At 49.0% G+C, this 230,686-nt stretch carries 184 protein-coding genes, 1 tRNA gene and 1 other RNA gene (1 of these 186 running past the window's edge); 90 read left to right on the forward strand and 96 right to left on the reverse strand.

All coding sequences use genetic code 11. The annotated features are described in order from the left end of the window. The 4 genes from ACFQRK_RS17710 to ACFQRK_RS17725 form a co-directional block, all read left to right on the forward strand. On the forward strand, window positions 1-3,509 hold a 3,509-nt coding region (locus ACFQRK_RS17710), incomplete at its 5' end, for a gliding motility-associated C-terminal domain-containing protein (RefSeq protein WP_379009104.1). Between the two features lie 30 nt (window positions 3,510-3,539). Continuing rightward, a complete protein-coding gene (locus ACFQRK_RS17715) occupies window positions 3,540-4,550 on the forward strand; it encodes a type IX secretion system membrane protein PorP/SprF (protein WP_379009106.1) in 1,011 nt (336 codons plus the stop codon). Window positions 4,551-4,582: 32 nt separating this feature from the next. Next, a complete protein-coding gene (locus tag ACFQRK_RS17720; RefSeq protein WP_379009109.1) occupies window positions 4,583-4,834 on the forward strand; it encodes a hypothetical protein in 252 nt (83 codons plus the stop codon). Between the two features lie 58 nt (window positions 4,835-4,892). Next, complete coding sequence (locus ACFQRK_RS17725) at window positions 4,893-6,875, forward strand: OmpA family protein (RefSeq protein WP_379009111.1); 1,983 nt, start codon at window positions 4,893-4,895, stop codon at window positions 6,873-6,875. 61 nt (window positions 6,876-6,936) lie between these two features. On the opposite strand, the gene ACFQRK_RS17730 is transcribed toward ACFQRK_RS17725, so the two are convergent. The 3 genes from ACFQRK_RS17730 to ACFQRK_RS17740 all read right to left on the reverse strand — a co-directional run bounded on the left by ACFQRK_RS17730 (window position 6,937) and on the right by ACFQRK_RS17740 (window position 12,845). After that, window positions 6,937-8,391, reverse strand: a complete 1,455-nt coding sequence (locus tag ACFQRK_RS17730) for an efflux transporter outer membrane subunit (protein ID WP_379009113.1) — start codon at window positions 8,389-8,391, stop codon at window positions 6,937-6,939. Between the two features lie 2 nt (window positions 8,392-8,393). Further along, window positions 8,394-11,585: an efflux RND transporter permease subunit gene (locus ACFQRK_RS17735; protein WP_379009115.1), complete on the reverse strand. Its 3,192-nt coding sequence runs from the start codon at window positions 11,583-11,585 to the stop codon at window positions 8,394-8,396. Window positions 11,586-11,669: 84 nt separating this feature from the next. Continuing rightward, window positions 11,670-12,845, reverse strand: coding sequence for an efflux RND transporter periplasmic adaptor subunit (locus tag ACFQRK_RS17740; protein ID WP_379009118.1), 1,176 nt, complete (start codon window positions 12,843-12,845; stop codon window positions 11,670-11,672). A 142-nt stretch (window positions 12,846-12,987) separates the two neighbouring features. Here ACFQRK_RS17740 and ACFQRK_RS17745 point away from each other — a divergent pair, with 142 nt between their 5' ends. From ACFQRK_RS17745 to dinB, 6 genes are all read left to right on the forward strand, one after another. Then, on the forward strand, window positions 12,988-13,788 hold the full coding sequence (locus ACFQRK_RS17745; RefSeq protein ID WP_379009120.1) for an N-formylglutamate amidohydrolase: 801 nt from the start codon (window positions 12,988-12,990) through the stop codon (window positions 13,786-13,788). After that, on the forward strand, window positions 13,778-15,625 hold the full coding sequence (locus ACFQRK_RS17750) for a flavohemoglobin expression-modulating QEGLA motif protein (RefSeq protein ID WP_379009122.1): 1,848 nt from the start codon (window positions 13,778-13,780) through the stop codon (window positions 15,623-15,625). The genes ACFQRK_RS17745 and ACFQRK_RS17750 overlap by 11 nt, the downstream gene beginning before the upstream one ends. 6 nt (window positions 15,626-15,631) lie before the next feature. Then, the gene (locus tag ACFQRK_RS17755; protein WP_379009124.1) at window positions 15,632-16,630 is read left to right on the forward strand and encodes a glutathione synthase; all 999 of its coding nucleotides are present in this window, start codon (window positions 15,632-15,634) and stop codon (window positions 16,628-16,630) included. Between the two features lie 11 nt (window positions 16,631-16,641). After that, on the forward strand, window positions 16,642-18,141 hold the full coding sequence (gene cls, locus ACFQRK_RS17760; RefSeq protein WP_379009126.1) for a cardiolipin synthase: 1,500 nt from the start codon (window positions 16,642-16,644) through the stop codon (window positions 18,139-18,141). A gap of 80 nt (window positions 18,142-18,221) precedes the next feature. Next, window positions 18,222-20,951, forward strand: a complete 2,730-nt coding sequence (locus ACFQRK_RS17765; protein ID WP_379009129.1) for a carboxypeptidase-like regulatory domain-containing protein — start codon at window positions 18,222-18,224, stop codon at window positions 20,949-20,951. Window positions 20,952-20,967: 16 nt separating this feature from the next. Next, window positions 20,968-22,032 (forward strand): DNA polymerase IV, encoded by a 1,065-nt coding sequence (gene dinB / locus ACFQRK_RS17770; RefSeq protein ID WP_379009131.1) that lies wholly within the window; start codon window positions 20,968-20,970, stop codon window positions 22,030-22,032. On the opposite strand, the gene ACFQRK_RS17775 is transcribed toward dinB, so the two are convergent. Both ACFQRK_RS17775 and ACFQRK_RS17780 read right to left on the reverse strand, forming a co-directional pair. Beyond that, window positions 22,014-22,988, reverse strand: a complete 975-nt coding sequence (locus ACFQRK_RS17775; protein WP_379009133.1) for a YihY/virulence factor BrkB family protein — start codon at window positions 22,986-22,988, stop codon at window positions 22,014-22,016. The two genes, dinB and ACFQRK_RS17775, sit on opposite strands and share 19 nt — an antisense overlap. Before the next feature lie 30 nt (window positions 22,989-23,018). Next, window positions 23,019-24,779, reverse strand: coding sequence for an AMP-dependent synthetase/ligase (locus ACFQRK_RS17780; protein WP_379009134.1), 1,761 nt, complete (start codon window positions 24,777-24,779; stop codon window positions 23,019-23,021). A 164-nt stretch (window positions 24,780-24,943) separates the two neighbouring features. On the opposite strand from ACFQRK_RS17780, the gene ACFQRK_RS17785 reads away from it, so the two are divergent. Then, window positions 24,944-25,441: a hypothetical protein gene (locus ACFQRK_RS17785; RefSeq protein ID WP_379009136.1), complete on the forward strand. Its 498-nt coding sequence runs from the start codon at window positions 24,944-24,946 to the stop codon at window positions 25,439-25,441. 3 nt (window positions 25,442-25,444) lie between these two features. Here ACFQRK_RS17785 and ACFQRK_RS17790 read toward each other — a convergent pair whose 3' ends face one another. From ACFQRK_RS17790 to ubiE, 4 genes are read right to left on the reverse strand one after another with little or no spacing between them, the layout of a single operon-like run. Next, window positions 25,445-27,250 (reverse strand): M61 family metallopeptidase, encoded by a 1,806-nt coding sequence (locus ACFQRK_RS17790; protein WP_379009138.1) that lies wholly within the window; start codon window positions 27,248-27,250, stop codon window positions 25,445-25,447. Between the two features lie 19 nt (window positions 27,251-27,269). After that, window positions 27,270-28,034: an SDR family oxidoreductase gene (locus tag ACFQRK_RS17795; protein ID WP_379009141.1), complete on the reverse strand. Its 765-nt coding sequence runs from the start codon at window positions 28,032-28,034 to the stop codon at window positions 27,270-27,272. 14 nt (window positions 28,035-28,048) lie between these two features. After that, window positions 28,049-28,804: an outer membrane beta-barrel protein gene (locus ACFQRK_RS17800; protein WP_379009143.1), complete on the reverse strand. Its 756-nt coding sequence runs from the start codon at window positions 28,802-28,804 to the stop codon at window positions 28,049-28,051. Beyond that, window positions 28,801-29,535, reverse strand: a complete 735-nt coding sequence (ubiE, locus tag ACFQRK_RS17805) for a bifunctional demethylmenaquinone methyltransferase/2-methoxy-6-polyprenyl-1,4-benzoquinol methylase UbiE (RefSeq protein ID WP_379009145.1) — start codon at window positions 29,533-29,535, stop codon at window positions 28,801-28,803. Before ubiE ends, ACFQRK_RS17800 begins: the two co-directional genes overlap by 4 nt. Before the next feature lie 490 nt (window positions 29,536-30,025). Here ubiE and dnaB point away from each other — a divergent pair, with 490 nt between their 5' ends. The 5 genes from dnaB to ACFQRK_RS17830 all read left to right on the forward strand — a co-directional run bounded on the left by dnaB (window position 30,026) and on the right by ACFQRK_RS17830 (window position 36,666). After that, the gene (gene dnaB, locus ACFQRK_RS17810; protein ID WP_379009148.1) at window positions 30,026-31,603 is read left to right on the forward strand and encodes a replicative DNA helicase; all 1,578 of its coding nucleotides are present in this window, start codon (window positions 30,026-30,028) and stop codon (window positions 31,601-31,603) included. A gap of 56 nt (window positions 31,604-31,659) precedes the next feature. Then, window positions 31,660-33,930, forward strand: a complete 2,271-nt coding sequence (locus tag ACFQRK_RS17815) for an ATP-dependent helicase (RefSeq protein WP_379009149.1) — start codon at window positions 31,660-31,662, stop codon at window positions 33,928-33,930. Window positions 33,931-33,959: 29 nt separating this feature from the next. Beyond that, window positions 33,960-34,607 (forward strand): DUF4290 domain-containing protein, encoded by a 648-nt coding sequence (locus ACFQRK_RS17820; protein ID WP_379009151.1) that lies wholly within the window; start codon window positions 33,960-33,962, stop codon window positions 34,605-34,607. Continuing rightward, window positions 34,604-35,929 (forward strand): UDP-N-acetylglucosamine 1-carboxyvinyltransferase, encoded by a 1,326-nt coding sequence (gene murA, locus ACFQRK_RS17825; RefSeq protein WP_379009153.1) that lies wholly within the window; start codon window positions 34,604-34,606, stop codon window positions 35,927-35,929. The genes ACFQRK_RS17820 and murA overlap by 4 nt, the downstream gene beginning before the upstream one ends. Window positions 35,930-36,033: 104 nt before the next feature. After that, on the forward strand, window positions 36,034-36,666 hold the full coding sequence (locus ACFQRK_RS17830) for a YceI family protein (protein ID WP_379009154.1): 633 nt from the start codon (window positions 36,034-36,036) through the stop codon (window positions 36,664-36,666). Between the two features lie 110 nt (window positions 36,667-36,776). On the opposite strand, the gene ACFQRK_RS17835 is transcribed toward ACFQRK_RS17830, so the two are convergent. The 5 genes from ACFQRK_RS17835 to ACFQRK_RS17855 all read right to left on the reverse strand — a co-directional run bounded on the left by ACFQRK_RS17835 (window position 36,777) and on the right by ACFQRK_RS17855 (window position 41,616). Further along, on the reverse strand, window positions 36,777-38,141 hold the full coding sequence (locus ACFQRK_RS17835; protein ID WP_379009155.1) for a pyridoxal-phosphate dependent enzyme: 1,365 nt from the start codon (window positions 38,139-38,141) through the stop codon (window positions 36,777-36,779). Between the two features lie 10 nt (window positions 38,142-38,151). After that, window positions 38,152-38,973, reverse strand: coding sequence for an AMP nucleosidase (locus ACFQRK_RS17840; RefSeq protein WP_379009157.1), 822 nt, complete (start codon window positions 38,971-38,973; stop codon window positions 38,152-38,154). A 15-nt stretch (window positions 38,974-38,988) separates the two neighbouring features. Beyond that, entirely contained in the window at window positions 38,989-40,236 is a 1,248-nt protein-coding gene (clpX, locus tag ACFQRK_RS17845; RefSeq protein WP_379009158.1) for an ATP-dependent Clp protease ATP-binding subunit ClpX, read from the reverse strand. 1 nt (window position 40,237) lies between these two features. Next, window positions 40,238-40,933, reverse strand: coding sequence for an ATP-dependent Clp endopeptidase proteolytic subunit ClpP (clpP, locus tag ACFQRK_RS17850; RefSeq protein WP_379009160.1), 696 nt, complete (start codon window positions 40,931-40,933; stop codon window positions 40,238-40,240). Between the two features lie 224 nt (window positions 40,934-41,157). Then, window positions 41,158-41,616, reverse strand: a complete 459-nt coding sequence (locus ACFQRK_RS17855) for a type I restriction enzyme HsdR N-terminal domain-containing protein (RefSeq protein ID WP_379009163.1) — start codon at window positions 41,614-41,616, stop codon at window positions 41,158-41,160. Window positions 41,617-41,817: 201 nt separating this feature from the next. Here ACFQRK_RS17855 and holA point away from each other — a divergent pair, with 201 nt between their 5' ends. Together holA and ACFQRK_RS17865 are read left to right on the forward strand one after the other, a co-directional pair. Beyond that, window positions 41,818-42,825 (forward strand): DNA polymerase III subunit delta, encoded by a 1,008-nt coding sequence (gene holA / locus ACFQRK_RS17860; RefSeq protein WP_379009165.1) that lies wholly within the window; start codon window positions 41,818-41,820, stop codon window positions 42,823-42,825. Window positions 42,826-42,839: 14 nt separating this feature from the next. Beyond that, a complete protein-coding gene (locus tag ACFQRK_RS17865; RefSeq protein ID WP_379009167.1) occupies window positions 42,840-43,397 on the forward strand; it encodes a hypothetical protein in 558 nt (185 codons plus the stop codon). Window positions 43,398-43,399: 2 nt separating this feature from the next. Here ACFQRK_RS17865 and ACFQRK_RS17870 read toward each other — a convergent pair whose 3' ends face one another. From ACFQRK_RS17870 to ACFQRK_RS17880, 3 genes are all read right to left on the reverse strand, one after another. Further along, window positions 43,400-44,818, reverse strand: a complete 1,419-nt coding sequence (locus ACFQRK_RS17870; protein WP_379009170.1) for a glycoside hydrolase family 28 protein — start codon at window positions 44,816-44,818, stop codon at window positions 43,400-43,402. Between the two features lie 128 nt (window positions 44,819-44,946). Further along, a complete protein-coding gene (locus ACFQRK_RS17875; protein WP_379009172.1) occupies window positions 44,947-46,569 on the reverse strand; it encodes an ABC-F family ATP-binding cassette domain-containing protein in 1,623 nt (540 codons plus the stop codon). Between the two features lie 48 nt (window positions 46,570-46,617). After that, entirely contained in the window at window positions 46,618-47,625 is a 1,008-nt protein-coding gene (locus tag ACFQRK_RS17880; protein WP_379009174.1) for a LacI family DNA-binding transcriptional regulator, read from the reverse strand. A gap of 452 nt (window positions 47,626-48,077) precedes the next feature. Here ACFQRK_RS17880 and ACFQRK_RS17885 point away from each other — a divergent pair, with 452 nt between their 5' ends. From ACFQRK_RS17885 to ACFQRK_RS17910, 6 genes are all read left to right on the forward strand, one after another. Beyond that, window positions 48,078-49,421, forward strand: a complete 1,344-nt coding sequence (locus tag ACFQRK_RS17885) for a Gfo/Idh/MocA family protein (protein WP_379009176.1) — start codon at window positions 48,078-48,080, stop codon at window positions 49,419-49,421. 12 nt (window positions 49,422-49,433) lie between these two features. Further along, entirely contained in the window at window positions 49,434-50,519 is a 1,086-nt protein-coding gene (locus tag ACFQRK_RS17890; protein WP_379009177.1) for a PmoA family protein, read from the forward strand. Window positions 50,520-50,609: 90 nt separating this feature from the next. Then, window positions 50,610-51,989: a tagaturonate reductase gene (locus tag ACFQRK_RS17895; protein ID WP_379009179.1), complete on the forward strand. Its 1,380-nt coding sequence runs from the start codon at window positions 50,610-50,612 to the stop codon at window positions 51,987-51,989. After that, complete coding sequence (locus tag ACFQRK_RS17900) at window positions 51,989-53,632, forward strand: UxaA family hydrolase (protein ID WP_379009180.1); 1,644 nt, start codon at window positions 51,989-51,991, stop codon at window positions 53,630-53,632. The genes ACFQRK_RS17895 and ACFQRK_RS17900 overlap by 1 nt, the downstream gene beginning before the upstream one ends. A 15-nt stretch (window positions 53,633-53,647) precedes the next feature. Then, window positions 53,648-55,063 carry a glucuronate isomerase gene (gene uxaC / locus ACFQRK_RS17905; protein WP_379009181.1) on the forward strand — a complete coding sequence of 472 codons (1,416 nt, stop codon included), beginning with the start codon at window positions 53,648-53,650 and terminating at the stop codon, window positions 55,061-55,063. 114 nt (window positions 55,064-55,177) lie between these two features. Further along, window positions 55,178-56,629 carry an MFS transporter gene (locus ACFQRK_RS17910; protein ID WP_379009183.1) on the forward strand — a complete coding sequence of 484 codons (1,452 nt, stop codon included), beginning with the start codon at window positions 55,178-55,180 and terminating at the stop codon, window positions 56,627-56,629. A gap of 124 nt (window positions 56,630-56,753) precedes the next feature. Here the strand turns inward: ACFQRK_RS17910 and ACFQRK_RS17915 are convergent, their stop codons facing one another. After that, window positions 56,754-58,532 carry a DEAD/DEAH box helicase gene (locus ACFQRK_RS17915; RefSeq protein ID WP_379009185.1) on the reverse strand — a complete coding sequence of 593 codons (1,779 nt, stop codon included), beginning with the start codon at window positions 58,530-58,532 and terminating at the stop codon, window positions 56,754-56,756. A gap of 174 nt (window positions 58,533-58,706) precedes the next feature. Next, complete coding sequence (locus tag ACFQRK_RS17920; protein WP_379009446.1) at window positions 58,707-60,029, reverse strand: OmpA family protein; 1,323 nt, start codon at window positions 60,027-60,029, stop codon at window positions 58,707-58,709. A gap of 247 nt (window positions 60,030-60,276) precedes the next feature. On the opposite strand from ACFQRK_RS17920, the gene alaS reads away from it, so the two are divergent. The 3 genes from alaS (at window position 60,277) to ACFQRK_RS17935 (ending at window position 64,826) form a co-directional block, all read left to right on the forward strand. Continuing rightward, window positions 60,277-62,895, forward strand: coding sequence for an alanine--tRNA ligase (gene alaS, locus ACFQRK_RS17925; protein WP_379009186.1), 2,619 nt, complete (start codon window positions 60,277-60,279; stop codon window positions 62,893-62,895). 50 nt (window positions 62,896-62,945) lie between these two features. Further along, window positions 62,946-64,040: a redoxin domain-containing protein gene (locus ACFQRK_RS17930; RefSeq protein WP_379009188.1), complete on the forward strand. Its 1,095-nt coding sequence runs from the start codon at window positions 62,946-62,948 to the stop codon at window positions 64,038-64,040. Window positions 64,041-64,139: 99 nt separating this feature from the next. Further along, window positions 64,140-64,826 (forward strand): response regulator transcription factor, encoded by a 687-nt coding sequence (locus tag ACFQRK_RS17935; protein WP_379009189.1) that lies wholly within the window; start codon window positions 64,140-64,142, stop codon window positions 64,824-64,826. On the opposite strand, the gene hutH is transcribed toward ACFQRK_RS17935, so the two are convergent. Then, window positions 64,823-66,385: a histidine ammonia-lyase gene (gene hutH / locus ACFQRK_RS17940; protein ID WP_379009191.1), complete on the reverse strand. Its 1,563-nt coding sequence runs from the start codon at window positions 66,383-66,385 to the stop codon at window positions 64,823-64,825. The two genes, ACFQRK_RS17935 and hutH, sit on opposite strands and share 4 nt — an antisense overlap. Window positions 66,386-66,509: 124 nt before the next feature. Here hutH and ACFQRK_RS17945 point away from each other — a divergent pair, with 124 nt between their 5' ends. From ACFQRK_RS17945 to fbp, 3 genes are all read left to right on the forward strand, one after another. Continuing rightward, window positions 66,510-67,220, forward strand: a complete 711-nt coding sequence (locus tag ACFQRK_RS17945; RefSeq protein ID WP_379009192.1) for a tRNA1(Val) (adenine(37)-N6)-methyltransferase — start codon at window positions 66,510-66,512, stop codon at window positions 67,218-67,220. A 22-nt stretch (window positions 67,221-67,242) separates the two neighbouring features. Beyond that, window positions 67,243-67,737, forward strand: a complete 495-nt coding sequence (locus tag ACFQRK_RS17950) for a metallophosphoesterase family protein (protein WP_379009194.1) — start codon at window positions 67,243-67,245, stop codon at window positions 67,735-67,737. 106 nt (window positions 67,738-67,843) lie between these two features. Then, window positions 67,844-68,863, forward strand: coding sequence for a class 1 fructose-bisphosphatase (gene fbp / locus ACFQRK_RS17955; protein WP_379009196.1), 1,020 nt, complete (start codon window positions 67,844-67,846; stop codon window positions 68,861-68,863). Here the strand turns inward: fbp and ACFQRK_RS17960 are convergent. From ACFQRK_RS17960 to dprA, 6 genes are all read right to left on the reverse strand, one after another. Further along, the gene (locus ACFQRK_RS17960) at window positions 68,837-69,172 is read right to left on the reverse strand and encodes a MerR family transcriptional regulator (protein WP_379009197.1); all 336 of its coding nucleotides are present in this window, start codon (window positions 69,170-69,172) and stop codon (window positions 68,837-68,839) included. The two genes, fbp and ACFQRK_RS17960, sit on opposite strands and share 27 nt — an antisense overlap. 66 nt (window positions 69,173-69,238) lie before the next feature. Beyond that, entirely contained in the window at window positions 69,239-70,207 is a 969-nt protein-coding gene (locus ACFQRK_RS17965) for a M23 family metallopeptidase (RefSeq protein WP_379009198.1), read from the reverse strand. A gap of 115 nt (window positions 70,208-70,322) precedes the next feature. Next, window positions 70,323-71,165: an acetyl-CoA carboxylase, carboxyltransferase subunit beta gene (gene accD, locus ACFQRK_RS17970; RefSeq protein ID WP_379009200.1), complete on the reverse strand. Its 843-nt coding sequence runs from the start codon at window positions 71,163-71,165 to the stop codon at window positions 70,323-70,325. Between the two features lie 62 nt (window positions 71,166-71,227). After that, window positions 71,228-73,336: a M3 family metallopeptidase gene (locus ACFQRK_RS17975; RefSeq protein ID WP_379009202.1), complete on the reverse strand. Its 2,109-nt coding sequence runs from the start codon at window positions 73,334-73,336 to the stop codon at window positions 71,228-71,230. A gap of 111 nt (window positions 73,337-73,447) precedes the next feature. Beyond that, window positions 73,448-73,546, reverse strand: an RNA gene (ffs, locus tag ACFQRK_RS17980) — signal recognition particle sRNA small type. A gap of 79 nt (window positions 73,547-73,625) precedes the next feature. Then, complete coding sequence (gene dprA / locus ACFQRK_RS17985) at window positions 73,626-74,720, reverse strand: DNA-processing protein DprA (protein ID WP_379009204.1); 1,095 nt, start codon at window positions 74,718-74,720, stop codon at window positions 73,626-73,628. Window positions 74,721-74,789: 69 nt separating this feature from the next. Between dprA and ACFQRK_RS17990 the strand changes: the two genes are divergently transcribed. Beyond that, window positions 74,790-75,305: a DinB family protein gene (locus tag ACFQRK_RS17990; protein WP_379009206.1), complete on the forward strand. Its 516-nt coding sequence runs from the start codon at window positions 74,790-74,792 to the stop codon at window positions 75,303-75,305. Window positions 75,306-75,337: 32 nt separating this feature from the next. Here ACFQRK_RS17990 and rsmG read toward each other — a convergent pair whose 3' ends face one another. The 6 genes from rsmG to ACFQRK_RS18020 all read right to left on the reverse strand — a co-directional run bounded on the left by rsmG (window position 75,338) and on the right by ACFQRK_RS18020 (window position 84,064). Beyond that, window positions 75,338-75,973, reverse strand: coding sequence for a 16S rRNA (guanine(527)-N(7))-methyltransferase RsmG (rsmG, locus tag ACFQRK_RS17995; protein WP_379009208.1), 636 nt, complete (start codon window positions 75,971-75,973; stop codon window positions 75,338-75,340). A 42-nt stretch (window positions 75,974-76,015) separates the two neighbouring features. Continuing rightward, window positions 76,016-77,170, reverse strand: coding sequence for a glycosyltransferase (locus ACFQRK_RS18000; protein ID WP_379009210.1), 1,155 nt, complete (start codon window positions 77,168-77,170; stop codon window positions 76,016-76,018). A gap of 85 nt (window positions 77,171-77,255) precedes the next feature. Beyond that, a complete protein-coding gene (locus ACFQRK_RS18005) occupies window positions 77,256-78,854 on the reverse strand; it encodes a RagB/SusD family nutrient uptake outer membrane protein (protein ID WP_379009212.1) in 1,599 nt (532 codons plus the stop codon). A 21-nt stretch (window positions 78,855-78,875) separates the two neighbouring features. Beyond that, entirely contained in the window at window positions 78,876-82,046 is a 3,171-nt protein-coding gene (locus ACFQRK_RS18010) for a SusC/RagA family TonB-linked outer membrane protein (RefSeq protein WP_379009214.1), read from the reverse strand. A gap of 227 nt (window positions 82,047-82,273) precedes the next feature. Next, window positions 82,274-83,386 (reverse strand): FecR family protein, encoded by a 1,113-nt coding sequence (locus tag ACFQRK_RS18015; protein WP_379009215.1) that lies wholly within the window; start codon window positions 83,384-83,386, stop codon window positions 82,274-82,276. A 78-nt stretch (window positions 83,387-83,464) separates the two neighbouring features. Continuing rightward, window positions 83,465-84,064: an RNA polymerase sigma factor gene (locus ACFQRK_RS18020; RefSeq protein WP_379009216.1), complete on the reverse strand. Its 600-nt coding sequence runs from the start codon at window positions 84,062-84,064 to the stop codon at window positions 83,465-83,467. Window positions 84,065-84,224: 160 nt separating this feature from the next. Between ACFQRK_RS18020 and tgt the strand changes: the two genes are divergently transcribed. The 3 genes from tgt (at window position 84,225) to ACFQRK_RS18035 (ending at window position 87,526) form a co-directional block, all read left to right on the forward strand. Beyond that, window positions 84,225-85,355: a tRNA guanosine(34) transglycosylase Tgt gene (gene tgt / locus ACFQRK_RS18025; protein WP_379009217.1), complete on the forward strand. Its 1,131-nt coding sequence runs from the start codon at window positions 84,225-84,227 to the stop codon at window positions 85,353-85,355. Window positions 85,356-85,357: 2 nt separating this feature from the next. Next, window positions 85,358-86,455, forward strand: a complete 1,098-nt coding sequence (locus ACFQRK_RS18030; protein WP_379009218.1) for an LptF/LptG family permease — start codon at window positions 85,358-85,360, stop codon at window positions 86,453-86,455. A gap of 183 nt (window positions 86,456-86,638) precedes the next feature. Beyond that, a complete protein-coding gene (locus tag ACFQRK_RS18035) occupies window positions 86,639-87,526 on the forward strand; it encodes a DMT family transporter (RefSeq protein ID WP_379009219.1) in 888 nt (295 codons plus the stop codon). Window positions 87,527-87,840: 314 nt separating this feature from the next. On the opposite strand, the gene ACFQRK_RS18040 is transcribed toward ACFQRK_RS18035, so the two are convergent. Then, entirely contained in the window at window positions 87,841-89,307 is a 1,467-nt protein-coding gene (locus ACFQRK_RS18040) for a glutamate synthase subunit beta (RefSeq protein ID WP_379009220.1), read from the reverse strand. 53 nt (window positions 89,308-89,360) lie between these two features. Next, window positions 89,361-93,875, reverse strand: a complete 4,515-nt coding sequence (gene gltB, locus ACFQRK_RS18045) for a glutamate synthase large subunit (protein WP_379009221.1) — start codon at window positions 93,873-93,875, stop codon at window positions 89,361-89,363. Between the two features lie 228 nt (window positions 93,876-94,103). On the opposite strand from gltB, the gene ACFQRK_RS18050 reads away from it, so the two are divergent. The 3 genes from ACFQRK_RS18050 to aroB are packed head-to-tail and all read left to right on the forward strand — an operon-like array spanning window position 94,104 to window position 95,822. Further along, window positions 94,104-94,313, forward strand: a complete 210-nt coding sequence (locus ACFQRK_RS18050) for an RNA-binding S4 domain-containing protein (protein ID WP_379009222.1) — start codon at window positions 94,104-94,106, stop codon at window positions 94,311-94,313. Window position 94,314: 1 nt separating this feature from the next. Continuing rightward, window positions 94,315-94,740, forward strand: coding sequence for a hypothetical protein (locus tag ACFQRK_RS18055; RefSeq protein WP_379009223.1), 426 nt, complete (start codon window positions 94,315-94,317; stop codon window positions 94,738-94,740). 2 nt (window positions 94,741-94,742) lie between these two features. Continuing rightward, on the forward strand, window positions 94,743-95,822 hold the full coding sequence (gene aroB / locus ACFQRK_RS18060; RefSeq protein ID WP_379009224.1) for a 3-dehydroquinate synthase: 1,080 nt from the start codon (window positions 94,743-94,745) through the stop codon (window positions 95,820-95,822). 1 nt (window position 95,823) lies between these two features. On the opposite strand, the gene lpxB is transcribed toward aroB, so the two are convergent. The 8 genes from lpxB to dnaE form a co-directional block, all read right to left on the reverse strand. Beyond that, a complete protein-coding gene (gene lpxB / locus ACFQRK_RS18065; protein WP_379009225.1) occupies window positions 95,824-96,942 on the reverse strand; it encodes a lipid-A-disaccharide synthase in 1,119 nt (372 codons plus the stop codon). A 77-nt stretch (window positions 96,943-97,019) separates the two neighbouring features. Beyond that, entirely contained in the window at window positions 97,020-98,228 is a 1,209-nt protein-coding gene (locus ACFQRK_RS18070; protein ID WP_379009228.1) for a porin, read from the reverse strand. A 14-nt stretch (window positions 98,229-98,242) separates the two neighbouring features. Continuing rightward, window positions 98,243-99,316 carry an agmatine/peptidylarginine deiminase gene (locus ACFQRK_RS18075; protein WP_379009230.1) on the reverse strand — a complete coding sequence of 358 codons (1,074 nt, stop codon included), beginning with the start codon at window positions 99,314-99,316 and terminating at the stop codon, window positions 98,243-98,245. Window positions 99,317-99,368: 52 nt separating this feature from the next. Continuing rightward, window positions 99,369-100,241 carry a carbon-nitrogen hydrolase gene (locus tag ACFQRK_RS18080; RefSeq protein WP_379009231.1) on the reverse strand — a complete coding sequence of 291 codons (873 nt, stop codon included), beginning with the start codon at window positions 100,239-100,241 and terminating at the stop codon, window positions 99,369-99,371. A gap of 44 nt (window positions 100,242-100,285) precedes the next feature. Then, entirely contained in the window at window positions 100,286-101,173 is an 888-nt protein-coding gene (locus tag ACFQRK_RS18085) for a hypothetical protein (protein WP_379009232.1), read from the reverse strand. Between the two features lie 81 nt (window positions 101,174-101,254). Then, window positions 101,255-102,727: an RNA polymerase factor sigma-54 gene (gene rpoN / locus ACFQRK_RS18090; RefSeq protein WP_379009234.1), complete on the reverse strand. Its 1,473-nt coding sequence runs from the start codon at window positions 102,725-102,727 to the stop codon at window positions 101,255-101,257. A 274-nt stretch (window positions 102,728-103,001) separates the two neighbouring features. Next, window positions 103,002-103,319 carry a thioredoxin gene (gene trxA / locus ACFQRK_RS18095; protein WP_379009236.1) on the reverse strand — a complete coding sequence of 106 codons (318 nt, stop codon included), beginning with the start codon at window positions 103,317-103,319 and terminating at the stop codon, window positions 103,002-103,004. 174 nt (window positions 103,320-103,493) lie between these two features. Then, window positions 103,494-107,918, reverse strand: coding sequence for a DNA polymerase III subunit alpha (gene dnaE, locus ACFQRK_RS18100; RefSeq protein ID WP_379009238.1), 4,425 nt, complete (start codon window positions 107,916-107,918; stop codon window positions 103,494-103,496). Window positions 107,919-108,312: 394 nt separating this feature from the next. Between dnaE and ACFQRK_RS18105 the strand changes: the two genes are divergently transcribed. The 7 genes from ACFQRK_RS18105 (at window position 108,313) to ACFQRK_RS18135 (ending at window position 115,572) form a co-directional block, all read left to right on the forward strand. Continuing rightward, on the forward strand, window positions 108,313-109,623 hold the full coding sequence (locus ACFQRK_RS18105) for an ammonium transporter (protein ID WP_379009239.1): 1,311 nt from the start codon (window positions 108,313-108,315) through the stop codon (window positions 109,621-109,623). A gap of 137 nt (window positions 109,624-109,760) precedes the next feature. Then, entirely contained in the window at window positions 109,761-110,858 is a 1,098-nt protein-coding gene (locus tag ACFQRK_RS18110; RefSeq protein WP_379009241.1) for a mandelate racemase/muconate lactonizing enzyme family protein, read from the forward strand. A gap of 91 nt (window positions 110,859-110,949) precedes the next feature. Further along, a complete protein-coding gene (locus ACFQRK_RS18115; protein WP_379009242.1) occupies window positions 110,950-111,930 on the forward strand; it encodes a deoxyhypusine synthase family protein in 981 nt (326 codons plus the stop codon). 43 nt (window positions 111,931-111,973) lie between these two features. After that, complete coding sequence (locus ACFQRK_RS18120; protein WP_379009243.1) at window positions 111,974-112,432, forward strand: hypothetical protein; 459 nt, start codon at window positions 111,974-111,976, stop codon at window positions 112,430-112,432. After that, window positions 112,429-113,007: an RdgB/HAM1 family non-canonical purine NTP pyrophosphatase gene (gene rdgB / locus ACFQRK_RS18125; protein ID WP_379009245.1), complete on the forward strand. Its 579-nt coding sequence runs from the start codon at window positions 112,429-112,431 to the stop codon at window positions 113,005-113,007. Before ACFQRK_RS18120 ends, rdgB begins: the two co-directional genes overlap by 4 nt. A gap of 171 nt (window positions 113,008-113,178) precedes the next feature. Then, a complete protein-coding gene (locus tag ACFQRK_RS18130) occupies window positions 113,179-114,915 on the forward strand; it encodes a GMC family oxidoreductase (RefSeq protein ID WP_379009247.1) in 1,737 nt (578 codons plus the stop codon). Window positions 114,916-114,942: 27 nt separating this feature from the next. After that, the gene (locus ACFQRK_RS18135) at window positions 114,943-115,572 is read left to right on the forward strand and encodes a gluconate 2-dehydrogenase subunit 3 family protein (protein ID WP_379009249.1); all 630 of its coding nucleotides are present in this window, start codon (window positions 114,943-114,945) and stop codon (window positions 115,570-115,572) included. Window positions 115,573-115,580: 8 nt separating this feature from the next. On the opposite strand, the gene ACFQRK_RS18140 is transcribed toward ACFQRK_RS18135, so the two are convergent. After that, the gene (locus ACFQRK_RS18140) at window positions 115,581-115,691 is read right to left on the reverse strand and encodes a four-helix bundle copper-binding protein (RefSeq protein ID WP_379009250.1); all 111 of its coding nucleotides are present in this window, start codon (window positions 115,689-115,691) and stop codon (window positions 115,581-115,583) included. Between the two features lie 148 nt (window positions 115,692-115,839). Then, window positions 115,840-116,298 (reverse strand): cold-shock protein, encoded by a 459-nt coding sequence (locus ACFQRK_RS18145; RefSeq protein WP_379009252.1) that lies wholly within the window; start codon window positions 116,296-116,298, stop codon window positions 115,840-115,842. A 187-nt stretch (window positions 116,299-116,485) separates the two neighbouring features. Here ACFQRK_RS18145 and ACFQRK_RS18150 point away from each other — a divergent pair, with 187 nt between their 5' ends. Next, complete coding sequence (locus ACFQRK_RS18150; protein ID WP_379009254.1) at window positions 116,486-117,217, forward strand: SDR family NAD(P)-dependent oxidoreductase; 732 nt, start codon at window positions 116,486-116,488, stop codon at window positions 117,215-117,217. Here ACFQRK_RS18150 and ACFQRK_RS18155 read toward each other — a convergent pair. After that, window positions 117,147-119,510 carry an OstA-like protein gene (locus ACFQRK_RS18155; RefSeq protein ID WP_379009256.1) on the reverse strand — a complete coding sequence of 788 codons (2,364 nt, stop codon included), beginning with the start codon at window positions 119,508-119,510 and terminating at the stop codon, window positions 117,147-117,149. The two genes, ACFQRK_RS18150 and ACFQRK_RS18155, sit on opposite strands and share 71 nt — an antisense overlap. A 71-nt stretch (window positions 119,511-119,581) precedes the next feature. On the opposite strand from ACFQRK_RS18155, the gene tilS reads away from it, so the two are divergent. The 5 genes from tilS to ACFQRK_RS18180 all read left to right on the forward strand — a co-directional run bounded on the left by tilS (window position 119,582) and on the right by ACFQRK_RS18180 (window position 123,227). Next, window positions 119,582-120,910, forward strand: coding sequence for a tRNA lysidine(34) synthetase TilS (tilS, locus tag ACFQRK_RS18160; protein ID WP_379009258.1), 1,329 nt, complete (start codon window positions 119,582-119,584; stop codon window positions 120,908-120,910). A gap of 4 nt (window positions 120,911-120,914) precedes the next feature. Beyond that, window positions 120,915-121,418: a hypothetical protein gene (locus ACFQRK_RS18165; RefSeq protein ID WP_379009260.1), complete on the forward strand. Its 504-nt coding sequence runs from the start codon at window positions 120,915-120,917 to the stop codon at window positions 121,416-121,418. A 96-nt stretch (window positions 121,419-121,514) separates the two neighbouring features. Further along, on the forward strand, window positions 121,515-121,799 hold the full coding sequence (locus ACFQRK_RS18170) for a DUF4834 family protein (RefSeq protein WP_379009262.1): 285 nt from the start codon (window positions 121,515-121,517) through the stop codon (window positions 121,797-121,799). Window positions 121,800-121,825: 26 nt separating this feature from the next. Next, window positions 121,826-122,926 (forward strand): DNA replication/repair protein RecF, encoded by a 1,101-nt coding sequence (gene recF, locus ACFQRK_RS18175; protein WP_379009263.1) that lies wholly within the window; start codon window positions 121,826-121,828, stop codon window positions 122,924-122,926. 7 nt (window positions 122,927-122,933) lie between these two features. After that, a complete protein-coding gene (locus tag ACFQRK_RS18180; RefSeq protein WP_379009265.1) occupies window positions 122,934-123,227 on the forward strand; it encodes a DUF721 domain-containing protein in 294 nt (97 codons plus the stop codon). Between the two features lie 237 nt (window positions 123,228-123,464). Here the strand turns inward: ACFQRK_RS18180 and ACFQRK_RS18185 are convergent, their stop codons facing one another. The 7 genes from ACFQRK_RS18185 to ACFQRK_RS18215 all read right to left on the reverse strand — a co-directional run bounded on the left by ACFQRK_RS18185 (window position 123,465) and on the right by ACFQRK_RS18215 (window position 130,764). Beyond that, complete coding sequence (locus ACFQRK_RS18185) at window positions 123,465-124,028, reverse strand: OmpH family outer membrane protein (protein WP_379009267.1); 564 nt, start codon at window positions 124,026-124,028, stop codon at window positions 123,465-123,467. Between the two features lie 123 nt (window positions 124,029-124,151). Next, window positions 124,152-124,688, reverse strand: coding sequence for an OmpH family outer membrane protein (locus ACFQRK_RS18190; RefSeq protein ID WP_379009269.1), 537 nt, complete (start codon window positions 124,686-124,688; stop codon window positions 124,152-124,154). A 139-nt stretch (window positions 124,689-124,827) separates the two neighbouring features. Next, the gene (locus ACFQRK_RS18195; RefSeq protein WP_379009271.1) at window positions 124,828-127,383 is read right to left on the reverse strand and encodes an outer membrane protein assembly factor; all 2,556 of its coding nucleotides are present in this window, start codon (window positions 127,381-127,383) and stop codon (window positions 124,828-124,830) included. A 57-nt stretch (window positions 127,384-127,440) separates the two neighbouring features. After that, complete coding sequence (locus tag ACFQRK_RS18200; protein ID WP_379009273.1) at window positions 127,441-128,184, reverse strand: isoprenyl transferase; 744 nt, start codon at window positions 128,182-128,184, stop codon at window positions 127,441-127,443. A 33-nt stretch (window positions 128,185-128,217) separates the two neighbouring features. After that, window positions 128,218-129,039, reverse strand: coding sequence for a DUF6089 family protein (locus ACFQRK_RS18205; RefSeq protein WP_379009275.1), 822 nt, complete (start codon window positions 129,037-129,039; stop codon window positions 128,218-128,220). 110 nt (window positions 129,040-129,149) lie between these two features. Further along, window positions 129,150-130,034 (reverse strand): NAD kinase, encoded by an 885-nt coding sequence (locus tag ACFQRK_RS18210; protein ID WP_379009277.1) that lies wholly within the window; start codon window positions 130,032-130,034, stop codon window positions 129,150-129,152. Window positions 130,035-130,038: 4 nt separating this feature from the next. Further along, window positions 130,039-130,764, reverse strand: a complete 726-nt coding sequence (locus ACFQRK_RS18215) for a CBS domain-containing protein (protein ID WP_379009279.1) — start codon at window positions 130,762-130,764, stop codon at window positions 130,039-130,041. 198 nt (window positions 130,765-130,962) lie between these two features. Between ACFQRK_RS18215 and ACFQRK_RS18220 the strand changes: the two genes are divergently transcribed. Next, entirely contained in the window at window positions 130,963-131,802 is an 840-nt protein-coding gene (locus ACFQRK_RS18220) for a 1-acyl-sn-glycerol-3-phosphate acyltransferase (protein ID WP_379009281.1), read from the forward strand. A 4-nt stretch (window positions 131,803-131,806) separates the two neighbouring features. Continuing rightward, the gene (locus ACFQRK_RS18225; RefSeq protein ID WP_379009283.1) at window positions 131,807-132,763 is read left to right on the forward strand and encodes a GNAT family N-acetyltransferase; all 957 of its coding nucleotides are present in this window, start codon (window positions 131,807-131,809) and stop codon (window positions 132,761-132,763) included. Window positions 132,764-132,820: 57 nt separating this feature from the next. Here the strand turns inward: ACFQRK_RS18225 and ACFQRK_RS18230 are convergent, their stop codons facing one another. After that, window positions 132,821-133,276, reverse strand: coding sequence for a GatB/YqeY domain-containing protein (locus ACFQRK_RS18230; protein WP_379009284.1), 456 nt, complete (start codon window positions 133,274-133,276; stop codon window positions 132,821-132,823). A gap of 166 nt (window positions 133,277-133,442) precedes the next feature. Here ACFQRK_RS18230 and ACFQRK_RS18235 point away from each other — a divergent pair, with 166 nt between their 5' ends. Beyond that, the gene (locus ACFQRK_RS18235; RefSeq protein WP_379009286.1) at window positions 133,443-133,661 is read left to right on the forward strand and encodes a hypothetical protein; all 219 of its coding nucleotides are present in this window, start codon (window positions 133,443-133,445) and stop codon (window positions 133,659-133,661) included. Between the two features lie 17 nt (window positions 133,662-133,678). Here ACFQRK_RS18235 and ACFQRK_RS18240 read toward each other — a convergent pair whose 3' ends face one another. The 7 genes from ACFQRK_RS18240 to sucC form a co-directional block, all read right to left on the reverse strand. Beyond that, on the reverse strand, window positions 133,679-134,107 hold the full coding sequence (locus tag ACFQRK_RS18240; protein WP_379009288.1) for a CBS domain-containing protein: 429 nt from the start codon (window positions 134,105-134,107) through the stop codon (window positions 133,679-133,681). A 67-nt stretch (window positions 134,108-134,174) separates the two neighbouring features. Further along, window positions 134,175-134,609 (reverse strand): hypothetical protein, encoded by a 435-nt coding sequence (locus ACFQRK_RS18245; RefSeq protein ID WP_379009290.1) that lies wholly within the window; start codon window positions 134,607-134,609, stop codon window positions 134,175-134,177. A 62-nt stretch (window positions 134,610-134,671) separates the two neighbouring features. Further along, complete coding sequence (locus ACFQRK_RS18250) at window positions 134,672-135,322, reverse strand: SprT-like domain-containing protein (RefSeq protein WP_379009292.1); 651 nt, start codon at window positions 135,320-135,322, stop codon at window positions 134,672-134,674. A gap of 127 nt (window positions 135,323-135,449) precedes the next feature. Beyond that, a complete protein-coding gene (gene nhaA / locus ACFQRK_RS18255) occupies window positions 135,450-136,622 on the reverse strand; it encodes a Na+/H+ antiporter NhaA (protein WP_379009293.1) in 1,173 nt (390 codons plus the stop codon). Between the two features lie 30 nt (window positions 136,623-136,652). Further along, window positions 136,653-137,273: an L-threonylcarbamoyladenylate synthase gene (locus tag ACFQRK_RS18260; protein WP_379009294.1), complete on the reverse strand. Its 621-nt coding sequence runs from the start codon at window positions 137,271-137,273 to the stop codon at window positions 136,653-136,655. A gap of 21 nt (window positions 137,274-137,294) precedes the next feature. After that, window positions 137,295-138,740, reverse strand: coding sequence for an asparagine--tRNA ligase (gene asnS / locus ACFQRK_RS18265; RefSeq protein WP_379009296.1), 1,446 nt, complete (start codon window positions 138,738-138,740; stop codon window positions 137,295-137,297). 107 nt (window positions 138,741-138,847) lie between these two features. Further along, window positions 138,848-140,038, reverse strand: coding sequence for an ADP-forming succinate--CoA ligase subunit beta (gene sucC / locus ACFQRK_RS18270; RefSeq protein WP_379009298.1), 1,191 nt, complete (start codon window positions 140,036-140,038; stop codon window positions 138,848-138,850). A gap of 81 nt (window positions 140,039-140,119) precedes the next feature. On the opposite strand from sucC, the gene ACFQRK_RS18275 reads away from it, so the two are divergent. The 5 genes from ACFQRK_RS18275 (at window position 140,120) to ACFQRK_RS18295 (ending at window position 144,518) form a co-directional block, all read left to right on the forward strand. Beyond that, complete coding sequence (locus ACFQRK_RS18275; RefSeq protein ID WP_379009300.1) at window positions 140,120-140,791, forward strand: ABC transporter ATP-binding protein; 672 nt, start codon at window positions 140,120-140,122, stop codon at window positions 140,789-140,791. Then, window positions 140,781-141,269 (forward strand): hypothetical protein, encoded by a 489-nt coding sequence (locus tag ACFQRK_RS18280; RefSeq protein ID WP_379009301.1) that lies wholly within the window; start codon window positions 140,781-140,783, stop codon window positions 141,267-141,269. The genes ACFQRK_RS18275 and ACFQRK_RS18280 overlap by 11 nt, the downstream gene beginning before the upstream one ends. A gap of 84 nt (window positions 141,270-141,353) precedes the next feature. Continuing rightward, the gene (locus ACFQRK_RS18285; RefSeq protein WP_379009303.1) at window positions 141,354-141,983 is read left to right on the forward strand and encodes an HAD family hydrolase; all 630 of its coding nucleotides are present in this window, start codon (window positions 141,354-141,356) and stop codon (window positions 141,981-141,983) included. Window positions 141,984-142,046: 63 nt separating this feature from the next. Further along, the gene (locus tag ACFQRK_RS18290) at window positions 142,047-143,468 is read left to right on the forward strand and encodes a S41 family peptidase (RefSeq protein ID WP_379009304.1); all 1,422 of its coding nucleotides are present in this window, start codon (window positions 142,047-142,049) and stop codon (window positions 143,466-143,468) included. A gap of 39 nt (window positions 143,469-143,507) precedes the next feature. Then, a complete protein-coding gene (locus ACFQRK_RS18295; RefSeq protein WP_379009306.1) occupies window positions 143,508-144,518 on the forward strand; it encodes a LacI family DNA-binding transcriptional regulator in 1,011 nt (336 codons plus the stop codon). On the opposite strand, the gene ACFQRK_RS18300 is transcribed toward ACFQRK_RS18295, so the two are convergent. Both ACFQRK_RS18300 and lpdA (ACFQRK_RS18305) read right to left on the reverse strand, forming a co-directional pair. Beyond that, complete coding sequence (locus tag ACFQRK_RS18300; protein WP_379009308.1) at window positions 144,501-145,610, reverse strand: hypothetical protein; 1,110 nt, start codon at window positions 145,608-145,610, stop codon at window positions 144,501-144,503. The two genes, ACFQRK_RS18295 and ACFQRK_RS18300, sit on opposite strands and share 18 nt — an antisense overlap. Before the next feature lie 186 nt (window positions 145,611-145,796). Continuing rightward, window positions 145,797-147,185, reverse strand: coding sequence for a dihydrolipoyl dehydrogenase (gene lpdA / locus ACFQRK_RS18305; protein WP_379009309.1), 1,389 nt, complete (start codon window positions 147,183-147,185; stop codon window positions 145,797-145,799). Window positions 147,186-147,392: 207 nt separating this feature from the next. Here lpdA (ACFQRK_RS18305) and ACFQRK_RS18310 point away from each other — a divergent pair, with 207 nt between their 5' ends. Then, window positions 147,393-147,701, forward strand: a complete 309-nt coding sequence (locus tag ACFQRK_RS18310; protein WP_379009311.1) for a DUF3817 domain-containing protein — start codon at window positions 147,393-147,395, stop codon at window positions 147,699-147,701. Here the strand turns inward: ACFQRK_RS18310 and ACFQRK_RS18315 are convergent. The 8 genes from ACFQRK_RS18315 to ACFQRK_RS18350 all read right to left on the reverse strand — a co-directional run bounded on the left by ACFQRK_RS18315 (window position 147,698) and on the right by ACFQRK_RS18350 (window position 157,812). After that, the gene (locus tag ACFQRK_RS18315) at window positions 147,698-148,087 is read right to left on the reverse strand and encodes an acyl-CoA thioesterase (RefSeq protein WP_090624400.1); all 390 of its coding nucleotides are present in this window, start codon (window positions 148,085-148,087) and stop codon (window positions 147,698-147,700) included. The two genes, ACFQRK_RS18310 and ACFQRK_RS18315, sit on opposite strands and share 4 nt — an antisense overlap. 10 nt (window positions 148,088-148,097) lie before the next feature. Continuing rightward, window positions 148,098-149,504, reverse strand: a complete 1,407-nt coding sequence (gene lpdA / locus ACFQRK_RS18320; protein ID WP_379009314.1) for a dihydrolipoyl dehydrogenase — start codon at window positions 149,502-149,504, stop codon at window positions 148,098-148,100. A 118-nt stretch (window positions 149,505-149,622) separates the two neighbouring features. Beyond that, window positions 149,623-150,162, reverse strand: coding sequence for a plastocyanin/azurin family copper-binding protein (locus ACFQRK_RS18325; protein ID WP_379009316.1), 540 nt, complete (start codon window positions 150,160-150,162; stop codon window positions 149,623-149,625). A gap of 86 nt (window positions 150,163-150,248) precedes the next feature. After that, on the reverse strand, window positions 150,249-151,862 hold the full coding sequence (locus ACFQRK_RS18330; protein WP_379009319.1) for a response regulator: 1,614 nt from the start codon (window positions 151,860-151,862) through the stop codon (window positions 150,249-150,251). After that, on the reverse strand, window positions 151,850-152,431 hold the full coding sequence (locus ACFQRK_RS18335) for a chemotaxis protein CheB (RefSeq protein WP_379009321.1): 582 nt from the start codon (window positions 152,429-152,431) through the stop codon (window positions 151,850-151,852). The genes ACFQRK_RS18330 and ACFQRK_RS18335 overlap by 13 nt, the downstream gene beginning before the upstream one ends. A 43-nt stretch (window positions 152,432-152,474) precedes the next feature. Next, a complete protein-coding gene (locus ACFQRK_RS18340) occupies window positions 152,475-153,287 on the reverse strand; it encodes a CheR family methyltransferase (protein ID WP_379009322.1) in 813 nt (270 codons plus the stop codon). A 12-nt stretch (window positions 153,288-153,299) separates the two neighbouring features. Next, window positions 153,300-156,338 carry a response regulator gene (locus ACFQRK_RS18345; protein ID WP_379009323.1) on the reverse strand — a complete coding sequence of 1,013 codons (3,039 nt, stop codon included), beginning with the start codon at window positions 156,336-156,338 and terminating at the stop codon, window positions 153,300-153,302. Window positions 156,339-156,648: 310 nt separating this feature from the next. After that, the gene (locus ACFQRK_RS18350) at window positions 156,649-157,812 is read right to left on the reverse strand and encodes a hypothetical protein (RefSeq protein ID WP_379009325.1); all 1,164 of its coding nucleotides are present in this window, start codon (window positions 157,810-157,812) and stop codon (window positions 156,649-156,651) included. A gap of 159 nt (window positions 157,813-157,971) precedes the next feature. Here ACFQRK_RS18350 and ACFQRK_RS18355 point away from each other — a divergent pair, with 159 nt between their 5' ends. The 4 genes from ACFQRK_RS18355 to ACFQRK_RS18370 all read left to right on the forward strand — a co-directional run bounded on the left by ACFQRK_RS18355 (window position 157,972) and on the right by ACFQRK_RS18370 (window position 161,275). Then, window positions 157,972-158,688, forward strand: a complete 717-nt coding sequence (locus ACFQRK_RS18355) for a head GIN domain-containing protein (protein ID WP_379009326.1) — start codon at window positions 157,972-157,974, stop codon at window positions 158,686-158,688. Between the two features lie 109 nt (window positions 158,689-158,797). After that, entirely contained in the window at window positions 158,798-159,790 is a 993-nt protein-coding gene (gene floA, locus ACFQRK_RS18360) for a flotillin-like protein FloA (protein ID WP_379009329.1), read from the forward strand. A gap of 380 nt (window positions 159,791-160,170) precedes the next feature. Continuing rightward, the gene (locus tag ACFQRK_RS18365; RefSeq protein WP_379009331.1) at window positions 160,171-160,689 is read left to right on the forward strand and encodes a KdsC family phosphatase; all 519 of its coding nucleotides are present in this window, start codon (window positions 160,171-160,173) and stop codon (window positions 160,687-160,689) included. Between the two features lie 28 nt (window positions 160,690-160,717). Further along, window positions 160,718-161,275, forward strand: coding sequence for a Maf family protein (locus ACFQRK_RS18370; RefSeq protein WP_379009332.1), 558 nt, complete (start codon window positions 160,718-160,720; stop codon window positions 161,273-161,275). 15 nt (window positions 161,276-161,290) lie between these two features. Here the strand turns inward: ACFQRK_RS18370 and ACFQRK_RS18375 are convergent, their stop codons facing one another. Beyond that, the gene (locus tag ACFQRK_RS18375) at window positions 161,291-164,146 is read right to left on the reverse strand and encodes a TonB-dependent receptor (RefSeq protein ID WP_379009333.1); all 2,856 of its coding nucleotides are present in this window, start codon (window positions 164,144-164,146) and stop codon (window positions 161,291-161,293) included. 118 nt (window positions 164,147-164,264) lie between these two features. Further along, complete coding sequence (locus tag ACFQRK_RS18380; RefSeq protein WP_379009335.1) at window positions 164,265-164,786, reverse strand: hypothetical protein; 522 nt, start codon at window positions 164,784-164,786, stop codon at window positions 164,265-164,267. 52 nt (window positions 164,787-164,838) lie between these two features. Here ACFQRK_RS18380 and ACFQRK_RS18385 point away from each other — a divergent pair, with 52 nt between their 5' ends. Further along, window positions 164,839-165,288 (forward strand): PepSY-like domain-containing protein, encoded by a 450-nt coding sequence (locus ACFQRK_RS18385; protein WP_379009338.1) that lies wholly within the window; start codon window positions 164,839-164,841, stop codon window positions 165,286-165,288. A gap of 9 nt (window positions 165,289-165,297) precedes the next feature. Here the strand turns inward: ACFQRK_RS18385 and trpA are convergent, their stop codons facing one another. From trpA to trpD, 4 genes are read right to left on the reverse strand one after another with little or no spacing between them, the layout of a single operon-like run. Beyond that, window positions 165,298-166,071 (reverse strand): tryptophan synthase subunit alpha, encoded by a 774-nt coding sequence (gene trpA, locus ACFQRK_RS18390; RefSeq protein WP_379009340.1) that lies wholly within the window; start codon window positions 166,069-166,071, stop codon window positions 165,298-165,300. A gap of 2 nt (window positions 166,072-166,073) precedes the next feature. Beyond that, on the reverse strand, window positions 166,074-167,258 hold the full coding sequence (gene trpB / locus ACFQRK_RS18395; protein WP_379009342.1) for a tryptophan synthase subunit beta: 1,185 nt from the start codon (window positions 167,256-167,258) through the stop codon (window positions 166,074-166,076). Then, the gene (locus ACFQRK_RS18400; RefSeq protein WP_379009344.1) at window positions 167,251-167,886 is read right to left on the reverse strand and encodes a phosphoribosylanthranilate isomerase; all 636 of its coding nucleotides are present in this window, start codon (window positions 167,884-167,886) and stop codon (window positions 167,251-167,253) included. Before ACFQRK_RS18400 ends, trpB begins: the two co-directional genes overlap by 8 nt. 4 nt (window positions 167,887-167,890) lie before the next feature. Further along, window positions 167,891-168,883, reverse strand: coding sequence for an anthranilate phosphoribosyltransferase (trpD, locus tag ACFQRK_RS18405; RefSeq protein ID WP_379009346.1), 993 nt, complete (start codon window positions 168,881-168,883; stop codon window positions 167,891-167,893). 261 nt (window positions 168,884-169,144) lie between these two features. Here trpD and ACFQRK_RS18410 point away from each other — a divergent pair, with 261 nt between their 5' ends. Together ACFQRK_RS18410 and ACFQRK_RS18415 are read left to right on the forward strand one after the other, a co-directional pair. Beyond that, on the forward strand, window positions 169,145-169,813 hold the full coding sequence (locus ACFQRK_RS18410; RefSeq protein ID WP_379009348.1) for a TatD family hydrolase: 669 nt from the start codon (window positions 169,145-169,147) through the stop codon (window positions 169,811-169,813). Next, the gene (locus tag ACFQRK_RS18415; protein WP_379009350.1) at window positions 169,814-170,620 is read left to right on the forward strand and encodes a ThiF family adenylyltransferase; all 807 of its coding nucleotides are present in this window, start codon (window positions 169,814-169,816) and stop codon (window positions 170,618-170,620) included. It begins immediately after the preceding gene. Between the two features lie 29 nt (window positions 170,621-170,649). Here the strand turns inward: ACFQRK_RS18415 and ACFQRK_RS18420 are convergent, their stop codons facing one another. From ACFQRK_RS18420 to ACFQRK_RS18445, 6 genes are all read right to left on the reverse strand, one after another. Next, window positions 170,650-171,111: a hypothetical protein gene (locus ACFQRK_RS18420; RefSeq protein WP_379009353.1), complete on the reverse strand. Its 462-nt coding sequence runs from the start codon at window positions 171,109-171,111 to the stop codon at window positions 170,650-170,652. A gap of 76 nt (window positions 171,112-171,187) precedes the next feature. Beyond that, entirely contained in the window at window positions 171,188-171,757 is a 570-nt protein-coding gene (locus tag ACFQRK_RS18425) for a Crp/Fnr family transcriptional regulator (protein WP_379009355.1), read from the reverse strand. Between the two features lie 80 nt (window positions 171,758-171,837). Further along, window positions 171,838-172,059 (reverse strand): DUF2795 domain-containing protein, encoded by a 222-nt coding sequence (locus ACFQRK_RS18430; RefSeq protein ID WP_002996718.1) that lies wholly within the window; start codon window positions 172,057-172,059, stop codon window positions 171,838-171,840. Window positions 172,060-172,277: 218 nt separating this feature from the next. Beyond that, a complete protein-coding gene (locus ACFQRK_RS18435; protein ID WP_379009361.1) occupies window positions 172,278-173,033 on the reverse strand; it encodes an ABC transporter ATP-binding protein in 756 nt (251 codons plus the stop codon). A 39-nt stretch (window positions 173,034-173,072) separates the two neighbouring features. Then, window positions 173,073-173,816 carry a lysophospholipid acyltransferase family protein gene (locus tag ACFQRK_RS18440; protein ID WP_379009363.1) on the reverse strand — a complete coding sequence of 248 codons (744 nt, stop codon included), beginning with the start codon at window positions 173,814-173,816 and terminating at the stop codon, window positions 173,073-173,075. Between the two features lie 16 nt (window positions 173,817-173,832). Then, window positions 173,833-175,200, reverse strand: a complete 1,368-nt coding sequence (locus ACFQRK_RS18445; RefSeq protein ID WP_379009364.1) for a dipeptidase — start codon at window positions 175,198-175,200, stop codon at window positions 173,833-173,835. 398 nt (window positions 175,201-175,598) lie between these two features. Here ACFQRK_RS18445 and ACFQRK_RS18450 point away from each other — a divergent pair, with 398 nt between their 5' ends. The 17 genes from ACFQRK_RS18450 (at window position 175,599) to ACFQRK_RS18530 (ending at window position 206,019) form a co-directional block, all read left to right on the forward strand. Beyond that, window positions 175,599-178,394 (forward strand): outer membrane beta-barrel protein, encoded by a 2,796-nt coding sequence (locus ACFQRK_RS18450; RefSeq protein WP_379009366.1) that lies wholly within the window; start codon window positions 175,599-175,601, stop codon window positions 178,392-178,394. Between the two features lie 5 nt (window positions 178,395-178,399). After that, window positions 178,400-179,188: a GLPGLI family protein gene (locus tag ACFQRK_RS18455; RefSeq protein ID WP_379009367.1), complete on the forward strand. Its 789-nt coding sequence runs from the start codon at window positions 178,400-178,402 to the stop codon at window positions 179,186-179,188. 295 nt (window positions 179,189-179,483) lie between these two features. Beyond that, the gene (locus ACFQRK_RS18460) at window positions 179,484-181,103 is read left to right on the forward strand and encodes a DUF6377 domain-containing protein (RefSeq protein ID WP_379009370.1); all 1,620 of its coding nucleotides are present in this window, start codon (window positions 179,484-179,486) and stop codon (window positions 181,101-181,103) included. 226 nt (window positions 181,104-181,329) lie between these two features. Beyond that, window positions 181,330-182,736 (forward strand): SGNH/GDSL hydrolase family protein, encoded by a 1,407-nt coding sequence (locus ACFQRK_RS18465; RefSeq protein ID WP_379009371.1) that lies wholly within the window; start codon window positions 181,330-181,332, stop codon window positions 182,734-182,736. A 26-nt stretch (window positions 182,737-182,762) separates the two neighbouring features. Continuing rightward, on the forward strand, window positions 182,763-185,105 hold the full coding sequence (locus ACFQRK_RS18470) for a GH92 family glycosyl hydrolase (RefSeq protein WP_379009373.1): 2,343 nt from the start codon (window positions 182,763-182,765) through the stop codon (window positions 185,103-185,105). A 165-nt stretch (window positions 185,106-185,270) separates the two neighbouring features. Next, window positions 185,271-187,586, forward strand: coding sequence for a GH92 family glycosyl hydrolase (locus tag ACFQRK_RS18475; protein ID WP_379009375.1), 2,316 nt, complete (start codon window positions 185,271-185,273; stop codon window positions 187,584-187,586). A gap of 58 nt (window positions 187,587-187,644) precedes the next feature. Further along, window positions 187,645-189,378, forward strand: a complete 1,734-nt coding sequence (locus ACFQRK_RS18480) for a RagB/SusD family nutrient uptake outer membrane protein (protein WP_379009378.1) — start codon at window positions 187,645-187,647, stop codon at window positions 189,376-189,378. 60 nt (window positions 189,379-189,438) lie between these two features. Continuing rightward, window positions 189,439-189,888, forward strand: coding sequence for a DUF5004 domain-containing protein (locus ACFQRK_RS18485; RefSeq protein WP_379009379.1), 450 nt, complete (start codon window positions 189,439-189,441; stop codon window positions 189,886-189,888). Beyond that, the gene (locus tag ACFQRK_RS18490; RefSeq protein WP_379009381.1) at window positions 189,888-190,877 is read left to right on the forward strand and encodes a DUF4961 domain-containing protein; all 990 of its coding nucleotides are present in this window, start codon (window positions 189,888-189,890) and stop codon (window positions 190,875-190,877) included. The genes ACFQRK_RS18485 and ACFQRK_RS18490 overlap by 1 nt, the downstream gene beginning before the upstream one ends. Window positions 190,878-190,928: 51 nt before the next feature. Continuing rightward, entirely contained in the window at window positions 190,929-194,036 is a 3,108-nt protein-coding gene (locus tag ACFQRK_RS18495; RefSeq protein WP_379009384.1) for a SusC/RagA family TonB-linked outer membrane protein, read from the forward strand. 20 nt (window positions 194,037-194,056) lie between these two features. After that, window positions 194,057-195,739, forward strand: a complete 1,683-nt coding sequence (locus tag ACFQRK_RS18500; protein WP_379009385.1) for a RagB/SusD family nutrient uptake outer membrane protein — start codon at window positions 194,057-194,059, stop codon at window positions 195,737-195,739. 31 nt (window positions 195,740-195,770) lie between these two features. Then, the gene (locus tag ACFQRK_RS18505; RefSeq protein ID WP_379009388.1) at window positions 195,771-198,821 is read left to right on the forward strand and encodes a SusC/RagA family TonB-linked outer membrane protein; all 3,051 of its coding nucleotides are present in this window, start codon (window positions 195,771-195,773) and stop codon (window positions 198,819-198,821) included. Window positions 198,822-198,862: 41 nt separating this feature from the next. Then, window positions 198,863-200,755, forward strand: a complete 1,893-nt coding sequence (locus ACFQRK_RS18510) for an RICIN domain-containing protein (protein ID WP_379009389.1) — start codon at window positions 198,863-198,865, stop codon at window positions 200,753-200,755. A gap of 8 nt (window positions 200,756-200,763) precedes the next feature. Then, window positions 200,764-202,254, forward strand: a complete 1,491-nt coding sequence (locus tag ACFQRK_RS18515) for a sialate O-acetylesterase (protein ID WP_379009390.1) — start codon at window positions 200,764-200,766, stop codon at window positions 202,252-202,254. After that, the gene (locus tag ACFQRK_RS18520; RefSeq protein WP_379009392.1) at window positions 202,255-204,849 is read left to right on the forward strand and encodes a glycoside hydrolase family 38 C-terminal domain-containing protein; all 2,595 of its coding nucleotides are present in this window, start codon (window positions 202,255-202,257) and stop codon (window positions 204,847-204,849) included. 7 nt (window positions 204,850-204,856) lie between these two features. Continuing rightward, complete coding sequence (locus ACFQRK_RS18525; RefSeq protein WP_379009393.1) at window positions 204,857-205,285, forward strand: hypothetical protein; 429 nt, start codon at window positions 204,857-204,859, stop codon at window positions 205,283-205,285. Further along, on the forward strand, window positions 205,279-206,019 hold the full coding sequence (locus tag ACFQRK_RS18530; protein WP_379009394.1) for a prolipoprotein diacylglyceryl transferase: 741 nt from the start codon (window positions 205,279-205,281) through the stop codon (window positions 206,017-206,019). The genes ACFQRK_RS18525 and ACFQRK_RS18530 overlap by 7 nt, the downstream gene beginning before the upstream one ends. Window positions 206,020-206,095: 76 nt before the next feature. On the opposite strand, the gene ACFQRK_RS18535 is transcribed toward ACFQRK_RS18530, so the two are convergent. Continuing rightward, window positions 206,096-206,656, reverse strand: a complete 561-nt coding sequence (locus ACFQRK_RS18535) for a DUF6266 family protein (RefSeq protein ID WP_379009396.1) — start codon at window positions 206,654-206,656, stop codon at window positions 206,096-206,098. An 11-nt stretch (window positions 206,657-206,667) separates the two neighbouring features. Next, on the reverse strand, window positions 206,668-207,309 hold the full coding sequence (locus ACFQRK_RS18540) for a DUF6266 family protein (protein WP_379009397.1): 642 nt from the start codon (window positions 207,307-207,309) through the stop codon (window positions 206,668-206,670). Between the two features lie 446 nt (window positions 207,310-207,755). On the opposite strand from ACFQRK_RS18540, the gene ACFQRK_RS18545 reads away from it, so the two are divergent. Further along, window positions 207,756-209,063, forward strand: coding sequence for a PQQ-dependent sugar dehydrogenase (locus ACFQRK_RS18545; RefSeq protein ID WP_379009400.1), 1,308 nt, complete (start codon window positions 207,756-207,758; stop codon window positions 209,061-209,063). A gap of 148 nt (window positions 209,064-209,211) precedes the next feature. Here the strand turns inward: ACFQRK_RS18545 and ACFQRK_RS18550 are convergent, their stop codons facing one another. The 8 genes from ACFQRK_RS18550 to ACFQRK_RS18585 all read right to left on the reverse strand — a co-directional run bounded on the left by ACFQRK_RS18550 (window position 209,212) and on the right by ACFQRK_RS18585 (window position 218,415). Next, entirely contained in the window at window positions 209,212-210,708 is a 1,497-nt protein-coding gene (locus ACFQRK_RS18550; protein ID WP_379009401.1) for an NADH-quinone oxidoreductase subunit N, read from the reverse strand. A 29-nt stretch (window positions 210,709-210,737) separates the two neighbouring features. Continuing rightward, the gene (locus tag ACFQRK_RS18555; RefSeq protein WP_379009402.1) at window positions 210,738-212,342 is read right to left on the reverse strand and encodes a NuoM family protein; all 1,605 of its coding nucleotides are present in this window, start codon (window positions 212,340-212,342) and stop codon (window positions 210,738-210,740) included. Further along, window positions 212,339-214,336, reverse strand: coding sequence for an NADH-quinone oxidoreductase subunit L (nuoL, locus tag ACFQRK_RS18560; RefSeq protein ID WP_379009403.1), 1,998 nt, complete (start codon window positions 214,334-214,336; stop codon window positions 212,339-212,341). The genes ACFQRK_RS18555 and nuoL overlap by 4 nt, the downstream gene beginning before the upstream one ends. A gap of 2 nt (window positions 214,337-214,338) precedes the next feature. Then, window positions 214,339-214,644: an NADH-quinone oxidoreductase subunit NuoK gene (gene nuoK / locus ACFQRK_RS18565; protein WP_379009406.1), complete on the reverse strand. Its 306-nt coding sequence runs from the start codon at window positions 214,642-214,644 to the stop codon at window positions 214,339-214,341. Then, complete coding sequence (locus ACFQRK_RS18570) at window positions 214,641-215,234, reverse strand: NADH-quinone oxidoreductase subunit J (RefSeq protein ID WP_379009407.1); 594 nt, start codon at window positions 215,232-215,234, stop codon at window positions 214,641-214,643. Before ACFQRK_RS18570 ends, nuoK begins: the two co-directional genes overlap by 4 nt. After that, complete coding sequence (locus ACFQRK_RS18575; protein WP_379009410.1) at window positions 215,189-215,749, reverse strand: 4Fe-4S binding protein; 561 nt, start codon at window positions 215,747-215,749, stop codon at window positions 215,189-215,191. The genes ACFQRK_RS18570 and ACFQRK_RS18575 overlap by 46 nt, the downstream gene beginning before the upstream one ends. A 140-nt stretch (window positions 215,750-215,889) precedes the next feature. Next, window positions 215,890-216,963 (reverse strand): NADH-quinone oxidoreductase subunit NuoH, encoded by a 1,074-nt coding sequence (nuoH, locus tag ACFQRK_RS18580; protein ID WP_379009411.1) that lies wholly within the window; start codon window positions 216,961-216,963, stop codon window positions 215,890-215,892. A gap of 165 nt (window positions 216,964-217,128) precedes the next feature. Beyond that, window positions 217,129-218,415 (reverse strand): citrate synthase, encoded by a 1,287-nt coding sequence (locus tag ACFQRK_RS18585; protein ID WP_379009412.1) that lies wholly within the window; start codon window positions 218,413-218,415, stop codon window positions 217,129-217,131. Between the two features lie 303 nt (window positions 218,416-218,718). Between ACFQRK_RS18585 and ACFQRK_RS18590 the strand changes: the two genes are divergently transcribed. The 4 genes from ACFQRK_RS18590 to ACFQRK_RS18605 all read left to right on the forward strand — a co-directional run bounded on the left by ACFQRK_RS18590 (window position 218,719) and on the right by ACFQRK_RS18605 (window position 222,289). Continuing rightward, window positions 218,719-219,084 carry a BlaI/MecI/CopY family transcriptional regulator gene (locus ACFQRK_RS18590; RefSeq protein ID WP_379009414.1) on the forward strand — a complete coding sequence of 122 codons (366 nt, stop codon included), beginning with the start codon at window positions 218,719-218,721 and terminating at the stop codon, window positions 219,082-219,084. Between the two features lie 2 nt (window positions 219,085-219,086). Beyond that, window positions 219,087-220,649, forward strand: a complete 1,563-nt coding sequence (locus ACFQRK_RS18595; RefSeq protein ID WP_379009415.1) for a TonB-dependent receptor plug domain-containing protein — start codon at window positions 219,087-219,089, stop codon at window positions 220,647-220,649. A 407-nt stretch (window positions 220,650-221,056) separates the two neighbouring features. Next, window positions 221,057-221,191, forward strand: coding sequence for a hypothetical protein (locus ACFQRK_RS18600; RefSeq protein ID WP_379009416.1), 135 nt, complete (start codon window positions 221,057-221,059; stop codon window positions 221,189-221,191). A 267-nt stretch (window positions 221,192-221,458) separates the two neighbouring features. Further along, the gene (locus ACFQRK_RS18605; protein WP_379009417.1) at window positions 221,459-222,289 is read left to right on the forward strand and encodes an Rpn family recombination-promoting nuclease/putative transposase; all 831 of its coding nucleotides are present in this window, start codon (window positions 221,459-221,461) and stop codon (window positions 222,287-222,289) included. A gap of 365 nt (window positions 222,290-222,654) precedes the next feature. Here ACFQRK_RS18605 and pth read toward each other — a convergent pair whose 3' ends face one another. The 4 genes from pth to ACFQRK_RS18625 all read right to left on the reverse strand — a co-directional run bounded on the left by pth (window position 222,655) and on the right by ACFQRK_RS18625 (window position 225,096). Next, window positions 222,655-223,221, reverse strand: a complete 567-nt coding sequence (gene pth, locus ACFQRK_RS18610) for an aminoacyl-tRNA hydrolase (protein WP_379009418.1) — start codon at window positions 223,219-223,221, stop codon at window positions 222,655-222,657. Between the two features lie 97 nt (window positions 223,222-223,318). Next, a complete protein-coding gene (locus tag ACFQRK_RS18615) occupies window positions 223,319-223,909 on the reverse strand; it encodes a 50S ribosomal protein L25/general stress protein Ctc (protein WP_379009419.1) in 591 nt (196 codons plus the stop codon). 58 nt (window positions 223,910-223,967) lie between these two features. Then, the gene (locus ACFQRK_RS18620) at window positions 223,968-224,912 is read right to left on the reverse strand and encodes a ribose-phosphate pyrophosphokinase (RefSeq protein ID WP_379009420.1); all 945 of its coding nucleotides are present in this window, start codon (window positions 224,910-224,912) and stop codon (window positions 223,968-223,970) included. 113 nt (window positions 224,913-225,025) lie between these two features. Continuing rightward, window positions 225,026-225,096, reverse strand: a tRNA-Gln gene (locus ACFQRK_RS18625). Between the two features lie 164 nt (window positions 225,097-225,260). Here ACFQRK_RS18625 and ACFQRK_RS18630 point away from each other — a divergent pair. Both ACFQRK_RS18630 and ACFQRK_RS18635 read left to right on the forward strand, forming a co-directional pair. Beyond that, complete coding sequence (locus ACFQRK_RS18630) at window positions 225,261-228,287, forward strand: DUF2723 domain-containing protein (protein WP_379009421.1); 3,027 nt, start codon at window positions 225,261-225,263, stop codon at window positions 228,285-228,287. Window positions 228,288-228,407: 120 nt separating this feature from the next. Next, on the forward strand, window positions 228,408-230,686 hold the 5' portion of the coding sequence (locus ACFQRK_RS18635) for a DUF2723 domain-containing protein (RefSeq protein ID WP_379009422.1). It continues 745 nt past the right edge of the window; the window shows 2,279 of its 3,024 coding nt (coding positions 1-2,279); its start codon is at window positions 228,408-228,410; the stop codon falls past the right edge of the window.

Consider the following 230,686-nt stretch of genomic DNA (forward strand, 5'->3'; position numbering starts at 1 on the left):
AGGATCCGGTAGGTGATCCGGTGACGGACGATTCGGATAACCCGGATACCACCGACCCCGACGACCCGACAGATACGGACGTGGTGCAGACTCCCGAGCTTACGGTGACGAAGGTCATCACCAGTGCGGGACCTTATGACAGCACGGACGACGTGATCACCTATGACATCACGGTTGCCAACACGGGCAACGTGACGGTTGACAACATCGTGCTTACGGATGCCAACGCGGTGATCCCTGCGGGGCAGGAGAACATCGGCACGCTGGCACCGGGCGCGAGCACGACGATAACGGTTACGCATGCGGTCACGCAGGCGGACCTTGACGCGGGCAGCGTGAGCAACCAGGCGACGGCCACGGGCGAGGATCCGGTAGGTGATCCGGTAACGGACGACTCGGACGACCCGGATACCACCGACCCCGACGACCCGACAGATACGGACGTGGTGCAGACTCCCGAGCTTACGGTGACGAAGGTCATCACCAGTGCGGGACCTTATGACAGCACGGACGACGTGATCACCTACGGCATCACGGTTGCCAACACGGGCAACGTGACGATCGATAACATCGTACTGACGGATGCCAACGCGGTGATCCCTGCGGGACAGGAGAACATCGGCACGCTGGCACCGGGCGCGAGCACGACGATAACGGTTACGCATGCGGTCATGCAGGCGGACCTTGACGCGGGCAGCGTGAGCAACCAGGCTACGGCCACGGGCGAGGACCCGGCCGGTGACCCGGTGACGGACGATTCGGATAACCCGGATACCACCGACCCAGACGACCCGACAGATACGGACGTGGTGCAGACTCCCGAGCTTACGGTGACCAAGGTCATCACCAGTGCGGGACCTTATGACAGCAAGGACGACGTGATCACCTACGGCATCACGGTTGCCAACACGGGCAACGTGACGATCGATAACATCGTACTGACGGATGCCAACGCGGTGATCCCTGCCGGGCAGGAGAACATCGGCACGCTGGCACCGGGCGCGAGCACGACGATAACGGTTACGCATGCGGTCACGCAGGCGGACCTTGACGCGGGCAGCGTGAGCAACCAGGCGACGGCCACGGGCGAGGACCCGGCCGGTGACCCGGTGACGGACGATTCGGATAACCCGGATACCACCGACCCAGACGACCCGACGGATACCGACGTGGTTCAGACGCCGGAGCTGACGGTGACCAAGGTCATCACCAGCGCGGGACCTTATAACACGGTGGACGACGTGATCACCTATGACATCACGGTTGCCAACACGGGCAACGTGACGGTTGACAACATCGTACTGACGGATGCCAACGCGGTTATCCCTGCGGGACAGGAGAACATCGGCACGCTGGCACCTGGAGCTGAAGTGACCATCACGGTTACGCATGCCATCACGCAGGCGGACCTTGACGCGGGCAGCGTGAGCAACCAGGCCAGGGCCGCGGGCGAGGATCCGGCCGGTGACCCGGTGACGGACGACTCGGATGATCCGGGTACGGCTGATCCAAATGATCCGACAAGTACGGACGTGGTGCAGACGCCGGAGCTGACGGTGACCAAGGTGGTCACTAGCACGGGCCCTTACGACGGCACGGACGACGTGATCACCTACGACATCACGGTTGCCAACACGGGCAATGTGACGGTTGACAACATCGTGCTTGCGGATGCTAACGCGGTTATCCCTGCCGGCCAGGAGAACATCGGTACGCTGGCACCGGGTGCGAGCACGACAATAACGGTTACACATGCCATCACATTGGATGACCTGAACAGCGGTGGTGTAAGCAATCAGGCGACGGTCACGGGCGAGGATCCGGTCGGTGATCCGGTGACCGCCGATTCGGACGACCCCGATACCCCGGGTTCGGCTGATCCGACCAGGGCGGAATTGACGCAGTCATTGGCGATTACCATTACGAAACGAACCCGACCAGGTGAATATGTGCAAGTTGGCGATGTGATTGTCTATGATTTGGTCGTGACAAATACTGGAAATGTAACGTTAAGCAACATCGAAATATCAGACGAGAATGCCGATGCTGGTAGTCTTTCGCCGGAGGCAATAGCGAAGTTGCTGCCAGGGGAGAGCGTCAATGCGACAGCTACCCACACCATTACGCAAGCCGATATCGACGCTGGATTCGTATATAATCAAGCTGAAGTGAGTGGCGAAGGACCAAACGGAAAGCCGGTTCAAAACGACTCTCGCGATCCTGACCCGGCGGACCCGGATGCACCCGTAAATGAAGATTGCAAGGACTGTACGATTACGCCGATTGCGGTGAAGCCGGATGTTGCGCTGGTAGCGGTGGCGACCAACCAGGGATCCGGAAGAAACGGTGCGTTCCTCGTAGGAGATGAGATCGAGTACCGGTTTACGGTAACCAATACCGGCAATACGACCTTGAAGGACTTTGTATTGAACGACGCGAAACTTGGTCTGAAGGATGTGCTCGTAGATGAGACACTGGCACCGGGAGAGAGCTTTATACGCACATTCCGCTATAAGATCACGGCAGCAGACATACTCGCGAAACAAGTGATAACCAGCGCAACAGTCGCTGCAAAAAGTCCCGCGGGTGTCGCAATTGAGGATATATCGGGCGATGATGTGACCAACGACGTGCCAACATTGGTGCCGGTAGCCGAAGGTCCTGAGTCGTTGGATGACGAGAAATCAACACCGCAAAATACGCCGGTGACGATCGCAGTTGTCAACAACGACGAGGAAGGTAGCAGCGACATTGACCCAACAACGGTGAGGTTAATCGACCCCGCAACCGGCGAGGAAAGCACAGCGGTGACGATTGCGGGTGAAGGCACGTACAGTGTGGCGGCTGATGGCACGGTCACCTTTACACCGGTACGAGAATTTTATGGAACGACCTCCATTCGGTATGTGATGAGCGATGACAACGGTTTGCAATCAGATCCAGCGACCATTGCGATTACGGTGATAAGGAGTGAGCCCAAAGCGTCGGATGATACGCAAACCGGTTCATTCAATGGGCCGTTGAAGATGCTGCTGGTCGATAATGACCAAGCAGATACGGCGCCCCTCGATCCTTCAACAATTGAAATCGTAAGCCAGCCGCAGCACGGCACGCTGCAGGTACACCCGGACGGCACGGTGACTTACACGCCAAATCAGTATTATACCGGTCCGGATGAATTCACCTACCGTGTGATGGATACCAACGGCAACTGGACGAATATGGCTACTGTGCGCATCACGGTTTCGGGATTCCATATTCCGAATGTCATTACACCGAACGGCGATGGACAGAATGACCGCTTCGTGATCATTGGGCTATCTGACTACGACAATGCGGAGGTGACCATCTTCAACCGCTGGGGCAATGAGGTTTATAGAAGCCGTAGCTATAAACAGGATTGGAGTGCGCAAGGCCTAAGTGAAGGAACGTATTATTACTTAATTACGCTGAAGAAAGATGGCGCGGAAACCGTCCATAAAGGCTGGTTAGTGATTAAACGGAAATAGGGGAGGTTTTTAGCAATGAACAATTATAACATGAAGCATATCATAAAGACGTCAATGCTGCTCACCTTCTCCTGCATGGGGATGGTAGCCAAGGCGCAACAGAACATCCAGTTTACGCAATACATTTTTAATTCAATGAGCGTTAACCCGGCTTATACCGGATACAAAGAGGAATGGTTTGGACAGTTGGGGCTACGTAGCCAATGGGTAGGTATTGAAGGTGCACCAGAAACGGGCACGATTTCAATCGACGGCGTGGTAGACCCTTACCAAAAGAGGCACGGGATCGGATTACAGGCTACGGCAGATCGCTTGGGGCCGCAATCGGCTACTTCGGTTTACGCGAATTACGCGTTTCGGCTGCGGCTTAACGACGAAGATACGCAACGGCTGAGTTTTGGCATTGGTGCAGGTGTGACTCAATACAGCTTGGACGGCGCAAAGCTACGTCCCAACGACCAGGTGGATGGCGTGATCCCTGCAGGGCGAATCAACAGTTTTATCCCGGATGTGCGATTCGGCGTGTATTATTATAATACGCATTGGTATGCAGGGATATCGGTAATGGACCTGTTGTCGGGCGACCAAAGTAACAACATTTTTCGCTGGGATAATACCACCACAGACAATATCCGCCGACGGAGACATCTTTACGCTATCGGCGGTGCGTTGGTCAACTTCGACAGCGGACTGAAATTACGCCCAAGTGTGTTGGTGAAGGAGGATTTCAAAGGACCTACGAGTGTAGACGTGAACGCCATGTTTATCTTTGATAACCGGTTCTGGATCGGCGGTGGTTGGCGCACAGGGGTGACCGTATTCAAGCGCGAATATGCACGGCTTACGGGCAACAGGTTGAGCAAACAAAACTCCGTATCAGCGATAGCCCAGCTGTACGTAACCCCTAAGCTTAGGGTGGGATATTCTTATGATTACATCCTAAGTCGACTAAGCAGCGTTCAAAACGGATCACATGAGTTTACATTGGGTATCACATTCGGACAGCGATCGAACCGGTTATTGAGTCCGCGATTCTTTTAAAAAGTGGCCCTTGCCATTGGATATCGATGTTGTTGGATAGCATAACGAACTATTTAGATGCCGAAGAACCTGGTTTTTCATACATTAGGGATGACCCTAGGTTGGAAATCTGGACCAAGGGAAAAGAATGGTTTCCCATCTTGATTTCAAAGCACCATGGGCGGGGTCACTTGATTTCCTGGGGAGAGATTGAACTAGAGATCGTAGATGAGTTGAAGGCGTATCAATACATTTTGAGAATTATCCAATACATAAAGCAGATAAAGGACAAGGGTGACCGATGATATTCACCAAAGACAATCAACTGGAAGTTAGTCGAACAACATAAAAACAATCTTACCAATGAAGGAAAATTTGATCGATAAGTTACGCCATTGCAGTTTCGTGCTCGTGCTTGGCGGCTTTTTAACGATAGGCGTGGCAGTTTGTCCCGTATCTGGGCAAGAACAGCTGAGCTTACGGGACCGTGCGGAGCAGGTTTTCCGTAAATACGAATATGCGAATGCTGCCGTGCTTTACCAAAAGCTGGTCGATACCGATAAGCCCCGCTTAGCTGATTTGGAGCGGTTGGCCCTTTGCTACGCCCAAATGAAGGACTATGAGGCGGCTGAAAACTGGTATGCGCGCGTAGTGAGTATGGAAGACAGTGATCCGGAAAACCTGATCCGCTATGGCGAGGTGTTGAAATTAAACGGGAAATATGCCGAAGCCAAAAAGCAATTGGTAGGCTACGTAAGCCAAACAGGCGATAGTGGGCGGGTGGCGATGAAATTAGCCGGCTGCGATTCAGCAATAATATGGATGGCTAACCCAACGGTGCATAGGCTACGCAACGAAGCAGTCAATACGTCGCTTTCGGAATTTTCGGTGTTTCCGGCCGGCGACAAGGTGTATTACACCGGCGAGCCGGATGCTCATATGCGCGGTGTGGGGACGTATGGTTGGACGGGCAACTCCTTTTTGCGCGTGTACACGGCGGATCGCGGTGCGGACAATGGGCTTTCAAACGCCGTGATTGCCGTTGATGGTATCAATAATGCACCTTTTCACATCGGCCCGGTAGCAGCCGATGCAGATGGTGCCACGCTGTACGTGACACGGACATACACCGGGAAAAACGGAAATGTCGCCCGAGAAGAACGGCGTAAATACCGGACCAACACGTTGGAACTCTATAGGTATACACTAGGGGATGACGGTAACTGGCGGGCGGAACCATTTCCGTATAATAACGTTGCGGAATATTCGGTGGGCCATGCCGCAGTCAGCACAGACGGCAATACGTTGTACTTCGTGAGCGATATGCCTGGTGGGTTAGGAGGCACGGATATCTGGTACTGTGAAAAGCAGACCGACGGCAGTTGGGGAACGCCGCTGAACGCCGGGAAAACCATAAATAGCATGGGTGATGAACTTTTTCCCAACGTTGGTCCGGACAATACGTTATATTATTCGAGCGATGGGTTTGCAGGTATGGGTGGACTGGATGTGTTTGAAACCCAGGGTGGCGGGCAGCAATGGACATCGCCTTGGAATTTACGGTTTCCGGTTAATTCTTCGGGAGATGATTTTGCCTACCTGCTTACTTATGCGGGTGAGGAAGGTTTAGCCGGCTATTTATCTTCCAACCGGCGCGGCGGCAAAGGCGGGGATGATATTTATTCGTTTACGTTCGAAAAGCCCAAAATCATCATTATCTTAAGAGGGACAACGGCCGATAAGAGCAATGGTAAACGCTTGGAAGGGGCAACGGTAACGCTTTATGACGGCGATCGTGAAATCGTTGCAAAGCGAAGCAGCGATGGTAATGGCGCTTTCGAATTTGTTTTGGATAAAAACAGGTCATATACTGTATTGGGCCAAAAAGAGGGGTACCACGCAGATTCCGCCAGGGTAAGCACGCTGGGGATGACGAAGTCTGACACGCTGGAGGTGGCTTTATTGCTTGAGCCCGTTTTTGAGGTAGGCAAAACTTTCGAACTGGAAAACATTTATTACGATTTCGATAAACACAACATCCGCCCAGACGCTGCGGCCATATTGGACGAGCTGGTACGGACGCTACGCGATAATCCAACATTGAAGATCGAGCTCTCAAGCCATACGGACAGCCGGGGTAGCGACGCATACAATATGGCACTTTCACAGCGACGTGCGCAAGCGGCAGTGGATTACTTGGTAAGCCGGGGAATAGCACGAGACCGTATGGTTGCGATGGGATACGGCGAAACAAGGTTGGTAAACGGCTGCGGTAATGGTGTGCCGTGCAGCCGGGAGGACCATCAGGCCAACCGCCGTACGGAGGTAACCGTATTAGCATATTAAGCGTTTGTTATCAACCGAATGCCGCTAAAGCCAGTCTATTAAATTAGACTGGCTTTTTATCCTATTTCCATCCGCCACCCAACGCACGGTATAACGTTACTTTTGCGTTGAGTTGTTGCTGCTTTACACTCACGAGGTCAAGTTCGCTGTTGAGCGCATTGCTTTGGGCGGTGATTACTTCTAAATAGGTGGCCTCACCGCTTTTAAAAAGTAAATTTGCGTTTTTTACGCCGAGTTGGGCAGTGGCTACCCGCTGCTCAGCAATGGCATGTTGTTCGTTGAGTTTTTCGACCATTACAAGGGCGTTGGTCACCTCATGCACGGCATCCATTACCGTTTGCTGAAAGCTGATCTCGGCTTTATCACGTTCCAATTTTGCAATTTCATGTTGCGTTTTTAGCCGCCGTCCGGCAAAGATGGGTTGGGTGACGCCGCTGATAATCCCGCCAAATAAGGCTCCGGGAATGTTGAACCAATTTTGGGGAAGCATTGCGTTGATGCCTCCCGAAGCTTCAATCGTAAGGGATGGGTATCGGTATGCCTGCGCTACGCCCACTTCGGCATTAGCCGCTCGTAGTGTGAGCTCGGCTTCGCGAACATCGGGCCGGTTGACAAGCAGCTGTAACGGTACGCCGGCATCGTAAGCACCCTGCATGCGCCAATCCATCAAGGCAGATGAGCGATATACGCTGTCTGGCATCCGTCCGGTCAATGCCCTCAGGGAGTTCTCCTGGATTGCTATGTCCTGTTCCAATTGCGGGATGAGGGAGGCAGCGACCAGCATTTGCGATTGGGTTTGCTGGATAGCCAGTGAGCTGACTTCGCCTGCATCCCTTTGCAGTTTAACGATCTGGAGGGTACTGTCGTTGAGTTTAAGATTGCGTTGCGCAACTTCCAGTTGTGCATCCAGCATAAGTAGGTTATAATACCCCTCGGCAATGGCTGCTACGAGGCTGGTTTGGATGGCTTTTCGGGCTTCAAACGTTTGCAGGTACTCAGCCAACGCGCTTTCTTTCTGTCGACGTAGCTTCCCCCAGATGTCCAACTCCCAACTCACGCCGATCGACGATGCATATTGCGATTGGTACATGAACAGATTCTCCGGTGGAGATCCTTCCCCTTCCTGATCATACCAACCCGAAGAGGGGGAGCCGTAGAAATCGCGGGATCGCCACTGATGATTCGTTCCTCCCAGTTGGGCTTCGATTTCCGGTAAGAAAGCTGCTCGCGATTGCCGCAACGATTGATTGGCTATTTCGATGTTCTTCAGTGCCGTTTGCATATCGTAGTTGTTGACGATGGCGCTATCGATTAGCATCGTTAGCATGCTATCGGTGAAAAAGTCATTCCACGGAATGTCTGCAATGGTAGTGGAGTCTGTGGTCTGGTTGCTTCCTCTAAAGGTATCGGTTAAAGGGAGTGCCGGGCGCACGTAGTCCTTTCCCATTTTGCAGGCAGAGAGCAAAAAGCAGCCGAAAATAAGGGCTAATCCAGTATGTCGAATGATGGCCTTCATGATTAATCTTCCTCCTTTGTGGTTAATTTGGTTTTTACCCGTTCATCCAGGTGTTTGAACATCACATACAATACGGGAATAATGAATACGCCGAGCGTAACCCCGATTAGCATGCCTCCGGCGGCTCCAAAGCTGATGGAATGGTTACCCTGTGCGGAAGGTCCTACTGTCCACATAAGTGGAATCAATCCGGCTACAAATGCAAGGGAAGTCATCAAAATCGGACGAAGCCGCATACGCGCACCTTCAATAGCCGATTCATAGATGCTCAACCCTGCCTGGCGTTGCTGGACCGCAAATTCCACAATGAGAATGGCGTTTTTAGCCAATAGCCCGATGAGCATAATAAGTCCCACCTGAACATAGATGTTGTTTTCCAGTCCGACAAGATTAATAATAGCGTATACGCCGATCAGCCCTACGGGAACCGAGAGCATTACCGCCAACGGCAAGATGTAACTTTCGTATTGCGCAGCCAGCAGAAAGTAGACGAAGATGATGCTCAGTGCAAAAATCAATAGGGTTTCATTGCCCGATTGGCTTTCTTCCAGACTCATCCCGGTCCACTCATAACTGTAGTTGCCAGGCAGGTAAGCCGCAGCCGTTTCTTCCATAGCCCGCATGGCCTCGCCGGTACTGTGTCCTTCCGACGGAATGGCATTGATGGCAATGGCGTTATACAGATTATAGCGGTTTACGATTTCAGGCCCCATTACCTTCCGGAGTTTCACAATTGTATTTACCGGTACCATCTCACCGCTGGTATTGCGGACAAAGATGGATTTGAACGATTCGGGTTCAGCACGGAATTCAAAATCCGCTTGCATATAAAGACGGTATTGCCGTCCGAAACGGTTGAAATCGCTTACCATGACGCGTCCGTAATACCCTTGTATGGTCCGCATCATCTCATTGATGCTCACCCCCAGTGCCTTCGCTTTTACAGGATCCACCTCCAAAAGGTATTGGGGAAAATTCGCATTGAATGTGGTGTAGGCAGACGCGATTTCCGGTCGTTTCTCCAATTCGCGCATGAAGGTGTCTGCTACCATGCCAAAATCCCACATCGAACCACCCATGCGGTCCTGCAACACAAATTCAAGACCGGAAAAGTCGCCAAACCCCTGAATAGTGGGGCGCGGAAATACGCTGAATGATGCTTCGGTGATTTGGGCTAAATCGTTGCGTATCGTGTCCATGATGGCATTGATGTTACGAATCTCGCCCCGTTCTTTTGCAGGTTTGAGATTGATATATCCGACCGCAAATGCGGAACTCGCGCTTGCATCAATGGCATTATATCCCGAGACGGTCGTCATGCCTTCAATAGCTTCCCTTTTTCTCAGGATACTGTCTGCTTTGGAAAGGGCATCCGTGGTTCGGGCCAATGACGCGCCGGGCGGCATAGAAAGTGCGTACGTGATGAAGCTATCATCTTCCGCGGGAATGAAACTGGATGGCGTGCGGTTCATCATCCATATGCCTACGGCAGTGACAAAAGCCAGCCCGCCGATGGCTAACCATTTACGTGCAATGAAAAAGCGGAGTGAACCGATATATTGGTTGGTCACGGTAGCAAATCCGGTATTGAATGCACTGAAAAACCTGGATTTAAACCCCTTGAAGCCGCGTTCTTTTTTTATGCTGCCATCAGCCACGGCATCGGCAGCGGTTGTAGGCGTGGGATGCGCATCGGACCTTCTAAGTAACAAGGCGCAAAGGGCAGGAGTCAGCGTAAGCGCATTCAGCGCGGAAATGAGGATGGCGGTAGCCAGTGTATAGGCGAATTGCTGGAAAAATACGCCCGATGGCCCTCCCATGAAGCCGACCGGGAAAAAGACCGCGGCCATAACCAAGGTAATGGAGACAATGGCACGCTTGATTTCACTCATTGTAGAAAGGGTTGCTTTCCTCGGACCGAGGGTTGTTGAGTGCATTTTTTGGTGGACGGCCTCCACGACGACAATGGCGTCGTCAACCACGATCCCAATGGCCAACACAAGGGCGAACATGGTCAGTACGTTGATAGAAAATCCGAACAGCTGAAGGAAAAAGAAAGTGCCAACCAGCGAAACCGGAATGGCGATGGCAGGAATGAGTGTAGATCGGAAATCTTGGAGAAAGATGAATACGATGATAAATACCAGGATAAATGCTTCGAAAATGGTGTGTTGCACCTGGCTAATGGACTCATCAATCTGATCACGTACACTGTACGATATTTCATATTGGATGCCATCCGGAAAATCCTTGGAGAGCCGCTCTAACACCTCGCGTATCTGAATGTCGATTTCCCTTGCATTGGAACCACTGGTCTGAAGAATGTTCAGCGTAAGTCCGGGATAGCCGTTTACTTTGTTGTCGCTTCCCAGATTAGTGGCCCCGAGTTCGACCCGGGCGATGTCTTTCAGGTAAAGGACAGAACCATCTTCATTGGTTTTGATGACAATCTGTTCGAATTCCTCGGGCTTCGTAAACCGGCCCTGGTGGCGTAGAATGGTTTCAAAAGCTTCATCGGAGGTTTCTCCGAATTTTCCCGGAGCAATCTCGAAATTCTGGTCCCGGATTGCCGCCCGGACATCTTGGGGCACCAAGCCATATACCGCCATCTTTTCGGGGTTTAACCAAGTGCGTATGGAATAATCACGAGCCCCGACGCGCCGCACTTCGCCCACACCCTCCACGCGCGCAAGCTCACGCATTAGGTTGATCTGGGCATAAGCTTGCAAGAACGTTTCGTCATAGAGGGAATCTGCACGGTTGCTGAAGATGTTGATGGTCATAATGATTCCGCTCTGTCGGGGTTCTACGGTGATGCCCGATTCGATGACTTCTGCGGGAATACGGGCATTGGCCTTGGAGACGCGTGTCTGTACGTTTACGGAGGCCTGGTTCGGGTCCGTACCCGTTTTAAAAAAAACGGTGATATTTCCGGACCCGGAATTGGTAGCCGATGATCGGATGTAGGTCATGTTTGGCACGCCGTTGATCGCTTCTTCGATGGGCAGCAGTACCGCCCCCGCTACCGTCTCCGCATTGGCACCTGGATAAGAAGTGGAAACGGTGACGCTTGGCGGCGCAATTTCCGGGAATCGCGTAATGGGTAGTTGCCACATGGATACCAATCCGAGAATCACCAGCAATGTCGAAATGACGGTGGCTAATACGGGTCTATTAATGAATGTCTTTAGCATTACAATATTTTTTGAACGCGTGCCAAAGCGGTATCGCGACCGCCAATGGCCTATGCGTTATTGCAAATAAAATAGAGAAAGAAATTATTCGGCGGATACCGACGGAACATTTAAGGGCTTAATTTCCATTCCATCGGTGAGTTTGTCAAGACCGGATAGCACGATTCGGTCGCCTGGTTTGACGCCACTCTGCACGATATACTGCTTCCCGCTCTTCCCGGCTACTTCAATAGCTTTTTGCTTGACCCGGTTATCGTGCTGGAGCGTATATACAAAAATTTTATCCTGCAATTCGGTGGTAGCTACCTGAGGTACAGTGAGTGCACCGGTTTGGCGTTCTTCCATTTTCAACGTACCGGTGTTTCCCGAACGAAGCACGTGGTCTTTGTTAGGAAATGTGGCCCGCAGGCTGATGGCTCCGGTGGTGCGGTTTACCTGTCCATTGATAGCATCCACCACCCCCTTTTCCGGGTAGACGCTGCCATCGGCCATAACCAACGATACATTTGGAATCAGCTGCACAGTGTCAGTGGTGCCGGTAGAGGTAGAGTCCGGTTTACCATATTTTTTCCGGAAATAAAGGAAATCCGATTCACTCATCGCAAAGTACACATAGACTTCACTGATGTCGGAAAGTTCGGTTAATGGGTCGCTGCTGCTTACTAGGTTGCCGACTCGTTTGGGAATACGTCCGATAAAGCCACTTACCGGGGCCTTGATCGTAGTAAATTCCAGATTAATGCGAGCACTTGCCACAGCGGCAGAGGCTTGGGCGAGCGATGCTTTGGCCACATCATAATCAGACATGGCTGTCCGCAGCCTCACATCTGAAATCACGTCGTTGTCTACCAGCGGCTTCAATCGGTCTACTTCCAGCTTGGCATTTTCCAGTTTAGCCTTTTCCACATTTTCGTTAGCGATGGCATTATTTAATTGCTCCTGATAGGGCTGCGGATTGATCTTGAAGAGTTTTTGCCCTTCCTTTACAAATGCACCTTCATCAACATATATTTCCTCCAAAACCCCCTCAACTTGGGGACGTATTTCCACATTCACTTTCCCTTCTATCGTGCCCAGATAGTCTTTTACCGTGGTAGCAGTTGCGGTATCTAGATTTTGCACAGGTAAAGCGATTGCATTATTTTCTGCATCGTTTGTCTTTGAAGATCCGGTTGTGCAGCTGAAAATGATAAATAATGATAAGACGAGTAATCCAATGATTATGAGTGTTTTGATGTTTAATTTAATCGAAATGTTCATGTTCCTGCGATTTTTTGTCTTAGTGCCTATGTTTTGTTTGTTCCGTTGCGTATGGACCGTGGTTTTTATGCCATACCGGCTACTGGATAGGGGGTCAGATAGCGTGCCAAACATTTCCTGCCAAAACGTGTTATGATTCCAAATGGATTTGGTTTACACCCTACACAAAGAACAAATTCCTATCATTGCAACTGCCATCCATCAAGGCCATAGGTTAGCGGTCCCCCTGATGGACTATATGCATCTACAGGAACATGAGCGCTTTCGTGAAGAAGATCCCTATACAGGTTATATGGCGAACCTGCCCGTCAGCAGAGTCCTTGTGGAAACCTCCAGATTTCAGGTTGATCTCAACCGTAGGCGGGAGCTGGCGGTATACCGTAAGCCGGAAGATGCGTGGGGATTGACGGTATGGCGCCCCAGTTTGCCCGAATTGATGGTCGAACGGCTTTTGCAGGGATATGATCGATTTTATCGGGATATCGACCAATTGTTGCAATGGACCCTCGCATTGTTCGGGAAATTTGTTGTGCTGGACATCCATAGTTACAACCATCGGCGCATGCATCCCGACAAACCTGCGAATACCGGAGAAAATCCGGAAATTAATATTGGAACCGCCCATAATCATGAGAAATGGAAGCCGCTTGGCCATTGTCTGACTAGTTTTCTGGCGCATCATCGCTTTGAAGGCCGGCTTCTGGATGTACGCGAAAATGTCAAATTCAAAGGGGGTGGTTTTTCAGAATGGATTAACCGCAATTATGGCGAGTATGGCTGTGTGTTTTCGCTGGAATTTAAGAAAACGTTTATGGACGAATGGACGGGTTGGGTGGATATACAGCATTTGAATTATATTCAAACGATGCTGGCGGGGTGTGTTCCGTTCTTGATGCACATGCTTGACATACCCGCTAAAACTTCGATCTTTCATGGACATTAAGGATAAGAAATATATCCAACGGATTCTTGATAAGCTGAAAAATGGCAAGCCTTTGTTTATGAGTTTGCCCTGTGGGGGCGAGCTCCGTATCGAAAGAGCGCTTCCCTACTTGTTGGTGTATCGTGTCCCGCCGGACGGAGCCGATACCTTTACATCGACCCTTGGGAAAACGGAGTCGGCGTATTTGGTAGCGCCAGACACGGCGGAATGTCCCATAAATCCGGTTATCCAGGCGATAGCCGGGGCCATGGCCGATAAGTTCGGTGGGTTCATGCTTTTGGAGGTCTGGTTATCCAACCGGGTGGATTCCCCGACGTTCAGCATTCACATCAGTCAGAAAAGTGCGTTGCCGATAGCCGAAAAATTGCAATCCGAATTACAGCGGATTCACCTAACCCAGGTGCCGGGCGTACACACCGTACTGGAAAAAGATAAAAAGATGCCTTCACCGCCATATTACACGGCGTTGTTCGATGCGGAAGGAGCACGGAAGAACGAGATTATTCTACTCGGATTGGAAATCAGGCCGGTTTACATCAATCAACAGACCGGAGCGCCTTATCCGTTGTTTCTGCGCGAGCTTCGCGAATATTTTGGAAAGGCGTTGCGTAAAAGCTTTTTCGAATTTGTGCGAATGAAAACCTCGTATAGTGCGGCACATTTCGAGATGCTGGGGACCACAGAACTGCATAAGTCCGTATGGGAAATTGATGAAAAGCTTGCGGAATACAGCAATCAATTTGATTTTTTGCTATTGGTGACACCGATCAATGCACTGGAAGCCTGGGAGGTTTTTTCACAGCGGAAGTACCGGAAAAATCCTACATTCCATTATCGCCCCATGCCGATAGACCCCGAACTCATCAAGCGGAAATTATATAATCTGCCGATAGAAGATATTTCAGACCCAACCATGGCATACCTTTTCCGAGATAAACGTAAGGAAATCGATCGGATGCTGAACATGTTGAGCGAGCGGGAGAAGCCAGATTTCCTATACAGCAGTCAGCAGGTTTTCGGTAACGTGGAAGAAAATTTGCTTGAGACGGCCCGCGCCATATTGGTCGCATCTGAGCCGCAAAAGGCGCCCAGAGAAAGTGAAATGCTGGACGCGAATGCCTTTGCGGAGTTGGCCAAAATCGAATTGGAATACTTGAAACAGCAATATAGCCGGGTGTCTACGGCTGTGCGTGTTCGGGACGACGTGGAAGGGGTTATGGTTTCCCGCGGAACGCTTAACATCAGCAGCCGGTATCGGATATCGAAGGAGCGGGCGTTCTCCCTCTTGCAGCACGAGGTAGGTACGCACGTGGCTACGTATTATAATGGCATGGCCCAACCCTTTAAACTCTTCTATGTGGGCGTGCCCGGCTACGAACAATTGCAGGAGGGCCTCGCGGTATTAAGCGAGTATATGACAGGCGGATTGACCAACCAACGGATGCGCATTTTAGCGGCTCGGGTATTGGCCGTTCACAATATGCTTGCCGGCAATCCATTTACCGACACGTTTGATTTGTTGGTAGATAAATACCGCTTTATTCCTGAAACTGCCTTTTACATCACGATGCGGGTTTATCGAGGGGGAGGACTGACGAAAGATTCGGTATACCTTAAAGGCTTGCTGAACGTTATCGAGTACGTGAAGCAGGGTAATGACATTACCCAGTTGCTCGTGGGTAAAATAAGGCAGGATTATCTCCCCATTATCCAAGAACTTATGCATCGACAGCTCTTGAAACCTTCACCGTTACACCCAAAATACCTCAATAAGCCCTATGTCTCGAAGATCGAGGAGATAAAAAAGGGGGGTAGTGTATTTAAAATGATAAACTAAAAATATATGACCATCACATTCATCGTCAATCAAGTAAGAAAAGAATTGGCAGGCTATACCACAACGGCATTGGCCCTGGAAGCTCACCGGCGCGGACATACGGTATACTACGCAGGAGTTGGTGACCTGGTCTACCTATCGGATGGTCGGGTTGGTGCACATGCGCGCCGAGTGCCTGACCGTGAATTCCGATCACGGCACACCTTTTTGGAAGCGTTGATAGCCGAGGAAAAGCAGCTGACCAATTCAAAAAACTGGGATGTGATGTGGCTGCGTAACGACCCTGCGGCAGATCTGGAGAAAAGACCCTGGGCGCAAGATGCAGGTGTGCTGTTCGGCCAGCTTGCGCAACAACAGGGAGTATTGGTGCTCAATAACCCAGATGGTCTGATAAAAGCGTCAAATAAAATGTATTTGCAGTATTTTCCGGAGTCAGTGCGGCCACAAACGGTCATTACGCGAAATATGGCAGACGTCGAGGCCTTTTATCGTGATCAACGTCATCGAATCATTCTTAAACCCTTGAAAGGATCCGGTGGGAAGAATGTATTTCTCATCGATAAAAAAGACGATAAAAATCGAAAGCAAATTGTCGAAGCCATTTGTCGGGACGGGTTCGCGATTGCGCAGGAATACTTGCCCGCTGCAAAGAAAGGTGATACCCGTTTGTTTTTAATGGATGGGGAAGCCTTGTTCAAAGAAGGAAAAGTAGCGGCGATCAAACGTGTGCAACAGGCCGGCGAAATCCGGAGTAATATCCATCAGGGGGCAACAGCAAAAAAGGCAGTCATGAATAACGAAATAAAACGCATTGTCGCAACGGTAGGTCCGTTGCTTAGACAAGATGGGATTTTTTTGGCTGGATTGGATATTGTTGGAGACAAACTAATGGAAATCAATGTGTTTAGTCCCGGAGGACTGATTCATGCTAGTGAGTTTCACCAAGTGGATTTTATGGATGAGGTTATCTCTGCGGTCGAAAAGAAGGTAGAAAATACCAAGTAAAATGCGTACGTTTGGTCATACGTTTGTTACGCATGATCGGTATTGTGCAGACACTCCACCAAATCGGGGTTTTTATTTACCAATGGTATTGGGTACCGCTATTGTTGGTATATGTTGCCATCATTGTAACCATCCTGATCGAAAACCGCAATCCTACCAAAACCATTGCATGGATCATGGTGATTGTTTTTATTCCGGTTATCGGGATTGTAATTTATTATTTTTTTGGTCAAAAATTCAAAAAAATCAAGGTATTTCGTGTACAAAATCGAGAAAAGCATATCCGGCTACTGCGTGTATGGGATCGCCTTAGCCCGATAATGGATGACAACCTCGAAGTGCTAAGGCAATCCATTGGACCGCTCAGTAGGGTATTTACGTTCTTGAAAAATCAACGGATCGCGCCACCCTCACTGCACAACAGCGTGGAACTTTTGATCAATGGCGAACGGAAGTTTCCCGAATTGTTCCAAGCAGTCCGCGAGGCAGTTCATCATATCCATTTGGAATACTATATTTTTGATCCCGACGACATTGGCCTTGCGCTGATCGCTTTGCTGGAAAAAAAGGCCGCCGCGGGGGTGACCGTTCGGATCATTGCCGATGCATTCGGATCGCCCAAACTGAGAGGTCAACGAAGGCGTTTTATGAACGCGGGAATCCAGTTTATATCGTTCATGCCCGTTACATTTACCTCCCTGGCGAATGGCAATTACCGAAATCACCGTAAAATAGCAATTATTGACGGACGGACTGCGTTCGTAGGCGGTATCAATATCAGTGATCGGTATGTAAATAGCGGGCGGTATCCGCTGTATTGGCGTGATACGGCTGTAAAAATTCAAGGCGATGCAGTAAACGTACTCCAGACACATTTTTGGATGAACTGGCATCTGGCCGAAGGACAGCCTTTTAACCTTCGAGATGGGTATTTTCATACGACGCCTGTGAGTCCCCTAGGCAGTGCGGCCGTAAGCTTTGCTTTCAGCGACCCCGGTTCCAACGCCCCCTATAATATGGAGGCTATGCTGATCGGCATAGCGGAGGCAGAACATACCGTAAGAATTTGTACGCCCTACTTTATTCCTAGTGAAGAGGTAAGTACCGCACTTCAGCTGGCGGCTGCAGCGGGTGTAAAAGTTGAGTTAATGTTGCCTGCTCAGTCCGATTCGTTTCTCGTGCAGCATGCCTCATTTTCCTTTCTGAAGCCGTTGTTGGAACGCGGTGTGACGGTGTATTTGTATGAAAAGGGTTTTATACATGCAAAAACGCTTTGCATCGATGGCCGGCTGGCCTACGTCGGTACGGTCAATTTGGATATCCGTAGCTTCTATATCAATTTTGAAGTCAGCGCGATTATCGATGATGCCGACTTGTGTGCGCAATTGGACGAACAGTTTGAAACGGATAAATTGGATAGTACACCTTTAACCCGTGAGGTTTGGATGCGGCGGCCCCGGTGGAAACGTGGGGTGGATTCCCTGTGCCGGCTCTTGACCCCTTTGCTCTAAATGTTAAAATTGACCCGAATTTTGGCATAAACCTCCAAAAAGAATATCTTAGCCACTTATTGCACTAAGTACTGATTTGAATGAACCGTATCGTTAAGCTAATCTGTTATTCTCTTATCATCTGTTGCCCATCTATCGAATCGTTTGCTCAGCAAGATAGCGTCTCTGTGAATACGTTGGTTGAAAAAACGCAGAAACTACTGGAGGCGTATCCCATCGAGAAGGTGCACCTGCATTTTGACAAACCTTATTATGCCGTGGGCGACACGCTATGGTTCAAAACCTACCTTACCAGCAATATGTATAATTATGACTTGAGTAAGGTGGTTTACGTGGAAGTGATGAATGGTAAAGATTCGCTGATGCAGACTATGCGGATTCCGTTGACTAACAACGTAGGTGAAGGCCATTTGGTACTCGATCAGGAATGGTATAGTCAGGGTAATTACCGGTTTCGGGCGTATACGAAGTGGATGGTGAATTTCGATCCGGCCTATTTTTTCAATAAGATTATCCCCATAGGGGATGTGCTCAATAATGCGCTTCACTATAACGTTACGTTCAATGACGTTGGTAAAGGTAAAAGCGCCCGGACACAGGCGGTTATCCAATTTAAGGATCGGGAGGGAAAGCCGTTGGGCAACCGGAAGCTGAACTGGTCGGCTCAGGCCGGATGGGAACCCATTGACGATGGAAAAGGGCAAACCGATGCCGTGGGTAATGCAGTGATCAACATCAACGGTAAGGATAGGGAGCAGCTTAGGAAAGGAAATCTCTATGTTTCGCTTGAATCGGGTAGCGCTGCCCCGCCGATGTTGGGGACCTTTTCGCTTCAGTCGGCGCTTTGGGATGCGGATGTGCAGTTTTTTCCGGAAGGTGGAGATCTCATTGCCGGGCTTTCAAAAAAAGTGGCCTTCAAGGCAATCGGAAGCGATGGCCGTGGGCTATCGGTTAAGGGAAGCGTTGTGAACCAGAAAGGGACCGAAGTGGCCACACTCTCGGATGTACATAAGGGAATGGGATACGTCTCTTTCATACCAGAAATAGGGGATGCCTATACCGCCAATATCACGTTTGAAAATGGTGAAAGCCGCAGTTTTCCGTTACCTCCCGTTGTCGAACAGGGAATCAGTGTCACGGTTGTGAAATCGGACACGTCTGAACTTCAATTAGCGATCGTAGCCAACGACCGGTTTTTCGCGGCAAATAAGGGCAAAGCGTTTTACCTGATAGCGCAAGCAAACGGGATACTTTGTTACGCAGCTCAAGCCGCATTGCGCAATAATGCGGTGGTGGTAAACCTTCCTAAAGACCGTTTTCCGACCGGTATTGCTCAGTTAACACTTTTTACATCCGCAGGCAAGCCGGTCAGCGAACGTTTGGTCTTCGTCGAAAATATTAAACCGCTATCGATCACGGTTAGCAGTGATCAAAAGGAATATACCACTAAGCAATTGGTCAAATTAGGCATAAAAGTCGTTAACAACGACACGCTGACCGCCGGTAATTATTCGGTGGCCGTGGTAGACGAATCCAAAGTCCCTTATGATGAAAATAAGGAGACAACCATACTGAGCAACTTATTACTTACTTCCGATCTGAAAGGGTATGTGGAAGAGCCCAACTATTATTTCAATCAGCCGGATGATCAAAAGAAAGAAGCATTGGATGTTCTCCTGCTTACTCAGGGATATCGCCGGTTTTCCTATGCAGAGATTTTGGCCGACCGCTATCCGGAGGTACATTTTTTCCCCGAGCAGGGCATTGAGATTTCCGGTGTATTGAGATTGAATAATGGAAAGCCGGTGGTCAACGGCGGATTATTATTGTCCATTCCGGACCGAAGTTTCCGTAAGGATACGTATACCGATGAAAATGGGCGCTTTGTATTCAAAGATTTGGTGTTTACCGATTCATCGCGTGTAACGATCAATGCCCGGGGCAACGACAATTATCGCGACATGGTCATTAATGTAGACCCAACGCGGTATCCAGGAATCGACACGACGTTCTACCGTGCGGACAACGTGTTAAATATAGACAATATGCTTGCGCCTTATTTGACCAATAGCCGCAATGAGTACCGGACGTCCATATTGCTGGAAGAAGTGGAAGTGACCGCATCATCGCGACCAAGCTTTTCACATAAAGATTACCCGGCGATTTCGGGATTGGGTATGGCTGATCATCAAATCAGTGCCGATCGGCTGAAGGGGTGCAACAACCTCATTATGTGCCTGCAAACTGCGCTTACCGGTATCACCTATGACAGTCAAAGTCAACTCTTTTACATTACCCGTGATTACAATGCGGGCGGACGGATTCCCGTGCAGTTTTTTGTAAATGGTATGGCTATGGACGTGCCCTCACTCAACGGTATTATGCCCACGGAGGTTGAAGGGATTGAAATCTTTCTACGTGATGAGTTGGGCACCGTAAGCCGGATGTATCAAAATAATGGTGTCGTATCAATTTATACAACCAAAAAGCAGGAAAAAGGACCGCGGATGTCGTTGAGTCAAATCGAAGCTTTGTTGCCAAAGAGCAACATCGTTGACCTTACACCGCTGGGATACGTGGAAGAGCGTAAATTTTACACACCCAAATACGACACGCCCGAGCGCCGTGCGGTGAGCGATATCCGAACCACGGTATATTGGAATCCTCAGGTGAAGGCAGGCGACGACGGCACCGCACAGTTGGATTTCTATAATGCGGATGGGACCGGCAGTTATCGCGTGGTCGTGGAAGGAATGGATGCTACGGGAAACATCGGTCGCGCCGTATACCGGTATACCGTGAAGCAATGATTCAATAAGAAATACTATGCGGAAAATCATCCATATCGACATGGATGCATTTTATGCTTCGGTAGAACAGCGGGATTTCCCCGAGTATCGCGGCATTCCACTGGTGGTAGGAGGCCCGCCCAACAGTAGGGGAGTCGTGGCGACAGCCAGTTACGAAGCCCGTGACTATGGGATCCGTTCGGCAATGCCCTGCAGTAGGGCGGCTAAATTGTGTCCCCAGGCGGTGTTCGTGCCCCCAAGGTTTGATGCCTACAAAGCAGTATCCGCTAAGATCCGCGAAATCTTTCGCCGGTATACAGATATAATAGAGCCCCTTTCGCTGGATGAAGCCTATTTGGATGTAACAACTGATAAACAACACATTGGTTCGGCCATTGAGATTGCAAAGCGGATCAAAGAAGCGATCCGTTCGGAACTTAGCTTAACGGCGTCGGCAGGCATTTCCGTCAATAAATTCGTGGCTAAAATTGCATCGGATATGCAAAAGCCGGATGGGCTCACATTTATCGGGCCTTCCCGCATCGAGCGGTTCATGGAAAATCTCCCCGTCGAAAAGTTCTTTGGGGTAGGCAAAGTGACGGCAGCGAAAATGAAGCAAATGCAGCTGTTTACCGGTGCCGACCTCAAGCGACTATCGGAGGCCGATTTGCTGCGGTTATTCGGAAAAAGTGGTCGCTTTTACTACCAAATCGTCCGGGGAGTCGATGATCGCCCTGTGCAGCCCGATCGGGAGCTGAAATCAATTGCCGTTGAAGATACGTTTAGTGAAGATCTGCACAGAGTAACCGATATGGAAGACGAACTGAAAAAAATTGCCGCTAAATTGACCGGGCGGATGCAAAGCCGCAAGCTGAAAGGACGGACTATCACGCTGAAAATCCGGTTTGCCGATTTTCGGTTGGTAACCCGAAGCCACTCCCTGCCGTATTATACCGACGCGATCGACGATATTTTTGCGACGGCCCATCAATCCCTTCAGTCGGTGATGACACCGGATACTATGCCCATCCGGTTATTAGGCATATCGGTTAGCAATTTTGATCACATTAATCTCGCTTCCAATCAGCTTACCTTGTTCTGATCGGATGAGAGTTCGATGGGTTCGTCCTCTACTTCCTCTTCTTTCAATACGACTTTCACCGCATACGAAGAGGGCCACACGCCTCTTCCGTATCGAAGCGCATAAACCTTGGTGAATTCGGCACCGAAGTAGAGAATGGACGCCGAATAATACACCCAAAGCAGCAGGATAATAATCGCGCCGGCGGCTCCGTAAGCAGAAGCCGGAGCACTGTATTGCATGTAAAGTGAAATGAGGTATCTGCCCAGCATAAAAAGCGCAGCGGTGAAAAGGGCGCCGCCGGTGACATCCCGTAGGCGCATGCGCGCATCTGGCAAGACCCGGAAGATGATAGCAAATAGGAACGTGATAACGACAAACGTAAGTCCGATGTTAACCCATTCTACCACGTAGACCGAGATTTCCGGGAAAAAGTGCGTAATCTGCGAACTGAGCGCTACGATGATTCCGTTGGCGATCAGCGAGACGATTAGCAAAAAGCCAAGCCCCAAGACCATGGAAAACGAGATCGCACGGTTCAACAGCATTTTCAACCATCCTTTCTTGGGTTTCGGTCGCACACCCCATATCCGATTCAGGGAGTCCTGTATTTCCATAAAGATTGTCGTGGAACCGATTACCAATGTGCCGATTCCAATCGCGATCCCGATGCCCGATTTGTTGGATAGACTGATATTCTGGATAATCTGTTGGATCTGGGCCGCGGTATCTGGCCCGAAGATATTCGCAAATTCTTCAAAGACCTCCGATTGTGCATCCTGCTCTCCGGCCAGAATTTCGCCATAAAAAAAGCCGACCAGCCAAATGACGATCAAAAGGAGAGGAGCGATGGAAAATATCGTGTAGTAAGCGAGCGACGCGCTCATCTTCATAGCATTGTCTTTTGAGAATTCGGAAAATGTGTTACTCAGCAACTGAAAGATTTCCCGGTAGAATGACTTTTTAAAAAGTTTCATACATAGTAAACCAGAAACGGATGCGGATGTTTACTCTTGATAAATATCTTCGATTTCCTTTTCGTAGCGCTGCAGGATGACTTTCCGTTTCAAGCTAAGCTTCGGTGTAAGCTCTCCGGCATCGATTGTCCAATCCTTTGCCAGCAGGGCAAATTTTTTTACTTGTTCCCAGTGTCCGAAGCCCTGATTAAGTCGATTGATTTCACGCTCATACTTATCAATGACTGCTGGTTTTTGAATAACGGATTCCCTGGAATCAAAGGGAATGCCCTTGATCTTGCACCAGTTCTCCAGGACGTCGAAGGCGGGGACGATCAACGCTCCGGGGAACTTCCGGTTCTCACCTACGACCATCACTTGGGCGATGAAGGTTGACTCCATATACTTATTTTCAAGCGCCTGAGGTGCCACGTATTTGCCACCTGCTGTCTTGAACATTTCCTTTTTCCGGTCCGTAATGCGTAAAAAACCCTCTGCGTCCAGCTCGCCGATATCTCCGGTATGAAAATATCCGTCATTATCAATGGCCTCCGCGGTAGCGGCATCGTTTTTATAATAGCCGATGGAGATGCTTGGGCCTTTGCAGAGTATTTCGCCATCGGATGCAATCTTCACATCCACATGCTTCAAGACCTTACCCACGGTTCCGAACTTAACGCCGTCTTTTTCCAGGCTATTGACCGCAATCACGGGCGAGGTTTCCGTGAGGCCGTACCCTTCCAACACTGGTATGCCTGCCGCCCAGAACACCCTCGACAAGCGGGGTTGCAAGGCCGCACCCCCGGAAACAATGAGTTTGATATTTCCGCCGAGCGCTGCCTGCCATTTGGCAAATACGAGTTTTCGAGCCACGGCCAGACGCAGGTTGAACCAGGCGCTGTTTTTTTCCGGCTCCTTGTTGCTAAGACCCAAATTGAGTGCCCAGAAAAAAATGTGCCGTTTGATTCCAGCGAGTTCTTTTCCCTTGGACACAATGCGATCGTATACTTTTTCCAAAACGCGCGGAACGGTCGTAAATCCGTCGGGCTTTACATCGTTAATATCGGCCACGATAGTGTCCAGGCTTTCGGCGTAATGGATTTCTACGCCCTTAGCAAAATATAGGTATACGACCATCCGTTCAAAGATGTGGCATAGCGGCAGAAAGCTGAGCGCTTTTCGAAAGTAGTCGGGCAACAGGTGATAGCAATCGTGTACATTGGTAATCACATTTTTATGAGACAGGTAGACGCCTTTTGGTTTACCGGTTGTACCCGACGTATAGATGAGTGTGAGTAGATCATCCTCATGCACCGCGTTGCGGTAAGGTGTTAAATCCGTGTCGCTTGTTTTGCCCTCATCTACCAACTGCTGCCACGACGGTAGTCCATTTACGAGATCAAATGTATAGATCGGGATGATCAGATTATGGGATTGCAGGGCAGCTTCGATCTTTTCGTGTAACTCTGCATTACTTACAAAAATGAGCTTAACGGCAGCATCGTCAATGATAAAAGAAAGGTCTTGTGCCGAAAGGGTCGGGTAAAGCGGTACCACGGCTGCGCCAAGCTGGTTAATGGCAAAATCACAGAAATTCCACTCTGGCCGGTTGGCAGACATGAGGGCAATTTTGTCGCCCTTTTGTATGCCTTTCGCGATCAAGCCCTTGCTCAGGTTGTTTACCAGCGATATAAACGTATCCGTAGCATAGTTTGTCCATGTCCCCTGTGCTTTCCCTGCCACCATGACCGGTTTAGCGTAGTGGGCTTCGTAGTTTGTCAGAATGTCAAAAATGCGGGTTGCCGATGTCATATCTTGCTGTTTGGTCTATAATCTATTTCCTGTTTTTACCGGAGCGCATTTAAAGATAGGAATTATTTAGCATTTGCAAAACCGTTAAACCGTGAATTGCCAAACCGTAACCTAGCAACTTAACCACTTAACAAATATTGGCATTTGTTTTGCGCGGAAAGGGCATGGAAAGAAATCGCATAGCCGCATTTATCGTTGTTTTTTTTGTAGGAATCGTTGCGTGGCAAGGAGCCGTGGCGCAGGAAAGTAGCACGTATACACGTGGCATTGGAGGGCGTTTTGGAGTAGCTAATGGTATTACGTACAAGCATTTTATTAATGACAACCACGCGATCGACGGCATCCTTAATTTTCAGGGAAATCGAAGTTTTACTATTGTCAAATTGCTGGGTCTTTACGAAATTCACCAACCCATCAATTTTGTCGACGTGGAAGGGCTCCGTTGGTACTACGGATTCGGCGGGGGCTTGGGATCTTATCGTTACAAAGATACCGATGAAAGCGGGATGGCATGGAGTTTTGATGGCGCAATAGGCTTGGATTATAAGATCCCAGCTGCACCGATTAACTTATCATTGGATTGGAAACCAACCATGGAGCTGACGCCTGAATCAGGTGTGCGATTCGACGGTATCGGCTTATCGATACGATTTGTGTTTTGATAATTACGGAACCGATAACCAGATTTTGCCCAGACGCTGCTGTTCCGGTGTTGCGTCAACCAAGGGAACGATGGAAAATGACCCGCGGTTATCTTTCATAAGCGTTACGCTGAGTTCACGTATCCTCCCATCCCTGGCGATCAGTACCTGAAGCATATCGCCAATAGCCGCGGTCTGCAATACCCGGTTCAGTTCTTTACCGTGGACGTCTAATCGTTCGCCGTTGATAGCGATGATCTCATCTCGTACGTTAATGCCGTCATTCCAGGCACTGCTACTTCGGCTTACCGCGGTAACGACAACTCGACCATCAACGATGGAAGTGGAAATCCCTAAGTCAGGTAACTCTCGTCCGTCATTATAGTCGATTACTTCGTAACCTACGGCGTTTAGATAGCGGTTATAATCCAATGATCCGGTTGTATGGGCCGCCTCGAAGATATCTGCGACAGATGTTCCCGCAACTTGTTCGATCAGTGTTTGGAATTCGTGCTCTTCAAAGCCTCGTTTTTTATCGACGTAAAACGTCTGATAGGCGGCTTTCAAGACGTCATCCAACCGCTTTTCACCATTGGTGGCGGCAAGTATCTTGAGGTCGAGCATCATCGCAAGCAAAGCCCCTTTGTTGTAATAGGAGATGCTTGTATTTGCTGAATTTTCATCCGGGCGATAATATTTGATCCATGCATCGAAACTGGCAGAGGCCGCGGATTGTATTTGATTTCCCGCACGGTTCTCGATCGTGTTGATATCATTGCTCAACGCCTGTAAATAATTGTTTTCGTTTAGGAAGCCACAGCGACGGAGTAATAAATTGTCGAAATATGCTGTGAAACCTTCCATGATCCATAAGGCAGTTGTGTAATTTTCCGCTTCGTAGTCAAATGGACCAAGTTCGAGTGGCCGCAATCGTTTGACATGCCATAGGTGGAAATACTCGTGTGCCACGAGTCCGAGAAACCCAATATACGACCGCTCGTTTTGGTAGCCATTGCGGGTAGCTCCCAATACCGTTGAGTTGAGATGTTCCAAACCACCTCCGCCCGACTGATAATTGTGCACAATGAACACATAGCGTTTATTCGGATTCACGCCAAAAATCTGGGTCGCACGTTCCACGATAGCTGCGCAATCTTCCTTGAGTCGAGCCTTGTCGTAATTGCCTCCGCCTACCATGGCAATTTCGTGCAGTACGCCGGCGGCCTCAAATGTAAAGATGTCCTGGTTGCCTATTTCTATAGGCGAGTCGAATAGAATGTCGAAATTGGCGGCGTGGTATGTTCCGGGCTTTCCCTCAACCGGCGTTAATCCAGTGGAGATTTTAGACCAGGAGGAATGGGGCAGAATCGTTACTTCCGTGGGAAGGTCGAGCAAGCCGTCTATGTATAGAAACGTGCCTGCCGGCGATAGAAAGGCATGGCTGTCATCGATAAAATTAGTCCGTACCGACACCTCAAAGCCATAAACACGGTATTGGACCGTCAGGCTACGTTTTTTTTTCGAGTCGATCCGCCAGGTGTTTTTGTTAAGTTTCTTCGTCGCCAGGGAAGCCCCTTGCTCGTCAAACGCCTCTAAACCTTCCACATTTTTTGCATACTCACGCACCAAATATGAACCTGGAGTCCAAACCGGCATTTTAACGTCGATGAAATCACGCTGGAAGTTCTCAATTTTCATCGTGATTTCTACATAATGGGCCTGGGGTTCCTTGAAGGAAACTTCGAAATGGATGCGCGGTTGAGAGGCGGCAAACGTGGAAGACACTGCGGTTGTCATCAGTAAAAGTAAGTTGGTGCGAATTTTTTTCATAGTCATAGTCCAATCTAGCTCAGTTTTCCCTTATCATGAGCGTCGCGGTGGCCTGTGCAGTGGGCATGATTACCAGGTCATTGATATTGACGTGTTTCGGGCGCGAAACAGCAAACCATGCTGCCTCCGCAACGTCGTCGGCGACCAAGGGTTCGAGATTTTGGTATACAGCAGCCGCCCGATCTTTGTCGCCTTTAAAGCGAACAACGGAGAACTCTGTTTCCACCATGCCAGGGTGGATGGCCGTCACACGGATGTGTTTATCCAGTAAATCTATGCGCATGCCCTTGGTCAACGCATCTACGGCGTGCTTGGTAGCACAATAAACATTTCCGTTGGGATACACTTCCTTGCCGGCAATGGAACCGATGTTGATGATGTGGCCTTCGTTACGTGCAGCCATGATCGGAGCCACCGCACGTGTCACATATAACAGGCCCTTTATATTGGTGTCAATCATCCGATCCCAATCGCCGATATCACCCTCGTGGATCGGATCAAGTCCTTGGCTAAGACCTGCGTTGTTAATCAGCACATCCACCTGCTGCCATCCGCTTGGAAGGTTGCTGAAGGTCGAGAATACTTCATCCGCATCGCGTACATCAAGGGCGAGAAGGTGGGTGTTGATCCCATACGAACTCATCAATTGGTCCGAAAGCTCCGTGAGGCGATCGATACGTCTGGCTGCCAGCAGAAGATCATATCCCTCCCGGGCAAACACCGAAGCACATGCCGCGCCGATACCCGCACTGGCACCTGTAATGAAAGCTTTTTTTTGAGACATGAGATGTTGTGTTTTTATTCGAAAAACAAGCTGACTTGAAAGTTTCGCAATGTCAGCCGGTCAATCGGACGATTATACATATTATATTCACTCCTGTCAAGAAGATTACCTACGCTTTGCACCCACCTGACTTCCGGCGACATCTTGAAGAAATCAAAGTATAGATCAAACCCGATGCCGGCTTCATAAGAGAAATAGCCGGGTTTGGTCTTCAGCAGTTTTTCAGCCGGAGAGAAGCTTGCGTCATCGTATCGTTTGCCCGAAACTACGTTGATGGAGTACTTGCCTCCTCCGATCAAATAGCCGCGGTAATTGCCCTTGCGGTCCGATTTAAACTTGATAAGTAACGGCAGGTCGATGTAGGAAGCACGGATTAGTCTTTCGGTGACCTCGGTGGAAATTGAATACTTGTAATTTACCACTTTATTGGAAAAAACAAGTGAGGGAGTAAATCGTAAATTGGCATTTTCAGTAAGTTTTATGTCAGCCAATAATCCCAAGCCTACACCGTGATAGAACGGAGAGGAAACCCCCAAGAGGGAGGCCGTATCTGCTGCAGAAGCCATGGGATTGGGTGTCTGCCAATCCGGTTTCAGCGTGATTTTATAGTCGGCATTGATGTAGTGGAAGCTAAACCCGAAATGCAGCGGTTCGTCGTCTACACCACCGCCCCACCGCTGAAACTTTTGCTGCGCATAGGCAGAAGACGCCGTCAGCAACAGTAATAAGCCCATAGCGAACCGTACCGATATCGGGTAGACAACGTTCATTTAGTGCCGATATAGAGAGTACAGATACCGAACGTTTGCGGACGGTATTCCGTTTGACTGAAACCCACTTGGCGGAGGATATCAGTAAATCGGCGCCCATCTGGAAACTGCGCAACCGATTCGGGCAGGTAGCGGTAGGCACGATCGTCTTTTGAAAACAGTTTACCGATGCGGGGCGTGACGTGGTTGAAATAAAAATGATAAAGCTGCTTCACAGGAAATCCCTTCGGTTTTGAAAATTCGAGGATGACTGCTCTTCCACCGGGCTTCAGTACCCGGCAGATATCAGCCAGACCTCTTTCCAGGTTTTCGAAATTGCGCACACCAAAGCCTACCGTTACCGCATCAAACGTGCCGGTGGCGAAGGGAAGGTTTTCTGAGTCGCCCAATGCGACTTCAAAGCGATCACCGAGGCCTTTTTTAGCTATTTTTTCCTTGGCGACATCCAGCATGCCCTGCGAGATGTCAACGCCGATAATTTTTTGCGGACGCAATATTCGAAGGGCTTCCAACGCAAAATCGCCGGTGCCCGTCGCAACATCCAATAGAAACTGCGGTTGGGCCGTTTTCAGTGTGTGGATAGCTTTCTTTCGCCAGATGATATCGATGCCTAATGATAGGAAATGGTTAAGAAAATCGTAGGTGCCCGAGATATTGTCGAACATGTCGGCTACCTGTTGCTTCTTGTCGGTGTTGTCGTTGTAAGGCTTTACTGTTTCGGATGTTGCCATGGAAGGCAAATTTACGTGAAGTTTTTCGGAAACACTACACGGAGGCCATTCTATTTTTCATGCTTTTTGCAGTCTGGGATCGTCTCTTGTTGTTAAGTAATTGTTAAGGATTGATGCGCTATGATTTGATAATCAATCGCTATCGTATCCAGCGGTCTGCATGTTCATTTTTATTGTGTGCTTTTGTTCCGCAATTTTGTATATTAACACTTTGTAAAGTTGTTAACAGTTGTTCAACGATTTGTGATTCAGGATCAATTTTGTTTTGTTAACATTTTTTGCACACGCTGTGTTGAAAACGTATCTTGCTAATTATGCCTATTTCAGGCGGAAAGGATTTGTGGAAAATGTATTGTGAAAAGGTTGTTCAGAACTTGTCTATATGTGCCTATCAAAAATACCTACATTTGCTCTGCTGGTTTTCGAAGCAGCAGCCGGTGATAAGCCGTGGTTTCAATTCTACCTACATTAGTTAATGATAGTATAACATATGACCAACGAGAATGAATATGCTTCCAGCCAAGCCGGTAATTCTTCCCGGGGTACATTCGCAGAGCGGCGTACGCGGTTGAATAATTTGGTGAGCGGATTGGGAAAACTGCCGCCTCAGGCGGTGGATCTCGAAGAGGCGGTATTAGGGGCGCTTATGCTGGAGAAAAATGCACTCAGTGAGGTCATTGACATTCTCAAGCCTGAAACGTTTTACGTCGAAGCTCACCAGAAAATTTTCGAGGCGATCTATAACCTCTTCCAGAAGACTTCGCCAATTGATTTGCTCACCGTGACTGCTGAATTGCGTAAGATGGGCGCATTGGAGCTTGTGGGAGGCGCCTATTACATTACACAGTTGACCGACCGGGTGGTGTCAGCGGCTAATATCGAGTATCATGCGCGTATTATTTCACAGAAATACATCCAGCGCGAGCTTATTAAAGTATCTACGGAGATCATCAACAATGCATACGAAGACACGACAGATATCTTCGATTTGATGGATCATGCGGAAAAGAGTCTGTTCGATATTGCACAGAATAATTTGAGGCGGGATACCCGGAAAATGGATGACATTATGCGGGAGGCTGTGGAAGCATTGGAAACACTTCGTGACCGGACCGACGGCCTCACTGGCGTTCCTTCTGGGTTTACGGAACTTGATCGGATGACCTCAGGCTGGCAGCCCTCAGACCTCGTAATTATTGCGGCCCGTCCGGCGATGGGTAAAACCGCTTTTGTGCTAAGCTGTGCGCGCAATGCTGCAGTGGATCATAACAAACCCGTGGCCGTATTTTCCCTTGAAATGTCGTCCGTGCAACTGGTGAACCGTCTCATTGCTGGCGAAACGGAAATCGAACAGGAGAAATTGCGGAAAGGCAATCTGGCAGACCATGAGTGGACACAGCTTCATTCCCGCATCGGACGGCTTACGCAAGCACCATTGCTGATTGATGATACGCCTGCACTTAATATCTTTGAATTCCGTGCCAAGTGCCGCAGGCTAAAAGCCCAATACGACATTCAAATGGTTATTGTGGACTACCTGCAATTGATGCACGGCAAAAATGATGGCAAGGGGGGGAACCGTGAACAGGAAATTGGCAGCATCTCCCGTTCATTGAAGTCTGTCGCAAAGGAACTGAACATTCCGGTTTTGGCACTTTCCCAATTGAGCCGTGCGGTAGAAAGCCGTCCGGGTGGAAGCAAACGCCCCATGTTGTCGGATTTGCGTGAATCCGGTTCCATTGAGCAGGACGCCGATATGGTGCTGTTCTTGTACCGACCGGAATATTATGGGCTGACCGAAGATGAAGCCGGGCGCCCGACGGCCGGTGTCGGTGAAGTAATTATCGCGAAGCACAGGAATGGGGAAACCGGCACAGTACAGCTTAAATTTGTGGGTAAGTACGTGAAATTCGCAGACTTGGAAGACGATTTTTCCTTCGGTGGCGATGGTTTGCCGGATTCAGGTTCATTTGCATCGGGCATGTCCCCGTCCAATTCGTTTGATGCACCCGGTAGCATTATCCGTCAATCGCGGATGAATGATATGAACGATGATTCGCCTTTTTAGCCCATAATTTTGTACCTTTACGCCTCAATCAGAAACGATAGAAGAGGAATAGGATTTTGGATTATTTAGCAGGTTTAAACCCATCTCAGCGGGCCGCAGTGGAGCAAACTGAGGGGCCGGTGATGATTGTGGCCGGAGCAGGTTCTGGTAAGACACGTGTAATAACTTATCGAGTGGCTCACTTGGTGCGGCGGGGAGTTGATCCGTTTAATATTTTGGTGCTTACATTTACCAACAAGGCTGCCAAGGAAATGCGTGAACGCATTATGAAGGTAGTGGGCGATGAGGCCAAGAATATATGGATGGGCACGTTCCACTCCGTGTTTGCGAAGATACTGCGAGTGGAGGCGGAACACATCGGGTACCCGCGGAATTTCACCATCTATGATACGGATGATAGCAAAAGTCTCATACGCAGTATCCTCAAAGAGATGCAGTTGGATGACAAACTGTACAATGCAAACTTTGTTTACAACCGGATATCATCTGCCAAGAACAACTTGATTTCGGCGCAGGAATACAGTAGCAATGAGCAGATACAGGCGGAAGATTTTTCCAACGGACGAGGACAACTCGGGCAGATTTATCTTGCCTATACGCAACGGTGCTATAAAGCGGGTGCGATGGATTATGACGATCTCTTATTCAAAACCAATGTGTTGTTCCGGGAATATCCCGATGTGCTGCATAAATACCAGCACAAATTCAAATACTTGATGGTAGACGAGTATCAAGATACCAACTTTTCTCAGTATCTGATTGTTCGCAAGTTGGCCGCTATCAACGAAAATATCTGTGTAGTAGGCGACGATGCACAGAGCATTTATGCTTTCCGCGGCGCGAACATCCAAAATATCCTTAACTTCGAGAAAGACTATCCCGATCTGAAGGTATTCAAGCTGGAACAGAACTACCGATCTACGCAGAATATTGTAAATGCAGCTAACAGCATCATTGCCAATAACAAGAATCAGCTGAAAAAGCATGTGTTTTCAGAGAATGAAACGGGAGAAAAAATCAAGGTATGCCGGGCATTCAGCGATAACGAAGAAGGTAAGATTGTCGCAGAATCCATAGCTCAGGAGCGGGCACTCAAAGGGTGGAAGTATCACGATTTTGCCATCCTATACCGTACCAATGCGCAGTCGCGGGCCATGGAAGAAGCGCTTCGTAAAATCAACATCCCCTACAAGATTTACGGAGGAACTTCTTTTTACCAGCGCAAAGAAATCAAAGATCTGATAGCGTATTTCAGGTTGACATTCAACCCCAATGATGAGGAGGCAATCAAACGGGTGATCAACTACCCTCGCAGGGGGATCGGGGATACGACGATAGACCGAATTTTGATTGCCGCGGATCAGCATCAACTCACCCTTTGGGAAGTCATCAGCCAAGCCTCAACCTATCTCGATGGCAGAAGTGCCGGTGCGGTCGGTACGTTTGCCACCATGATACAAGGTTTTCAGGTAGTTGCAAAGGGGCATTCGGCATTCGATGCTGCGATGCACATTGCGCAACATTCGGGGATTCTTAAAGACCTGTATGAGGACAAATCCGTGGAAGGGCTAAGCCGCTATGAGAATATCCAGGAACTGCTCAACGGTATCAAGGAGTTCAGCGAACGAGAAGATATAGAAGAAAAGGGACTTGACGTGTTTATGCAGGACGTTGCCCTACTTACCAATGATGATAACGATAAGGATCCCAATGCTGACACCGTGTCGCTCATGACCATCCATTCTTCGAAAGGGTTGGAGTTTCCACATGTATTCATCGTCGGATTGGAAGAAAATCTGTTTCCTTCACAATTGTCGCTTAACTCACGCAGTGAATTGGAAGAAGAGCGACGGCTCTTTTATGTTGCGGTTACCCGTGCCGAGAAAAAGCTGACATTGAGTTACGCTACGTCGCGGTACCGATGGGGCACGTTAAATAATTGCGAACCCAGCCGTTTCCTCGATGAGTTGAATCCTACGTATCTCGAATTGGATTTCAAGCCCCGCGTGGTACCCGAAAGTATGGCTTCCTTTGCTGACGAACGCCAGGCTTGGGGGCAGCGGGATGTGTTTACGAAACCCAAGCCCAAAACGCCACCGAAAACCACAGCAATGCTACCTAAAGCACATACTCCCACTCGGGGATTTGCGCCCTCGGATACCAGCAGTTTGCAGGTAGGTATGGAGGTGGAGCACGAGCGGTTTGGTTTTGGAAAGGTAATCAATCTGGAGGGCGGAAAAAATGAGGTAAAAGCAACTATTTTCTTCCAAGAATTGGGACAGAAGCAATTGTTGCTTAAATTTGCCAAATTAAGGATTGTGGGGTGAGCGTAAACGGATAGATAAAAGTTATGGAAATGAATTTTGATTATAATAGCACACGGCCAAAGTTAATTTTGGCGGAATATGGCCGGAATGTACAGAATATGGTGGACTACATCTGTGCATTACCGACCAAGGAAGAGCGCAACCGCCATGCCCAAGTCGTGATCGACATGATGGGGTTCCTCAATCCGCACCTTCGAGACGTGGCCGATTTCAAGCATAAACTTTGGGATCACCTCCATATCATATCGGACTTTAAGATTGATGTAGATTCGCCGTATCCTATTCCGGATCAGAATGCCATCCACCCTAAACCCGAATTGTTGGACTATCCACAGCACCGGATCCGGTACAAACATTACGGTCATACCATTGAAAAAATGATCGACCGCGCGCGGAAAATTGCAGATCCGGAAAAGAAAAAGAGCATGACACAGGCCATCGCTAATTTTATGAAAATGGCCTATGTGACCTGGAATAAGGATACCGTGGAAGATGATTTGATCATTGCTGATCTTCGCGAGTTATCCAATGGTGAGCTGCAACTGGCGCCCGATGTAAGTTTAACCAAACTTGACTTCAAAACCCCTCCTCCGGGCAGCCGGACCAAAGGCGGAGCGCCCCAGCAGAACAACAACGGAAAAAATAAAAAACCCCAAAAGAAAAAGAAAAAGCATTGAATGCATTCGAAATACATGGGGGTAAGCCGTTAGCCGGCGAGATTATTCCCCAGGGTGCGAAAAACGAGGCCTTGCAGATTCTGTCAGCCGTCCTCTTGACCGAGGAAGCCGTAACCGTAAGTAACGTTCCGGATATCAAAGATGTCAATAAATTGATCGAACTGCTTGGCGACTTGGGCGTAGAAATAAATCGCCTGAGCCAGGATAAGTACGTATTTCGGGCGAAAGATATCAATCTGGAATATTTCAAATCCGAAGCGTTCAAAAGCAAAGGTAGCGGTTTACGGGGGTCAATCATGATTGTGGGGCCGCTATTGGCACGGTTTGGAAAAGCAGCTATCCCGAAACCAGGAGGTGATAAAATCGGTCGGCGGAGATTGGATACACATTTTCTCGGTTTTGAAAAATTGGGTGCACGTTTCCATTACGATGCTGACGCCCACTTCTTCAATGTTGATGCTACCGATTTGACGGGCACTTACATTTTGATGGACGAAGCGTCGGTAACCGGTACAGCCAATATTGTGATGGCAGCCGTATTGGCGAAAGGGACTACTACAATCTATAATGCGGCATGCGAACCCTATCTGCAGCAACTGTGTAAGATGCTGAACCGGATGGGAGCCAAAATTGCGGGTATTGGTTCTAATTTGTTGACCATCGAAGGGGTGGATCGTTTGGGGGGAACCGAGCATCGCATGCTACCTGATATGATTGAGATCGGTTCGTTCATTGGCCTTGCAGCAATGACCGAGTCGGAAATCACCATCAAAGACGTACATTTTCATGAACTTGGCATTATTCCTTCCGTGTTTTCAAAGCTGGGAATCCAATTTGAGTTGAGAGGCGACGATATCTACATACCTCAGCAGAAAAGTTATGAGATCGATACTTTTATCGATGGCTCGATTCTGACGGTCGCCGATGCACCTTGGCCAGGCTTTACGCCCGACTTACTGAGCATCGTACTCGTAGTTGCCACACAAGCCAAGGGTAACGTGTTGATCCATCAGAAAATGTTTGAAAGCCGGTTGTTTTTTGTGGATAAACTGATTGATATGGGCGCACAGATTATTCTCTGTGACCCCCACAGGGCTACGGTAATTGGGCTTAACAAGGCTTTTAAGTTGCGTGGCATCCAAATGACTTCTCCGGATATCCGGGCTGGAGTTTCTCTCCTTATTGCGGCGCTTTCGGCGCAGGGGAAATCTGTCATTCACAACATCGAACAAATCGAACGGGGGTATCAGGATATCGAAAAGCGATTGCAGGCGATAGGGGCCAATATCCGCCGAATCGATTCGAATCCGACTGCGCATTAAAACAATTTCGCCGGTTAATTGTTATTTTTGCCGTAGCCGTAGGAAATGATAACCGTTTATATTCAAATAATGTCTAACCATCTATTACTTAATCATTCAAATTCATGGAAAAATTGTTTTTATCCGTAGCAGCAGGGGCGTTGATATTGAGCTCATGTGTAAGCAATCCCGAAGGAAAAAAAGCGGAAACCACAGACAGTGTGGAAACCACGGCAAATGTTGGAGCAGGCAATGCGTTGCCGGTAGATACCAGCGCATCTGAGCTGGCTTGGACCGGACGTAAAGTGAGCGGTCAACATCACGGTACTGTCAAAATTAAATCGGGTTCCCTGACGGTAAATAACGGGCAATTGACCGGTGGTAATTTCGTGGTTGACCTGACCACGATCACCAATCATGACCTGGATGGGGAATACAAAGGAAAATTGGAAGGTCATTTGAAGTCGGCCGACTTTTTCGACGTGGAAAATCATCCGGAAGCTACTTTTGAAATTACCGGAGTGGAACCGGGGGCGGAAGCCGGTGTTGTTAAGGTTTCCGGCAACCTAACCATCCGTGGCGTAAGTAAGAATATTACGTTTGATGCCCATGTGCAGGAGGCTACGGATACATCGGTCAAAGCGACGGCCGATTTCAACATCGCCCGTGAAGATTGGGGCGTGAATTATGCCGGACAGGCCGACGATTTGATCAGCAAGGAGATCAATCTGAAGGTGACATTGGTTGCGGGAGCCTAAGGGTATTCCAGCAATTTATACAACATATGGATAAACCCCGTAGCTTTGCTCGGGGTTTTTTGATGTCGCTAGAATTTCCAATGGCGCAGTGAAGAAATTGGGTCAGCCGATTAGTATTCGGAGATTGCGTTGATGATATCGTATTGGGTGATGATGGCGATTTTCCCGTGTTCGTCTTCGACCAATACTGCCTGATTGTCTTTATGAATGAGCGAAGATATCTTGTCGATCGAGGTGCGTAAATCTACGAATGGAAAAGGTTGAGTGCAGATTTCCTCCACGCGGGCCGATTTTAGGGTAGGGTTCTCTAGCAGGGCATGTAGAATGTCCGCTTCGGTCACTTTGCCAATAACCATTCCCTGCTGGGTCACGGGTATCTGTGAAATGTTAAGCGCTTTCATCAGGTTAAACGTTTCGATAACCGACTGTTCAACGTCAGCGGTGACGATAGGTACATCGCCGCGTTTTTTAAGAATAGATTGCGCCGTTAGTTTTTCGTCTCTGAGGAAGCCACGCTCACGGAGCCAATCTTCATTATACATTTTACCCATATACCGTGACCCGTGGTCGTGCAGAATGATGACAACTACGGAATTTTCGTCCAGTTTTTCGCGCAACTGGAGAAGTCCCGCAACTGCCGCGCCAGCAGAATTGCCAGCGAAAATCCCTTCTTTGCGTGCGAGCTCCCGCGTCATTAAGGCAGCGTCTTTATCGGTTACTTTCTCGAACAGGTCAATTACTTCAAAATTCACATTTTTTGGGAGGAAATCTTCTCCTATACCCTCCGTGATGTACGGATAGATTTCGCTTTTGTCAAATAAACCTGTTTCTTTATATTTCTTGAAGACCGATCCATACGAATCGATTCCCCAGATCTGTATGCGGGGGTTCTTTTCCTTCAGATACCGACCTACGCCACTGATGGTACCGCCAGTGCCTACCCCTGCAACCAAGTGGGTAATCCGCCCTTCGGTTTGCTCCCATATTTCAGGTGCGGTCTGTTCGTAGTGTGCCTGCGTGTTCGATAAGTTATCGTACTGATTGGCTTTCCATGAGTTGGGAATTTCTCGCTCCAGACGGCTCGAAACCGAATAGTAGGAGCGAGGATCTTCTGGATCCACGTTGGTAGGGCAGACGATAACCTGGGCGCCGAAGGCACGTAATGCATCAATTTTTTCCTTCGATTGCTTGTCTGTGGTAGTAAATATGCAGGTATACCCTTTGATAACTGCTGCGATCGCCAGCCCCATACCGGTATTACCGGATGTGCCCTCAATAATGGTGCCTCCCGGTTTGAGCAGTCCAGCTTTTTCGGCGTCTTCAATCATCTTTACCGCCATGCGGTCCTTAATGGAATTACCTGGGTTTGTGGTCTCCACTTTTACCAACACAGTACCTTTGACATCTCGGGTGATGTTGTTGAGCTTAACCAATGGTGTATTACCGATGGTTTCCAGTATGTTGTTGTACCACATTGCAGAACGATTAAAATTTCAGGTGCTTCACGGTAAGCCCATTGTTGATGAGCTGTCGCAACGATTCGATTCCGATGGTGAGGTGTGTTTCCACGAATTCGGCGGTTACGCTCGAATCGCTCTCTACCGTTTTTACACCTTCAGGTATCATGGGTTGGTCCGAAACAAGCAACAGTGCGCCAGTGGGAATCTTGTTGGCAAACCCTACGGAAAATATCGTGGCTGTTTCCATATCCACCAGCATGGCCCGAATGCTCTTGAGATACCGCTTGAAGGACTTATCATGTTCCCATACCCGCCGATTGGTCGTATAGACGGTTCCGGTCCAATAATCCAGCGAATGATCTCGTATGGTTGTGGATATAGCCTTCTGCAGGGCAAACGCTGGAAGGGCCGGAACCTCGGGTGGAAAATAGTCGTTGGATGTTCCCTCGCCCCGGATCGCGGCAATCGGCAGTACGAGATCACCGATCTTATTTTTTTTCTTAAGCCCGCCTGCTTTGCCAAGAAACAACACTGCCTTCGGGGCAATTGCAGACAGCAGATCCATGATTGTTGCGGCCATCGGACTGCCCATCCCGAAATTAATGATGGTAATTCCTTCAGCCGTCACGCTCTGCATGGGTTTATCCAGACCCATGATAGGAGCATTGTCGTGCATCTCGGAAAAAAGCCTCACATAGTTGGAGAAATTAGTCAACAAAATGTATTCTCCGAATTGGTCCAGAGGGCGGCTTGTATACCGGGGTAACCAGTTGTTTACAATATCTTCCTTGGATTTTAAGCCCGGTTTGATCGGGCTTTGCACCGGTGTTACTTTTTTTGCAGCCATGGCGAGGCCCTCTTGTTACGCCGCTTTCAGCTTTTTCAAATCGGATTTCTCAAATTTGTGTTTCGCATATTCCAGCGATATATAGAACTCCTTTTGCTCATTTTTGTTTTTGGAAGACGGTATTTCAAACATAGCATCCAGCATGATCGCTTCGCAAATGGAACGTAATCCGCGAGCTCCCAGCTTGAATTCATCGGCCTTGTCGACGATAAACTCAAAAACATCCTCGTCAAATTTGAGCGTCACGCCTTCGTAATCAAATAGCTTCTTATACTGCTTAACGAGGGCATTTCTCGGCTCCGTGAGAATGTTAAGCAACGTTTTTTTATCAAGTGGGTTTAGGTAAGTCAATACCGGCAATCTACCTATCAATTCAGGAATTAAGCCATAATTCTTTAAGTCCTGTGGAGTAATGTATTTATAGAGATTATTGACGTCGATGTCGGCATCTTCCTTGTTTACCTTGTATCCGATAGTCTGAGTACGTAGCCGGTTAGCTATCTTCTTCTGAATGCCATCAAATGCGCCGCCGCACATGAATAGAATATTATTCGTATTTACCGCAATCATTTTTTGATCCGGATGTTTGCGGCCGCCTTGTGGCGGCACGTTTACGATGGTGCCTTCCAAGATTTTGAGTAGCGCCTGCTGCACCCCCTCACCGGAAACATCACGGGTGATAGAGGGATTATCGCTTTTCCGGGCAATCTTGTCGATTTCGTCGATGTAGATGATTCCTCGTTCAGCGGCAGCCACATCATAATCCGCCGCCTGAAGCAATCGCGTTAAAATACTCTCCACATCTTCACCCACGTAACCGGCCTCTGTCAACACGGTGGCGTCGCAAATGCAAAACGGTACGTTCAGGATTTTTGCGATGGTCTTCGCCAACAGGGTTTTTCCTGTGCCTGTTTCACCCACCATGATGATGTTCGATTTTTCAATCTCGACCTCATCCTTGTCGACCTTTTGATTGAGTCGCTTATAGTGATTGTATACCGATACGGCCATAACCTTTTTTGCGTCGTCCTGACCAATTACATATTGGTCAAGATGCTCCTTGATTTCGATCGGTCGTATGAGTTTCAGCGTTGTTTGCAGTGCCTTGCTTTTGCGCAGGTTCATCTCTTCGGTCAAGATCTCACTGGCCTGCGTGATGCAGCGATCACAAATGTGAGCACCATCGCCCGCTATTAGCATCAATGCATCCTGTTTCCGTATTCCGCAAAATGAACAAGTCACTTCTTTCATGTTTTTTGCCATTTTATTTTTCCTTTTTGGAGCCTAGCACTTCATCTACCATGCCGTGTTCTTTGGCTTCCGAAGACGTCATCCAGTAGTCGCGATCCGACGACTTTTCCACCCAATCATAGGGTTTGCCTGAATGGTGCGAGATAATTTCGTACAATTCCTTTTTCAATTTCAGCATTTCGCGTAGATTGATTTCCATATCCGATGCCACACCCTGCGCACCTCCTGAAGGTTGATGTATCATTACGCGTGAGTGCGTCAATGCGGCCCGTTTTCCTTTGGCTCCGGCGCAAAGAAGAACGGCTCCCATGGAGGCCGCCATGCCTGTGCAGATCGTGGCCACGTCGGGCGTGATGTACTGCATTGTGTCGTAAATACCCAAGCCAGCATACACACTTCCGCCCGGGGAATTAATGTAGATCTGGATATCGCGATGGGCATCTGCAGACTGAAGGAAGAGCAGCTGTGCCTGGATGATGTTGGCGACCTGATCCGTGACCGCGTCGCCAAGGAAGATTATCCGGTCCATCATAAGACGAGAAAATACGTCCATTTGCGCCACGTTTAGTTGGCGCTCTTCGATGATATACGGCGTAAGCGAAGTCGGCATTTTGTGTTCCACGCGGGAAATAAAGTTGTCGACATGCTGGCTTCCGATCCGGTGGTGTTTGATCGCATATTTTCTGAATTCCTTTTTATCGATACTCATGTTTTTCTGATTAATTCTGCTAATATATGTGATTTTGTTCAAATTCTTACTTAGAGGGACGGTATTAATCGTTGCGGCAAACATCGGGCCATGGACATCAAACGGATGCGTACTGTCAAAATGCCTTATCGCTTGCTGTCAGCATGTCTGGTTTCAATACGGAGAAGCCGCTTTGTTATTATAGGAATCATGAGTGCCCTGCGGTGTCTAATCAAACTTCCTGTTTAAGGCGTCGGAAAATCGGGTAGATCCGGAAGAAATTCGAAGGAGTTTCGATCGAAATCAATGCGGCAATAGTAGTGCTGCAGACCGTTACTTACCAGTAGAAACGGAATTCGGTGTACGGTATTATACCGAGCGATTTGCTCAAAAGTCGACTGGGTGATTTTTACCGAGGGTGCCTTAAATTCAGCCAACAAAATTTTGTTCCCTCCGGTATCGAAAATTACCAGATCACTCCTGCGGGGCATGGTGTTGACTTTCAACCCGCCTTCGATTTTGATGAGCGATTTCGGATAGCGCTTCGTGTGGATGAGGTGTTGTACCCAATGTTGCCGTACCCATTCTTCGGGCGTCAATACAAGCTGCTTTTTGCGCAATTCGTCAAATATATACCACCGGGTGCCGTCCTGTTGGATCTTGGCAGCATACGGCGGCAAATTAAGCGGTATTGGCGTAAACATCTTGCAAACTTAGGGAAGTTACGGATAAAACTTAAAATAATGTTTAACTTGGCGGCGTGAAAAAGAATTCACGCAAAGCGCGCCAGGTTTTTGACAAATATCGCGAAATAAGCCGTCAACAACATTGTGACGAGTTAGTGCACATCGCGGCTTTGCGAACTTTGCAAGAAGCCGTAGCGTCTTCATAACCTTTGCTAGAAAATGGATGCTCATAAGATCATTTCCGATATTAAAAGTAAGAAACTGCTTCCTGTGTATCTATTGCACGGGGAAGAGCCGTATTTTATCGATCAGATCAGCGATTACATAGAGGAGCACGTCTTGGAGGAGGCTCAAAAAGGGTTCGACCAAACCGTTTTGTATGGCAAAGATACGGATTTTATAACCATAGTGAATGCAGCGAAGCGGTATCCAATGCTGGGTAACCACCAGGTCATTCTCGTCAAGGAAGCACAGAACCTAAAGTGGAAAGGGGACGATGACGTGTTGCTGGCCTACTTGGAGAATCCGATGAAGAGTACCGTGTTGGTGCTTGCCCATAAACATGGAAAATTCGATAAGCGGAAAAAAATTTACAAAGTAGCGGAAAAAGTCGGGGTGGTTCTCGAGTCGGCCAAGCTCTACGACGATAAGGTCGCTCCTTGGATCGGTACATTTACAAAAGACCGGGGATGGCAAATACACCCTCAGGCTGCCGCCATGATGGCGGAATACCTCGGGAATGACCTCTCAAAAGTAGTGAATGAGCTGGAAAAACTGATGCTTAACGTGCCTAAGGAACGAGAGATTTCAGTGCAGGACATCGAGCGAAACATCGGCATCAGCAAAGATTTCAATGTCTTTGAATTGAACACCGCCTTAGCCAAACGGGATGTAACGAAAGCATTTCAAATTGTATCGTATTTTGCCGCTAATCCACGTAGCAATCCGATACAGGTAATATTGGGAGCGATGGCCGGTTATTTTACAAAAATATTGAAATATCATTACCTCCCTGACAAGTCGCCCCAAGTGGTGGCCAAGGAGCTAGGCGTTCATCCGTTTTTCACCCGGGAATACGATTTGGCCGCACGCAGCTATAACCGCCGCAAAACCTTTGACGTTATTGCGCATCTTCGTGAGTTCGATTTGAAGTCGAAGGGTCTGAACGCAACCCATGTCGAACAGGGTGATTTACTTAAGGAACTGGTATATAAAATTCTCTATTAATTTTCCATTGACCAATGAACAGGTATTTGTTTGCACTAACGGGTTTGATCCTTTGTTTTTGTCTTTCCGTACAGGCCCAGCGGCGCGGGACTTATACGGTTTTGCAGGCAGGAGGGATGTTTGGCTTGTCTACCACAAGTGAGCAATCGGCAATGCACGGCTATCAGTTCCAATTTGCATTTGGCCGCAATTTTTACGACCGGATGTTTTTGGGATTGGGAATCGGTAACGACGTATACCGTGGCCGCTCCATACTAGTTGACGGCAGCCGTTCCACGCGGCGGATCAGTACATTGCCCATATTTGTTGATTTCAGGGCGCCGTTCGCCCGAATATCGCCCCTTGGTACGTTTGGGGCGGTGGCCGACGCTGGGTATGCTCCGAGCATAGGGGCCGATTATTTTAAGGGATTTATGGGCAAAGCCGGTTTCACCTATTCACATTTGCTGATAGACGGCTCTGACCTTCAATTCAGTGCCGGTTACGGGTTTCAACAGTTTGATTCACGCTTCTCCGAGCGTGCCTTTAACCAGCACAGTGCATTCATTACGGTAGGACTGTTTGTCCATTGATATCATAATGTAACGTTTTCAGAGTGCCTGATCCGTAGTTTCCTGCGGCGTTTTGCATCGACGGTTACCCCTTTGAAACACCAATCTTTCGCGTATTTAATCGTTCCTGCTTCGGTGGCTTCGATATAGACATTTTCAATAAAAAAATTCTGCAAAGGGCTCTCTTTTAGTCCTTCTGCATAGAAGGCTCGCTTCGTATTTCTTGCCATGACGTGGGAAATGGAAACATTCCGGAAAACAGGAATGCCACGGTCTTTCGGACGTACCGGCTCGAGTATGGTCACCCAATGATCCGGCACGTCACGATTGGCGTACGCCTTTGGTAGGGAGGCGTAGCTATAGGATGGGTACCAGTTGGCGGTGATCTCGATGGCGATCTCAACGCTGTCCATGGTGATGTGTTCAAAATGTATATCTTCGACCACACCGCCTCGGGTGGTCGCGGATTTAAAACGGATGCCGCTCCGCGTGCCCAACGCTTTTAAGTTACGGGCGAGGACATGCCGTATGCTGCCGGATGTTTCACTTCCGAAAGTGATCAGTCCGGCCCCATTACGGGAAATGCAGTTTTGTACCACTACATATTCAGTCGGCCGGTTGACGCGAAGCCCATCCCAATCCCTGCCTGCTTTGATGCAAAAATTATCGTCGTTGCAATCGACGTCCGCATTCTGGACTAATATCCATGAGGAGGAATCAATATCAATGCCGTCGGTGCTTGGGCCGTGTCCGTCAATGTTATTTCGCACCCTGATACCATCAATGGTAACGTAAGATGAGTACAGGATATGCAACGTCCAGAATCCAGCTCTTTTGAACGTCACATCTTTTATCAGGATATCCCAGCATCCGTCAACCAATAGCGTCCGTGGTCGTTTCGCATCGTAGTCAACAATCCAGCGCAACTTTTTACGGTCGTATTCTTCCCGCAGTGTCCAATAAGCATCCCAAAAGGGCTTTCCCTGGCCATCGATAACGCCACTGCCGGTTACAGCTGCGTTTTTTTGATGAAGAACATTGATCAGTGCCGACGGCCACATCATTTCCACACCCGCGACACGCGTCCGTATTTCCGGATAATCGACCAAATTCTGGCTCCCCAACAATTCGACGCCTTCGCCCACGTGCAATTCCACATTGCTTTTCAAATAAAGAGATCCGGTAAGGTATTTCCCCCTATTAAACACCACTTTTCCGCCACCCTTTGCGGCACAACTGTCTATGGCAGCTTGAATGGCAACCGTGTTTAAGGTAGTTCCATCGGAAACGGCTCCATAATCTGCGACGTTAAACAACTGATCCGGAATATCCAGCTTGCGTATTCCTACATAAGCCGTCCATTCCGGTTCCTTGGCAGATATACCCATTGCCCAGGTGCCCAACAAAAAAAAAGATAAGAAGATCCGGAAGAAAAAACTCATTGATTCCGCGATTGGTTCTTCTGCAAGTATAGGCATTGCCCGACGATAAACCAAGTGCCTTCTGCTTCAGCCTAGCACAGAGGCCCCGTTAGTACTTTGTCTGATACGTATGGGACTCAAGGAGCCCGTTACGCATACATGGCTTCCCGTTGTTCCTTCACGGCCTCACTATGGATGTAGTCATCGTAACTCATCAGTTTATCGATGATGCCATTAGGTGTCAACTCAATGATGCGGTTGGCAACCGTTTGGGTAAGTTCGTGGTCGCGCGAGGTGAAGAGGATGCTTCCACGGAAATCCACCATGCCGTTGTTGAGTGCCGTAATGGATTCCAAATCCAAATGGTTGGTAGGCTCATCAAACAATAGCATGTTGGCCTGTTGCAGCATCATCCGTGAAAACATGCACCGCATTTTTTCTCCACCGGATAGCACGGAGCATTTCTTGAGTACCTCTTCGCCCGAGAAAAGCATTTTGCCGAGGAATCCGCGAATAAACTGCTCGTCTTTATCCGAGGCTGAATATTCCCGAAGCCAGTCGATCAGATTTTCATTCTTGCCTTCAAAATAGGGACTATTGTCCATCGGAATATCGGCTATACTAATCGTGACACCCCATTTAAAACTGCCGGTATGGTCGGTGTCACGGCCGGTTAGGACGTCGTAGAAAGCCGTAGTGGCCAAGCTGTTCTGTGAAAGAATGGCTATTTTGTCGCCCTTATTCACCATGAAATTGACGTCGTTGAAGAGTGCGTCTCCACCGATTACCTTACCCAATTTTTCGACCTGTAAGATCTGATCGCCGGCTTCCCGTGCCATGGTGTTGAACATGATGGCGGGATATTTTCGGTTGGACGGTTTGATTTCTTCCAGATTGATTTTTTCCAGCGCTTTTTTACGGCTGGTGGCTTGTTTGGATTTAGAGGCGTTGGCGCTGAAACGACGGATGAACTCCTGAAGCTCCTTTACCTTGTCCTCCATTTTTTTGTTTTGGTCGGCGCGTTGCTTCAACGCCAATTGGCTGGATTCATACCAGAAGGTGTAATTACCGGTATATATGGTCATCTTGCCAAAATCAATATCTACGACGTGTGTACAGACGGCGTCGAGGAAGTGGCGGTCGTGCGACACGACCAATACGATCGCTTCATATCCGGCAAGAAAATCTTCCAGCCAAGCAATCGTGTTGATGTCGAGGTCGTTCGTCGGCTCGTCCAGGAGCAAAATATCCGGATTGCCGAAAAGTGCTTGGGCCAATAGTACACGAACCTTTTGGTTCCCGTCCAGTTCCTTTACAAATTTATAATGAAGACCTTCCCCGATGCCCAGATTGCTGAGCAATGTAGCGGCATCGCTTTCGGCATTCCAACCATCCATTTCAGCAAACTTGGCTTCTAATTCGCCTGCCCGTTCGCCATCGGCGTCCGAAAAATCTTCCTTGGCATAGATGGCATCCTTCTCCTTCATGATGTCATAAAGTTCTTTATGCCCCATCATCACCGTTTCGATAACGGAGAATTCATCGAAGGCATAGTGATCCTGTTTTAATACAGCCATGCGCTCGCCAGGGGTGAAGCTTACTGACCCGGTGGTAGGATCTACATCGCCTGAGATGATTTTCAGGAACGTAGATTTGCCGGCACCGTTGGCACCTATGATGCCGTAACAGTTGCCCGGCGTGAATTTAAGGTTGACGTCTTCGAACAATACCCGCTTTCCATAGCGGAGTGACAGGTTGGATACATTAATCATGGGTGCAAAGGTACGGTTTAAAAAGGGAAATCCGATACCTGCTCCAGCTTACCGCGAGATCAGTTCGGTATCCAACACGATATTTTCGAAGTCGTATACAGGATATCGGCTTTCGATGAGCTGAATAAGCATTTCCATGGCGACCTGGCCCATGTTGAAGGCAGGTTGGCGGATGCAGGTGAAGTCCGCCTGCAGTAGATCTAGTACATCGGAATTGGAAAAGCCCGCTACAGCCGGATGTTGGTCTTTTGGGGCTAGCTTGTTGTAACCTGATAGGCATCCCATGCTCAATCGATCGCTGGCGACAAAAACAGCGTCTGGTTTTTCCTCCAAGCTCAGGAAATAACCAACTGCATCTTCTACTTCTTTTTGTATCCTACCACCGTGATGGCAATAACGGATGAGCGTTTCATCGAGCGGAATGCCGTTTTCTTTCAGTGCGGTTTCATAGCCTTCAAGTCGTTCGCCCGTAATTGATAAATGTGGAGCATTGGCCAAGTGGGCAATACGCTGGAAGCCCCGATCGATCAGCGATAGCGTAGCCTTGCGGGCGCCTTCACGGTTGTTGGATGTGACGGTGTGCGTTTCAAAGGCGTCGATAACGCGATCGAAAAAGACGATAGGTAAACCCTGGTCATGTAAATTTATTATGTGCGAAAAATCCTTGGTTTCTGCCGACATCGATATCAATAACCCGTCTATTGCGCGGTTCGCCAAATGTTGGATATTGACCACTTCGCGCTCATAAGCATCGTGGCTTTGTGAAATAATAACGTGATAGCCCTTGCCATAAGCTACCGATTCGATGCCGTCTATGGCATGTGAGAAAAAGCTGTTGGCCACCTCGCATACCACGACACCAATGGAATAGCTTCTGCCTTGGCGCAGACTGGATGCCATTGGATTGCGGCGGTAATGGTGCTTTTCGGCATATGCTAACACCCGTCTTTTGGTCTCTTCGTTGATTTCGTAACTGTCGCTGAGCGCCCGGGAAACCGTGGAGGGTGACAATTCCAAGGCGTGAGCGATGTCTTTTATCGTGATGGGTTTGAACACGGTTACTGCTAAGTTTACATTAAACTACGGATTATACAAAACTACGGAAAAAGGAATGTTTTTGCCAGATATCCTTGCACTTCGTGCATAATATTGTTGCCTGTTCAATTTCTCGTTGCCAGGAGCGCGGTATTCATCCCGAAGGGACGCCCATCGCCGGACATCCAGGTTAACACGTTCGTAAGGAAACTAAAAAGGCGTTCAAAGACGGTCAATAGCGGTTTGCTCCGAAAGGCAATGTGGTTTCGGTATCGATTGCGTAGATTTAAATGTTGGGAAGAATGGATATTTGGTCTGTACGCCCTATTATTGTAAATCGTTGTAAATTGCTCGGATACACAGGCATTTCAGGAGATAAGGTGTCAGGTTATGGAGAGCAAAATGAATGTATACGGAGACGTTCAGTTAAGACGTTAGTATCGCTATAGTCACCATTATAAAAATAAATAAAGATGAAATCAACAAATTCACGCCGAGAGTTTATCAAACAGGCTTCGATAGGAGCCGGTACCGTCGGACTAACCGCAATGGGATTCAGTGCCAAAAGTTATGCAAAGATTATCGGAGCTAACGACCGGGTGCGGGTAGGCATCGTTGGATTTTCCAACCGATTCAGAGGTTCGCTTTTCCCTTGTTTCATGGATCACGCAAAAGCCCAAAATTTTGAATTTGTGGCAGTTTCGGATCTGTGGAACCGCCGCCGTGACGAAGCGTATGCATATGCGAAAGAAAAAGCAGGTATCGAACTTACGAAATACCGGAACAACGACGAGCTGTTTCCCCGTACCGATGTAGATGCCGTGATTATCAGTACGGCGGATTTCCAGCATGCGCTGATTGCGGCCGATGCTGTGCGGAGTGGAAAGGACGTGTATGTCGAAAAGCCGCTTGCCGAAACGTTAGAAGACGCTAAGATCGTAAGGAAAGCCGTGGAGGAAACCGGAAAAATACTACAGGTGGGGTCGCAGAGACGCAGTGCACCCAATTACATCGCTGCGAACGAGTACATCCGGTCTGGCAAATTCGGCGACATAAAAATGGTGGAAATGACCTGGAACGTAAATCAGCCCGGCCGCTGGCGCCTACCGCAGTTAACCAAAGAAATCCGCGAAAAGGATACCGATTGGAACCGTTTTCTGATGAACCGCCCAAAAGTAGCTTGGAATCCGCGTTATTACCTCGAATATCGGTTGTTTTGGCCTTATTCATCGGGAATCTTCGGTCAGTGGATGGCGCATCAAATCGATACCGTACACTGGTTTACAGACCTGCCTCATCCGCGTAGCGTGGTTGCCAATGGAGGTGTGTATCTGTGGAACGATGGTCGTACCAATCCCGATACGCTGACGGCCGTGATGGATTACGGGCCAGCTGACGATCCAAGTAAGGGATTCCAGGTGTTGTATTCTTCAAGGTTTACCAACTCGGCCGGTGGTGTGAAAGAACTGTACTTTTCGAACGCCGGTTCCCTGAATCTGGATACCAATGAAGTGACTTCTGAAGGTGGGTTAACCAGACGGATGGCAGAAGATATGGGTATGAAGGAAAATTTGCTCGAACCATTTACCCTGGCAAACGCAGCGAAAATCGAAACATCCGCCAACACGGGTAGCGATCCGATGACTTCCTTGCACATGTTGAACTGGATGGAGTGCGTGCGGAATCGGAAAAAGCCTAATGCCGACGTTGTGGCCGGATATAATCACTCGGTGGCTAATATCATGGGGCATACAGCGTACGAAACGGGCAAGCGCGTTACGTTCGATGATGAAAAACAAGAAGTGGTGGTTTCTTAGCTCGGATAGGTAATGAAGACAGCAACTTATTTAATGAGTGCGTTGATCGTGTCCGCAGCCTTTGTTGGCTGTGGACCCCTACAGTCGGGACAGTCAAAATCAAGCCAGCCGCAAGACGGGCAGGTCGATCGATTTTCCTTCGTGGAGCATCCCGAGCGCAACAGCATCGATATATTGCTCGACGGGCAACCTTACACCGCATATTGTTATGCCGATAGCTTGAAGAAACCCGTATTGTTTCCCCTGCGTACAAAAGGAGGGAATTTTATTACAAGGGGATGGCCGGTACAACCCCGGGCAAACGAACGGACCGACCATCCGCATCATATCGGATTGTGGTTCAACTATGGCGACGTCAATGGGCTCGACTTTTGGAACAACTCCACGTCCATCCCAACCGAAAAACGAATGGGCTATGGAAGTATTCACCATGCGGCAGTCAATCGCACAGAGAGCAACGGAAACAGCGGTGTGCTTGATGTTACTAAATACTGGCTAGGGCCACAGGGAGACAGCCTTTTGAAGGAAGATACCCGATATGTTTTCCATGTGGAAGCGGATAGCAGTACTTCTATTGAACTGGATATTAAGTTGACGGCGTTGAAAGATGTATCTTTCAAAGATAATAAAGAGGGGGTGCTGGGAATACGTTTGGCCCGTGAACTTGAACATCCGTCTGACCAGCCAGCTAAATTTACCGATGCCAACGGAATTGTCACAGAAGTAACTCAGGCCAATAACGATGGCGTTACAGGGCATTATGTGAGTAGCGAGGGGGCCGAGGGCGATGACGTGTGGGGAACCCGGGGAAAATGGGTGAGCCTCAATGGAACCATCAAAGGGGAAGACGTGTCGCTCGTCATTCTTGACCATTCCGGAAATCCCGGATATCCCACCTACTGGCATGCCCGCGGCTACGGACTGTTCGCGGCCAATCCATTGGGACAGAAGGAGCTAAGTGGGGGGAAAGATGTGCTGAATTTTAAACTGGATAACGGTGCGTCCACCCGTTTTAGGTACAAGGTCTTGATCCATGCCGGAAACAAATTGGATGCTGCCGCCATCAACGATCGGTTTAGGGAATTCAGCGGCCAATAATAAGGTTTGCGTTCCTGTTAGGATTATATTGCAGTGGCAGGGATGATCATGCACTTGCCTGTAATGATTATTTCACCTAATTATTTTTAAATGAATTTACTGAACAGGCAATTAATCAAAGAAAACTCCTTTCCAGACTACCCGGAAAAAGTACTCCAGTTTGGGACAGGGGTATTGCTTCGTGGGTTACCGGATTATTTTATTGAGCAGGCAAATCGAGCTGGATTATTTGGTGGGAGTATCGTGGTGGTGAAATCGACTGATAAAGGAAATACGGATCAATTCGATCGGCAGGATAACCTATATACGCTTCACATCAAAGGACTTGAAAGAGGCAGGGATGTACAGGATGTGTTGCTGATTGCTGCGATCAGTCGGGTCGTCTCCGCAACTAGTGATTGGACGACCATTTTAGACAGTGTTAAGAATCCGGAAGTAGAAATTGTCATTTCCAATACCACTGAGGTGGGAATTATGCTAGATGAGCGGGATAATCCCCTTGCTTCGCCTCCCGTGTCTTTTCCCGGAAAACTGACCGCGGTCTTGTTCGAGCGGTTCCGCGTGTTTAACGGAGCGGAAGACAAGGGAATGGTCATCCTTCCCACCGAACTAATTGATAAAAATGGGGAGGTGCTGCGCGGCATTGTCATCGCTTTAGCGGAACGCCATCAACTAGGAAGTGATTTTATTAATTGGGTGGAAAATTGCAATCATTTCTGCAATACCCTGGTCGACCGGATTGTACCAGGCGCGTTGGGTGCAGCCGAACAGAGACAAGCCGAGGATGAATTGGGCTACAGAGACGAATTAGCCATTATGGCTGAGCCATTTTGCCTTTGGGCCATCGAGTCGTCCCATCCGCGTGTGTCGGAAGTGCTTTCGTTTGCACGCGTCGATAAACGAGTTGTAATAACCGCCGATATTCAAAAGTTTAAAGAGCTTAAATTGCGCTTGCTCAATGGAAGTCACACATTTGCATGTGGATTGGCCATACTCGCGGGGTTTGATACGGTAAAGACGGCTATGGCCGATCCCGTGTTTTCAGCGTATGTAAAGCATGTGATGCACAGTGAAATCATTCCCGCATTGGCGAATGTTGGCATAGACGAGGAAGAAGCATCGGAATTCGCGAACCACGTGATTGATCGGTTCGGTAACCCTTATCTCCAGCATCAATGGCAGAGTATCAGCACAAATTACACATCAAAAATGCGGATGCGAAATTTGCCGACGATTGCTCGTTATATGCAACGATATGGCAAGGTGCCACCTTACATGGCATTGGGGTTTGCAGGTTATTTAAAGTTTATGCAGGCTGCAGAAGGCGAAGAATTGTTCGCAACGTGGGAAGCCGATTTACGGGCATACACTGGGTTTTGGGATGCCGTGAAACAGAACATAACTCAATTGGAAACACGCCCCCTGTTGGACGTGATCAATCAATTGAATGGAAACGAGAAGGCTAGGTAATGGAAAATCGTGTATTGAAGATTCACCCAAGTGATAATGTATTGGTTGCGTTACAGGATCTGAAGGCGGGTGAAAGCATCGGTTATGGTGGCGAAACTTACGTGCTGGTAGAAGATATTAACGCAAAGCATAAATTTTTTACGGAAGATCTGATCACAGGCAGTGCCGTTATTATGTACGGTGTCATGGTGGGGCGTGTACTGCATGATGTGAAAGCCGGGCAATGGATGAATACCCGTAACCTAAGACATGCCACGGAACCCTATGCATACCGGCCATACTCGTACACCTGGGAAGCACCGGAAGTTTCCAAGTTTGAAAGCCGGTCGTTCATGGGCTATCATCGCAGCGACGGACGGGTAGGAACCGCCAATTATTGGTTATTCATCCCCACGGTGTTTTGCGAGAACCGTAACCTGGATGTGATCCGGGAGGCAATGCACAACGAACTCGGGTATACCGTTACAGACAAGTACCGTGCTAAAACACATATACTGCGCGAATTGTACGCGCGGGGTGAAGACGTGACTTCGGCCGACCTGGCGGTAAGGGAATCTGTTGTGCCGGTAGATCGGCTATTCAAGAACGTGGATGGCATCAAGTTCCTTAATCATCAGGGAGGATGTGGCGGTATCCGGCAGGATGCAGCTGTATTGAGTAAATTGCTGGCGGCTTATGCCGACCATCCCAATGTAGTCGGCGTTACCGTGCTCAGTCTTGGCTGCCAAAATCTGCAGGTGCGCGATTTCCTGGACGACCTATACGCGTTGAATCCGAAATTTGATAAACCTCTGCTGATTTTTGAGCAACAGCAGTCGCAAAGTGAAGAGCAACTGATTACCGACGCCATCCAGCAAACCTTTGTTGGTCTCATCGAAGCGAATAAATGCGTGCGTAGACCGGCGTCCCTGAGCAAACTGACCATCGGCGTCAAATGTGGTGGGAGTGACGGATTCAGCGGTATATCGGCCAATCCGGCCGTAGGGCATTGCGCGGATCTGCTGGTGGCCCTTGGCGGAACGGTTTTACTTGCCGAGTTTCCAGAATTGTGCGGTGCGGAGCAGAATTTGATCGATCGGACGATCAATGAAGCAGCTGCTCACAAATTCATTCAGTTGATGAAGGACTACAGCGAAGCCGCCGATCGAGTTGGATCGGGCTTCCACATGAATCCTTCGCCGGGAAATATACGCGATGGACTAATCACGGATGCGATCAAGAGCAACGGGGCTGCAAAAAAGGGGGGAACATCACCGGTTGTTGATGTGTTGGACTATACTGAACGGGCCACAAAACCTGGATTGAATTTGGTCTGCACCCCTGGAAACGATGTAGAAGCTACCACGGGCAAAGCGGCAAGCGGCGCAACACTCATCCTGTTTACCACGGGACTCGGTACGCCTACCGGCAATCCGGTTTGTCCGGTCATCAAGGTGGCAACCAACAGCGTCCTTTCGAAGCGCATGGCCGACATCATCGACATTGATTGCGGTCCGATTATAGCGGGAACGCGAACCATCCAACAGATGGGCGAAGATATATTGGAGTATTGTATACGCGCGGCTTCCGGCGAAGTCGTGCCAAAAGCGGTACAGCTTAATCAAGACGATTTTATTCCTTGGAAGCGGGGCGTATCTTTATAAAAAGCGAAATACGACATGAAGAAATTTTTGGATGAGCAATTTCTGCTGAATACAGATACCGCTCAGATTTTATACCACGGGTATGCGGCAAACATGCCCATTATCGATTATCATTGCCACCTTCCGCCGCAACAAATAGCCGAGAATACGCGTTTTGACAATATCACGCAAGTGTGGCTCAATGGCGATCATTACAAATGGCGTGCAATGCGCACAAATGGCGTCGATGAACATTACATTACAGGAGCGGCATCCGACCGTGAGAAATTTCGCAAATGGGCGGAAACAGTTCCTTATACCATGCGAAATCCACTGTATCACTGGACGCATTTGGAGCTGCAGCGTTATTTTGGTATATCCGAATTGCTGAACAAGGATACGGCTGACCGTATATTTGACGAAACACAGGAAAAGCTCCGGTCGCCGGAGTACCGTGTGCGCGGACTGTTGGAACGCATGAATGTGAAGATCATTTGTACGACGGATGACCCAATAGATACGCTTGACTTTCATCGACAACTGCGTGAAGAAGCCTTTGAAATCCCGGTCTTTCCAGCGTTTCGACCAGACGCGGGGATGAACCTCAGTGATCTGAAAAAATTTAAAGCGTACGTCACCGCTTTGGAAAAAGTATCGGATCGTTCTATCTCGGATTTGGACGATTATTTACATGCGCTCAAATCCCGACACGACTTTTTTGCATCGATGGGGTGCTGTGTGTCCGACCATGGGTTGGAGGAGATTTATGTTGAAGCCTATACCGATGAGGAAATCGGACGCATCTTTGAAAAGGCCTTGGCAGGGCAAGCGGTTTCCGATTCGGAACACCGGAAATTCAAATCCGCCCTGTTGTTCCTATTTGCGCAATGGGACGCCGAAAAGAATTGGGTACAGCAATATCACTTGGGCGCTTTGCGTAACAATAATTCGAGAATGATGGCGAAATTGGGACCCGACACCGGCTGGGACTCCATTGGCGATTTCAGGCATGGGAAAGCACTCTCTATATTCCTCGACAGGCTCGATCGCGACAATCAATTGACCAAAACCATCCTGTACAACCTGAACCCTGCCGATAATGAATTGATGGCGACAATGATCGGAAATTTCAACGATGGGTCAGTGCCTGGCAAAATTCAGTTTGGATCGGGCTGGTGGTTCCTCGATCAAAAGGATGGGATGGTCCGTCAGATCAACGCCTTATCTAATATGGGACTGCTAAGCCGCTTTGTGGGCATGTTAACGGATTCCCGAAGTTTCCTTTCTTTCCCCCGGCATGAATATTTCCGGAGGTTATTATGCGATTTATTCGGAACGGAAATTGAAAATGGCGAGCTGCCCAACGACTTGCCATGGATCGGGCAGGTGATTCAGGATATTTGCTATCACAATGCAAATCGGTATTTTGGCTGGGATAGATTGTCGCGGTGATAGCGAAAACGATTTCGAAGAAAATCGGCAATAAACCGGGTCATTTCAGCAAGTCTTGTTATATTTGGCTGGCGTAAACGTTTACGCCGTATAAATCTAATCATTAAAACTTATATGATGACTTCTAGCCAACGAGCCAGTAAATACAGATGGACGATTTGCTATTTGCTTTTTTTTGCTACCACGATTAATTATTTGGATAGACAGGTGCTTTCGTTGACGTGGAAGGATTTTATCGTTCCGGAGTTTCATTGGACAAATAATGATTATGGAAATATAGCCGCTATCTTTTCGTTGGTGTATGCGATCGGGATGCTGTTTGCAGGACGGTTCGTGGATTGGTTGGATACCAAAAAAGGGTTTATGTGGGCGATCGGTATCTGGTCCGTGGGTGCTTGTTTGCATGCCTATTGCGGGATTGCTACGGCGGGTGTTCTCACAGGCAATTGGTTTGTCGGTTTTGAACAGGCAAAGGAGCTGCTTGGCACGGTCGGCGATGTGGGGAGCATCGTTTCGGTGAGTGTGTCCCTGTTTATTGTTGCGCGGATTGTATTGGCACTTGGTGAATCGGGCAATTTTCCGGCAGCCATTAAGGCAACGGCAGAATTTTTTCCGAAAAAAGACCGCGGATTTGCGACCAGTATTTTTAATGCAGGGTCAACGGTAGGGGCACTGGCCGCACCGGTGACCGTTCCTTTCATTGCGGAGGCTTACGGTTGGGAAGCATCTTTTCTTATTATTGGCGCATTGGGATTCGTCTGGATGGGCTTTTGGCTTTTTATGTACAAAAAGCCGCATGAGCACCCCAAAGTCAATGCCGCTGAGCTGGCTTATATTCAGCAAGATGACGTGGAAAGGCAGCCGTCAACAGAGACAGATCAACCTCATGTGCGTAGAAAAATGTCTTTCTTGCAGGCATTTGGCTACCGGCAGACCTGGGCGTTTGCGGTTGGCAAATTCATGACGGACGGCGTTTGGTGGTTTTTCCTGTTTTGGACGCCCGCATACCTTAGTTCTGTCTATAATTTGGATTCTACCGAAAGCGCGCTGCACATCTTTGTACTCTATGCACTCACATTGCTCTCGATAATAGGGGGATGGTTGCCTACCTATTTTGTGGATAAGAAAGGAATGAATGCGTATTCCGGCCGTATGAAATCGATGCTGATCTTTGCGTTTTTTCCGTTGTTGACACTGCTTGCCCAGCCTCTGGGGTATATCTCCGTATGGATTCCGATATTGATCATCGGTATAGCCGCCGCCGCGCACCAAGCGTGGTCTGCAAATATTTTTTCGACAATCGGCGACATGTTTCCACGGTCAAGCGTTGCAACCATTACCGGAATTGGTGGAATGGCCGGCGGCGTCGGTTCATTCTTTATCAACAAAGGGTCGGGTATGCTTTTCGATCATGCGGCCAACACAAATATGAAATTCATGGGCTTCACCGGCATCGAATCGGGATACTTTATTATTTTCTCCATCTGCTCGGTTTCCTATTTGATCGGTTGGGTGATCATGAAATCGCTGGTGCCACATTATGCGCCGATAACGGATATCGACTGATGAAGTAAACCGTTCGATTTTTTGCTGCCGGCATCGATTTTTTAAATAAGGTTAGGACGGGTATAAAACGACAAAGCCACCGCTTGGGTGGCTTTGTCTATATGATAACGTCTGTTTTAGGAATTTACCAACGGCTCTTTTCCCTACGTTTCCCTCCCGAAAAGTCACGGAAACCGCTACCGTTTTCACGCTTGCGGCGGCCACCGGTATAATCCGATGACCCGTTGCGGAACGATCGGCTGCGTTTTTCTCCGCCGCGGCTGTCCCCTCGTCCTTCTCCGGCATTTTCCACGCGTACACTGCGCCCATTGAATTCAGCGTTTTGAAAACCACTGAATACTTTGTCGACCGAGGCATTTTCAACTTCGAAAAATGTATAGACGCCTTTTAAGTCGATCTTGCCAATGGCTTTACCGCTGATCCGCGTCGTGTTGCAAATGTATCCCAGTATGTCGCCGCGGGTGAAGTCATCTACAGAGCCGAGATTGATGAACAAACGGGTGTAATCCGATTTATAGCCATCGCGGCCAAAGCGCTCAGTCTTACCTTTGCGATCCAAGCTGCGTCCTTCATTGGCGTCTACATTCAGATCCGGTGCATTTTGGTAATACTCCAAAAAGCGGTTGAATTCAAGCGAAGCAAATCGTTTAATGATTTCTTCCTTACTCAAATCCGCAAAGCTCTCCAGGATTTTTGGTAAATACGGATCAATGTGATCATCATTTACCGAAACCTGCTGCACCTTGTTGATCATCGCAAACAACTGGCTTTCTACCACTGTTTCACCCCTTGGTACATCCATCTTGACAAAGGACTTACCAATGACTTTTTCAATCTGGCGTATCTTGCCTAATTCTTTGAGGTTCACCAATGAAAGTGAAATGCCCGTTTTGCCGGCCCGCGCAGTACGGCCGCTCCGGTGTGTGTAGTTTTCAATTTCGTCTGGCAGCGAGTAGTTGATCACGTGAGTGACGTCGTTTACATCGATACCCCGGGCTGCAACGTCGGTAGCTATCAATAATTGCAGACTACGTTCGCGATAGCGTTTCATTACTTTGTCGCGCTGCTGCTGCGACAGGTCGCCATGAAGCGAATCGGCATTATAGCCATCTTTGATCAATGCTTCGGCAATTTCCTGGGTTTCAACCTTAGTCCGGCAGAATACGATACCGAAAATTTCGGGATTTGAATCGACGATGCGTTTGAAAGCCGCATACTTATCCCGCGCCCGGATTACATAGTAGTGGTGTTCAATGTTGACATTTCCACTGTTTTTGGTACCTACGGTCAGTTCATACGGATCGGTCATGTAATTTTTCGCAATCCGCCGTACTTCGGCAGGCATGGTGGCTGAGAATAGCCAGGTTTTTTTCTCGTCCGGAGTGGTGGACAGGATATTGTTGATGTCCTCCTGAAAGCCCATGTTGAGCATTTCGTCAGCTTCATCCAATACAACATACCTTACATTAGAGAAATCGATGGCATTGCGGCCGATGATGTCTAACATGCGGCCCGGAGTGGCCACGACAATCTGCACGCCTCGACGGATCTGCCGCAACTGGTCGCTGATACTTGCGCCACCGTAAACGGCGACCACATGTACATTCGGAATGTTCTTGGCAAATTTTTCGATGTCCTTGGAAATCTGCAGGCACAGCTCACGGGTGGGGCATAAAACCAGCGCCTGTGGGTGCTTCTGCGAAAAATCCAACAATTCTAACAATGGCAAGCCAAACGCTGCGGTTTTGCCGGTGCCTGTTTGGGCTAATCCGACAAAATCGTTGCTGCCTGTCAAAAGTACGGGAACGGCTTGTTCCTGAATGGGAGTGGGTTTCTCGAAACCTAACTCGTTGATGGCATTAACAATATCATGACGGATCCCCAGTTCAATAAATGGGTTCATGAATATTATGTATACAATAGGCACTATTGCCTAAGGCGGTGCAAAGGTACGGTTAATTTATTGAAATTCAAAGTGAAAAGTGAAAATAGCGAAGGGGCGGCATGTGAAGTATCCCAACGGAAAAAAGGCCGATCTGACAATACAGATCGGCCTTTTTCAGCTTTATTTATGATGTTAATATAACGTGAACTCTACCCGCCGGTTTTGTTGGCGGCCTGCTGCAGTGTTATTGCTGGCAATCGGCTGAGTAGGTCCATAGCCAGTGGCTTCAATACGCGATGGATTAGCGCCTTTGCTAACCAAATATGCTTTTACGGCCTCGGCCCGTTCTTTCGAAAGGCGCATGTTGGTTTGCATGGAACCTGTATTGTCCGTGTGGCCGGCCAATTTAAGACTGAAATTCTTCTCGATTAGCAACGCGGCAACCTTATTAAGACTGGGATGAGAAGTCGCACGGATGGTAGCCTTCCCAAGGTCAAATTCCAGATTCTGAATGGCCTCGTCTACAACCCTCCGATCCTCATCGGTTACGGTTATTTGTTGAACAACGGGTGCTTTTGGCTCGGGTAAGGGGCATCCTGATCCATCCACTTTGGTTTTTTCAGGTGTATCCGGACATTTGTCGTATCGGTTTGCTACGCCATCGCCGTCGTCATCTGCAAGGTCGGCGTAAAGGCGTTCCAGTTGTGCGGTGAGTTTTTCGTTTTCCGCTTTCTGGGCGTCAAACGCTGCTTTCTGAGCAACCAATTCGTCGTATTGTTCGGTATACTCTTTTTGCATGGCCGACACAGGGTTGCTGTTGGCAAGGGATGGTTTTGTCCGGTCGCCAAGAGTAAATTCTACGCCTAAATGTGCGTAAGAGAAAATATCTTTCGAGCCGCCGATGCTGGCACCATCAAAATTTGCCGACTGGACCAGGTTGAGCCGGTAGCCTAAATCGATGGCAAAACCGTTGGTTACGGCAAATTTCAGTCCGACGCCACCGGGAATAAAAAGCTCGGTGGTTTGATCATATTCGTTGGTCACCCCGTTTAGTTTGGACGAGGGCTCAAATCCAAGGGCTCCGATACCCGCGTTCAAATAAGGTTTGATTAAACCTTGATGATGCCGCCAATTAATATTGGCTAACGTGATGTGTGCAGATAGGGCGGCCGACCAGGGCAATTTGGTTTCAAACGAATTGTCATTGCGCTCATACGATCCGGACACTTTCCCTCCCAGGTATTCGGCTTGAATGCCAAAGCCGGGTAAAATTTGTCTTTTTACGTAAAAGCCGTAACCGAAATTATTCTCCACTTGATCAAATTTACGGCGTAAACCGATCAGGTTAGACTGATTCAATAGACCACCGTGCACACCGATGGACCACGTCCGGTACTCGGTTTCCGGAGCGAACGGTTTTACCTCATTGACGGTAGGTGTTTGGGCAATTAATTGGGTTGCGGTAAGAATGCTCACAGTTGCAAGCGATACGGATTTGGTAAGATTCATGTTCATACGTAGTAATTCTGTTGATGTATTTTTTTTCATCAACCAAGCAATTAGCGAGCCATTCTTTACCAATAATCCGTTACGGATTCTATCATTTTAATTACGATGGACATAGATTTATTTTAGTATTTGTTAAGGCTTCAGCCAACAGCTGCCATTACGGCATTGTCCGTTTGAAGGGTGAAGTCCTCAAAATTGTATATACACGCTATTTTGCCTAGATTTGCACAAAAAGATTAACACATCCGTTTCAATGACTAGTAGGGAAATCCGTGAAGCCTTTCTGGCTTTTTTTGAAAGTAAAAATCACCATATCGTACCATCTGCTCCGGTAGTTGTCAAGAACGACCCGACCTTGATGTTTACCAACGCGGGAATGAACCAATTTAAAGATATCTTTTTGGGAGAAGCTCGGGCGAATTATTCCCGCGTAGCCGATACCCAGCGCTGTCTGCGCGTGTCGGGTAAACACAACGACCTTGAAGAAGTGGGGATCGACACCTATCACCATACGTTGTTCGAAATGTTGGGAAATTGGAGCTTTGGCGATTATTTCAAGAAAGAGGCGATCCTATGGAGTTGGGAGCTGCTTACCGAAGTGTATAAATTGGACAAAGATAGGTTGTATGTAACCATTTTTGAAGGCGATGAAACGGAGGGCCTGTCCAAAGACAATGAAGCGTATACCTATTGGAGTGAAATTATTGCATCCGACCGCATTCTGTTAGGCAATAAGAAAGATAATTTTTGGGAAATGGGGGACACCGGGCCATGTGGTCCTTGTTCGGAAATCCATGTGGATTGCCGCACGGATGCAGAGCGGAATGCAGTGGATGGAAGGACGCTTGTCAACGCAGATCATCCACAGGTGATCGAAATCTGGAATCTGGTATTTATGCAGTTCAACCGCCAAAAGGATGGTTCACTCCACCCATTGCCGGCGAAACATGTAGATACAGGAATGGGGTTCGAACGATTGGTGCGCGTAATCCAACAGAAAGCCTCCAATTACGATACTGACGTATTCCAGCCTATTATCGATTACGTTGCCCGAAAAGCGAACATACCCTATGGGAGCGATGAAAAGGCGGATATTGCCATGCGGGTGCTGGCAGACCATATCCGCGCCATTAGTTTTACGATAGCCGACGGACAATTGCCATCGAATAATCGGGCAGGATATGTGATACGGCGCATCTTGAGGCGTGCTGTGCGTTACGCTTATACGTTTCTCCATTTCAAAGAACCGTTCCTGCATGAGTTGGTACCGCTTTTGGCGCAACAGTTTGAGGGCGTGTTTGACGAATTAGCTTCCCAACAGGATTTTGTGCAGAAAGTGGTGCTGGAAGAAGAGCAGTCTTTTCTGCGTACATTGGTTACCGGCGTTCAACGTTTTGAAAGCTATGCGAAGGAAAAGCAGGCCGTAACAGGTGATTTTGCCTTTGAATTGTATGACACGTTTGGCTTTCCCATAGATCTGACAGATCTGTTAGCCAGGGAAAAAGGATTGAAAGTGGATATGCAGGGATTCCAACAGGCGTTGGCCGAACAAAGGGATCGCTCGAGGGCTGCTACTGCTATCGATACCGATGACTGGGTGGTGCTACGGGAAAGTGAGGCAACGGATTTTGTGGGGTATGATCAGACGGAAAGTGAAACCGAAATACTCAAGTACCGGAAAGTCACTACCAAGGGAAAAGAACAATACCAATTGGTATTAGCTGTTACGCCTTTTTACGCGGAAGGAGGTGGCCAAGTTGGAGACACCGGCGTACTGGTTTCGCGCCAGACGAATGAAAAAATAATCGTTACAGACACCAAGAAGGAAAACGGGCTCATCGTTCACTATGTCCAATCGTTGCCCAAACAATTGCAAGGAACCTTTAGGGCAGTGGTCGACATTGAAAAGCGACGCGAAACCGAGAATAACCATTCAGCAACGCACCTGCTTCATGCCGCGCTTAAACAAGTGCTCGGAAGCCATGTGAACCAGAAAGGGTCGCTCGTTAATGCCGAATACCTCCGATTTGACTTTTCACATTTTGCCAAGGTTACCGACGAGGAACTTTTACAGATCGAGCGTATTGTGAATGGCAAAATACGGGAAAATATCCCTTTGAAGGAAGAACGGGACGTACCTTTCCAACAAGCTGTTGATGCCGGAGTGACCGCATTGTTCGGAGAAAAATATGGCGACCACGTCCGGGTGATTACTTTCGACGGTCATTTTTCCAAGGAATTATGCGGTGGTACACATGTGCAGGCAACGGGGCAGATCGGTTTCTTTAAAATCGTTGCTGAAAGTGCGGTGGCTGCAGGAGTAAGGCGTGTAGAGGCCATCACCGGGGGTGCGGCAGAGCGCTTTATCGAAGAGCAGGCAAAGACCGTCAATGCATTCAGGGAACTGCTTAATAATCCGAAGGATGCGTTATCGGCATTGAACCGTCTGCTTGAAGAAAATAACGCCTTGCGGAAAGCGGTCGAACGCGCGGTAACGGACAAAGCACTGCAATTGAAAAGGGAGCTGGCCGCAAAGGCAGAGGATATTAATGGCGTTACTTTTATTGCCGGGCGGGTTAACCTCCCCAATGCAGAAGCGGTCAAAACGCTGGCGTATGCGCTAAAAGGTGAAATTGAAAACTTGTTTTTAGTATTGGGGGCTGAAATCAACGGGAAGCCGTCGCTTACGGTGGTCATCTCAGATAATTTAATTAACGAGAAGAGCTGGAACGCCGGTGCCATTGTGCGGGAACTAGCCAAGGACATTCAGGGTGGAGGTGGTGGTCAGCCTTTTTATGCGACTGCAGGAGGTAAGGATCTTGAAGGCTTGCCCCAGGCGTTGGCCAAAGCGAAGGATTGGGTATTGTCGTAGCATGGGGTAAGCTGCGTAAGCTATGGATCAGAAAAAAAGACACGTTAAAAATGAATAGAATTTTCATAATAGGGATTTTGGTGTTCGTGCTCGCGGCCTGTGCCAATGACGAACAGTTCACGATTGAAGGGAAGGTTGCCAATGCGGGGAATGTACGTACTGTGTCTTTATATGAAGGAGATCGGAAGTTGGATTCGGTCTTTTTGAATGAGCAGGGTGAATTCGTGTTGCGGAGGGCGGCGTCCCACCCAAGGTTACTCACGTTGCAAGCGGGCAATCACAAGTATCACTTAATATTGCAAAACGGAGATCGTCTTACTTTCCGCACCGATCTCATGTCAGAAGGGAATACTTACGAAATTTCCGGTTCGCCGCTGTCGGAAAAAATACAGCGTTTTGCCGGTACCATTGCTGAAAAAGAACGGTTTGAAGCGCAATTGGAAACGTCGTTTGCAAGTCAAGCCGCGGGATTGGACGATGCAGCGCTTATGGACCTGCGGCAACAGTTCATGCAGAAATACCGTCAGCACATGCAGGCATATACAGAGGCAACTACGCGGTTTGCGAATGAACACGACGACCTTGCTGGCTTTTTTGCCATGAGTACATTGGATAAGGAGCTAGCGGAGTCGGAGCTGATTGCCTACGCTGATCGGATTTCCGGTAGGTGGGATGATAATGTGCAGGTTAGGCAGTTTGTGGAAGAAATGGCGCGATTGAAGCGATTGGCGATTGGGCAGCCGGCACCCGATTTTGAGTCGCTTACGCCGGATAATCGGCAGGTCAAGTTGTCTGATTTTCGGGGGAAGTATACCTTGGTCGACTTCTGGGCATCCTGGTGTGTGCCCTGCCGTCAGGAAAATCCGAATATCGTGGCGCAGTATCATGCCTACAAGGACAAAGGATTTACGGTGCTGGGCGTCTCGCTCGATGATAACCCAGGGGCTTGGATGCGGGCCATTAAAGACGATGGCTTGGAATGGACGCAGGTTTCCGATTTACAGCAGTGGGGAAGCGAAGTGGTAGGCTTATATCGGATACAGGCTATCCCTACTTCGTATTTGCTTGATCCGCAGGGAAAGATTATTGCCAAAAACCTACGGGGTTCCGAATTGCCAGCTTTTTTAAAGAAAACGTTGGATTAGTGCATAGTTTGTGTTAATGGCGTGTGTTGTTTAACGATTTGTTAATGCTGGTTTAACGGTGATTTGTCAATAAGTACATACTTTAGCAAAAAAAACACGATGAGCACTGCAAAACAAAAGATCCTGGTAGTAGACGACGAACCTGATATCGTGGAGCTGATTGCGTATAACCTCAAGCGGGAGGGCTATCAGGTACATACTGCGTTCAACGGTCAGGAAGCTGTAACGACCGCTAAAAAGATCATGCCGGATCTAATCATCCTCGATGTGATGATGCCCAAAATGGACGGGATCGAAGCTTGCCGTATCATGCGAGCTATGCCGGAATTCAAAAGCACGTTCATGGTGTTTCTTACCGCTCGCAGTGAAGAGTATTCGGAAATTGCCGGATTCAATGTCGGCGCAGATGACTACATAGCGAAACCCATCAAACCACGCGCATTGCTGAGCCGTATCAATGCAATCTTACGGCGGAATGCACCGATGGATGAGCTTCCAAATGAAAAATTGGAAATTTCCGACCTCGTAATCGATCGGGAAGCTTTTTTGGTGTTTAAGAACGGCGAAAAGATCGTGCTTGCCAAGAAGGAATTTGAATTACTCTACTTGCTGGCCTCCAAGCCGGGCAAAGTATACACCCGGGAGGTAATCTTAAAGAATATTTGGGAAGACTCAGTGGTTGTTACCAATCGGACCATTGATGTACATATTCGTAAACTACGTGAAAAAATCGGCGAAAACTATGTTTCTACGGTAAAGGGCGTGGGATATAAGTTTGAAGCCTAAATTACAAACGCCTCATACTCGGGCTTATGGAGGTTACAGCCAGCGGCTTCTGCCGCTTGGTTTGCTTCGTCCAGAAACCGGCCGCTACTGATCAGACGCTGAAGTTTTTTGATATCATTGGCGAAAATGCGATCACGGTCTGCGAACGGAACTTTCTCCCTAACCAGGGCGTGACACGCTTCTAACACCTCTGAAGATCTGCGGGGACGGCGGAAATCCAGCGCTTGTGCGGCATACAGCAATTCAATGGCGAGGATGTATTCGAGATTGTCAATCACTTTATTTAGTTTACGAGCGCCTATCGCACCCATTGAAACATGATCCTCTTGTCCCAGAGAAGTCGGAATGCTGTCAGCACTAGCAGGGAAGCATAATGTTTTATTTTCGGATACCAACGCAGCCGCAGTATATTGAGGTACCATAAACCCCGAATGGAGACCGGCGTCGGGGATCAACAGTTTGGGAAGACCATAACGTCCTTCAATGATAAGGTAGCTTCTGCGGTCGGAAATGTTCCCCAATTCCGCTGCCGCGATGGTCGCATAATCAATCGCGAGGGCTAAAGGTTGGCCATGGAAATTGCCGCCGCTTACCGCCTCATGTGGCCCTAACACGATGGGATTGTCGGTGACTGCATTGATTTCGATCTCTGTAAGTTCCTTGAGATGGAGCCAAGCTGTACGTGAAGCGCCGTGTACCTGAGGCATACACCGTAATGAATACGGATCTTGCACACGACCGCAGTCTGGATGGGAGTTGGCAATTTCGGATGTATGAAGCAATTCCCAGAGACGGCTGGCAACCAGTTGGTTGCCCCGGAAAGGGCGAATTTCATGCAGACGGCTGTCAAAGGGCTTATAAGATCCCATCAGCCCTTCCAGTGACAGCGCTCCGATCAAATCGGCTACTTCCAAGGCATTGTGCATCCGCTGTAAGGCATGTGCAGCGTGGGCCGCAATGAATTGCGTGCCGTTGATCAGTGCCAATCCTTCTTTCGGTCCCAGTTGCAAGGGCGACATTCCATACGCCTTTAAGGCAACTTCAGCAGGCAAAATGCCTCCTCGGTAATAAACTTCGCCCATTCCGATGAGTGGCAGGAATAAGTGGGAGAGCGGAGCTAGATCACCCGATGCGCCGACGGATCCCTGTGATGGAACCACCGGAATGATATTTTGCTCGGCCATCCAGATAATACGCTCCAATGTGCGCAATTGCACGCCGGAATATCCCTGCGCCAACGCATGGGCTTTCATGATCATCATGGTCTTCGCAACGGGAGCCGGAATGGAGTCACCGACACCTGCGGCGTGACTTTGCAGTAGGTTGTGTTGGAGGAGCGTAGTGTCTTCTGCAGAAATGATGGTATCGCATAAAGGACCGAATCCGGTATTGATGCCATAGACCACGTCGCTATGGGACACCATTTCTTTTACAAATGCGGCTGATCGATCCACTTTATGCCTCGCTTTGGCAGAAAGTGTTCCGTGGAGTCGCCCATGCGTGAGCGCTAAAACCGACTTTACGGTAAGTCTGTCAGTACCATATCGAAAATTCTTCATGATAGCGCAACAAGTGATTCGGCAATTCGCTAGCGTAACGTTAGATTACATATGTGCTAGCACAATGATCGGAACTATTCCCTAATTACGCAATAGAAATATGAATTTTTAACTTTACCCCCGTATGTCTATATTCCGGTTTAAACAATTTGCGGTCGATCAGACCGAAAGTGCCATGAAGGTCAATACCGATGGTGTATTGCTGGGTGCTACTGCTTCCATCGCCAATCCCTTGCGCATTCTCGATATCGGTACGGGTACCGGCGTGATCGCATTGATGCTGGCGCAACGGTTTCCCAATGCGACGGTGGAGGCCATCGAAGTGGATGGTCGTTCGGCGAAGTTGGCCGGTGAGAATTTTGCCAGGTCTGTATTTTCGACAAGGGTTTCTGTGCAAGCGGTTGCATTGGCTGATTTTCAACCGGGGGAGGCTTTCGATCTCATCGTTTCCAATCCGCCCTTTTTTCTGCATGCCCTTAAAAACCGTGATCATCGAAAGCAGGTATCCAGGCATACGGATGTATCGTTTTATTCCCAAATGCTAGAGCGGGCAGACAGGTGGCTTACAGAGAGGGGAAGCCTACAGCTTGTCGCTCCCATTGCGTTGGCTGATTGGATTCAGCAACGGGCTATCGGTGAATTTGGAATGGTGGTGCAAGGGCAACGGGATATCAGGTCTTTTGCGTACGACCCACCGATCCGTCGCATTTTTGCCATTGGCAGGACTCCTTTGGTGAGCCCGGGATGGGAAGGTGACTTGGTAATTTACAAAAATAAAGGTGTCTATAGTGACGCTTACCGGTCTTTACTGAAAGACTTTTTTCTGGCATTTTAGGAATCCCTATATTCGCCCTTGTATGATCAGGATCGGATTGCTTTCGGATACCCACGGTTACCTCGATGAGGCGATATTTCAGCATTTTGAGTCATGTGACGAAATCTGGCATGCGGGTGATTTTGGTGATATCGCCGTGGCGGATACCTTGGCAGCTTTTCGGCCCTTGAGGGGAGTTTACGGAAATATCGATGGCAAAGATATCCGTGCCGTTTTTCCGGAACACCTGCGCTTTAATTGTGAAGAAGTGGATGTCTGGATGACGCATATCGGTGGTTATCCCAATCGTTACAGTCCCCAGGTACGGAAGGACATCCAGCTAAACCCGCCCCGACTTTTCATTTGTGGCCATTCGCATATTCTCAAAGTCATGTACGATCAAAAGTTACAATGCCTTCATCTGAATCCCGGCGCGGCGGGGAAACAGGGCTGGCATAAGGTCCGCACGCTTTTACGTTTTAGCATAAACAATAAACGTATCGAAAATCTTGAGGTCATAGAATTAAGGGGTGTTTGATATTATTATTACACTAAGTTTTCTTTATCTTCTTGTTTTAGTGCTGTATTTGGCTATTTTTGTCCGGTGTTAAAAAAGGTGAAATACACTAACTGGACGAAGGTATATGACAAAAGTGACTACGCTGGGGCAATTCATTATCGAGAAGCAAGCTGATTTTCCGTATGCAAAGGGTGAATTATCAAGGCTTTTGCGTGATATCGGCATTGCGGCAAAAATCGTGAACCGTGAGGTTAACAAAGCCGGGCTTGTTGATATATTGGGAGACAACGGCACGACCAATATTCAGGGGGAGGGCCAGAAGAAGCTTGACGTTTATGCGGATGAGCAGTTTATATCTGCGTTGCGCAGCGGTGGCGAATGCTGCGTTGTGGCCTCGGAAGAACACGATGATTGTATTTTTATCGACTCGCATATCTCAAAAAATGCGAAGTACATCGTCTGTATTGATCCATTAGATGGCTCCTCCAACATTGATGTCAATGTCTCTGTGGGCACCATCTTTTCTATTTATAGGCGTACTGATCCGGCTGCACCGATCCGACCGGAGGAAGTCCTTCAACCGGGAACGCAGCAGGTAGCAGCGGGTTATGTGATTTATGGTTCTTCGACTATGTTGGTTTATACCACAGGTAAAGGCGTGAATGGATTTACGCTCGACCCATCCATTGGTGAATTTTGCCTTTCTCATCCCAATATGCGGATGCCGTCTGATGGCACAATCTATTCGATCAATGAAGGTAATTACGTGAAATTTCCGCAGGGCGTAAAAGATTACATCAAGTATTGCCAGGTAGAGGATGCCGAGACCCGTCGGCCGTTTACCTCGCGGTATATTGGGTCGATGGTAGCCGATGTACACCGTAATCTGATCAAGGGCGGTGTATTTTTATATCCCACCACGTCTTCCCATCCGCAAGGTAAATTACGACTGATGTACGAATGCAACCCATTGGCTTTCATCGTGGAACAGGCTGGCGGGAAAGCCACCGATGGGTATCGGCGGATCCTGGATATTCAACCTCAATACCTTCACGAGCGAACGCCAATTTTTATCGGCAGTACGGCAATGGTAGAAAAAGTAGAGAAATTTATTCAGCTAAAGGCTGTCGCGAACCTCCAATAGAAAAGCTTTTAAACGCTGGAGCGAGTCAATGACCCGCTGGTTTTCGCGCGCTTCGCTTTTATTATCCCGCAGGTAGTCTCGCGCCCCTTGCAACGTATACCCCTTGTCTTTGACCAAATTGAAGATGATTTTCAGATTGGCAATGTCATCCGGCGTAAACAGCCGGTTTCCTTTCTTGTTCTTCTTAGGCTGAAGGATATCAAATTCGCGTTCATAAAAACGTATCTGGGACGCATTGACACCGAACATGGTGGTTACTTCGCCCATCGTATAGTAGAGTTTGTTTATTTCACGCTCTTTGTAAGGCATATCATGAACAGGATTGAGTTACCTTGCTTTGCAAAGATACAATTACCGTTGAAATATCCTAGCCTATCAATCGAACGACTGATTTTCCTGGGACGCCGCCTCCAGGATGGCTACGTATTCGGTGGGCGTCAGATCATTGTAGATGAAATTTATGGGATTTACCGGCTCGTTATTTTTGTGCACTTCGTAATGGACGTGCGGGCCCGTGGAGATCCCGGTATTGCCGACGTATCCGATCAAGTCGCCCCGTTTTACCTGTTGGCCTACCCGAACCGCAAACCTGCTCATGTGGCCGTAAAGCGTCTTGTAGCTGTATCCGTGATTGATGATGATCCGCCGTCCATACCCGCCGTCCGTGCCCGCCGCTTCTATCTTTCCATTTCCGGTCGCATAAATAGGCGTGCCGACGGGTGCTGCAAAGTCGATACCCGCGTGCATTTTCCGGATCTTATAAACCGGATGTATCCGTGTGCCGAAACCCGAGACACCCGCATGGCCCTTCCGGCTGTCAACAGGCTGGATGGCTGGAATGCTGGCCATCATTTCAGCTTTGGACTTGGCCAATTCCGTCAGCTCGTCGTACGATTTCGATTGCACATACAATGCTTTGGTGATGTAATCAAGCTTTTTGGCGGTTTCAATCATCAAATCTGAATTGCTGAAATGTTCGAGATTTTTATACCGGTTGACACCGCCAAACCCCGCTTTGCGGATATCGGAATCTATGGGATCGGCTTCAAAGATGACCCGGTAAATATGATCATCGCGTTGTTGCATGCCTTCCAGTGCGGCATCGATTTGTTTCATCCGTTCCTGCATCAGGTTATATTGAAGCGCCATCTGATCCATTTCTCGCTGCAATTGTTTTTCTTTTGGCGAGTCAAAAAAAGTAAAGCCTATGTAAAACAGGAAAATGGCACATGCAAAGGAGCTGGTGAGGAAACCGATAACGCGGAGAGCCCACGTTTTGGTGCTTGTTTTTATCTTCTCATACTTCAGTGTATGCGAGTTGTAATGGTACTTTGCTTTCGCCATTAGCGCTCCATTTGATTGCTTTCAGTTAATGGTCTGACTGACTTGATGCCAAGATAGCCAACAAGTTGGAGCCAAACTTAGGTAAAGTTGTTGAAAAAATCAACAGGTAGACAAGCTAGCTGACCATGGACAGAAACAGGGCTACTTTCTGTTTGAGCTGGCGTCGGTCGACAATAAAGTCGAGAAAGCCATGTTCCAGCAGAAATTCGGACGTTTGAAACCCTTTAGGCAAATCCTTTTTGATGGTCTCTTTGATGACACGCGGGCCGGCAAAGCCGATGAGTGCGCCGGGCTCGGCAATGTTGATGTCTCCCAGCATGGCGTAGGAAGCTGTCACACCGCCCGTAGTGGGATCCGTCAGTAAGCAAATATAAGGGAGCTTGGCCTCGTTGAGCAGCGCAAGTTTAGCCGATGTTTTTGCCATCTGCATGAGCGAAAAAGCAGCTTCCATCATACGGGCACCTCCAGACTTTGATATGAGCATGAAAGGGGTCCGATGTTGCAGGCAGTAATCGATGGAACGGGCAATTTTTTCACCCACTACGGATCCCATGGACCCACCGATAAATGTGAAATCCATGCAAGCCAGTACCAGATCACGCCCCTCTATCTTGCCATGGGCACAACGAATGGCATCGTTCAATCCGGTTTTCGCATAGCTTTCTTCCAGGCGTTCCGTATACCTTTTGGTGTCTTCAAAATGCAGCGGGTCTCCAGACCTTAGATTAGGGAATAACTCAGAGAACTGATTGTCATCGAAGAGAATGGAAAAATAAGCCGCCGATCCAATGCGGAGGTGATAACCGCAATATTGACATACATACTTATTTTCTATCTGCTCAATGTTAAGCAAGGGCTTTTTGCAGGAAGGACATTTATTCCACAGACCATCGGGTGCTTCCTTTTTATGTTCCGTAGCCGTACTGATGCCGGCTTTTTCACGTCTAAACCAACTCATGCAAATTGTGTTATGGGATGCGAAGTTAGCTAAAGTTGCGGGGATATGCAAGTAATGCCGGATTAGTCTAACCCTCGTTTCCGCATCAAGTGGATAGGGTTGGGGTCTTGGCCCCGGAACCGGCGATACAGCTCGGCAGGCTTTTCCGTACCACCTTTCTCCAGGATGTTGTCACGGAAGGAGGCTGCGCTAGCGGGGTCGTAGAGCCCATTTTCCTTAAAGACTGCGAACGCATCGGCATCCAGTACTTCAGCCCAGATGTAGCTATAATAGCCCGCAGAATAACCTCCGCTAAAGATATGCTGAAAATACGTGCTGCTATGCCGTGGGATAATTTCCGCTATTAATCCCGCGCGAGTCATCGATGTTTTTTCAAATACTTGAGCAGATACTGTAATTGGTTCGGTGATGGTATGGTAGTCATAATCCAGTATAGACGATGCTAAGTATTCCACAGTGGCAAATCCCTGTCCAAACGTACCGGCATTTTCGAGTTTGGCAATCAATTCGTCCGGAATAGGTTTGCCGGTCTCATAATGCCTGGCGTATTTCTTCAGCACCGCCGGGTCTTCGGCCCAGTTTTCCATGATCTGGGAGGGGAGTTCTACGAAATCACGAGATACAGCGGTGCCGGCAAGACTGCGGTAGGTCACGTTGGATAGCAGGCCATGCAATGCGTGGCCGAACTCATGAAATAACGTATTGGCCTCATCAAAGGTAAGCAAAGCAGGCTGATCGCCTACCGGTGGAGTGAAATTACATACGTTCACAATCACCGGAGCTATCCGTTGGCCATCGACCGTGTACTGCGCGCGGAGAGAATTCATCCAAGCGCCCGAGCGTTTGGATTCGCGTGGGAAGTAGTCTACATAGAATATCCCGACATGGCTTCCGTCGGCTTCCCGTACTTCGTATGTTTCCACTTCGGGGTGGTAAATGGGTAGATCTTCCAATTTTCTGAATGAGAGGCCATACAGCTTGTTGGCCACTTCAAACGCGCCTTGGCGGACGGCTTCCAGGCTAAAATAGGGCCGTAGCTCTTCCTCACTCAGAGAGAAACGTTCACGCCGTATCTTTTCCGCGTAATAATGCCAGTCATACGGCGCTGCTTGGAAAGACCCGCCTGAGGCTTCGATGGTTTTTTGGATGTCGTACGCCTCTTCTTTTGCTTTTTTGATTGCCGGAGCCCACAGGTCGTCCAGGAGTTTTTTTACGTTGACCGGATTCTCGGCCATGGCCTCTTCCAACACATAATGTGCATGGGTGGGGTAGCCTAGCAGGTTGGCTTTCTGTAAACGGAGGTTCGCGATTCTGATTAAAATACCACTGTTGTCGTGTTCACCGCTACCTGCCCGGTTCTTGTAGGCTTCCCATATTTTCCGGCGGAGCTCACGGTTGTCTGCATATTGTAGGAACGGCATCACGCTGGAGTTAGACAGTGTAAAGACCCACTTGCCGTCGTGTCCCTTTGCCTCAGCGGTTTCCGCAGCGGCAGCTTTCAGGTTTTCGGGAAGTCCGGAAAGGTCTTCTTCCTTATCAACGACCAATTCATAGGCATTGACAGCAGCCAACACATTCTGCCCGAATTGCGTAGTCAATTCTGCTAATTGGGCATTGATGTTGCGTAGGGTGGCCTTATCTTTGTCAGTCAAATTGGCTCCGTTGCGAACAAAGTTCTTGTATGTGCGTTCCAACAACATAGCCGCTTCACTACTCAACTCCAGGTCTTCACGTGTGTTCCAAACCGCCTTCACACGCTCGAAAAGCTGGGCGTTGAGGGTAATGTTATCTCGATGAGCAGCCAGTATAGGCGCGATTTCTTTGTCCAGCGCCTGCAATGTTGGATTGGTGGTGGAAGAATTGAGATTTGAAAAAACATACGACACGCGTGTGAGTAGTTTTCCGGCGTTTTCCAGTGCGACGATCGTGTTATCAAAGGTAGGTGGTTCGGCCAGGTTCGCAATGGAATCTACCTCCGCGGCATGCCGTTGAATTGCCTTTTCGAATGCTGGTTTAAAATGATCATTTTTAATGCGGTCAAAAGGGGGAACCCCAAACGGCGTGTCATAAGAAGCGAAAAACGGATTATCGGTCGCGATGCGATGATTCTCGAAAGAAACGAGTGAGATGGCCGAAGCCGTCAATAACAGTAAAAAACAGTTACGATTCATGCGGTGCTTAACTTTTGGTGTGCGCGCCAAAGTTAACCAAAAGTTTACGGTTGGACAACTCGGTGGTATTTGTAATCACATCGTTGCCTTGTCGAGTATAGGCCATAAAAAAATGGGCAAGCTCCTTTTATCGCACCGCTACAACCCAATACCCTTGCTGCGTTCCCACCCTGGGGGATTCTTGGGGAGCTGGTCGTAAAAGACTTACCCATGGCGCAAATATAAGGAATATCGGCGAAAATTCAATAGAAATGATGTTTGTTTTTTAATCGGTTGGTTTACAGTGATGTTAGGAAATCCGATATACCTTACCGGGCATGACCGCAATGGCGCCCTTAATTTCCATTTCAAGCAGGGTGATGGCCAATTTACTTTGTGTCCACTGCAATTGCCGTGCAAGTTCATCAATGGCAATCTGTCCGGCCGCGTGAATGGCGTCATATACCTGTTGTTCGGTTTTGCCCAAAGAAATTTGAAGTGAAAGCTGCTGGGGGGGCTTATTTTTTTCGTCAATTTCCCAGTTCATGAGGTATGCCAGATCTTTCGCATGGGTAATCAGATGCGCACGGTTGGTTTTAATTAGATAATTGCACCCCGACGAAAATTCCTGATGCAGGTTGCCGGGAAATGCGCATACATCACGGTTGTAGGTGTTGGCGATTTCCGCGGTAATGAGCGCACCTCCTCTAATGGCAGCCTCAACGACAATGGTCACGTCGGCCAGTCCAGCGATGATACGGTTACGCATCGGAAAATTTTGCTTGTCGGGAACAGTGCCGGAAGAAAATTCCGTAAGCAGTCCACCCTGGTCCAGCATCCGTGCAGCCATTTCCCGGTTGGCGGATGGATAGATCCGGTCAAGACCGTGTCCGAGAACGCCGACGGTCGGCAGGCCGCACGTAAGGGCGTTCCGATGGGCATGGCTATCGATACCATAGGCCAATCCGCTGATTATGCTGACGCCGTAGGGCTGAAGGTCTCTAATAAATTCGCTGCAGATCGATTTACCATACGCCGTGGCATTTCGTGTGCCGACAATACTGATGGTACGTGGCGTATTGAGGTCTGCGTTTCCTTTGTAATAAAGTAGCAGCGGTGCATCCGGACATTGAGCTAAGCGTTTTGGGTATTGGCTTTCGCGCCAGAAAAGCGCTTGAATGCGATGCTTTTCAATGAAATGGAGTTCGTTTTCCGCCTCGTGGAAGATACGTGCTTCCAAGATTGCCGCAGCCAATCGGTTACCGATCCCCGGTATCGTCAGGAGTTCTTTCCTGGATGCGGCAAATATGGCTTCGGCGTCCGGGAAATGATTCAGTAAATGGCGGGCGATGACAGGACCCACGCCGTTTATTTTTGTCAATGCGATTTGATGAAGTAGGCTCATAGGTAATGCGAATGTATAAAAAATATCTTAAAATTGCTATATTGTGTTCATCTCATAACGAATGGATCAATGGCTCAAGAACAACAATCCGAAGTGTGGATGCGGGGACCGATACGCGGCGTCCCTGCCTTATTGCAGCCGGTGGCGCATGCCCTGTTGCAAGCAAAAGAAGAAGTGACCTTGTATATGGCTGATTTCGATGACCGTTACCTGTGGCAGAGGCCCGGTGGGGTGGCAGCCGTAGGTTTCCATTTGAAGCACATGGCCGGTGTGATCGATCGCTTGTTTACCTATGCCGAAGATCGGCCCTTGTCGGAAGCCCAGTTTGCTTACCTACGCGCAGAGGGAGAGGCGGTGCCGGAAAGCCGCGGCGCGGCGTTAGTTTCCGCTTTTGCGGAACGCGTGGATTGGGCCATCAGACAACTTCGGCGGACGGATGAAAGCCAACTGACCCATGCTCGGTATCTAGGTAGAAAGCGCATACCCACTACCTTGATGGGATTGCTGTTTCACGCTGCTGAACATACCCAACGGCATGTCGGCCAACTCTTGGTAACGGTCAGATTATTGGTGGAACGAGGCTGACGCGGCTAAAGGAATTGATCCCAGCAAATTCGCTAAACCGGAATGTACACGAGGTGCTTGGTATCAAAAAAGTCTTCCGCAAAATAATCAGATAGGGCATGTACTTCCGCACGAAGTCGTGCCTCCCGTATTTCTTCCCGCAGGTCGCCGCCTTTGAGGTATAGGATACCGTTGGGGATGGCATTCTTGTCTTTTTTGAGGAATTTGTTGCGTACCCACGGGTAGAAATCAACCAACCGGGTGACGGCGCGCGATACGACAAAGTCAAACCTTTCGTCAAGCTGTTCTGCACGGATGTGGTCGGCCTCTACATTTTTCACGCCGATTGCCGTAGCCACTTCCCGCACGACCTTGATTTTCTTGCCGATGGAGTCGACCAGCCGGAATTGTACTTCGGGAAATAGAATGGCCAGTGGAATCCCCGGGAAGCCCCCTCCGGTACCCACATCCAGCACGTGTGTGCCCGGAGTAAAATTGATGAATTTGGCAATCCCGAGTGAATGAAGTACGTGATGAAGGTACAGGCTATGGATATCTTTGCGGGAAACGACATTGATTTGTGCGTTCCAATGCGCGTACAGATCGCCTAGTTCTGCAAATTGTTCCCGTTGTATTTCAGAAAGTTTCGGAAAATACCGGTAAATGATCTCAACGTCCGGATTGAACATAGTTTCGTCTTCTAACCTCGCAATACCTGTTTTGTATCCCGTTTATTTCCACGTTACTTCTTTCTTAAACAATGCTGCGAAGCCGTTAAGGCAAATATAACTGTAATAAGCGATATCTAGCAACGGCAGCCCCCATATCAATCCTTTCACCTGTAATTTCTTCATCGCAGGATAGTAGATAAAAAGTTGCAGCAGCAGCCGGATAAGGTACATGCCCACCACAACATACCAATATGGAGGATATGCGGCGACGGTGACGATGGCAAACAGATAGAAAAGAAAGGCACTGATCAGTTGCAAAGCCAACATCCGCCGATGGGCGGGCCTATAGGCCTTGGATGCACCGGCATGCCGGGTTTTTTGCCGGGCATACGCCGAAAACGTGGTCTTTGGTTCGCTCCATACATGTGCTTCGGGATGGATACAGATGACGGTATTGTGTGGGGTCGCGTTCTGGTTTACGAACAGATCGTCGTCACCTGATGCGATGTGCATATGGGCGGCAAACCCCTTTCCCCTGAAGAATAAGCTTTTGGTATACGCAAGATTGCGCCCCACCCCCATATAAGCGTTTCCCCGTAGTGCATAGGAAAGGTAGCTTAGGGCGGTGTGGAATGTTTCGAAGCGGATCAGGGCGTTGAGCAATCCGGATTTTTTTATATAGGGAGAATAGCCAAGCACAATTTCCTCCCCACTGCCGAAGGAGCCGCCGATATGCCGGAGCCACTGCTCGGATTGGGGGATGCAATCCGCATCCGTAAATACGAGATGCTCGTATTGGGCGGCCTTAATGCCCAGCGTAACGGCAAACTTCTTGCCATGCTTCAGGCGCACATGCTCGGCGATTTCGACCACCTTTAAATTAGGATGTTGTGCGCAAAGGTCTCTCAGTAGCCATTTGGTGTCATCTTCCGAAAAGTCGTTTACCAGGATGACTTCAAATGTGTGATAATCCTGCCCGAGGATGTGAGGCAAGTGCAGCCGCAGATTTTCCTCCTCATTGCGGGCGCAGATAATGACCGACAGGGGAGGGAGAGGAGATTTCTCCAATATGGGTGGAATTTTATAAAAGGCCAACTTGCTGTATACCGACAGGAGAAAATATACCTGCACAATGAGTAGCAATCCGCAGGTTCCCGATAATAGGAAGAATGCAATTGCGGTTATTTGGCTGAAGACGTCCATATACGCTGCCAAAGATAGCAGGTTAATTTGGAAACAAAAAAAGAGACTGCCTGATTACCTTCGGCAGTCTCTTAACGATTGCAGTCGTTTTATGTGATTAATAACCCGGGTTCTGTTTCAAATCGGGCTCTACTTTTAGTTGCAATTCATGATGCGGCCAGAGGTAATTGTGCGGCGCAAACGAGCGATCTTCGATGTGCAACGACTGCTTTTGGCCATTGACCATCCGGGTATGGCCCAATGCAGGTTGATTCAACACATCCTCGGCAATCCGCCAACGGATGATATCGTCATAACGTACACCTTCTCCCGCCAGCTCAATGCGGCGTTCGTTACGGATCAGATCGATCCATTGGTCTTGGGTATAGGCCCCATACGTTGGCAGCGTTACATCGGCAAACGCCATATCCAGGCCGGCACGCTGCCGTACTTGGTTGATACAGCTTTTGGCGAGATCATCCATATCGTTGAGCATAATTTTCGCCTCCGCATAGGTTAACAATACCTCTGCGTATCGCAAAAGACCGAAGGTGAGGTTACCGGTGCGGAAGGCATCGGCTTCGGACACGAATTTACGCCACCAATAGCCCGACTTGCTGGACCGCTGGTTTTCGTAAAACATCGGATTATTCTGATTATAAATATCAATGGTCTCCCCATAAAATTCGTCACCGTGCCCCATGATACTCGCTTCGTAACGCGGATCGCGGTTTAGGTTCGGATCCAGCTCATACTCCTCTTTGGTATGCAACGGGCATGCATCGATCGGGCGCCCCTGTTTGGTCCAGTAAGCATCCACGAGGGCTTTGACCGGTACGCAGTAGGATTGGCCGTTGCCTGTACGGAAGTGCGGCCCTAAATCCCGGAAGGAGTATGTGGCATTGGCACCCACCGATTCAAGGTCCTGGTGCATAATGAACTCCTTATTGACCGCTGCACCTTCATATTGGAATAAATCGCGGTAACTATGATAGAGCTCGTAGTTGCCGCTGTCCATGATTTCCTTGGCCAATCGGGCAGCCAGTTCGTACCGTCCATTGTACAGCGCATACCGCATGACCAACGCCTTGAACGAATATTTGTTGAACATGTATTTGTTGGTGGTGTATTCATCGGGAGGAAGACGGTCGGCGATGTCTTCGGACATGGCGAACAACTGATCCAGTATTTGTTCCTTCGCCATGGGTGGCTGTACTGCCTCCTCCAACGTAGCGGGTTCCAACAAAAATGGAATGTCTCCCCAACGCGCAACCATCCGGAAATAATGCCAAACCCGCAATCCTTCCAAAATACCTTTATAGCGGGCACGTACGGCCTCATCTTCCACGTAAGGCACATCGATATTCGCAATATAGGTGTTCAAACGGCCTACGTGTTTCATGTATAAGGTATAGTAATATTCAAAAGCGCGGGTATTGCTGTTGATATTGCCATTAGCGATTAGTTGGTGGTGGTCGCCATTCACCCGGGCAAAGGCATTATCGGATCGACCGTCATGCATGTAGAATAAAAGCCTGCGATTATCCCGTGGAGTGAAAACATCCAGATAAGTGCTGTAAGTCACTCTCCGTAAGTCGTCTTCATCAATAAAAAACTCCTGAAAGGTGGTGGCGGTGGGATCCCGTTTATCGAGAAATTTTTCACACCCTCCAAGCGTCATCGCCATAACGCTCAAAAATATAACTTGCTTCTTCATGATTCGTAATGTCTTTTAAGGTTATAAGATAGATGCCCGGATTCCGATGCTATAGGTAGCCATGCGTGGATAACTTCCATTTCCACCATCCCGCTCAGGCTCCAGTCCTTCCCATTTTGTAAATGTCAAGGCATCTTGTGCGTTAAGGTAAATACGCAGGCTTTGGATACTCTTACCAATGTTAGGGATTGTATAACCGAGTTGCAGCATTTTCACCCGGAAGAAAGCTGCATTGCTCAGCCACACATTGCTCAGCACAGCGTTTGAACTTTGACCTGTCCATACCCGCGGAAAGCGGCTGTTGGGCGTTTCAGGTGTCCACCGGTTGTCCATATATTCCTGGCGGGGTGTGCCGAAGCTGTTATCCGACCCGTCCATCAGTACGGGGTATCCTTCCAGGCCATTGAGTCTGCCTGTGCGCCGGCCAACACCCTGCCCCAGCATGTTGAAATCCCAGCGGCCGTACCGAAGGTCTAGGGTAACCGAGTAGTTCATCCGGGGAAACGGGTTACCCAGATCGACCCGATCATTCTCGTTGATAATGCCATCTCCGTTTTGGTCTACATAGCGGATATCACCCGGCATGGTATTGGGGAGTTTGGCCGATGTAGCGTCCACTTCTTCCTGTGTCTGGAAGTACCCGTCGCTTTCATAACCGTAATAATTGTTTAACGCAATGCCGCGGTACCATATCCGGTCCGCATCCCCCTTGAATATCAACGAATCCGACGTGGTGTAACCGGCCTTCAGCACACGGTTTTCGTTGTTGAAGAGCATTCCACCGATGCGGTATGAGAGTTTACCTACGCGGTCGCTCCAATTGGCTGAGATTTCCCAGCCCTTGTTTTCCACTTCTCCAATGTTTACGGCAGACTCGAGGACATTCGCTCCGGTTAGCGGCGGGACTGGAAATCCGTCAAAAATCAAATCGTAGGAGTGTTTGTGGTACACCTCTGCTGTCAGGTTCAGCCGATTATTGAGCGTGGTCAAATCCACCCCTACATTCCATTGGTTTTGTTTTTCCCATGAAAATTGGGGATTAGGTACCCGCATTACCCAGCCGTAGTTATTGACGATCTCTTGCCAAAGATAAGGATCTACGTTTTCGTTACCGATCAGTCCATATGACGCTCGGATTTTCAAGTTGTTAATGGCGCCATTATCCACGATTCCCCGCATAAACGCTTCGTTGTGCACGTTCCACGCGAGGGCAGCCGAAGGAAAAAAGCCCCAGCGGTGACCGGGTGCAAATTTACTGCTGCCATCCGAGCGGGCTGTCGCTTCCAAAATGTACCGGTTGTCAAATGAATAATTCAGTTTTCCAAAAAAAGAAGCCTTGCTAACTTCCCGGTAATCGGTGTAGTTATAACTCATGATTTCCGAACCGGCAATAAAATACAATTTGTCTTTGTCTTGCCGCAGCGACTTTTCATAATTAACATTCGCGCGAGCGGTCAGTTGGCTTACGCTGACACCCTGTCTGGCGAAGGTATGATTGGCCCAGGTAGCTGCCGGTCGGCCGTCGCCATCGTAGAACATGGTCGTTTCGCGTTTTATTTTGGCAGCCGATCGATTGATCATATACGAGACGTTGCCTTCGATGGAAAGATCTTCCGTTATGAAATACCGTGGACGCAGGTTTATGGTGCTGCGGTCAAACATGTTGTTGCGCTGACCGCCATGTGCTACCGACGCCAGGGGATTGAGGTTATTGTGCAGGATGTAATGCGATGGCCTATCAGACTCGTAGAATATAGGCTGCGTCGGGTTCATTTTCCAGGCGTCCTGATACAGCCAGTGGTTGCTGGGGTCGTCGCTGGCTTTATCGGTCAAATTTTTGATTTGCAATTGGTTTACCTGCAATCTATGCGCATAGAAGTCGGCCAATAACACAAATTTGTCATCGATGTTGATGTTGGTGTTGAAGCGGGCGCTGAATTTTTCCGTTCCCTCATGGGCATTCAGCCCGCCTTGATTCACGTAACCCAGCATGAGGTTGAACGTCCCCACGCCACCACCGCCGGAAATGCTGGCCGTCGTATTGTGCGCTTGGGCCCGGCGTTGCATGATCGCATCCAGCCAATCGGTACCCTTAAAGTCACCACGGGCGGCCGCAGCGATATCTTCGTGGTCGAAAAGCAGGGTTTGGCCCTGCATACCCCGGGCTTCGTTATTAAGCCGCATGTAATCTGCCGCGTTGACCAAATTCGGTAGGTCGATCGGATCGCTGAACGCACTCCAATGATGCAGGTCTACCTTAAATCGGCCCGTCGAACCCCGCTTGGTTTCGATGACGATTACTCCGTTTGCCCCCCGCGATCCGTACAAGGATGCCGAAGCGGCATCCTTCAATACCGTAATGCTCTTCACCTGATTGGGGTCAATATCGGTCAGCGATTGTTCCATCCCGTCTACAATCACCAGGGGCGTTGCATTCTGCAGGGTACTTGTTCCACGGATGGATATCGTGCCGGGCGTTACGCCGGGCATATTGGTTGTTTGCGTGAGCGTTACCCCGGGAAGGGTCCCGCTGAATGCCTCTTCCAGTTTAAATATCGGGCGGTTGGTAGCGCGGTCCATGTCCATACTGGCTACCGAGGATGCCACGTGCTGTTTATCGATGGTGCTGTAACCCGTTACGACCACCTGTTCCAATTCCTGGCTGGACTCCTGCAGCACCACATCGATACGCGTTCGGTGGGCGGTGGTTTCTTCCACATCCATATAGCCGACCGAACTAAAGATCAGCGTTACATAGCCGGTTACATCCAGCTGATACCGGCCCCGATCGTCGGTCATGACACCGATATTCGATCCTTTGACCAGTACATTAACCCCGGCAAGCGGCGCGCCAGCACCATCGCGGACGGTACCATTGATGGTGCGTTGCTGGTTGCCTTCGGCGCGCTGTATCGTGATCTGGTTGCCAGAAATCACGTAATCGAGTTGCTGTTTGGCCAATACTTTTTTCAGTAGACGTTGCACGTTTTCATTGCGTGCCGAAATACTGATCGTTTTGTCAGCGACCAGTCGGTCTTTATAAAAAAATACAAAATCGCTTTGTTCTTGTATTTCCTCAAACAAATCAGTGAGCTTACCGTTTTCAATCGCTACGCTCACGCTTTGCGAATACGAATCGGCATATACCGATACCATACTGATACATAAGAGAAACGCGGTGATTTTTATCATCCGAAAAACTTTTTTTGGAACTCCGCTACAAACCCAAAATCGGGATTGCGCGGCAATGAGATATTTCATAACTTCGCTAATCGTTGTATTAATATTCAGTTAATATTGATGCATGCTTTTGCTTGGTGACTTCCGCAGAGGCGGTTTTCTAGGAGCCTTCGACGGTCGCCGGGTCAACGTAGTAAACGGGTAGGTGTGTCAGCACCTGCCCGTTAATGGTTAACGTATTATTTTTTCTGTATAATAACCCTCCTTTCTTCCTGCCGGATACGGTATTCCTGTTGATTATAGATAATAGCCAATAAATCTACCAACGGTTGCGTCAGGTCAAGTCTGCCCGAAAAAGTATCGTCGGCTGCAGCGGGCTGTGCTTCCATAATTTTGGTGTTATAGGCACGGCCTAATTTAACCAGTAATTCGCTGCGGGGCGTCTGTTTCAATATGAGGTGTTTCTGGGTCCAGGATATGTAGTCTTTTGCGTCGGCCGGATGCACGAGAAGACGTTTGGTTCCGCGTTCCAGCACAGCTGTATTACCGGGTTCCATCGGCCGTGGTTCGAACCGGTTGTTGCCGATGCCTTCCAATGTGATTTTGCCACGGATTAAGACCGTAGAAGCAAAGGCATCATCGTGGTAAGAGCTGATATTGAACGCAGTGCCCAGTACCTTTACCAGAAAATCTTCGGTACGCACAAAGAAAGGCGCTTTGGCGTTGGGTTGTACATCGAAGTAACCTTCGCCCTCTAGGTAAACCTCCCGTTTTTCGGCTTCGAATCGTTCGGGAAAGGTAAGCTGCGAACCGGCATTTAGCCATACTTTAGACCCATCGGGTAAGATCAACTCCTTCCGTTTCCCGTAAGGAACGGTAAGTGTATTGAATTGATTGGCTTGGCGCGGAGCGTCGTGATCCCGATCAACGGCCGTCATATCAATCGCCCCTTCATCGTTCACTACGACTGTGTGCGCATCGTGGCCCCGTAATTTGATCGCTCCAGTATCCTGTAGCAGGGATTGGTTGCTTAATGCCGTTATGGCAAGGGGGGAGAGCGATGGTTGCCGCTCGTTCCACAGCAGCCAAAAGGACACGGACGCAGCTGCAAGTACACTTGCCGCAACGATGAACCGCGATAAGCGGGGTGATCTGCTAGCATGGGTAGTCGACCGCTCTATCCGATTCCACAATTCGGAACGTTCAGAAGGATTGAGCGATTTAGGTCGTTCCATCCTCAATAGCGCAAACATACGGGTAGCCAATCGCTTTACGGCACCGGGCTGCGCCTCCCGCAGCCGATCTTCGGGGCTGTCCCCGCCTAAGATGTCCTCAACCTGATTATCGTCCATTTATATAGCAGAGCGCCGGACGGTCGATTTATAGACGTATTTTTTTTAGTTTGATGTAATAGGTTGGTATACTGTGTATTATTTTTTATGTCCGCTTTGGAAAATCATCCACAGCAAGGGCGATACCGACACCCGGTTCATATTGTTCCGCAACGTTTTTATTGCCCGGTAAACCAGGGTCCGCGCGGAAGCGGGGGAAATACCCATGATTGCTGCTACTTGTTCATATTCCAACTCGGAAGTAAACCGGAGGTATAACACTTCCTTTTGCTTACCGGGCAAATTACGTATTTCGTTGCGTAAACAAGCTAATGCATGCGCTTGTTCTTCGTCCTGGATCAGGATCGTTTCGGCATCCCATACGGCATGGAAATCGTTGTCCGGGTGATCGGCGATCCGCTCCTCCTGTTGTTTCGTCTTTGATACGGAGTTTAGAATCCTACGTCGCAGCGCACTGAAGAGGTATGCTTTTACATTCACTTCATGACTTAATTGCGTACGGTATCGATATAGATCGACGAATAAATCGTGTATGCTATCTTTAACCAGTTCTTCATCCGGTGTATAATGACATCCAAAAGCGAATAAACCGTCCACACATCGGTCGTACAATGTTTTGAAAGCCCCATCCCGGCCCGCGATAAAATTTTTCCAAACACCAATCTCAATGGCTATCATATCGGTACAAATATGCGGATATTCATGTTACCAAAAGGTTAAACTGGTATGGCAAGAACAAATTTAACAAAATTATTATCTAGCAACCTTGTTTTGACCTCTCGTAATGATTTCTCGTCGTCGTAACCTATTCACTTAAATTTCGCTATTTTTGCGCAACATGAAATTCACCCTTCAGGCAACAGATAGACAGTCCAAGGCGCGTGCCGGAGTAATGGAAACGGCCCATGGCACCATCGAGACACCCATTTTTATGCCTGTAGGCACGGCGGGTACCGTAAAGGCGGTGCATCAACATGAATTGGTTCACGACATCGGTGCACAGATTATTCTCGGCAATACCTACCACCTGTATTTACGGCCGGGACTGGATATACTGAGTCGTGCAGGTGGGCTCCACCGATTCAACGGGTGGAATAAACCCATTTTGACCGATAGCGGAGGCTATCAGGTGTATTCACTTACTGAAGTACGGAAAATCAAGGAGGAAGGGGTGACTTTCCGATCTCATATCGATGGCTCCAAACATCTTTTTACGCCTGAAAACGTGATGGACACACAGCGGATTATCGGGGCAGACATCGTTATGGCCTTCGACGAATGTACGCCGTATCCCTGCGATTATCTCTATGCCAAGCGGTCGCTTGATATGACCCATCGTTGGTTGAAACGGTGCTGCGATCGATTTGACCAGACACAGCCCTTGTACGGTTACGAACAGACGTTGTTCCCGATTGTCCAAGGGTCGGTGTACCGGGATCTGAGGGAACGGTCGGCAGAGACCATTTCGGCTTTTGGACGTGACGGAAATGCCATCGGCGGATTGTCGGTGGGCGAGCCGGCGGAGGAAATGTACGCGATGACCGAAGTGGTATGTAATATCCTACCTACTGAAAAGCCACGGTATCTGATGGGGGTCGGCACGCCGGTGAACCTCTTGGAAAATATCGCGTTGGGTATCGATATGTTTGACTGCGTAATGCCTACGCGAAATGCACGCAATGGCATGTTGTTTACCCGGCAGGGCATCATCAACATCAAAAATAAAAAATGGGAGGCGGATTTTACGCCCATTGACCCGGAAAGTGATTTACTCGCCGATCGGGTATATACAAAAGCGTATTTAAGGCATCTTATCCGATCGCAGGAAATTCTTGGCGCGCAGATTGCCTCATTGCACAACCTGCACTTTTACCTCTGGTTGGTGGGAGAGGCGCGCAAGCATATTGTGGCGGGCGATTTTTCTGAATGGAAAAGTAAAATGGTGGCACAATTGGACGAAAGGTTATAGGCATGAAGTGGCTGAAATCCTCGTTTACGATTATCGACTGGTATATCATCCGGAAGTACCTAAGTACGTTCGTGTTTACCATGGCCATTTTTACGGTGGTTGCGGTGGTGTTCGACGTTTCCGAGCGACTGGATGATTTCATGAAGCATAAGGCACCTCTTTCGAAGATCGTGTTTGAGTATTATGCGGGATTTGTGCCATTTTACTTAAATATGCTCTCGCCGCTTATCAATTTTATTGCAGTTATTTTTTTTACTGCGAAAATGGCCGATCAAACCGAAATCGTACCAATTCTGAGTGGCGGAATGAGTTTTAATCGGTTTATACGGCCGTATATGGTTGCAGCCACCTTTATTTTCGTACTGAATTTTGCATTCAGCGTTTACATCATTCCCCGTACCAATAAGCTAAAGGTGGGCTTTGAAAGGGTCTATGTAAAGCCCGTGGAGAATAACAACAAAAGCTCTACGCACATGCAGATTGACGAAGACAGTTATGTGTACATCGATAATTTCGATAACAACCGCAAGGTAGGATACAACTTTGTGCTCGAAAAGTTTGCTGAAGGGGAGATGACGGAGAAGCTGATGGCCGATCGCATTACGTGGGATTCGATCAAAAATAATTGGCGGATCGAAAATTACACGATCCGCGTAATCGATTCGCTGAATGAGAAAATGATAAAAGGAACCAGCATGGATACGCTGTTGGACATGTCACCGGGCGATTTTGAAGTCTACGACAATATATTCACCGCGATGAAGATGACTGAACTAAACGAGCGCATCGAAAAGGAAAAGACCAGGGGGACCGGTATGATGACGGATCTGTTGCTTGAAAAATATAAACGATTTGTGACCCCCCTGGCTGCCTATGTGCTCACCTTGATGGGAGTCGCATTGTCGTCGAAAAAAGTACGCGGCGGGATCGGGCTTAGTCTGGGAATCGGGATCGGATTGAGTTTCACCTACATTGTATTTATTCAGTTTTCGACCATGTTTTCCCTGAAAGGGGGGCTTCCTCCGATTATTGCCGTTTTTATTCCCAATGTTATTTTCGGGTTGCTGGCATTTTATCTGTTACATAAAGCGCCGAAATAAATCAGGTGTTGTAAATCGAACCCGCACCGTATTAAAAGAGTCGTTATATGCCCCGCCCAGATTCCCATCCTCCGGAAAATACAAAGGTTGCCGATCGACCTTCTTCGCTCATCCATTTTTCGGAATCGCCAGAAATGTATTACTGGTCCGCCGCGTAAACCTACCGACGTAGTACGATATCACATGGAAAATCCCGCGAGCGGCCGTAACTTACTTATCCTGCATCTCACCGTTGTGGTATGGGGGTTCACGGGGATACTGGGCAACCTCATTTCCATTCCGGCTATTCACCTGGTATGGTACCGCGTAGGAATAGCCTTCGTATCGTTGGCTATTTATTTTGCCATCAAACGACGGTCTTTTTCGGTGAACAGACGGGATTTTATATCCTTCTTTGTTACGGGGGGATTGGTGGGACTACATTGGTTGCTTTTTTTCGAATCCATCAAAGCATCTACCGTATCGGTTACGCTGGTCTGTTTGTCATCCATCACGCTGTTCACGGCGCTCGTAGAACCGTTGTTTTATAAGCGGCGGACGTCAAAGTTGGAGGTACTTGTCGGTTTATTGATTATTGTGGGTATATACCTGGTTTTTAAATTTGAAAGCCAGTATATCAAAGGCATACTCTTCGGTTTAGCCGCTGCATTGGCCGCCGCATTTTTTGGCACCATTAATTCCTTATTGATAAAGCGCAGCGGCGCTACCCTCATCAGCCTTTACGAGATGGCGGGCGCTTGGGTGCTGCTTTCGTTGTTTATGCTGGTATCGGGTAAATTTGATGAAGGTATGAACGCTACGGCGACCGATTGGGTGTATCTTTTGCTGCTGGGTACGATTTGCACGTCGGGAGCGTATGTAGCGGCCGTGTCGGTCATGAAAGAGATCAGTGCATTCCGCGTGGCACTGGCCAGCAACCTGGAGCCGATTTATGGGATTTTATTGGCGTGGTTGTTTTTTGGGCATCAGGAAAAAATGAGCGCTGGCTTTTATGCCGGCGCAGTTATCATCCTGGGGGCAGTATTTCTGTTTCCCGTGCTCCGTTATCGTTCAAAAAGCCGTATCCGTTAATTTAATGTGGGCTGATCCTTGGGATTATTCGTTAGCGTTCGCGTAAGAGCGATTCCGTTTCCACCGCTGGTTTAGACCCTGGATCGCAGATTTGACGTGTTTGCCGGGATAAAACAGGGCGTCTACGGAAGATGTTGGCGGCTGTTACGTCGTGGCCCAAAGTTCCATAGAATTGCAGGAAGTACCGGCGGAATTGGCGGCGTTGGCGAAAAAGCATAAGTAATTACTTTCCATGCAGAAAGTAATTACTTATCATCAAAATGATTGACTATGCAGATAACCGCCTAGATGGGCGGTTTGATAGGTTGTCGGTACTACGCGTAATCAAAGACGGCATCTTTGCTTTCCAGTTCCGAATATCCCATTAAGTATTCGTCAACTTTGCGCGCACATTCGCGTCCTTCGGAGATGGCCCATACCACCAGCGACTGCCCGCGGCGCATGTCGCCTGCAGCGAAAACCCGCGTGGTGGAGGTTTGATATTCGCCTTCCTTCGCCTGGACATTGCCCCGGCCGTCCAGTTCCACGCCCAATTGCTGCAGGAGTCCGTCGTGCTGGGGATGTAAGAAGCCCATGGCCAACAAAGCAAGCTCGCAGGGAATCTCGCGTTCGGAGCCAGCTACTTCGGTAAATTTTACTGGGCGACCCAATGGATCAAGTTCCCATTCCAAGTCGACAACACGGGCGGCTTTTAGGTTGCCGTTGCCATCACCGATAAACTCCTTTGTACTGATGCTCCAATGGCGATCGCATCCTTCTTCGTGCGATGTGGTGGTTTTGAGTAACATGGGGTAGGTAGGCCATGGCATGGCCTCCGTACGCCCTTGGGGCGGTTGTGGCATCAGCTCAAATTGGGTCACGGATTTTGCGCCATGGCGGTTTGACGTGCCTACACAATCTGAACCGGTATCTCCGCCGCCAATAACCAATACGTTTTTTCCCGTGGCAAGAATGTCGGTTTCTTCAAAGGCTGAGTTGCCTACTCGTTTGTTTTGCTGCTTTAGAAACTCCATGGCGAAGTGAACACCGTTCAGTTCCCTGCCTGGAATATTGAGGTTTCGGGGAATCGTGGATCCACCTGCGAGCACCACCGCATCGTAGGCTTGCAGTTCACTTGCCGGCACATTGTTACCCACCTCCGCGTTACAGCGGAAAACGACACCCTCGTCTTCCATCACCTTGATCCGACGGTCTATTACCCACTTTTCCAGTTTAAAATCAGGAATGCCATAACGGAGCAGCCCGCCTGGTTTGTCGTCCCGTTCGTATACCGTAACCTCGTGACCGACCCGGATCAGCTGGGCTGCAGCGGCCAGACCGGCTGGACCACTGCCTACGACAGCTACCCGTTTTCCCGTTTTTAGATGCGTGGGCTTGGCCTTGACATAATCCCGCTTGTAGGCAATTTCGATGATGTGCTTTTCAATTTCTTCAATCGCTACCGGGGATCGATTAATGCCTAATACACAGGCTGATTCGCAGGGAGCGGGGCATATACGCCCCGTAAATTCAGGAAAGTTGTTGGTAGATACCAATATCCGGTATGCTTCTTCCCATTTTCCATCGTAAACAGCGTCGTTAAATTCTGGAATCACATTGCCTAGGGGGCATCCCGAATGGCAGAACGGAATTCCGCAGTTCATGCACCGGGCTGCCTGCCTGTTCAATTCCTCTTCGCTATATGGTTGCACAAACTCGTTGTACGTTTTTTTCCGGTTCGCCACGGAATCCTTCTTGGGGAGGGTCCGATCAAATTCTTTAAATCCGGTTGGTTTTCCCATCTTATTTTTAGTCTTTTGTCTTTAGTCTTTGTTCCTAAAATCCGCGCGCCCTATTATGCTTCTACTAATTTCGAACGCAGCACGTTTTTGTACTCTCTTGGGAATACTTTAATGAAGCATCCTTTTTCGCTTTTCCAATTCTGAAGGATGGCGGTAGCCCGTTTGCTGCCGGTCAGGTGGATGTGCCGTTTAAGCAAGGCAATGATCGCGGTTTCATCTTCTGCTTCGAGTGGATCGAGGTCGACCATTTCCATGTTGCAGTTGTCCCGGAACGTTCCTTCCAAGTCATATACCCATGCGATACCACCGCTCATTCCAGCCGCGAAGTTACGTCCCGTAGCGCCCAGGATCAGCGCCCGCCCGCCCGTCATATACTCGCATCCGTGGTCGCCAACGCCTTCCACCACAGCCGTAGCTCCGGAATTACGCACGGCAAACCGCTCTCCGGCTTGCCCGCATACAAACAGATGGCCGGAGGTAGCGCCGTATAAGGCCACGTTACCGATGATAATGTTTTCGTGGGGTGTAAGCGGGCTATTCTGCGCAGGGTAGATAGCCAGCTGCGCACCGGATAGACCCTTGCCCACGTAGTCATTGGCTTCGCCCTCCAGCTCAAAAGAAAGTCCCTTCGCAGCAAATGCGCCGAAACTTTGCCCCGCTGAACCGGTGAATTTATAGTTAATGGTATTGTCTGGAAGACCTTCGCCACCGTATATCTTGGATACTTCGTTGGAGAGCAGCGTACCGATGGTACGATCGGTGTTTTTGACATTGAACGCGCCGAAAACGGGCGTTTTGCTGTCCAGTGCCTTGCGTGCCTGGGTTACCAAGCCCCAATCCAGGATCATATCCAGCCCGTGGTCCTGCTGCTCGGTTTGATAAAGGGTATCGCCCGTGCGGCTGTGAGCGACATGAAGAATTCCCGAAAGATCCAATTTGTTGACTTTCCAGTGGTCTACACTTTCACGCTTTTTCAGGAACTGCGCACGGCCCACCATTTCATTGATCGTACGGAATCCGAGTTCGGCCATTACTTCGCGCAACTCTTCGGCAAGGAATTTGAAGAGGTTAACGATATCTTCCGGCTTGCCCGTAAACAGCTTGCGAAGCTCCGGATCTTGGGTGGCAACGCCCACGGGACAGGTGTTCAGATGGCATTTTCGCATCATGATGCATCCACCGGCTACCAGCGCCGCCGTGGCCACGCCCCATTCTTCTGCTCCCAGTAAGGTTGCGATCGCTATGTCACGCCCAGTTTTTAGCTGGCCGTCGGTTTGTAGCACCACACGGCTGCGCAACCCATTTCTAACCAAGGTTTGGTGTGATTCCGCTAAGCCCAATTCCCAGGGAAGCCCGGCATGTTTGATCGAGCTGATGGGGGATGCGCCGGTTCCGCCGTCGTACCCCGCAATGAGAATCACGTCTGCATGGGCTTTTGCGACACCCGCAGCAATGGTACCCACACCGGCTTTCGATACGAGTTTTACGTTGATGCGTGCCTCACGGTTTGCGTTTTTTAGGTCGAAGATCAGCTGGGCCAAATCTTCGATGGAATAGATATCGTGGTGGGGGGGAGGGGAGATCAGTCCCACACCCGGTGTCGAATGCCGCACCCTGGCAATCCAGTCGTCAACTTTATGCCCCGGCAGCTGTCCGCCTTCACCCGGTTTTGCGCCCTGCGCCATCTTGATCTGCAGCTCATCGGCTTGCGTCAGGTAGTTGGAAGTTACTCCGAAACGTCCGGAAGCCACCTGTTTGATTGCTGAACGCATGGAATCCCCGTTTGGCAGCGGTTTGTAGCGCATCTCATCTTCACCTCCTTCTCCGGTGTTGCTCTTGCCACCGATCCGGTTCATAGCAATGGCTAACGTGCTGTGGGCCTCGTGTGAGATGGAGCCAAACGACATGGCTCCCGTAGCAAAGCGTTTCATGATGGCTTCAGCCGGCTCCACTTCGTCCAGGGGAACAGGCGTGCGGTGTCTTGCAAAATCAAGGAGTCCACGGAGGGTATACATGCGCTCCTTTTGGTTGTTGATGAGCGCCGCATATTTCTTATACGTTTCGTAGTCACCCGTGCGGCATGCCTGTTGAAGCAGGTGAACCGTCTGCGGATTAAACAAGTGTGCTTCACCCCGTCTTTTCCACTGATAGATGCCTCCTTCAGGAAGTAAATCTTTCGCGTTACGGGAACTGGTAAACCCGCGGTGATGCTTGCTCAATACTTCGCGCGCGATGTCGTCCAGATCCAATCCACCAATCCGGGAGACTGCACCACAGAAATAGGTGTCAACGACGCTTTTATGGATGCCAAGTACTTCAAAGATCTGCGCGCCGTGATAGGACTGCAGTGTCGAAATACCCATCTTTGAAAAGATTTTAAGCAGTCCGCCGCATACCGCCTTGACATAATTCTTGGCCAGTTGGGGCCAGGTGAGGTCGGTATCCAGGATTTTTTGTTCTTTCAGTGTGCGGATAGAGGCCAACGCCATATAGGGATTGATGGCAGTGGCTCCAAACGCCAATAAGCAGGCGAAGTGATGTACTTCCCATACGTCGCCGCCTTCAACGACCAGGCCTACTGCACCACGGTGTCCCGTTTTGATGAGGTGGTGGTGAACGGCTGATACCGCTAACAATGACGGGATTGCCGCGTGTTGCGAATCAATGGCCCGGTCGGAGAGGATAATCACCTCAAATCCGTCCTTCACGGCATCTTCTGCATAGCGGCACAGACGGGCCAATCCTTCTTCGAGGGCCCCTGGCTTGCCGTTGGCGTTGAAATAGCACTGCAGCGTTTTAGCCTGGAAAATTCCGGTATCAATGCTGCGAAGCTTTTCAAGTTCCCGGCTCGTTAATATAGGATGTTCCAAAGCCACGCAGTGGCAATGCATTTTGTTTTCGTCCAAAATGTTTCCCGCATTCCCGATAAAGGTCGCCAAGCTCATCACCAGGCGTTCGCGGATCGGGTCAATGGGGGGGTTGGTTACCTGGGCGAAGAACTGCTTGAAATAACTTGACAGGTGCTGGGGGTGGTTTGAAAGTACGGCAAGCGGGACGTCTGTTCCCATGGAACCGACGGGTTCTTTTCCATCCAGCGCCATCGGGGTAAGGATGCCTTCGATGTCTTCGCGGGAATAGCCGAATATCTGTTGGTATTTGAATACGGACTCTTTTGAGAGGTAAGTAAACGTGACGCGCGGCTCGGCGAGCTCTTCCATACGGATTTTATATTGGTTGAGCCAATCGCCATAGGGTTGCTTCGTAATTAATTCACCCTTTACCTGTTCGTCGGATAAGATCTCGCCTTTTTCCATGTCGATCAGGAAGATCTTGCCTGGCTGCTGCCGGCCTTTCCTGATGATAATGCTCTCATCGATCGGGAGCGCACCGGCTTCCGAAGCCACGATCACCCGGTCGTCCGAAGTCACAGCAAACCGAAGGGGCCGCAACCCATTCCGGTCGAGCATCGCGCCGATGGTGGTGCCATCGGTAAAGCAGAGCGCTGCGGGTCCGTCCCAGGGTTCCATTAGCGTCGCGTGGTATTCATAAAACGCCTTTTTCAGTGGATCCATTTGCGTGTTGCCATCCCAGGCTTCGGGAACCATCATCAGCATCACATGTGCGATGCTGCGGCCGCTGTGAAGAAGTAATTCAGCGACGTTATCCAAGCAGGCTGAATCCGATTGATGTCCATCCACAACCGGCAGGAGAATTTGAAGTTCCTCCTCCGTGAAATAGGGCGAAGATAATGAACGCAAGCCGGCGTAGAACCAGTTCAGGTTGCCGGTCAGGGTATTGATTTCGCCGTTATGGGCCAGCATACGGAATGGCTGCGCCAACTGCCATGACGGAAACGTATTGGTAGAAAAACGGGAGTGGACCAAACCGAAAGCAGATACCACCCGTTCATCCGAAAGATCGGGGTAATAGGTAGCTACCTGATAGGTAGTCAACTGCCCTTTATAAACAATGACTTTGCAGGATAGGGATGCGATATAGAGATCTTCGGTAAGTTCGGAGGTTTCCCGTACCTTTTTAGTGATCAGCCGCCGCAGTACGAATAGTTTCCGTTCAAATTCTTTGGTATCGGTCACGCCGGAGGGACGGGAAACAAAAAACTGCACAATTTCAGGCTCCACGCTCAATGCCGTGCTTCCGATGCCGTCGGGATTAACCGGCACACGCCGAAATCCCAGAAAATCCATACCTCTTTCCTCGGTGGCTTGTTGAATGATTTCTCGGCAAATGCGGTTGGCCTCCGCATTTTTGGGTAAAAATGCCATGCCGGTGCCGTAATATCCCGGTTCGTTCAGTTGGATGTCCAATGCAATACACTCTTCCCAGAGGAATTCATGCGGCAACTGAATCATAATACCGGCGCCATCGCCGCTTTCAGGATCGCAACCGCAAGCGCCCCGGTGCTCCATGTTTTCGAGCATGGTCAGCGCATCCCGTACTTGTTGATGGGTTTTGTTGCCCTTTAAGTTGGCAATAAATCCTACGCCACATGCATCGTGCTCAAACTCAGAATGGTATAGCCCTTCCTGTTGTCTCAATATATCAGTCATTCTATTTAGTTAGCTGTATTCAATTTGCTAAATTAGTAAATAAATCGGTTATAATTAAATTATTTTCAAATTTTTATTTCATTTGTTGATAATTAGCTATTATTTATATTAATTTTTGATAATATGTTAAAGAAAGGCGTGTTATTTTGCCGACTTTGCAATAATCTATTTGGGTGGGTAAGCAAGCTTTCCTATTGCGCATCAAGCAAATTTGCCTAAGTTTGCGGGATGATTACCTATCAAATTAAAGGGGACCACATTGCGCTAATCCAATTGCTCAAGGTACTTAACTGGGTGGAACATGGCGGTGCGGCGCAGGCGGCTGTATCTGCGGGATTGGTGCGATACAACGGCCAAATCGATTGCCGGAAGCGGTTGAAGGTGCGGCCCGGAGATGTTGTCGAATTTAATGGGAATAAGGTACAAATACAATCTTAAAATGAAGAATCGATGGGTAATTCCGGCGCTTATCGCGCTTTGTGCTTGCTCGGGAAACAAAGAAGGGGCAAATAAACCCTATGTGTTGGCTATCACTGTAGAAGCCTACGAACGGAAGGGGTCAGATGCAGTGATCGAAAAATTAGAAACGGATACCGTTGCGGTTTCATCAGCATTGGCGGCCTATTCCAAAGGTATCCAGAAATATGCGGCGGTACTTATGCATATCCAGCAGTTTCCGGATTCGATTAAAGATGTGGCCGGTATAACCATACGGGATGAACAAGGCAACAACGTTGTTCCAACGATCCCACAGGCTCAACGGGATAGTGTAATTATGAATTTTATCCAGTTTGCAAGACGGTCCGATATTCCCTATTACGAGCGGGTAAAGGATTTCGAATTGAAATTAATGACGGCAAGATAAGCATGAACCCACACAAACTACCGAGCATCGGCTACGATGTTATTTTTGACGATACATTAACGGAACTACACCGATTCATACAGCAGCACACCTATTCAAAGATACTCATACTCACGGACCGGAATGCCTGCATTCACTGCCTGCCCGTATTGCAAGAGGCGATGCCATGGTTTGATGGGTACGATGTCATCGAGGTGGATCCAGGGGAGGAAAACAAAAATATCGATTTTTGCGTCGGAATCTGGAAAATGATGCTGGACTTCGGCGCGGACCGCCAGAGCTTGTTGATCAATCTGGGCGGAGGCGTAATTACGGATATGGGAGGATTCACCGCTTCAACATTCAAACGGGGAATCGATTTCGTCCAGGTGCCGACTACACTGTTATCGCAGGTGGATGCCTCCGTAGGGGGCAAGACCGGTGTAGACATGGACCATGTTAAGAATATTATCGGGACGTTTGCACAGCCGAAAGCCGTATTCATCGCATCAACTTTCCTACGGACATTGGACCAACGGCAGCTTGTTTCGGGGTTTGCCGAAATTATCAAGCACGGCCTGATTGCAGACCGATCCTTTTATGAAGCGATCAAAGGGCTGGATGCCACGGCCATCTCCCTTGAGCACATCAGGCATTCGGTAGCGATCAAAAACAACGTAGTAACTCAGGACCCGCTGGAAAAAGGATTGCGTAAGATATTGAACTTTGGCCATACCATTGGTCATGCGCTGGAAGGGCATTCACTGGCAAGTGACCGTAATCCGTTACTGCATGGCGAAGCCATTGCGGCAGGAATGATTTGTGAGGCGTACCTGGCACACCGGTTGAACGGATTATCCGAAGATGCGCTTAACGATATTATTCAGACATTCCGTCGGCATTTTCCTGACTATTCATATGACCGGGAAATTTATGAAGCGTTGTTGGTACTCATGAAAAATGATAAGAAAAATGCCGGTCATCGAATCGGCTTTTCCTTGCTAAGCACCATTGGACAATGCGACATCGACGTGTTTGTGGAGGAAGACGTGATTGTCGAAAGCCTCGACTTTTACCGGAACCTGATCGGCTCCGGACGATAAATCAGGAAGTTTGACCTAAAAAGTCAGTAATCAGCCGGGCTGTTCGCTCGGATGCACCTGGTTCTCCCATTTTTTGACGGAGGCTCTCGTAATCATCCAATACCTGTTGCCTGTGGGCCTTTTTGTTAAGTAAATGGTCCAGCTCGTCAGCGACTGCTTCCAGCGTGCAGTCTTTTTGGATGAGTTCCTTTACGGCGAGCTTGTCAAGGATAAGATTGACGAGCGAGATATACTTAACCCGGATGACCAAACGACCAATGGCAATGGATAGCGGGTTGGCTTTGTACACGACCACTTGCGGTGTATTTAGTAAAGCCGCTTCCAACGTTGCGGTGCCGCTAGCAACAACGGCTGCTTCCGCATGCTTCAGCAGGTCATACGTTGCATTAAAAAGTACCGGCAACTCGGCATCGCCCATAAGCTGGTTATAATACTGCGCATCGAAATTGGGAGCACCTGCAACTACGCAGTGATGTGCGGGAAACCGGAAAGCCAGCTCACTCATCATTGGGAGCAGTTTGCTGATTTCCATGTGCCGGCTTCCGGGAAGCAGCGCGATTATGGGCTTGCCTGTCAAATGATTTTCTTCGATGAATTGTTTATTATCGGTATGCTCCGCGATGGCGTCCAACAGTGGATTTCCCACGTAATCGACATCCATGCCCCATGTCTTGTAAAACTCCACCTCAAAGGGCAGAATGCAGAATAGCCGATCTACGACACGTTTGATTTTCAATACGCGTCTCTGGTTCCAAGCCCATACTTTCGGGGAGATGTAATAGCATACGTTGATGCCAGCTTTTTTGGCATACGAGGCTATTTTTAGATTGAATCCCGGAAAATCAATGAGAACAAGCGCATCGGGAGCGTAGGCGGCGATATCCGCTTTCACGAGCCGCAGATTTTTGGCAATGGTATTTAGATTGGCGAGCACTTCCACGAACCCCATGAATGCCATCTGTGCCACGTGGATAGTGGCGGTTTTGCCAGCTGCCTGTTGCATCCGGTCGCCGCCGACCAGCCGGAAATCGGCTTCCGTATCCAGTTTTTTCAGGGAACGGATCAGGTTGGCGCCATGCAGGTCGCCCGATGTTTCTCCGGCTATGAGGTAATATTTCATTTTTTCACTGCCCGCTGCTTTATTCAGGCTCAGCAATCGGTAATTGATTGTTGATTCAAATTAACGAATTTTTAACGTCATATACCTAACTCGATCTGGAAAGTGGCCCCCCAATTATTTCCATCGTAATCCGTTCGGTAAACACCATCCTGAGTTTGATAGTGCGCATTCAACTGCAATTTGAGGCGATGTGCGCGGAAATATTTGGTTAATCCCAGCTCAACAACTTCCGTTTGATTCTCAAATGCCCGGATATCCTGATGGGGTTTGATCCAGGTATACCGTCCGGCGAGTTCGTAACCCGCATTTCGGTTGAGTACGTACGAAAGCTGCTGGTTTACACCCTGTCCCTTGAAGGTGTAGGCGACTTCGCCCTCTTCATCGGTGCTAAATGGATCGTCGGCTCCGCGTTTCATGTATTCGACCTGATATGCCCATCCACGATATTTAAAGATGGCATCGTAGAAGGAGGTTTTGAGGGTGAGTGGTGTGGTAATAAATACACCGGTCTGTCCACCGGTACGTGTTGTCTGGTCATTAAGGCTGTATCCGCCCCCGATAGACAGTTTAGGGCTTTCCTCGTATTCGAGATCGCCCTCGTAATAGTCCCCTTCGTTGGTAAATGCACCAAGTGGCAGAATCTCGGCGCGGCCCGTATAGGCCAATCCGTCGTCAGTTATATTGGCTACACGCCCTTCGCCCGTGCTGATAGCTGCCTTAAGGTGGAGCGGTATATCGCCGATTTTAGGCGAATAGTAGGCTTTAATTCCGAAATCACGGTCAACGTTGAACGTCGCGTTGACCAGTGAACGTTCGGCAAACTGCAATTCACCCGAGGAGTTCACACGCTGGCGGTTACCCGGCAGCTTGTTTTGTCCGAAAGCAACGTAGAAATTATCGGTAAAGTTATAAAAAATGACCGCATCCCGCACGATATTCGGGACGTCGGTATCGTCGTAGTCCTGGTCGCCTCGCGTAAAACCGAGCTGTATGGAGTAGGATAATTTGGGGTTGTAAATGTATCCGTCCATGCGCAGCCGCAATCTTCGAATCCGTGCTTCCAAAGATTCCGCGCCCAGATCCGTACCGCTAAGCGACGTGTATTTCAGGCGGCTTTGCATCCGGAACCGGAAATTGATGTAAAAGGTTGAATCGTCGCCGGTGTATTGGATGCCCTTGAAATTTTCGATGGTGGGACGATCATCGCGTTGACGCTGACCGAACAGGGAATTTGGAGAAATCAGACCGATATAAATAGCAAAAAATGTCAGCAGGCGATACTTCATGTTCGTAATGGATTTTATGGAGAGTTAAACATTTCGGGGATTGCATGTGGCTCCTGTTGGCTCAGGCAGTGCCAACTACCTAAGCCCCATATGATATCCGTACTATCGATACCTACCACCCTGCGGTCGGGAAAACACGAAGCCAGGATATCCAGTGCTTTCTGGTCATTCTGCTCATCGCGGTACGTGGGAACAACGACGGCGTGATTAGCAATATAGAAGTTGGCATACGAAGCGGGGAGCCGTTGCCCGTCATATACCACAGGCGTCGGCATGGGCAACTCGACGATATTCAGCTGCTTGCCATTTTCCAGCCGCATCCCCCGAAGCAATTTTAAATTATCCTGCAAAATGGCATAATTCTCATCCGTGCGGTTTGTCTCGACGACCGTAACCACGGTGTCTTCGTTCACAAAGCGCGTGATGTCATCGATATGTCCATCGGTGTCGTCGCCTACAATACCATCGCCTAACCAGAGAACCTGTGACACACCGTAGTAATCAAAAAGAAAAGTTTCGATTTCTTCCTGGTTTAGATGCGGATTACGATTTTGGTTCAGTAGGCATGCCGTCGTGCTAAGTACGGTGCCCCTTCCATTGAAATCGACCGAGCCGCCTTCCATCACAATGCCCGGATGGATGACAGGCAAATCCAACGCTTCGGCTACCAGCGAGGGGATAACATCGTCCTGTGCATAAGGCGGATATTTATTTCCCCATGCATTGTATCCCCAATCCACCACCAGCTTCTGGATATCGGCATCGGGGTTGATCAGAAAGGCCGGGCCGTGATCGCGGCACCAAGCGTCGTCTGTGGGATGGTGATAGAACGAGATCTTAGCTAAATCTACTCCGGCTTCAATCAAGTGGGTAGAGGCAATTGCTTGCATCTCCGCGTTGGCTACATTAATGCATACCTGCTCGCCTGCCGATACTTCTTTGATAAATTGGCAATAGGGGCGATATATCGCTGCGATTTTGCCCGGCCAGCTGGCTTCCTTATGGGGCCAGCTTAACCAAGTGGCCCGGTGCGGGTGCCACTCCGCAGGGAAATAATAACCGAGCGCTTTGGGGGTTGGAGGAGTCATTTTAGACAAAGAAATGTAAGGTTTTTGGAAAGAACTGGGAAAACATTGACCGCTATTCGTCAATAAACCGTTTAGTAATTGGCTGATAACTATCAATCCGCCGATCGCGCAGGAAAGGCCAGTGTTTCCGGATATAGTCCGACTGGGATAGATCCACGTCGGTGACTTCAGTTTCTTCCGCATCGTGCGAGGCCAGGTATAGCAACCGGCCCTGAGCGTTTGTGATAAAGCTTCCGCCCCAAAATTTCATCGCACCGTCCTGTTCAAACCCTACGCGGTTTACGCTGACTACGGGTACGCCGTTGGCTACCGAATGGCTGCGTTGGATGGTTTGCCAAGCATTGTATTGATCCTGATTGGTCTCTTCATCCTGATCCGTGGCCCAGCCGATAGCGGTCGGGAAAAATAGAATTTCGGCCCCCATCAATGCGGTGATCCGCGCGGCTTCCGGATACCACTGATCCCAGCAAATCAACACCCCAATGGTAGCATACTGTGTTTTAAAAACTTTATACCCCAGGTCTCCGGGGGTGAAGTAGAATTTTTCGTAATAAGCCGGATCGTCAGGAATGTGCATTTTCCGGTATTTTCCGAGGTATGCACCGTCGGCATCGATAACGGCGGTCGTATTGTGATACAAACCTTGCGTACGCTTTTCAAATAAGGAAGCAACGATGACCACGCCCAATTCGGCCGCAACGGCCTGCAACGTTTCCGTTGACGGCCCGGGAATAGGCTCCGCTAACTCAAAATTGTCGTAGTCTTCGACGTCGCAAAAATAGAGCGACGTAAACAGTTCCTGCAGACAGATGATTTGCGCGCCTTTGGCGGCAGCTACACGGATTTGATCGACCGCTTTTGCCAAGTTGGTGGCTTTGTCAGCCACGCAGCTCATTTGTACCGTCCCTATTTTCACGTTGGTCATGATGCTATCGTATTAATGAGGGCACAAAGATACGAAAAAGCACGTCAATACTTCAGTTCGTATGCCGCAACTTCGTTTTTCAGAAATGTGGGGACGATCACCAGATTTTTGTCCGGCACGAAACCGATATCTGCTGTATTGGATTTTTCCGCCTGTGTGTCCAATAGAACCGTCGTTTCGTTGCCACGGATAAAGAAGATCTCACCATGCCACCGGCTGGCGACAAACGTGCTGTCGTTAAGTATCACTAATCCGTCGCCACCGGTCACTTCCGTATTGATCGTTTCTTGGGTATACTGCCCATCGTTGCTGAATTTCTTTAGGCCTTCACCGTCCAATGCATACAGATGCCCCTCGTAGCATTCCAACCCGTTGACATTCGGACTCGTTGACGAAATGGCTGTGTAGCTACCGTCGGCGGCCATGCGGTAAATTTTACCCGCTCGGGTATCCGAGAAGTACAGCTGCTGCCCGTCCGTGGCGAGATCGTTCAAAAAGACCGCGCTGTCCACGGGTACGCTTTTTTCAATTGACGCAGAAGCAACATCAATGATTTTTATTTCATCAATGTCCGTGACGTAAAGTTTTCCGTTAAGGAGGGCCATGCCTTTCGGCGCGTGGAGATTCCCTTCCACCCATTTGAGGTTGCGAACGGTGCCATCTGTATTAATAACGGATATAAATCCATCGTTATCTTTTTCTCCCGCTTTGGTGTTTCCGTTGGAAGCATAAATAACATCGGCCGCCGGATCGTATAACGTTGATTCCGAACCGGTAAACGTTGTGTCGGTTTTCCAGGAAAGTGACAGTTCGGGCGACACCGGGGTTTCGGTAGCCTCTTGGTTGTTGGGTTGCGTGCCGGTACATCCCAGTAATACCGATGCCACGGCAGCAAAAAGAAACGAAGTTTTCATCATAATTTGTTTATTCATTATCTGTATGTTTTTAAAGGCATTCATGCTGCCTTCAACGGTTTTAACGGCAATGAGCTAGAGATCGCTGCAATACGCTCATTAAAGCTGCTTTCGCAACCGTGCGACGGGTATGCCCATCGCTTCCCTGTATTTCGCCACCGTACGGCGCGCGATAGTGTACCCCTTTTCTTTCAATATTTCCGTCAATTTTTCATCAGCCAACGGCTTCCGTTTATTTTCTGTAGAAATACATTCTTCCAATATCTTCTTTACTTCCTTATTGGACACTTCCTCGCCGGTATCGGTTTGGATTGCTTCCGAAAAGAAAGACTTCAACAGGAACGTTCCGAATTCCGTTTGCACATATTTGGAATTGGCTACCCGTGACACCGTTGAAATATCCATATCGATGCGATCGGCAATGTCCTTGAGGATCATCGGCTTCAGTTTCCTTTCATCAGCGGTCAGGAAATACTCATATTGGTAATTCATGATGGCATTCATGGTTTTGAGTAGTGTCTGCTGCCGTTGTTTGATGGCGTCAATGAACCATTTTGCCGAATCAAGTTTTTGCTTGACAAACTGCACGGCCTCCTTCATCTTCTTGTCTTTTTGTGCGGCCTTGTCATAGTGGTCAAACATTTCCTGATAGGAGCGGCTTACGCGAAGCTCGGGAGCGTTACGCGCATTCAGGGTGAGGTGCAAAACCCCATCGTTGTTGGTGATGTGGAAATCAGGGATGATGTGCAATTGTTTCCCTGCTACCGCACCTGAATCTCCTGGTTTAGGGTTAAGCTTTAAGATTTCATTGACGATTTCTTTCAGCTCGTCAGAATTGATGTTGAGCGAGCGTTCCAGTTTATCGTAATGTTTCTTGGTAAATTCTTCGAGATGATCTTCCACCACCGCCATCGCCTTTTTGATGATCGGATTGTCTTGATCCTTTTTGCGGAGTTGGATAAGCAGGCATTCCTGCAGGTTGCGGGCGCCGATACCCGGTGGGTCAAACTCCTGGATGACTTTGAGCATCTCTTCAACTTCGGATTCTTCCGCGATGACGTTTTGTGAAAATGCGAGGTCATCAATGAGCGATGATATAGGGCGCCTTAAGTAGCCATCGTCATCCAGGCTGCCGATGATTTGCTGGCCGATCAGGAAATCTCTGTCGGATAAAGCAAGCAGATCCAGTTGTTGCTGAAGGTTTTCAAAAAATGAGTTTTGGATGGCTATGGGAATTTCCTTGCGGTCGTCTTCGTCATCGCCGTTGCTGTTTTGGCCACCACCGTAGTCATTTATATCATCCGCCTGGAGATAATCATCCACATTGAATTCATCCGGATCAGTCGTTTGATCGTCCTCGTTGAAGCTCTCATCGGGGTCTTTATCGGGATATTCTTCCGTAGGCTCGTTCATATTGGCCAGGCTTATATCCTCCAGGGCAGGATTTTCTTCCAGTTCTTCCTTAATACGAGTATCCAGTGAAACCGTAGGCACCTGCAGCAATTTGATAAACTGAATTTGCTGGGGTGATAATTTTTGTAATAACTTCTGTTGTAAAGTCTGTCTTAGCATAATCAAATTACTTCACAAACATACAGAAAATACCCGAAACCTGCATGCGCCGCCGCTCAAAAGGAAGGAGCCTTGGGCTCCATTTTCACGCAAAATACACAAAGTTTTTGACGCAATGAGCACCGAGCTGATTTTACGTGTTTTTGCAATAAAGACAAGCGCTTGGTATTCTTTGTGTGAACGCCGCAATTGGCCTTTTGCAAACACTCAAAAACAACGATAGCCCACCGCGTCTAACACGGGTGGGCTATCATCAGTTATGTGCTGTTTCTTCTTATAACTGTTTGACCAATTTGTCGGTCAATACGGATTTCGGTACCGCACCGATTTGCTTATCGACAATTTGACCATTTTTGAAGAAAAGCAATGCGGGGATATTTCGGATGCCATATTTTACCGATATGTCAGGATTATGGTCTACATTGACCTTGCCTACCACCGCCTTGCCATCGTATTCTTTGGCCAATTCTTCAACAATGGGGCCTACCATGCGGCAAGGGCCGCACCATTCAGCCCAAAAATCGACCAATACAGGTTTGTCTGATTGTAATACAACTTCATCGAAGTTGCTGTCTGTGATTTCTAATGCCATGATGTTAGTTAGTTATGCTGCGGCTTCCAGCAATCAACTGTCGGCCATCAGCTTATTTTACGCTAATTATTGATTTTACTCGTTACTTACCCACTACTCCACTTTCCCATTTCTCACTCGCACAAAGATAACTATCAAAATCATTGCCACGGCATACATCCGGACAATCTGACATTAATTTAACTTGTAATTGACACCATTCAACTCCATAAGTGCTTCTATAAAATCATTACTTGGGCTGATTTTCAATCCTTTGGAGGGCATCTCGACACTGATTTCGGAGTCAAAATCACGAATGGCAAATTTCAATTGACAGGTCGTGTTCTCGTGTTGTTCGATATTTGTGTGGACCAGGTGCTGGATACGGCTGACAAAACCGTCATTTAGTTCATGCAGCGGCACTTGTATGGTTAGGCATTTGGCCAGTTTGTCGCGAAGATCCGATAGGAGCTGCATTCCTTTGACTTCAAAGCCCCAGTTTCCTGGTTGCCGAAAGCGTTCCTGGATGATTCCCTTCACCTGTATGAAATAGCCTTCATTAAGGTATCCCTTCATTTTTACGTAATCCTCGCCGAATAAGGCGATTTCGTAAGAGTCTGAATAATCCTCGAAGACCATTACGCCAAACGGTTTTCCGTTTTTGGTGATCCGGTGGCTTGCCGAGGTGACCATGCCGCCGATCGTCAATTCCCGATTCTTGATCTTATTGAATTCCATGCGCAGTTCTTCGTCCACTTCGGACTCTTTCATTTTGTCGATCAGTGAGAGCAATCGCACGGGATGCTGGCAGAAATGACTGATTTCAAATCGGTAGTTGTCTAACGGGTGACTTGTCAAATAGATGCCGATAACGTCTTTTTCGTATTTCAGCTTCTCGATAAGTCCCCACTCCGCACAAAAAGGGAGGGTAGGTTCCGGAATCTCAACGCTGCTGCCTCCGCCAAAAAGGCTCACCTGGGCCGAATTCTCATTCTCCTTGTATTTGACTCCATATTTCAAGGCTTTTTCCAGCGTTGACCCCCCGTCACCATCCACATGGAAATATTGAGCACGGTGCGTGCCTGCAAAGCAGTCGAATCCACCTGCATACGCCAGGCTTTCAAACGCTTTCTTATTGGCAGCCCGCAAATCAATGCGCCGGGCCAGGTCAAAGATGGATTTATAAGCACTGTCTTTCCGGCTTTGCACAATGGTGTCCACGGCTCCTGCACCTACTCCTTTTACAGCGCCCATGCCAAAGCGGATCGCACCTTTATCATTTACGGTGAATTTGTAATAGGATTCATTTACATCCGGACCCAGCACTTGCAGTCCCATGCGTTTGCATTCTTCCATAAAGAAGGTGACCTGCTTGATGTCATTCATGTTGTTGGAGAGCACCGCCGCCATGTATTCTGCAGGATAATGTGCTTTTAAGTATGCGGTCTGGTAGGCTACCCATGCATAGCAGGTGGAATGTGATTTGTTGAATGCATAGCTCGCAAACGCTTCCCAGTCTTTCCATATTTTTTCCAGGACTTTCGACGGATGTCCATTGGTGGCGGCCTGTTCAATGAACTTGGCTTTCATTTTGTCCAATACGTCGCGTTGCTTCTTGCCCATGGCCTTACGCAGCACATCGGCCTCGCCTTTTGTGAAATTTGCCAGTTTTTGGGAAAGAAGCATCACCTGTTCCTGATACACCGAAATGCCGTAGGTTTCCTTGAGATATTCTTCACACGCGTCGAGGTCGTAGGTAATCGGTTCCAAGCCATGCTTCCGGCGGATAAAGCTGGGGATGTATTCCATGGGCCCGGGCCGGTACAACGCATTCATTGCGATGAGGTCGCCAAAAACCGTAGGCTTGAGCTCCTTCATGTATTTTTGCATGCCAGGCGATTCGTACTGGAAAATGCCGATGGTTTCACCGCGCTGAAACAGCTCGTAGGTCTTCTGGTCATCAATTGGAAATTTGTCCGGATCGAGGTCAATGTCATGGCGTTGCTTGACGATACTCACGGTGTCCTTGATGAGTGTTAGGGTTTTAAGCCCCAGAAAGTCCATCTTCAGCAAACCAGCGCTTTCCACTACGGAGTTGTCGAACTGGGTTACATACAGGTCGGAATCCTTCGCCGTAGCCACAGGAACAAAGTTGGTGATGTCATCGGGCGTAATAATAACCCCACAGGCATGGATACCTGTGTTACGGAGCGATCCTTCGAGCACCTGCGCTTGTTTAATGGTTTCGGCTTCAAGTCCGCCTCCCTGCGCGATGGATACCAACTGCTGCACATTTTCCAGCTCCTCCGAGCGAAGCGCACTTTTCAGTGCCTGGGCATCCATATGGAAGATCTTGTTAAGCTTCAGGTTCGGGATGAGTTTCGCAATCTTGTCGGCTTCAAATAGGGGAAGGTCTAAAACTCTGGCTGTATCCCGGATGGATGATTTGGCAGCCATCGTGCCATAGGTAATGATTTGGGCTACCTGGTTGGCACCGTATTTTTTGATGACGTAATCCATGACCCGGCCGCGTCCTTCGTCGTCGAAGTCGATATCAATATCGGGCATGGATATCCGGTCGGGGTTGAGGAACCGTTCGAACAGGAGATCGTACGCAATGGGATCGATATTCGTGATCCCCAGGCAGTATGCAACGGCCGATCCGGCGGCAGATCCGCGGCCCGGACCTACCGATACGCCCATATTCCGCGCGGCTGCGATGAAATCCTGTACAATGAGGAAATAGCCGGGGTATCCGGTACGTTCGATGGTGGCCAGTTCAAAATCCAGCCGCTCACGTATTGCGGGTGTGATCTCCGGGTAGCGCCCTTCTGCGCCTCGATAGGTAAGGTGCCGGAGGTAGTTGTTTTCACCTCGTTTGCCCCCGTCTAGCTTGTCTTCCTCCACCTGGAATTCTTCCGGTATTTCAAACTTAGGCAGCAAGACATCGCGGTAGAGCGAATAGGGTTCAATCTTGTCGATGATTTCCTGAATATTCAGGATGGCATCGGGAAGGTCGGCAAAAGCCTTTTTCATTTCCTCGCCCGATTTAAAATAATACTCATTATTCGGAAGTCCGAAGCGGAAGCCGCGTCCGCGCCCTTTCGGAGTCGCCAGTTTCTCTCCGTCTTTTACGCACAGGAGGATGTCGTGTGCGTGAGCATCGGTTTTGTTAATGTAGTACGTGTTGTTGGTTGCTACTATTTTTACCTGGTGTTTCTCGGCCAACGCAACGAGACTTTGATTGATCCGGTCTTCGTCTTCCTGCCCATGCCGCATGAGCTCGATATAGAAATCCTGGCCAAAGGTATCCTTCCACCATAGCAGGGCTTCCTCCGCTTGGTTTTCGCCCATGTTGAGAAGTTTGTTGGGGATTTCGCCGTACAAGTTGCCCGAGAGTACGATGACATCTTCCTTGTATTGTTCGATAATTGATCGGTCGATACGAGGGACGTAATAAAACCCTTTGGTATAAGCGATGGACGACATTTTAGCCAGGTTGTGATAGCCATTTTTATTTTTCGCTAAAAAGACAACCTGATAACCGTTGTCTTTGCGTGATTTGTCCGTATGGTCGTCGCAGACGTAGAACTCGCACCCTACAATGGGTTTAATAATCACTTCCGTCGGAGTTTCGCCTTTTTCAATGGCAGCCTTATTTTTTGCTTCAGCGGCTTTATTATGGTTCAGTACGTTGCTCACAAAGTGGAACGCTCCCATCATATTGCCGTGGTCGGTAATGGCTACAGCAGGCATCCGATGGGCTGCCGCTGCTTTCACCAAATCGCCTACGGATATCGTGGATTGGAGAACGGAAAATTGGGTGTGGTTGTGCAGGTGAACGAAATCCACCTTTGCCATATCGCGCCGATTGGCTTCGAGGTCCTGCACGGGTGTTGCAGTCTGTTGTTGCAGGCGCTTCCGGATTTCATCCGAGGCCGCTTTCAGATTGATGTGTATCAACCCGACAGGCTGGATGGGTTCGGGGTTACACGTGCGAAATTCTACAAAGTATCCCGTATCTACCTGTAAATCGGTGGGTGTGAACGTCTCCCGCTTGATGAGTTCGAGGAAACAACGCGCGGTCGCTTCTACGTCGGCGGTAGCGTTATGTGCTTCGGCAAAGGGAATCCCGAAAAGGTACTGATGCAGTTCGGTGAGGTTAGGCAGCTTGTACTTGCCGCCACGTCCGCCCGGAAGCTGAAGTAGCTCTGCGGTAATCTCGGTACACGTATCTAGTACGGATAGTTGAGTTAATGGGGTATCCACGCCATACCGATGAAACTCACACCCCATGATGTTGATATCAAAACCGATGTTCTGGCCTACCACGAATTTTGCTTGGGCCAATGCTGTGTTGAATTTTTCGAGTACGTCGGTTAGTGGCACACCCCGTTCTGTGGCTAGCTCGGTGGAGATGCCATGGATACGTTCTGCGTCAAAGGGGATGTTAAACCCATCCGGTTTAATCAAGTAATCTTGATGATCGATCAGGTTGCCCATCGAATCGTGTAATTGCCACGCTATTTGGATGCATCGTGGCCAATTGTCGGTATCGGAAATAGGAGCATCCCAACGTTTGGGAAGACCGGTTGTTTCGGTGTCAAAAATCAAATACATCGCTTACCTCAAAAATTACCCTGGGAAGTAATTAACCCCAACAAACTTACGGATTTTTATAAGCAAAGCCTAACGATGTCATAAACTCGGAGGTGATCAAGATGCCAATTGGTTGGATTGATATGACTTAGGTTTTCCACATCGTATGGGAGTTGATTGGGGTTGTTTGTTGGTGTATAACATGTGTTGTTATGGGTGCTTTTTGCAATTTATATGCTTTTTTACTGTTGAATTGGGGTTTTTGTTTGTTATTTGTTGATGATGTGGTGTTTTTTATGGTATTTTTTTAATAAATATGGTTGTTAATTTCATTTTTTATAAAAAATATCTAAAATTATTTATCATTTTGTTATATTAATAATTACTTTAGCGCCAAAATATAAAGTTTAATCAAATGTATTCAAAGAAATCTACTATTCCGTTTGTTTTTCTGCTGATTGTAACGCTGTTTGCGCTTTTCTTTCCGGGATTGCCTGCTGAAGGCGACAACGCGTACGACACAGCGGATATCGCCTGGATGCTGACTTCCACCGCGTTGGTTTTAATCATGACGCCCGGGCTGGCCTTCTTTTATGGAGGTATGGTCAAAAAGAAGAACGTCATTTCGACAATGTTGCAAAGTTTTATCTGCATGGCTGTAGTTGCGGTAATTTGGGTGGTATTCGGTTTTAGTTTGGTTTTTGGCGAATCGATCGGCGGGGTTATCGGTAACCCGGCTACCTATTTTATGTTTGATGGCGTTATCGGCGGCCCTAATTGGCCGGGCGCGCCCACCATCCCGTTTGTCTTGTTTGCGATGTATCAACTGAAATTTGCCATTATCACACCCGCGTTGATCACCGGTGCATTCGCTGAGCGGATCCGATTCACTTCCTATGTGTTGTTTCTTTGCTTGTTCTTTATCTTTATTTACGCGCCGCTTGCGCACGCTACCTGGCATCCAGATGGGTTATTAGCGGGCATGGGGGTACTCGATTTTGCCGGCGGTACCGTTGTACACATGTCGGCGGGCGTCACGGCATTGGCCTCGGCATTATACCTTAAGCAGGGCAATTCGAACGGTGGACATGATCCGGCCCGGATTTCTTATGTAATTTTGGGAACCGGATTTCTGTGGTTTGGTTGGTTTGGGTTTAACGCGGGATCGGCATTCGGCGCGAATGAACTGGCGGCCACCGCGTTGGCTACCACCAGTACGGCATCGGGAGCTGCGGCGCTGGCCTGGATTTTTTTCGATGCCGCACGGGGCAAGAAGCCCACGGCCATGGGAGTATGTATCGGAGTGGTGGTCGGTTTGGTTGCGATAACACCCGCCGCGGGATTTGTAACTGTTCCCCATTCGCTCGTTATCGGCGTTATCGCTTCCCTCATCAGCAGACTCGTTGTCGAGTGGCGTACCCGCTCGCGCGTAGATGATACGTTGGATGTTTTTCCAAGCCATGGCGTAGGGGGGATGGTCGGAATGGTGCTGACAGGAGTATTTGCTACGAAGACTATCAATGGGGTGGTTACAACAGATGGCCTCTTCTTCGGCCAGACCGGACTGTTTACAGCGCACATCGTCGGATTGATCGGTGCAGTTGTTTTTACGCTTATTATGGCCTTCGTCATTCTCAAGGTTACGGATTCTATTACCAAGCTTCGGGTGTCTCCCGAAGACGAGGAGATGGGGCTCGACATCAGTCAGCACGGCGAGAGACTTTAGATTCTTGTAGTGGCATCGAGATCCCTACAAAGCCGCCAAGTCGCTTGGAAAAGTTCACTTCGCGGCTTTGCGATTTTGCGAGGGATCGTTAAGTCAGCTGTAAAGCTCGCCGATTTTTCTTATTTTCGGAACCAGAAATGAAGATTACACATACCGAAATTTACCGTTTCAGCATCCGCATGGAGCCGTTTGTTATCGCCACGGGAACCATGGATTATGCCCAGAATACGTTCATTCGCATTTATACCGACGAAGGTATCTACGGCGTGGGCGAATGCTCCGCTTTTCCGATGATTGTTGGCGAGACACAGGATACCTGCCTGGTTCTCGCCCGTGATTTTGCGCGACTTTGGAAAGGCCAAAATCCTTTGGCCTTGTCTGAGAGACTTGCTGAACTTGATGCCTTTGTTGCCGGAAATTCAACGGTTAAGAGTGCTTTCGATATAGCGTTGCATGATCTGGCGGCCAAAGCTGAGGGACTTCCGCTATATGCGTATTTGGGGGGAACACCGCGGCCCATTACCACCGACATTACCATCGGCATTGGGTCGCCTGAAGAGATGGCGGCAAAGGCGGTAGCCTTTAGGACGCGGGGTGCCAAAGTCCTAAAAGTGAAACTGGGTAAGACCCCCGATGCTGATATGGCTCGCATCAAAGCCATACGGGACGCCATCGGCTCCGAGGTAACCATCCGCGTTGACGCCAACCAGGGGTGGCTCTACAACGATGCGGTCTGTGCCTTGCAAGGATTAGAGGCTTTCGATATCCAGTTTTGCGAACAACCTATACCCAGCTACGACGACCACCTGCTGCCCGAACTGCGAAAAAAGACAACCATCCCGCTCATGGCCGACGAAAGTTGTTACAACCACCGGGATGCATTGCGATTAGCGATGCAGGGAGGTTGTGACTACATCAATATTAAATTCTCGAAGTCCGGTGGTATCGCAGAGGCGTTGCGCATCCACGAAGTTACAGCGAACCAGAACCTTCCCTGCATGATCGGCGGAATGTTGGAAACCCGCGTTGCACTTTCGGCGGCGGTGCATTTTGCGTACACGGCACCCAATGTTCGGTTTTTTGATCTGGACACCTGTCTAATCGGCCATCTGGAGGATCCGGTGGTAAATGGTGTCTACTATAACGGATATGATATCTTGGCGCCCGAATTGCCCGGCATCGGAGCCGACGTGGATGATACCTTTCTCCGCATGTGCGAACATTGGACGGTATAAATCCGATGATTTCAGCCGCAGGGCCAACTTCGTACTTCCAACTTCGTACGAAAACCCTACCTTTGTAGACAAAACAAGTTACAACGGAGCAATGAACAAAACAAGAGGTCCAATATCTCAATTTATTGAAAGAAACTACCTGCATTTCAACGCAGCGGCATTGGTAGACGCAGCCAAGGGGTACGAAACTCATTTGGATGCCGGTGGAAAGATGCTGATTTCATTAGCCGGAGCGATGAGCACGGCCGAACTGGGGATTTCACTGGCTGAAATGATCCGCCAGGATAAAGTGGCTATCATTAGCTGTACCGGAGCAAACCTCGAGGAAGATGTGATGAATCTTGTCGCCCACTCACATTATAAGCGTGTGCCCAATTATCGCGATCTGAGTCCGCAGGAGGAATGGGACTTGTTGGAAAATCATTACAACCGCGTTACAGATACCTGTATCCCTGAGGAAGAGGCGTTCCGGCGCCTGCAGGCCCATCTCGTGAAAGTATGGCGAGGGGCTGAAGAACGGGGCGAACGGTATTTTCCGCATGAATTTTTGTATCAAGTGGTGCGGTCGGGCGAATTAGAACAGTATTACGAAATAGATCCGAAGAACTCTTGGATATTGGCGGCTGCAGAAAAAAATATTCCGATTGTGGTTCCCGGATGGGAAGACTCCACTACGGGTAACATTTTTGCCTCGTACGTGATTAAAGGCGAGCTACGTGCTTCAACCGTAAAAAGCGGCATTGAATACATGGTATATCTGACCGAATGGTATCGCGCCAATTCGGGAGGAAAAGGTGTGGGATTCTTCCAAATAGGCGGTGGAATCGCCGGAGACTTTCCCATTTGCGTTGTACCCATGATGTATCAAGACCTGGAGTGGCACGATGTGCCTTTCTGGTCATACTTCTGCCAGATTTCGGATTCAACAACCTCTTACGGATCCTATTCGGGCGCAGTTCCCAACGAGAAAATCACATGGGGAAAATTAGATATCGATACGCCCAAATATATCGTTGAGTCCGATGCTACCATCGTAGCCCCACTGATATTCGCTTGGGTGTTGGGACAGTAAATCCAAAATCAACAATCGTATCATTCAGTCGTAAATCAAGCGGATGAAGAGTCTTTCCTTGCATACAACGGATCCCCTGGCGCTACGGTATCTGATGACAGAAACCATCTTCGGCATGGACGAACCAACGGTTCCCGGTGTTGCGCCCCGGTTTTCTTATTACGGCGGGAATAAACGAAACTATTTATTTTTAACCCACGAAACGCGATACGAGTGGATGTCGGAGTCCGCACTGGAGGCATTTGCTAAAACCCTGGCGGCACTGAAATTGTCTGTGGATGACGTGGCGGTGCTGAATGTCGGAAAGCTACCGGCGGTTCCGGCGAAATCCGATTTGATCGCTTTTTTTAGTCCCAAGGTAGTGGTCACGTTAGGGGCGGCACTGCCTTGGGACGCGACCGATGGCTTAACGGTTTTCGAAGCCCATTCGTTTGACGAGATGTTGGTGGATGCCGAAAAGAAGCGGTTGTTTTGGGCCACTATAAAAACATTGCTGGTATGATGGAGTTAGTTTTCGCAACCAATAACCTTCACAAATTGGAAGAAGTACAGGCGGTTGTCGGTGATCAGTTTCGTATCTTAACATTGGCCGATATCGGTTGTGCTGACGAAATTCCGGAAACCGGCGATACATTCGAGGCGAACGCCTCCCAAAAAAGCGGTTATCTGTACGATAAATATCAACGTGATTGTTTTTCGGATGATTCCGGGCTTGAGGTGATCGCGCTGAACAACGAGCCCGGCGTGTATTCGGCACGTTATTCCGGAACGCGGGATATGGAAAAGAACATCGATTTGCTGTTGCAGCGACTGGGTGATCACACGGATCGGCGGGCTCGGTTCCGGACGGTTATATCGCTGCGCGTTGGCGGGGCGGAATATTTCTTTGAGGGGATCGTGGAAGGTGACATCGGCTTCGAACGGGCAGGCGACGGCGGGTTTGGATACGATCCATTGTTTACACCTCGCGGACGTAGCCAGACGTTTGCGCAGATGAGCGCGGCCGAGAAAAACGCTATTAGCCATCGTTCTATTGCGGTGTCTAAACTCGCTGAGTTTTTGAAAACCACTTATTAAATCAATTGACTTGAAGGCATAAGCCGCCACAGATCGGCGTTAGCACAATCGTTTTAGCTATTTCTTTTGTTTCGATGTCAATAAAAATTATATATTTGGCCTCTGATAGCGGCTGGATGACCTGTTCATCAGCTATTAAACTAAGCAATAACTATTTATAAGCCATAGAAGATGACTTCTTATCAAATCAAAGAAAACCCCCAGGTGTACGACGCGGTAGTGGTAGGTTCGGGAGCCGGCGGTGGTATGGCCGGCTACATTTTGGCCAATGCGGGTTTAAAAGTGCTGATGTTGGAAGCGGGGCCTTTTTTTGACCCCGCTAAGGATACGATGCAATTACGGTGGCCATGGGAATCTCCCCGGCGGGGCGCAAGCACCGTCCGTCCGTTTGGTGATTTTGATGCAGCCTATGGAGGCTGGGAACTGGACGGCGAGCCTTACACACGTGCCGGAGGAACGGAATTCGAGTGGTTCCGTGCGCGGATGTTGGGAGGCCGAACAAACCACTGGGGCCGTATTTCCTTAAGGATGGGTCCTGATGATTTTAAACCGAAAGATGGGATAACCGATCCCTGGCCGATCAGTTACGATGAATTGAAGCCCTATTACGACCGTGTAGACCGCATGATCGGGATCTATGGAACGGTGGAAGGTATTCATAACGAGCCAGATGGCATCTTTTTAAAACCACCGAAGCCACGGCTGAACGAGTTGTATATCCGCCGTGGTGCGGAAAAGGCGGGCGTACCGGTAATCGCCGGGCGGGGTTCGGTGCTTACCGAGGCGTTGCCGGGCGTGGAGGGCCGCGGTACGTGCTTCTACTGCGGCCAATGCGGCAGGGCATGCAGGGTATACGGCGATTTTTCCTCGTCTTCATGCCTGGTAATACCGGCGATCAAGACAGGCAACCTGACCGTGATTGACAACGCGATGGTAAGGGAGGTGCTGACGGACAGCGAAGGGCTCGCTACCGGGGTGTCTTACGTAAATACAAAAGATCTTCAGGAATATACGGTTCGGGGTAAGACGGTTATTTTAGGGGCAAGTGCCTGCGAGAGCGCACGGTTACTGCTAAATTCCCGGTCGGCCGCCCATCCCGGAGGGCTAGGCAACAGCAGCGGTTTGATAGGGCGCTATCTCCATGATTCTACAGGTGCCAGTGCCGGAGGTTTTCTGCCGCAGCTGCTGGACCGGAAGCGGTACAACGAGGACGGCGTGGGCAGCGTCCATATTTACTCACCTTGGTGGGGGGACAATAGCAAGCTGAGCTTCCCACGAGGCTATCACATTGAGTATGGGGGTGGAATGCATATGCCTTCGTATGGATTTATGGACTGGGTACCGAATGTGAACCATCTGGTTCCGACTAAATCAGGACAGCAGCGCGAACAAGGCGGCTACGGCGTGTCGCTGAAGGAGGATTACCGCAGATTTTATGGGGCAAGTGTGGGGATGGCAGGTCGCGGAACAGCCTTGGCCCGTTACGATAACTATTGCGAGATCGACCCTTCACGGGTGGATAAATATGGAATTCCCGTACTTAGATTCCATTATAAATGGGCAAATGAAGAAGTAGAACAAGCCAAGCATATGCAGGAGACCTTCCGGGAAATCCTGCACGAGATGGGAGCCATCGTGCCCTCACCTATGCCGGGACCGGAGACCAAGTATGGGCTGGAAGCTCCCGGAAAAATTATCCACGAGGGAGGGACTACCCGGATGGGCGACGATCCGAAAAAATCGGTATTGAACAAATGGAGCCAAGCGCACGACTGCCGCAACCTGTTTGTGGTGGATGCCGGTCCGTTTGTGCAACAGGGAGACAAGAACCTCACCTGGACGATCCTGGCGTTATCAATGCGGACTGCGGATCACATCCTGGAACAACGCAATAAACTGAATATCTAACAAACAAGCGGTTATCAGACAATCACAATGAATAGAAGAGATTCACTCAAGGCTTTGGGTCTGGCGGCAGCGGGGGGCGCGTTGCTACTGGACGGATGCAGACCAGAAGCCAAAACGGGCAATGGAACGGCAACCGATGTAGAAAAGCTCCCCGGTGTACAGGACTGGGAACACGCACGTAACGGAAAACTGGCAGGCGAGAAATTCTTCAGCGATCACGAACTTGCTACCATCGGGGTACTCGCCGATATCATTATACCCGCCGACGATATTTCGGGAAGTGCGACAGATGCGGGTGTGCCGGCATTCATCGAGTTTATGGTCAAGGATATTCCTGCCTATCAGACGCCGATGCGCGGTGGGTTAAAATGGCTGAATGTGCAAAGCCAACGGCGTTTTGGCCAAACATTCGCCGAATGTGAAAAATCGCAGCAACTGGAGTTGGTAGACGAGATCGCTTACCCGGCTAAAGCAAAGCCAGGAATGGGACAGGGCGTAGCCTTTTTCAGCTTGATGCGGAATTTGACGGCGTCAGGTTTTTTTACCAGCGAAATTGGCGTAAAGGATATTGGCTACGTGGGTAACCGGCCGGGAGTGTGGGACGGCGTTCCACAGGATGTGCTCCAGGCCCATGGCTTTAAAGACGCCTGGGGTTAGCGGACATACTACGCGGCGGCCATTTGCCGGGAAGCTTCGCCACATCGTCGACACGCCTCGGCGCACGCCCGGCAATGGTCCATTTGTTTGGAAGTGCCCACATTTAGTGAATATGCCATCCAAGCTTACGGATCTACCTTGCAGGTAGCATTCATCCCAAAACGTTCATTTTCTTTCATGAAAAGCGAGGCTCTCGGAATTCCGACGCGAGTTTAGTGTCACTGATTTGCAGTTCGCAGGATACAAAAAAGGCTTGCGCTTTGCGAACTAAATCTTCTTTACGGAGTTGGCTTGCAGGCCTTTAGGTCCTTTGGATACCATGAATTCCACGCGATCGTCTTCCGCAATCGGTTCGGTAAGGTCGTTAATATGTACAAATATGCGTTCCCCGCTTTGCGCATCGGAAATAAAGCCGTATCCCTTCGAATCGTTGAAGTAGGCGACACGGCCTTTGCGTACTCCCGAATCGTCGTCGATATCTTCCAGTTTCGGCGTACTGATCCGGATTTCGTCCGGAGATACCGGTTTAAGTCTAGTGGGATCGGGCGGTGTCGTCGTAATGTTGCCGTTTTCATCCACATACGCCAGCATTTCATCCAAACTTTTTCCTTTGCTGGATGCAGCAGCTTGCCGCCTTTCTTCACGGCGTTGCTCTTTTTCTTTCTGTTTCTGTAGTTTTTTCTTTGCGTTTTCTTTTTTGTTGAATGTTTCTTGTGATCTTCCCATTGATAAATTTTAAATTAAACAGTAATGTTGGTAACAACTAACGAGCATATTCGACGATTTGCTAACGAGTAAGCAGGCAAAAACGAAAGGTGAGAAGTGCTACTCTATACAAAGGTAACAAATGAAAACCGGATGGCGAAATTCACCGGAACGAAACTCCTATCTTTATCCCCCAAAAGGGAAGGGCATGGGTAAAACAAATTGTAAGAAGGTACTGATTATTGGGGCCAGTTCGGGTATCGGGCGTGCATTGGCCGCGTTATGGGCCGCTGAAGGCCATCTGGTAGGCATCACAGGGCGTAGGGAAGACCTCCTTCGCGAGTTAACAGATACATGCCCTGAGCGGTATCGGTTCCGATCTTTTGATGTGACGGACACCAAAAACGCCGTGGCAAACCTGGAAGCTTTAGCCGCTTCAATGGGCGGATTGGACATCGTGGTAATCAGCGCGGGGGGTGGAGATGTCAATCGTTCACTCGACTTTGAGATTGAGCACGGCATGATTGCACTGAACGTGGATGCTTTTACCTGTCTTGCCGATTGGGCGTTTAACTTTTTCGCAAAACAGGGGTATGGCCAATTGGCCGCCATCACTTCGGTAGCGGGTATGCGGGGCAGTCGACAGGCACCGGCATATAGCGCTACCAAGGCATACCAGATTATCTACCTGCAGGGGTTACGGCAAAAAGCTTATAAGGAACATAACGGAATTGTCGTTACCGATATTTGCCCTGGTTTCGTCGATACCCCGGCTGCCAAATCGCCCGTGCGATTCTGGGTATCGCCGGTGACCAAAGCCGCTGAACAAATCTACCGCGGGTTGTGCCGCGGCCGGAAAGTTATTTACGTCACGGGGCGCTGGCGTATCGTCGCCTGGCTCTACCGATGGCTGCCCAACTGGTTGCACGAACGGATGTAAAATGCGGCACCGGATCTGGACGGCGGAATGAGGTGGCATCGCTGGGAACATCAGGCGGATCGGAGGTGGCCGATGAGTCCGTCTCGACTTCAGGGGGTTGCCTACTAGGTGCACCGGTTGTATCGGCAGGGGCTTCTGTAGGGGTATCTGCTGGCTGCCTGCGGCGCGTAAGCAGATCTTCTTTGGACGTCGGGCGGTCGCCCGGCTTCCATACGAACCCTTCCAATATTTCGTCTTCCTGGGCGACCAGGTGTATGGGATATGCCCGGCCATCAATGCTCCGGATCGGGATAAAATGGGTGATTTGGTTACTGTCGACCAATATTTTGATGCGGCTGCTACGGTTGTGGTACATATGGGTGTAGGTTTTCTGCTCCTCATCGACGACGTAATAGAGGCTTTCAGCATTTCCATCGATAAACATCCGTTCCAGTGTATTGTCACTGAAAAATCCCGTGATCCGCCTGCCTTTAATCTGATTGTACTTGGTCGAATCCAATTGGGTGTTTACCATAAATGCATTGCTCACCAACAGCATGTTATCCAGCTGTTCATTACGGATTTGCATGTATATGGTATCTGCGGTCATCTGTGAACCTTGGGCCCAGATCATGGGCCTGCCGAAGAATCGCATCATGGAATCCGGATACCCATAGTATACCGAATCGGCCACGGCTTGTAGGTCCGACTTAAATAGCCTTACATTATAGTATGCCTTGACGATACGGGTTCGGGCCGTATCACTGGCAAGTGAATCCATCGTTATTGTATCGGCGGGAGGACGGGCGATGGCCGCTGCGGCACCGGCCATGAGGCTGTCTGCTTCGCCACCGGTAGGTATCCGGGATTGTGCGCGCAGTATGCTGTCTGCGGCAAGATTGCGGGCCAGTACATCGTGAGTAGCCTCCGGCCGCAGCGGTACCGCCTCAACCCGTTTGATGTGGGTTTTAAGTAAGGCTGAATCGGTCGGAGAGGCGACTTCGGATGGTATGGAATCGACGTTTGCCACGCTGTCCGGTGCGGTCTTGCTGCTGTCTCGCGGAACCGCTGGAACATCGTCCGGTGAATCCGGCCGGCTGCTGAGAGAGTCCGCGGGAGGCCCCGATAAACTATCCGGCGGAAACGTTGCATCATCAAAGCCTTCGCCGTAATCTTGGTCTTCGTATTCATCAAGTGCGCCACCTTCGCGATCGAGTTCGAAGATTTTGGGAACATAATCCTTTAACGGGATAACCCGGGAAAACAGCGTGTCGGCCGTCATGTAGATTGTGTCGACCGCAGGTCGATCGGCAACGGGCCGTTTCAGGCTATCCCCGGAAAGCAATGCACGATTCAGGGTATCGGCGGAAACGCTGTCTGGCGGTGAGGCCGGGCTGTCGGCTGCCGAGTTGCCGGTAGCGGTGCTATCGTTGCGTGTGACCGTCATGACCAGCGGATTTCGGGTCATGGTAATGGATTCATCGCCCCGTTGGTAAAGACCCATACCCCCATAGGCAAAAAACTGGTCGGCTGTATCGATGAATACGACATTTTCTACAGCGCGTCCGCTGCCTGTTTGCCCGTTATAAAATAGGCTGTCACCACGGAGGAACCGGCTTCCAGACGTATACAGGTTGTTACGATCGAACCATGCCTGTTCCGTTTCTGTATTGTATTCGCCCCGTTCGGTGTAAAGATTTTCGCCATCATTGCCCTTAATGTTGGTAGGGCCATAAAAATAAGTGATTTTCGTCGCCGAATTGTACCGCATGGTGTCGGTATATATTTTCACATCCGGCGTGCGCACCACTACATCGTACCTGAAATAGGCGTCCTTGGTTTGATCAAAATACGTGGCGTTCCGGCTGGTGATGGTATCGGTGGTATTCTGAATCCGCCCGCCACCGGTATAGGTGCCGACACCATTCTTCATGTTATAGGTGAGGTAGTTGGTGGTGAGTACGGAATTTCCATCTACCATGCGCACGTTGTTGGTGAGTGTGGCGAGTTGGGTCTCTGCCACGTAGTGGAGTTTATCGGCGAAAATAACCGTACCGTTGGGCTGGGTGATAATCACTTTGCCAAAAGCATCGAAGTATTGCTTTTTCTCTTCATCACTATAAACGTAACCGCTGTCTGCCGACAGCGTAGAGCCGTGGTGCTCGTAAACCGGACGATAATTCATCATGTTACCGGTGGAAGCGTTAAGGCGGCTGTGCGACGAAGAAATGAGCCTCAATTCGTCCCGCTGCTGCCCATACAGGAGGGAGGAAATAAACACCGAAAGGTATATGAATAGGAGGCTTTTCTTCACAGGAGCAAACTTAGATAAAATGCGCTTTATATGGATGACTTTTTTGTTGGATAACACGTACCTTTGGCCATATGAGCGTAATGGAGCGATTCATCCGGTATCTTCATGAGCAAGCACTGTGCCAGCCGCACGAGCGTTTGTTATTGGCCGTGAGTGGGGGAAAGGATTCGGTCATGATGACGAGGCTGTTTGCTGAGTCTGGCTATTCAGTTGGGATTGCGCATTGTAACTTCGGGTTGAGGGGCGCTGCCTCGGATGCCGACGAAGCCCTTGTGTATCAGCTGGCAAAATCGTTGGATGTGCCCTTTTATGTTACCCGTTTCAATACCGCGTCGCATGCTCGTAGGCAGGGAATCTCCATCCAAATGGCTGCCCGCGAATTACGGTATGCGTGGTTCGAGACCATACGTGTATCGCAGGGTTACGATTATATTGCGGTAGCTCAACACCGAAATGACCACGTGGAAACGCTGATGCTTAATCTCGTAAGGGGTACCGGATTGGCCGGCTTGCGGGGTATACAGCCAAGACGGGGGCGTATAATCCGTCCGCTGCTCTTCCTCAACGCCGATGAAATCGAGAAGTACGTGCAGCAACATAAGCTGGAATACCGGGACGATGCGTCCAATTTTTCCACGAAATATGCCCGCAACAAGATCCGCATGGAGGTCATCCCCAAGCTGAAGGAACTCAATCCCTACCTGGAGGTGACGCTGGCCAAGAATATGGCCCACTTTTCCGATGCTTACACAGTAATACAACACTATATAGCACGACTGAGAGCCCAACTTTTTCATGAGCAGAACAAAGGGGAATGGCACATCCCTGTTGACGGTTTGGTCACGTTAGATCCACAACAATTCCTGCTATATGAACTGTTTAAACCGTTCGGGTTTACCGAAGCGGTATTAGGCGATTTGGCTAGCAGCTTGAACGGTATCCCGGGTAGGCAATTTACGTCACCTTCACATGTATTGTTTATGGACCGTGGCGAATTGGTGCTCACCTCAATGAAGGCTATAAAAGAAGCGACTGTTTTAATGGAAAAAATAGAAAGCCGTGTGCAATGGGGGGGATTTCGCTTTGAATCTCACCTGTCGTCGGATGCAGATATCAACGTAGATGCCAAAACCGCGCAATTCGATGCGGATAAAATCGTATTCCCGTTGACAATCCGCGGCTGGATGGAAGGAGACACCTTCCGGCCCTTGGGGATGAAAGGGAATAAGAAATTGAGCGATTTATTCGTTTCCCTAAAAATCCCGGTTTACCGCAAGCATTCCGTACCGGTGGTGATAAACGGTAATGGTGACATCCTCTGGGTGGTTCCGCATCGGATGGATGATCGTTATAAAATTACGGGCAAAACGAAAAAAGTGCTTACCTTAGCATGTTTTTAGGCCTATGGGAGAAAAACCGATATACATTGAAAACCAATATCTAGGGCGTGATCGCGGTTGGGTGAGTGTGCGACTGGTATTGGCGTTATTTTGCTTTGTCGCCTATTACATCAATATCGAACGGGAAAGTGAGAGCCAATTATTCCTGTTGGTCGGAAGTGCAATCATATTTGTCTCTATCGTAATGATGTACATGCTTCAATACCGGATTACGGTAGAGCAGGGAAACGTCAAGTTAAGCGGTTTATGGACGACGCGCTTGGTTAAGATTGATTTGAATAGCATTATTAAGGTTGAATGTAAACCCTATAGTAAGTTTTTTATTAATAACCCGGTATACAATCTGCACCAAAAGGGGCGGATTAAATTTTATGCAGGGGGGAAAGACGCCGTGTGGTTGACTGACCGGGATGGGCTGGTATACATCATCGGAACACAGCGACAGGTAGAATTCCAACAGGCCATCCTAAAAGCCAAGGGTAGGTCGGATGGAGGCTCCACGAAATAACCGGGGTAAAACGGATTGTCAGCCGACCGTTAAAGTTGGCAAAAAAAAGGTTACAAGCAATTTGCTTATCCTTTTTTTATGTATGTTTGTGTACGTATGGGATTACTGAAGTTTTTATTTATAGCAATCACCGTCTTATGGTTGGTGCGTCTAATCTTCCGGCTTGTCCTCCCTTGGGCAATGCGTAAGATGGCTCAAAAAGTAATGGGCGACGCACAGCAGCAATACCAACACCGGAATGCGCCCTATAATAATGGCCGTCCACGTCAGCCGGATGGTAAAATACGCATCGATTATGTCCCGCCACAAAACCAGACCAAAGGGGCGAAGAAGGCAGGTGAGTTTGTAGAGTTTGAAGAAATCAAGTCGTCTGCCAAATAGCCAGCAAAAACCTTACCTTTGCAGGTATGTGGCTGAGAAAATTATCGGTTCTTAATTTCAAAAATTATACGGAGGCCACGCTCAATTTTGCTCTGGAGGTAATTGCATTTACGGGTGATAACGGCGCGGGAAAAACCAACCTGCTGGATGCCATTCATTATCTTTCACTGTGTAAAAGTTATTTCAATCCGGTAGATTCCCAGCAAATCAAGCAAGGGGAAGACTGGTTTATGGTGCAGGGAGAATTTGACAGAGACGGCCAGACTGACCTCGTTGCCTGCAGCCTGAAACGTAACCAGAAAAAGCAATTCAAAAGAAACAAGAAGGAATATTCCCGGCTCGCCGACCACATTGGCCATTTTCCGCTGGTGATGATTTCACCTAATGATTCGACGATTGTAACCGATGGGAGTGAGGAGCGCCGTCGCTTCATCGACAACGTAATCTCACAGACCGACCTTCATTACCTTGATCGGTTAATTGCCTATAACCGCTGCCTGGTGCAACGAAATAGCCTGTTGAAACAGTCGGCCCGGGGTGGGGGGCTGGACAAAGGGCTGATGGAGGTGCTGGATACCCAGTTGGTGGAAACAGGCGTTCCCATTTTTGAAAAGCGGCAATCTTTCATGGAGGCATTCATTCCTGAGTTTAACAGGCATTACCTCTTTCTGACAGAAACCGCCGAACAAGTGTCGTTGGCTTATGAATCCCAACTGACTAACGAGAATTTTGCCGAGCTGCTAAGGACACACCTGGATCGGGATAGAGCGTTGGAACGCACCACCGTAGGCATCCACAAAGACGACTTGCAATTTTCCATCCACCATGACATGCCGCTTAAGAAGTTTGGATCCCAGGGGCAGCAAAAATCTTTTCTGATTGCACTTAAACTGGCACAATATAGTTTCCTGCATCAGCAAAAAGGATTCAAACCCTTGTTGTTGCTGGATGACATCTTTGATAAATTGGATGAGAATCGTACGCGCAAACTGATGCAGATGGTATCTGCTGATGATTTTGGACAGATATTTCTTACGGATACGGATGCCGTCCGGATAAATCGTATCTTTGAAGAAATAAACCGAAGGGTGCAGGTGTTTAGTATCAATCGTGGCACCGTAAGCTAATTTGAACATGGGCAGCAGGGGAAATGATATCACGATTAAAGAGGCGATCGAAAAGATGCTCGACGTATACAAATTACGGCGTAAGTTTGACGAAACCGCATTGATATCCGCTTGGCCGCAATTGATGGGAAACGCAATTGCCAACCGCACCAAGCAGCTCTATATCCGTGACAAAAAGCTGTTTGTCAAAGTGGAATCGTCGGTCATCAAGCACGAGTTATTATTGATGCGCTCTCAGATTATCGGGCGTATGAACGAACACGTTGGACAGGTGGTGATTGAAGAGTTGGTGATACTGTGAATTAGCCGGGTGCTAAGCACAGGACCGCCTGGGCATTCATATGGCATCTGCCTGCGCCCGATACGCACGTCTTCCGTACCCGTTATGTACCTCGCAGAGGCCGGCCGACACGTTCATAGGTGGCTTATTTCGCCCGACTTTATAGGGACCGGTTTTTTGGGCTTACCGGCTGAACCAAAAAGGCTGCCTCGTATGTGCTACGAGACAGCCTTTCTTATCTTATCGTGATTCTTGGGATTACTTTGACGGGGTAGCCGCTGGAGTTGTGGATGTGATGCCCAACTTCGTTTTTACATCGGCCGTCAGGTCGTCGCCCCCTGCAAAATAAGGGATGGCCGAGTTGGCGATGTCAAATACATATGCATATCCCTTTTCTTTTGCAACGCTTTGCACAGCGGTATTCGCTTTCTGGAATATCGGTGCGAACAGCTCTTCCTGCTTGGTCTGAAGTTCCTGCTGGGCAACTTGTTGTACCTCTTGGATCCGACGTTGAATTTCCTGCAGTTCCGTGCCCAGTTTCTGTAATTGGGCATCTATCGAATCTTTATTGGCTTCGCTACGGTTACGTTGCAGATTTTGAGCTTCGGTAAGTTTTTTATCATGCTCGGTTCCCATTTGTTGCAATTCGCCTTCCTTGGTCTTTTGAAGGTTTTCAAATTCCGTTTGAGCAGTTTTGAATTCCGGCATGGCTTGAATGATGTCATTCGAATTGACATGGCCGATTTTCTGCTGCGCGCTAACGAGTTCGGTTGATAAAAACAGCACCGCAACCATCCCTACACCTTTTAACAAATTTTTCATGCTATTCATTTTGATTTTTCTTGTTTGTGGGGGCAGTCCCATACCCCATACTTGTGAATTATACAGTTTTTATTCGTAAGCTAATAGTTCCTAGATTAAAGCAGCGCAATGATACAAAATGAATCAATTTTCTGCAAGTGACGGATCGGGTTTGTATCCCAATCGCGTGATGACATCATTGCTTTTGTCCAGCCTCGGGTTGGCATAGAGAAAAGTAACCTCACTGCCCTTGTCAAGGATGATATCTAAACTTTGGTCGGTCGCAATCGCCTGGATGGCTTGTGCCACCCGGTCTTGTATGGGTTTAACCAGTTTAACACGTTCGTTAAAAAGATCGCCCTCGAACCCGAACTTCTGGCGTTGGAATTCTTTGGCCTCACGTTCTTTGAGTACAATTTCGTCTTCCCGTTTCCGGCGCATCTCTTCACTAAGCAGTACCTGGTCTTCTTGATAAGACTTATAGAGTTTTTCAATTTCCGCAAAACGGTTATCCACCTCTTCCTGCCATTGTACCGACAAAGCGTCAAGCTGCTTTTGGGCGGCCAGGTATTCGGGAATATGTTTTAAGACGTATTCGGTATCCACATAGGCAAACCGTTGTGCAAATGTCGCAGAAGACGCCACTACCGACAATACTATTATACCTATTATTCTTTTCATGGTCATTTTATTACGTTTTTAATAACTGGAATACTGCTACAAAAGTAATTCCATTTTTTCATTCGAAATAATTTCTTTTAATGCGAATGGAACCTGTGTTTTAGACATTGATGTCAGATATGGACATAGCACGTTCCCATTAGTTAAATCCGCCCATTTGTTGCATGATGCTGAACGTGAAGTTCTGCCTCCACTGGCTAGAAGGTACTCCCGGTATGGGGTCGAACGCGTGCCCATAGTCTATACCTAACAGACCGAAGATCGGTAGGAAGATACGCGCACCCACACCCACAGAACGACGAACCTTGAACGGGTTGAAGTCACGGAAGTTATTCCAGGTGTTACCACCTTCGGCAAACGCCAACACGAATACGGTAGCCTGGTCATTCAGCATAACCGGGTGCCGGAGTTCCAGTTGGTATTTATTGTAAATGGGACTACCCGAATTTCGGGCGATGTTGACATCTGCTCCGTCGGGAATGACCATTCCGTTGGCATACCCCCGCATCGCGATGATTTCCGAACCCTGAAGAAAGTCAAAGCCCATCATGCCGTCCCCGCCTAGTTTGAATCGTTCAAATGCCGACTGCCCTGTAACACTATTGTAGGTGCCGAGGAAACCAAACTGCGCCTGTGCTTTCAGCACCAACTTGCCGGTAATCCGGGTAAACCATTGGGAATCGAATTTCCATTTGTGGTATTCCGTCCACTTATAGCGCTCCTCGTTGGGTGCCGTCGGATAGTTGACGTTATTAAATGACGAATAGGGAGGGGTCACCTGGATGGTGAGCCGAATGTGCGATCCCGACGTCGGATAAATGGGAGCATCCACCGAGTTACGGCTGATTTCCTGTGTAAGGTTGATGTTGTAGGATGTTCCGTTTTCAAACAGGAATCCCGGGTAGTTCTGCAATTTATATTGCTGGAAACCCAGTGAGTAGTTCAGCTGAAACCAGTTATCAGGCCATTGCAGCCGCTTACCCAAACTGACGGTCACACCGTTCATCCAGATGCGGTTCAGATCCTTATCGGCTGCTATCTGGCGTCCGGTCCAGTAATCGAACCCACCGAACGATGAAGACGATGTATACGCACTTACCCCGAAATAAATCGGCTTCTTGCCACCCAACCACGGTTCAGAGAACGAGAAGCTATAGGATTGGTATCGCTTACCGCTGGTTTGTCCGCGGAGGCTCAGCTTCTGGCCATCGCCTCTTGGCAATGGCTTCCAGGCACTCTTATCGAAAAGATTGCGGGTCGAAAAATTGTTGAACGAAAGTCCCAGTGTACCGATGACCTGCCCCGCACCAAATCCTCCGGAAAGCTCCACTTGGTCGGAAGGTTTTTCTACCACATTGTATTCGATATCGACCGTTCCGTCTGAGTGGTTAAGATTCGTGGGGACCGGATTGGTTTTTTGTTCGTCAAAATTACCGAGCTGTGCGATTTCCCGTGTGCTCCGCATTAACAGCTCTTTCGAAAATTTTTGCCCGGGCTTGGTGTGGATAGACCGGAGCAATACCCGGTCATTAGTCACATCGTTGCCCTTCAAAATGATATTGTTCACCGTAAATTGGGCACCCTCGTAGATACGCAGGTCCAAATCGATGGTGTCGTTATAAATCTTCGTCTGCACCGGATCCACCGTAAACGTCAGGTAACCGTCGTTGAGGTAAAGGGAAGACACATCATCGCTGTTGCGGGTTGGTCCCATCAGCTTGGTGTTCAGCTTTTCCTCGCTGAACACTTCACCCTTCTGGATACCCAGGATGACGTTCAGCAACGAGTCGGAGTATTTGGCATTTCCCTGCCAAGTGATATTGCCAAAATAGTATTTTGATCCTTCGTATAAGTCGATATCGACGATGACGTTGCGGTTGTTGTACTTGTAAAATGTGTCCCGCAGAATTTCGGCATCCCGATACCCACGCTCGTGCATTTTGGCAATCAGTTTTTCTTTGGCTTCTTTGTATTTATCTTCCTTGAATTTGCCCGGCCCGGTAATCCGCCACCAGGTACGCTGCCTGACGCCCTTGAAAAATTTGCGGAGCTGGTGTTGAGAAAAATCTTCGTTGCCGGTGAAATTGATGCGGTGTGCGCGTACTTTCCGGTTCTTATCTACGTTAACAACCAGAATCTGGTTGTTAACCTGGGCAGAATCTTTTACCGGTGCCATCGTGATCTCGGGATACAGATATCCCTTTTCACTCAAGTAACGGGTAATGGTATTCCGCGTGGTATTCATCAGGTTCTCGTTGACAATTTTACCCGTATTTTCATTGAGTTTTTTGCGTACCTCCTCGGTTTGGGTTTTATTGAGGCCTTCGATGTCGATTCGGGTAAGGCGCGGACGTTCCACTACGTGGATATTGAAGAAGATGGAATCCCCTTTTATGGCATCGGCGTAGAGTTCTACTTCATCAAATAGACCCTGGGACATGAGATTTTTCACCACGCTCGAGGTTGCATCGCTGGGAACCTCAATGCGTGACCCCACAACCAATTTGGAAATGGTAATGAGCACATCGTTGTCAAGGTATTCCGTGCCGCTGACCGTTACCCCTCCGATGATGTAATTCTGGGGATTGAGGTAACTGAATTCGTCTGAATCATCCACTGGTATCCCGCGTTGTTGGGCGAGGGACGCCCCCGCCGTTAATAGGGTAATGAGTACAAAAAAGAGTGTCCGCTTCATCTATCTAATTTATCGCCGCTAAAGTACGTCAAACAGTTGTTAATTTTTGTTAAAAGGTTATTTTGCCAATTGCTCGCTTGTTAATCCGAATCGGCGCTCGCGTCGCTGATAGGCGAGGATAGCCTCAAATAAGTCGGTCCGTCTGAATTCCGGCCACATTTTATCGGTAAAATATAATTCGGCATATGCCAATTGCCACAGAAGGTAATTGCTGATCCGCTGCTCGCCACTGGTTCGGATCATGAGCTCAGGATCGGGCATATCGTGGGTTTCAAGGCACTGGGCAAATCTGCTCTCGTCGATCTCATCGGGAAGGAGCCGGCCCTGTGCGACCTCCCGGGCGAGCTTACGAGCCGCCTCCGTGATTTCCCAGCGGGCGCTATAACTTAGGGCGAGTGTCAGCGTACAGTTCCCGTTGCCGGATGTTTTTTCGATGGCTTCAAATAATCGATCATGGCATCTGGTGGGTAGCTTATCGAGGCTGCCTATGGCGTTGAGCTTCACGCCATTATCCATAAGGGTTTTTGTTTCCTTATTGATAGTGTTCACCAAAAGTTCCATGAGTGCAGATACTTCCAGTTTCGGCCGGTTCCAGTTTTCTGTGGAAAAGGCATAAAGCGTGAGGTATTTAACGCCGATTTCTACCGCTCCTTCAACCGTATCTCGAACCGCTGCCACACCGCTTTGGTGACCAAACACGCGCAATTTGCCCCGCTCTTTTGCCCATCGGCCATTGCCGTCCATAATGATGGCAATGTGTTGGGGCAGCCGGGCTTTATCTATCGTTTCCTTGATATCCATCGAAGAATTTTGTGCAAAGTTAACAGAAAAAATTTATCGCCACTCCGGGCATCCTCCTTTAAAGATCGTGTAGGAAAGCGTGACCCCTACCGTCATAAATGAATCGTAAGGGCGGCCGTCGCCGCGCTGCGAGCCCGGAACGGCCGAAGCCGCATCCCGGTAGGCTAAATAACGCCAGTCGCTTACGGTCAAATCGACCGGCAGGGGAGGAGGCGACATCGGGTAGTTCCCGCTGACGTCGTCAAGGTAGTCTGTGAAGGTCAACCGATAGGCCAACTCGATACCGATTGACCACGACCCCCGCAGGTTATACTTGAAGCCCGCTCCAAACGGGAGGGAGATCGCGAATTTTTCGTAAGGCGAGGGATTGTCGTTTGCATCGTACTCCGTTTGGACGGAACGTAGGTTTACCTTTTGCGGAGTTTCGCCGGCGACATAGGGACGGTACCATTTCGGTTCGAATTGTATGCCCCCGATTCCTCCAAAAATATAAGGCGTATAGACAATCCTTCCACGCTGGGGCAGCCATTTAAAGAAATTGAAATCTACCAGCAACGCCGCTTCTTTCACCGGGCCAAAGAAGCCTAGGTTGCGTTCTCGCCGTTGTTCAAAACGGGAATCTCCATCGTACGCAAATAAATTGGCTTGGGCTACGTTGGCGCGCAAACCCCACGTATGATTGAAATTGTACTTCACAAACGCTCCTGCCGCCCAATCGTTGAACGCCAGTGGATTTTCCGGATTCAGGTCGCCCATATACCCCGAAGCCCCGCCCTGTAAGCCCAATTCCCACTCCTGCGCGTGGGTATTTGTGAGTTGGAAAACGATGATTAACGTCAGAAGTCCTCGAAGCACCTTATGGGTTGTCTATAATACAAAGGGGTAAAGATAGCTATTTTCGTTTACGTGTAAAGACCTCCGTGTAAATCGGCGGTGCAGGCGTTCCGTCCCCGCGTTGTGTTCCATCAATAATTCCGGGCATCGAGCCCCCAGAGCAATTTGTTGCGTAGATTTGAAAAATAACGATAATCTTTTAGCCGTAAAAGGTTTACTTGGTAGTGGGCTCGGCTGATTTTGAGACGGATATCCGTGGAAACGGAGGTCGTCTGCGAATCGCACGACAGCAAAAACTTGCCGCTTCGGCTTTCGATTTCCAGATCCAGCTCCATGTCGTCCGAAATAACAACCGGCCTCACATTAAGGTTATGCGGTGAAATGGGCGTGATGACGAAATTGCCGCTGCCGGGCACAATAATGGGACCGCCACAGCTTAATGAATAGGCGGTGGATCCGGTCGGTGTTGCGACGATAATCCCATCCGCCCAGTAGGCGTTCAATAGTTCACCATTCAGATACGCATTAACCGTAATCATTGCTGAGCTGTCGCTCTTGAACAGGGTAATATCATTTAATGCAAACGGATTGCCGCTAAAGAGTGTCATCTGCTCGGATCGTACGGTTAACAAGGTCCGCTTCTGGATGTTGTATTCACCCCGGAAAATCGCTTCCATCGCAGGGTCGATCGCGTCTTTGTTGATATCTGCCAGAAAGCCGAGCCTGCCGAAATTGACGCCTGCCACCGGAATACCCGAATCGCCCACGATGGCCACGGCAGCCAGCATGGTACCATCACCGCCCAGGCTTAGCATAAATCCGATGTCATCCGGCAGTTCACTGCGATTCGTATAACTGTTAAGTTCTTCCGAAAAGGCAACCTGCTGCCGCAGAGACTGTCGGAAATCTTCATAGATCCACAGTTCTGCATCCTTCGCAATCAATAAATCAAATAAGTGCTGCACATAGGGAATGACCGAGGGCTGAAATTCCCGTCCGTAGACCGCTATCTTCATAGTATTACATGTTGATATAGTTCATCAGTTGCTCATAGCGGTCGCGCGAGTTGTCGCGGCTATTTTCGTCGTTGTAGGTAGCCTTGACCGTATAATCATGACGTAAAAACGAAGATACGATGGATGAAATATTCGATTTATTGATTTTAATTGTGACCTCCAACCGGGAGGAATCTGAAAAAGTTTGTACATAGGAGTTCAGGATCTGTGCGTTGTCAGACTCAACAATATGGGCAATGTGTGAAAGCGCATTGTCACGGTATCCCATTTCCAGCACAATAATGCCGCCCGGCTGATGAAGGGACATCGTTTGACTCAATGTGTTTACTAATTCCAATGGGGTAACGGCTCCCAGGTAAGCATGCTGTTCGTCGACCACTGCCAGCAGATCAAGTTGGTAAATCTGAAAAAAAAGCATGGCGTCAAAAATATGCTGGGTTCCGTAGATGTGGATTTGTTGATATACAACATCAGCGTATTCAAGGGATTGGTCGGCATTTGCAAGACCTGCCAGGGATTCATAAGTCACCGATCCGAGGAACAGGTTATTTTTCACCACGGGCAGTTGGGTCAACCGCAGATCAACCATCCTGTCGAGCGTATAGCGGACGCTATCCGTCGGATTGATTGCGTAAATGTCGTCGATGATGACCTGACCGATATTCATGACTGCTCTCCAAGCTCTTTTTATATTAAACGAATAAAATGCGCGATCGTTTAATCTATTCAAATTTTTGTGTTGCCCCCAACTTCACTTCGCTTGTCAAAATTAGTCGGTTTTGTTGATAACCGCGACTATTTTGCTTTTTTTTTCGCACATTGGTCAATTTTTGAAGTAATTAAACAAAGGAATGACAATACGCGAACTTTTACTACTTTTGGCTGCTGATCGCCTAACAGGGCACAGCAGGTTATAAAAGGCGGATTATTGCACAGGCTAATTTTGGAAGACAAGGATAAATATATCATTATTCGGGAAGTAATTCGTAAGAAAAATCCGCAACTTCTCCGGTGGATGCCCCGCTTTCTGTTGCGCTATATCGAGCGGGTCGTGCATGAAGAGGATATCAATCAGGTAATGGCCAACATCGGACACCTGCAGGGACTGGATTTTGTCGACGGGTTGATCGGTGAGCTAGGGGTCATTGTCGAACTTCGGGGCGAAGAAAATATCCCGGGGGCGGGGGGCGTGATTTTTGCCTCTAACCATCCATTAGGCGGCTTGGACGGTATAGCGTTTATGCATGCACTGGGCAAATATCGACGGGATATTAAATTCATAGTTAACGATATTTTATTGAATATCAAAAATTTGGAACCCTTGTTTGTCGGGGTGAATAAGCACGGTACACAAGGCCGGAGAGGAATGGAGCAAATTGAAGAGGCGTATGCCCAGGATCATGCGCTGTTGGTATTTCCTGCCGGCCTGGTATCCCGCAAACGCCACGGCAAGATCGAAGACCTGGAATGGAAAAAAAGCTTCATCAGCAAGGCAAAAAAATATGGGAAAGACATTGTACCCGTTTATATCGACGGAAGAAATTCCCGTTTTTTTTATAACTTCGCCCGTTTCAGGGAATTTATTGGTATCAAACCGAACATCGAAATGTTTTATCTTCCGGATGAAATGTTTGCACAGAGAAACAAAAAAGTGACCATATGTATAGGAAAACCAATTTCTTATACTTATTTTGACGCCTCCAAAAGTGAAAAGGAGTGGGCTGGGCATATGAAACAATTGGTTTATAACTTAGCTCCTGAAAACTAACTATATGCAAGAAATAATAGCACCTGTTGACCGCAGTTTCATAAAAAGGGAGCTTACTCAAGAGGCGTTTGTCAGGTATACCAATAACGGGAACAACGAAATTTACCTGGTCAACCACCATAATGCTCCCTATACGGTAAAGGAAATCGGACGATTAAGGGAACTGACTTTTCGGGCGGCCGGAGGTGGTACGGGATTGGACTTGGATTTGGACGAAAACGATACGTGCGAGGATGCCTATGATCAGCTAATCGCTTGGAACCCGGAAGATGAGGAAATTATCGCCGGCTACCGATTAATCAAGTGTAAGGATGTGGGTACTAACGGTCACGGAGAGATTAATTTGTCAACGGCGCATTACTTTCATTTCTCACCCAAATTCATTGCTGACTATTTGCCGTATACGATTGAGTTAGGCCGTTCTTTTGTGCAACCTAAATATCAACCGGGAAAAGATAATCGGAAAGGTTTGTTCTCACTCGATAATCTGTGGGATGGGCTGGGCGCTGTGGTGAAGCTCAATCCCGACGTCAAATACCTATTTGGCAAAGTGACGATGTATCCCCATTATAACCGGGAAGCCAGAGATCTGTTAATTTACTTCATGCACCACTATTTTCCCGATAGTGAGGGGTTGGTTTGGCCGATCAAGCCGCTGGGCTATTTTACGGATGCCTCGAATTTCCACCAACTGTTTGACGGCTTGGAGTATAAAGAAGGCTATAAGATACTCAATGGACGGATTCGGGCATTGGGAGAAAACATACCGCCGTTGATCAATACCTATATGAACCTTTCTTCTACCATGAAAACGTTCGGTACCGCCCAGAATAATGAGTTCGGTACGGTGGAAGAAACCGGAATCATGATCACGATAGACGATATCTTCGAAAGTAAAAAGGAGCGACATATTTCTACCTATGAACGCGATAAAGAAATCGGAAGCCGAAAAGTAATTTAGGAGGCCGGTCAGCTATCAGCCGTTCGGTTAAAAGCGGCCGGTAGCTGAATCCGATGGTTAACTTCCGGCTAGTAAGGCTTTGGCAATTTCGGAGATGGTTTTGCCATCCGCTTTTCCGGCCAATTTCTGGTTTGCCAGCCCCATGACCTTGCCCATTTCTTTGGGGCCCGTCGCGCCCGTTTCGGAAATGAGTTGCCTTACGACGCTTTCAATTTCTTCACGGCTGAGCTGCTTTGGCAAAAAACTCTCGATTACCGCCAGTTCCTCCATTTCAATCTGATAAAGGTCATCCCGGTTCTGCTGCTGATAGATCTCAGCTGATTCCTTTCGCTGTTTAGCGAGCTTTTGCAGCACTTTAACCTCTGTATCTTCGGAAAGCGCCTCTGTGGGTCCCTTTTCGGCTTTCGCTAGCAGCAAGGCTGCTTTGATCGCGCGTAAGCCGCGAAGCCGGGCCTGATCCTTGGCCAGCATAGCTGCTTTGATGTCCTGGTCTATTTTTTCCTGTAACGCCATTGTCTTTCGTGTTTACTTGCTATCGTAGAGTTGCGACGTCAAAGATAGCAATTTAAGTCAGGTGATCGCAGCCAGTTACGCTATTAAGGTAAAACGATTCGGGCTTATCTATATTTTGGGATTTTTTGAGATATTTTTCGTACTTTTGGCATCAAATGTTATTTGTATGGCAACTGCATTAGAAAAGACACCTCCGAGAAAAACCGACAACAACGCAAATCAAACCCATTATTACGTAACATTAGCCATCGCTGTAGCCATCGGTTTGGCTGGTACCTTCCTGAGATTCTTACAAGACTCAGCATTGTTATCTGCCATTTCCAACATCCTGCTTGCCATCGGTTGGTTCATTGTATTCCGTGTCGTATTTCGGATCATGAAGTAACAGCAGCTGAAGGCCAGTTAGCTGTTTATGTAGTTTTCTAACTGATTGATGGTTTGCTGTTGGTCTTCAATGATGTACTTCACCAGATCACCGATTGAAAGCATGCCGATAACCAAGCCGTTTTCCACGACCGGCAGGTGTCGGAAATGACGGGTGGTCATCAGTTTCATGCAATAATCGATGGCTTCGTCCGGCGTAATGGTATGCGGATTCTGCGTCATTACTTCGTGCAAGGGGGTATCTTTGGACGATTTTCCCTGTAGGATAATTTTGCGTGCATAATCCCTTTCGGTAAAAATGCCTTGAAGCAGGCCGTTCTCGATAATTAGCAAAGCACTGATATTTTTCTCCATCATAATTTTAAGTGCTTCCAATACCGAAACCTCTCGTGTCGCCGAGTAGACGACCGAGGGTTTGTTGCTGAGAATGTGTTTGACGGTTTTCATGTTATTGCTTAATTTATGTTTACTATCAATAACTATCAATGGGGCCCATTAACCCAGGACAAAAGGCTCAGCCTGCCATCCCGGCCGGCCAGGCATGCCAAGGAATGCGGGATAAGACCAAGATTAGCCCGATAACGTAAAATATCAATACACTTGCATTTTGCTTTTTAGACGGAGAAAGTTTTTTGGCCCTTGAATAGCCGACGGTAATCAGCACAATGGCGACCAGCATCGTAAGGGGGTGCTCCAGAAAATACAGACGGGCAATGCCGTCCTTCATAGCGGCGGACGACGCATTGTTGATTCCATAAGGTGACACAAAATAAGCAATGAGCCCGACTACAAATTGCACGTGTGCGCATATGAGTCCCAAAAGCGCCATCTTCCGGTTGTATCCTTTGTTTTGCAGGTACGCAAAAAGCGCATACAGAATCGAAATGATCAGTCCAGCCAATAATACATAAGCCAATGTTGAATGTAGGTGTTTAATCCCGGTGTACATAGTTTTTTAGTTGTTTGTTGTTAGCGAAACTCACACATCCGACGGCGGTGCATTGGTTAGCACTACGACGAATGGCGTGTTAAATTTACGGAATTAATTGGATATTCCAGTACGGTTACTTCGGCGATCGGACTGAAAAGGTAAATGCGTTGTGTCTGCAGCTCTACACAGCGATACCGCTTCCGGATCTTTTCCTTTCTTTGAAAAACTCGGCCATTTTTCAGTGTGAAGATCGTGTTCTCAGGCAATTTCTCAACCGTTTGTGCACCGTTTTTTTGGATGTCGTGTTGTTTCAACACACGGAAAAGACTTAGGTCCGTACAGCTGGACGCCGCTGGATTATTCATGTAATGGACTAAAGCAGTTTCGACGTCGTCTGGAAAAATGCCGTTCCGGATAAAGGGTTCCATAAGTTGTCTAAAATTGGCCTTCCATTCTTTCCCGTGCGGCTTTGCTTTATTTTTATAGCTATTCCACGTCTTCAGATGGGCAAATTCGTGGATGGTCGTAATCAGGAATGCATACGGATTCAGGTTGTGGTTCACCGATATACGATGCCCATGTTTGCCGTAGGGTGGCCTGTAGTCACCAAACTTGGAAGATCTATGCTTGCTAATCCGAAAAAGACATCCGCTATTGACGATCCACTGTGAGATGATCGGTGCCGCGGATACGGGCATGTATTTGCTCAGTTGAACGCTATAATCCGGCATGTTCCTCGGTTTTTTCGACTACTTCTCCCTTTTTTAACGGAATGTACTTAGTTACCTGATCGTTGGCAAGGCTTGTCGAGGATGAGCCGCGTAGGGTTTCTAATGACCGCTCTTGCCAGCAATGTACTCACTGGTCGCTGTTTTGGTATTTTCTTCCTAATCGGTTAAGGATGTAATATCCGATAACGCCCGAAAGGGCAGAAGCCACCAAAATGGCAAATTTCGCCTCCGTCTGATGATGTGGATCGGAAAAGGAAAGCAGCGCGATGAAAATTGACATGGTGAAACCAATTCCACCCATCAAGCCTATGGAAAGTATCTGCGTCCAACGGGTGTTTTTGGGAAGTTCACTTATTCGAAGTTTTACAGCAATCCAAGAAAATAACGTAATCCCGAGCGGTTTGCCCACAAACAATCCGGCAATGATGCCCAGTCCAAGCGGACTGGCGAGACCTTCTATCATTCCGCTTTCGAATCGGATATTCGTATTCGCGAGCGCAAACAAGGGCATGATGACAAAATTAACAGGTGTGCTTACCGCATGTTCAACTTGCTGAATGGGAGAGGGGCCGCCTTTTTTTCCCTTGATTGGGATGGCAAACGCCGTAAGTACACCGGCAATCGTTGCATGAATACCTGAGTGGTGAATAAAATACCAAATAAATACACCGGGGATGAGGTAAAACCAAACCGATTTAACTCCCATCCGGTTAATGAATGTCAACAGCAGAAAGATGCCCAAGGCGTACAGCAGGTAATTGGCTGCCAAATCGGTGGTGTAAAAAATGGCAATGACCAAGATTGCTCCCAGATCATCCACGATTGCCAGCGCCGTCAGGAAAACTTTAAGGGCAACGGGCACGCGCTTTCCCAATATAGATAAAATGCCGATCGCAAATGCAATGTCGGTAGCCATCGGGATGCCCCAGCCGTGTTCTGTCTCGGTTCCCGCGTTGCATATCAGATAGATGCCGGCGGGCAGTAACATCCCCCCCAGTGCAGCAAAGAAAGGAAGCGATGCCTTCCTCGCCGATGAAAGCTGGCCATGCGCCAGTTCCTGCTTGATCTCAATGCCGACCATCAGGAAAAAGACGGCCATTAATCCGTCGTTTATCCAATGGAGAACGCTGTATTTTAGGTGGACAGAACTCGATTCAAAACCGACTTTATGTGCTAACAGCGATTCAAAATCGGAGGCTAATGGTGAATTGGCAATGAGGAGCGAAATGACCAGAAAAAGCAATAGCGTAATGCCACTTGCCGAATCGGCCTCGAAAAACTGTTTTATTTGTTTACGCATTGGAAAACCGGACTTGTAGAAGCCACTAATTTATAAAAAAACAGACAAATCTCCCTTACCTTCGCGGACAATTTCGAAATCTCCGGAGGTTGTGTCTACGATGGTCGAAGCAATATTCCCGCCATACCCGCCATCAATGACCAGGTCAACGTCATCGCGATACTTTTCATGAATAAGTTCCGGATCGGTCGAATATTCTACGATTTCGTCGTCATCATGAATGGATGCCGATACAATCGGATTCCCCAGCTCTCTCACGATTTCGCGGGCGATGTTATTGTCAGGGACGCGGATACCGACCGTTTTTTTCTTTGAGCTTAATAGCTTGGGAACCTGCCCGCTGGCATTGAAGATAAACGTAAACGGACCGGGCAGCGCCTTTTTCAACAGCCTGAACGTAGCGGTATCAAAGGGCTTGGTATACTGGGCAATACCGGTAAGGTCGTCGCAAATAAATGAGAGATTGGCTTTGTCGGGCTTTATCCCCCGGATCGCGCACACCTGCTCAATCGCGCGGTGGTTGTTGATGTCACATCCCAAGCCGTAAACGGTATCGGTGGGATAGATAATCAAGCCGCCCTTGCGTAGCACCTCCACCACCTGTTGGATGGCTTTCGGATTCGGATTCTCTTCGTAAATGCGTAATAACATGGTATACCCTTCTATCAACCATCAGAATTCCGCATTGTTTGGCGTACGAGGGAACGGAATAACATCGCGTATATTGGTCATGCCGGTGACAAACAACACCAAGCGTTCAAATCCGACACCAAATCCCGAATGCGGAGCTGTGCCGAAACGCCGTGTGTCCAAAAACCAGTCCATCTCTTCGGCGGGAACACCCATCTCTTCCATGCGTGCTACCAGTTTATCATATCGTTCCTCACGTTGTGAGCCACCAACCATTTCACCGATGCCGGGAAACAGGATGTCCATGGCGGCGACCGTCAATCTACCTTGGTCATCCGGTTCATTTAACCGCATATAAAAGGATTTAATGTCTGCCGGATAATCGATGAGAATAACAGGCTTTTTGAAGTGTTTTTCCACAAGATAGCGTTCGTGCTCCGACTGGAGATCAGCCCCCCAACCCGTTATCGGGTATTTGAATTGCTTTTTTTGATTGGGTTTGCTTTGACGCAATATCTCGATGGCCTCGGTATAAGTGAGCCGCTCAAATCGGCTGTCCAGGCAGAAATGGAGCTTGGAAACCAAATCCATTTCAGATCGTTCGTTTTGGGGCTTGCTCTTTTCCTCTTCAGCCAGCCTGTTTTTGAGGAATTCGATTTCGTCCGGGCAATGATCGAGCGCAAACCGGATCACATATTTTAAAAGTTCTTCGGCAAGATCCATGTTGTCTTCCAGCTCATAGAATGCCATTTCAGGCTCAATCATCCAAAATTCAGCCAGATGGCGTGTCGTATTGGAATTTTCCGCGCGGAATGTGGGGCCGAATGTGTAGATGTTGCCCAGCGCCATGGCGGCCAGTTCACCTTCAAGCTGCCCTGAAACGGTCAGGTTGGTAGACTTTCCGAAAAAATCTTCCGTATAATCCACCGTACCGTCCGGTTTCCGGGGTGTGCCGTCAAAGTCAAGGGTCGTTACCTTGAACATTTCACCGGCTCCCTCAGCGTCCGATCCGGTGATGATTGGGGTATGTATGTAAACAAACCCACGTTCAAAAAAGAACTGATGAATGGCAAAAGACAAGGCGTTACGCACCTTGAATACCGCGTTGAATGTATTGGTGCGAAAACGAAGGTGGGCGATTTCACGCAGGAATTCGAGGCTGTGTTTTTTGGGTTGTAAGGGGAATTTTTCGGGATCGCTATCACCGAGTATTTCCAGTGATTCGACCTTGATCTCCACCCGTTGGCCCTTGCCTAACGATTCGATCAACGGGCCCGAAACGCTTACCGCCGCACCAGTGGTGATCCGTTTCAGCAGACTTTCATCCGTATTGGCGAAATCGACCACTGCTTGAATATTGCCTAGCGTCGAGCCATCGTTGATGGCAATAAATTGATTGTTCCGGAATGTTTTAACCCATCCTTTTACGGTCACCTGATGTCCGTATTCCGTTGCGTTCAATAAATCTTTTATGCGTGTATGTTTCATATACTCTGATTAGCTGTAGTCGTCGGGTGCTGCCAAAACCAAAAAAACCTCCAACGAAACTGGAGGTTTTGCTGAATAAATTAGAACCTTACCTCACGATGTCAAAATTACGATAGGACTTTGGTCACCAGGTCCGCAGCCTCTTTAAGTTGAATCGCAGAATACACTTCCAGTCCGGATTCGTCGATCAGCCGTTTGGCCTCTTCGGCATTCGTGCCCTGGAGGCGAACGATGATGGGTACCGGAATATTACCGATTTCCTGATAAGCGTCGATTACACCCTGGGCTACACGGTCACAACGTACAATGCCTCCGAAAATATTGATCAAGATGGCTTTTACGTTCGGATCCTTCAAAATGATGTTAAACCCGGCCTTGACCGTCTGGGCATTAGCCGTGCCGCCTACGTCGAGGAAGTTCGCAGGTTCTCCGCCGGCTAATTTGATAATGTCCATCGTGGCCATTGCCAATCCCGCACCGTTTACCATACAACCCACATTTCCGTCGAGTTTTACGTAATTAAGATTGGATTCGCCCGCCTCAACCTCAGTGGGGTCTTCTTCGGTCACATCACGCATTGCGGCGTAATCAGAATGGCGAAACAGGCCGTTTTCATCCAGATTTACTTTGGCATCTACCGCAAGTATCTTGTCGTCAGAGGTCTTCAATACCGGATTGATTTCAAACAGCGAAGAATCCGTGGCGTCATATGCTTTATATAGGGAAGCAACGAATTTGGTCATATCTTTGAACGCCGCACCGCTCAGCCCGAGGTTAAACGCAATTTTACGTGCCTGGAAGCCTTGCAGACCTACTTTTGGATCAACTTCCTCCTTGAAAATAAGGTGCGGTGTTTTCTCGGCCACTTCTTCAATGTCCATGCCGCCTTCGGTCGAATACATAATGATGTTCCGGCCACGGCCACGATCCAGCAGCACACTCATATAAAACTCTTTGGTTTCATTTTCGCCGGGGTAATAGACATCCTGCGCAATCAATACTTTGTTTACCTTTTTGCCTTCAGGGCCGGTTTGCGGAGTTACCAATTGCATACCAATGATGTCCGTTGCCCGTTGTTTCACCTCGTCAAGATTTTTGGCTAGCTTCACGCCGCCGCCTTTACCACGGCCTCCGGCATGGATTTGGGCTTTAACCACCACCCAATCCGAGTTGTAGTCTTCCTTCAACTTTTTGGCTGCTTCCACAGCTTCCTCGGGCGTTTCAGCGACAATGCCTTCCTGCACCCGTACGCCGAAACTCTTTAGTATCTGCTTGCCTTGATATTCGTGAATGTTCATTTGCGAAAAATTTGGCGTAAAAGTAGGGTTTTAATCGGGAATGGTCAAGGGAAACCTCCAAAAAATACCTACCTTCGCAGCATGCTGCAAGCAACTGGCATTTACAAGTCATACGGCGTATTACCCATTCTGAAAGGGGTGGATTTCCATGTTTCAAAAGGTGAAATTGTCAGTCTGGTCGGTGCGTCGGGTGCAGGCAAAAGCACCCTGCTGCATATTGTCGGAACGTTGGATCGACCCGACCGCGGTACAGTGGTCATAAACGGGACGAATGTAGGGTCACTCCATACCAGGCAATTGAGCATGTTTCGGAATGAACACATCGGGTTCGTTTTTCAGTTCCACCACCTGCTTCCCGAATTTACCGCCCTGGAAAACGTGTGCATTCCGGCCTTTATCAGAAAGGACAGTCGAAAAAAAGCGGAACATCGTGCAATGGAATTACTGGAGCTATTGGGCGTAAGTCAGCGTGCAGGCCACAAGCCCGGAGAATTGTCGGGCGGTGAACAACAACGGGTAGCGGTGGCACGGGCACTGGTAAACCATCCATCGATTGTTCTTGCCGATGAACCCTCCGGTAACCTGGACTCGGAAAATGCCGCTTCCTTGCACCGGCTGTTTGTCGATCTGCGGAACCAATTGAATCAGACATTTGTGGTTGTGACGCACAATGAAGAACTGGCCAATATTGCCGATCGTATTGTCCATATTAAAGACGGATTGATCGAACCGGTGAATCGCCATGAAACATAACGTTTTAATCACACAAGGCATGCGCCCGTTTGCCCATCGGGTGGCGAAAAAGCTCTCTGCTGTATGTATTCCGCTGTTTGGATCTGCTGAGGAAATACCATATGTGCTAATAAACGGAGGTAATTTCACGACAATTCCCCCTGCAAATGCCCCTGCGTTTATACACGAAGTGCTTAAGATATGTTTGGACCGCGAGATTTCTGCGGTGATTCCCTTAGGCGCCCAGGAACTCTATCCGATGGCAGAGGCCCGTCAGCTTTTTTCCGAATATGGCGTCGATATATGGGTGCCTCCGGCGACGGTGCTGGCGGGGTTACCCGTCTTCGAGAACCCGTCCAGGGAACTGCCGTTGACCATATTGTCCGGGGGACGGGTCATCGCCGGGGGGAATGTGGGTCAGCAGTTTGAGAGCTTATCAGGGGTTTTTACGTCGTCCGACTCGGGGGAGGAATGGGCGTTGTGTTGCATTGCTGATTAACCCATGAAGCGATCTCAACAATGCCGCTGAAAAATAAACACCATATCGTTAAACCATTCTGTTAATTGCAATTCCAATCGGTATATGCCCAACATGACTGTCGCTGCCGAGAAAAAGGCGCTTGTTTTCGGACTTGATGATGTACTTTTCCCTAAAAAGGATTACGTATTGCAGGTGTATTATGTATTTGCCCATTTGCTCGAATACACGGAAACCGTGCCGCCTGCTAAAGACCTGATCGAGTTCCTGAAGTCGGCATATACAATCCACGGAGAACAGGGGCTTTTTAAACGAGCGGCGGAAGTATTCGGTATTGACGGTAAATACCAAGTGCATTTCGACCGTTTGCATCTTTCTGCAAAGCTGCCATTGAAGTTATTGCTTTATAAGTCTGTCAAGGATATGATGCAGGCGGCACATGAAGACGGCAAGCGCATCTTTATATTAACGGGAGGCAATCCTACCATGCAATTAAATAAATTGCAACATATGGAATGGGAAGGGCTTGACCGGTTTGTCAAAGTATATTTTGAGGAAGAATTGATCAGTCAGCAAAAGGAACCGCTGACTCATCTGTTGGCAGAAAATGGCTTGGAAGCGCGGGACGTGCTGCATGTGCATGCTTCCGATGATCGGTCGGCAGGGACGGTAGGCGTGGATAGACTCGATATAAAGCAAATTTTGACGGACCTCACGGTGGACGCCGATCCATGAAGCCCGGCTTCCGTAGGACGGAATGAAATACAGAAAAACGAATAAGCGCGATCGATGAAAGCAATGTCGTTTAGAATTTTGATAGGGATGTTGACCTTTTCGGTACTCAGTTGTACGGAGGATACGGTCATGCCTGAACTTGAGCGCCCGGAATTGGCGGATACCGATGAAGACTTGTTAAAAGATTCCGTTTACGTGTATACATACGGGTTTTATCTTTGGCAGGAGGATTTGCCCGATTGGTTTGCGGATGTAAGGGGAAATACCCGTCGCTTCAATTCTGCGGATGCCGTGTTAGCGTCGCTGAAAACATACGCGAGAGACGCCGATGGGGAAGCTTTGGACCGATTCAGCTTTATAGATCGCTGGGGGACCGTTAATGCCGAAATCCAACAGGGACTCGCCGGCAGTTTCGGCCTTGAATTCCGTTACAACAACGATACGGATCTTTATGTGAAAAAAGTAGATGTGGGATCCCCTGCTGATCGGGCCGGCGTAAAGCGTGGATGGCAGGTGCTGCGTATCAATGGAAGAACGGACTTATCGCTGGCATCGCTCGAAGCGGATAATCTCGATTTTCTTTTCACGGCACTGGACGGCGGGAGCATTGATCTGTCGCTTAAGAAACCCGACGGAGATGAGATTTCACTTCGTTTGACCCGGAGTGACTACCAGTTGCAGCCCATATTGGCCAGACGGATCTATACGGTGGGCAATAAAAAGGTTGGTTATTTTGCTTTTGATATCTTTATCTCTACGCTCAATGATCGCGGTAACCCAACCTATGTGAAGAGCCAGTTGGATCAATTAATCACGCAATTTGAAGAAGCGGGTGTTGAGGAAATGATCGTGGATCTTCGCTACAACGGAGGCGGAGCTGTCGTGACCGCCGAATACCTGTCCAACCTTTTGGCGCCGTCGTCCGTCGCCAACGGATTGATGTATACAAACAAAGTAAATTCCGGGCTGGAAAACTTTTTGCGGTCGCACGGTGCGCGCATCGACTTCTCTGCTGTACATTTTCAGAAGCCGAATGTGCTCGATCTCAAACGCATCTATTTTCTGGTAACCGAGGGGACGGCGTCCGCCAGTGAGTTGTTAATTAACAACCTGACTCCCTATATAGACGTAAAGTTAATCGGTGAACACCGCACCTATGGAAAGCCGGTAGGATTCTTCAACTGGAATATTCTGGGCGTTGATCTGTATGCAGTTTCGTTCCAGACATTCAATGCGGTTGGGCAGGGTGATTATTTTACAGGCATGGCGGTAGATAAGTTGGTCTACGATGATCTCACGAAAGATTTTGGCGATGCTGAAGAAGAAATGATCGCAGAAGCATTGCATTATGCAGGCAATGGGAGATTTTCTCCCGACGGAGCCGATCTCCGGGCAAGTACGATGGCAAGTCGGACCGGATCGAACACCCGGCCCGTGAATACGGCCCTGGATCGCCGGGGAATCAAAGGGATGTATCGTTTTTGACGATACAACTTTGGGCGATAATTCGTATCTTGCACTACCATGAAGGAAGGAAAACCTGCAACCATCAAGGAAATCGCTAAACGGCTGAAGATTTCACCTTCGACCGTTTCCAGGGCATTGAATGACCATCCGAGTATCGGATTGGTCACGACAATGCGCGTGAAGAAAGTTGCTGCCGAATTGAACTATGAACCCAATCAAACAGCGATTTTTTTTAAACAACGCAAGACGTTTACGATAGGGGTTGTGCTCCCCAGCCTATCCGAACCTTTTTTCTCTGCTGCCATCAGCGAAATCGAGAATGTCGCCAGCGCCCGGAACTATACAGTGATCATGGGCCAATCACTGGACGATGCTGACCGTGAAATGCGCATACTCCAAACACTGAAAACCCACCGGGTGGACGGTGTATTGATGTCAATCAGCAAGAATACACAAAGCTATCCTTTCATCGAATTGATGGAGAGTGCCGGCATTCCCGTCGTATTCTTTGATTGTGTGCCGGATCTGGAACACATACATAAAGTATATTGCGATTTGGAAACCGGTATGCTGGAGGCCATCGATCGGTTTGCTTCCTGTGGGCACCGTGCGATTTCACTGATTAACGGCCCGGCATTCCTGCCGGCCAGTATGGAGCGTGAAAAGGCATATAAAAAAGGTTTGGCCGAACATGATATCTCGTTTAAAGAAGAATATGTGGTCAACACAGATTTAACAACTGAAGGCAACGAAGCGGCTGTTTTGCAGCTCTTGGCATTGCCGGATCGACCGTCGGCCGTGATTTCATTCAACGACTATGTGGCTTTGGACGTAATGAAGGCCGTACGTAAGCGAGGAATAGCGCTCAATCAAGATATCCATTTCATAAGTTACGCCAATTACCCCCTATGGAAATACATGGAAAATCCGCCTTTGGCATCCATTGAACAATTTCCCGGAGACCAGGGCAGGAAAGCTGCTGAGTTGCTCTTTAAACTAATGGACAGTGCTGAACGACCTGAGCCTACGCGAATTATTTTCCATTCGCGATTAGTCAATCCCGGATAACGAAAGTTTTTCCCCCATCAGGTATGTAGATTCCAGAACCGCCTGCGCCAGGTTCTCTTTCGGTGCCCGTTTTTCAGATGTGGAAAGGACGGTGTACGCGTTACCGATGTCAAGACCTACCGCACGTTCTACATGATTGGGACCACACCACAATGCCGACCGCAGAAAATATCCCAAAGAGGCAAAGTTTTCGGCGCCATCCGGAACGATAACATCGAGAATGCCTTCAAATTCCTGTTGGAAATGGCTCGCCAATTCCGGGTAAAGGGCGCCACCTCCTACCAAGTATAGCCGATCTGCCTTTTCAAAATCAATATCCGTAAACGCTTTTCGGATGGCAGGAGACAAAACTTCGTGGTAATAGCTAGCCAAATGAGTACTTCTTGCATTTAACAAATTCATACGCTTGCGCCCGATAACCATGTCTCCGCGTTGGAAACTTTGGTTAATCATGTGCTCGTTTTTCATGGAAAGGTAATAACTGGCGCTAAGCTCGTCATACAGGGTATTAACTGCATGTCTTAGCCCGGGTACACTCACACAGGTCCGGGCAATCGGTCCTTCAGCAGTACTCAGTGCCGTCTCGCAGGTGCCATAGCCCAAACTTACAATGAAAAAGTTGCCCTCATCGGCCAGCGGACCCTTGCGGATGGCATTGATACACCCCAATATTTCGGGCATTATCTCCAGGTGCGAAATAGTCAACTGTACGCGGCTGCGGCCACCGCCATTGAGCGTATCGCTGTTGTATTCGATAATGACGTCACGTTCGGAAAAGAATTTCTCCGCTTGCAATTTGAACAACTCGAAAACGGCCGAAGGAAAGCCGGTTGTGATAACCAACTCTCCGGATTTGGCGCCGGATGCGAGCAGCAAGCCCGCTTTGGCCAGCAGTTGATAGTCTAGGTCGGATGGCGAACTATTGATGTTTCGGTAGGGAACCTGGCCTTGGGTTAATGCGAGGTCGCCTACCAAAAAACTCGCTCCAGCTTCAAACAGCTGAATACGTTTTTCCAATGCAGCGGTAAGCTGAGTCAGAGGCTTGTCATGTCGTTCGATAACACTGGGGATACTTACAAATTTTGTTTCCATGCTAGATTTTTAGGTGAGGTCACACCATGCAAATATAGCAATTGCCTTAGCTTAGAAGGGCGTTTCTCCGTTTGTTGATCGTTATGTTTTTGTTAATTTTTGGGGCGTTCGGTTGGGTTGTCGGTTTATGGGTAAAGGATGGACAATGGATTTTCGGCCACCGCCCATCCTCGCAGCTTTTATAAATTATAAATGGATCACCTCACCGTATGCGTCGGCGGCGGCTTCCATAATGGCTTCGCTCATCGTAGGGTGCGGATGCACGGATTTGATGATTTCGTGTCCGGTGGTTTCCAATTTCCGGGCTACCACTACTTCAGCAATCATCTCCGTAACGTTTGAGCCAATCATATGGGCGCCCAGGAATTCTCCGTATTTTGCGTCGAAGATCACTTTGACAAACCCATCCTTTGCGCCTGCAGCACTTGCTTTTCCGGATGCAGAAAAGGGGAATTTGCCTACTTTAACTTCGTATCCGGCTTCTTTCGCAGCCTTTTCGGTGTACCCTACGGAAGCAATCTCAGGTGAGCAGTAGGTACATCCCGGAATGTTATTGTAGTTGATAGGCAAGACGTCCATGCCCTTGATTTTTTCTACACAGGTAATACCCTCTGCAGACGCAACATGCGCCAAGGCCTGGCCTTTCACAATATCGCCGATCGCATAGATGCCGTCCACATTGGTTTTATAAAAATCATCAACCACTACACGACCTTTTTCAGTTTTCACGCCTACCTCCTCTAAACCGAGTCCTTCAATGTTCGGCGTGATGCCAACTGCTGAAAGCACAGTCTCCGCTTCGATCGTTTCAGTGCCCTTGGATGTTTTGATCTGTACTTTGCTGAGTGTACCGGACGTATCCACAGCCTGGACTTCCGCTCCGGTGAGAATATTGATGCCTGCTTTTTTAAGGCTACGCTCCAGCTGTTTGGAAATTTCCTCGTCTTCAACCGGTACAATCCGGTCCAGGTATTCAACAATCGTAACTTTGGTGCCAATGGCGTTATAAAAATAGGCAAATTCAACGCCGATGGCTCCCGATCCGACTACAACCAATGATTCGGGCTGTTTTTCTAAATTCATGGCTTGGCGATAACCGATGATCCGTTTACCGTCCTGTTTCAGGTTGGGGAGCTCGCGTGATCGGGCGCCCGTGGCTAAGATCGTATGCTTTGCCTGATATTCTTTGGTGGCACCGTCCGCATCTTGTACGGCTACTGTACCGCCTTTTTTGATGCGGGCGGTACCCATGATGACATCGATCTTGTTCTTTTTCATGAGAAACTGGATGCCTTTGCTCATGCCCTCAGCTACCCCACGGCTGCGCTTGATGATGGCACCGAAATCGGCCTCACCACCGCTCACCTTGATGCCATAGTCTTCGGCATGGTTTAGGTATTCAAACACTTGTGCACTTTTAAGCAACGCCTTTGTGGGTATACATCCCCAGTTGAGGCAGATGCCGCCTAAGGATTCCCGCTCCACAATAGCGGTCTTAAAACCAAGTTGGGATGCCCTGATGGCCGCAACATAACCGCCCGGTCCGCTCCCGATTACAATGATGTCGTAGTTCATATATTATTCTGTTTCCTGAGATTGATTCCTATTTCTGATGACAGATCAAAATTCCAGTGGCTACAAACTTACGTTTTTTTTGGAAAGTCCGAAAGTCTCCCCGCCGGAAAGTCCGAAGGTACGGGCTAACCGTCACATTTTGGTCAAACCCGACCGGGACAGGCGTTAACTAGTAGATTATTGTCTATTTTGCGGCAATTTATTGTCATGAGCACGAATACAAAAGTTTTGCATTGGTTCCGGAATATTGCCCTGGTTGAGGGGATATCAATGGTTGTTCTGGTTACGTTTTCGGTCTTGAAGCGTACCACTGATTTTGAATGGGCTACGTTAGGAGTCAAATATGTCGGCTGGGCGCATGGCATCCTCTTTATTGCCTACGTCTATCTGCTGTGGCTGTGTGCAGACCGATATAAATGGAAGTTAGGTCGTGTGGCAATATTTTTCCTTGCTTCGCTTCTTCCTTTTGCCCCGTTTTTTGTCGAACGGAAATTACGGGAAGAAGCGCATTCCTAAGGCCGGTCGCCGGCGTAAGCGTACGTGATTTCGGTCTTTCCGTGTGGAGACGGGTTGCCTTCCGGATCGAGGTTGACAAATACCAGTTTATCTATCGTTAATATGCTTTTGCGCGTAATTTTATTGCGTACCTGGCAAGTAAGCGTAATAGAAGTGCGGCCAAAATGCGTAGCTGTGATGCCCAGCTCGATGATGTCGCCCTGTTTGGCCGAACTTACAAAGTTGATTTCAGAAATAAACTTGGTAACGATATGAGGGTTGCCCAACTGTACGATCGCATAGATTACAGCCTCTTCGTCAATCCACCGGAGTAAGGTGCCCCCAAACAGTGTTCCGTTGGGATTGAGGTCTTCCGGCTTTACCCACTTACGTGTGTGGAAATTCATCTGTTTCCTGTTACATGTGGATGGCCCGGTTGGCCGTTGCTGCCAGCGAGGCCTCCCGGAATGCTTCCGTAAACGTAGGGTGCGCATGACAAATTCGTGCAATGTCTTCAGCGGACGCACGGTATTCCATGGCTACGGTGGCTTCGGCAATCATGTCTGCCGCCCTCGGGCCGATCATGTGTACACCCAATACTTCATCCGTTTCTGTATCGGCCAAAACTTTGACAAATCCATCGGTATCGCCGCTGGCCTTTGCACGGCCGCTGGCCTTGAATGGGAACGAACCGGTTTTGTAAGCACGTCCTTCTGCTTTCAGCTGCTCTTCGGTTTTACCAACGCTTGCCACTTCAGGCCAGGTATATACAACACCAGGAATCAGGTTGTAGTCAATATGGGGCTTCTGCCCGGCAATGCGCTCTGCCACGAATACACCTTCGTCTTCGGCCTTGTGGGCAAGCATTGCGCCCCTGATCACATCACCAATCGCATAGATGCCCGGTACGGATGTTTCCAGATGCTCATTTACCGGCACTTTTTTGCCGCGCTCTTCCAATTGGATACCAATATTTTCTAGCCCCAATCCTTCCGTATAGGCTGTACGACCCACCGCCACGATGCAATAATCCCCTTCCCATTGGGCGGGCTGCCCCTTTGGGTCTTCGGCCGTGATGGTCACCTTTTTCCCCTTGACCGATCCTCCGGTTACCTTATGGCCAAGGTAAAACTCCATACCCAGTGTTTTTTTCAAAACCCGTTGCAATTCTTTGCCAAGGCCACCGTCCATCGTGGGCAGGATGGATTTTTCATATTCCACAACAGAGACTTTTGCACCCAGCCGCGCATAAACAGAGCCCAGTTCCAAACCGATTACGCCTCCGCCGATAACGATGAGGTGTTTAGGTACCTCGGTCAGTGTGAGTGCTTCGGTAGAAGTGATCATCCGTTTTTTATCAATCGGAAGAAAAGGCAACGCGGTAGGTTTGGATCCTGTGGCTATGATCACATGCTTGCTCGTTAGCTGTTCAGTTTTTCCGTCATTCTTTGTTACCTTGACCGTGTTCTTATCGATGAATGAGCCGACCCCGGTAATGCTATCAATCTTATTCTTTTTGAAAAGAAATTCGATGCCAGCCACATTCTGAGCGATCACGTCGTCTTTGCGGGCAATCATCTGTTTCATATCGGCCTTGAGATTGCTCACATTGATGCCATGGTTGCCAAAATGGTGTGCAGCGTTGTGATAATGCTCAGAAGAGTCTAAGAGCGCTTTGGAAGGAATGCAACCTACATTAAGGCAGGTGCCGCCGAAAGTGCTGTATTTCTCAATGACGGCTGTTTTTAAGCCCAATTGCGCACAGCGTATAGCGGCCACATATCCTCCGGGTCCGCTACCGATTACAATGACGTCGTATTGCATGTGATGATGTTAGTCTACTCGATGGCTCAAAGGTACGCATTATTACCTTTTGGCGGTACTGCAAAAACAAAAAAGACAGCCGTCTGACTGTCTTTTCGTAAATTGTTGAATCGTGCTTTTATTCCGCTACGATCTTACCCTGCATTACACCATAGTGACCTGGAAAGCTGCAAACAAAAGGATAAACACCTTTTCCATCCAGCGTAAATTCGATTGTGTCGGTTTCACCCGGTCCTAATAACTTCGTGTGTGCTATGATCGATGATCCAAACGTAACAGGAATGTATTCCGTGTCGACAGCTTTGATGGCCTCACCGCCAAAAGCAGGAAGATCGGTGCCCGGCGTAAGGATAACCACGTTATGTCCCATGGATTCCTTCGGCATCTCGCCTACGTTTTTCAAGACAAGTTTTACAGGTTGACCGGCTTTCACCCGGAAAAGTTTTTTGTCAAATTGCATCAGGTCGTTTGCCTGTAAAGCCAGTTCGTTGCTTACGGCTACCGTATCCAGCCCAGGGATATCCGCCGCAGGCGCCTGTTCTGTGGTAGTGGTTGTTTCTGTTGATTCAGTAGTGGATTCTTCCTTTGTCTGGTTGCCACCACAGGCGGCGAAAAAAACGGCTCCCGCTACAAGGGGCATCAAAAATAATCGCTTCATTTCAATAGCTATTTGTTTGCGCCCCAAAGGTAGTCGAAATTGAAAATGTAAAAAAGCGCAATTATCACCGAAGTGTAATTTTGTTGTTACTTTTCGCTCGGCGTCTTCGTATGGGTCAATGTTTTGATGATCTGGTATAGCGATACCGGATCGAACGGTTTACCAACCACAGCATCCGCACCGGCCGCATAGGCCGCCTGCTGCTCACGCTGCAACACCGAAGCGGAAATCGAAATAATCGGAATTTGTCTGATCGATTCCCGGGGATCATTCCGGATGATTCGGATCGCTTCGAATCCGCTCATCACGGGCATATGCGCATCCATGAGGATCAGACTGTATGAGATGGTTTCTACCTTTTCCAGGGCTTCTTTTCCGTTTTTTACGGTATCCACGGTGATTCCCCAGGTGTTAAGCATATGGGTAACCATAAAGCTGTTTAATTCATTGTCCTCGGCAAGAAGAATATGAACATCGGTAAGCGGAGGTAAATCGGTATACTGTTTTTTGGCCGATTTTGGGGTTGCTTCGGAAGACTCTTCATCAAACCAGCACTGGAAGATAAATTCACTGCCACTGCCCAATTCGCTATAGGCATGAATTTGGCCTTGATGAAGATTGACCAGTCGTTTTACAATCGCCAACCCGAGTCCGGTGCCGCCAAAACGTTTGGTAATACCTTCTTCGCCTTGTTCAAATGACTGAAAAATTTTATCGATGGCATTACTGGCGATGCCAATACCGGTGTCTTTTATAGAAAATTGGAGATGCACCCGCTGTTTCGATCGCTTGAGCAATTTGGTTTCAAGCGTCACGCTGCCTTTTTCCGTGAATTTGATACCATTCGAAATCAGGTTGCTCAATATTTGTGTCAACCGGAGTGAATCAGCAAGAATCTGCTTTGGCAGATTCTCGTCATTGACTACCTGGAAGGTGATGCCTTTTTGCTCGGCTTTATAGGCAAATAGATTGGTAAGTTCTTTGATGATGTTGGCCAGTGACGTCTTAGCATAATCCAACCGCATTTTTCCCGAATCAATTTTCGAGAGATCCAAAATGTCATTGATAATAAGCAACAGCTGTTGGGAGGCGTTTTCCAGGTAATCCAACCATTCCGATTGTTCTTCGTTGAGCGGGGAATTCCGAAGCATCGTCGTAATCCCAGTGATGCCGTTGATGGGAGTCCGTATTTCATGACTCATGTTGGCTAGAAAATTTTCCTTTGACTTACGAGCCAGGTCGGCCTCCTTTTTTGCCTTGACCAGCTCCAGGTGCGATCGTTCAAGTTCCTCGTTTTTTCGCTTCAGTTCCCGTTGGATATGCACCTGCTGCATAAAAGATTTGACTTTGGCAATCGTGATGTCCGGATTGAGCGGTTTATACAGGTAATCGATGGCGCCGCTGTGTAACCCTTTGAGCAGAAATTTGTCTTCCTTGGAAATAGCAGTAACCATGATGACCATGATTTGCCAGGTCTTTGGATTGCTTTGCAGCAGGGAGACAAATTCAAAGCCATTGATCTCCGGCATTTGCACATCCACCAGCGCGATGGCCACATCCTGATTCCAGCAATAGCGGAGCGCTTCGTTAGGCGAGGTGCTGCCCCAGATTTCCAGGTTATCGATATCGGCCAATAAGGCTTTTAAGCTGAGCACATTTTCCTCTTTGTCATCTACGATGACTAGCTTTAATTTCTCCATGACTGGTCTCCTCCCAAAATATAGTTGGCCAACTGTTGACTGAATGTGACAAGTTCTTCGTTAGTAAGGATCAGATCGGCTGCTCCGAGGTTTATCGCAGCTTCGGGCATGGTTCTGATTTCTGCCTGCTCCGGATGCTGTACAATGCAAAGCCCCGCCGCATGTTGCACCGCACGCATACCTTGAGCTCCGTCCTGATTTGCCCCCGATAACAATACCGCGAGCGTACCGGGGCCGTAGATGTCGGCAGCACTTTGCATGGTTACGTCAATGGATGGGCGGCAAAAATTTACGGGTTCAGAGGTATCCAGCGAAATGCTGCGATCAGGTTCCACCAATAAATGGTATCCGGCAGGGGCAAAATAAGCGGTCCCTGGGCGGATCTGTTCTTTTTCTTCGGCTACCTTAATGGTAATGTGAGATTTAGCCATGATGCTTTCTTCAATATGGGTTTCATACCGGGCATTCCGATGGATAATTACCAATACCCCGACCGGCAAGTCGGCCGGTAACGCCCTAAGCATGTCAAACAATACCTTGAATCCACCAGCAGAACATGCTAGAATCAACACTTCAGCCATTTGAAGTTTGCCGGTGACGTATGACGATAACTTAAGCAATTTTCTGGTAAATGTTTTGTTTTTTATTCACAAGCCGGAACCGTTCCTTTAGCCGGTCCGAACGAAGAACCTCTTTCGATCCAAGACAAAGAAAGCCAAACAAAGCTAAACTTTCATATAATAAATTAAACACGCGTTCCTGCAATTCTGCGTTAAAATAAATCAGTACATTACGGCAGGTGATGAGTTGAAATTCGTTGAACACCCCATCGGAAACCAGGTTGTGGATGGAGAACAAGATGTTTTTACGTAAATCATGATGAATGGTTGCCGCATCGTATTTCGCCGTATAATACTCCGAAAGTGATTCCTCCGATCCGGTCTGTAGGTAGTTGTCCGAGTAGGCTTTCATCTTTCGCAGGTCGAAGATTGCGCTTTTGGCTTTTTCGAGTACTTTCGAATTGATATCGGTTCCATAAATAAATGAGCGTTCATAGAGCCCCTGCTTTTTAAGCAAAATTGCGATCGAATATACCTCTTCGCCCGTTGAACAGCCTGCACTCCATACCTTAATGTGAGGAAAAGTAGCCAAATAGGGAAAAACCTCCTCTCGCAATGCGACGTAGAAGGCGGGGTCGCGGAACATCTCGGTGACATTGACGGTTACTTCGATGAGAAACCTGCTGAAAAACCCCGAGGTATTGATCAAGTTGTCTTTCAACGCTGCAAAATCGAGCCGATACAAGTCCATGATTCTTGAAACCCGCCTTTTGAGCGAAGCTCGTGAATAGCCGTTCAGATCAAAGCCATGGACGTGGTTTACCAACTCAATTAATTCTTCCAGGTGTTCAAACGATAGGCTCATTCTGTTCTTCTATTAGCTTATCCACACACGTATCAGTGAAAGTAATTTGTTTATGTCCACCGGTTTGGCAATGTAATCATTGGCCCCCGCATCGAGTGCCAGTTGGCGGTCGCCCTGCATCGCTTTTGCGGTCAGTGCGATAATGGGAAGCTTCGCAAACTTTTTGTCGGCGCGGATCTTTGCTATCGCTTCGTAGCCATCCATCTCCGGCATCATGATGTCCATTAGAACCAGATCAACATCGGGTTTACGTTGAAGAATCGCCAAGGCCTCGACGCCGTTGTTCGCCGTTTCTACGATCATCTGGTTAGATTCGAAAACCGTACTCAGCGCGAAAATATTACGCATATCATCGTCGGCCAATAGAATGCACTTGCCCTCCAAAACATGATCAAGTGACAAACCGGTTACTCCGGAGCGGTTAAAAGGCGGGAACGAATGCGGGGCGGGGACATCGTTTTTTATGCGGTTTATGAAGAGATTTACCTCATCCAGGATGCGGTTATTGGATTTATCCGACTTAAGAACCAGGGTTTTTGTATGGTGAAGAATCCGGCTGGTCATTTCCGGATTGAGCTCCATGGCAGTATTGATGATTACCGGGGTGTCAGTATGTTCGGGAATGCTTTTGATTTCATCCAGTAAATCTGTTCCGGGTTTATCCGGAAGGTTGAGATCCAGAATAATGCAATCGAAATGTGTATTCGACTGCAGATATTTAAGGGCTTCGTTGCCCGTGAAAGCTTGCTTTACGTCCACGCCACTTTCTGTCAAGCGCGACTTAAGGCTGTCACTCTGGATTTTTTGGTCTTCGACAACCAATACCTTTTTAAGCGGAGATTCAATAACTTTGTTCAGATGCCCGAATACTTCATCCAAGGACTTCTTGTTGACCGGCTTTTTAAGAAAGCCCACAGCGGACTCCTCGATTTGGTGCTTATCCGGGCGATCTGCAGACATGAGATGCACAGGAATATTTCTCGTGCGTGAGTCGCTCTTTAGTTTTTTCAGTACCGTCCATCCATCCATTACGGGAAGCCTGATGTCCAAAATAACCGCGTCGGGTACATGCTCAAATGCCATCTGCAAACCGATGTCACCTTGGTAAGCAACCAGTGTATCAAAGCCCCGTTCCCGGGCATATCCATCCAATATTTCGGCGAAGTTACGGTCGTCTTCGATAATCAGAAGGCGTTTGCTACCTCCCGCGGCGGTTGCCGGCGGCGGAGGTGTCTGTTTATCCGGTTTTTCTTCACGGGGCGCCGCTGTCGGCTGCGGATGATCTTCGGTTGTTGCGCGAGCGTCGATTTTTTCGGCAAGTTGAAGGGGAAGGATCAATGTGAACGAGCTTCCCACGCCTTCTTGGCTGGAGACCCGGATTTCGCCACCCAGCATGGCAGCCAATTCGCGGCAAATTGAGAGCCCAAGTCCGGTGCCTCCGAATTTACGGTTCGTTGAACCATCTGCTTGCTTAAAAGCGTCGAATATCAATTGCTGTTTATCCGGCGGGATTCCAATGCCATTGTCTTTTACCGTAATTGCCAGGGTGTCGTCAGAAGCCTGGGAAATCAGCAGTTCCACGCGTCCCTGTTCTTTGGTAAACTTAAAGGCATTGGAAAGCAGGTTTTTCAAGATCTGTCGCAGGCGCTGTTCATCCGTTCGGATGGAAGCCGGTAGATTTTCGTCAACCGTAATCCGGAAATCAATCGCTTTGCTACCGGCAATTCCATTAAACAACTCCAATAAGTCCTGGGCAATAGGAGATATGGGTGTATCTTCAATGACTAACTCCATATTTCCGGATTCGATTTTCGATAGATCAAGGATATTATTGATCAGGTGCAGCAAATCTGTCCCTGCATTGTGGATAACGGACGCATATTTTACCTGATCGGGTAGGAGGTTACCGGGCTTATTGTCTTCCAATAATTTGGCAAGTATAAGAATGCTATTGAGAGGCGTCCGTAATTCATGACTCATATTCGCCAGAAATTCCGATTTATATTTGTCCGACTGTTCAAGTTCATTCGCTTTCATGGCAATCGAATGCCGGGCCTGTTCAATGGAGAAATTGCGCTCCTCCAATAACCTGGCTTTCTCTTCAAGTTCGAGGTTGGCGTGCTTCAGTTCCTCTTGTTGGACCCGCAGTTCTTCTTCAGACGCTTCCAACTGATGGGTTTTATGGACGAGCTCGTCGTTCGTCGTCCGGAGTTCCTCTTGTTGCGCTTCAAGTTCTTCCGCCTGCTGCTGCGTTTCTTCATAGAGCAGCGAGAGCGTGGCATGGTCAATGGCTACCTTGGTGGCAATGGCCAGGCTGATTGCCGCCCGTTCCAGAAATTGCAATACCGTATCGTCAATTTTGCGAAAGAATCCGACTTCTAGTATGCCGATGGTTTCGGTCTCGTAAACGAGTGGCTGGATAACAAGGTATTCGGGTTTGGCCTCACCCAACGAAGAGGTAACTGTTAGGTAGTTTTCCGGCAGATCCGAAAGCACAAGCTGCTTTTGCGAAGCGATGCATTCGCCAGCAAGACCACGGTTTTTTTCGATATGGGGCCGCAGGTTCGGTGCTTCCACGGCATATAGCCCCGCCTGCACGAATAAGTTCTCATTTGCCGTGCTTTTCAGGTACATAATGCCGATCTTGGCGTTCAGGTACCGGCAAATTGTTTGGATGGCATTCGTAGCGATTTCCCATTCATTAAGTCCACCGCGGGTGTTTTCATCAAGCATTGCCAATCCGTTCAATGTCCAATTGTGTACCTCCCTTTCCTTTGAAAGCTTAGCCAGGTCGGTATTGGATTTCCGGATGAGCAGTTCCGTTTTTTTTTGGTGTTCGAAGGTTTTAGTCACATAAACAAGCAACCACCAAATAACCGGAAACGCCAGGATTGCGGTGATAAAAAAGGTGATTTTGATGGTGTCAAGTATTCGGTGTGAAATGTCGATTTGCTCGAATAGATGCAATAGATAAAAAAGACTGGCTAATAATATGACTATTAACAGAGAAAAGCCGATATATATATGTGCCTTAAATGTCAGTTTTTTCATCTAATAAAATTTGCTTTTTAGCGGTGATGAAGCCTGTATGAGCTATTATTCGTGTTCTTTTTTAGCGGTAGCCCGTGCAGGTTTCACTCAAAAAAATGATTGAATTTAGTATTTGTTTCCACCAGATCACCGAGCCACCTCACTACGTTTATCGTTATCACGTTTGCGCGGTTATGAAGCTCGCGCCGCTTAGGACTCACGTGGATTTCATCCTACAGAACCCCTGAATCCCATCGCTAATTAAACATTTTTTCCTCCTTTTGCAAAAATAAAATGGCGTGACCTCGCTGGTCTTTTTAAAGAATAACTTTTAAAGAATAGGATGTCTCTCAAACGGCTTAGTGCGATCAAACAGGTATCGATACGTGTGATGGGTTTTATAAATCGTGCCGCCAACGTACCTTGCTACATTCATCATCTTCGGATTGAAATCCCCGATCCAATTCATCTGCAGTTCCTCGTACTTTGACTGAGTTGGATCTTGCAATACCTTAGTAGCAGCTATAACAATGGCCGCTTCAAGCCCTTTACGTTGATGTTCGGGAACAACGCCAAATACAATACCAAACATGGTTTTGCAACGACGGCGCCATCGATTCCAGAGAAAGCGTATTTTTCCCGGTAGCGTCAATTTTCCGTTGGTGTATTTAACAATCAATTGGTTCACGTCGGGAATGTTGACCCAAAAACCCACCGGCCGGCCGTGGTAATACGCAAACCAGATGATTTTCGGATCAATGATGGGTTTCATGCTTTGTATCAATTTTTGTGCACTTTCAGCGCTCATCGGGCTCACCCCTTCGTGCCTTGCCCAAGCATCGTTATATACGGCTCGGAAATCTTCCGCTGCTTTTCCGAGCTGCTTGCGATCTATATGGCTTAAGGTGTATCCCGTATCCTTCAAGGCATTCAAGGCTTTTTCGCCCACCCTGCTGGAAAGGGGTGTAGCGATCACCCTTCGGTAAGTAAATTGCTTGAAATACACTTGAAAACCATATCGTTCAAAAAGTTGCTGATAATAGGGTGGATTGTAATTGCAGCAATAACAAGGCGGGTGGAAGCCCTCCACGAGTAATCCCCACCAGCGTTCGCGGTTTCCGAAGTTAATGGGTCCGTCCATGGCCTCGATGCCGTGCGACGCCAACCAAGCCTTGGCCGTATCAAACAGCAGGTCCGCCGCTTTTTGGTCATTGATGCATTCGAAAAACCCACATCCTCCTGTCCACAATTCAGCACCATCGGTCCGCTCTTCGAAAAATGCGGCAATGCGCCCAATAGGCGTGCCGGATTCATCCAACAATAGCCATCGGGCACAGTCTCCGCGCTGAAAGCGAGGGTTTCGCTCCCGATCGAAGACGGCTTGTACGTCCACGTCAAGCGGTCGGATGTAATTGGGGTCGCCGTCGTAAAGCGGGACGGCCATGGTTACAAACAGTCGATCTAACGCCCCTCCGGACACAGGTACAATTTTCATAAACGATTTGTATTCAACATTCGAAACGCGCTAAAAATAACAGTTTAACACGGCTTAAACAATAGCAGCTGCTCGAAGATAGGACACGGCGTTCCGATGCAACGTATCGGTTATTACGGCGTCCTATATACAAACGGTTTAACATATAAAAGGAACACAATGAAAAGAGAATTATCAGTATTGTGCTGGTTGGCACTATCGCCGGTTATTTGCATGGGATGGATCCATGTGGGTACGAATTCGTCGTTTCGCGACGATGTGCGTGATGTACGCGACTTTCATGCGCTTGCCAGTGCCGGCAGCATCAACGTGGAGGTGCGTTTCGGTGACCGCGAATCCGTAAGGCTGGTGGGCGATGCGGCGGCGATCGCCGAAGTTGAGACCCTTGTAGAAAAAGGTACGTTAAAAATCCAGTTTAAGAAGAATGCGCAGAGATCTGGATTGAACCGGGGCAAGGTTACGGCTTACGTCACAGCCAAGAAACTTGATGCGTTGGCACTATCCGGTTCGGGAGCTATTACGGTTGTCGGCACTGCGTCCGGCGATGAAATGAATGCGTCGTTAAGTGGTTCGGGAAAGCTTACCTTTGAACCCGATGTTGAGGTGTGCAACGTTAGCATCAGCGGCTCAGGCAGGATTGCAGCGGCAGGCCAAGCGAAAGAGATCAACGTATCCCTAAGCGGTTCCGGCCGGTTTGAGGGGGGCGAGCTAAAAAGCCAATCTGCCAACCTGAAGATCGCGGGGTCGGGGACGATTACGGTCCATGCGGATAAACAAGTGGACGCGTTCATCAGCGGATCGGGTAACATACGTTACAGTGGAAATGCACAAACCAATGTACAAACATCTGGTTCGGGCAGGATACATCGACTTTGATTGCGTCCGGGGGTGAGGGGACGCAGCGAAAAATATAAGACTTTTGGATAGCCGCCAAAAAGTCGTATCTTTAAAAGCTGATAAAAGTATCTTAAACGTAATAGACCTTATGGACGCCAATTTCACCCCAATCTTAATGATCGTCGGAGCCATTGTAGCATTTTTTATTTTGCTTTATTTGCTTCCCGTAAACCTTTGGTTCACTGCACAGCTATCCGGTGTCCGTGTCAACCTGTTGAATTTGCTGCTGATGCGCTTGCGGAAAGTGTCGCCTGCATTGGTCACCAACGCAATGATTACGTCCACCAAAGCAGGACTGAACATCACATCCAATGAGATTGAGACGCACTATCTCGCGGGAGGCAATGTAAACAATGTGATCAAGGCTTTGATATCAGCCGATAAAGCGAATATTCCCTTAGATTTTAAGTTGGCTACAGCCATCGATCTGGCAGGCCGGGATGTTTTCGATGCCGTGCAGTTATCGGTTAATCCCCGCGTTATCAACACGCCGCCTGTCGCCGCCGTAGCTAAGGACGGTATTCAGCTCATTGCGAAAGCAAGAGTAACGGTACGGGCAAATATCAATCAGCTCGTAGGCGGAGCAGGCGAGGAGACCATCCTGGCGCGCGTGGGAGAAGGTATCGTTACAACCATTGGTTCGGCAATCAATCATAAAGAAGTATTGGAAAACCCCGATCGTATTTCAAAAACCGTCCTGGCAAAGGGACTGGACAGTGGTACGGCATTCGAAATTTTGTCAATTGACATCGCGGATATCGACATCGGTGAAAACGTGGGCGCAAAATTGCAAACGGATCAAGCGGAGGCCGACCTCAAGGTTGCTAACGCACGTGCGGAAGAGCGAAGGGCAATGGCGGTGGCATCCGAACAGGAAATGCGTGCGAAAGCACAGGAAGCACGAGCTAAGGTAATTGAGGCGGAGGCACAGGTCCCCTTAGCGATGGCGGAGGCATTCCGCAATGGTAATCTGGGTGTAATGGATTATTACCGGATGCAAAATATTCAAGCGGATACCGACATGCGGGGCTCGATCGCAAAACCGGGCGGCAATTCCGACAAAGGCGAAAAGAATCGATAAAACAAAACCCCGGTGATGGGCACCGGGGTTTGTTACTAACCAATTATAAACCTAAATTATGAAAAGACAATCCAAATCCCCGGTGTTATCCGGGTTTATTTTCTGATGCAAAAATAACATCAATTTCTTATTTTTCGATGAAGCTTTTGTTAATAAATTGTCAAAAGAACATCCTTGCATCTGCCGCCAAACAAACGGCTTAATAGGTAATTATCAAAGCCCGTGCCAAACCAGAAACACGCCATTCGGGGGCACAAGTGTGTCGGGGAAAACGTATACTGAGACCGATTTATTGAACAGGCTGTCCCCCAATAATCGCCGCCGTTGGCGCTTCCAAAATGGAGATTTTTACTATGTTTGGCTGATATAAATACGTAAGCATGTTTTTTGATAAATTTAAACGGGTAAAAGCCTTTGTCTTTGATGTGGATGGTGTGCTTTCCGACGGGAATATATTGGTTACGGAACAGGGCGATCAGCTGCGATCATTCAATATCAAAGATGGCTATGCGATGCAACTGGCCGTAAAAAAGGGGTACCCCATGGCAGTCATAACCGGCGGGCGGTCCGTTGGGGTTAAAAAGAGAATGGAAGGGTTAGGCATCACGGATGTATTTCTGGCAGTTAGTGACAAAAGTGCAGTGTTTCATAAATGGCTATCCGACCGCGAGTTAACCGCCGCGGATACGCTATACATGGGTGACGATATTCCCGATTTGGCTAATCTGAAAATAGTAGGCCTACCCACTTGCCCCGCGGACGCGGTGGAGGAGATTAAAGCGGTCGCGTTCTACGTGTCCGGTTGCAAAGGTGGACAGGGGGCGGTGCGCGACGTGATTGAAAAAGTAATGAAACTACAGGGAACCTGGCGTGAGGACCCCGAAGTTCCGAGTATTTGAAAAAAACCTGTGAGGTAATCGATAGACAATGCGTATAATTCTCGCTTCCCAATCGCCCAGACGGAAAGAATTACTCTCGTTAATGGGCATTCCGTTTACCGTGGTCGCTCGTGAGGTTGACGAATCCTTTCCAGAGGAACTGAACCCGACAGCGGCAGTACGTCACATTGCCGAGAAGAAAGCCCGTGTTTTTATGGGCGAGTTTGTCGATGCATTGGTAATCACTGCCGATACAGTCGTAACCATAGACGGCCAAATACTCGGCAAGCCGAAAGATGAGTCGCACGCGCGTGAAATGCTGACCCGCTTGTCCGGTAGGCAGCATGAAGTGATCACGGCAATAGCGTTACTGCAGGGCGGGCAAATTGAGATATTTCACGAAACCACGGAAGTGCATTTCAGGGTTTTATCGGCCAGTGAGATCGATTATTATATCCAACATTACAAGCCCTTTGATAAGGCAGGCGCTTATGGCATCCAAGAGTGGATAGGTATCGTGGCCATTGAAAAAATAGTTGGTTCCTACACCAACGTGGTGGGGCTACCTACGGCGAAACTTAACGAGGTGCTACGTGCACGCTTTTGAAAAAAGAACAACCCCTCACTTAATCCCAAACCGAATCCCGGCATAGAACATCCTACCTGTTATTGGTCCCCAAAGCAACGAGGAATCGAAATATTCGCTAAAGGGCTGGTCGGCTGCCACAATCGGATTCTGTTGAAAAAAATCGGTAAGATTTTCGCCGCCGACGTAGAGGTCAATGGGTCGGGCCTTGCCGATGGTTTTGCTGATCTGGGCATTCATGGTAACATATGAGCGCGAAAAGTCCGGCATTTGGTAGGCTGCCGGATTAGCCGCCGTCGAAGGCAGCCGTTTCTGGCCGGTAATGTTAAGGGTATAGTCAAAATGCCAGCCGCCGCTATGGGTTGCGTATCCCAGGTTGAGGAAACCTCGGTGACGTGCAACCAAAGGTCGTTGCAACAGCGTATTGCCATAGGTAGTTTTTACATCAAAAAAACGATAGGCCATCCGTGCTTCTAGATGCGGTAAAGGCATCAGGCGCAATTCGGCTTGCAAGCTATTGGAATACGATCGGCCGTCGAGATTATAAAAGGTCAGCTCGCGTGGGTTTTCATAGTCGATCACGACCTGGTTGATAAAATGGTTTCTGAAAAATTCAGCGCTGAAGGAGGCTTCCCTGTGGAATAACCGAAACGACTGATCAAAGCTGATTCCGGTATTCCAGGCGATTTCAGGCTTCAAACCATATGCGTTTTCATGCTGATCCGCGGTTACGATACGTACCACCCGTGAACTGGCTAATGCGGCCGTATTTTCCGCAAAGATGTTGGCCGTACGCTGTCCACGGCCACTGCTGATGCGAAAAGTCGTACCGGCAATCGGCTGGTAACGCACGTGCGCACGCGGCGTGGCAAACCAACCGTACAGGTTGTTATAGTCGCCCCGGATGCCCAACACCACGTCGAATTTATCGGACGGGCCATATGTGTATTCGAAAAAGCCGCCCGGAACGAACTCAGTGCGAGCAAACTGTTGCTTGATATATTGTTCGTTATAGCGGTCATATTGCATACTCAGGCCCGCACGATATTTGTGTACGACTGTACCGATCAGGTCTTGATAAATCAAGTTGGCATACCCATTCTGCTGTTTAGCGTCATACGTACGTATGCCGAAATAAGAACGTTGGTTGTACGAAGTTCCGGAGAGCTGTAACCCAATGCTGCGATGGGTTTGCTGTGGAAATACATAACCGATTTTGGCAAATGCCTCATAGCGCTCGATATCGAATCCCAATCCATACCGGTTTTCAGTCAGCTTATCCGTTGCAGGGTTGAAGTCAACCTGTCCGCCCGTACGGTCATCACTAAGGAACTTAACGCCAAACTGAAGCATAAAACCATTTCCATCTTCATACTTCCATCGGCTGACACCCGAAAAGAGGTTGCCAACCGGAATGTCACGGAAACCATTTTTACTGAAATTCATGTTTTTGTTATACATGAAGTTGTCATGCAGAAGCAAGCCGCCCGTCCACCGCTCATTAAACCGGTGGGATAGATTGAGATTGACGTCCGATCTTCCCATGTTATTGGTATAGGCGTTGAAAAATAGCCGTTCGGACGTTTCGGGTTTTTTTAATTCTACGTTGATCTGTCCAGCGATGTTTTCGAAGCCGTTTACTACCGAGCCGATGCCTTTGCCAATCTGGATGGACTCAATCCACGTTCCGGATATGCTGTTAAGTCCCAAAGGTGTGGCCAATCCCCGCGGACCAGGCAGGTTTTCGACGGTTAATTGTGTGTAAATGCCACTTAGACCGAGCATCTGGATCTGTTTACTGCCGGTCACTGCGTCGCTGCTTACCACGTCTACAGATGCATTGGTTTCAAAACTTTCGCTGAGGTCGCAGCAAGCAGCCTTGAATAATTCCTGGCCGGTCAATACCTCCAGCCGCGTTGGACTGAGTGCCGAAATGTAATTGGAACGCCGTCTTGCCGATACCGTTACTTCGGCCAGTACCTGGTCTTTGGCCGTGACCACGACGACTTCACGGGGGTCGGTGATTGTCAGTGTATCGGCTTGGTGGCCCGCATAGGAAATAACGAGCAGCTTGAAGGATTCCGGATGATCGATCTTGAATACCCCGGAGGCGTCGGTCTGGGCATGTGTGGCGGGGTCTTCTACCCAATGTACATTGGCCGATTCGACGGGAGTGAGCTCTCCACGGTTATTTTCCTGCATTACGACGCCCGTTATCACGTGATTGTCGTGATCGTGCCCGGTGACTTTGTGCACATTCGACTCGTCTCGATAGTGGCAGCATACGGGTAGCTTTTTGTATGCGTCGGCATCCGCCGTACGCCCTTCGACGTCATGTCCCGCCGCAAGGATACGTGCCTTGGCGGCCTCCACGTCGAATATCGGATCAAACGAAAGGGTAAGCGACTGCGTACCCGAATCCCAAGATGCGCTTTCCAGGCCGTCTGCTTTGGCAGCCTTTTCTATCCGGGACTTGCACATGCCGCATACGCCCGCAACTTCGAAGGAGATGGTGCCTTCGTTCGTCGCAGCCGGGGTGTCTCCATTGCCTTGTTCCATGCGGGTGTACTGGCAGCATGCGGGCAACGCGTTGTACGCGTCGTCATTTGCATGCAATTCATCCACGTCGTGGCCCGCCGCAGCGATGCTTTTTTTTAACGCCGTTGCGCTGGTGGTTTGCGGGTTGAATGTCAGTCGGAGCTGCTGAGTCGCGGCATCCCATGTGGCGGTCGCGGCGCCTGTATTTTTCGCGGTTTTTTCAATACGGGCTTTGCACATATCGCAGTTGCCCGCCACAGCAAAGGTAATATCATGCTGTTCCTGTGCCGTGGTTAATAGCGACGCGGGGAGGAGCAAAAATAATATAAGGTGCGCTTTAAAGAGATAAGTCATGTTGTGTTAATTTGTTTACTGATAGGAATGTCAAACAGATCCGGTGCAATTGCACCCGTGTCCCAACGGCCGAAGCAGCTTAGACTTGGCCCGATGGGGGGAAATCAACAATCAGTAATCAAATGCGGTAGGTACAGTGCTGTATGAATAATGGGACGGCAACGTTTGGCGGACCGGCATCTGACGTTTGGATCACGGGGGTATCCAATGGTAGGTCAGCCATATAAGCCAGCGTGAAGACTAATAACTCCAGCGGATAAATCTTTGTTGATTTTTTGTCGGCAGTGGGGAGATGCTCCTCGGTGGTTTTCTTGGCTTCTACCTTTACGTCCTGGCAATGCCCGCTTTTTGCCAGATTGTTCGTGCAACCATCGTCGCGATCGTCGGTACAGCAGGTAGGGTTGTCTTTCTCCTGTTTGTGCTCCGTTACGCAAAACGAGCAATCTGAATGGGCAGGTTTTTCGGGCGCTTGCCGCATTGCCAGCTTTTGGATCTCTCCGCAGCAATAATGCAAATGTACGCTTGCCCCCGTTGCCGAGAGTGTGTAAATAAACGTAAGTAATATGACGAATATTTTTGCCACGATGGTACAAAGGTACGGAAACCTGCCAAGATTCCAAGGAGCAGCCTCATTTCCCAAGTTTTTCCCGTTTTAGCTCGTTATTTTGTATCGTACATTTAATTAAATAGCCATGAAAAAGTTAGTGATCGGATTTACGGTTGTGTTGTTATTGACAAGCTTTTCAGCGATGGCGCAGAACGCCCCGCGGGGAGTTCCTGCTGTCGTATTGAATGCATTCCAGCAGCAATTTCCGAAAGCGCGGCAGGCCGAGTGGGAGCGTCGTAACGACGGGACCTTTGAGGTTGAATTTAACGTTGGTTTGGTGGGACGGGATCAAAAAGCGTTTATCAGTCCCGACGGAAAAGTATTGAAACATGAAGAGGAGCTGTCTTCTTCCTCGCTGCCCGAAGACGTCAAAAAGCAGATCAAGGCCGAATTTGCCGGATATCGGGTCGATGAAGTGAAGAAGATCACCGAAGGCGGAAAAGTCGTATATGCCGTTGATCTGGAAAGCCGTTCCGGCGATTTAAAAGTGCATTTTGATCCGGCAGGAAAAATCTTGAAAGAACGGATGGACTAGTGTCCATCCTTATTCCCTCAATTGACGAATGAACGCAGGAATCTGTTCCTGGTAGTTGGGATCGTTCAGCAGCCGAACGAAGGCACTTCCCACAATGGCACCATCCGCGTAGTCCGTGGCACGCATGAAGGTATCCCGATTGGAAATGCCAAAGCCGACGACAACGGGGTTTTTCAGCTTCATGTTCCGTATGCGTGAAAAATACGCAGCGGTATCTTCAGACACCGAAAGGTTTTTCCCGGTTGTGGCCGACGATGACAACAGGTAAATAAAGCTGGTGGACAACTCGTCGATTTTTCGGATGCGTTCTTCCGATGTCTGCGGTGTAACCAGAAAAATGTTGCTTACGCCATTCGCTTTGAATACGTCGTGATAACGTTCTTCATATTCATACATCGGCAGGTCCGGGATAATGGCCCCATCTATTCCGACAGCGCGGCACGATTGGCAGAATTTTTCCACACCGTATTGCAGTACCGGATTGACATATCCCATCAGCAGTACAGGAACGCTGATGTGCTTGCGTAATTCAGTAAGCTGTTCAAAGAGCACGGGTAAAGTCATGCCGTTTCGCAGCGCAACTTCAGAACTGTGCTGGATAACAGGACCATCCGCCACGGGATCGGAATAAGGAAACCCGATTTCGAGAAAATCTGCACCCGATTTTTCCAACGTTTCTGCGATTTCCAGGGTGCTAGCTATCGTTGGGTAGCCTGCTGTGTAATAAATGGATAGTATGCGTTTGTCGCCTTTGTTGGCGAATAATTCATTGATTCTATTCATCGCTAAAAGCCAAAATACTTCATGTAATTGTCCAAGTCTTTATCGCCCCTGCCGGAAAGACAAATCACGATATTTTCATCGCCCTTGAAGGTCATTTTTTCCAATTGCGCCAACGCGTGGGCACTTTCGATAGCAGGGATAATGCCTTCGAGCCGGGTAAGCATAAGGCCTGCCTGCATGGCTTCGGCGTCGGTGGCATTGGCATACGTAGCACGCCCTGATTTATACAGCCAAGCATGCTGAGGGCCGATGCCGGGGTAGTCCAATCCGGCGGAGATGGAATACGGTTCCACCACCTGTCCGTCGTCGGTCTGCATCAGAATAGAACGACTGCCATGCAGTACCCCTTCCCGTCCCAAAATGGTCGTAGCTGCAGACTCCCCCGAATGCACCCCTTTCCCAGCAGCTTCCACTGCAATTAATTTCACCGACGGTTCATCCAAAAAGTGATAGAACATGCCGGCCGCATTACTGCCACCGCCCACGCAAGCCAGGACATAATCGGGTGTTTCCCTACCCGTTTTTTCCAGTAGTTGCTTTCTGGTTTCGGCAGAAATAACCGATTGGAACCGGGCAACCATGTCCGGATAGGGGTGGGGGCCTACCACCGATCCGATGATGTAGTGCGTGTCCACCGGATTGTTTATCCAATCGCGAAGTGCCTCGTTGGTGGCATCTTTAAGCGTTTTGCTGCCTGACTCGGCCGCAATTACTTCGGCTCCCATCATCTTCATGCGCGCTACGTTCGGGGCTTGCCGCTCAATATCAACGGCTCCCATGTAAACCACGCACTGAAGTCCCTTCAGCGCACATACCGTCGCGGTGGCAACGCCATGCTGACCCGCCCCGGTTTCGGCGATAATGCGCCGTTTACCCAGTCGCTCAGCCAGCAGGATTTGTCCAATGGTATTATTTATTTTATGTGCGCCCGTGTGGTTAAGATCTTCCCGTTTCAGAAAAATAGTGGCGCCGTAACGTTCCGAAAGCCGCTTGGCCGGATAGAGTGGAGAAGGACGTCCGACATAATCGGTGAGCAATTGGTCGAACTCCTGGATGAACCCTTCGCTCTGGATGATTTCCAGGTATTGCTGGCGCAATTCCTCTACGTTGGGATAAAGCATTTCAGGGATATATGCGCCACCGAAATCGCCATAGTAGCCCCTTTCATTTACATGGTATTTACTCATCGTTGATGGTCTTGATGGTCCGTAATGTTTGTTTTAATAGTTTAATGTCTTTGATGCCGGGTACAGTTTCGAACTTCGAGTTGAGATCCAGTGCATGCAGGCGATTGTCGCCTATTTTCAATGCTTCGTGGATATTTTCAGCATCAAGGCCACCGCTTAGGAAAAAAGGCTTATCCGAAGTATAGCCCGCTAACAGTCTCCAGTCGAAACGCACGCCGGTGCCACCATGCTGTTTGCTGCGGGTGTCAAATAAAAAATAATCCACAGCGTCCTCATACCCGCGCAGCCGTGCCCAGTCAAATTGCTCATCAATGCCGAAGGCTTTGATGACGGTGACGCCCGTTGTCCGTAATCTCGCGCAATATGCCGGATCTTCGTTTCCATGCAATTGCACAGCCTGAAAGCCATAGCCCTTTGTCAGGGATGTCACCTGCTGCTCGTCGGCATCGACAAACACACCGGTCTTATCTGCTCCGGTTAACCGGGCTACCCAGCCGGAATCTAACGATCCTACGAAGCGTTTGGAGGCCGGGTAAAAGATAAAGCCAATGTAATCCGGTTGCAAGGCCAATACATCCCGTATGTTTTCGGGATCCCGCAAGCCGCATATTTTTATTTTTGGTTTCATGAAATTACACGCATTCCACTAGTTTTTTGAAACTTCCCAGTGCTTTCTTGCCGAGTAGCGAAGCCTCCGCTTCGTAATAGCAATCACCGAAGCTTTTTTCCGGATGGATGGTTTGTATGGCGATGGCCGCATTGGCAAGAACCACGTTGTTCTGTTCCATAGTGCCGTTCCCCTGGATTACGGAAATAAATATTCCTGCGGCCTCTTCGATGGTATCACCACCGTGTATGCTCTCGGGAGACAGCGGAGAGAAACCCAGCTGATCAATGCTGTAGAAGCTTTCGCCCCGGTTACTGATGGTTTTGAAATCGCCCGTCAACGACACCTCATCATAACCGTCCAACGCATGTAGAATCGTATATTGTTTATCCGTCTGTTGGTATAAATAGCCGTAAAGACGGGCCAGTTCAAGGCTGAACACACCGACGGATTGGTATTTCGGATTGGTGGGGTTGACCAACGGACCAATCATGTTAAAGAACGTCTTTATCCCTAATTCCCTGCGGATGGGCGCTACGGTTTTCATGGCCGGATGAAACAGCGGCGCGTGCAGAAAGCAGATGTTTGCATGTTCGAGTTGACGGCTGATGAGGTCTTTATCATTCGTGAATCGATACCCCAAGTACTCCATCACGTTGGATGATCCACATCCGGACGAAACCCCGTAATTACCATGTTTAGCGACGTGATAGCCTGCTCCGGCCACGATGAAGGAAGCCAGCGTGGAAATGTTGAAGGTGTTTTTGCCATCACCTCCGGTGCCGCATAGGTCGATTAACTTATAGCCGGGAAAATCAAGCTGTAGGCAGAGGTCATACATTGCATCCCGAAACCCTTCTAATTCTTCTACGCGGATGCTCCGCATCCCATAAGCCGTCATAAATGCCGCAATCTGCGAATTATTGTACTTTCCCGAAGCAATGTGAGTCAAGATCTCGTATGCTTCACTTTTCGTGAACGTTTTAAATTCAAATAAATGTGCTAATATTCGTTTCATTACCTCCGAAAAATGCCATAAAAAAAGCCTGCCGGTAAATGGGCAAGCCGCTATACATTTCAGTAACTATTACTTACAGTAGGAGGTTGCCACAGCATCAACGGCTATGCCACCACCAAGTAATATGTTCTGTTTGAAAATTCATTTGCTCGTCGCAAATATGCACTTTTGTTTTGAAAGATGCAAGGGCTTGTGTATTTAAATTAGTGGTTGTAACCGGTAGGCTTCAATTTACAGAATAGAAATAGGAGATTTGCGCGTATGCATTCCTTCTTAGATATCCATACCCATCGCGAGGAAGCGGATCCGGATGTCCGATCGATTTACAATGTACACATTGACACTGCGGGTATGGATGTTGAGATGCCGCCTTCCGATGGCGGATTATCGATGGGGTTGCATCCTTGGTTTTTGACGGAGGCGAACAAGGATATGCAGTTCCGGTTACTTGCGCAACATGCCGATGACGACGTTGTGAAACTTATCGGTGAATGTGGATTTGATAAGTTGCGGGGTCCGGCTATGCCGTTGCAGCGGGCGGTCTTCGAACAACAGGTTCAATTGGCGTTAACGTGTGGGAAACCGGTTCTTATCCACTGTGTCAGGGCTTTCGATGAATTGGCGTCGTTTGGTAAGCGCTACGCTCATAGCATCCCGATGGTCATACACGGATTTAATAAATCGCCGGAGCAGGCAAAGCAGCTGACTAACCAGGGTTTTTTCCTTTCTTTCGGGGCGGCGATATTGAATGAGGCAAGCGGGGCGGCGGCGACCTTACGGAAAATAGATTGCCCTTTCTTTCTGGAAACCGACGATGCAATCGTCGATATCCGCACCGTTTATGAACAGGCAGCTTTTTTACGCAATGTCACACAGGAAGTGTTGAAAGATACTATTTTTGCGAGCTGGAAAACGATTCAACTGATTTAAATGGCAGATATCAATTGGCTGTCGCGGTCGGCATTGCTGGTAGGTGACGAAGGGATCAAGCTACTTCAACAAAAACATGTATTGGTAGTCGGACTTGGTGGGGTAGGGTCATTTGCTGCGGAGTTCATCTGCCGGGCAGGAGTGGGAGAGATGACCATTGTTGACGGCGATGTTGTCGATCCCAGCAACCGCAATCGCCAACTGCCTGCCTTAGCTACCAACCACGGCGAAAGCAAAGCGCGTATTATGAAGGAGCGTCTGCTCGCCATCAACCCCGATTTGAAGCTGCATGTCGTAGAGGAGTTTCTCACGCCGCAGAAATGCCGTGAAATTCTTAGTAAGCGCTACGACTACGTCATGGACTGCATCGATAGCATCACACCGAAGGTAACCTTGCTTTCGGCCGCGTTGAATGCCGGAATGCCCATTGTAAGTTCGATGGGAGCGGGAGGTAAGCTTGATCCGACCCTGATACGGGTTGCCTGGCTGCCCGAAACGTATCAGTGTGTATTTGCGCAGTATGTACGCAAGCGACTGAAAAAACTCGCCAATGCAAGTACGGTGAAAGCCGTGTTTTCCATTGAAGAGGTGAGGCGGGATTCGCTGGTCATGACCGACGGCAATAATTTCAAGCGCTCGGCGTATGGTACCATTTCCTATTTACCCGCTGCCTTTGGTGGGGTCTGTGCCTCGGTGGTCATACGCGATTTATTGGATATCCCGGTGGAGTTGGTAGACCGTCCCAAGCGTATACAGAAGAAACGGTTGAAAAAGAATGCGGTTTCTCTTCCTCGCGTGGCAGGATGACATCGGCGTATCGGATAACGCCCGGGTGATCAGGCGTGGTCTTTCACCCGTGATGCCAACCCATACAGGGTAATAATGGATAGTAATAAGAAAATTGCGTCAAGCACAAAAGCCATGGTTTTTGGATGTTGTATGGCGCTTACAACGGTCCATACGAATGGCAGATAAAGCGCGAGGACGGATCCGATGGCAAAGCGATCACCTATTTTCGTTTTGGGCTTGGTAAACAAGTAGATGAAGAGAAAGAAAAAGCCCAGTATGGCGATGATACTGACCACCTCCGCTAACACGTATTCCCATAAAAAATGCTGTGGTGGATTTTGAAAATCGCCTATGGCTTGAATAAAATAAATGTACAGTACGACTGATAAAGGAAGGCTCAGTTTGTCGCCGCTGACAATTAGAAAAGGAAATAAGATCAGTAAGAAAAACTGAAACACGGAGGCCTCTTTCTTTATGAAAAACCGTAAGCTTTCTGCTTTTGTATCCATTTACTCAAAGGTATGCGGCCTTATGTATGAATCCTTTGACAAATGTCAAAAAATCAAATACTTGCCCCGATTCTGCTTAAGGTGGATTGATGATGCCCAGGTAAGATGCAATGTAGCCAAGGGGTACGCGGGTCAGCAATTGCGGACGGTTTTGGAGTAGATCCAGGTAACGTTCTTTGGCACTCAACATGCGCAAGGCATTGGCCTTAGCCTCGCTGCGGATGTAATATTGCTCGGTGAGGTGGCGCGCGATGAAATTGAACTCGGGATGTTGGCGATATAGTAGCGCGAGTTTTTCATGGGAGAGTGCGAGCAGCGTACATCGTTCTAACGTTTCAATGGCCTCAAAGCTGGGGCGCTGGCTGAAAAAACTGTATACCGATATAGCTAATTCGCTTTCCAGGAGCAACCAAGAAGTGATGTCGTTTCCTTCCTTGTCGATATAATACGTGCGTACACCGCCCTGGAGGATAAAGTAAATCCATCTGCAGGTTTCACCAATATGCAGGAGTTGCACTTTCTTTTCCGTGGTAATGACCTTACTGTGTAGCCTGATACTTTCGGATAACCCCGCGCTGATTGGCTGTATGCTGTTCAAAAGTGCAACAATACGTTCATGTGCGAAGTGGCGCATGCGGTTTTCCATAATAGGTGTTGGGGGTATTCCGGAAAGGCTGATGCGAAAACAACACCGCCCCGGACTTTTCTGTGCGGGGCGGTTAAGCTTCAGTATTCATCTTCGTTGAAAAAGAAGTCGTCCTTGGTGGGATAATCGGGCCAAATCTCTTCTATATTTTCATAGGGCTCACCATCGTCTTCCAACGCTTGTAAGTTTTCAATCACTTCCACGGGAGCACCAGAACGGATTGCGTAGTCGATAAGCTCGTCTTTCGTCGCCGGCCAAGGTGCATCTTCCAAATGTGAGGCTAACTCTAATGTCCAATACATAACCTATCAATTTAAGTTCAATTTTGCGCAAAAATATAATATTTCTATTATGATTTTTAAATTTTTTGTCAATATTTTTTATACGGGGTTTAAGGGGTTGACTGATAGTTTCTTATGGTTGATGGTGGTCGTATTTTTTACAAAAAAATGGCTTTTTTGCGATTCCGGAACCGCCTAATAAAGCCTGTTTGACGCATCGTTTTTACGCTTGGATTTTGTCAGATATTTTCAAAGTCCGTGCCTTTTTCGCGGAGTGCGGCCAATCGGGGGGACACGCTTTTCACGTCCTTATTGGGGTAGTCATCTTCAATGAGACCGTCCCGCATACGTACGATCCGGTGGGCATGTTGGGCGATATCTTCTTCGTGTGTGACCAAGATAATGGTATTGCCGCGGGAATGTATTTCCTCCAGCAAACCCATAATTTCGATGGAAGTTTTGGTGTCCAGGTTGCCGGTAGGCTCGTCGGCCAAAATGATCGAGGGATTATTGATAAGCGCGCGAGCTACCGCAACACGTTGGCGTTGTCCCCCCGAAAGTTCATTCGGCTTGTGGTCAATACGATTTCCCAGTCCAACGCTTTCAAGTGCCTTTTGTGCCATTTCCTCGCGGCTTTTTTTACTATACCCCGCGTAAATCAGTGGCAAAGCTACATTGTCCAGCGAAGTCGACCGAGGCAACAGGTTAAAGGTTTGGAACACAAAGCCGATCTCTTTGTTGCGCACTTCGGCAAGTTCGTCGTCGCTCATGTCGCTTACGTTGATGCCATTTAAAATGTAATCACCCCGTGTGGGTGTGTCCAAGCAACCGAGTATGTTCATCAATGTAGACTTTCCCGAGCCCGATGGCCCCATCAGGGCAACAAATTCACCCTTGTTGATTTCAAGGCTCACTGATTTCAAAGCATGAATGGTTTCGGCACCGATCACATATTTTCGTCCAATATCCGTAATTTGAATCAGGGGTTGCGACATAGCACTTTTTTTGTGTAAGACGTACCAAAGTGGGTAAAGTTACAAACCACCGGTCTTGTTCCAATGTTTTTTTATCAGACGATGCACGTCATCGCGTAGCTGATCGGCTTGTTCCAATTGTAGACCGGTGGTAACAATCGGCGTTAGCACTTCTACTTCGAGGATTCCAGGCCTGCTGCCCAGCGTTTTGGCATCATCCCAGAAAATCTTCCAGGCATTGTGTATGACGACGGGTATAATGGATACCTGGGTTTCGATAGCGAGTTTAAACGGCCCGTTTTTGAAGTCATATAAACGGGGGGGAAATTCCTCTCCGATATGTCCTTCCGGAAAGATGACCATACTACGGCCCGCTCGGAGGTTATCATCCGCACGTTTAAAGGCTTTGAAGGCGGAAATCCGGCTCTGCCGGTTCAGGGGTATGTCAATGGTTTTAAAAAACATTCCCGTGACGGGGTTATTGAGCAGTTCGATTTTTCCCATGAATGAGAAATCGGAAGGGCACAACAGGACCATGGCGGTAATATCCAGGTTCGACGTATGATTGGCACAGATGACATAGGGTTTTGACCAATCAATGGGTGTTTCATACCTGAATCGGTAAAAGACGCCAACAAGTGTTGAACTCAGAAACCCGATGATCCGCCGGCATCGTGCAATCCGGTGGAAGTTCCGTTCAGGGTCTTTCGCAAAAAAGGCCAGGAGCGGATAAAAAAGTATAAAGAAAAATAAAACAGATGCCAAATACAGGCATCTGTGTGTTTTTCTTACTAATCGGGTCATCGTTTCAATCCGTTTGCTAGCTCAGCTCCGCAAAATATTTGTGGAACAGCGGAATGGTTTCAATTCCTTTCAAGTAATTGGCGATGTCGTACTTTTCGTTGGGCGAATGGAGATTGTCGCTGTCCAGGCCAAACCCCATAAGGACGGTTTTTAGTCCCAGTTCGTTTTCAAAAAGCGAAACGATGGGAATGCTTCCGCCACCTCGGGTTGGAATCGGCTTTTTGCCGAACGCTTCTTCAATGGCTTTTTCGGCTGCCCGGTAAGCCACGCTGTCAGTCGGGGTAACCGCGGGCTGACCGCCGTGATGAGGCGTAACTTTTACCGTAACGTACTCGGGTGCCAGGCTTTCGAAGTGTTTCGTGAAAAGCGCCGTAATTTTGTCCGGATCCTGATTCGGTACCAGACGCATGGAAATCTTGGCATTCGCTTTAGAGGGCAATACGGTTTTGGCACCTTTGCCGGTGTATCCGGCCCAGATGCCATTTAATTCCAGGGTAGGGCGGATGCCTGTCCGCTCGATCGTGGTATAGCCGCTTTCGCCCCAGAGGGCTTTGATCCCCAGGTCGGCTTTGTATTCAGCTTCATTGAAGGGCGCAGCATTCAATGATTCGCGTTCCTGTTCACTGAGTTCGACCACATCGTCGTAAAAGCCCGGAATCGTTATGCGGTTATTTTGGTCATGCAACGAGGCGATGAGTTGAGCAAGGACGGTGACCGGATTGGCGACGGCCCCTCCGTATACGCCCGAGTGCAGGTCGCGATTGGGGCCTATGACTTCTACTTCCACATAAGATAACCCCCGCAGACCCGTCTCCAGCGAGGGGGTGTCCAAGCTGATCATGGCCGTGTCGGAGATCAGAACGACATCGGCAGCTAGTCGTTCTTTGTTGGCTTTCACGAATATGCCCAGATTGTCGGAACCTACTTCTTCCTCGCCTTCGATCATGAATTTAACGTTGCAGGCGAGCGTATCGGTGGCCTGCATTAATTCGAACGCCTTGACGTGCATGTAAAATTGTCCCTTGTCGTCGCATGCGCCACGGGCAAATATTTTACCGTCGCGCACAGTCGGCTCGAAAGGCGGGGTTTCCCATAGGTCCAGCGGATCCGGGGGTTGCACGTCATAATGTCCATATACCAATACGGTTGGCTTGTCCGGGGCAATGATTTTTTCCCCGTACACGATGGGATGTCCGGCAGTCGCACAAATTTCTACATTTTCTGCACCGGCATCTCTTAGTTTCTGCGCCACGTATGCTGCGGTACGGCGTACATCGTCACTGTAGGCAGGATCGGCACTTACCGAGGGAAAACGAAGCAATTCAAATAACTCGTCCAAAAAACGTTGTTGGTTTGCTTCTACATATGCTTTGATTGTCTTCATTTGCTAAGGTCTTTGCCGCAAACTTAGCTAATTTGCCAAAGAAAGGCAAATCAGCGATCTCTCGCCTGCCTTTGGAAATATGGTGCGAACCCACGAGCCAGGCCAAGTTTCATAAGTCTTGCAACAAAGAGCACATATTTGCGTCATAGAGTTGGTTTTTGAAAAATCCGTATGTGATTTGCTTTTTTACGTAGATATCGTAATTTTACGAACTATTCATAGTTTGGTTAAATACATGTGAAATAAATGTTAAAAATTGTTAAGTATCAATATATTATTTTTAAACTAAATAGTTAGTTCTATATTTGCAATTGGTTATGTTGCGGGCAATGGCATGGCGTTGGCAGAAGAGAGGAGCCGGAGCGTTACCCATAATAATTATAGCTTAAAACTCGATAATGAAAAAAATGCTCGTTGCGCTGGCGCTGGTTTTTCCATGCTGGCTTTCCGCTCTGGCCCAGGAAAAGGGGTATACGGTTAAAGGCTCGGTAATCGATACCGCTTCCAGTATTAAACTCGCCAAGGCTTCGGTGGTCCTGGTGCATGCGAAAGACTCCATGTTATACCGGTTTACGCGGACCGACGAGTCTGGTAATTTTCTTATGGCTGGGTTGGATACAGGGGAGTATACCTTGTTTGCCACCTTTCCTGAATACGCCGATTACGTGCAGCGTTTTACCTTAGATAGTTCATCTACCGTGCTGGATTTCGGTAACCTGGGCTTGGTACTGCGATCGAAATTATTAGAAGAAGTGCTGGTAAACCGGCGACAGGCCATTACCATCCGGGGCGATACGACGGAATACGATGCAGCGAGTTTCAACATCGAGCCCAACTCGAAAGTCGAAGACCTGCTTAAGCAGCTGCCGGGCATTCAGGTGGATCAGGACGGAAAAATCACCGCTCAGGGACAAACGGTAAATAAGGTGCTTGTGGATGGAGAGGAGTTTTTCGGAGACGATCCCACGTTGGTCACGCGTAATCTTCGGGGTGATATGATCGATAAGGTACAGCTGTATGACAAACGCAGCGATCAGGCCGAATTTACGGGTGTAGACGATGGCGAGCGCTCAAAAACGATCAATCTCAAGCTGAAAGAAGACCAGAAAAAAGGATATTTCGGTAAGGTAGATGCCGGTGCAGGCACCAATGACATGTATCAGGGACAAGCCATGTACAACCGATTCAATAACAAACAGCGGTTTTCGGTCTTTGGCACCGTCGGTAATACGGGCCGCACCGGATTAAGCTGGCAGGATGCAGACCGCTATTCGCCTTCCGGCTCAGTGACGATGATGGACGGTGGGGGTATTATGATCTCGTCAACCGGAGGTCAGGATGATATTGAATCGTGGGGCGGTCGCTACGATGGGCGGGGTATTCCGTCGGCACTTAATGGCGGCGCCTACTATAGCAATAAATGGAACGAAGGCAAGCAGTCTATAAACGGTAACTATAAAATCGGCGAGCTCAGCGTAAAGGGTTCCAGCAACACCATCAATGAAAATAACCTACCCAATGGGCGTATCAATACCGTGTCCGACCAGACTTTTGATAGGCGGATATTCCGGCAGCGGGGCGGGGCGATCTTTGAAACCCAGTTTGACACAACGTCGACATTGAAAGTGACCGTAAGTGGTACCTTAAAGAACGGAGAAACGGCAGAATTTAACCGGTCGACGGGTACGGATGGCGATGGCGGAATGCTTAATGAGTCGGCGCGCCGTACGACCAACGATACCAAAGGGCAAGATGCGTACCTGACGGCGCTTTGGACCAAGAAGTTGCGCAAACAAGGCCGGACGTTGTCGTGGGAAGTCAATGAGACCATCAATCAGAGCCGCGCCGATGGATTTCTCTATGCAGAAAACTCGTTTTATGCAGGCGGCGTAGTTGACAGCACCTCGTTGGTGGACCAGATGAAAGTGAACGATAGCAAAAGCTCTGTGTTCAATTCAAACGTAACCTATTCAGAGCCGTTTACCAAAACACTTTCGATGGTCGTGAATTATCGGCTTTCGGCAAATAACGGAACGTCGTTGAGGCAGTCGTTCAATCAGGCCGGTGAGGGGAATTATACAGATTTGGATTCTGTTTATAGTAACGATTTTAAGTTAAATCAGCTTTCCAATCAATTGGGTGCAATCTTGAATTTCACGAAGGGGAAATCCACACTCAACGTCGGCACACGGGTGAGCCGTGTACAGTTCGATCAGATCGACCGGTATTCGGACAACCGATTTGAGCGGAATTTCACTAATCACAACCCGCAGTTGACCTATCAATACCGGTTTTCGCAGCAGAAATCGTTTCGTTTCTCTTACAACGGAAACAATACCCAGCCCACAATCAACCAGATACAACCGGTGCGGGTAAATGACGACCCCCTGAATATCGTTTTGGGTAACCCGGACCTGAAACCTTCGTTTACCAATCGGATTAACCTGAGTTACAATTCATTTAAGGTGATTGGTAATCAATATCTTTATTTCTCCGGTAGTCTCTCCAACACCAACAACCCCATTGTCAGTAACGTGACGACTGACTCTGTCGGGAGGAGCACGTTCCAATACGCCAACTTGAGCGACAAATCACCCGTAAACTATTATTTTTATTCAGGCTTCAGTAAAAAGATCAAAAAATTGAATCTCGATGTCGGCGGCGGATTGAATGCAAACGGCAATACCTATTACAACCTAACGAACAGCGAATTGAACCGGACGCAGAATTCAACGTATTCGGTCGATGCCAACATCCGGCAGTATGTCCAGAAAAAGTATAATTTCTATCTCAATTTCGGTCCTACTTATACGTACAGCAAGGCATCGCTGCAACAACGGGGCGACAACAGCGGGTGGGGGTTGAACGGTCATTATTCCTTTAACATTTACCTGCCTTTGAAATTCGAAATCACGTCGCAAGGTAGGTATACATACACCGCTCCCACAGAATCATTTGATTACGTTTTTGAGCAATTTATTGTAGATGCATCTGTCAGCAAGAAATTCCTGAAAGATGAAACACTCCGTTTTTCCGTCGGCGTGAACGACCTTTTTAATCAGAACAGGGGTTTCAGCCGGTATGCCAATAACAATATGTTTACACAAAATAGTTACACCACGATTACCCGCTATTTGATGTTCTCGCTGACGTGGGATTTCAGCAAGATGGGCGGCGTATCCGTACAAAATTAGCACTCATGAAAATAAAGATTTTCCTTCCGTTAGCGTGCTTGTTAGGCATCATGCTGGTTACCCAATCGCTGCAGGCACAGTATGCGCGTTTTGTAGAGAGCGGTGTGGTAACGTTTGAGAAACGGGTAAATATGTATGCCAAAATCCAAAGCCGGTTTGGTAAGAATAGGAGTTCCTTTATGGAACAGGCGTTTGAACAATATAAGCGGACCCAACCCCAGTTTAAGACGTTCAAATATAACCTGGCTTTTGATGGCGGCCGAACCCGCTTTTGGCCGTTAGATGACCAGACAGCCCCATCCGGTGGTTTTTTTGGTGACGATCCTTCCATAGACATGGGAAATACCATCGTTACCGATTTGCTCGCGGGGCAAAGTATCGGTCAGAAAAGCATTTATGAGCAAACCTATCTGATAACGGACAGTACCCGCCGCATCCAGTGGCGCATCACCAACGAAACGCGTGAAATAGCCGGTTTTGAATGCCGTAGAGCGAATGCCTTGGTACTCGACTCCATTTACGTGGTGGCGTTTTATACCGACCGGATTCCCGTAACCGGAGGGCCGGAATCCTTCACGGGATTGCCGGGTATGATCCTCGGTGTCGCGCTTCCGTATGAGAATACGACCTATTTTGCTACGGCGGTGGACGACCGCCCCGTGTCGGCCAAAGAGCTGGAAGCACCCAAAAAAGGAAAGGCAGTCAACTACCGCGAACTGCGCGCTGAACTGGAGGCCAGCCTGAAAAATTGGGGTGAATATGCGCATCCTATTTTTAAGGCAATGATGCTATAGGGCTGGGGCTTATGCTCCGTAGGTGTTTGGTCTGCCGCAGAGCAAGCCTTGGAGACGCAAGCAAAGCGCATCGGATCCCAGTTTGCGAGCAGCAGACCAAAACACTAGCAGCGGTTAGTACCCCCGTCTAACGTTGGATATGCATAAGCAGCCTAGCGGCGCGGAGCGTTGCAGCTGCGATGCCTATTCAACGTGATCCACACGTATCCCTGCCAATCCGTCCACGGTCTTTTTTTTACGTATATTTCTTTAGCTTTGCACGTCACGACAACTTGCCAGCCAATTGCTATAGAAAATGAAGAGACTTTTATTCATCATACTTTCCATATTGGGGTCCTGCACATTTTCCTTTTCAGGTAGCCGGGGAACCGAAATAGATTCGTTACTCCGGATGTTGGATAAAACGATTGAAAAACGCGCGATTTATACCTCGGAAAAGGAACAAAAAATTGAAGGAATCAAGCGCTTGCTGAAGCGAGAACATTCTCCGGAAAAGCGCTTTCAGTTGAATAATACGCTGATAGCCGAATATCAGTCGTTCATATGCGATTCCGCATTGGGTTACATCGACCGGAATATCCAGTTGGCAAATAGCCTGAACAACCGGGAATTGATGGATGAGAGCAAACTAAGGTTGGCGTTCGTCTTATCGATATCGGGCCTGTTTACCCAGGCGTCCGAAATATTCGATTCCATTGAATACGGGTCGTTGCCCCATCATCTGAAGGTGTTTTACTGCTGGGGTTACATCCGATACAATGAAAACCTGATAAAATATACCGATCATCCGAAGTACGAAACGGTACACATACAGGAAATTGCGCGGTGCAGGGATACGTTAATGCGTCTCCTTGGCGAGGGCACGGATACATACCTGAAGGAAAAGTCGTTCAAGTTGAAGGCAGAAGGAGCCTTCGAAGCCTCAGCCGAAATCCAGACGGAATTATTCAAGAAAGAGCAGGTGGATTCCCACGGCTATGCGATGGCTGCGATGGGGCTGTCGATGATTCACAAAGAACTCGGAAATCAATCATTGCAGGAAAAATATCTGCTGCTTGCAGCCCTGACGGATGTGAGGCTTGCAGTGAAGGAAAACGAATCCTTATTGACCTTGGCGATCTATTTATATGAGCAGGGAGACGTAAATCGGGCCTACAACTATATCCAGGCAGCCCTTGATGACGCAAATTTTTATAACTCGCGTTTCAGGAATGCGGTAATTGCACGCACACAGCCTAAAATTGAAGCCTTGTACCTCACCAAGATCGAACAGCAACGACGAAACCTGAGGTCATATGCGCTGGCAATCAGTGTTTTTCTGGTGGTCTTAGTCATTACGCTATACTTCCTTTACAAACAGATAAAGACCGTATCGAGAGCAAGGCGGAATTTGAATACAATGAATGGGCAATTGATATCCGCTAACCAGCGGCTGGATGAAGCCAACCTGATACGCGAACGATATATCGGCTATTACATCAACCAATGTGCGGTATACCTCGATAAGCTGGACGAGTTCCGGAAAACCGTAAACCGGAAAATTAAAGCCGGACAGCTGGATGAATTACAGAAGCTGAGTGTGTCGACCGCAACGCTCGAAAAGGATGCACAGGAATTGTATACGGACTTCGATAGCACCTTTCTGGAAGTATACCCGAACTTCGTGGAAGAATTTAATGCATTACTCAGGGAAGACGAGCGGTATGTGCTTAAGAAGGATCACCTGAATACGGAACTTCGCATATTTGCATTGATCCGATTGGGTATAACAGATGTCAATCAAATCGCCACGTTTCTGAGGTATTCCATACAGACCATCTATAACTACAAGAGCAAAGTGAAAGGAAAAGCAGCCGTCGACATCGACCACTTTGAAGAAAAAGTGAAAAAAATCGGCATATTCCCGGTCCGATAACTTCTCGTGCATTTACCAATTGCTGCTTATTCGTGATTTATAACTGATTCATTTAAAAGTTTTTATGAATTTATAAAATAAAAATCAGTTACCAAGACACCTACTTGTCGATTCAAGAGGGCATCCCGGTATATAAATTTGCCCGCAATAAGAAAACAGGTAAAACTGGATTCTCGCTAACGCTTAACCTTGTTAGATTATAAACTTTAAAACGATAGGCTTCGCTATGAACAATCGCTTTTTCCTAATCGCTTGGCTGTATTTGCTTGTACCACTTTTGTGCTTGCACGGAAGGACGGTCCGCGCCCAGGAAATCACCCCATTCAAAAATAATGACCGGGTTGTGTTTTTAGGGAACAGCATCACAGACGGCGGGCATTACCATTCGTTTATATGGCTCTATTACATGACGCGGTTCCCGGAAATGAATCTGTCGGTATTAAATGCCGGTATCGGTGGGGATCGGGTCGTGGAAATGGTCAAACGCCTGGACGGAGATGTTTTCAGTAAACACCCGACAGTGCTTATCACCACATTCGGCATGAATGACTCCGGTTATTTTGAGTACAACGGTACCGAGCCCGATAAGTTTGCAGACGAAAAGGTGAAGGAGTCCTACGACGCATACCAGGAAATGGAAAAACGGTACAAGCAACTTGCCGGTACCCGGATCGTGTTGATGGGGAGTTCGCCTTATGACGAAGCGGCTGTGATTGAAGGCAATACACCCTTTAGGGGAAAAAACGCCGCAATGCTCCGCATCGTGGATTTCCAGAGGGCATCGGCCCAATCGAACCAGTGGGAATTTTTTGACCTGAATCAGCCGATGACACGCATCAACGAACGGATTCAACAGGAGGATTCGACGTTTACCCTCTGCGGCAACGACCGTATCCATCCCGACAATGACGGACATATGGTGATGGCTTACCTGTTTCTGAAAGCACAGGGGTTTGCGGGAAACAAGGTTGCTGAAATGTCCATTGATGCCGCCAACCGGAAGGTGGTCTCGGCAGTTAACTGCCGTTTGTCGGACGTCAAAAAAACGGAAAAGGGTATTTCCTTTGCCTACAAGGCAAATTCATTGCCTTACCCATTGGATACCGTTCCCAGGGGGTGGGGCAGTAAAAAAAGTCAATACGACGCACTGCGGGCCATTCCCTTCATGGAGGAAATGAATCAGGAGCGCTTGGTCGTGAAAGGATTGAAAGGGCACCATAAGCTGCTTATCGATGAAGAGGAAATCGGTGTATGGTCTGCGGAAGATTTCGCCCAGGGCATAAACCTGGCGGCATTGACGCATACACCGCAATACCAGCAAGCACTGGGCGTCATGTATTTAAACGAAGAGCGATGGGAGATCGAACGTAGATTCAGGGATTACGCCTGGGTACAGTACAATTTTTTCCAGCCCAGGGGATTGCTGAATGCCAATAATCGGCAAGCTATCCGTGTTATGGATGAGCATGTACCAACCGACGGCTGGTTGAGAGCAAAGCGAGATCTGTACGCAAAGGCCATGTTGTCCGAAATCCGGCAGGCTTGGCAGGATCAAATGGATCAATTGGTAACGGCCATTCGGGAGGCCGGTGCGCCTAAGACGAGAAAAATCACGCTTGTAGCCGTTCAATAATAGAGTAAAAAAAGTTAAATCAATTCATGGTAGGTAAGAAAGTAGGCTATTGCCTAGGGATCGTGTTTTTTTTATTGGGTGCTTGTACGGAAAATAAGCAGGTGGAACATGTTTCGGTATTGGATTATGTGAATCCGTTTATCGGTGCCAGCACCAGTACGGGAGCGGCCGGTGTATACCACGGATTGGGAAAGACTTTCCCGGGGGCGACGACCCCCTACGGCATGGTACAGGTCAGTCCCAACACGATAACGGGGGGAGATAACAGCCCTGGATACAGTTATGAGCATAAAACCATCGAGGGATTCGCGTTTACGCAAATGAGTGGAGTCGGCTGGTTTGGCGATCTGGGTAATTTTCTGGTGATGCCGACAACGGGTAAGCTGAAGACGATTGCCGGAAAGGAAGATGGAAGTATCCAGGGATACCGCTCATCTTATCATAAAGATTCAGAGATCGCCAAGCCGGGGTACTATGCCGTAGAATTAACGGATTATCGCATTCGTGTGGAAACAACCGCAGCTCCGCACAGCGGGATGATCCGGTTTACGTTTCCGGAGAACAAGCAATCCCGGATACAGATCGATCTCGCCCGGCGCGTGGGGGGTACAGCTATACAGCAGTATGTCCGTAAGGCGGACGACCATACGATACAAGGGTGGATGAAATGCACCCCGGAAGGCGGGGGATGGGGAGATGGAGAAGGAAAAGCAGATTATACGGTCTATTTTTATGCACGTTTCAGCAAGCCGTTGGATAACTACGGTTTCTGGAGTGCGGATATCCCGGAAGGATGGCCCCGTAGGCGGGATGATGTAGTAAGTGAACGGTACCTCCGCCGCGTGGAAGAAGCCGAAATTATCAAAGGACAATCTGAATTGGAAGGAAAACACCTCGGCTTTTTCTCCGATTTCGAAACACACGAAAATGAGGAGGTTACGCTGCAGGTAGGTATTTCGTTTGTCGATATGGAGGGTGCGTTCAAAAATTTTAAAAGTGAACTCGAAGGGAAGGATTTTGACCAGGTGCACGCGGAAGCCAGGGAACTATGGATCAAATCATTATCGAGTATCGACGTGAAAGGCGGAACGGATGACCAGAAGACGATATTCTATACGGCGCTTTACCACACGATGATCGACCCACGGACCTATACAGATGTCGACGGGCGTTTCGTCGGAGGAGACAAAGAAATACATGAACGCGGAAGCTATACACGGCGGACCATTTTCAGCGGATGGGATGTATTCCGCAGCCAGTTCCCGTTACAGACCCTCATCAATCCGCGATTGGTCAGCGATCAGCTGAATTCGTTGATTTCACTTGCCGATGAATCGGGGCGGGGATATTTCGAGCGTTGGGAGCTGATGAATGCCTATTCCGGATGTATGATCGGAAACCCCGCGCTGTCGGTGCTGGCGGATGCATATGTAAAAGGTATCCGGGATTATGACGTAGAAAAAGCCTACCAATATGCGGTCAATACATCAAAATTATTCGGCAATGATCGGTTGGGCTATACCGGTCCCCCGTTTAGCATTTCCAATACCTTGGAATATGCCTACACGGATTGGTGTATTTCGCAACTCGCCAACGGATTGGGCAAAAAGGAAGATGCACAGCTTTTTCTCGAAAAGGGGCAGGCATACCGAAATATTTTCGATTCCGAAAAGGGATGGTTCCGGCCGAGAATGGACGATGGCTCCTGGGAAGAATGGCCAGACAGTGCCCGGACGAAAGAGTGGTACGGGAGTATCGAGTCCAATCCGTACCAACAGGGGTGGTTTGTTCCACACGATATTCCGGGCATGATTGAATTAATGGGCGGGCGCGATGCCGTGCTGAAAGACCTGACCCAGTTTTTTGAGAAAACACCCGAACATATGCTGTGGAACGATTATTATAACCATGCCAATGAACCGGTGCACCTCGTCCCGTTTCTCTTTAACCACCTGGATGCGCCCTGGATGACGCAAAAGTGGACGCGCCATATCTGTGAAAAAGCCTATAAAAATTCGGTGGAAGGGATCGTAGGAAACGAAGATGTCGGGCAGATGTCGGCCTGGTACGTGCTGGCAGCGGCCGGAATACACCCGTCGTGTCCCGGAAATACGCGCTACGAAATAACCAGTCCGCTTTTTAGCGAAGTGGAGGTTGCACTGGATCCACGCTATTTCAGAGGGAAATCTTTCAAAATAAAGGCTCATGACAATTCGCCGGAAAACGGCTACATACAAAAGGCATTGTTGAACGGGCAACCTTATGAAAAGTGCTACATCGATTTTCAGGATATTGTTGCCGGGGGGACACTCGAATTGTTCATGGGGCCTCAGCCCAACAAAAATTGGGGAAGAACCGCAGGTAGCTAAAACTGGAAGGATTTGAAAATGAAACCTGCCATGTCAGCGCCTGACACAAAAGGCGATGAAACCTGCGGAAGCCGTAGGCGAACGCAAGCTCCATCACCGTTGAAAGAGCAAAGTGCTGATGGAAATGCAGGTTCCATGAGGCGGTTAAAAACAAATTATTTTCGAATGAAAGGGAAATATCAACTGATCAGGAAGCTATTAGCCAGTTTGGCCGTCGTTTGGTTTGTCCTCTCCTGTTCATATGCGCAGGAGCGTGATTTGGTGAAGTATGTGAACACGTTGCAAGGAACCGATTCGGAATGGTCGTTGTCTTACGGAAATACCTACCCCACTGTGGGGTTGCCCTTTGGCGTACATTTCTTTTCTGCCCAAACCGGCAAAAACGGTGATGGCTGGAAATACCAATACAAAGCCAATACCATCCGGGGATTCCAGCAGGTACACCAGTGCAGCCCTTGGATGAACGATTATGCGGTTTTTTCGCTGATGCCAGGTATCGGAAACCTGGTGGTCAACGAAGATGCGCGCGCATTGGCTTTCAGCCATGATCGTGAGGTTGCTAAGCCGCATTACTATGCCGTCAAATTTGATAACGGCATACACACGGAAATAAGCCCTGTTGAAAGGGGAGCGCATATGCGATTCACCTTCCCCGGAAAACAAAAGGCTTATCTGGTGCTGGACGGGTTTATCAAGGATAGCGAGGTAACGATCATCCCGGAGGAGCGCAAGATCGTTGGCTTTGTCAACAACGGACGTTTTGTTCCCGGAAATTTCAGGAATTATTTCGTTCTTGTCTTCGACCGGGATTTCAAAAGTTTCGGCACGTGGGAAAACACAAAGGACCACGTAAAGGCGGGTAATCGGCACGACGGCGGAAAAGGCGTGGGGGCCTACCTGGAATTTGCCCCCGGCGCAACCGTCGAAGTAAAGGTAGCCTCCTCGTATATCGATCCTGAACAGGCCGAACTGACCCTGAAACAGGAACTGGGCGATGCCAAAAAATTTGAAACGACAAAAAATAAGGCTTTTAACGTTTGGAATACCCTGCTGAACCGAATCGTGGTAGAAGGCGGAACGGAAGAAGAAAAAGCCACGTTCTATTCATGCCTGTTTCGCGCCAATCTTTTTTCGCGGAAATTCTACGAACTGGATGCAAACGGCAATCCCCGATACTATAGCCCCTACGACGGCAAAATCTATTCGGGCTATATGTATACGGACAACGGCTTTTGGGACACCTTCCGGGCACAGTTTCCGTTAAGCAACATCCTGCATCCGGAAATGCAGGGCAGGTACATGCAATCGCTGCTGGATGCGCAGCAACAGGCCGGCTTTTTTCCTACCTGGTCCAACCCGGGAATGTCGGGTGTCATGATCGGCAACCACGCGATATCGTTACTCGCCGATGCCTGGGCAAAAGGAATCCGCACGTTCAATCCCGACAGCGCTTTGCAGGCGTATTATCACGAAGTGACCAACAAAGGCTTTTGGGGTGGCTCCAATGGACGGGAAGGGTGGAAGGATTACTTTACCAAAGGATACATCCCCTATGGTGAAATTCATGAGAGCACGGCCAAGACACTGGAGTATGCGTACGACGATTTCTGCGGCTATCAGCTGGCAAAGGCGGTTGGCAATGATTTTTACCAACAGGTGTTTGCACGGCAAATGTATAACTACAAGAACGTGTTCGACCCTGCCGTGAACTTCGTGCGGGGAAGGCAGCCGGATGGCAAATGGCTGCCGGATTTCGACCCCGTTGAGTGGGGTGGCCCGTTCACTGAAGCAAATGCGTGGCAATATACGTGGTCGGTATTGCACGACATAAACGGCCTGATACATCTCATTGGCGGCGAAGACCGGTTCAATGCGAAACTTGATTCTTTTTTCACGATGGATCAGCGGATCGAGTACGGGTCCTACGGGAAGGAAATTCACGAAATGCGGGAGATGTTACTGGCAAAAATGGGGCAGTATGCGCATGGAAACCAGCCGACGCAACACGTTCCGTATCTCTACACCTTCAGCGGGCAACCCTGGAAGTCACAGAAGCAGGTCCGGATGGTGATGTCAAAGCTATACAATGCTACCGAAAAGGGATATCCGGGCGACGAAGACCAGGGCCAGATGTCGTCATGGTACGTACTAAGCGCGCTGGGAATCTACAGTGTTTGCCCGGGAACCGACGAATACGTGATTGGCAGTCCGATTTTCGAAAAAGCCACGATCACCCTGGAAAAAGGAAAGCGCTTTACCATCCGGGCAATCAACAATGGTCCGGAGCAGGTCTATATCCAGTCGGCGCGCCTGAACGGGCAGCTGTATGACAAGAATTACATCACGTATTCGGACATTATCAACGGAGGCGATATCGAGTTTGTAATGGGCGATGCGCCAAACTTTGAACGCGGGACCGGCAGCGAATCCAGACCGTTTTCATTAAGTCCGTTGCCGATAAAGGAAGGTTCCGTACGTTAAATCGATTGAAAAGACCATTAAAAGACCATTAATAGTACCCTAGGTTATAGATTAAGTTATGAAGAAGAGGTATTTAATTTTCGCAATGCTAATTGCGCTTATCGGTGCGTCATGCAGCAAACAAGGTTTCCTGGACCAGACGCAATCGACCGATCTGAATGAAAAGGTCGTGTTTTCAGACAGCGCCTACACCATCAATTTCCTTTCAGGCATCTATGCGGATATCGGTTTTGCTACCTGGCCGAAGCGATTCGGCGGCGGTGGACTGGATGCATGCACGGATGAGGCGGAAGGCACCGGTTTGGGAAGCATCAATACATTTATCCAGTTTGCCACCGGTACGGTCAACTCAAATATGATCACGAAAGATGCCTGGACCACGGCGTACACGAACATCCGACGGGCCAACATCATGCTCAAGAATCTGCCGAACGCAAAATTCGGGGCCGATATCAAAGTGAGGGTTCAGGCCGAAACCCGATTTTTGAGGGCGTATTACTATTTTATTCTCCTGGAGCATTATGGGGGAGTACCGTTAATGGGCGATAGTGTTTACCGGAAAGACGACCATGTTCCTGCGGCACGCAATACGTTTGAAGAGTGTGTGGAGTACATCGTAGCTGAATGTGACGCCGCCGCAGAAGATCTGCCTTGGATGCATGTCGGCGAAAATTACGGACGCATTAGCAAAGCGGCCTGCTATGGGCTGAAATCCCGCCTGCTGCTGTATGCTGCCAGTCCGCTGTTTAACGGCGGATCGATCGCAACGGACGAGCGTTTGCGTTCGGTTGTTGGCTATCCCGACGTCAACCCATCGCGGTGGGAGCGGGCAGAGGAAGCCGCGGCGCAGGTGATTAACGGGTCGGGCGGGCAGTATCATTTGCACGTGGACAACGACCCCGAGCCGGGCTATGGATTCTACGAAGTGTTCCAGCTGCGGAAAAATTCCGAATACCTCCTAGCCCGGATGCAGGCTTCAAACAGCGACCTGGAAGGTATCTGGAATCCGCCAACTTTTGGGGTTTCAAGCCCCGGTGCGCGTCCATACCTGGAAATGGCGAATGCCTTCGGAATGAAAAATGGTTTGCCCATCGACGATCCGGCATCGGGATATGACCCCGAACAGCCTTATAAAGACCGGGACCCAAGGTTTGCCAATACGATTACGCGGGATCAGTCGCTGGTTTTTCACCGGGATGGATTGGCAAGGCGCCCGGTTAATATTTATGTCGATAAAACCGATCCTAATAACATTACCTCCGGTCAGGATGCCGTCTATAAAGGAACACCGACGGGATATTATACATACAAGATGCTCAACCGGGATGTGGCAGCAGATTGGTTCAATACCTATACGCCGCGGTGCTTTCCCATCATCCGGTACGCGGAAATTCTGCTGAATTATGCCGAAGCACGTAACGAACGGCTTGCCTCGCCCGACCAGGAGGTTTACCAAGCGGTGGAAGCCATCCGCGAGCGGGCAGGCCTGTCGCCCTATCAACTGCGGGCCGGACTGACCCAGGCCGAAATGCGGGAAATCATCCGGAACGAGCGGCGAAAGGAACTGGCTTTTGAAGGGCACCGGTTTTTTGATGTCAGACGCTGGAAGATCGCTGAGGTGGTTGAGAGTGCGCAATTGCACGGCACGGAACCGGTACGAACGTCTTCCGGCACCGCTTATCATACCATCAATGTGCGGAAGCGCGTATTTGATCCACGCATGTATTTATGGCCCATTCCACAGTCGGAAGTGGCCAAATCAACCGATTTAATTCAAAATCCGGGCTATTGAGTGTCCTGAATAAATCATTCACATGAGTTTCATTCCCGATAAAAAAAATAACGTATTCTAATGAAAATCAATTTCGTAGTATCTGTAGCCCTGTTGTTTTTGGGGTTGACGGGACTTTCGTCCTGTGAGGACGAAGTTTCAAAGATGGCGACAGCCGAAACGGAGAAAGACATCACCGGTAGTTGGAAAGTGGTCCAACTTACAAGAAACGGCGAAGATCTGAGCGAGCGCCTGGATCTGTCGGGCTACCGCATCGAATTTAACTCAGATGGAACCTACACGTTGGCCGATCAGTTGCCGTTTATTGCCGATGCTCCCGGCACGTACAAACTAAGTGACCCGCAATATCCATTTGCACTGATTCTGACGCCCGAAGGCGTTCAGGAAGACGTTGTGGCGAGATTTCAATTTCCGGTGGTTCAAGGCAAGCGGCAATTGAGCTTATCCTTCAGCCTGGGATGTGAAAGCAATACGTATCAATTTAATTTTGAACGCGAAAACCAAAACTGATGAAAAAGGCAACCCGTACATTATTATATATTTACCTGGCCGTCGGCCTTTTCGTGACCCTATTCCTGGTGCATTGCGGACTGACGGCCCTGACCGTGACCGTACCTGAACAGGCGACGGTAAATGAACGCGTTACCTTCGTAATGCACAGCGGTGCAGAGCCCCGGATCGAGGAACCGGGAACCTATACGACACAGTTGCTTGCCGGTATCATGGTTCCGAAAAGTTGGAATGCCAGAGAAAATGCGGTGTTAACGTTTACCAGCCCGAAGGGAAATGGCGTCATGCGCATGATTCCGGACGCAGAAATAGAACCGGTATCGGGTCTGAGCTGGCATCAGGCAGCAAAAAAAATGTTCGGGATCGGCCCGAATCTGGTGGACGACTTTGAGTGGATCGTTTACCGGAGTACCCAATCTTATACGTTCCGCAACAATGAAGATATCAGTTTCGATGTGAAGGTGGAATGTAACGTCGGGGCAGAAAACATGCTGGTCCGATTGGGCTTTTACGTTGGCTCTTCCATCGAAAACCTCCGCCCGGAAGATACAGACTATAAAAAAGTTGCGTTTTCGCAGGTATTTGAAGTTACCGGTGGGGAGGGTGACTTGATCGACTTTGTCAATCCGCAGTTGGCCACCGTGCAACCTGTCAGGACGCTGGATAACGATATCATTACGCTGACATTTGATGCCGGGGTAACTCACACCGTATTGGATAACAAGGAAGATGTCTATGTAACCATCCGATGCTTTGATGAAGACGGATTGCTTATCGACGAAATTAATGAGCAGACCGATAAAACCCGGCTCAGAAGCATAGGGGGCAAAAAGTTCTTGCTGGATTTTTGGCCGAGGGGATATTTTAACGTGGAAAGGGGCCAGCGGATCGCCCGTCTTGAATACTTCTATACGGATGCCAGCGGTACCCTGCGCGTCGGATATGGCAATACCGAAGAGCCTTTTAGCTATACATTTCGTTGTCAGTAAGCGGACCGTTTAGCAATTGAAAAGTTACATACTAACTAAACTAGCTTGGAAATGTTGAGTCATTATATAAAAATCAGTGCAACCGGTTTACTCCTGCTGCTTGCGGCAGACCAGGTTGCATATGCAGGATTGAATAAATCAGGTGTAAGGTGCTGTGCGCTTGGTCAAATGGAGAAGAGCAGCCCCGTCAGCGTAGTTGATGAATATGGCAAACCGTTGCCGGGTGTGAAAATCTATTCGTTGCAGGGGGAACTGCTGGGCGAGACCGATGAACAGGGTGAGGTCGATGTCGCGGTGACCGGGCCGGATATGCGTATATTACTGAAGCATCCGGCTTACTACACAAAAACGTTGACGATTGAGACAACCACCGTCGTGGCCATGGTCCCGAATTACCTGCAGGAGCCCGCAACGGTTGACGTGCTGCATGATAAACGGGATCGGAACTCCGTTATCGGATCCGTCGCGGTGGTGTATAACAGCCAGCTTAAGTCAACACCCACCCCTTTGTACCTGAACGCCCTTACAGGCAGGCTTCCCGGATTGTACACACAGGAAACCAGCGGATTCCGGTCGGCACGTACCGCTCCGATTACCGCGAATGATTTGGCAGGTTCGCTGCCCACGGACGCTACCAAGTACAGCACCAGCCTGAGCGACAATGCGGAAGTGGCTTTTCAGTTGCGGGGGCAAAATCCGGTGGTGTTAATCGACGGAGTCCAACGGGAAATTTATTCGATCGATCCGGAAAGCATCGAATCGGTTACCGTCGCCAAAGATGCGCTGTCAGCTATGCTCTTGGGACAACGAAGCTCCCGGGGCGTGCTGCAGATTACGACCAGGAAAGGGAAGCCGGGGCCTCCGCGCATTTCTTTTACCGCACAAACCGGCGTACAGAATGCGCTGAAACTACCCGAGCCGTTGAGTGCTCATCAATATGCCTACCTGTATAACGAGGCCTTGTTGAATGTCGGACGGGCACCGGTGTATGCGCAGGAAGATTTTGACGCGTTTAAGAGTGGAAGCTCTCCGCTTTTTTATCCCGATGTGAATTGGTACGAGACGGTGTTGAATAAGAATAATCCCATAACCAAATATAACCTTGGGGTAAACGGCGGGACAAAGACCGCGCGATACGCCTTGTCGTTAAGTTACCTGAACCAAGAGGGAATGTTCCAGTCGTCCGATCAGTTTGACTACGAAACCAATTTAAAGCAGCAAAGATACCTGATCAATAGTTCCATCGATGTCGATGTGACGAGTGATCTCACCATCGGGCTTCAACTGTTCGGTCGGATTCAGGAGGGGCGGCAGCCCGGGGCTGGCGTAGGAAGCATACTCAATGCGCTACATGCCACGCCGAATAATGCCTATCCGATTTTCAACGACGACGGCAGTTACGGGGGGGCGTCCGAATATACCACCAACCTCTATCAACAGGTTACGGGATCGGGCTACCGCTTGGATAATACCCGCGACGTAATGGCAAACCTCGATTTCAATTACCGGTTTGACCGATGGCTGCCGGGATTATATGCCAAGGGTAAATTCAACGTTTCATCGACTTCGTCCAGCCTGGTTGACCGGAGCCGTCAGCAACCGGTGTACGACGTCCGTTACAATGAACAGGGGGAACTCGTATACGTACGGTACGGCAATATAGCGGATCAGCCCAACTCGTTTGCCACGACATCGACGGCAAATTTCGTCTACTACCAGGGAAGTGTCGGATACGATACCCCTATCGAGGGCGATCACCAGATCGGGGCGCGGGTTTTCATGGATCAACAGACCGCAAATTATCAGTTTGATCTGCCCGCGATCCATACCAATGTGGCGGCTACCGCAAATTACGCCTACCGGAAGAAATACTTTGCCGAGTTGGCAGCCAATTACTCCGGATTCAATCGCTTTCAGCCGGGAAAAAAATTCGGACTGTTTTACGCCGCAGGCTTGGCATGGGACATGGCCCAAGAGGCTTTCCTGGCGGGCCAATCCGATTGGCTGACGGAATTGAAACTGCGGGCCACCTATGGTAAAACCGGCAACACGAACGAAGGTGCATTGGGTTATTACAGCTGGCGGCCCTCCTTCGGCCAGGACGGTATTAACGGATATAACGTAGGTTCGGAATATTCGTTTGTCAGCAGTTTGGTGGAGAAAGGCCTCGCCAACGTCGATGCTACCTGGGAAAAAGGACATAAGTTTAATGTGGGATTGGATCTGTCGCTGTGGAATTCCCTTCGCCTATCTGCCGAATACTACCGGGATACGTATTACGATCTGTTGCAGCAACGGGGATCCACCATTGAGTTGATCGGAATCGGCTATCCGAACGAAAACATAGGCAAGAATCGGTATGAGGGTCAGGAGGTTGCGATCACGTATCAGAACCGGGTGGGGGACTTCCATTATTTTATTGCAGCCAATGCCTCGCGGATGCGCACCGAGGTCGTGTATATGAACGAAGTTTTCCAGAAGTATCCTTGGAACCGCCGTACCGGAATGCCGGTAGGACAGACGTTCGGTTACCTTGCCGACGGATTGATAAGAAATCAGGCGGAAGCCGACGCTGCCCCGCTTCTTGGCGGAAATGAAGTGCATCCCGGAGACGTCAAATTGGTTGACCTGAACAACGATGGCGTCATCAATATTTACGACCAGACGGCGATCGGTAATACGAAACCTTTATTGTATTTTGGAACTACCGTCGGGTTCAATTTCAAGGGACTTGATTTTAGCGTCCTGCTACAGGGAGTTGCCAACCGCACATATCAGCAAACGGATTACGCCTTCGGAAGCAGTGGGGAACGCCAGGGATACACCTACCTGTTGGGGCGATGGACACCGGAGACCGCCGAAACGGCAACGTATCCGCGCCTGACGATCGGTGCGGATCCGACCAATACCCCGTATCTCAATACCTCCAGCTATTGGACACGGTCGGGCGAATACCTGCGGATACGGAATGTCGACCTGGGCTACACGTTTCCCTTCCACTTGAGCCGGAAGATTCGGGTCTCGGCCCTCCGTATTTTTGCCAATGCGCAGAACCTGTTTACCCTTACGCCGTATGACCGGCTGGATCCCGAGATCAGCGGCGATACCGCTTATCCCATCCAGCGCGTGATCAGTTTGGGGGTGAATGTCAAATTATAAACCTGAAATCAGTTAACGATATGAACTACATACATGTGAAATGGTTTGTTTTCGTCGGCCTCGCAACGTCCGTTTTTGCCTGCAAGAGCGACCTCGAGGTTGAGCCCATTGAATTACAAACCTTGTACCAGGTATTTGATAAAAACGACTCCGCGGGGGTCGAGGCCAACCGGTTTTTGTTAGACTGCTATCGTTTCCTGCCTGAAACGGGAAACCGGGTAGGGGGAGACTTTCTGGACGCCGCTACGGATGATGCGGTCTCTTCAAACCCTACCAACACGTCGGTGCAGCAGTTGGCGATGGGAGCGTATACGTCCGACAATTATCAGGATAATCGGTGGGCCTCGTGGTACCAGGGCATCCGTCGCACAAGCATTTTTATTGCGAATATCGATCGGGTACCCTTAAAGGGGAAGCTGGCCAACGGAACTTCATTCAATCGGGTGTGGAAAGCGGAAGCCCGGTTTCTGAGAGCGTTATTTTATTTTGAACTGGTTAAGCGCCATGGTGGCGTGCCTTTGCTTGGTAACAAGGTGTATCAATTGAATGACAATATCGAGCTGCCACGCCGGGATTTCGGAGAATGCGTGGAGTTTATCGTGAGCGAATGCGACGCCATTACGGATAGCCTGCGGACCGATCCGTTTAACCTTGCTTTTTACGAACGGCCGACCAAAGCGGCGGCACTGGCGCTCAAAGCACGGGTGCTGTTATACGCGGCCAGCCCGTTGTTCAACGGCGGAAATATCGATCCGCAAAATTCCCTTACGGGTTATACCGACTTTTCTGCCGACCGGTGGGAAGCGGCGGAAAATGCAGCACGGGAAATCCTGGAAATGAATCTGTTCGCACTCGAACCGGAGTTTAAAGACGTTTTCATAACCCGGAACCACGAGCGTATATTTTCAAAGCAGGGCGGAAACAATACCAGTATCGAAAATAATAACGGGCCCGTCGGGTATTCGTCCGGCGTCAATAACGGCCGGACAAGCCCTACGCAGGAGCTGGTAGATGCATTCGGTATGGCAAACGGGTTGCCCATCGACGATCCGAACTCGGGATACAACGAAAACGATCCCTATGTAAACCGGGATGAGCGTTTTTATGCCACGATCTTTTACAACGGCGCTCCTTGGCTGGGCCGCCCGGTGGAAACGTTCGAAGGGGGTGCCGATAAGCCGGGAGGGACGAAGCAGCAGACGAAAACCAGCTATTACCTGCGGAAATTTATGGGGAATTTTGAATCGGCCGTCAATTATAGCAACGTAAACCACGATCATATCCTCTTCCGTTATGCGGAGGTACTGCTGAATTTTGCCGAAGCGCGGAATGAACGGTTGACTGCGCCCGATCAAGAGGTGTATAACGCCGTCGAGCAAATCAGGGAACGTGCCGGATTGGCACCCTTCCAGCTTTCGGCCGGACTCAGCCAATCGCAGATGCGTGACATCATCCGGAACGAACGCCGCAAGGAACTCGCTTTTGAAGAACACCGGTTTTATGACGTAAGGCGATGGAAGCTGGCCGAGCAGGAGTTCAATAAAGAGTTGTCGGCAATGACCATCTACAAGACGGGTACGGGAATCATCCGGCAGCAGACACCGGTACTAAAAATGAAGTTTGAAGAGCGGATGTATTTGGCACCGATCCCGTTTAGTGAGGTCATCAAAAATCCGCAAATGATACAAAATCCGGGTTGGTAATCAAATCGCTAATTTCTAGTCGAAAGAAACAATGAAGAGAAGTATATATCTTTTACTGGTCATGGTCGCAGCACCCGTTTTGCTTGTTGCCCAAACGGTGGTGTCAGGTGTCGTGAAAAATACCGAAGGGCCACTGGCAGGGGTGACCATTTTGGAGAAAGGTGGCAGCAACGTAGCCCAGTCTGATCAGAATGGCCGGTTCCGCATTTCCCTGAGCCGGGGTCGGAATGTATTGGTGTTCAGCAGTGTGGGATACACCACACAGGAGCGGTCGATTGAAGGGGAGGGAGAATTGGAAGTAATCCTCCAGTCCAATGTGCAGGATATCAACGAGGTGGTCGTCGTCGGATACGGAACGACGAAGAAACTGACCAGTACCGGCGCGCTGAGTTCAATTAAAGGGGCGGATATCCGGCAAATTCCCACCGCCAATGTGCAAAATACATTGGCAGGCAGGTTACCCGGGTTTGTATCGGTTCAACGATCCGGACAACCGGGCCGGGACGCTTCGGATTTTTATATCCGTGGCGTCAGTTCGCTGAATCCGGACGGGAACCAGCCCTTGATTATTGTAGATGACATTGAATATACGTATGAGCAACTGTCACAGATCAATGTAAATGAAATTGAGAGCATCTCCATCCTCAAAGATGCATCAACTACCGCGGTATTTGGTATTAAGGGGGCAAACGGGGTACTGGTGGTGAAAACCCGCCGGGGTCAGTCCGGGAGGCCAAAGATCAACGTCCGCTTGGAATCCGGTGCGCAAAGCCCGGTAACCCGGCTGAAATTCCTGGACGCTTATGAAAGTGCGCTGCTCTGGAACGAGGCGATCGCCAACACGGAGGGGGATAACACCAACCAACCTTTCAGTTCAGAAGCGCTGGAACATTTCCGGTTGGGGGACGCTCCATATGCCTATCCGGATATCAATTGGTATGAACGGATATTTAAACCCATGAGCTTTCAACGGAACAGCAATGTGGATGTAACCGGGGGTAGTGAAAGCATCAAATATTTTATTTCCGGCGGAGCGTTTTCCCAGGATGGTAATCTCTATGATTTTGAAAATCACGGTGATCAGGTGAATAACAACTACTATTACCGGCGGTTCAACCTCCGGTCCAATCTTGATGTTCAGGCTACCAAAAGCCTGCAGTTACGACTGGACTTCCGGGCAAACTTCAATCGGATCAATGCGCCAAGAGCGGGAAATATCGTGGGTGAAGTCTTTAATTTCAATAAAATACGACCCTGGTCAGCACCGTTTCTTAACCCGGATGGATCGTATGCGTATGCAGGTGATACGCAGGATTTGTCGCCTACGATCAATGCCCGGCTGGCAACAGCTGGATACAGGCTGGACCGGCGGAACGACCTGAATATCCTATTCGGAGGAACGCAGGATCTGGATGCAATCACGGAAGGGCTTTCGTTTTCAGCCCGCGTGGCTTACGCAAGTGTTGAATCCAATGGACGGGAACAGGCAAGGGATAATTTGCCCGTATATAAGTATTTCCCGGAAACAGACTCCTACCAGCTCAAAGGAGGGGCGCCATACGTTTTGAGCCCCTACACGCTCCGGGCATATCAGGGCGACTACAACAGCCGGGTAAATGTACAGGCCAATTTCAATTATGTCAGGTCGTTCGGCGAACATCAGATCAACACCCTATTGCTTTATAACCGGGAGTCTTACAGTACAAAAGGCGACAGACAGTCTAATTGGATCCCACAGAATTTTCAGGGATTTACGTTCCGGACTGGCTACAACTACAACGAGAAATACCTCGTGGATGTCACGGCTGCGTATAACGGATCCGACCGTTTTCAGGCCGACAAACGGTACGGCTTTTTTCCCGCCATATCGGTCGGGTATAACCTGGCGAAGGAATCTTTCATGATGAATAGGTTCGATTTCATCGATTTACTTAAACTGCGTGCCTCCTACGGGGTGGTAGGGTCTGATAAGGTAGCCGGTGATCGCTATTTATACCAGCAGGTTTATAACACAGGCGGTGGTTATTCGTTCGGAGAGACCCATCAAGGTGTCGGTACGATTTACGAAGGCAACCTGGGCAACAGCAACGTAACCTGGGAAAAGCAGAATTCATTTGACGTTGGTCTGGATCTGAGCGTTCTGAAGAATCGGTTCTCGCTCGTGGTTGATTATTTCCATAACATCCGCTATGACCAATTGGTAACCTCCCAATCCTTGCCGCTAAATATCGGCGTAGGGGTATCGCCCACCAACATCGCGCGCGTCCGGAACCGGGGGGTCGAGTTTGAACTGAATTACAACGACCACATCGGGGCGTTTAATTACAACGTCAAAGGCGTGTTGACTTATTTCAAGAATAAGATACTCTTTCAGGATGAACCTGCACCGGCCTTTCCGTGGCTACGGTTAACCGGGCATCAGGTAAACCAACCCATGGGATATCTGTTTGACGGTTTTTATACCGAAGAGAACCTGGCCGAAAGTGCAAAACCGGCAGGTGGCTATGAAGTGCAACCGGGGGATTTGCGTTATAAGGACTTGAACGGTGACGGTGTGATCGATGATTTCGACCGGACCGCAATCGGTAGACCGGATATACCCAACACCAGCTTTGGGCTGACGTTGGGCGGGAGTTACAAAGGTTTTAGTTTCAATATTCTGTTGCAGGGTACTACCGGATATAGCTTTAGCGTCCAAGGAAGCGGAATCGAGCCTTTTCAGAGTCAGTTTCAGCCCATACATCAGCAGCGGTGGACGCCTGAAAGCGCTTCGACGGCTCGTTTCCCCCGGTTGACAACAAATCCGACGACCATCAATAGCCCGTCGTCCTACCTGTCTGATTTCTGGCTGATTGATGCTACCTACCTCCGGTTGAAAACCGTTGAACTGGGCTACCAACTGCCCGATCGTTGGCTGCCGTTCAAGATGAACAACGCACGGGTTTACTTGAGTGGCTATAACCTGCTGACGTGGACGAATTATTCGCTGTACCAACAGGATCCGGAAGTTACTTCCAATACGGCCGGAGATGCCTATCAAAATCAACGGGTAGTCAATTTAGGTATTCAAATCGGGCTTTGATGAAACCGTGAAATATACTGACCAAATTAAACTAAAAAGCCATGAAACGCGCAATTTTCAGTATGATACTAGGGTTTGTCCTGGTTACCTCATGCGATAAACAATTTGAAATGCCACCCCATCCGGGTAGAATGATCAAGGATTTCGTGCTGGAAAGCGGCCAGCATGGGGCAGCGACCATCTATAGAGAAGGCGACGTATTCAAAATATTGGTGCGGGTGGATTCCGAAGCCGATCTGACAAACATCACGCCGATTATTACCATTTCGGACCAAGCAACCATCAGTCCCGAATCCGGTAAACCGATTGATGTGTCGGCCACGAAAAAAATCACCTACACGGTCACCTCGGCATCCGGACTACGTCGCCAGTGGGAGGTTGAATTCAAAGTGTATGAGTCCGGTATCACCGACTACGACACATACAGCATCGCGACGTCAACGGGTTTGGTGTTGCAAACCGCAGGGGATAGGAACTTTAACGAGAAGTATTGGCAGAATGCCACCATGACGGTGGCTGCCGCCGAAGCGACCACGGCAGAGAACCTCCAGCGGTGGCAGGAGTGGGATCTCATCTATCATAGCACGGAAAATGAGATCCGCTATTATCAGCTCCGTAATCTCAACAGCGGGATGTTCCTCCAGGCGGCGGACGCCGGTTCGCCGGTTACGCAACATCCGGAACTGAAGACCAATGCCGACCTTCAGCTCTGGCAGATCGAGGAGTCCACAGAGACTGGGCAATACGAGATTGCTAATAAGGCCAATGGGCTTTATCTGACCCTGAGCGGTCTTGGAGCGGCGAACCTGACGGTGGTAAGTGCCGAAAAGCAAGGAAGCGAACGCCAACGGTGGATCCTCACCAAGCTTCCCAAAGACAGTTACCGGGATGGCGATGTGACCCAGTTTTTTGCCCGGACCACCGGATCGGTAGCGTTCGATCAGGGCACCAGCATCCCGCTTTCAGACGGGCGGGTATTGTGGGTCACCCAGGATGCCTGGTATGAAGGAAATCTTACCCCCAACGGCCGGCTTTACGGTGACCGCTTTATATCTTACACCAATTCCATCATCATTCAGTCTACCATGGACAACTGGGACCCCAGGTCACCGATGATGACCAGGCAGGGAGCCAGTCACAACATCGGTAACATCTGTCCCATTCCGGAAGGTGCAGGCAGAAATTGGGTCGGCCCCGGAGTCGAATTGGGCGATTACGTGTATATTCATGGCGGGGAAGGCAACGGACTCGAAGATACCGACCAGGCCATTTACAAACTGAAAAAGGAATCCGGCAACGAATGGAACCAGGTAGAACGGTTGGCCATACCGGGCATGACCGGTCAGCTGGCTATCGGCTACAAGGACGGTATGGTGAAGGCCAGTGACGGGTATGTGTATGTCTACGGGGAACGCGCAAAGCCGGAAACGTTTGGGTACAATACCCTTTTGTATGTGGCGCGATTCCCCCACGATTCCCCGACGGATTGGACATTTTGGGATGGAACTGCGTGGGCTTCGATGCCATCCACTGCCTCGGTGGCGGTAGTCGACGAAGGAAACGGAACGAACAACTTCGCTTATTTAAATGGAAAGTATCTCCATTTGACCATGGATCAGGGCTTCTATTGCGGTATTCCTTCGGTCAATATGTATATATCCACGTCCACCAGTCCGACAGGGCCTTTTACGGAACCCAAGCTCGTGTACAGTTTTACGGAATACTACAAAGGATACAACGCGCGGGTTTATACGCCGATCATCCACACGGCGTCTCAGAACGATAAAAATGAGTTGCTGCTTACCTATAGCATTAATTTTGGCGCCTGCGCAGAAAATAACGAAGGCAGTGTAAAGGAAAGTGACGGCAACCTTGATCCCTATTTTTATCGGGTCAAGGGTGTCCGTGTACCGTATGAAATGCTAGGTTTATAGGTGAGACCATGAAATTGAATCGATTAAAAGCCCTGATTGGTTGCTGCCTTTTGTTCTCTATCCGTAGCTTTGCTGCGCCGGTTGACAGTTTGCACCTATCCGACGTCCTGCAAAGCCATATGGTTATTCAGCAAAACCAACCCTTCAAGGTCTGGGGAGAAGCCAAACCGGGCAGGAAAGTCGTCATCCATGCAGATTGGCTCACGGTCCCGACGGAAGTTTATGCGGATGCAAATGGCAATTTCATGGGGATCATTCCCGTGCCAAAGGCAGAAAAGGGTAACTTTACGGCGCACCGTATTGATGTCACGGCGGGCGACGAGCAGGTCGAATTGAGCAACCTCTTGATCGGCGACGTTTGGATATGCAGTGGCCAATCCAACATGCAGTTTTCCGTCAAGGAGATGACGGGCGCGGAACAAGTCATTTCCGGGGCTGATCAATCACATATCCGGCTATTGAATGTGGCGCTTAATTTCAGCGAAACGCCATTGGAAAATTTCAAGGGCAACTGGCAGGTCTGCTCCCCCGAGTCGGTTTCGGGATTTAGCGCAGTGGGGTATTCGTTTGGTAAAAAGTTATCCGACAATCTCAACATTCCCATTGGGTTGATTTTTACCGGAATTGGTGCCTCGAGTGTTCAGGCGTATATTCCGAAAGCGGATCTGGCGGCCGACACGATGCTCAACCGGGTGTATTTGCAGCCCTACCTGGCGGACCCGAAATCGAAGGAACCGGTAGATGGGGGCTTCTCTTTTGAAAAGGTCATGCGGCCGTATCTTTTATACAATGCCATGATTCATCCGCTGGTCAATCTGTCCATCAAAGGAGTTGTCTGGTATCAGGGTGAAGCCAACCACCTGGAAAGGGAAAGTTACGTGCGGGCGACACAGACGATGATCAACAGCTGGCGACGGGACTTTTCACAGGACCAGTTACCCTTTTATTATGTGCAGATTGCGCCATTTTTCCATGATCGTGAAGATCCGGCGCTGGCATTTGACGCCTATTTCAGGGAGGCACAGGAAAAAATAGCCGACCTCAATAATACCTATATGGTCAGCACGATGGACGTTGGCGACGCGAAGGACTTGCATCCAAAAAGCAAAAAGCCCGTTGGCGAGCGGCTGGCTGCCGTTGCGCTTAACAGAGCGTATAACCAGTTGGATGTCGTGTATCAAGGGCCGCTTGTGGACAACGTGGAATGTGCGGGGCGCAAGGCTTATGTTTCCTTCAAGGCCGAAACGCTGGGAGCCGGCCTTCAAACGAACGACGGGCAACCGCCTCGATTTTTCTATGTGGCCGGGGCGGACCGGGTTTTCTATCCCGCGGAAGCGCGCATCGACGGCAACCGTATTGTGGTGGAAAGCCGTAAAGTAGCCGATATCGCCGCCGTGCGGTATGCCTTTTTTAACTATCCGGTAACGAATCTGGAAAATAAAGAAGGCTTTCCGGCCCTTCCTTTCCGGACCGATACGTGGGAAGAAAAAATGAAGTAGATGAATCCGATGAAGAAACAATCGTTAGTAATACTCCTTTTTTGCGGGCTGCTGAACATCCGATTTTCGGCGATGGCGCAGGAAGCTTATTTCATAGATGGCTACCATGGAGGCGTCTATGGGCATTACCCGCTGGGGCAGACCGATTTTATTACGAAAATGCTGAAAAAGTATCCCGAGTGGGACATCAACCTGGAAGTCGAGCCTGAAACATGGGATGCGGTGAAATTGCGTGATCCGGCGGCCTACGAAGCATTCAAACATCTATTTGAAGACCAGTCGGTCAGCACCGGGCGGATTGAATATGTCAATCCCACCTATGCGCAGAGTTATCTTTTCGCCACCTCCGGTGAAAGCAACATCCGCCAATTCTCCTACGGCATGGAGTTGCTCCGGAAACATTTTCCGTCGGCCGTATTTACCACTTATTCGGCCGAGGAACCTTGTTTTACCAGTTCGCTTCCCTATATCCTGAAATCGTTCGGATTCAAATACGCGTCCACCAAGAACCCCAACACCATGTGGGGCGGTTATACCCGGGCATTTGGGGGCGAGTTGGTCAACTGGATCGGTCCCGACGGTACCGCCATCACCACAGTGCCCCGTTATGCCATCGAAGACCTTCAACCGGGTTCGACGTGGCAAAGCATCGCCTGGTTTAACAGCAAGGAGTATATCCGGAAATCGTTTGATGCGGGCATCCAACATCCGGTGGGGATGACCATTCAGGATGCTGCCTGGAGCCACGGATGGGCAAAGGGGCCATGGCTCGGGCAGGATACCTCCCAATTTTATACCCCTACCCGGTATACAACCTGGCGCAACTACATCGCCAACTATTCCATCGGAACGCCCGATGAAGATTGGCACTTCTCCCAGGAAGATGTCCTGACCAGCCTGGTATGGGGTAGTGAAGTGATGAATACGCTCGCGCAGGAGGTCAGAGGGGCGGAAAACAAGATTGTACAGGCCGAGAAAATGGCAGCGTTTGCTTCGCTCGTGAAAAACACGCCCTGGCCGGAAAGGCTTGTAGACGAAGGATGGATTAAACTACTGCTTTCGCAGCATCACGATTGCTGGATCGTCCCCTACAACAATCTCCAGGGCGGGCGTACCTGGGCCGATCACGTAACCGAGTGGACGGGAGTGACCCGCCAGAATAGCAACGTGGTTATTGATCGAGCGCTGAAAGCCCTGAATGGAAAAAGCGGACAAAATGCGGTTCGGTTGTTCAACACCCTGGCGGTCGACCGGGACGAAATAGCCCGTGTCAAAGTGCCTTCGAATTGGGTTCGTTCGGCTTGGGAGGTCGTCGATCGGCAGGGCAAGGCGCATCCCGCACAGCTGGTCAAAGAAGATGGCATCACCTGGATGTTGTTCCGTGCACAGGTTCCCTCTTTTGGCTATTCCACCTACACCGTCCGCGAGGGAAAAGCAGCCGCCAGCGATGCGCTATCGTATCGTCAGGAAAAGGGTAAATACGTGCTCGAAAGCGATCTATACCGACTCGTTATCAATCCGGAAAAAGGCGGTGTGATTGAAAGCCTGGTTGCCAAAAAGCTCAACAACAAAGAATATGTAGACGCTACCAGCAACTGGCGCTTCAACGAACTCAAAGGCTATTTCGGCGAACAGTCAACCTTTATATCCAGCGCCGACAAGCCTGCCAGCATACGGGTTGTGGAACATGGGCCGTTGATGCTTCAACTGGCAATCGATGGGATGATCGGCGAACACCCCTTTACCCAAACCATCCAACTACAGCAAAACGAAGAAAAAATAGACATGGGCGTATTTATCGATTGGCAGCGCAATGAGGCCATCGGAGAAGCTGGCATTCCATTCAGTGCCGAAAACCCAAGGAAAGCATTTTATGACGATCGCTATAAACTGCTGGTCTGTTTTCCGGCAGCCATCAGCGATCAGCAAATCTACAAGGATGCGCCTTTCGATGTGACTAAAAGCCAATTGGAAAATACGTATTTCAACCGGTGGGACGAGATCAAGCACAACATTTTGTTAAACTGGGTGGATCTCGGAAGCAACGGTAAAGACCCCAGTTTGGCCCTTTTTACCGACCATACCACCAGTTACGTGCACGGTAGCGATCATCCGTTGGCGCTTACCCTGCAATATTCGGGTAGGGGGCTATGGGGCCGGGATTATACCATCACGGGTCCTACGGATATCTCCTACAGTTTGCTGCCGCACGCCGGTAAATGGGACGACGACCGGATCTGGACCCGAAGTGAACGCACAAACGAGCCGCTGGTAGCTGCCTTGGTCGACGCTGGGGCCGAGGACGTAACGCAGCAATCGTATTTTTCCATCGAAGACTATGCGTATGAGTTGGTATCCATGGAAATGAAAGGAGCAGACCTCTACATCCGGCTCTTCAATGCCCAAAGCGATCAAACCGAGCGGCAGATCACATTTGGCGGAAAGGCGGATACGATAGAATGGGTAGAGTTAAGCGGTGAGGTTTCCGGGCAAGCGCAATATAGGACCGCAGAAAACCATGCAACGGCCATCACGGCCCGTATTCCCCGCTTCGGTATCCGGACCCTCAGGCTCAGCAACGTGAAAATGGAATGATTCGCTTATGTTCCCGTTGATCTCATCGCTATTCAATCATGTATTCGGCACGGATTTCTCCTGGCCGATACCCACTTTTGGATTTTTCGTAACGCTGTCGTTCGTGCTTTCCTATTGGGTATTCCATAGCGAGTTTGCTCGTAAGGAAAGGGAAGGTCTGATCAACGCCTTTGAAGAACGGGTAGACGTGGGGGGGATGCGTGCCAACGTGTTCATCGGTTTAGGTTATGGGCTGCTTGGCTTTTTGATCGGATTTAAAGGCGGCGGAATATTTCTGGAATATGATTCGTTCCGCAGTAATCCGCTTCACTGGCTGTTGTCAGGTCGCGGCAGCTGGGTTGCCGGGTTGGGTTTTAGGTGTTGTTGGTTCTTTTCTTATTGCTTGTGCAACGGAAATCACTCCTCGAGCCCCGCCGGGAAGCAACACGTATGGTGAGCCCCAAGAAGCTGTTGCCCACCATGCTGCTGTGGGCAGGGTTGACGGGTTTTTTGGGCGCGAGAATCTTCCATGTATTTGAGGATGGTCAGCTTTTCCGGGCGCAGACCTTTATGGAACTATGGGAATCAGGTGGACTGACGTTCTGGGGTGGACTGTTTTTCGGCGCAGCGAGTTATTTCTATATCGGTATGCAGAAGGGAATGGATTGGAAGCACTTGGCGGATATCGGCTCGTTGGGAATGTTGATGGCCTATGGTGTGGGCCGTATCGGGTGCCACCTCTCCGGCGACGGGGACTGGGGCATCGTGAATAACTACGAAAAAACCGTTGAATGGCTACCGCAATGGGCATGGTCGTTCCGGTTTCCACATAACGTGCTCAATCAGGGAGAATACATACCCGGTTGTTCGGGTAAGTACTGCTCCATACTGCCTCATGGCGTATTTCCGACTTCATTGTACGAAGCCGCCGCCATACTGCTCGTCTTTGGTGTGTTGTGGTGTGTACGGAAATACATCAAGGTTCCCGGAATGGTGTTCACGATTTACTTGTTTGTCGTCGGTATTGAGCGGTTTCTGATTGAATTTATACGCGTCAACTACAAATTCAATGTAGGGGGTATTGCGTTGTCAGAAGCACAGTTAATCAGCCTCGGGCTTCTGTTATTAGCGGCGTTCGTTGCGGGGTACCTGTTCATGAAAAACGGAGCCAAACGGCGTTTGGTCAAGTGATTACCGAGTCTCGTACAGACAAAGTCTCGCACACCACAGAGTCCCATACACCGGCCCGCGTATGGCAAGCCCCCGATCAAGGCCCGATGTACCCCACGTACACACTCTTACTGTATTGCTTTTTGCTGGTGCTGTGCAGGAAAAGGTATGCATGAAACGGTGCGGTCTGCAGCTGCGGGGGTAGGTCCACTTTGATATACCCTTCCGTGCGGGTACAGGTGACCGGGTTGCGGCCGGCGACACCTGCGTCCGGACTGTACGCTACCAGCACAACCTCATCCGCAGCTTTTGCCAGTGGGTTCTCTTCACTGGAGAAATAGATTTCAAGCGCCTCCGGCCCGAGTACCACGTCCTGTATATCCACAGATGGAAGCATTCCCATGCTGATTGCCACCCGGTCGGGCACGATCCGCTGATCGGGGTACTGACCCTCGATAGCATCTTGTATCAGCTTCTTGAGCGCCTGGCCAAAAGCCTTGCTTTTGTTGCCCTTGCCGTAGCCCAGCCAGGTTTCAGCGATGATGGAACGCAGCGGATTAAGGAATGCCATCGCCAGACGCAGCCGCTGCTGCACGGCTAGTTTGCCATACGATTTCTCCTTCACCTTCGGTTTGCTCTTGTCGTAGAAAAAATCCATGGTTTTTTGAGTTAGATTTCGGCGTCTGTCAACGGGAGGTATTCGGTACGGGACACCTGTTTTTTCCTGCTATCGGCAAAGAACAGCCACACATGTAGCTCGTTTCCCCTTACCGCTTCGTCAAAAGAGATGAACGCCTCTCCTTCATGCCGCAGGGCGGTTTGGCAAAGGAGCAAATCTAATGAAACGCTGTAGCCGATGGCGTAGCCCACATCGTCCATAGCACCACCCACGCCATAGGTCTTGGGGTTCCACACGACTTTGACTCCTTCGTGGGTCAATATTGCCTTTTCCGCCCCTGCGGTGTACAGCGATCCGTGGCTAAATTTCAGCGCCGGGTAGTTGAGCGTGACTTGGTCGCCCTCCTCCACGAACGCATGGTCATAATTGTAGCTGAAGGCGGCGTTTTTCGCGGTGGCCCGGCTGGTAAGACTACGGAAGCCGATATCAAGCACCGGAGTGATCTTCATAAAAAACTGGTTGAGTAGCTTGAACTTCTGATGCTGTACGGCTTGCTTCTCCGAAGGCTTGAGCTTGTTGCGCTTGATTGTATGCATCCCCTTCATGTAAGGGATTTTTCGCCAGCTGCTGCCAATCACGCTACCTACTTTGCCTTTGAATGGACCATTTATACCTTCTTTAAAAGTTGCCATATTGCTTATCAATTGGTTATCAATCCGTTTCCAAGAACAAGTTTAAAAAATTCCGATAGGTGTTCCAAAATATATTACCATAAAATTTATATGATTTATTTATAACCCTTATAATTTTAATATTCATAATATATTTATTGAGGTCTTTTAATTGACAAAAACGCGGTAAAAAGACGATGAAAAGACAGTAGAAAGACGATAAATACTGAGTACACAGTAAGATTTTTATAATTTTTAATCTATTTTATCATTGAAAAAATGATGAATCTCTTCTCAGCGGTTTTTGGGAATCGCCAACGCTTTTGGAACCCGGCAATGTACCGACGATAATCGTCTTGGGCCGGATTATGGACTGTAGCAGATGAGTCCAAAGGATAAGATAAAACGATCCAAACATTGGGGACAGTGGCTTGTTAGCTATCCACAACATTTTAATCGCTTGTATTATGGTATCGGCACATTCCGCAATTCCTTTCAAAAAATATACCGTCTTAATCATCAGCTTGTTTACGAATTTATTGTCAGCTCAGGGACAGGTCATTATGGAATATGGAAAGGATGTAAACCTTCCAGACCCAAAAGCCACACCATCCGCAACGAAATTGTCCAAGGTGATCGGATGGCCGGAAGGAAGAGCACCTACAGCCCCAGAAGGATATCGAGTAATCCGATTTGCTGAGGGTCTGAACAGCCCCCGGTGGATCTATGAAGCCCCTAATGGCGATTTGTTCGTGTCCGAGGCCCGCAGCGTGAAGCGGGGGTTAGAACGGATCAAAGATTTGGTGAGCGGCAAGGCCAAATCTCGGAATGAAAATCTGGAGGTAAGTTCGCACCAGATTATCCTCTTTCGGGATACGGATGGCGACGGCCAATCGGATTTCCAACGGGTGTATCTTGATGGGTTAAACCGGCCTTTCGGGATGCTGGTACTGGACAACCATTTCTACGTGACCAATACGGATGGTTTGTGGCGGTTCCCCTACGATCCGGAAGCTTCCAGTATCGTAACCGAAGGAGAGAAAGTGCTGAACTTGCCTGCGGGCGGATATAACAATCATTGGACACGAAATATCGTGACCAATGCCGATGGTAGCAAAATCTATATTTCCGTTGGCTCGGGCAGCAACGTGGGTGAAAACGGTATGGAACACGAGGTACGCCGGGCCAATATTCTGGAGATCAATCCAGACGGCACAGGCGAGCGCGTATACGCTTCGGGACTGCGTAATCCCGTTGGAATGGATTGGGAACCGCAAACGGGAGCCTTGTGGACCGCCGTAAATGAACGGGACGAGTTGGGCGATGCGTTGGTGCCGGATTATATCACGGCTGTAAAGGAGCGGGGCTTCTACGGGTGGCCGTATGCTTATTGGGGTCCGAATCCGGACCCGAATTGGTCAGGTAAACACAAAGATCTGGTTTCAAAAAGCATCGTACCCGACTATGCGTTGGGTTCCCATACCGCATCGCTTGGGTTGGCGTTCAGTAGAAACAAGGGATTTAAACCGGGTGCTTACATCGGTCAGCACGGGTCGTGGAACCGGTCGGAATTTGTAGGTTATAAGGTCCTGTACGTACCGTTTGAAAACGGTGAGCCGCAGGGTATGCCCGAAGATTTTCTCACCGGATTCATTGCGGATGCGGAAAAAGGGGAAGTGTATGGCCGTCCGGTGGGAGTCACGTTCACGGGAAACGGATACATGCTAGTAGCGGATGACGCCGGAAATACGATTTGGGCGGTGATGCCGGAGTAAATCTATTCCGCTTACTCAGAGGGGACTGATTGCGTATTCACATTCGATTTCATGTTTTTGTTGAGACCGTCACCAAAAATACACAAATGGCTCGGATTTAAGATGCTATTATTAGACCGGCCATTTTCTTAAGATCTGGGGGCACTTTTTATTTTTGGAAGGTGCCGACCAACCAATCGGGGAAAATACCCAGCAGCAATACCGCTAAGACGGTCAGCGTCGCTATCAAAACGAGGTAGGATTGAGTTGGTCTGATATCGATAGATTCCTCCGATTTCCGAAGAAATGCATTCAGGGGTACTTTGAAATAGTAAAAGAGGGAAATAACGGTCGTGAGTGCCCCGACGATAAGCAGAATAATCATGCCCGGGTTGCCGGTCAGTTGCCAGTTGCCAAAAACCGACGTAAAGACCAGCAGCTTGGCGACAAATCCTGCTGTGGGAGGTAACCCGGTAAGGGAAACCAGCAGGACGACGAAGCCAACGAAAGTGACGGGCATTACCTTTCCCAACCCATGATACTCACGTACATCGGTGGCGCCGGTGCATACTTCCACGTGGTCGACCAACATGAATACCCCCATATTCATTAACGCGTATATGGATAGGTAAAACAGGAGAACAGCATAATCTCCCGCAGAATAGGCCAGCACCGCCATCATGAGAAAGCCCGTGTGGCCGATGGATGAGTAAGCCATCATCCGTTTTACGTCGGTTTGACGCAATGCGGCCAGATTGCCCAGCAGCATGGTAACGACGGCCGATACCAGTATCAGCGTATGCAGGTATTGATAGGCCATACTTTCCACCGGCCAAGCGTATAGGACCCGCGCAAGCAACGCGATGCCGGCGATCTTTGGAGCGGTAGAAAGAAAGGCAGTCACCGGTGTAGGCGCACCTTGGTACACGTCGGGCGTCCAGAAATGGAAAGGCACGAATGAAAGTTTGAATCCAATACCCGTAAAGACCAGCAGCAATGCCATTGCGATAAGTACGGGTGCCGTGCCGGTTAGTCCCTGAATATGAGCAACAGATGTAAAGTCCAGATTGCCCGTGAATCCATACAGAAAGGAGAGGCCGTATAGCATCACGGCAGCACAAACCGACCCAAAAAGTACATACTTCATGGAGGCTTCTGTCTGTCGAGCATCCTTGGCGAGATAACCAACCATGAGGTACGATCCGATGGACACCATTTCGATGGCGACGAACACCATGAGCCAATTGGTAGCCATGGCCATCAGGTTCAGCCCGATGTGAACCGCCAACAGGATGCTGTACAGATCGGCCGTTTTCTTCGGATGTGTGCTGAAGCCTGGATTTGCCTGTACAAACAGAACGAATAGGAAACAGACAGCCGCGGTAAGGACGCGGGTATATCGGCCGAAGGCATCTGCGTCAAGCATCCCGAATAGCAGATCCACTGCTGTGGGCATTGACAATTGCAACAGGCTATACCCCCCCGCCAATAGAATACCCGCAGCGGTGACGACAAATGTGCCGTGCTTCCACCGCTTGTCCAGGAACAATCCGGTGCCGATGCTACCAAGAAACGTAATCGCCAGTACCATTTCGGGCAGCAACATCGGCAATCCTGCGAGGATATGATCCAGTTTATCGCTAATATCGGGTAGTAGTTGGGGCATTGTCAATTCTCAACTTTCAGTTCTCAACTTCAATTAGTAACCACCAACTCCACCAGTGCCAATACCGATGCATTGATCTTGTCGAATGCCAATGCCGGAAATATGCCCAGGGCCAGTGCCAACCCAAGCATCGGCAACATAATGAGGGTCTCGCGCGGAGATGCGTCGGTAAGGGCCTTTGTCCATTCTTCGCCTCCTTTTAGGCGCGTTTGACCAAAAAACATGCGTTGCAATGTCCACAGGAAATAAGCGGCGCTCAAAAGGATGCCCAGCGAACCGGCAATAGCCATCCAGCGGGGGAGGATGCCATTTACGCTTTCGGCGTTGAAGGCGCCTATGATGACGAATGCTTCGCCAATGAATGCCGAAAAACCGGGTAGGCCAAGCGATGCAAAAAACGTAATGGCAACAAAGACGGTAAACCGGGGCATTATACTCGCCAGTCCCCGGAAGTGATAGATGTTGCGGTCGTGTACGCGGTCATACAGCATGCCGACCAGGAAAAACAGCGCGGCAGAGAGAAAGCCGTGGCTGATCATCTGGAACATCGCTCCGGCCGTTCCCTCCGTAGTGAGCGAAGCAATACCAAGCAACACGAACCCCATGTGGGATACCGATGAATAGGCAATCATGCGTTTCAGGTCGCGTTGGGCAAGTGCCACCAATGCGCCATAAATGATCGATACCACGCCGATGAGCCCCAGCCACCATGCAGATTGTTGGGCTGCGTCTGGAAATATACTGAAACAGATGCGCAATATGCCATAGCCCCCCACTTTGAGCAAAATGCCCGCCAGTATGATGGAAATGGGCGTGGGAGCTTCCACGTGCGCATCGGGCAACCACGTATGCAGCGGTACAATAGGTACCTTGATGGCAAAGGCAACGAACAACACGATAAAGCCCAGCAAACGGGCGGAAATGCCGACCAGCTCATGATTGGCAGCGATCGAGAAAATCGCGTCCGGTGCGTAGTTTGCCGGATTCATCATGTACAACATGTTGAATGTGTGAGCGCCCGTTTCTGGATTGGTGACCGAGAAATAGAGGCCTACAATGACAAGGAGCATGAACACCGATCCGAATAACGTGTAGAGAAAGAACTTGATGGCCGCGTATTCGCGCCGTGCACCGCCCCAAATGCCGATCAGGAAATACAACGGCAGCAGCATCAACTCATAAAAGATGTAAAACAGGAAGAAATCCAGGGCACCAAAAACGCCCATGACAGCCATATCGAGGATCATCAACAGGATAAAATAACCTTTGACGCTTTTCTGGATGTTCCAGGAGGCACCGACAGCAATGATCATGACCAGTGCCGTCAAAAACAGAAAAGGCATGGAAAGTCCGTCGACGCCGACAAAATAATCGACTTCCAGTTGTCCGAGACTACCAAGGTCCAGGCGTATCCAGGGCGTACGGTCGACGAACTGATATAGGCGTTCATCGGTAATTCCAGCCCCTTTGGGGTGGAAGAGGTAGTACATACCCCCACTCAATATCAGCTGTAGTATTCCCGTGAACAGTGCAACATATTTATAGATGGCCTTTTTCCCGGCGGGAATGAAAGCCATTAAGAGCGCGGCCGCCAACGGTATGAAAATAAGTAGGGTCAATAGGTGCGGGTTCATAGGAGAACGACGATATGATAAAGCAGGATTACCAAAATTAGCAAAAATAACGTAGTAAAGTAATGTTGCACGCGCCCGGTTTGAAGACGCCGGAATACGTTGCCGAGCCCCCATGCAAGCTTTCCGACCAGTCGCACAAGGCCATCTACGAGGCGTTGGTCTATCCACGCTGCCGTCGCAGCAAAGGAGCGGCCCAGTGCAGCAAGGCCGTTCACCGCACGGTCGACGATGTAGTGATCCGCCCATAGCAATAGACGTGACAGCCGGAGGATGGGGCGGACCACGGTGGCATCATACAGCGTGTCCAGATAGCCCTGGTTTTGGGATAACCGGTAAAACAGGCCGGTAGTCTTCAAGGGATATCTTCCATTGACGTACCAATGCCACGCAACGGTCGCGGCGATACACGTTGCCGAGGCGGTCAGCAGCGGAATGACGAGATGCAGCATCCGGAGTGGCGGCAACGTAGAGACCGTAGTGGTCAATCCCTGCATCAGCCACACATGACCGTCGTTCAAGGGATGGATTGAAAATAACGGGAAAAGTGAGCATCCCGCTAAAAAAAGCATGGGGACGAGCATCTTGGCAGGAGCTTCGTGAGGTCGAAGGGTACCGTTAGCCGAGGTCACGGAAAAAGAGCCAAAGAAGACCTTTGCCAGGAGCCGTAGAATGTAGAAGCTGGTCAGCATGCTTACCAGGGCCAGTACATAGGGAATGAGTTTGGCGGCCCCGGGTTGGAGCGCTGCCCATTCAAACGAATGGACGATCAGCGCATCTTTGGAAAGGTAGCCGCTGGTAAAAGGAAACCCGGCGAGTGCCAGCGAGGCGATAAGCATCGCAGCAAACGTAAGGGGCATATGCTTACGCAATCCGCCCATATTGCGGATATCCTGAGGGTCGATGGCCAGTCCATGTGTTTCCTTGATGTGCTGCATCTCGTGAATAACCGCACCGGCGCATAGAAACAACAAGCATTTGAAGAATGCGTGCGTGGAAAGGTGAAACAGCGCAACCGGATACATGCCGATACCGATGCCGACCATCATGAAGCCCAATTGCGAGATGGTGGAAAAAGCCAGTATTTTTTTAATGTCAAATTGCGTCAAGGCGAAATAGGCTGCCACCAATGCCGTTATAGCACCCGTCGCGGCGATCACCAGCAGGACCGTCTCGTTGAACACCGGAAAAATGCGGGCAAGCAAAAACACGCCTGCGGCTACCATGGTAGCGGCATGGATGAGGGAGGACACCGATGTCGGTCCTTCCATGGCATCCGGCAGCCATACATGAAGCGGAAATTGCGCGGATTTGGCCATCGCGCCAAGGAAAAACGCCAGCCCGGCCACGGTAAGCCAGGGTGCCGGCAGCGTTTCCGGAGCGGCAACGAGTGCCCCGATATCCAAGGTGCCGAGGTGACTATACGTAAGGGCGATGCCAATGAGAAAGCCGAGATCCCCGATCCGATTGATAATGAAGGCTTTTTTATTGGCCTGAACGGCGGCGTCTTTGGTAAACCAAAAACCGATGAGCAGATAGGAGGCAAATCCCACAAGCTCCCAGCAGACATACATCAGCAGCAGGTTGTCGGCAACTACCAATCCCAGCATGGCAAAGCAAAAAAGACTCAAGTACGTCCAATAGCGGTGAATGCCCGGATCTCCCTTCATGTAGGCGGCCGAGTAGACGTGTACGGGCAGCGCAATCAGGCACACCAGTACAAGCATCAACACCGCCATGTTGTCGAGCATCAGTCCTACGTGGAATTCTTGGGAACCGACGGTGAACCAGTTCCATTGCACGTGAATGGGCTCCTGGTTCCATACCTGGCTGAAGGCATACCCCGCCGCTACCAGGCTTAGTGAAATCGCGGAAATAGCAATCGCACCGTTTCCGGCTTTTTTGCCAAGTGCCGCGGACAAGAGGAATCCCAGAAATGGCAATAGCACCGCGGATAGGGCGGCCAGTAGCGGATATGTGAGTGCGGTTGCAGGCAAAATCAATCCTTTAAGTTTTTAATGTCTTCCGGATTTACCGATTTATGGAATTTATACACATTGAGAATAATAGCCAACGCCACGGCTACGGCTGCGGCTGCCAATACAATCGCAAACAGGGCAAACACCTGTCCGCCGTATAGCATTTTATCATACCGGCCGAACGCAACCAGATTCAAAATTGACGCATTGATCATCAGCTCAATGCCTACCAACACCAAAATAGCGTTGCGCCGGGCCAATACCGCATACAGGCCTGCTGCAAACAAGCAAGCGCCTACGATCAGGAAATGGGTAAGCGGGATCACGGCTTAGCCTCCTTCCTTGTAAGGTGAGCGGCGCCGATCAATGCTGCCATCAGCAGAACCGAGACAATTTCGAAAGGCAACAAGTATCGGGTCATAAGCTGTATACCGATGTGCTGTATCGTCTGATCCGTCGGCATAATGACCGTATCCTTTTCACGGGAGGCTGAAATCCATGAAGGCTCTTCCGCTCCCAGCTGAAGGGAAGTGTAGATCAGGACGGCAAGAAATGAAGCTGCAATGACGGCGGACTGCCACGCAGGCAAGGCAAAGAAATGGGAAACCCCTACTTGCAGATCCTTGAGTAATTCCTTGTTGGAGAGCATGAAGGCGAAGAGCATCAGTACCAATACGCCCCCCACATACACTAAGATCTGCGTGATTGCCACAAAGTCGGCCAACGCAAATACATACAATCCTGCGACCGAAAAAAGGACAATGAAAAACAAAAACAACGATCGGGCTATATTGCGTATACTCACCAGCAGCCATGCAGACGCAATCGCAACCGTGGCAAAACCATAAAACAGGAGTGCGGTCATGCTCATCAGCTCCTTTTGGCCGCCTCCTTTTCGGCCTGGAATTTGGTCCATTCACGCTTTTTCTCTTCGATTTCGGTCGGCGTCATCTCGGCAAACGAATAAGTCAGTTCGGCCAAGTTGGTCATACTGCGGTCGTATTGATCCGTCATGGTGATGCATTCGGTGGGGCATACGACGGTGCATAAACCGCAGTACATGCATTTGGCCATATCGATATCAAATTTTGCGGCATATAGACGTTTTACGCTTCCATCGGAGGTTTTGCCAATCACATCGGTCGCTTTGATCGAGTCGATGGTGATGCAATCCACGGGACAAGCCTTTGCACACAGGTCACAGACGATGCAATCGTCGATTTCCACATCCAGCTGATAGCGTGCTACCTCGGGAATCGGCATCTTTTCCCTCGGAAATTGTACCGTGGTAACCCCCTGTTGCTTATCAAAGTAATCGCTTTTGCGCACGTCAAGCACTTCACGCGAACGGCGTGCGCCGAAGAGGTGAGCGAGTGTGATCGCTAGTCCTTTCGCTGCGGTAATGAAGGCTTGTAACGCTATTTTAAACATTTTTTTTCGGCTATCAGCAGTCAGCTATTAACTATCGTAACTATCGGTAGTCGGCCGCCAACGTTGTGCTTTATTTCTAGTTTTCTTGTTCATTACTTTCTTGTTCCCCTGCTCCCTAGTTCCCTTGCTCCCTAGTTTCCTCACACCATTACCCATACCCGCCAAATCCCTGAAATGGCCATGCATAGGAAAGCCAACGGCGTGAGCACCTTCCAGCACAGCGCCATTAACTGATCGGCCCGGAGTCGGGGAAGCGTCCAGCGGATCCACATCTGTATGCCTACCACCAGCAGCGTCTTCGAAAGCGTCCAAAAAACGCCCCAGATCCATCCGGTAGTCCACGTAGCAAGTTTAATCGCACCCATATTGGGTAGCGGGCTATTCCAACCGCCGAGGAATACCACCACGCCAATCATGGCCACCAGGAACATCATGGCGTATTCCGCGAGGAAGACGAAGGCAAATCGGAGCCCTCCGTATTCGGTATGGAAACCTCCCACCAATTCGGATTCAGCTTCGGGGATGTCAAACGGAGCCCGGTTGCATTCTGCGAGCGAGGCAATGAAAAAAATCACATAGGCAACCAGTAGATGCGGAGCCTGGAATACATGCCAGGCGAAAAAGCCGCCAATGCTGGATACGTCCCAGACTCCCAGAAACAATAACGTGTTTTCCGACAGGATTCCCTGATTCACAACCATCTCCTGCATTTGCAACGTTTGGGTGATCATAACGGCTGAGATGAGCGCTAGGCCGGAAGGAATTTCGTAAGAAACAATCTGTGCTACCGCCCGCATGGATCCCAGGAGGGAGAACTTGTTGTTTGAACCCCAGCCTGCCATCAATAGCCCAATGGCATCGACGGAGATAATGGCGATGACATAAAAGAGTCCCAGATTCAGGGACGATGGAGCCAGTTCGGGTGCCCAGGGCATGACAACGAACCCTAAGAATACCGCTATGAAAATGAGGACGGGTGCAACGACGAACAGAATCCTGTCGGCCGCGGCGGGCGTGATAAACTCCTTTTGGATAAGCTTGAGGATATCGGCCAGGGTCTGCAGCGTACCATGCTTGCCGGTTTCCATCGGGCCGAGCCGGTCCTGGACAAATCCGGCTATCTTCCGTTCACTGTATACCGCAAACAACGTGAAACCGGCAATGAACCCAAACAGCGCAATACCAATACCGATATATGTAATGTAAAAGGCCAATTTGTCCTATGCTAAAATATCGTGCAAACATAAGGATTTGGCGGGATAATATATAGTAAGTTGATAGATTATTCGCAGAGTCCTGTTTTTATAGGTGCTCATGAATGCTCCGCAGTTACTCGCGCAAGCCGCATGGACTCGCCATCCGGCTTGCCTTTCTCTTGATTAACGTTGGTTAAGCGGCACGTAATCCCGTTGGGTGCTGCCGGTATAAATTTGCCGCGGGCGTCCGATCGGCTCTTTGTTGGCCTTCATTTCCTTCCACTGGGCTATCCAGCCGGGTAATCTGCCCAGGGCAAAGAGTACGGTAAACATGTCGGTCGGGAATCCCAATGCCCGGTAAATGATGCCGGAATAAAAGTCTACGTTCGGATACAGTTTCCGGTCTACGAAATATTGATCTTTCAGTGCCGCTTCCTCTAATTCTTTCGCAATGTCCAGCACCGGATCGTTAATGCCCAGTCTTTCCAGCACTTCGTCACAGGCCTGTTTAATGATTTTAGCACGCGGATCAAAATTTTTATATACACGGTGTCCGAAGCCCATCAAACGGAACGGATCGTTTTTGTCTTTGGCTTTGGCCAGCCATTTGGCACTGTCGCCGCCATCGTTTTTGATGTTTTCGAGCATCTCGATAACCGCCTGGTTGGCGCCGCCATGCAACGGCCCCCAAAGGGCGGAAATACCAGCAGATATGGAGGCGTATAGATTTGCGTTCGAAGACCCTACGATGCGCACCGTGGAAGTGGAGCAGTTCTGCTCGTGATCCGCATGCAGAATCAGAAGTTTGTGCATGGCACTGACAACCGATTTGTCGATGGTAATATCTTCGGTAATTTGGCCGAACGTCATGTTCAGGAAGTTATGCACATAGTTGAGCTCATTGCGCGGATAAATAACGGGATGACCCAATGACTTCTTATAAATCCATGAAACAATGGTAGGCATCTTTGCCAATAACTTCATGATGGTGAGGTTTTCGTCTTCCTCACTGGGATTGGGGTCGAGTGATTCGGGATAAAACGCAGACAAGGCTCCTACCAGGCAGGATAACTGACCCATCGGATGCGACTTCGACGGAAAACCATCGAAAAATTTCTTCATGTCTTCATGGATCAGCGTGTGCCGGCTGATTTTGGTGCGGAAATCCGCGAGTGTGGCGGCCGACGGCAATTCACCATAGATAAGTAAATACGCCACTTCCAAAAATGTCGATTGTTCAGCTAATTGTTCAATGGGGTACCCCCGGTAACGCAAGATGCCTTTCTCACCATCCAAAAAAGTGATTTCGCTTTTCGTTGCGCCGGTATTCTTATATCCCGGGTCTACCGTAACCGCACCGGATAAATCTCTCAGTTTAGAGATGTCAATGCCTTGTTCGTTTTCAGTACCCGTGATGACGGGTAAATCGTAAGAGTTGCCGTTTATTGATATCGAAGCTGTTTCTGACATAATTTTTTTGGATGAATTGCAAACATAGATAAATTAGCATTTATATGCAACATATTGCATTGCATATAAATGTTAATTTATCGTTCTCTCCACTGCCAATCTTGAATTTTTTCATTAGCGGAAATGTAATGAAATTGGGAAAGAATAAAAGCGTTTGAACAGATTATTGATGCCTTTTTTACGTAAGTTAATGTGGGGCAGGTCGGGTTGTTTGCCAGGGTTGCAATGTTAAATGAGAAAAAATGCAAATAACTTTGCTTTATTACGAAATTTTCGTACCTTTACGATATTAACGTATTTCTGATGGAAAAGCTAACACAACAGGAAGAGGAGGCCATGCAATTAATATGGCGCAACCGGGGCGGTTTTATCAAAGAATTGCTGGATATCATGCCGGAGGAAAAGGTTCCTTATACGACCCTTGCTTCGACCATTAAGAATCTGCAACGCAAAGGTTATGTAAAGGCCGTGAAATATGCCAATGCGTATCGATATGAAGCGATGGTTGATGAAGAGGAGTATAAGAAGTCGTTTATGAGTGGTTTTGTGAGTGAATACTTCAAGAATTCCTATAAAGAATTGGTCAGCTTCTTCGCGAAAGAGGAGAAAATCAGTGCGGATGAACTGGATGAAATTATCCGGATGATTAAAGACCACAAAAATAACTAGTTATGCCCGATCTGATCGTATACCTGTTGAAGGCCAACCTATCGGTTATTCTGTTTTATCTGGGATACCGGTTGTTGTTGCGCAAACTGACTTTTTATAGTCTCAACCGATTTTACCTTTTGTTTTCCTTGGTTTTTTCCTTCACGTATCCGCTCGTAGACATCGACACGTGGCTGGAAGTATCCGAACGTGGGCTGCCCGCTGAAGTAATTTATGTGGTGCCGGATTGGCAACACGTTCCGGTGGACACCTTTGATTGGTGGATATGGGCGATGGGGTTGATCGGAATAGGCAGCTGTTGGTTCGCAGTGAGGCTGGTGGTCCGGTTGTTAAGCCTGTGGCGTATCCATCGGCAATCGCAGCCTTCGGTATGGCATTGGTTCCGATACCGTCAGGTGTTCGGTGACATTTTGCCGTTTTCCTTCTGGCAGCATATTTATGTAAATGTGCATAACCATGAGCCGCGGGATTTGAAGGAAATTTTTAAGCACGAACAGGTTCACGTGGATGGCCTGCACACGTTTGATGTATTGCTGGCCGAAATAGGCAGTGTATTGTCCTGGTTTAATCCGGCGTTATGGTGGATGCGCGCTGCCGTCCGTGAAAACCTGGAATTTCTCACTGATCGAAAAGTGCTATTGAGTGGGGTGGATAGGGAAGTGTACCAATACAGCTTACTGGCCATAGGGCAGCGGTCAGGCCGGCATGCTGATATCGGTAATGGTTTTAATTTTAAAAGTTTAAAACGACGTATCATGATGATGAACAGACAAAGATCGTCCCGGTTACAACTGGGTAAGTATGTATTGGCGGTGCCTGTAATCGCCGCATTTGTGCTGGTGTTTACGGTGAGTAAGGCGTATGAGGATGATGTACCAGGTTCGGTTGCAGATCCAATCACTACAAATGGGACTGGGAAGGATTCAACCGGCCGAGAAAAAAGCGAAATTGTTTTTGTGGATGTCGAACCGCTACCACAAGACTCGACGAAAGAAAAGCTCACAAAAATCCGTGTAACCGGGCGGACGGATACCACGCAACCTGAGCCCCTTCTTATACTTGATGGTAAGGAGCTGCCCGATAGAACGCTAAACGGTATTGTTGATCCCAATAACATCGAGAGCATTTCCGTGTTGAAAGGTGGCTCGGCAACAACGTTATATGGTAGTCGAGGTGCAAATGGGGTAGTGTTGATCACGACGAAAAAGGAAGGGGAGAAAGGAAAAACTCAGACACTGTCGAATGAAGGAGAATCCCGGCAATCGGCAATCACTACCATTACCGACGATCACACGATTTCCATAACGGCGGATACGATTCGGTTGACCGATTCAGCCAAGTCATACGAAGCAAAAGGGAATGTCAGAGGCAGTGCCTGGCCAGGCAAAAGCGACAAAGGAATATTATACGTGGTTGATGGCAAAGAAATTAGCGCTGAAGAATCTAAAAAGATACCACCTCCAGATATTCATTCAATCCACGTTTGGAAAGGGAAAAAAGCCGAGGAAAAATACGGGGAAAAAGGGAAGAACGGAGTCGTTGAAATCACATTGAAGCAAAAGTAGGAAAGGTGAATTAGTAACTGGTACAGTGCGCAACGATTTTCCTTAGCTTCCGGGGTGTGTCGGAAAAGTCGCTGGTTTCCAAAACTTCTTGAGTGTGATCTGAGGGCTGGAACCTTTTGTATAGCTGGGGTTTGTTATACGCGGCAATTTGTTTAAGTGTCATATCACTGCGATTGTCATTATGGTTCAACTTACAGATATATTAGGCCTGAGCGTTGCTGAGCGGATCGCCATGGCTGAAGCCATATGGGATAGTATTAGAAAAGAAGACTGGATATCATTAAGGCCTTCGATTGAAGGTGGTTTTTAAGAACCCCGATGCCTTATGTATTTCCCGATATTTGCTGTTTTGTATTGTTGTTTAACGGTTTAAACCAGGGGGATTATGAACAAAACGGTAAAATCGAATGTGGCATCAATTTCCGGTTGAGGGAAACGGGAGTCACCAAACCAACGCCGATAACGTGCTTCGTGGAGTACAACAGCAAGCCCGTGGTGAAGGTACCCACGGGAACAAGGTACTGAGTGCCGCACATTCGTGAACAAATACAGAGCTACCTCGCCAAAAGACCCATTCAAAGAGCAGGTCATACCATCGCTACCGGGGCGGGCCACGGTAAAGGCACCCGATCCCAGCCAGTCGCTTCTTTCTTTTTCAACCGCCAAGTAAAACATAGCCGTGAAAGGAGATATCCAGGATCATCATGGAGGATGCGGAGGTGGCCGAGGTGTAGGCCCGGCCATTGCAACCGACCTGACCATCAAGATCATTGGCCGACAGCCCCGCTTAAAATCCCTGTATTCGCATCATGCCCAAAGAGAAAAAGGACAACCAATCGCAATCCAACCAATATGACAAGATTCTTCAGGAAAACCTTGAAATAACCCTGCCAGTTATTATCAAGGAGATATTGGGCTTGGACATCGTAGCCAGTGAAGAATTGCCGGACGACGTGCAGCACACTAAGGAAAGGAAGCCCGATGTGCTAAAAAAAGTGACCGATACTACTGGCAGCACTTATGTGCTCCAAATCGAGTTTCAGGTAAAGAACGACAGAGAGATGGTGTATCGTATGGCCGAATATAGTGTTATGCTGATGCGTAGGTACCGGTTGCCAGTTAAACAGTACGTCATTTACCTTGGCGAGAGACGGATGTCCATGCCTTTATCATTCAACGAGGAAAGCCATACATTTTCCTACAACCTCATCCCCATATCAACCGCCAGCTACAAGCTCTTTCTCAAGTCCGAAAGCCCAGAGGTGAAAATGTTGGGAATTTTGAGTAACTTTGGAAATGATGACGAGCTTGATGCGGTGAAACGAATCGTGGAAGGTGTCAAAGCCCACACAACAGGCGATTTTGCCGAGAGCAGGTTTTTCAATCAAATGCGTATCTTTGTCCAGTTGCGCAGCAGTGTGGTACCATTATTTGATAGTGTTATGGAGACGGTAAGCAAATTTTTCAAAGAAGAAAGGGATATACTCTACCGCAGAGGCGCCCAAAAGAAAAGCTACGACGTGGTAGAAAACCTTATTTTGGAACTCGGTCTGTCAGACGAGCAAGCAGCCCGGATTGCGGAAGTTGACATTGACTTTGTGCGTAAGGTCCGAGCCGGTTTGGCCAAAAAAAAGAAATAGACTTTATGGACTTTGGCGCTACAATCAAATCAGCGTCTCCAAAGGCAAAATGATGTATGGAATCCAGGACAATTGCCGGAAAACTGGAAGAATTCGGGCAATTGGGCGGTATTTCAAAAAGATGTTCTCAATAAAGAATACCTGCAAACACTTCGACTTAATGACAAGAAACAGCCTAAGAATCATTGGCTTTTTCCATACTGCAAGCAATAATCTTCGGGCCTCAACATCCTGGCATAGCTTCGCCGGATGATCCAGGTATTCGGTCAGCTGTCCAATCGGGAAAGTCGAGCGATCGGCCGACGGGACAGTTCATGACGTCAATTTTTTGGATGTCATAGCGATTGAGGTCGGTTTCCATGCATTTACGTATTAAACAGATTCATCGTTCTTTCTATGCCGATGTGGATGAAGCTATGGACAAGCTCTACCGAGCGGTTGATGAGTTGGGGTAACTCCATGAGTTCGTCATCGTCGAAACCACTTAATACGTAATCTACCTGCCTGCCTTTGGGAAAGTTATCTCCCACGCCGAATCGCAACCGTGGATAGGCTTGTCCGCCGCATAACGCTTCGATGCTCTTCAATCCATTGTGGCCCGCACTGCTGCCCTTTGCCCGAAGCCGGAGTTTTCCAAACGGCAGGGCAATTTCATCAACAATTACCAGGATGTTCTCCAACGGTATTTTGAGTTCATGCATCCAGTAATTGACGGCTTTACCACTCAGATTCATATACGTGGTCGGTTTAATGACGTGTACGTGGTTGCCCCGATAGCTGTACTCGGTATAATAGGCATATCGCAAGGTGGAAAACGTTGCGCCGGCCTGTTTGGCCAGCTCATCGGCTACCATGAAGCCGATGTTATGACGGGTATCCGCATATTCTGCTCCGATGTTGCCAAGGCCTACGATTAACTGCTTTTTTGCCATTTTGTGCGAAGTTATTCATTGGATGGATATAAACAAAAAGCACCAACCGATAGGGCTGATGCTTTTCGCCTGTGCGTCATAGATGCGCAGTATAAACTTACTTTTTCTTATCGGCTTTAGCGGCTTCTTGTTCAGCCTGACGCAGCGCGCGGGACATGACTACAGACACGATGGTGTCGTCCGCATTATTGAGCACTTTGGCATTTCCCAGTTGAATGCTGCCCACCTGTACCGATTTGCCTACTTCAAGGGTTTCGAGGCTTACTTCGATGTATTGCGGCAAATCTTTGGGAAGTGCCTTTACCCGGAGGGAGCGAAGCTTCTGGATCAATTTACCACCGACCTTCACACCGGGAGACGCGCCCGTTAGTTTGATCGGGATGTTCAATGCAACTTCCTTTTTGTCGTTTAACTCGAGGAAGTCCACGTGGCGCACCTGATCCGTAAGCGGATGGTATTGTGCGTCCTGAAGGATGGCCTGGTGTTTTTTGCCATCGATATCCAGGTCGATGAAATGAACATCCGGTGTGTAAATCGCCGGCTTCAAATCAGTTGCGGATACGGCAAAGTGGTATTGTTCTTTACCACCGTAGAGCACTGCGGGTACCTTACCCTCGTAGCGCAGCTCTTTCGCATCTCGTTTCCCTACGTTCTTTCTTAAAGAACCGCTAATAGCAATTGATTTCATGGAATGATTTTTTTAAAAAATTTAAGGCCGCAAAGGTAGCGCAAAAAAACGGGATTTCCTAATCTACCTTGAAAAGATTGCTGATGGAGCCGTGCTCGTTGACATTCTTTATTGCGTTCGCAAACAAATCGGCCGTTGAAAGCACCCGGATTTTCTCACTCTCGTGTTTGACAGGGATGGTGTCTGTTACAATCAGTTCGGTCAGTGCCGAATTTTCGACGGTCTCATACGCCTTTCCCGATAATACCGGATGCGTACATACTGCTCTGACGCTGGTGGCACCGTTTTCCATAATGAGCGATGCGGCTTTCGAAAGTGTGCCTGCCGTATCACAGATGTCGTCGATAAGAACGATGTCTTGTCCTTCGACATCACCGATAATCGACATGGACTCAATTTCGTTGGCACGTTTACGCTGCTTGTCGCAGATCACGACTTCGGCGTTGAAGTATTTTGCGAACGTGCGCGCCCGGTAGGATCCGCCCATATCCGGGGAAGCAATGGTAAGGTTCGGGAGATTGAGCGATTTAATATGCGGTACAAAGATCACTGAAGCGTCCAAATGGTCGACGGGAATATCGAAGAAACCCTGGATCTGCGCGGCGTGGAGGTCCATCGTCATGATGCGGTGCGCGCCGGCGGCCGTGATCAGGTTGGCAATCATTTTGGCGCCGATAGCTACCCGGGGCTTGTCCTTACGGTCCTGCCGGGCGAAGCCGAAGTAGGGAACCACCGCGGTAATGTAGTGTGCCGAGGCACGTTTGGCGGCGTCAATCATCAGCAGCAGCTCAAACAAGTTATCTGTCGGTTGGTTGGTGGATTGAATCAGAAATACGTCGCATCCACGGACAGATTCGTTGTAGAATGGTTGGATTTCACCGTCGCTGAAGTGCGAAACGGTCATTTCACCGAGGTCTCTGCCATAAGAATGCGCGATCTTTTTAGATAATTCGGTGGAGCCGGAGCCGGAAAACAGCTTTACCGGATTGAATTGCAAGGGCATTGTTTCGTTGTCGTTTTGTGGGTTTGCAATGGATTGGGATCTTTGTGATATTTTAACGTTAATATACGTTAAAAAATTACGGATTGCCAATAAGACAATCCGTATTTTTTTTGTTGCCCGACCAGGATTCGAACCTAGACAAACAGAACCAAAATCTGTCGTACTACCATTATACTATCGGGCAATCTGACTTTATATTTTGCCACCCTTCCGAATGGGACTGCAAATATAGGGGGATCTAACAATTATTGCAAAAATATTTTATTTTTTACTGGAAGGGTCGATTTATCAGAGGATTCCTTATTTTCGGGGCGTGATTTTACGATAAACCATACGTGTAATACTTTTATGAATTACAATAAAATCAATAATAGCATAGGCTGGTTGTGCGGATTGATAGCCACGGCGGTATATATCTCAACGTTGGAACGAACTACGAGTTTCTGGGATACCGGGGAGTTTATTGCTTCGGCCTATAAGATGCAGATTGTCCACCAGCCAGGTGCTCCTCTGTTTCTCATGTTGCAGAATGTTTTTTCCAACCTCGCGTTCGGCAACCCTGAACGCATCGCCTTTTGGATGAACGTGGGATCGGCACTGTCGAGCGGATTGACCATTGTATTTTTGTACTGGAGTATTACAGCATTGGCTAGAAAGGTGATATGGAAACCGGGTACGGAACTTACCAAGGCAGGGCTGATACAGATTATGGGGGCGGGTGCCGTGGGAGCGCTGGCTTACACGTTTTCGGATACCTTCTGGTTTTCAGCCGTGGAGTCCGAAGTTTATGCCATGTCTTCACTTTGCACGGCGGTGGTGTTTTGGGCTATCCTGAAATGGGAGGCGCATGCCGACGAGGCCGGCGCCGATAGGTGGTTGCTTTTTATCGCTTACATCATGGGACTTTCCATCGGTGTGCACCTGCTTAACCTATTGGCGATACCTGCAATTGCCCTGGTCATTTATTTCCGCCGTACCGAGAAGGCGACCAGTGGCGGAGCTGTGAAAGCGCTGCTGATCAGTTTGGTCGTGGTAGCTGTGGTGCTTTGGGGGATTATTCAATACCTCATTAAATTTGCCGCAAATTTCGATCTGTTTTTTGTCAATACGCTCGGCATGGGTTTTGGTTCGGGTGTACTGGTTTTTGCGCTGCTGCTGGTTGGCGGTACTGGCTATGGGATCTGGTATTCCATTCAAAAGGCAAAGCCCTTACTCAATATCATCCTGTTATCGTTTGCCTTCATCGTATTCGGTTATAGCTCATTTGCGATGATCCTGATCCGCGCAAAGGCAAACCCGACGCTTAATAACAGTGATCCGGACAATGCATTTGCCTTTCTGAGCTATCTGAACCGTGAGCAATATGGGGATAATCCGCTCTTCAAAGGGCCTTACTTTGATTCCCGGCCCATCGACGTTACCTATGGAAGTAGCATCTATCGGAAGGGAACAGAAAAATACGAGATTGCTGGTCGTAATTTTGATTATCAATACGACCGGGAAACGGTGTTTCCGCGTATTTATAGTAACCGCGAACCGTCGCATCAGCAATACTACCGTAGCTACCTGAACCTTGGCGAAAATGAGCAGCCTACGTTCGGTGATAACCTTCGCTTTTTCTTTAGCTATCAGGTGGGGCATATGTACGGCAGGTACTTTTTATGGAATTTTGTAGGCCGACAGAACGATCAGCAGGGCCATGGAGACCTGACTACCGGTAATTGGGTCAGCGGCCTCAAATTCATTGACCAATGGCATGTGGGCGGCCAGGACGCGTTGCCGGAGTCCCAATTGACGGATCCTTCGTATAACCGATTTTATTTCCTGCCGCTCATTTTAGGGTTGATCGGCGCGTTTTGGCATTTCAAACGCCGGCAGCGGGATGCGGGTGTCGTGGGACTTTTATTTTTTATGACCGGACTGGCAATTGTGCTCTACCTCAATCAGACACCGCTGCAGCCCCGTGAACGGGATTATGCCTATGCAGGTTCCTTCTATGCTTTTGCCATCTGGATTGGACTCGGCGTGGTGGGGATCACCGACTGGCTGAGCAAGAAGGTCAACGTGCGGACCGCAGGTTGGATTGCAACCGTCATCGGACTGCTGGCAGGGCCGATTATCCTGGCCAAAGACGGATGGGACGACCACGACCGTTCCGAGAAATTCCTGGCCCGCGACATCGCTAAGAATTACCTGGAATCCTGTGCTCCGAATGCCATTCTCTTTACCTATGGGGATAACGACACGTATCCACTGTGGTATGTACAGGAGGTTGAAAATGTGAGGCCGGATATCCGGATTGTAAACCTGAGCTTGCTTAGCGCCGATTGGTATGTGCGCCAGATGAAAGATCAAGTGAACGAAGCTGCGCCGTTGCCCATTACCATTCCGGATGAAAAATATGTGAAAGGCGTGCGAGACGTTATCTACTATCAGGACGCCAAAATTCCGGGGTCAGTCGAGTTGAAAAATATCGTGGCATTGATGCTGTCGGACAATCCGAACGATAAACGCCAGGTACAAAGTGAGCAACCGGAGAACTTTTTGCCCACGAAAAATTTGCAGCTTACCATTAACCGGGAAGACGTGATGAAACACAATGTGGTTCCCCAGGTGTGGCAGGACAGCATTACCAATGTCATGCAATGGACGTATAACCGGAATTATGTATCGCGGGCTGAATTGGCCATTATGGATATCCTGGTGAACAACAATTGGGAGCGGCCGATTTATTTTGCAACGACCGTTCCAAGTGATAACTTTATGGGATTGGATAAGTACCTGGTATCCGAAGGGTTTGCATTGCGACTTATGCCGATTAACGTGAAACAAAACACTTCCCAGGGACTGGTGAATGCCGACGCGATCTATGACCATGCACTTAACAAGTATGTCTGGGGTAATATCCGCAATTCGCCGTACCTGGATCCGGAATCCTATCGGATGGTGAGCTTGATCCTGAATAACGTCTACTCGGCACCCGCCGAGGCGTTGATTGCCGAAGGTAAAAAGGAAGAGGCGAAAAAGTTACTCAACAATGCGCTGGAATATATGCCGGAGCGTATTTACCGCATCATGGATGCGTATGGCTATTCGTTTCTTACGGAAAACCTGTATGCGGTAGGGGAGACGGATAAGGCCAATGCGTTGGTTGAACGAAACGTCAAATACCTGGACGAACAGCTTCGTTACTTCGCGGCGATTGCCGAGACAAAACCCAACCTGGAAATGCAGAACATCCAGTACAGCATGTTTACGCTGAATCGGTTTGCAGAGGCGGCAAAGGAACACGGTCAAACCGACTTAGCCGCACGCGTCGAGAAGACGTTTGGCCAATATGAGGCCAAGTTCTTCGGCGGAGCGCCCGCTAATTGATTGCCACAAAGCCGGCCGGCGTGTTAAAAAATGTTAAATCCGGGGTTGGTGGGTTCGCCTGATCGGTTTATCGCTTATTTTTAGGCGATTATAACGAATGGCTCACGAACCCCGGAAACTATGAACTACGCTAAAATCAACAACCTTATCGGATGGTTGTGTGCATTGATCGCTACCACAACGTATGTGTTGACGATGGAGCCGACCACGAGTTGGTGGGATCCCGGTGAATTTATTGCTGCCGCGCACCGGATGCAGATTGTGCACCAGCCGGGCGCTCCCTTGTTTCTGATGCTTCAGAACGTGTTTTCAAACCTGTCGTTCGGCAATCCGGAGCGTATCGCCTATTGGATGAACATGGGATCGGTGGTCTCCAGCGGATTGACCGTCCTGTTTTTATTCTGGACGATCACGGCGCTGGTCCGCAAGGTCGTCGGAAAGGCGGGCGAGGTAACCACCGGCATGGAAATGTTGCAGATTATGGGCGCGGGTGCTGTCGGCGCCCTGGCTTACGCATTTTCAGACACCTTTTGGTTTTCCGCTGTTGAGTCTGAAGTATACGCGATGTCGACCCTATGCACGGCGGTGGTTTTCTGGGCGATCCTGAAATGGGAAGTCCGGGCCGATGAACCGGGCGGGAACCGTTGGCTGGTATTTATTGCCTATATCATGGGATTGTCCATCGGTGTACACTTACTCAATCTCTTAACCATACCGGCACTTGCGCTGGTGATTTATTTTCGCCGGACGCATAAAGCAACCGTCAGCGGGACTGCCAAGGCACTGTTGATCGGGTGCGCTATACTCGCGGTCATTCTTTGGGGGGTGATCCAATACCTCGTCAAATTTGCGGCTTATACCGATTTGTTTTTTGTGAATACACTCAGAATGGGGTTCGGTACGGGCGCGGCATTTTTTGCGGTCGCCCTCATCGGCGGCATCGCCTATGGTGTGTGGTATTCCATCCGTAGGGCCAAGCATGTCCTTAATCTCGCGTTGCTGTGCCTGGGATTCGTGATTTTCGGATACGGATCGTTTGCTATGGTGCTGATCCGCGCAAAAGCCAACCCGTCGCTCAACAACAGCCAACCCGATGATGCATTTTCTTTCCTTTGGTATCTCAACCGGGGTCAGTTTGGCAGCGAGCCTTTGTTGACGGGTCCGTATTTCGATTCCCAGCTGACCGACGTCAAAAAAGGAGATACCGAATACCGAAAAGGAACGGATCGATATGAAGTTTCCGGCAGCGATGTTCAACCGGTATATGACCGGACAGCTCTTTTTCCGCGCATATACAGCAATCGGGATAATCACGCGTTCGGTTACCGTGCTTGGCTGGGCTTGGGCGAGCATGAGCGGCCTGAATTTGCGGATAATCTGAAATTCTTGAGCACATACCAGCTGAACCATATGTATTGGCGGTATTTCATGTGGAATTTTGCGGGCAGGCAGAACGATGTGGAGGCCCGTTTTGATAGTCACACCGAGGGCAATTGGATCAGTGGAATCACACCCGTCGATCAGTGGCGGCTTGGCGGTGAAGATGCCTTGCCGGAGGCTGCAAGGGAGGATCCGTCGCGAAACACGTATTATTTCCTTCCGCTCGTCTTAGGACTGATCGGCCTCTTCTGGCAAGCACGCCGGAATGGCAGAGACTCCGCGGTCGTCGGGTTGTTATTTTTCTTCACAGGGCTGGCTATTGTATTGTACCTCAATCAAACTCCCCTGCAGCCGCGTGAACGGGATTATGCGTATGCGGGTTCGTTTTATGCATTTGCCATCTGGATCGGTATGGGGGTAATGGGGCTTTCGGACCTATTACGCAAGCGACTTCGTCCACGCGTCGCGGTTTCCCTAGCAACCGCGTTCGCCTTCATCGCGGTTCCGATCCTGCTGAGCGTTCAAAATTGGGACGATCACGACCGGTCCGATCGCTTTATGGCGCGGGATATGGCTCGGAATTACCTGGAATCCTGTGCACCCAATGCGATACTCTTTACCTACATCGATAACGACACGTTTCCCCTGTGGTACCTGCAGGAAGTGGAAGGTGTCCGGACCGATGTCCGGGTAGTCAATTTGAGTCTGTTGGGGATGGATTGGGCGGTCCGGCAGCTGAAATTCCCGGTTAACGATGCTCCGGCATTGCCCGTTACCATGGAAGACCATCAATTCGCCAAAGGTACGCGCGATTACCTGTATTACCACGACTACGGCATCCGGGATTCAATCGAACTAGAGAAAATTCTGGCGCTTCTGCTTTCTGATAATCCTGCTGATCAACTGGAATACTCGGACAATTCCCGCCGGAACTTCTTGCCTACCAAGAACTTTAAACTGACGGTCGACAAGCACCAGGTGATGGCGAATAACGTGGTGCCGGAAAAGTGGCAGGAACG

The organism is Parapedobacter sp. GCM10030251, from assembly GCF_042666505.1.
Taxonomy (GTDB): Bacteria; Bacteroidota; Bacteroidia; order Sphingobacteriales; family Sphingobacteriaceae; genus Parapedobacter.

Excerpts from the sequence above, each read along its gene's own strand:
- ACFQRK_RS17715 (WP_379009106.1), top strand. The coding sequence starts at position 3,540 with ATGAAGCATATCATAAAGACGTCAATGCTGCTCACCTTCTCCTGCATG.
- ACFQRK_RS17725 (WP_379009111.1), top strand. The coding sequence starts at position 4,893 with ATGAAGGAAAATTTGATCGATAAGTTACGCCATTGCAGTTTCGTGCTC.
- ACFQRK_RS17730 (WP_379009113.1), bottom strand. The coding sequence starts at position 8,391 with ATGAAGGCCATCATTCGACATACTGGATTAGCCCTTATTTTCGGCTGC.
- ACFQRK_RS17735 (WP_379009115.1), bottom strand. The coding sequence starts at position 11,585 with ATGCTAAAGACATTCATTAATAGACCCGTATTAGCCACCGTCATTTCG.
- ACFQRK_RS17740 (WP_379009118.1), bottom strand. The coding sequence starts at position 12,845 with ATGAACATTTCGATTAAATTAAACATCAAAACACTCATAATCATTGGA.
- ACFQRK_RS17745 (WP_379009120.1), top strand. The coding sequence starts at position 12,988 with ATGGATTTGGTTTACACCCTACACAAAGAACAAATTCCTATCATTGCA.
- ACFQRK_RS17750 (WP_379009122.1), top strand. The coding sequence starts at position 13,778 with ATGGACATTAAGGATAAGAAATATATCCAACGGATTCTTGATAAGCTG.
- ACFQRK_RS17755 (WP_379009124.1), top strand. The coding sequence starts at position 15,632 with ATGACCATCACATTCATCGTCAATCAAGTAAGAAAAGAATTGGCAGGC.
- ACFQRK_RS17765 (WP_379009129.1), top strand. The coding sequence starts at position 18,222 with ATGAACCGTATCGTTAAGCTAATCTGTTATTCTCTTATCATCTGTTGC.
- dinB (WP_379009131.1), top strand. The coding sequence starts at position 20,968 with ATGCGGAAAATCATCCATATCGACATGGATGCATTTTATGCTTCGGTA.
- ACFQRK_RS17775 (WP_379009133.1), bottom strand. The coding sequence starts at position 22,988 with ATGAAACTTTTTAAAAAGTCATTCTACCGGGAAATCTTTCAGTTGCTG.
- ACFQRK_RS17780 (WP_379009134.1), bottom strand. The coding sequence starts at position 24,779 with ATGACATCGGCAACCCGCATTTTTGACATTCTGACAAACTACGAAGCC.
- ACFQRK_RS17785 (WP_379009136.1), top strand. The coding sequence starts at position 24,944 with ATGGAAAGAAATCGCATAGCCGCATTTATCGTTGTTTTTTTTGTAGGA.
- ACFQRK_RS17790 (WP_379009138.1), bottom strand. The coding sequence starts at position 27,250 with ATGAAAAAAATTCGCACCAACTTACTTTTACTGATGACAACCGCAGTG.
- ACFQRK_RS17795 (WP_379009141.1), bottom strand. The coding sequence starts at position 28,034 with ATGTCTCAAAAAAAAGCTTTCATTACAGGTGCCAGTGCGGGTATCGGC.
- ACFQRK_RS17800 (WP_379009143.1), bottom strand. The coding sequence starts at position 28,804 with ATGAACGTTGTCTACCCGATATCGGTACGGTTCGCTATGGGCTTATTA.
- ubiE (WP_379009145.1), bottom strand. The coding sequence starts at position 29,535 with ATGGCAACATCCGAAACAGTAAAGCCTTACAACGACAACACCGACAAG.
- dnaB (WP_379009148.1), top strand. The coding sequence starts at position 30,026 with ATGACCAACGAGAATGAATATGCTTCCAGCCAAGCCGGTAATTCTTCC.
- ACFQRK_RS17820 (WP_379009151.1), top strand. The coding sequence starts at position 33,960 with ATGAATTTTGATTATAATAGCACACGGCCAAAGTTAATTTTGGCGGAA.
- ACFQRK_RS17830 (WP_379009154.1), top strand. The coding sequence starts at position 36,034 with ATGGAAAAATTGTTTTTATCCGTAGCAGCAGGGGCGTTGATATTGAGC.
- ACFQRK_RS17835 (WP_379009155.1), bottom strand. The coding sequence starts at position 38,141 with ATGTGGTACAACAACATACTGGAAACCATCGGTAATACACCATTGGTT.
- ACFQRK_RS17840 (WP_379009157.1), bottom strand. The coding sequence starts at position 38,973 with ATGGCTGCAAAAAAAGTAACACCGGTGCAAAGCCCGATCAAACCGGGC.
- clpX (WP_379009158.1), bottom strand. The coding sequence starts at position 40,236 with ATGGCAAAAAACATGAAAGAAGTGACTTGTTCATTTTGCGGAATACGG.
- clpP (WP_379009160.1), bottom strand. The coding sequence starts at position 40,933 with ATGAGTATCGATAAAAAGGAATTCAGAAAATATGCGATCAAACACCAC.
- ACFQRK_RS17855 (WP_379009163.1), bottom strand. The coding sequence starts at position 41,616 with ATGTTTACGCCAATACCGCTTAATTTGCCGCCGTATGCTGCCAAGATC.
- holA (WP_379009165.1), top strand. The coding sequence starts at position 41,818 with ATGGATGCTCATAAGATCATTTCCGATATTAAAAGTAAGAAACTGCTT.
- ACFQRK_RS17865 (WP_379009167.1), top strand. The coding sequence starts at position 42,840 with ATGAACAGGTATTTGTTTGCACTAACGGGTTTGATCCTTTGTTTTTGT.
- ACFQRK_RS17870 (WP_379009170.1), bottom strand. The coding sequence starts at position 44,818 with ATGAGTTTTTTCTTCCGGATCTTCTTATCTTTTTTTTTGTTGGGCACC.
- ACFQRK_RS17875 (WP_379009172.1), bottom strand. The coding sequence starts at position 46,569 with ATGATTAATGTATCCAACCTGTCACTCCGCTATGGAAAGCGGGTATTG.
- ACFQRK_RS17885 (WP_379009176.1), top strand. The coding sequence starts at position 48,078 with ATGAAATCAACAAATTCACGCCGAGAGTTTATCAAACAGGCTTCGATA.
- ACFQRK_RS17890 (WP_379009177.1), top strand. The coding sequence starts at position 49,434 with ATGAAGACAGCAACTTATTTAATGAGTGCGTTGATCGTGTCCGCAGCC.
- ACFQRK_RS17895 (WP_379009179.1), top strand. The coding sequence starts at position 50,610 with ATGAATTTACTGAACAGGCAATTAATCAAAGAAAACTCCTTTCCAGAC.
- ACFQRK_RS17900 (WP_379009180.1), top strand. The coding sequence starts at position 51,989 with ATGGAAAATCGTGTATTGAAGATTCACCCAAGTGATAATGTATTGGTT.
- uxaC (WP_379009181.1), top strand. The coding sequence starts at position 53,648 with ATGAAGAAATTTTTGGATGAGCAATTTCTGCTGAATACAGATACCGCT.
- ACFQRK_RS17910 (WP_379009183.1), top strand. The coding sequence starts at position 55,178 with ATGATGACTTCTAGCCAACGAGCCAGTAAATACAGATGGACGATTTGC.
- ACFQRK_RS17915 (WP_379009185.1), bottom strand. The coding sequence starts at position 58,532 with ATGAACCCATTTATTGAACTGGGGATCCGTCATGATATTGTTAATGCC.
- ACFQRK_RS17920 (WP_379009446.1), bottom strand. The coding sequence starts at position 60,029 with ATGAACATGAATCTTACCAAATCCGTATCGCTTGCAACTGTGAGCATT.
- alaS (WP_379009186.1), top strand. The coding sequence starts at position 60,277 with ATGACTAGTAGGGAAATCCGTGAAGCCTTTCTGGCTTTTTTTGAAAGT.
- ACFQRK_RS17930 (WP_379009188.1), top strand. The coding sequence starts at position 62,946 with ATGAATAGAATTTTCATAATAGGGATTTTGGTGTTCGTGCTCGCGGCC.
- ACFQRK_RS17935 (WP_379009189.1), top strand. The coding sequence starts at position 64,140 with ATGAGCACTGCAAAACAAAAGATCCTGGTAGTAGACGACGAACCTGAT.
- hutH (WP_379009191.1), bottom strand. The coding sequence starts at position 66,385 with ATGAAGAATTTTCGATATGGTACTGACAGACTTACCGTAAAGTCGGTT.
- ACFQRK_RS17945 (WP_379009192.1), top strand. The coding sequence starts at position 66,510 with ATGTCTATATTCCGGTTTAAACAATTTGCGGTCGATCAGACCGAAAGT.
- ACFQRK_RS17950 (WP_379009194.1), top strand. The coding sequence starts at position 67,243 with ATGATCAGGATCGGATTGCTTTCGGATACCCACGGTTACCTCGATGAG.
- fbp (WP_379009196.1), top strand. The coding sequence starts at position 67,844 with ATGACAAAAGTGACTACGCTGGGGCAATTCATTATCGAGAAGCAAGCT.
- ACFQRK_RS17960 (WP_379009197.1), bottom strand. The coding sequence starts at position 69,172 with ATGCCTTACAAAGAGCGTGAAATAAACAAACTCTACTATACGATGGGC.
- ACFQRK_RS17965 (WP_379009198.1), bottom strand. The coding sequence starts at position 70,207 with ATGGCGAAAGCAAAGTACCATTACAACTCGCATACACTGAAGTATGAG.
- accD (WP_379009200.1), bottom strand. The coding sequence starts at position 71,165 with ATGAGTTGGTTTAGACGTGAAAAAGCCGGCATCAGTACGGCTACGGAA.
- ACFQRK_RS17975 (WP_379009202.1), bottom strand. The coding sequence starts at position 73,336 with ATGAATCGTAACTGTTTTTTACTGTTATTGACGGCTTCGGCCATCTCA.
- dprA (WP_379009204.1), bottom strand. The coding sequence starts at position 74,720 with ATGAGCCTACTTCATCAAATCGCATTGACAAAAATAAACGGCGTGGGT.
- ACFQRK_RS17990 (WP_379009206.1), top strand. The coding sequence starts at position 74,790 with ATGGCTCAAGAACAACAATCCGAAGTGTGGATGCGGGGACCGATACGC.
- rsmG (WP_379009208.1), bottom strand. The coding sequence starts at position 75,973 with ATGTTCAATCCGGACGTTGAGATCATTTACCGGTATTTTCCGAAACTT.
- ACFQRK_RS18005 (WP_379009212.1), bottom strand. The coding sequence starts at position 78,854 with ATGAAGAAGCAAGTTATATTTTTGAGCGTTATGGCGATGACGCTTGGA.
- ACFQRK_RS18010 (WP_379009214.1), bottom strand. The coding sequence starts at position 82,046 with ATGATAAAAATCACCGCGTTTCTCTTATGTATCAGTATGGTATCGGTA.
- ACFQRK_RS18015 (WP_379009215.1), bottom strand. The coding sequence starts at position 83,386 with ATGGACGATAATCAGGTTGAGGACATCTTAGGCGGGGACAGCCCCGAA.
- ACFQRK_RS18020 (WP_379009216.1), bottom strand. The coding sequence starts at position 84,064 with ATGATAGCCATTGAGATTGGTGTTTGGAAAAATTTTATCGCGGGCCGG.
- tgt (WP_379009217.1), top strand. The coding sequence starts at position 84,225 with ATGAAATTCACCCTTCAGGCAACAGATAGACAGTCCAAGGCGCGTGCC.
- ACFQRK_RS18030 (WP_379009218.1), top strand. The coding sequence starts at position 85,358 with ATGAAGTGGCTGAAATCCTCGTTTACGATTATCGACTGGTATATCATC.
- ACFQRK_RS18035 (WP_379009219.1), top strand. The coding sequence starts at position 86,639 with ATGGAAAATCCCGCGAGCGGCCGTAACTTACTTATCCTGCATCTCACC.
- ACFQRK_RS18040 (WP_379009220.1), bottom strand. The coding sequence starts at position 89,307 with ATGGGAAAACCAACCGGATTTAAAGAATTTGATCGGACCCTCCCCAAG.
- gltB (WP_379009221.1), bottom strand. The coding sequence starts at position 93,875 with ATGACTGATATATTGAGACAACAGGAAGGGCTATACCATTCTGAGTTT.
- ACFQRK_RS18050 (WP_379009222.1), top strand. The coding sequence starts at position 94,104 with ATGATTACCTATCAAATTAAAGGGGACCACATTGCGCTAATCCAATTG.
- ACFQRK_RS18055 (WP_379009223.1), top strand. The coding sequence starts at position 94,315 with ATGAAGAATCGATGGGTAATTCCGGCGCTTATCGCGCTTTGTGCTTGC.
- aroB (WP_379009224.1), top strand. The coding sequence starts at position 94,743 with ATGAACCCACACAAACTACCGAGCATCGGCTACGATGTTATTTTTGAC.
- lpxB (WP_379009225.1), bottom strand. The coding sequence starts at position 96,942 with ATGAAATATTACCTCATAGCCGGAGAAACATCGGGCGACCTGCATGGC.
- ACFQRK_RS18070 (WP_379009228.1), bottom strand. The coding sequence starts at position 98,228 with ATGAAGTATCGCCTGCTGACATTTTTTGCTATTTATATCGGTCTGATT.
- ACFQRK_RS18075 (WP_379009230.1), bottom strand. The coding sequence starts at position 99,316 with ATGACTCCTCCAACCCCCAAAGCGCTCGGTTATTATTTCCCTGCGGAG.
- ACFQRK_RS18080 (WP_379009231.1), bottom strand. The coding sequence starts at position 100,241 with ATGACCAACGTGAAAATAGGGACGGTACAAATGAGCTGCGTGGCTGAC.
- ACFQRK_RS18085 (WP_379009232.1), bottom strand. The coding sequence starts at position 101,173 with ATGAATAAACAAATTATGATGAAAACTTCGTTTCTTTTTGCTGCCGTG.
- rpoN (WP_379009234.1), bottom strand. The coding sequence starts at position 102,727 with ATGCTAAGACAGACTTTACAACAGAAGTTATTACAAAAATTATCACCC.
- trxA (WP_379009236.1), bottom strand. The coding sequence starts at position 103,319 with ATGGCATTAGAAATCACAGACAGCAACTTCGATGAAGTTGTATTACAA.
- dnaE (WP_379009238.1), bottom strand. The coding sequence starts at position 107,918 with ATGTATTTGATTTTTGACACCGAAACAACCGGTCTTCCCAAACGTTGG.
- ACFQRK_RS18105 (WP_379009239.1), top strand. The coding sequence starts at position 108,313 with ATGTATTCAAAGAAATCTACTATTCCGTTTGTTTTTCTGCTGATTGTA.
- ACFQRK_RS18110 (WP_379009241.1), top strand. The coding sequence starts at position 109,761 with ATGAAGATTACACATACCGAAATTTACCGTTTCAGCATCCGCATGGAG.
- ACFQRK_RS18115 (WP_379009242.1), top strand. The coding sequence starts at position 110,950 with ATGAACAAAACAAGAGGTCCAATATCTCAATTTATTGAAAGAAACTAC.
- ACFQRK_RS18120 (WP_379009243.1), top strand. The coding sequence starts at position 111,974 with ATGAAGAGTCTTTCCTTGCATACAACGGATCCCCTGGCGCTACGGTAT.
- rdgB (WP_379009245.1), top strand. The coding sequence starts at position 112,429 with ATGATGGAGTTAGTTTTCGCAACCAATAACCTTCACAAATTGGAAGAA.
- ACFQRK_RS18130 (WP_379009247.1), top strand. The coding sequence starts at position 113,179 with ATGACTTCTTATCAAATCAAAGAAAACCCCCAGGTGTACGACGCGGTA.
- ACFQRK_RS18135 (WP_379009249.1), top strand. The coding sequence starts at position 114,943 with ATGAATAGAAGAGATTCACTCAAGGCTTTGGGTCTGGCGGCAGCGGGG.
- ACFQRK_RS18140 (WP_379009250.1), bottom strand. The coding sequence starts at position 115,691 with ATGGCATATTCACTAAATGTGGGCACTTCCAAACAAATGGACCATTGC.
- ACFQRK_RS18145 (WP_379009252.1), bottom strand. The coding sequence starts at position 116,298 with ATGGGAAGATCACAAGAAACATTCAACAAAAAAGAAAACGCAAAGAAA.
- ACFQRK_RS18150 (WP_379009254.1), top strand. The coding sequence starts at position 116,486 with ATGGGTAAAACAAATTGTAAGAAGGTACTGATTATTGGGGCCAGTTCG.
- tilS (WP_379009258.1), top strand. The coding sequence starts at position 119,582 with ATGAGCGTAATGGAGCGATTCATCCGGTATCTTCATGAGCAAGCACTG.
- ACFQRK_RS18165 (WP_379009260.1), top strand. The coding sequence starts at position 120,915 with ATGGGAGAAAAACCGATATACATTGAAAACCAATATCTAGGGCGTGAT.
- ACFQRK_RS18170 (WP_379009262.1), top strand. The coding sequence starts at position 121,515 with ATGGGATTACTGAAGTTTTTATTTATAGCAATCACCGTCTTATGGTTG.
- recF (WP_379009263.1), top strand. The coding sequence starts at position 121,826 with ATGTGGCTGAGAAAATTATCGGTTCTTAATTTCAAAAATTATACGGAG.
- ACFQRK_RS18180 (WP_379009265.1), top strand. The coding sequence starts at position 122,934 with ATGGGCAGCAGGGGAAATGATATCACGATTAAAGAGGCGATCGAAAAG.
- ACFQRK_RS18185 (WP_379009267.1), bottom strand. The coding sequence starts at position 124,028 with ATGAAAAATTTGTTAAAAGGTGTAGGGATGGTTGCGGTGCTGTTTTTA.
- ACFQRK_RS18190 (WP_379009269.1), bottom strand. The coding sequence starts at position 124,688 with ATGAAAAGAATAATAGGTATAATAGTATTGTCGGTAGTGGCGTCTTCT.
- ACFQRK_RS18195 (WP_379009271.1), bottom strand. The coding sequence starts at position 127,383 with ATGAAGCGGACACTCTTTTTTGTACTCATTACCCTATTAACGGCGGGG.
- ACFQRK_RS18200 (WP_379009273.1), bottom strand. The coding sequence starts at position 128,184 with ATGGATATCAAGGAAACGATAGATAAAGCCCGGCTGCCCCAACACATT.
- ACFQRK_RS18210 (WP_379009277.1), bottom strand. The coding sequence starts at position 130,034 with ATGAAGATAGCGGTCTACGGACGGGAATTTCAGCCCTCGGTCATTCCC.
- ACFQRK_RS18225 (WP_379009283.1), top strand. The coding sequence starts at position 131,807 with ATGCAAGAAATAATAGCACCTGTTGACCGCAGTTTCATAAAAAGGGAG.
- ACFQRK_RS18230 (WP_379009284.1), bottom strand. The coding sequence starts at position 133,276 with ATGGCGTTACAGGAAAAAATAGACCAGGACATCAAAGCAGCTATGCTG.
- ACFQRK_RS18235 (WP_379009286.1), top strand. The coding sequence starts at position 133,443 with ATGGCAACTGCATTAGAAAAGACACCTCCGAGAAAAACCGACAACAAC.
- ACFQRK_RS18240 (WP_379009288.1), bottom strand. The coding sequence starts at position 134,107 with ATGAAAACCGTCAAACACATTCTCAGCAACAAACCCTCGGTCGTCTAC.
- ACFQRK_RS18245 (WP_379009290.1), bottom strand. The coding sequence starts at position 134,609 with ATGTACACCGGGATTAAACACCTACATTCAACATTGGCTTATGTATTA.
- ACFQRK_RS18250 (WP_379009292.1), bottom strand. The coding sequence starts at position 135,322 with ATGCCGGATTATAGCGTTCAACTGAGCAAATACATGCCCGTATCCGCG.
- nhaA (WP_379009293.1), bottom strand. The coding sequence starts at position 136,622 with ATGCGTAAACAAATAAAACAGTTTTTCGAGGCCGATTCGGCAAGTGGC.
- ACFQRK_RS18260 (WP_379009294.1), bottom strand. The coding sequence starts at position 137,273 with ATGTTATTACGCATTTACGAAGAGAATCCGAATCCGAAAGCCATCCAA.
- asnS (WP_379009296.1), bottom strand. The coding sequence starts at position 138,740 with ATGAAACATACACGCATAAAAGATTTATTGAACGCAACGGAATACGGA.
- sucC (WP_379009298.1), bottom strand. The coding sequence starts at position 140,038 with ATGAACATTCACGAATATCAAGGCAAGCAGATACTAAAGAGTTTCGGC.
- ACFQRK_RS18275 (WP_379009300.1), top strand. The coding sequence starts at position 140,120 with ATGCTGCAAGCAACTGGCATTTACAAGTCATACGGCGTATTACCCATT.
- ACFQRK_RS18280 (WP_379009301.1), top strand. The coding sequence starts at position 140,781 with ATGAAACATAACGTTTTAATCACACAAGGCATGCGCCCGTTTGCCCAT.
- ACFQRK_RS18285 (WP_379009303.1), top strand. The coding sequence starts at position 141,354 with ATGCCCAACATGACTGTCGCTGCCGAGAAAAAGGCGCTTGTTTTCGGA.
- ACFQRK_RS18290 (WP_379009304.1), top strand. The coding sequence starts at position 142,047 with ATGTCGTTTAGAATTTTGATAGGGATGTTGACCTTTTCGGTACTCAGT.
- ACFQRK_RS18295 (WP_379009306.1), top strand. The coding sequence starts at position 143,508 with ATGAAGGAAGGAAAACCTGCAACCATCAAGGAAATCGCTAAACGGCTG.
- ACFQRK_RS18300 (WP_379009308.1), bottom strand. The coding sequence starts at position 145,610 with ATGGAAACAAAATTTGTAAGTATCCCCAGTGTTATCGAACGACATGAC.
- lpdA (WP_379009309.1), bottom strand. The coding sequence starts at position 147,185 with ATGAACTACGACATCATTGTAATCGGGAGCGGACCGGGCGGTTATGTT.
- ACFQRK_RS18310 (WP_379009311.1), top strand. The coding sequence starts at position 147,393 with ATGAGCACGAATACAAAAGTTTTGCATTGGTTCCGGAATATTGCCCTG.
- ACFQRK_RS18315 (WP_090624400.1), bottom strand. The coding sequence starts at position 148,087 with ATGAATTTCCACACACGTAAGTGGGTAAAGCCGGAAGACCTCAATCCC.
- lpdA (WP_379009314.1), bottom strand. The coding sequence starts at position 149,504 with ATGCAATACGACGTCATTGTAATCGGTAGCGGACCCGGAGGATATGTG.
- ACFQRK_RS18325 (WP_379009316.1), bottom strand. The coding sequence starts at position 150,162 with ATGAAGCGATTATTTTTGATGCCCCTTGTAGCGGGAGCCGTTTTTTTC.
- ACFQRK_RS18330 (WP_379009319.1), bottom strand. The coding sequence starts at position 151,862 with ATGGAGAAATTAAAGCTAGTCATCGTAGATGACAAAGAGGAAAATGTG.
- ACFQRK_RS18340 (WP_379009322.1), bottom strand. The coding sequence starts at position 153,287 with ATGAGCCTATCGTTTGAACACCTGGAAGAATTAATTGAGTTGGTAAAC.
- ACFQRK_RS18345 (WP_379009323.1), bottom strand. The coding sequence starts at position 156,338 with ATGAAAAAACTGACATTTAAGGCACATATATATATCGGCTTTTCTCTG.
- ACFQRK_RS18350 (WP_379009325.1), bottom strand. The coding sequence starts at position 157,812 with ATGAAAATTGTACCTGTGTCCGGAGGGGCGTTAGATCGACTGTTTGTA.
- ACFQRK_RS18355 (WP_379009326.1), top strand. The coding sequence starts at position 157,972 with ATGAAAAGAGAATTATCAGTATTGTGCTGGTTGGCACTATCGCCGGTT.
- floA (WP_379009329.1), top strand. The coding sequence starts at position 158,798 with ATGGACGCCAATTTCACCCCAATCTTAATGATCGTCGGAGCCATTGTA.
- ACFQRK_RS18365 (WP_379009331.1), top strand. The coding sequence starts at position 160,171 with ATGTTTTTTGATAAATTTAAACGGGTAAAAGCCTTTGTCTTTGATGTG.
- ACFQRK_RS18370 (WP_379009332.1), top strand. The coding sequence starts at position 160,718 with ATGCGTATAATTCTCGCTTCCCAATCGCCCAGACGGAAAGAATTACTC.
- ACFQRK_RS18375 (WP_379009333.1), bottom strand. The coding sequence starts at position 164,146 with ATGACTTATCTCTTTAAAGCGCACCTTATATTATTTTTGCTCCTCCCC.
- ACFQRK_RS18385 (WP_379009338.1), top strand. The coding sequence starts at position 164,839 with ATGAAAAAGTTAGTGATCGGATTTACGGTTGTGTTGTTATTGACAAGC.
- trpA (WP_379009340.1), bottom strand. The coding sequence starts at position 166,071 with ATGAATAGAATCAATGAATTATTCGCCAACAAAGGCGACAAACGCATA.
- trpB (WP_379009342.1), bottom strand. The coding sequence starts at position 167,258 with ATGAGTAAATACCATGTAAATGAAAGGGGCTACTATGGCGATTTCGGT.
- ACFQRK_RS18400 (WP_379009344.1), bottom strand. The coding sequence starts at position 167,886 with ATGAAACCAAAAATAAAAATATGCGGCTTGCGGGATCCCGAAAACATA.
- trpD (WP_379009346.1), bottom strand. The coding sequence starts at position 168,883 with ATGAAACGAATATTAGCACATTTATTTGAATTTAAAACGTTCACGAAA.
- ACFQRK_RS18410 (WP_379009348.1), top strand. The coding sequence starts at position 169,145 with ATGCATTCCTTCTTAGATATCCATACCCATCGCGAGGAAGCGGATCCG.
- ACFQRK_RS18415 (WP_379009350.1), top strand. The coding sequence starts at position 169,814 with ATGGCAGATATCAATTGGCTGTCGCGGTCGGCATTGCTGGTAGGTGAC.
- ACFQRK_RS18420 (WP_379009353.1), bottom strand. The coding sequence starts at position 171,111 with ATGGATACAAAAGCAGAAAGCTTACGGTTTTTCATAAAGAAAGAGGCC.
- ACFQRK_RS18425 (WP_379009355.1), bottom strand. The coding sequence starts at position 171,757 with ATGGAAAACCGCATGCGCCACTTCGCACATGAACGTATTGTTGCACTT.
- ACFQRK_RS18430 (WP_002996718.1), bottom strand. The coding sequence starts at position 172,059 with ATGTATTGGACATTAGAGTTAGCCTCACATTTGGAAGATGCACCTTGG.
- ACFQRK_RS18435 (WP_379009361.1), bottom strand. The coding sequence starts at position 173,033 with ATGTCGCAACCCCTGATTCAAATTACGGATATTGGACGAAAATATGTG.
- ACFQRK_RS18440 (WP_379009363.1), bottom strand. The coding sequence starts at position 173,816 with ATGACCCGATTAGTAAGAAAAACACACAGATGCCTGTATTTGGCATCT.
- ACFQRK_RS18445 (WP_379009364.1), bottom strand. The coding sequence starts at position 175,200 with ATGAAGACAATCAAAGCATATGTAGAAGCAAACCAACAACGTTTTTTG.
- ACFQRK_RS18450 (WP_379009366.1), top strand. The coding sequence starts at position 175,599 with ATGAAAAAAATGCTCGTTGCGCTGGCGCTGGTTTTTCCATGCTGGCTT.
- ACFQRK_RS18455 (WP_379009367.1), top strand. The coding sequence starts at position 178,400 with ATGAAAATAAAGATTTTCCTTCCGTTAGCGTGCTTGTTAGGCATCATG.
- ACFQRK_RS18460 (WP_379009370.1), top strand. The coding sequence starts at position 179,484 with ATGAAGAGACTTTTATTCATCATACTTTCCATATTGGGGTCCTGCACA.
- ACFQRK_RS18465 (WP_379009371.1), top strand. The coding sequence starts at position 181,330 with ATGAACAATCGCTTTTTCCTAATCGCTTGGCTGTATTTGCTTGTACCA.
- ACFQRK_RS18470 (WP_379009373.1), top strand. The coding sequence starts at position 182,763 with ATGGTAGGTAAGAAAGTAGGCTATTGCCTAGGGATCGTGTTTTTTTTA.
- ACFQRK_RS18475 (WP_379009375.1), top strand. The coding sequence starts at position 185,271 with ATGAAAGGGAAATATCAACTGATCAGGAAGCTATTAGCCAGTTTGGCC.
- ACFQRK_RS18480 (WP_379009378.1), top strand. The coding sequence starts at position 187,645 with ATGAAGAAGAGGTATTTAATTTTCGCAATGCTAATTGCGCTTATCGGT.
- ACFQRK_RS18485 (WP_379009379.1), top strand. The coding sequence starts at position 189,439 with ATGAAAATCAATTTCGTAGTATCTGTAGCCCTGTTGTTTTTGGGGTTG.
- ACFQRK_RS18490 (WP_379009381.1), top strand. The coding sequence starts at position 189,888 with ATGAAAAAGGCAACCCGTACATTATTATATATTTACCTGGCCGTCGGC.
- ACFQRK_RS18495 (WP_379009384.1), top strand. The coding sequence starts at position 190,929 with ATGTTGAGTCATTATATAAAAATCAGTGCAACCGGTTTACTCCTGCTG.
- ACFQRK_RS18500 (WP_379009385.1), top strand. The coding sequence starts at position 194,057 with ATGAACTACATACATGTGAAATGGTTTGTTTTCGTCGGCCTCGCAACG.
- ACFQRK_RS18505 (WP_379009388.1), top strand. The coding sequence starts at position 195,771 with ATGAAGAGAAGTATATATCTTTTACTGGTCATGGTCGCAGCACCCGTT.
- ACFQRK_RS18510 (WP_379009389.1), top strand. The coding sequence starts at position 198,863 with ATGAAACGCGCAATTTTCAGTATGATACTAGGGTTTGTCCTGGTTACC.
- ACFQRK_RS18515 (WP_379009390.1), top strand. The coding sequence starts at position 200,764 with ATGAAATTGAATCGATTAAAAGCCCTGATTGGTTGCTGCCTTTTGTTC.
- ACFQRK_RS18520 (WP_379009392.1), top strand. The coding sequence starts at position 202,255 with ATGAATCCGATGAAGAAACAATCGTTAGTAATACTCCTTTTTTGCGGG.
- ACFQRK_RS18525 (WP_379009393.1), top strand. The coding sequence starts at position 204,857 with ATGTTCCCGTTGATCTCATCGCTATTCAATCATGTATTCGGCACGGAT.
- ACFQRK_RS18530 (WP_379009394.1), top strand. The coding sequence starts at position 205,279 with ATGGTGAGCCCCAAGAAGCTGTTGCCCACCATGCTGCTGTGGGCAGGG.
- ACFQRK_RS18535 (WP_379009396.1), bottom strand. The coding sequence starts at position 206,656 with ATGGATTTTTTCTACGACAAGAGCAAACCGAAGGTGAAGGAGAAATCG.
- ACFQRK_RS18540 (WP_379009397.1), bottom strand. The coding sequence starts at position 207,309 with ATGGCAACTTTTAAAGAAGGTATAAATGGTCCATTCAAAGGCAAAGTA.
- ACFQRK_RS18545 (WP_379009400.1), top strand. The coding sequence starts at position 207,756 with ATGGTATCGGCACATTCCGCAATTCCTTTCAAAAAATATACCGTCTTA.
- ACFQRK_RS18550 (WP_379009401.1), bottom strand. The coding sequence starts at position 210,708 with ATGCCCCAACTACTACCCGATATTAGCGATAAACTGGATCATATCCTC.
- ACFQRK_RS18555 (WP_379009402.1), bottom strand. The coding sequence starts at position 212,342 with ATGAACCCGCACCTATTGACCCTACTTATTTTCATACCGTTGGCGGCC.
- ACFQRK_RS18570 (WP_379009407.1), bottom strand. The coding sequence starts at position 215,234 with ATGGACCAAATTCCAGGCCGAAAAGGAGGCGGCCAAAAGGAGCTGATG.
- ACFQRK_RS18575 (WP_379009410.1), bottom strand. The coding sequence starts at position 215,749 with ATGTTTAAAATAGCGTTACAAGCCTTCATTACCGCAGCGAAAGGACTA.
- ACFQRK_RS18585 (WP_379009412.1), bottom strand. The coding sequence starts at position 218,415 with ATGTCAGAAACAGCTTCGATATCAATAAACGGCAACTCTTACGATTTA.
- ACFQRK_RS18590 (WP_379009414.1), top strand. The coding sequence starts at position 218,719 with ATGGAAAAGCTAACACAACAGGAAGAGGAGGCCATGCAATTAATATGG.
- ACFQRK_RS18595 (WP_379009415.1), top strand. The coding sequence starts at position 219,087 with ATGCCCGATCTGATCGTATACCTGTTGAAGGCCAACCTATCGGTTATT.
- ACFQRK_RS18600 (WP_379009416.1), top strand. The coding sequence starts at position 221,057 with ATGTGGCATCAATTTCCGGTTGAGGGAAACGGGAGTCACCAAACCAAC.
- ACFQRK_RS18605 (WP_379009417.1), top strand. The coding sequence starts at position 221,459 with ATGCCCAAAGAGAAAAAGGACAACCAATCGCAATCCAACCAATATGAC.
- pth (WP_379009418.1), bottom strand. The coding sequence starts at position 223,221 with ATGGCAAAAAAGCAGTTAATCGTAGGCCTTGGCAACATCGGAGCAGAA.
- ACFQRK_RS18615 (WP_379009419.1), bottom strand. The coding sequence starts at position 223,909 with ATGAAATCAATTGCTATTAGCGGTTCTTTAAGAAAGAACGTAGGGAAA.
- ACFQRK_RS18620 (WP_379009420.1), bottom strand. The coding sequence starts at position 224,912 with ATGCCCTTGCAATTCAATCCGGTAAAGCTGTTTTCCGGCTCCGGCTCC.
- ACFQRK_RS18630 (WP_379009421.1), top strand. The coding sequence starts at position 225,261 with ATGAATTACAATAAAATCAATAATAGCATAGGCTGGTTGTGCGGATTG.